This window comes from Agromyces sp. LHK192 (assembly GCF_004006235.1).
Lineage (GTDB): Bacteria > Actinomycetota > Actinomycetes > Actinomycetales > Microbacteriaceae > Agromyces.
This window is the reverse complement of the sequence record NZ_CP034753.1, coordinates 3,199,881-3,426,500: the sequence shown is the minus strand read 5'-3', so window position 1 is coordinate 3,426,500 and position 226,620 is coordinate 3,199,881. Positions and strand designations below refer to the sequence as shown.

The window sequence follows — 226,620 nt, the reverse complement described above, 5'->3', positions numbered from 1 at the left end:
AGTAGCTGCTCATGCCGACACCCCCGCGCGGAACCCGGTGCCGACCGGCCGGCCGTGGAACCCGGGGTTGATCTCGACGGCGTCGTGCACGACCCGGTCGATGAAGCCGTAGGCGACCGCCTGCTCGGCCGTCACCCAGCGGTCGCGCAGCGAGTCCTCGGTGATGCGCTCGAGCGGTTGACCGGTGTGGCGGGCGAGCAGGCCGAGCACGGTGTCGCGCGTGTGCCGCAGGTCGTCGGCCTGCAGTTCGACGTCGACGGCGGTACCGCCGATACCCGCCGACCCCTGGTGCATCAGGATGCGGGCGTGCGGCAGCGCGAGGCGCTTGCCGGGCGTTCCGGCGGACAGCAGGAACTGGCCCGCACTCGCCGCCATGCCGATCGCGACGGTGACGACGTCGTTGGGGATCGACTTCATCACGTCCATGATCGCCAGCATCGCCGGCACCGACCCGCCGGGGGAGTTGATCCAGAACGCGATGTCGCGCTCCGGGTCCTCGGCCGCCAGCAGCATGAGCTGGGTCGTGATGCGGTTGCCGAGGGTCTGGTCGAGCGCGTCGCCGAGCACGACGACGCGGTTGCGGAACAGTCGAGCCTGCAGCTCGACGTCGATGGGGTGCAGCTGGGCTGCCTGCTCGTCGCTCATGGGACCCAGCGTGCGCCGAGCGGATGCCCCTCCGCGAGCGGATCCGCCGTGGGCGGAGCAGCCCTCGGCAGAGCTGCCGAGCGCGGATCGGCCGTGGGAGCAACGCGAGGGTATCGTCGGATGGTGCCGGACTTCATCGCCCGCGACGGGCGGACCATCGCGTACCACCTGATGACCGAATCGGATGCCCCTCAGGGCACGGCGGCTCAGGCCACAGCATCTCAGGGCGCCGAACCTGCGCTGTTCGTCCCCGGCGGGGCGTGCCGAGGCGTGGCCTACCTCGAGGACCTCGCGGGCGCGGCATCCGTGCGCCCGCTCGCGGTGCTGCACCCGCGCGGCGAACCGTCGACCGGCGGCCGCTCCCGTGGGTGGTGGACGGACGCCGACGACCTGATCGACCTCGCCGACGCGCTCGGGCTCGAGCGCGTCGACGTCGTCGCGCACTCCGCGGGCACGCGCCTGGCGCTCGCGACGGCGGTGCGGTACCCCGACCGGGTGCGGCGCCTCACCCTCATCACGCCGCCGGCGACCTGGCTCGTGGGCGCCGAGGCGTACGACGGTCTCGAGATCGCGCGCCGGCGGGACGATCCCGAGGTCGACGCGGCGATGGCGTCGCTGCTCGGGCCGGACCCGGTCGACCAGGCCGACTTCGACCGCCGCCGCCTGCTCGAGGGGCCGGCGGGATACGCCCGCTGGACCGACCGCGAACGTGCGCACGCGCTCGTCGGCGAGTGGGAGCTCGCGGCCGACCTGGCCTGGTTCCACGACATCCCGGAGGACGCCGCCGACCGGATGGGTGCCGCGGCGCTGCCGCCCACGACGGTGATCGCGGGCGACGGCGACCTGCTCGTGGGGTTCGCCCCGGTCGTCGCCTACGCCGAACGGCTCGGCGCCGACCTGCGCGTGCTCGAGGGCTGCGGTCACTACCCGTGGGCCGAGCGACCCGATGCGTTCCGCGCGGCGATCGACGACCTGCTCGCGGCGGGCTGACCCCGGGGCCCGGCCGAGCACGCCTCGCCGCGCCTGGTCGGTGTCGAACTCGATGTCGAAATCGCCGTCACGGCTTCGACATACTGGCGGGGCATCCGCCTGGCCCCACCGACACCGGGAGGCATCCGTGAAGTACCTGATCCTGATCCGCACGAATCCATCGGTCTCGGCGATGTTCGCCGAGATGGACGACGCCGAGCGACAGGCCGCCTACCGGTCGTATCTCGACGCGGTCGACGACCTCGAGGCGACCGGCGAGCTGATCGACTCGAAGGCGCTCGACGACCGCACCCAGCGCATCGTGACGCGCGGCGCCGACGGACCGATCGTGACGGATGCCCCGTTGCCGGAGGTCACCGAGGTGATCACGGGGTACTACCTGGTGGAGGTCGAGTCGGAGGCGCGCGCGGCCGAGATCGCCACGCGGTTCCCCGAAGCCGCGGTCGGCGGCGTCACGATCGCGCGGAACCTGACCGCCGACGAGCTCGCGGAGTTCTCGTGAGTCGGCAGGACGGCGCCTGCGACGGCCCGGCTCAGCCGACCTCGGCGGATTCCCGCGCCGCGTCGGTGACCCGGCGCTTCTCGCGCACGTAGACCTCGCGGCGCACGCGGGCGACGACGTCGCCCGAGGCATCCGTGATCTCGGTCTCGAACCACTCGAGGACCTTCGCGCCGCCGCTCGCCCGGGCACGCAGTTCCTCGGCTCGCTCACGCGGCACTTCGAAGTGCGCGGTGAGCACGCCGCGCCCGGGCTTCACGAACTCGATCTCGCCGCGCGTGTCCCAGACGACGTAGTCGCGACCGAGCTGGTGCATGACGAGCATGAAGTAATAGGGGTCGGTCATGGCCGACATCGACCCGCCGAACGCGGTCTTCACGAAGTTGCGGGTGAAGACGTTGACGTGCAGCTCCACGGTCGCGCTGGTCCAGTCGGGCGCGAATCGTCGGACCCGGATGCCGCTGAAGAGGTTCGGGATCCACAGGCTCATGCCGACGGCGAGTCGGCGCGGGGTGATGCGCATCCACCGAGTTTCACCCCATCGCCACAATCGGCGCGACATGCTTGTCGATCACCTCCAACTGCCGCGGCCCTGCGCGGCGGAATGACGCGGAAGCGGAGGACACGGCTCGACCTGTCGGTGCATGGATTGGTGCACGCCGAGGCGATCCCGGCTTAGCATCGGGGGAGGCATCCCCCCGCCGACCCCTGGCGGCCGAGCGTTCGGCCGAGCCCGAACCGGAGCGTGCATGACGTCCCCTGACCACGACGAGCCCATCCCGGGGTTCAACGCGTCGTTCGCCGAGCTCGAGGATTGGCTGGGGCGTGCCGCGCTTGCCGCCGACCCCCTGAGCGACGAGTCGATCATCGGCGCACCGGCGGCTGCCGAGTCCCGCGTGGCCGTCGCCGAGGAGGCGCCCGCGACGCGCGCCGGCCGACGCCGTGCTGCGACGGAAGCCGTCGCGGCACCCCAGGTGCCGATCGCGGCGAAGGTCTCGGCCCTGCGCCGCGCCGACGACGCGCAGCGCTACTACGTGTGCTCCCACGAACCGAGCGGCGAGTACGTCGAGGTGATCGTCTCGGTCGCCGACGAAGGGCGCCGCCGCTACTTCACCACGATCGACGGCGACCGGCTCCGCGAGGTCGACGAGGGGCACTTCGACCGTCAGGTCGAGAGCGGCTCGAGGTCGCTGCTCGAACTCGACGAGCGCGAGATGGCCGAGCTCGAGGCCGAACTCGACTTCGTGCGACCGGTGCGAGGCCGTGATCCGCTCGCCGAAGCGGGTGCGGCGTCGGCCGTCGACGCCGACGAGGCGGAGCCATCCGTGGCGCGCACGCCGCCGGCAGCGAGCGCAGCGGATGCCTCGGGCCCGGTGCCTCGCAGCATGTGGGCGCCGCCGGCACCCGAGCTCGAACCGGAGCCCGTGGCTGTGGTCCAGCCCGTGGCCGAGGTCCAGCCCGTGGCCGAGGTCCAGCCCGTGGCCGAGCCGAAGACGGTGGTCGAGCTGGAGCCGGAGCCGGAGTCCGAGCCGGAGCCCATGGCCGAGATCGAGCCCGTGGCCGAGCCGGAGCCCGTGGCCGAGCCGGAGCCCGTGGCCGAGCCGGAGCCCGTGGCCGAGCCGGAGCCCGGGGCCGAGCCCACCCCAGAATTCATCGCGGAGCCCGCAGCGGCCCCGCACCACGAGGTCGTCGCCGCGCATGGCGACGTTGCGCCGCAGGCGCTGGAATCCGATCAGGAGGCAGAGATGACCGGAACGACGACGGGGTCATACGAGCGGATCGACGGCGGGGCAGCCGGCCAGACGTCGCTCGCGACCCAGACGGCGGCCGCGGTCCCGGCCGCGCAGGTCCCCGCGGCGCCGGCGGCACCCGCCGCGGCCGCGCAGATCGCACTGGCGAAGGGCATCGCGTTCGTCGCGCACCGCGGGCAGGTCGACAAGGTCGGCGCCGAGTACATCGACCACCCCGGTCGGGTCGCCGAGCGGTTCGACGAGGCGTCCGAGCCCGAGCTCGTCGCCGCGGCCTGGCTGCACGACGTCGTCGAGGACTCCCCGATGACGGCGAAGGACCTGCTCGACGCGGGCGTGCAGCCCGCGGTCGTCGAGATCGTGCGCCTGCTGACGCGCACCTCCGACGTGTCCGAGTCCGACTACTACGCGCGGATCCGCCAGCACGCGGGCGCCCGCCGGGTGAAGCTCGCCGACATCGCCGACAACTCGGCGCCGTGGCGCGTGCGCAAGCTCGACCATGACACGCAGGCGCGCCTGTCCGAGAAGTATCGCAACGCCCGGGCGGCGCTCGGCGCGTGAGGTCCGCGCCCGAGGTCCTGCGGTACACCGCCTTCAGCACCGACCCCGAAGGCGGCAATCCCGCCGGCGTGGTGCTCGATGCCGGCGGGCTCGACGACGAGGCCATGCAGCGCATCGCCGCCGAGGTCGACTACGCCGAGACGGCCTTCGTCACGGGGGCCGTCGACGACGGCGCGCTCGGCATCCGCTACTTCTCGCCGATCGCGGAGGTGCCGTTCTGCGGCCATGCGACGGTGGCGACCGCCGTCGCGCTCGCCGAGCGCGGGCGGGCGGGTGCCGACGGCGCGATCCGCTTCGCGACGCCCGTCGGGGAGGTGTCGATCGTCGTCGGGCGCGACGAGCAGGGCGCGCGCGGCGCGTTCACGAGCATCGAGCCGTCGGTGTCGGAGTTGGCCCCAGGCGACCTCGACGCGATCCTCGGGCTGCTCGGCCTCGACGCGCGCGACCTCGACACGGACCTGCCTCCCAGGATCGCCGACGCCGGCAACCCGCATCCGGTCATCGTGCTCGCCGACGCGCCGGTGTTCGACGGGTTCCGGTTCGACCCCGACGCGGTGCGGGCGCTCATGGACGCCCGGGGCTGGCCCGCCACGATCACGGTCCTGCACCGTGCCGGCGACGGCCGGTACGTCGCACGGAACCTGTTTCCGGTCGGCCGGATCACGGAGGATCCCGCGACGGGATCTGCCGCCGCCGCGGTCGGGGGATACCTCCGCAGCCTCGGCCGCGTGCCGTCGACGGGCCGCATCCAGATCGAGCAGGGCGCCCACGTCGGCCGGCCCGGCCTGCTCACGGTCGACATCCCGTCGGCGGGCGGGATCACGGTCTCGGGCCACGCCGTGCCGATCGAGGCGCCGACGCCGGCGTGACGGCGCGCACACCGGTGACGACCCGAGTCGCGCGGTCGCACCGACGACGTGCGTGCGTATCGTGTCGGACATGGATGCCGCTCCCCTGAGCCCGTTCGAACGTGCGCGTCGCGTGGTCGAGGCGAACACCTACCTCACGCTCGCGACCGCCGACGCCTCGGGGAACCCGTGGGCGACCCCGGTCTGGTTCGCACCGAGTGACGACCTCCGCGACTGGTACTGGATGTCACGGCCGGCGACACGGCATTCGGCGAACCTCGCGGAGCGCGGGTCCGCGGCGTTCGCGGTGTTCGACTCGGGGTCGTCCACCAGCGGGGCCCAGGCCGTGTACGGCGAAGGTGCGGTGTCGCCGGTCGCCGAGGACGACCTCGACCGGCACCTCGCCGTCTACGCCGAGCGGTCGATCGAGCGGGGCGAGGGTGTCTGGGACCGTTCGCGGGTCACGGGCTCTGCGCCGCTGCGGTTGTACCGGCTGCACGCCTCGGCGCTCTACGCCCTCGACGAGAACGAGCACCGGCTCGAGGTCCTCCTCGAATAGTCGTTGACAGGAATATTCGAATAGGTGAATACTGAGGTCCATGACCTCGATGATGTTCGCCGCACTCGGCGACGAGAACCGCTGGCGGATGCTGCAGGCGCTCGCCGAGCGACCGCGCTCGGTCGGCGTGCTCGCTGAGCTGACCGGACTGCGCCAACCGCAGACGACCAAGCACCTGCAGACCCTCGCTCGAGCCGGCCTGGTGGTCGTCCACCCCGCCGCGAATCGGCGCTACTACGGCCTCCGCGAGGAGCCGCTGCGCGAACTCGCGGCGGCGCTTTCCGAGTTGGCCGACCGGGTCGCCGAACACCGAGACCGCGGTGAGTCCTTCGAGCAGATGGCCGCCGCGATCGAGACCGAACGACTCGCCGCCGACCGCCCGAACTGGGCCGACGACCGCCGATACGCCTTCACGCGGTCGATCGACGCCCCGCTCCGGGACGTGTGGCGCCGGATCACCGAGGCCGAGCTGCTCGCCGCCTGGTGGTCCCCACGCGACCTCCGGCTGTCCGAGCTGGAGTTCACGCCCGCCGTCGGCGGCCGGGTCGTCTTCGAGTACGTCGATGCCGACGACCCCGACGGGGCGGGCGGCGTTGTCGGGCGGGCCGAGGGCCGCGTCGACGCCGTCGACCCGGACCGGCGGATCGCCTTCCACACGACCCCGCTGCTCCCCGACGGCTCCGCGGCGTTCACCGCCCACCTCGACCTCGCCCTGAGCGGCGTCGACGGCGCGGTCACGCTCGAGGTCGACTACCGCATCACGGACAGCGTGATCGAGTCCGCCGACTTCGTCGCCGGCATTCGGACCGGCATGGAGGAATCGCTCGACGCGCTCGTGCGCGTCGCGGAAGCCGAGGCCGGCAGCACCAGCACTCCCACCACCGAGATCCAGGAGGATTGAGATGAACACCACCGAGACCACCACCACGCGCGACGTCGTCGTCAACATGAGCCTGTCGATCGACGGCCGGTACCACGGCCCCGCCGGGCCGCACGACATGAGCTGGATCGTGCCGTACGCGGTCACCGACGCGGCCCGCGACCACCTGACCGACCTGTGGAGCTCCGCGACGACCCAGCTGCTCGGCCGGGTCAACGCCGAGGGCTTCTTCGGCTATTGGCCCCCGGTCGCCGACCAGGCCGACGCCGAACCGCGCGACCGGGCCTACGCCGCCTGGATGCGCGACGCGGAGGCCGTCGTGCTGTCGAGGACGCTCACCGAGTCGCCGTGGCCGAACGCCGAGATCGTGAACCGGCCGGCGGCCGAGGTCGTCGGCGAGCTCCGGCAGCGCGAGGGCGGCGACATCGTCGTCTTCTCGAGTGCGAGCGTCATCCGCGAATTGCTCGAGGCCGATGCCGTCGACGTGCTCAGCCTGGGGATCTTCCCGGTGATCGTCGGCAGCGGCCCGCGGCTGTTCGAAGACGGGCTGCCCGCCGCGACCTGGAAGCTCGAGCGCGAGGTCCACGGCGAGGAGGGCGCGGTCTTCCTCACGTACCGTCGCGATCGCTCGGCCGACTGAGGCCGCCGACGGCGGCCGGCGTCGCATCGGGCAGCGCCCCGACGGCGCCGGCCGCCGACCGCGCGACCAGTGCGCCGGCGATGCCGACGGCGGCGCCGACCACCATCATGAGCGCGACGGGCCACCAGTGCCCGGCCAGCGCGACCAGGGCGGTGGCGAGCATGGGCGCGAGCCCCCCGCCGACGACCGCAGCCGCCTCGCGGCCGAGCGTGATGCCCGAGTAGCGCACCTCCGTCGGGAACAGCGACGCGTAGAGCACCGGCTGCACGCTGTCGGTCGCGGCGTTCATCGTGCCGAGGATGAGCGTCACCGACCCGATGATGAGCGCCGCAGACGCCGTGTCGAGCGCGAGGAACAGCGGCACGGTGAGCACGCCGAGGCCGGCGAGTCCGCCGATGACGACGGGCACCGCCCCGACCCGGTCGCCGAGGCGACCCCACAGCGGGCACAGCAGGGCCGCGAGTCCGGCGCCGCAGAGCAGCGCGGTCAGGGTCACCCACCGCTCGAGCCCGAGGGTGGTCGTCGCGTAGCTCAGGCAGAACACCGAGATGACGTAGAACACGGCGTTCTGGCCGGTGCGCATGAGGAACACGGCGACGACGCCGCGCGGCTGCCGGAACGCGTCGAGCAGGGGCCGCCGCGACAGCCGGTCGCGAGCACGGGCCGTCGTGAAGTCGGCCGTCTCGTCGACGCCGCGGCGCAGCAGCACGCCGATGGCGAGCAGCACGATGCTGGCCAGGAACGGCACCCGCCAGCCCCATGCGAAGAGCGCCTCCTCGTCGACGAGCGCGACGACGATCACGAACGCGAGGTTGCCGAGCACGAGCCCCAGGTAGAGCGCGCTCTGGATGAACGACCCGCGGAAGCCGTTGCGCCCCCGGGTGCCGTGATCGCCCGAGCCCTCCACCGCGAGCAGCGCCGCCCCGCCCCACTCGCCGCCGGTCGCCGCGCCCTGCAGCATGCGCAGCGCGACGAGCAGCACGGGTGCGAGCGCGCCGACCTGCGCGTAGGTCGGCAGCAGGCCGATGCCGACGGTCGCGGCGCCCATCAGGGCGACGGTCGCGACGAGCGTCGGCCGACGGCCGATGCGGTCGCCGAGCCAGGCCCACGCGATGCCGCCGATCGGGCGGGCGATGAACCCGGTCGCGAACGTCGCGAACGACAGGATCGCCGCGAGCGTCGGGTCGCTGCCCGGGAAGAACAGCACCGGGAACACGAGGGCGGCGGCCGTTCCGTAGAGGAAGAAGTCGTACCACTCGAGGAGCGTGCCGAAGGATGCCGCGAGCAGCGCCTTGCGCGCGCGACCCCGCGTGCCCGGCGATGCGCCGGGGGACCCGGTCGGGCCGGTTGCGACGATCGCCGCGCTCATGCCCGCACCGCCTCGACGGTCGAGCCGTCGCCCGAGGCATCCGACGGCTCGGCGGTCGAGGAGGGCGCGGAGCGACGGTCTGCGCCGTCTCGAGTCCCCATCGGCGCCGCGAAGAACGCGAGCTCGTGCTCCGACGACCGGCGGAACGCGTCGCGCATGCGCTCGCGCAGCTCGGGCGTCGCGTGCGCGGCGGCATCCGTCACGAATTCGATCGCATGCCGGGTCGCCGCCGAGAAGCCGGGGTCACCGTAGGTCGCGAGCCAGGAGGCGTACGGGTGCTCCGCATCCCGGGCGAGGTCGCCGAAGTCGCCCGCGGCGAGGCGCTCGCCGAGGTCGGTGTAGAGCCAGAAGCACGGCAGGGCGGCGGCGATCAGCACCGGGTACTCGGCCCTGGCGGCCGACGCCAGCAGGTGGTCGAGGTAGGCGGTGGTCGTGGCGTCCGGTCGTGCGGTCGCCGCGGCATCCGCTCCGCCGAGCCGGGTCTCGTGGAGTTCGAGCTCGCCGACGATGCAGCCGTGCGCCGAGTTCGCCCAGAATCCCTGGGCCGCCGAGTCGGGTGCGAGGCGGGCCGCCTGCGCGAGCACGCGCGCATAGTCGCGCAGGTAGAGGGCGTCCTGCGCGATGTAGCGCAGGAAGGGTTCGCGCTCGAGCGTGCCGTCGGCGAGCTGCCGGATGAACGGCAGGTCGTCGATGCCGGCGCGCACGTCGGCGATGCCGGCCCACCAGTCGGCCTCCACCTCGGCGGGGGTCGGCGCGGTGTCGAGGCCGCCGCGCGACCAGAGCCCCGCGAAGTGGTGCACGGGTCCGTGACCGGCCCCGACGGCGAGCGACTCGCCGTGGCGCAGCGACTCGCGCAGCCAGCGCCGGGCCTCGTCGATGGCGGGCTCCCATGCGCCGAGCGCGACCCGGAGCGTCGCGATCGCCGACGACAGCGAGCATCCGGTGCCGTGCGTCGCCGACGTCGCGATTCGGGTGCCGGGGAACTCGACGATCGACGCGGATGCCGCATCGACCAGCGCATCGGGTGCGTCGGCGCCGCCGACGTGTCCGCCCTTCGCGAGCACCCGCACGCCGAAGCTCGCCGACACGGCCTCGGCCTGCGCGATGACGCCGGCCCAGTCGCCCGCCGGCGCCGTGCGCGCCAGCACCGCGAGCTCGGGCACGTTCGGCGTGATCAGGTCGGCCAGCGGCAGCAGTTCGCGCAGTGCCTGTTCGGCGTCGGCGTCGAGCAGGCGATGCCCGCTGGTCGACACCATCACGGGGTCGAGCACCACGATGGGCGGACGGCTCCGGCGCAGCCACGCGCCGACCGTGCGGATCACGTCGGCGTTCGCGAGCATGCCGATCTTCACGGCGTCGATCGCGATGTCGTCGGAGACCGCGGCCAACTGCTCGGCGAGGAACGCGACCGGCGGCACGTGCACGTCGCGCACGCCCTGCGTGTTCTGCGCGGTGAGCGCGGTGATCGCGGCCATGCCGTAGCCGCCGACCGCGGCGATCGACTTGAGGTCGGCCTGGATGCCGGCGCCGCCCGACGGGTCGCTGCCGGCGATGCTGAGGACGCGGGGGATCGGCCGGCTCATCGCGCCGCCTCCCACGCCGAGGCGAACGATCTCGCGGCCTCGGCCGGATCCTCTGCGGCGCAGATCGCGGAGACGACCGCAAGGCCCGCGGCCCCGGCCGCGCGGAGTGCGGGAGCATCCGACTGCCCGACTCCGCCGATCGCGACGCACGGCAGGTCGGTCGCGGCGGCGAACCGGGCGAACCCGTCGACGCCCAGCACCGGCGGGTGGTCGGGCTTGGTCGGGGTGGGGCGGATGACGCCGACGCCGAGGTAGTCGACCGTGCCCGCGGGCACGCGCGCCAGCGCGGCGAGGTGCTCGGGCTGGTTCGCGGTCAGGCCGACGATCGCGTCGGCGCCGAGTGCCGCCCGGGCGCGTTCCACGGCGGGGTCGGCCTGTCCGAGGTGCACGCCGTCGACGCGGATGCCGCGGGCCCGCGCCGCGATCGCGGCGTCGAGCCGGTCGTTGACGACGAGCACGGCGCGCCCGTCGATCGCGTCGGCGAGCTCGCCGAGCTGCTCCACGATCTCGGCGTCGGTCGCGCGCTTGTCGCGAAGCTGCACGATGCGCACCCCGCCCGCGACCGCGTCGGCGACCACGGCCGCCACGCCGCGTTCGCCGCACAGCACCGGGTCGGTCACCAGGTAGAGGGAGAGGTCGAGGGCCGTTCGCACGCCGGTCACGCGAGCACCTCCTCGGCCGGCGTCGCGGCGCCGGTCAGGGTCAGGTGCGCGCGGTCGTGCAGATCGGCCGAGTCGACGACGGCGAGCGCGTCGAGGAACCCCACGGCGAAGGTGCCCGGGCCGACCGGCGCGCCGTCGGCGCCGGGCGTCGCCGCGAGCTCAGCAGCGACGGTGTAGACGAGGTTCGCCGCGACGACGGCCTCGAACGCCGAGACCTCCGTGCCGCGCGCAGCGGCGAGGAACGCCGCCGTGACCGCGCCGAGCGAGCATCCGCCGCCCGTCACGCGCGTGAGCAGCGCGTCGCCGTTGGCGACCCGCGCGGTCTGCACGCCGTCGGTGATGAGGTCGACCGGGCCCGACACCGCGACGATGGCGCCCGAGTCGAGCGCGAGCCGGCGGGCCGCGTCGGCCGCGGCATCCGTCGTGTCGGCGGCATCGACGCCCCGGCCGCCACCGCCGGAACCCGCCAGCGCGAGGATCTCCGACGCGTTGCCGCGGATCGCGGTCGGCCGCGACGCCAGCAACTCGTGCGCGAGCGCGGTCCGCACCGGCAGCACGCCGATCGCGACCGGGTCGAGGACCCACGGCGTGCCCGCGGCGCTGGCCGCGGCGACGGCCTCGCGGGCGGCGTCGCGCTGCTCGGCCTGCGGCGTGCCGAGGTTCACGAGCAGGCCGCCGGCGATGCCCGCGAACATGCCCGCCTCCTCGGGGATGTCGACCATCGCCGGCGACGCGCCGACGGCGAGCAGCGCGTTCGCGGAGAAGTTCTTCACCACCGTGTTGGTGATGCAGTGGATGAGCGGGCCCGTCGATCTGAGACGGTGGAGCACCGCGATCGCGGTCTCCGTCACCTCGGTCGATCGGCGGGCAGGGTCGATGAACAGGCGATCGCGCATGGCGACATCCCTTCGCTAGTCCGAACTAGATCAGGTTCGACGGGTGTGATCTCAGCCGCGGATGCCCCGCACGACGATCGCGCGGAGCGGGGCGGCACCCCGTGTCACTCCGACCGAGCATAGACCCACGCGGATGCCGCGTGCCGAGCATGACCGTCGTGGTCGCGGACGTCCTCCGTCAGCGCTCGGGGTCCAGTACGCCGTCGGGATCCCGCAGTGCGATGGCGGGTCCGCCGTCGGGCCTCGGGCCGACGATGGACGGCAGTTCGCGGAGCACCTCGCGCACGGCGCCGCCGACGCGGGTCACTCCCTCGAGGTCGAGCACGAGGCATCCGTCGCCGCCGAGGAGGGGCCGCAACCGGGTCGCGAGCTCCTCGACCTGGGCGAAGTGGAGCTCGCCGCGCAGGTGCGCGATCCGGTGGTCGCCGTCTTCGCTGACGGCGGCGATCGGCGACCGCATCTCCGGCCCCTGCGAGAGTACATGCAGACCGAACCGTGCCGAGAGCGCCTCGAGGATCGCCACGCCCCGCACGCTGTTGCCGCGCGCGTCGAGGCGGGGGCTGAACGTGCCGATCCCGAACTGGCCCGGCTGCACGGCGACGATGCCGCCGCCCACGCCGCTCTTGCTGGGCAGCCCGACCCGGACGAGCCACGTTCCGGACTCGTCGTACATGCCGCAGCTCGTCATGACGGAGGTCGTCCACCTGGCCGCATCGGCGCTGATCACGCGGTCGCCCGTGAGCGGATTGACGCCGCCCGCGGCGAGGGTCGCCGCCATGATCGAGAGGTCCCTGGCGGTGACGGCGACCGAGCACTGGCGGAAGTACGCGGTCGTCGCGACCTCGACGCTCGAGGTGAGCGCGCCCGTCGCCCGTGCGAGGTGCGCGAGCGCGAGGTTGCGGTCGGCGGTGCCGGCCTCCGACGAGAACACCTCCTCGTCGACGACGAGGTCGCGGGCGGCGAACCGCCCGAGGCCGTCGACGATGTGGGCCGCCTTCGCCTCGGCCGTGCCGCCTAGGATGAGCGAGGAGGTGACGATGGCACCCGCGTTGATCATCGGGTTGAGCGGGCGCCCGGTCGCCTCGTCGAGGCTGATGGCGTTGAACGGCTCGCCGCTCGGCTCGAGTCCGACGTGTTCGAGCACCGCCTCGAGCCCGAGTGCGTCGACCGCGAGCGCGAACACGAACGGCTTCGACACCGACTGGATCGTGAACGCCGTGTCGGCGTCGCCGGCTACGTGCACGTCGCCGCGCACGCTCGCGATCGCGATGCCCAGTCGGTCGGGGTCGACCGCGGCCAGCTCGGGGATGTAGTCGGCGAGTTCGCCGCCCCCGACCGGCCGGGCGCGATCGAGCACGCGGTCGAGGATGGCCTGCACGGCGATGTCGAGGTCGAGCGGCATGCGCCCAGTCTCGTCGTGCGGACAGGTGTCGGCCAGTCTCGGTTGCCCCGTGAACGGGGGTGTCCCGTGACGCGCGCCGGGGCGGCGCAGCGCAGTAGCGTGGAGGCGCCGGTGCACCCCGACCGGCTGCTCCGCCCGCTTCCGGGCCGTGAGGCCCGCCCCCACGCACCACCGCGCAACCCCCTGCGAGGCATCATGAACCGTCGGATCATCGGCGTGTCCGCCGCGTTCGCCGCGGTCATCGTCGCCTGCGTCGTCTCGCCGATGGCCGGTGCCGCACAGCCCGCGGACCCCGTCCCGCCGGTGCCGTTCGCGATCGAGCGTGCCGGCGCGCTCGCCGCGGAGGCGGCGCGACTGCCGGAGGAGGTCGCGGCGGCGTCCACAGCGGAATCCGCGCCGGAGGCCACGCCGGCGGCTGCGCCTTCGGCGGTTCCGGACACGGTTCTCGGCCTGCCCGTCGAGGGGCTGGCGCTTGGTGGGTTCGCGGTGCTGGCCGGCGGGCTCGCCGTCGCCACGGTCCTGGTCGCGCGTCGCCAGAAGGCCTGAGGAGGTCGCGGCCGCCGGATCAGTCGGCGGTGACCGGCACCGTCGACGGCGCCGACGGCTTGCGATGCGTCCACCGGTACACGGCGTGCACGATCGCGAGCCCGAACCCGGTCGTGCCGTGCGGTCCGTACGGCTCGTACGCGCGCAGCTTCGTGATGTGTTCGCCATCGGTGTCGATCACGAACACCTGCGGGAAGTCCAGACGCCGTGCGCCCGCCTTCAGCACGTGGTGCGTCGAGGTCTCGACGACCGCCGACAGCCCGTCTTCGGTGAAGAACCAGCGCTCGATGTCGAACCGCATGCTCGTCATCTGCGAGAGCCCCCACTCGAGTCCCTCTCGCACGGCGACGATGCCCACCATCTCGGGGTACGGGTAGTGCGGGTCCCAGAAGACGACGTCCTCGTGCATCGTCGCGGCCGCGGCGGCGAGGTCGCGTGCCTCCACGCCGGCGAACATCGACTCGATCAGCTGCTGCACCCGTGCGGTCATGCCGCACAACGTAGCAGTCGGCGACGCGGGTCGCGGTTGCCGCGTCAGAACGTCGATCCGAGCGGATGCTCGTCGTCGGTGAACTCGCCGCCGATCGGGTCGTCGAGCGGAGCCGATGTCGGCGCGAGGGGCGATGCGGCGCCGTCGCGCGCGAAGGCGACCGCGAACGCGTCGTCCTGCGGCTCGTACCCGATCGCCCGCCCGGCGCTGAGGTCGAAGGCGTCGGGCGCGTTCGCCGACACGCCCCACACGATGTGGTGCGCTCCGTCGTCGAGCCGCAGGGTCGCCTCGATGAGCCGGGCCAGGTCGCCCGGCGACAGCCAGCGCGCGAGCGCACGTCCGGTCGCGGGCTCTGCGCCGAACTGGCAGATGCGAGCCGACACGACACCGAGGCCGTACCGGTCGGCGTAGACGCTGCCGAGCGCCTCGAGCGCGGCCTTGCTGACGCCGTAGTAGGTGTCCGGACGTGCGACGAGCACCTCGGTCGTCGCCGCGCTCGCCGCGTCGACGAAGCCGACGGCGTGGATGCTGCTCGCGAGCAGCACGTTCCGGGCTCCGCCGAGGCGCGCCGCCTCGAGCACCTTCTGCGTGCCATCGATGTTCACGCGCAGGATGTCGGCCCACGGCCGTTCCGACGACAGGGCGGCCAAGTGCACGACGCCGGATGCCCCGGCGAGCGCGGCGCGGATCGCCGGGGCATCCTCGATCGAGGCCCGATGCAGCTCGACGCGATCCGAGAGGTCGCCCCACGGCCCGTCGGCCGTGCTCGCGGGCAGGTCGGTGTCGATCAGCCGGAGGGTGCGCCCGGGCCGGTCGAGCAGGCGCACGATCTCGCGGCCGATCCGTCCCGACGCACCGGTGACGGCGACGACGTCGGGCTGGTCCGGCGGGCGCGGCATCCGCTCAATCCTTCGCGTCCGCCTGCGCGATCAGGTCGCCCGCGTGGTCAGGCACCGCGTTCGCCCAGTTGCGCGGCGGGCGCTCGTAGCTGCCCGACGCCGGGCGCGGCGGGATCACGATCTCGTCGCGATCGACCGGCTCGTACGGGATCTTCGACAGCAGGTGCGCGATCATGTTGATCCGCGACCGGCGCTTGTCGTCGCTCTCGACCTCGAACCAGGGCGCCTCGGCGATGTCGGTGTACTCGAACATGATGTCCTTGGCGCGCGAGTAGTCCTCCCACTTCGTGATCGAGAGCACGTCGTTCGGGCTCAGCTTCCACCGGCGCATCGGGTCCTCGAGGCGGGAGCGGAACCGCTCCTCCTGCACGACGTCGGAGACGCTGAACCAGTACTTCAGCAGGATGATGCCGTCCTCGACGAGCATGCGTTCGAACGTCGGCGCCTGGTGCAGGAACCGGTGGTACTCCTCGTTCGTGCAGTAGCCCATCACGCGCTCGACGCCGGCCCGGTTGTACCAGGAGCGGTCCATCAGCACGATCTCGCCGCCGGCGGGCAGGTGCGGAACGTAGCGCTGGAAGTACCAGCGAGTCTTGTCGCGCGCGCTCGGCGTCGGCAGGGCGACGATGCGCGTGACCCGGGGGTTCAGGTACTCGGAGACGCGCTTGATCGTGGAGCCCTTGCCCGCGGCATCCCGGCCCTCGAAGATGACCACCACCCTCGCGCCCGACTGCTGCACCCACGCCTGCATGTCGACGAGCTTCGCCTGCAGTGCGAGCAGTTCGCGCTCGTAGAGCGCCTTGGGCATCCGTTTCGCCATGCGGCCTCCTCGTCGTCGCCGTCGGTTCGTCGCCGTCGTGCTGTTCACCAATTCAGGACCAGATCGGTCATGAGTGCAATACGCGGCCATGACCGCGCTGATCCTGAAAAGGTGCGTGGGTGCGGGGCTACTCGCCGAGGTTCACCCGGTACGACGGGATGAAGTCGACCTCGACATCGGCGGGGTCGATGCCCGCGTCGGTGATCGCCTCGACGAGGGCGTACGGGTCGGGCACGGGTTCGGGTCCGGTGACCCGCACGAGGACCCCGTCGTCGGTCGCCGTGACCGACACGAGGTCCCAGTCGACGTCGTCGGCCCACTGCCGGGCGAGGTCGCCGACCCTGTCTTCGAGGACCGCCTCGCCGCTCGTGCGCACGCTCGTGAACGTCAGCGGGATCGCGACGATGACGAGCATCGCGAAGATCGCGAGGTACGAACTGCGCCGGCTCATCTGGCCGACGACGGGGGCCTTCGCCCGGTCGATGCCCCACCGCTGCACGCCGAACAGCGCCATCACGACGATGCCGGTGCCGAGGATGGCGGCCACGTTCGTGAGGAACAGCAGCAGGGCGCCGAGCGACTGGTCGACCGCGCCCGACTCCGCGGCGATGCCGACGACGGTGAGCGGCGGCACGAGCGAGATCGCGATGGCGACGCCCGGGAGCGTGTCGGAGATGTCCTTGCGCACGAGCGCGATCGAGCCGACGACGCCGGTCGCGAGCGCGGCGAGCAGGTCGATGAGCTTGGGTGAGACGCGCCCGGCGATCTGCGAGTTGGTCTCGGCGGTCATCGGATTCGAGACCAGCATGGCGACGAGGTAGCCGACCGCGATCGCGGCGGCGGCACCCGCCACCATCATCAGGAACGAGCGGGTCAGGTTGCCGCGGTCGCCGAGCACGGTCGAGAGCATCGTGCCCTGGATCGGGATCATCATGGGCGCGACGATCATGGCGCCGATGACGGTCGCGGTCGAGTCGGCGACGACGCCGGCGGATGCGATCACGGCGGACAGGATCAGCAGCATCCAGAATCGGGAGATGCGTCGGGTGCGGTGCGGGCCGTCGAAGAGCACGGCGTCGCGCATGTGCGCGATCGTGTTGAGTGCGTCGGACGGCGGCGGAGTGGGGTCCTCGGGCGCGGCCGGGCTGGGCGATGAGGGCCGCTGCGGCGGCGGGACATCCGACATGGCCAGAGCGTAGCGCCGAGGTCGCGCCCCGGCGCGGAGGTGGGGCGTGGCGGAGCGGCCCTCGCTCGGCCGCATCGCGGTCACCGTCGCGTCCGGTTCCCAACGGGTGCGGGCGACGTACCATGGAGCATGGCCGGGTTCATGGCCAGACGCAGACGGGGTGCGGCTGAGGTCGAGGTCCGCGGCGCCGAGACGGCGAGGCGGGCCGCATCGGCGCTGCTCGCCGCCGACGAGCGGATCGGCCTGGCCGAGGAGGAGCTCGGCTTCGTCGAGGCGGCCCTCGGTGCCGACGCGACCGAGCTGCTGCGCCACCGGCTCGATGCGGCGCGGGGGTGCCTGAACGACGCGTTCCGGCTGTACCGGCTCAACCGTGCCGCGGTGCCGGGGGAGTCCGAGCTCGTCCGCGCGCGGGCCGTGCGCATCGTCCGGATGTGCGCCTGGGTCGACGAGGTCCTCGACGGCGGCGCATCGACGGACGCCGACCGCGCTGTCCCGCACGCCGCGGATCCGGTCGGCGGCCTCCCGCGCGTCGGCGTCGAACCCGCCCGCCGCGACGTTCGCCGGGTGATCGCGGTCGCCGATCGTCGATTGGATGCTGCCCGCGACGCGGTCGGCGCCGGAGGGTGGCGAGGCGGTGCCGAGGCTGTCGTGCGCCTCGCCGAGTCCGAGCACCTGCGGATGCGTCTCACCCACTCGGTTTCCGGCGACGGGGAACGCTCGGCCCTGCTGGTCTCGACCGACGGCGCCGACCATCGAGCGCGCATCCTCGCCCTGGCGCAACGCGTCGCCGACCTGGCGAACGAAGCGCGGCAGTTGGCGCGAGGCGGAGGCGCGGAGCGCGGCTTCGCCGTGCCGGCCGGCTCGCTCCTCGAGCCGCGCACCGACACATCCGACGATCGGAGAGGCTGAACATGAGCGACCGCACCGGTGACCAGGACCTGCCCGACGACCGCGAGTTCGCCGACTCCGCGGAGGAACAGGCCCGCCTGAAGGCGGAGCATGACCGCGAGCTGGGCGTCGACCCGTTCTGGGAGGGCGCGAACATCACCGAGAGCGACGGACCTGATCTCGAGGCGGGCGACGACCTCGACACTGGCGGCGGATTCCGCACACCCCGCGACTGAGGCCGCCGGTCGCTGCGGCGTGGAAGGTGTCGGTTCACGGGTTGACTGGCCTGCACACTAATCGACAGGTGTAGAATAGTTGCGCAAACCAGACAACGGGGTCGACACCCCTGCACGGCCATGCGCCGCCTTCGATGCCGACCTCTGCCCGCGCCCTCCCGATCGGGCGCCGGGCGATCGACGGAAGGAACGGCAACACATGGCACGCGTCAACGGCAAGGTCGCACTCATCTCGGGCGGAGCCCGCGGCATGGGGGCATCCCACGCCCGGCTGCTCGTGGAGGAGGGCGCGAAGGTCGTCATCGGCGACCTGCTCGACGCCGACGGCGAGGCGCTCGCCGCCGAGCTCGGCGAGAACGCGCGATACGTCCACCTCGACGTGACCGACTACGCGCAGTGGGAGCAGGCGGTCAAGGTCGCGGTCGACGAGTTCGGCGGCCTCGACGTCGTCGTGAACAACGCCGGCATCGCGAACTTCGGCTCGATCGAGGAGTACACGCTCGAGGCGTGGGACAAGATCATCCTGATCAACCTCACGGGCGTCTTCTACGGCATCAAGGCCGCGATCCCCGCGCTCAAGGCCTCGGGCAAGGGCTCGATCATCAACATCTCGTCGACCGCGGGCCTGCAGGGCTACGAGGCGCTGCCCGGCTACAACGCCGCGAAGTTCGGCGTGCGCGGGCTCACCAAGAACGCAGCCCTCGACCTCGGCCGCTACAACATCCGCGTGAACTCGGTGCACCCGGGCTCGATCCGCACCCCCATGACCGAGGGCCTCGACGCGGCGCAGAACCACGTCGCACTGCACCGGCAGGGCGAGGCGATCGAGCTGTCGAACCTCATCCTCTTCCTCGCGAGCGACGAGTCGAGCTTCTCGACCGGCGCCGAGTTCGTCGCCGACGGCGGCGAGACCGCCGGCCTCGCGCACTACGAGTCCTGAACCCCCACGGTTCGGTGAACGGATCGATGAGCGGATGCCCCGGCCGGGGCATCCGCTCATCGCGTCCGGGCTCCACGCATGGGGCTTCCGCCCATGAGGGTTCCATGCAGTGGGGCGACGCGCGATCGGCTGCCGCTGCACGACGCGACCGGGTCTAAGGTGTTGCGCGTGCGCCTCGATCCCCGACAGATCCGGACGCGTGAGCTGCTCGCCGAGGCCCTCACGCGCCTGCTCGAGCGCAAGACGCTCGACGAGGTCACCGTCGCCGAGCTGTGCCGCGAGGCGGCGGTGCATCGCACGACGTTCTACGGGCACTTCGACAGCGTCGCCGAGTTCGCGTTGCAAGAATTCAGCCAGAGCATCGACCGGATCGCCGAGGTCGACGTCGACCCGCGGGCCGAACGCCCCGTCGACGTGTCGCGGCGGTACGTGGACTCGATGCGCGACATCCTGACCCTGGTCGCCGACGAGCGAGCCGGATACCGCACGCTGCTCGGTTCATCGACGCGCGGCGTGTTCCGCATCGCCCTCGAGGAGCGGCTCCGCGAGCGCGCTCGGCTCGCGCTCGAGGTATGGCGCGATCAGGACGTACCGGGCGCGCCCCGCACCGACGACGCCATGGATCGCGCCGCCGCGTTCATCGCCGGCGCGCTGGTCGGCATCATCGAGACCTGGTCGTCGAGCGACGAGACGGATGCCGCGACCGCCGCCGAGGAGGTCGGCAGCCTGCTGCCGGGTTGGTGGCCGCGGGCCTGAGCGACTGGGTCTGAGCGGATGGGCCTCAGTGGCTTGGTGGTGGACGCTGGCGGGGGACCGGCCGGGAGTGCAGCGCCGTCAGTTCCGCGCTTCGACGCGCGCGAACGCTCCGCCTGAGGCGCGGAGGATTCCCGCAGGTCCCTGCTCGATCACGCGGCCGCCGTCGAGCACGACGACGGCCGCGTCGTCGGGCACCAGGTCGGCGCGGTGGGTGATCTCGACCACGGTCAGGCCCAGGCGGCGCGCCACGAGGCGGTCGCGCACGAGTGCTGCGGTCGTCGCGTCGAGCTGGCTCAGCCCTTCGTCGAGCACGAGCACCTCGGGGTCTGCGACGAGGGCCCGGGCGAGCGCGAGGCGCTGCAATTGCCCGCCCGAGACCGAGCGACCGCGCTCGCGCACCGGCGTCTCGAAGCCCTGGGGGAGCGAGGCGATCCAGTCGGCGAGCCCGACGAGGTCGACTGCTTCACGCAGGGCTTCGTCGGTCGCGTCGGGCGCGGCGAGCCGCAGGTTGTCGGCGATCGTGCCCGACACCGCGACCGGATGCTGCGACACGAGCGCGACCCGACGGCGCAGGTCGTCGAGGCCGAGCTCGCGCAGGTCGGCACCGCCGAGGCGGATTGCGCCCCGTTCGGGGTCGTAGCCGCGCACGAGCAGCGTCGCGAGGGTCGACTTGCCGCTGCCCGAGACGCCGACGACGACGCTCCACGCGCCCGGTTCGAAGCGGGCGGTGACGCCGTCGAGGGCGGGGCGGTCTGCGCCCGGGTAGCGCGCGACGACGTCGTGGAGGTGGATCGAGGCGGACGGCGCGGGTGCAGGCGAAGGGTGCGGGGCGGCTGCCGATGCCGCGGCGTTGGTCGCGTCGGTGACGGTGATCGTGGCGGCGCTGCCGGCACCGACCCGGTCGACCACCGCCGGCGTGCCCTCGACGATCTCGCGGACCCGGCCGGCCGCGGCGAACGAGGCATCCAGCCCCGCCGTGAACCCCTCGATGCCCCGCGCCGGCACCCACAGCCCGACCGCGACGGCGAGCGCGATCGCGACGGACGCCGCGGGAACGTCGGTCGCCAGGCCGACGGTGAGCGGCACGATCACGGTCGCGAGCTGCAGCAGCGTGACGACGACGGCGCGCCCTGCCCGCACCCGCCCGGCCGCGCCGACGGCCGTGGTCAGGTCTCGCCCGGCGTGATCGAGGGCGTCCAGGCGCGCCCGCTCGGCGCCGAACGCGAGGACCTCGCGCACGCCCTGCACGTCGTCGCCGACGTGGGCCGCGACCTCGCCGCGCCCGCGGGCGACACCGCTCGCCGCCCGCCACGTCGCCCGTCCCGAGACGAGGGGCGCCAGCAGCATGCCGGCGACCAGCGGGGCGATCACCGCGGCGAGCACGGCATCGACGGCGAAGCCGAGCCAGGTCAGGGCGACGACGGGCACGACGACCGCCGAGACCGCGGGCGGCATGGTGTGGGCGAAGAACACCTCGACACGGTCGATGTCGCGGGTCGCGCGGGCCGTGAGCTCGGCACCGGCACGACCGGCGGTCGCCGCAGGCGCCTGCGGCACGAGCCGGGCGAAGAACAACTCGCGCAGCCGTTGCAGCGCGGTGAACGCGACCCAGTGGCCGGAGAAGTGCTCGAGGTAGCGGAGGCCCGCCTTCGCGAGCGCGAGACCGACGAGCCACGCGATGAGGGCGGACGTCTCGACGGGGCCGCCGCTCGCCGCCGCACCGAGCGCGGTCGCGAACACGACGAGCAGGGCGACGCCGAGCAGTTGGTTCGCGATGCGCGCGAGCACCGAGACGACGAGCGGGCCGAGCAGGCGCCGGGTGTGGCGCAGCAGCCAGGCGGTGAGCTGCATCCGGGTGGGGGCGTCGTTCATGCTCGGCCCTCCGTCTGCGCGGCGCCGAGGTCGATGACACGATCGGCCGCGAGGATCGCGCCCGGCCGGTGCGCGATCATCAGCACGGTGCGGTCGGCGGCGAGCCGGTCGAGTGCCTCGAGGATCGCGGCTTCGCCGGCGAGGTCGACCTGCGACGTGGGTTCGTCGAGGAGCAGGATCGGGGCATCGCGCAGCCACGCCCGCGCGATCGCGAGCCGTTGCGCCTGACCGCCCGACAGCAGGCGTCCCTGTTCGCCGACCGGCGAGTCGAGGCCGGTGGGCATGGCCTCGACCTCGGCGCGCAGCCCGGCGAGGTCGAGCGCCGCCCACAGCCGCTGGTCGTCGGCATCGGGGTCGACGAGCCGCAGGTTGTCGGCGATCGAACCGAGGAACAGGAAGGTGCGCTGCTCGACGACGGCGAGCCGGTCGCGGACGGCGGAACCGGATGCCTCGGCCGTGTCGAGTCCGTCGACGAGCACCCGGCCGGAGGCCGGCGTCAGGTGGGCCTGCAGGAGCGCGGCCACGGTCGACTTGCCGACGCCGCTCGGGCCGACGAGCGCGACCCGTTCGCCCGGCTCGACCCGGAGCGACAGCCCGTCGAGCACGGGCGGGCGGCCCGGCCAGCCCGCCGTCACGTCGGCGAGCTCGAGGGCGGGTTCGAGGGCGGGTTCGAGGCCGGGTTCGAGGCCGGGTTCGAGGCCGGGTTCGAGGCCACTCGCCCGGGAGTTCTCTCGCGTGCGACTTCCACCCGCCGGTGCGGGTTCCACCACGCAAGCGTCGGTGGAAGTCGCACGCGTGGGAGATGGCCGTGACGGGATCGAGCTCGCGGCCGGGCCGAGGTGGTCGCCGATGCGCGCCTGGGACGCCCGGCCCGCGACGCCGATGTAGAAGAACTGGCCGACGAGGTCGACCGGGCCGATGACGAGCGTGGTCATCAGCAGGATCGCGACGCCCTGCCCGAGCGTCATCGAGCCGTCGGCGATGCGGGCCGTCGAGATCGCCGCAGCGGCGACCACGACCGTGAGCGAGAAGGCCGCGTCGACGACGAGGATGAGGAGTTGGTTGCCGGCGAGGAGCTTCAGGAGCTTGCGGCGGTGGGCCTCGCCTCGGCGGGCGAGGTCGGCTCCCGCGCGATCGGCGGCGCGCGCGTACACGAGGGTGTCGAGCGCCTGGATCGCCTCGAGGAACGCGGCCGTGAGCTGTGCCTGCGAGCGCCGGTTGGCGGCGCCGATGGGGCGCACGAGCCGCTGGAACCCGCCGATGAGCACCGGCACCAGCACGAGCAGGAGCGCGAGCCATCCGGCGGTGGGCGCGTCGACCGTGACGGCCATGATCGCGAGCACGAGCAGCGGCGTGGTCATCGCCCCGAGGATGGGGCCGAGGAATCCGGCCCGGTAGTTCGCGGTGCGCTCGACGGTGTCGGTCGCGAGCGACAGCAACTCGCCCGCGCGCCCGGACGTGCGCGTCACCCCGAGGTCGAAGACGCGGCTCACGACCGCCGACCGGAGCCGCCGCTCGGTCTCGGATGCCGCCCGCTCGGAGAACGCCGGTCCGCCGGCGGCGCAGGCCGCGGCGACGACCACGAGCACGACGAGCAACACGATGGCCCCGGCATCCGCTCGCCCGTCGTCGAGGAGTGCGCCGACGCGCGCGAACAGCAGCGCGGTCGCCGCGGCGCCCGTCCACGCGATCGCGACCGAGGTCCACAGGACCCGTCGCGGGGTCGCAGCCCGCACCGTCGGGTGCACCTCGGCCCGTCGGGAACCCGGGTGCCCGCCGCCGGGATGCCCACCCGGGTGCCCGCCGCCGGGATGCCCACCCGGATGCCCGCCGCCGGGATGCCCACCGGGGTGCCCGCCACCCGGATGCCCGCTGCCGGGATGCCCACCCCGATGCCCGCTCGGGAGGCCTCCCGTCGTGCTTTCGGGATACCCGCCGCCGGCGTGCCCAGCGGTTCGCCCGACGCCCGGGTGCGCAGCGGTTCGCCCGCCCTGATGCGCAGCCCGCACCGAGTCGCCCGACATCCGACCTCCAGGAGTTGGCCGGGACTGTTCCGGCACAACGAGGCTAATCGGTCGCGCCGTGTGGATTTCCCGGTAGCCGCCGGAATCCGCGGCGGGTAGCATCCGCCGCATGGGGGAGAGCGCACTCGCAACCGGGGTTCTGCCGCTGCTCGCGTTGGGCGGCGCGCTCATGGCTGCCATCGTCGCCGGAACGTTGATCGCCGCGTGGCTGCAACGGCCGCGCGAGCAGGTGTTCTTCGCGCCGACCGATCCGGTGGTCGCGGGGCTCGCGTCGGTCGCGTTCGCGTCGGGTTCGTCGGCGACGCGATGGCTGCCGGCCGCGGTGGTGCGCCTCGCACTCGACGGCGTGCTGGTCATCGACGATCGGCGCGAGCCGGGCAGCGGCGCTGGTGACGGCCAGAGCCAGAGCCACGGCGGCGCCCGCAACGCGCACGCCCGCGACCGCAGCGCCCGCGACCGCGCCGCCCGCGAGGTGCGACTGCTCGCCCGCGTCGATGCGAGCGGCCGCCTCGGCGCCCCCGACCGCATGGAACTCCCCGACGACGACCTCGACATCCGGCTCGCCCCTGCCGTGCTCCGCGCCGAACGGCCGACCGGCCACGGCAGGCTGCAGGTCGGGGCCTCCGTCGCCGTCGATCGCGTCGTCGCCGACAACGACGACCTCCGCGACGCGACCGCGCGGGCCTTCGCGTTCGCCGCCGAGCGGTACCGCGAGGCGCGCCCGGCCGGCCGGTTCCGCGCGATCGCGGTCGGCGGCGGCATGGGCGTCGTGTTCGGGTTCATCTCGCTGATGCTCGACGACGACGCTGCGGCATCCATCGCCTGGAGCGCCATCGTGATCGGCGCGGTCGCGATCGGACTCCGTCTGGTGCTGCCGCGCTGGATCCCGCTCAACGCGGCCGGCCTCGTGCTGCGCGCGCGGTCCGCCGAACTGCGCGCCGCGGTCGCCGAGACCGGGGCGAACGCGACCACCGATCCCGCGCCCACGACCGCGCTGTCGGATGCCGCTCCCGAGCTCCTGCCCTGGGCCGTGCTGTTCGGAGACGAGGCGACGATGCGAGCCGTGGCGGATGCCGCGGAGTCCCGAGGTGGCGCACCAGCCTGGTATCGCACGACCGGCGAGTTCTCGGCCGAGCGGTTCGTCTCGTGCCTCGCGGTGGTCGGCGCCGCGCTCAGCCAGCCGATCGGGGTCGGCGGCGCAGCGCTCGCGAAGCGCGCCGACTCGAGGTTCGGCGTGCCGCTCATCGGCGACCAGCGCCTGCTCGCGGGCGGCTACCTCGCGGGGGCCGGCCTCGTGCTCGGCAGCGACACCATGGGCGGCGCCGCGTTCGGCGGGTACGACTCGGGCACCGGAATGGACGGCGGCGGCGCCGGCTTCGGCGGGGCGGACTTCGGCGGCGGGTTCGGCGGCGGCTTCGACGGCGGCGGCGGGTTCGGCGGGTGACCCGCGGCTCCCGCCCGGGCATCGCGCCCGGCGGCGCCGGTGAGCGCGACGGCGAGCCCGTCGTGGTCGACTTCCCGCTCCGCGGCGAGGGCTGGATGGCGGTCACCACGCCCGCGCACGGCGTGCCGAGCCACGGCACCGACATGCTCGGGCAGCGGTACGCGTACGACTTCGTGCGCGTCGACGGCAGGCCGGGTGTGCACGTGTCGCCGGCGAACGGGTTCCGAGCCGTCGTCGTCGGCGAGCGGGCGCGCGACTGCTACGCCTGGGGGCAGCCGGTGCACGCGCCGTTCGACGCGGTCGTCGTCGAGGCATCCGACGGGGTCGCGGAGCGCGAGTGGGTGCGCCCGGTCGGCGAGATCGTGCGCATGGTGCGCAACGCGGCCACCTTCACGCCCGACCGGTTGGGTGAGATCCTCGGCAACCACGTGATCCTGCGGGCGACGGCTGCCTCGCTCGCGCCAGGCCGCGGCGGCGCCGTGTTCGCCGCGCTCGTGCACCTGACCACCGGCTCGGTCGCCGTCGCGACCGGCGACCGCGTGCGCATCGGCGACGCGCTCGGCCGGGTCGGGCACACCGGCAACTCGACGTCGCCGCACCTGCACTTCCAGCTCATGGACGCGGTCGACCCGATGGCGGCACGCGGCCTGCCGTGCGCGTTCCGGGCGTACGAGGTCGAACGCGACGGCGAGTGGATGCCCGTACGCGCGGGTGTGCCCGGACGCCGCGAGCGCATCCGGAGCACGGGGTGACCGGACCCGGTCGAACGAGATCCCACAGCGGTGTCGATCGCGCCCGAGCCCGTTCGACGCCAGAGTGAGACGGAACCACCGTCGACGAGACGACCGATCGCCCGGCGATCACGATCCAGGAAGGCCCACCGCCATGCGTACCCTCATCGTCACCGAGTTCATCACCCTCGACGGAGTCATCGACTCCCCCGGCGGCGGCGACCACCCCCGCGCCGGCTGGACGTTCAAGGAGGTCCCCTTCGTCGAGGCCGCGTACGCGATCAAGGGCAGCGAGCAGCTCGAGGCCGAGGCGATGCTCATCGGCCGGCAGAGCTACGACGAGTTCGCGCCGGTCTGGCCGAAGATGGTCGAGGACTTCGCCGAGTACAACGCGATGCCGAAGTACGTGGTGTCGACGACGCTCATCGACCCGGAGTGGGCCGGCACCACCGTGCTGCGCAGCCTCGACGAGGTCGCCGAGCTGAAGCAGGGCGACGGCGGCCCGATCATCGTGCACGGCAGTGCGACGCTCGCGAAGGGGCTCGCGGCCGCTGGTCTGGTCGACCGGTATCACCTGCTGCAGTTCCCCGTGACGCTCGGCGAGGGCAAGCGCCTCTTCGACGGCAACGAGCAGGGCACGCTCAAGCTCGTCGAGCACGAGGCCTACGAGAACGGCGTCGTGAAGCTCGTCTTCGACGTCGAGCACTGAGCGGTCTCGCCCTCGCTCTCGAGCTGACGGGTCTTGCCCTCGTGCGGACGCATCTTGCCCCCGCGCGGACGCAAATGGCGCGTCCGCGCGCCGGGCACACTCCCTCACGGAACGCTGACGAACCGGCGACGCGAACGGCAGACGACGGATGCCCCGGGCGCACGGCCCGGGGCATCCGATCGCGATCGCGGCTCGTGGCTACGACTCGCTGCGCGTCCGGGTGCGGAGGCGCACGACGGCCAGCGCGATGCCGGCTGCGGCGACGAGCGCCGCGGCTGCCCCGAGGAGCGGGCCGGTGAAGCCGGCGCCGGTTGACGCGAGGCCGGAGCCCGCCGACGTGCTCGAGGCGTTCGAACCGCTCGTCGCGCTCGCCGACGCGACCGTGACGTCAGCGCTCGCGACCTCGACGCCGCCGATGAGCACGACGACTCGGTGTGCGCCCGCGGGCGTACCGGCCGGGATCGTCGCGGTCAGGCTGAACGCGCCCGACGCGTCGGTCGCGACAGTGCCGAGCGACTGCGGCTCCGAGTGCAGCTCGACCGCGAAGCCGGGCGTACCGGCCGCGAGGCCGGAGCCGGCGACGGTGATCGTTCCGCCGGGACGGAGCGACCCGGTCACGGCGACCGAGCCCTTCACCGTCGTCGGGTCGACCGGCGGGTCGGTGGGGTCGACGGGCGGGTCGGTCGGGTCGACCGGCGGGTCGGTCGGCTCGACGCCGCCGCCGGCGCGGGGCAGCCCGGCGAAGAACTCGTCGAGCGCCGAGATCGCCTCGTCGGCGAACACGAGCTGCGCCTCGAGGGCGACCGGGTCGGGGCGCGACGCGTAGCGGCCCGGCTGGTCGATGACGTACCACCACTCGGTCATGTACTCGCGGTACGTGCCGTCGCCGTTGTCGTGGATCCACTGGCGGGCGACGGGGGCGGGCTCGCCGCCGACCTCGCGGTCGCCGTCGTACTCGATGAGGAACGGCACTTGCAGCTTCTGCGCGGTCGCGAGCGGCTGCGTCGTGTCACCGCCCGGGTAGAAGTCGACGCGCTGGCCGGGCGAGCCGTTGGTCACGTACTGGGTCTTCAGCTGCGGCAGGAACTCGGTGACGAGGTCGCCGTAGAAGTCGGCGAATTCCGAGCCGGTGTCGCGGATGTGCAGGTCGTTGCCCGACGCGCCGTCGAGTCGCAGGTCGAAGAAGTACACCGTCTCGACGCCGTTCGCGACGGCGTCCTCGTTGGCGTGCTTCAGCACGGCGCGCGTGTTGTGGCACCAGGTGCCGCCGAGCAGCAGCACGTGGTCGCCGTCGCTCTCGAACAGGTCGACGAGTTCGGGATACGTGATGCCCTGCACCCTCCAGTCGGCGTCGGCCTCGTCGAGGATCGTCGATCCGCCGTACTCGGTCAGCCCGCCGTAGGCGCTCGCGTGCTTGGCGTTGACGACGTCGCGGTAGAACGTGAACTGGTCGATCGCGTCGAGGTCGTCGCCCGAGCCGAGCACGGCGGCGACCGAGGTTCGGTACGCGTCGCGCGCGGTCGGGTCGGCGAGCGCGCCGGATGCCACGGGCGCCGTGAGCGCCGAGACGATGCGGTCCTCGGCGCCGCCGTCGGCGGTGTGCGACCTGTCGTACACGAAGAGGTACGGGTCGTCGGTGCCGTCGAACGGCGTCTGCACGTCCTTCGACAGGTACTCGGTGACGAGGCGCGTCCAGAGTGGGGCGACGTCGGCGTTGGCCGTGGTGCGGATGTCGAGGCGGTCGCCGTCGAGCTTCGGGTTGAAGGTGTAGACCGCGTCGACCCCTGCGGCCTTCGCGACCTCGTCGATCGTGCCGATGGTCTCGACCGTGGTGGGGTCGTCGGGCCCGCCGATGAGGAACGCGAAGCGGCCCTCCTGCTGCAGCAGGAACTCGAAGCGCTCGAACGTGACGGTCTCGATGACGGCGTCCTCGATGCCGTACGTGTCCGCGAGGTAGTCGAGCGTGTCGATCGCTGCCGGCTCGGCCGGAGCGGCATCCGTCTCGGCGTGGGCGGGAGCGGCGAGCGACGCGACGAGGCCTGATGCGGCGAGCGCGGCCGCGGCGAGGAGCGCCGCCCGCCCGGTCAGGGCTCGGTATCGGCGTCGGTCGAGGTGGTGTGGCACGGGGTGGGTCCTTTCGTGGGCGGTGATGGGATGCGTGGTGGGCTGGTCAGCGGTCGGACGAGCGGGCGCCGTCGGATGCCTCGGCCGAGGCTGCTGCGTCGGGGACCGAGGTCGTCGCGGCTTCGGCGGTTGCGCCGGCGGCGGCGGGTGTCGCGCGGCGCTTGAGGACGCGCTGGCCGAGCAGCGCGAGCGCGCCGATCGCGACGATGGCGAGCAGGATGCCGGTGCCGGCCAGCCAGCTCGGCGCGCCGCCGTCGGATGCCGCGGCCGTGGTGTCGACCGAGGTCTCCGACGGCGTCGTGGCCGCGGTCGCACCCGTGAGCGTCACCTTCGCCGACGCCGGGGACGCCGTCGAGTCGCCGATCGCGTTCGTGGCGATGACGCTGACGCGGTACGTGCCTGCGCCGAGCTTGGGGAAGGTGTGGGTGGTCGCGGTGGCCGCCACCGGGATCGGCGTCCCGCCGTTCAGCACGAGCTTGTACCCGGTGACCGGGGAGCCGCCGTCGGCGCCCGCGGTCCAGGCGACGGTCAGCGTCGAGCCCTTCGCCGTGACCTTCGGGGCGGCCAGCGCCACCGGGGCGGTCGCCGACACGGCCGCCGGTGCGGGTGCTGCGGCATCCGCTGCGGTGCCGGCCGAAGCGCCGGCCGAGCCGTTGGCAGCACCCGAGGAACCCGTGCTCGTGCCCGATGCGCTGCCTCCGCCCGAGCCGCCGCTGGGGCGGGGGCGGGTGCAGGTGCGGGCGCCGGGCAGGTGCCGGGGCGGGCGCCGGTGCCGGCTCGGGCGCCGGAGCGGGCGCGGAGCCGCCGGAGATCGCAGGCGGCGGATCCTCCTGCGTGCTGTCGTACGGGTAGCCGCCGAGCGCGTCGCACGCGCCGAGGTCGAAGTTGATCGAGCAGAGGTCGCACACGTCGCCCGCAGCCTGGGCGGGCTGCGCCCACACGAGCAGGAACGTCGGCACGGAGATCGCGAGCGCGAGCGCGGCGGCCAGCGGGCGCGGGAGTCGTCGGCGGTCGGTCATCGGAGTGCTCCTTCGGTGCGGTGCGCGGGCTCGCGGCGGTGGCCGGGTTCAGGGTGGAGTGGCTCGGTGCGGTCTGGTTCGGGGTGGTGAACGAGGGCGGTCGCCGGGTGGTGGTCGCGCCGGTGCACGGCGTCGGATGCGTCATCCGCTTCGGGTGCGACATCCGCGTCGCCGTCGTCGGTGATGACCCGTCGGCCGGCGAAGACCTCGTCGTCGAGCGCGTCGGCACGGCGCGCGACGATCGCGGCGCTGGTCGCGGCGGCGGTGACGTTCGCCATCGTGCTGGCGGTTCCGGCGATCGCGCTGATCGGGATGAGCAGCACGAGCACCTCGACCGGCAGCCCGACGGCCGTGAGCACGGCCGTCGCGGTGATGATCGCGGTGCCCGGGACTCCGGCCGTGCCGAGCGACACGAGCAGGCCCATCGCGACGAGCACGACGTAGTCGAGCGGCGTGTACTCGATGCCGAGCGCGTTGATGCTGAACACGGCGACGAGGGTCGGCCAGATGCCCGCGCAGCCCGGCATACCGATCGTCGTGCCGATCGGCGCGGTGAACCCCGCGACCTCCGGCGAGACGCCGACCTTGCGGGTGAGCGTCGCGATCGTCAGCGGCAGCGTGCCGATGCTCGACTGCGTGGTGAACGCGGTGTACTGCGGCGGCGTGATCAGCCGGAAGAAGCGCACGGGGTTGAGGTCGGCGAACACCTTCACGAGCACCCCGTTCACCAGGTACGCGTCGACGAAGCACGCGACGACGGCGATGACCAGCACCCCGACGAGCGACAGCGCGGTCTCGATGCGGGTGATCGCGACCGAGGTCGTCGACGCCGAGAGCGCGAGCACCGCGAACGGGGTCAGCGCGATGATGAAGCCCACCGCCTTGAACAGCACGCGGCGCGTGGCCTCGACGACGTCCTTGAACGCCCTGACCTTCTCGGGCTTGCGGTCGGCCACCAGCAGGTACGAGACGGCGACCAGCACTGTGAAGAGGATGATCGCGATGATGTTGTTCGACGCGATGTCGCCGACGACGTTCGAGGGGAACAGCCCGACGACGACCTCGTCGAGCGGGCGCTGCAGGTTCTCGAGTGCGGCGCCGTCGGTGCCGTCCAGGTCGAGCTGGGCGCCGGTGCCGACCCCGGTGGCGAGTGCGAGTCCGAGGGTGAGCAGGATCGCGATGAAGTTGGTCAGCAGCAGCCAGAACACCGAGCTCAGGCCGATCGAGCGAAGCTTCGCGACGCTGCCGAGCGAGGTGACGCTCGACAGCACCGAGATGACGATCAGCGGCGCGACGATCGCCGTGATGACGTTCACGTAGACGGTGCCGATGACGTCGACGTACGCGACGTGCCCGCGGAAGAGGAGACCGACGTCGACGCCGAGGAACAGGGCGACGACCGTGAGCACGGTGAAGGATGCCCGGATGCGGCGCAGCAGCACCAGTCCGGCGAACAGCACGGCGGTCGTCGCGAGCGCCGCGATCGAGAGCCAGTCGAGCTCAGCCACGGCGGGCATCCGATGGCGTCGTGGTGTGCGGGGAAGGAACGGCGAGGTGCATGCGGCCGAACGTATCCCCGGCCGGAGCGCGCCCCGTGCGCCGTGTCGCGCCGTGAATGCCGGTTACGGAATACGACGCGGATCCGGGTCATCCGGGGTCATCTCGGGGCCTTCGGGCAGGTCGTCGGCGCCCGCCGGAGTCATCCGAGGTCATGTGTCGTCGTGCGTCGTGGCTGCCGAAACGGGCGGCCCGGGGGGTAGGTTCGTGACGTCCGCTCCACCCGCCGCGACGCCGGAGGCAGCCTTGGTCATCGACGACGAGCCGCTCTGGCAGTCGGCCGCGGGTGTACAGGAGGCGACGCGCGACCGCGCCGAGCTCGGCCTCGCGACGCTGGTCGCTGCCGGGGTGTCGTTCGTGTCGCTGCAAGCGGCGGTGCTCGCGCAGTACTCGATGCGCCCCGGGGCCGAGTACGTGTGGATCGTCGTCGTCGTGCTCAGCCTCGTCGTCGCGCCGATCGCGGCAGCCCTCGCGTTCGGCGTGTACCGTGCGGGTGCTCCGCGGGTGCCGCATGCCGTTCTCGCGCTCGCGACCGGCCTGCTCGTCGGCGGCGGGCTCTGGCTGCTTGCGACCTATGCCCCGAACCTCGTGATGGTGTACCTGCCGCCCGTGAGCGCCGTGATCGTCGGCGGCTCGGTCGCACTCGCGCTGTGGGCCTCGGTGGAGCTCAGGCGCCGGCATCGGCGGCGGGCGCTGAGCGCGATCGGCGCAGCCGGCCCGGTGCGGCCCGACACCCGGCTGACGCCGGGATGGCTCGGCGTCACGGCAGCGGCGGTCGCGGCGGTGATCGCCGTGGTGTGGCAGCCCATCCACCGGGCGCTGTTCGTCGAGCCGGGCCTCGGCGACTCGATGTTCTCCGCGCTGCTCAACGCCATGCCGGCGTTCGCCGGTGCGGCGTGGGCGGTCGCCGTCGTGCTGCTGGCCGTTGCCTGGGGTTCGTCGCGCTGGCTGCACGGACTGGCGACCACGCTGCTGACGGCCGCTGCGCTCGTCGCACCGTGGGTGGCGCTCGGCGCGGCATCCACCCCGTCGGGTCTGGAGCTCGTCGTCGCGATGCTGCTCGGCGCGGTCGCGGCGGGCATCACCGTGATCGTGGGCGAGGGCCCTTACCCGAGGAACCCCGCCGACTGGTAGCGGGCGTCGGTGCCGACGCCGGTGCACTCCACCACCTACGCGCGGACGCAGATAGTCGGAATCCGAGCCGGTCGGCGACCATTCGGGCCCGCGCGGAGACGGCCGGGTCGCGCGCACGACCCGGCCGCTCCACGGAACGACGATGGGATGCCGTCGGGTGCAGGTCCGCCCTCGGTTGACGCCTCAGACGGCGGCGGGTGCTGCCGCGTCGAGGCCGACGAGCCGTGCGCTCGCCTCCAGAGGCGGTCGAGTGCGCGCGGGTTCGCCGCGAGGGGTGCCGTGCGGGCGAGGATGATGCGGTCGACGTAGGCGCCCGACTCGACGTCGAGCCGCTGGTCGCAGAGTCGCGCGACGCGTCCGGCGACGTCGGCCGCGGGCTCGCCGACCCGCCCGTAGTGGTGCAGGATCGGCGACTCGGCCAGCCCGGGGTGGAGGCTCACGGCATCCAGCTCGGGATGCCGCCGCGCGAGCGCCGTCGTGAACATCGTGAGTGCGAGCTGCGACTGCGCGTAGGCGGGCAGCGGCGCGTAGTTGCGGGCGCGCTGCAGGTCGGCCCAGTCGAGGTTGGCGCCGACGTGCAGGTTCGACGAGACGGAGACGACGCGGCCCGGGGCATCCGCTCGGCCGAGCCGGTCGATGAGGAGGCGGGTCAGCAGGTACGACGCGAGGTGGTTCACCTGGAACGCGAGCTCGTTGCCGTCGCCGGTGAGCGTGCGGCCGTCGGGTCCGGGGACGGCGGCCGCGTGCACGAGCACGTCGATGCGATCGAATCGCTCGCGCACCTCGGCGGCCATCCCGACGACGGCCGACAGGTCGGCGAAGTCCGCGCCGATCGCGCTCAGCCGATCGGTGTCGACGCCGAGGTCCTCGAGTCGGCCGGTCGCGGCGGATGCCTCCGCGAGCGTGGGTCCGTGCACGACGACGTGCGCTCCGGCCTCGGCGAGCCGTCGTGCGGTCTCGAAGCCGATCGCGCCCGTCGCGCCGGTGATCAGGATGGTGGGTTCGGTGTGGTCCATGCCGCCCAGCCCAGCACCGGAGGAGTCCTCCCGTCTGCATCGCATACGGAACCCGAACGGTCGCGACGGTGTTCATGACGGATCGCTCGCACCTGCCTCCGCCCCCTGCCCGAGCTGCGCGCGGACGCGAATGGTCGGAGTTCGTCGGCAGCAGCGACCATTCGCGTCCGCGCGCGGGCGACGACCGTGCGGTCAGCTGCCCCGCGCACCGTGGAGCCGCCATGCCTGTCGGACGTACATAGGATGATCGGGTCGCGTCGACGCGCGTGCACCCGCCGAGCCCGAGGACCACGATGCCCGACCGCCAGCCCGAACGGGAGCTCAGCGCGGAGGACCGGAACTGGGAGCGCAGGCGCCGGACGGCCGCGCAGTCGGCGACGCCCGCGTCCGTCGAGTACGCGCTGTTCGCGCGGCTGGGCTTGAGCGAGGTCGCCGGCCGGGTCTGGCAGGAGTCCCTGCAGGTCTCGGACCGTGCGCGCCGGCGTGTGGGGCAGCTGCTGCGTGCGCGGTACGGCATCCGCAGCCCGAAGGGCGGACTCGTGCCAATCGTCGTGCTCATCCTCGTGTTCGCGATGGTGGCGCCGCTCGCGATGCTCGGATTCGGCCGCGGAGCGCACAACGTCGATCCGCTGCCGGAGGCGGGAGCGCTGTGCACCGCGATCATCGGCCTTGCCATGTTCGTCGCGTCGCTGCTGACGATCGGCCGGCCGGTGCCCCGGCCGACGTCGTACCAGGCGCAGGTCGCGGGCGTGCTGCTCGGGGGCTGGGCGCTGACCTGGATCGCGTGGCCCGGTGACGCCGGTCCGTCGGTCACCCCGCTCCTGCTCGCCGGCATCGCCGGCCTGGTGCTCGCCGTGATCGTGTTCGCGATCGGGCGACACCGCGATCCCGCCGCGACCGCTGAACTGGATGCCGCCGAGTCCGACGCCCGGCGCCTGGTGCTGGCCGATCTCGCCGTCGAGCGGGCGAGCTTGCGGGCCGAACTCGAGCGGGTCTTCGCCGAGCGCGGCGACCGGGCCGAGGTCGTGCGCATGCGCGACGACATGCTCGAGCACGTCACACCGGCGACGGGAACCGGGGAGCAACCGCCTGCCGACGCGGTGCCCGGGTGGCACATGGTGAGCGAGCGCACCAGCGACTGGCTGCCGAAGCAGTGGCCCCCGGCGCGCGCCTCGGCGGTGACCCGGAGCGGCAGCGCGGCATCCGCAGCCGACCGCACCGATCGGAACTCGAACGCTCAGCCCGCGAACGATCAGACCTCGAACGATGGGACATCCGATGGTTGACGCAGCCGTACTCGACCGCGCGATCGGAGCCGTGATCGGCTCGGCGGCCGGTGATGCGCTCGGCGCACCGTACGAGTTCAAGCCGCCGCTGGCCGACGAGGTGCCGGTCACGATGCACGCCGGCGGCCCGTGGGAGCTCGGCGAGTGGACCGACGACACGTCGATGGCCGTACCGCTGCTGCAGGAACTCGCGGCCGGCAACCGGTTCGACGACCCGCTGGTGCTCGGCCGGGTCGTGCTCGCGTGGAAGGACTGGTCGCGCACCGCGAAGGACGTCGGCATCCAGACGCGCCGCATGCTGGGCCTGCTGTCGGATGCTTCGGCCACGCCGGCGACGGAGGCATCCGCTCGTGCTGCGGCGAAGGCCGTGCACGACGAGACGGGCCGATCGGGCGGCAACGGCTCGCTGATGCGCACCGGGCCGCTCGCGCTCGGCTACCTCGGCGACGGCGAGGAGGCCGCGCTGGCCGCGGCGGCTCGCCGGGTGTCGGAGCTCACGCATTTCGAGGATGATGCGGGCGACGCATCCGTCATCTGGTCGCTGGCGATCCGGCACGCGATCCGCACGGGTGAGCTCGACCTGCGTGCGCAGGTGGAGGCGCTGCCTGCCGAGCGGCGGGCGCTGTGGCTCGAGCGCATCGACGTCGCGGAGGCGACGCTGCTGACGCGGGATGTCCCGGGCGGCAAGGGCTGGGTCGTCGCCGCGTTGCAGGCGGCGTGGAGCGCGATCCACCACGGTGCCGACTTCGCCGACTCGATCGAGCGCGCGGTGCGCTGCGGCAACGACACCGACACGGTCGCGGCGATCGCCGGTTCGCTCGCCGGTGCGCACCGGGGTGCGTCGGCCGTGCCCGCGGCCTGGACCGAGCACCTGCACGGATGGCCCGGGCTCGCGGCATCCGATCTCGCGGAACTCGCCCGGTCGGCGGTCGACCTCGCCGCGTCTCCGGTGGTCGGGTAGGCAGACGGGGGAGTCCGGCCGCCGCCGGCCCGGGCTCAGTCGGTGGGCGCGATGACCACCCGGCTGAGCCGGTCGCCGACCGAGGTGAACGTGATGGGCCCGGTGCCGTTGTAGCCGTTGCCCGAGACCTCGAGCGTCGCAATGACCGTGTCGGGGTCATCGGTCGGCTCGACGCCGACGAGTTCGAAGTGCGACTGCTTGCCGATGTTGTCGGTCTCGTTCCACGACGCGATGCCGTCGCGACCGTGGAACACCCGGCCCCAGTCGTCGAGTGAGGCGTCGTCGGTGAAGACCGCCAGGAACGCGTCGGTGTCGCCGCGATTCGTCGTGTCGATGAAGGCGCGCAGCGCCGCCGGGACATCCGGTCGTTCGTCGGTCAGGTGTTCGTCGGTCATGGTTCCGCCCTCTCTGCGGTTGTCTCTTCGCGGGCCGGCTGCGTCGTAGGCCGGCTGGGTCAGTCGATGCGGCCGCCGCGGTCGGCCCAGACCGCGATGTCGACCTTGTTGCCGACGGGGTCGGCGAGCGTCCACCAGGCGCCGTCGCGCTGGTCGGCGATGCGGCCGCCCGCGGCCAGCGCGGCATCCACTCTCGCCTGCCCGATCGCGAGCGGCACCGAGACGTCGAGGTGGAACGCGTGACGCAGCGCCTTGCCCTCGGCGAGGGACTGGAACCACAGGTTCGGCCCCCGCCCGTGCGGGCTGACGAGGTCTTCGTCGCCGAGTTCGCGGTAGCGGAACAGCTCGCGCCAGAACGGGCGCACGTCGTCTTCGGGGTGCGATGCGATCGCGATCTGCATGGTCTGCACGCGGCTCGGGTCGGCCTCGACGCCGAACTCGTGCGCGGCTGCCGAGAGACGCCGCGCGAGATCGAGGTGCGTCTCGTCCATGCCGCTGAGGTCGCGGACGAGCCGCACCGCGAGGCCCCCGGCGCGCACGTCGAGGTCGAGCCGCTCGGCGCCATCGACCGCGGCGAGGTGGGCCGCGAGTTCGGCGCTGCGCGCGAGCGACTCGGTGGCGAACCACGTCGACGGGCCCGAGAACACGATCGGCCAGTCGTCGAGGTCGGATGCCTCGCGGAACGCCATCCACGCGGCCTCGACGGCGGCTTCGTCGAAGGTGATGCGGGTGGTGTCGGCGGCTCCGGCGGTGTCGGGGGCTTCGGCGGCGCCGGCGCCCGGGTCGAGCGGCCGGCCGGTCGTCCGTGTGCCGGCCGCCGGCGTCGCGGGAGTGCCCGTACCCGATCGCGACCCGGGCGTACCGTCGGCGTCGAAGTCGCGCTCGTCGTATCGGTGTGCGTCGTCCTGGTGCACCGGCAGGTCGGGCCAACTGACGAGGTCGACCTTGTTGCCCGCCGGGTCGGCGAACGTCTGGTAGCGCGGCCCGAGGTCGACGACCACTCGCCCGTGTTCGGCGAGCGCTTCGGCGAGGCGAGCGCGCAGTTGCTCGCGCGGCACCGCGAGGTCGACGTGCATCGCGTGTCGCAGCGTGCGGCCGCGCGAGTCGCTCCGCGCCGGGTCGAGCTGCTGGAACCACACGGTCGGTCCGCGTCCGCGGGGATCCACGAGGTCGTCGGCGGTGTGGTCGTCGTAGCCGAGCACAGCCCGCCAGAAGGGGAGCACCTCGCCGACCGGCGCGACGGTGGCGATCGCGACCTGGGTGTCTTGCAGCCGATCGGGTCGCGGGGTGAGGCCGCGCTGCCGCGCGAGGTCGGAGATCGCTCGGGCCCGGGCAGCGGCGGTAGCCGCACCGGATGCCTCGAGGTCGAGCACGTCGGCGGTGAGGCGGATCGTGACCCCGTTGGGGCGCACGTCGATGAGCGGTGGGGCATCTCGGCGGTCGAGCTTGTCGAGACCATCGAGCTCGTCGAGCCCCGCGATCGCGACTGCGAACGCGGCGGCATCCTGCAGCGACGCGGTCTCGAAGCACGCGACCGGTCCGCAGTAGAGCACCCGCCAGTCGTCGACGCCGTCGGCGAGGTGGAATGCGATGCGCTGGTCCTGGCTCATTCGCGTGTCCTTCCTTCTCGTGAACCGTTCGACGTCATGAACCGCCGCCCCGCGCCTCAGCTCAGGTGCGCGAACTGCGGCCAGAGTTCGTCCCACGGAGTGGTCCGGCCCATGCACCGCGTGATCGGCAGGTCCTGTTCCTCGTTGTCGACGTCGACGCCGTTGTCGAGTGCGCCGTCGACGGTGCAGGCCTCGAAGTGCGCGGCGAGCACCCTCGCGTGCCATCCGACGATGACGACGTCGACCGCGGAATCCGGCGGCGTCGCCTCGAACCAGAGCGCGTTGTGCCCGCTGAACACGCGGTCGGCGTCGATGCCGAGCGCCGGGCCGTACCTGGCGAGGGCTCCCGCCTCGCCGTAGTTCGAGGTGATGACGATCGGTTCGACGCCCGTGGCGGAGGCATCCGCTCGCGCCTGGTCGACGACGTCCGCGACCTGCGCGGCGTACTCTGGCCACCCGATGGTGTCGCCGACGGTCTGGTTCGCGGCCGCGAACGGGCTCGCGCCGACCCACCCGATCGGCAGCACCGGGAGCGCGATGAGCACCGAGGCGGACGCGTTGAGTGCGATCGCCGCCCAGACGAGTGCGCGGCGCAGGCGCGTGCGCATCCACTCGGCGGTCGGCACGGCTCCGAGCGCGAGCAGCACGACGACCAGGGCGACGGGGTAGTACGCCTGCGCGCCGCCGATGATCGTGCCGAGCACGACGACGGCGAACGCGACCGCGAGGAGCCGGATCGGGCGCCATTCGGCCCGGCGGAACAGGCCGGCGAGGCCGGCGATCCAGATCGGCACGAGCGGCGGACCGACGACGATGACGAGGTACGGCAGGGTGAGGATGCGCCCGACGCCGTCGGTGTCTTCGGCGAGCGCCGCGCCCATCGCCAGCTGGGGTAGGCCGTTGGCAACCTGGTAGGCGAGGTTGGGCAGCGCGAGCACCACCGCGAATCCGACGCCGGCCCACAGCCACGGCGACCGGAACTCGCGGCGCGGGCCGAGCGTCAGTAGACCCAGCGCGAGTCCGGCGATGAGCATCGCGACGAGCAGTTTGTTGTACGTCGCGATGCCGGTGACGAGGCCGACGGCGAGCCACCAGCGTCCGTCGCCGCGCAGCAGGGCGCGCATCGTGAACAGTGCGATGAGCTCCCACAGCACGAGGTCGAGCGACGCGGTCAGGAGGATGTGGCCGAAGATCATCGGGAACGCCGCGGATGCCCCGCCCCACGCCGCGATCGACTGGGCGAGTCGACCACCGCCGGCCTCGCGGGCGATGAGCGCCAACACGATCACGGATGCCGCGGCGGCCAGGATCGCCGGGATGCGCAGGGCCCACGGCTCGTCGGCGAGCAGGGTCGTCGCCCGCGCGATGAGCGGCGTCAGGGGCGGCTGGTCGACGTACCCCCACGCCGGTTCGAGCATGCGGAAGTACAGTTCGTCGCGGTGGTACCCGTACCACTGGCTGGTCGCGGCCAGCAGAGCGACGAGCGCGGCCATCGCGCCGATGACGGGGCCGCGGGCGAACGGGTGGCGGCGGATGCCGGGCGGCGGTGCGGTCGTGGTCGACGTCGGCGGGGTCGGTGTCGATGTCGTGTTTGCCGATGCCGTGCCAGCCGAGGTCGCTGCGGGCGACGACGTTCCAGTCGTCGACGTATTTGCCGACGACGTTGCAGCCGACGTCGACGTGGTCGACGCGGCTGGTTCGGTGGGGCTGGTCGTCGGGGGTTCCGACATGCGCGAACCTTAGCGCGTCGGGGTTTCCGCGGTGTCGGCCGGTCTGTGCTTCTGTCGGTGCGTCGGTCTCAGCAGCCCGGGCCGTCGGGCCTGGCGTTGCAGTCGCCGGCGACGAGCACGGTGTCGACCTCGCCGACGAGCACGGTGCGCACGGGGGACCGCAGGTCGAGCGTGCCGGAGATGGTGCGCCAGACGGACCCGTCGAATCGGTACTCGGCGGTGAACGTGACGGTCGGCCGCACGTCGTAGGTGCCGCGTTCGGTGAACACGAGGCTCGTGTCGGTCGCGGTGAACTCGCGCTGGCCGAGCTGCGTCCACGTCGCCCCCGGCGATCCGGATGCCACGCTCGCCCCGTTGTTCGCCGCCCACGAGTAGGCCACCGGCGTGAACCGCACCTCGGCGGGCCGCCCGAGCAGGGTGCCGGCGAGCGTCTGCTCGGATGCCCCGGACACGAAGTTCACGGGAAGCCCGATGACACCCCACCCGTCGGGCTCCATCTCGTCGGCCGGCAGGACCGGTTGGAACGACGCGATATCGCGAAGGGTCACGGTCGGCTCGCCCGGAGCGGGCGGAGGTGCAGGCTGGGTCGGGTCAACGACGCAGTTGCTGTTCGGGTCGAGGAACGAGCAGACGTCGTCGACGGGAGGGGGTGGCGGGGTCGGCTCGCTCACGAAGTCGGGTGAGCCGGTGCCGGGCGGAACGTCGTCAACGCGGGTTTCGGTGTCGCTGCCTTGGGCCTCCCATGCTTCGAGATCGACACCACCGCCACCGATCGTCGCGTCGTTGCCCTTGCATGCTCCGATCGCGATCTCCCCAGGGGTGCAGACCGGCACGCCGAATGCTGGCGAGGCAGGAGCCGACGAGAACCCAAGAAACGCGAGGCTCGCGGTCAGCAGAAGTCGTCGCCAGGCCAAACTTCGCTCCCACTTATCAGCGGCGTATCCCCGGCAAGCTGAAAGGTCAGCAGGACCGGTACCTCGGCCTCGCGTTCAGGGGTCACGTCCTCCCCGCTTGCGTTGATTACCCGCGTGTCGCCTACTCCGAAGCATCCATACATTTGGATAACACCCGACGCTGGGTCGTACTGCGCGAGCCGCGCGTCCCTCAACGTGTTCCGCCCAGTCACTCGTACTTGCGCATCGGCCATGCCTTGGAGTTCCTTCTCAATGGCTGACCGATAATCACCTGTTGTAAGAACCAGGACCCTGTCGGGCGCTGAACCACCTTCGGCACTAACCGCTGCCGTCGCGTCGAGATACGCTTCGTGCGCCGCAACCGCCGCCGCCAGCGCCTCCTCATCGCTCGCGAAGATCGGCTCAGCCTCAGCAGTCTCGGTCGCAGCAGTAGACGGCGCCGGGGTCGGCTCGGACTCGCCGCTGCATGCGGCGAGTCCGAGCACGAACAGCGCGGCGGCGCCGACGACCAGGGGGTGGGGGAGTCGTCGGGTGCTGCCGGGCATGCGCACTACCGTAGGGGTTCCCTCCGACCCCGAGCATGGTTTTCCACAGGCAGGCCAAGCGTTCCTACCCGACGTTCCTCACCTCTTCGAGCGCCGTCGCGAGTTCCCAAGTAGCTCGCGCTACTTCGCCGGCACTCCCAGATCGCGCACGAGGTACGCCCACGGAAACCACTGCGCGGCGACCACCCATCCGTCGTCGGCGTCGCGTCGCGAGAGCCCGCGGAACACGACGCGCTTGTGCTCCCACTGCGTGTCGGTGCGCACCATGAGGTGCCGCAGGATGCCGACCTCGACGGTGTGCCAACCGGCCCGCCCGGCGAGCTCGAGCTCGGCCATCTCGTCGAACGCGGTGACCGGGCCGAGCCAGCGGTACTCGCGGTCGTCGGCGGGGGCGCCGTCGCGCGAGGCATCCCCGAATCGTTGCTGCGCCGCCTGCCGGGTCATGCCCAGCTCGGTGCCGATCGCCGACCAGCTCACGCCGCCGGCGCGCGCCGATTCCACCGACTGCCGCAGGATGCCCCGGGCCTCGCGTTCGGCCTCGGCGCTGAGCCGCACGAGCGTGAGGTGAGACTGCTGGTCGGGTTCGCCGTCGAGCGCGGCGGCGTCGAGCACGGCGCGGGAGAGCGCGTCGCCGATGCTGCTCATCGGTCGGCGTGCCCGTGGTCGGCAGGCCCGCGGTCGGCCGCCCCGCGGTCGGCGGCCCCGCGGTCGCCATCGCGGCTGGGGAGCCACCATCCGTCGGCCGGCGGCGTACTCGTCTGGGCGGCGACCCGCGGCGCGTCGCTCGCGCCGTCGCCGGCAGTCGCGGCGCCGCGGGGATCGTCGCCCGTTCCGGCTGCGGTCGCGCCCGGCCGCTTCGCCGACACCAGGAGCCCGGAGCCGATGCCGAGCGTGAGCGTTCCCGCCGCGGTCACCACCAGGCCGAATCCGATGAGCATGCCGCCGAGGAATCCGTCGAAGACGGCCGCGCCGAGCACCGCGCTCGTGAGGCCGACGAGGATGCTGCCCATTCCGCCCGCCCAGGTCGCGCTGATTCGCCGTGTCGTTCGCATGCGTCAACGATAGGTTGACGCGCATTAGTGCGTCAAGGTTTGGTTGACGCGTGCCGTGGGCCCTGGCGTCACCAGTTCTGGGGATGCCCCATGCCTGACCGTATGCGGGATCGTTGCGTACTCCGTTCCCCCTTCGATGAAAGGTCCCCATGGCGTTCAATCTCGGGCATCTCCTGCTCCTCGTCCTGCTCGGCCTCGGCATCACCACGCTCGTGCTCGGTGCTCGGAAGCGGCGTGCCTTCCCGGTCACGGCGGGCATCCTCACGGCCTTCGCCGCGTTGCTCGGCGTCGGCTCTTGGTTCATCGCGCCGCTCGTCTGGATCGACGCAACGCCGCACTTCGCGATGGATCCCTCGAGCTACGGAGCGGTCGTGGTGACCTTGTTCGTGCTGGAGACGGTGTCGGCTGTGATCTGGTGGGGGCTCGCGATCGCAGGATTCATCGCGGCGATCGTGATGAAGAAGCGCGAACCCGTCGTGACTGCCGCAGACGCGGGCGGGTCGCAGGCCGGTCGCACGAACGGTGTTGCCCTGGCATCGATCATCGTCGTGTGGTTCAGCTCGATCGTCGGGCTCATCCTCGGTCACGTCGCCCTCGGCCAGCTCAACCGCAACGGCGGCGAGGGTCGGGGGATGGCGCTGACCGCGGTGATCGTCGGGTGGATCGCGACCGCCATCGGACTCGTCGGTGCGGTCCTGCTGATCATCCAGTACTCGATGCTCGTCGGTCGCTGACGTCGCGAGCGCACACAGCGGCTCCGGGCAGGATGGATGCGTGCCCACGCGACTCCTCCTCATCTCCGACACGCACGTGCCCGCGCGGGCGCGCCGGCTGCCCGACCAGGTCTGGCGCGCGATCGACGACGCCGACCTCGTCGTGCACGCCGGTGACTGGGTGGATGTCGCGACGCTCGATGCGATCGAGCAGCGCGCGGCCAGGCTCGTCGGGGTCGCCGGCAACAACGACGGACCCGAACTGCACGCCCGCCTCGGCGAGTTCGCCGGGTTCGAGCTCGACGGGCTGCGGTTCGGCGTCGTCCACGAGACCGGCGCCGCCACCGGGCGCGAAGCGCGCATGGATGCCGCGTACCCCGACCTTGACGTGCTCGTGTTCGGGCACAGCCACATCCCGTGGGACACGACGACGGCGCGGGGCATCCGGCTGCTGAATCCCGGATCGCCGACCGACCGCCGCCGCCAACCCGCCTGCACCATGATGACCGCGATCACGGATGCCGGTGAGCTGCGCGCCGTGCAGCTGGTCGTGGTCGACCGGGGGTAGCCACTCGGTGGTCGAGTAGGCGCGCAGCGCCGTACCGAGACCGGCCCCCGCCCCCAGGCTTCGGTGCCCACCCGGATGCCGCCGCGCGCACACCCGAGCAGACTCGTCGCCGACACATCCATCCGGCCGGCCGCCCACGCGCGGCGCACGCACGTGCCCGACCGACCTCCGACACCGGAGAGCGAGCACGACCATGGGCATGATCGACGGCAAGGAGCCGCCCCCGGCGGCGACGCCGACCATCGAACCGCGCGTCATCGTGAAGGTGCGCGATGATGCACGCGCCGAATTCACGCGGCGGCGCGCACAGGCAGAAGGGCGAGGTGATGCCGGGCGCAAGCCCGAGGCATCCGACCCGGGCGTCGAACTGCTCGACGCCGTCGCGTTCGTCGGCGACCTGCTCGCCGCCCGGCAGGACGCGATCGCCGCCGAGGCGCATCTCGACTCGCTGGCGTCCGAGCGGTTCGCCGGCAGCTCGGGGCGTCGGGCGAGGTTCGCCTCGTACGCCGCGATCAGCGTGGCCGATGAGGCATCCGCTCGTGAACTGGCGGCCGATCTGGATGCGCGGCCCGACATCGAGACCGCGTACGTGGAGGGCGGTCCGACGCCGCCGCCGGTCGACGCGACCGACGATCCGATGAGCAGCGACCAGGGGTACCTCGACGCGGCGCCCGACGGCGTCGACGCGCGGTGGGCGTGGGACCGCGCCGACGGGTCGGGCATCGGATTCGTCGGCCTCGAGCAGGGGTGGACGCGCAACCACGAAGACCTCGCGGCGGCCGGCATCACGATCATTTCGGGCGTGAGCGAGGCGTACCACGGGCACGGCACGGCGGTGCTCGGCGAGGTCGTCGGCGTCGACAACGCTCGCGGGGTGGTCGGCATCGCGCCCGGGGCATCCGCTCGGGTGGTGTCGCAGTTCCGCACGTCGACGACGTACAGCACCGCCGAGGCGATCATCTCGGCGGCCGACGCGATGTCGCCCGGCGACGTGCTGCTGCTCGAAGCGCAGACAACGGTGGCGGGTTCGAACTACCTGCCCGTCGAGGTCGAGCAGGCGGTGTTCGACGCGATCCGCGACGCGACGGATGCCGGGATCATCGTCGTCGAAGCGGCGGGCAACGGGTCGACCGACCTCGACGCGTTCACGACGTCGGCGGGCAAGCGGGTGCTCGATCGCGGGCACGCCGACTTCCGTGACTCGGGCGCGATCATGGTGGGAGCTGCCGGGTCGAACGCGCCGCATGGGCGGCTCAGCTTCTCGAACTTCGGCAGCCGCATCGACTGCTACGGCTGGGGCAACAACATCACCACGACCGGCGACGGCTGGACGGGCACGTCGACGACGGAGTACACGACGTCGTTCGGTGGAACCTCCGGAGCGAGTCCGATCGTGACCGGCGCCGCTCTGCTGCTGCAGAGCTGGCACAAGCAGCGCAAGGGCTGGGCGATGGGCCCGTCGACGCTGCGCTCGTGGCTCTCGTCGAGCATCAACACCCCGAGCGCGAACCCGCCGACCGACCGCATCGGCGTCATGCCGAACCTGCGCGCCATCATCGAGGGCATCATCGAAGACGAACGGTTCGACATCGACGTCGACAAGTACCAGCTGTGGGTCTACATCCTCTTCGGCATCCTCAACGACGCACCCGGCGTCATCTGGGTGCCCGGCAAGGGACCGGTGCCCGTCGACCCCGAATGGTTCAAGCTCGGCCAGGAACAGCGGCGGCTGCTCGTCACCGAACTCGCGACGGAGGTGCGGGGTCTCGAACAGCGCGGCGGCCGGCTCACCGTGCGCGAGGTCGACCGCATCGGGCAGGCGGCGTTCGCGGAGGTGGTGGCGAAGGTCGCGGGGCGCGTGAATGGGTGAGGGTCGGCTCGCACCGCCCTCCGCGAACGCCTGCAGCCCGCTCCCAGCCGCGGCCATAGGATCGAACCTATGGCCGGATTCTGGGGCAAACGTCGCCGCGAAGAGCAGGCGCAACTCGAGGCGCAGGGCGCCGACCTGGCGAAGCGCGCCGGGGCGGAGTTGGTCGAGGCCGACGAGCGCATCCGCGTGGTGAGCGACGAGCTCGTCTTCGCCGAGGTCGAGCTCGGACCCGAAGCGACCCGCGGACTCTCCGAGGCGCTCGCCGCGGTGAAGCAGCACCTGGGCGAGGCGTTCCGGCTGAACCAGCTGAACCACGACCACATCCCCGACACCGCCGAGGAGCTGCGCACCCGCAACGCGCGCATCGTGCAGCTCTGCGAGTGGGCCGAGGACCTGCTCGACGAGCACACGACCGCGCTCGCCGACAAGATCGCGCGGGCGCGTCGGGCTCCCGAGATCCTGGCGAAGGTGCGAGGGGATGCCTCTCGCCTGCGCGACCGAATCCCCCACGCCCGCGAGACCGTCGCGCGGCTGGCAGCGCGCTACGCGCCCGAAGCTCTCTCGCAGGTCGATGCGAACCCGGGTGAGGCCGAGCAGCTCCTCGGCTTCGCCGAGCACAGCGCCGGCGTCGCCGAGCGTCGTCGCGAGGCCGGGCAGCGTGAGCAGGCGAACCTCGCGCTCGAGGCATCCACCGAGTCGGTTCGTCGTGCGGCGACCCTGCTCGACGCGGTCGAGACGTTCGAGGTCGAGGCGCTGCGCGCCGAGTCGACGCTCGGCGCGATCATCGAGGACTCGCGCGGCGACATCGTCGTCGCGCTGAAGGAGCCGGCGACGCCGAAGGTGACCGCCGCGATCGGCGAGCTCCAGGCGGCGCTCGCCGCACTGCCACCCGCGGGCGTCAACGCCGACCCATTCACGCACCTCGACCGGCTGCGCGACGCGAACTCCGGACTGGATGCTGCGATCGCCGCGGCCCGCGAACGTGCGGCCCGGCCGGTGCCGCCGCTCGAGCACGTGATCCACGCGATCGACGATGCCGACCGCCAGCTCGCCGTCGCCCGCGACCTCATCGCCGGGCATCGCGGATGGATCGGCGCCGACGCCCGAACCCGCCTCGCCGAGGCCGATCGCATCCGTGCGGAGCTCGACCAGTTCCTCGGATCGGCCGCAGCCTCGCACTCGATCGACGAAGACGACCGCGAGCAGGCCATGGGCATGGCTCGCCGCACGGCGCACCTGGCCGGTGAGGCGCTGCAGCTCGCGCGCCGGGACATCGACTCGTCGCGTCCGCAGGACCCGTGGGGCGGCGGAGGTGGCTGGGGCGGCGGCTACGGCGGCGGACGCCGCGGCGGTGGCGGCGACATGATGGGCGGCATCCTCGGTGGGCTCGTCATCGGGAGCGTGCTGGACGGCATCTTCGACTGAGGTCAGCGTCTCCCGGGGCGGGTTGACGAGTCCGGACGCGCCCTGTCGTTCACACGACGACGATCTCGCACGCCACCCCGGGCGCCGCAGCGAGCCTCGTGTCGCGGGTGAGCAGCACCGCGTCGAGCTCTTCGGCGAGGGCGACGTACGCGGCGTCGTAACTCGTCAAGTTCGCACCGAGCGCCCACGCGCGGCGGGCGACGGGCTCCCACGGCCACAGTTCGATCGGCAGATCGAGGAGACGGGCGTGGGCGAGGGATGCCTCGGCGTCGGAAAGCAACCCGCCATTGCGACGACGCCGCAGTACGTTCGCCACCTCGAACGGCAGGAGAGTGGGCCCGTAGGCGACCGTGTCTCGCAGGTGTTCCGCGATTGCGTCGCCGGCTTCACCGGGATCGATCAGCAGCGTCACCACGACGGATGCGTCGACCACGACCCGTGGAGACTGAGCGGGCCGCTCGGGCTGCGACGCGTCACGCCGACGCCGGTCAGCGGCGGTCGGCATCGAGGTCGGTGATCAGGTCGATCGGTCCGATCGGCGGGTAGTGGCGTGCGTCGATGCGCGCGCGAAGCACGGCTTCGCGCAGGCTCGGCCTGGAGGCGATCGCCGCGAGTTCGGCGCTCAGGAACTCCTGCAGCGACTGGCCCGCCCGGGCCGCGCGGGCGGCGAGCTCGTCGCGTACCTCGTCGGGCACGGCGCGCACGGTGATCGATACAGGCATGACCGCAGTTTAGCAGTGATGCATGCAGAATGCATGCGAGTTCAGCTCGACCGGTTCATTGCACGTTCGTGAAGATCGCGTCCTCGTATTCGAACGCCGGGGCGACCTGCAGTGTCAACGAGTTCGGATCGGCGCCGACCACGCCGACTGCCACGTGACCGACTGCCCGGGCAGGATGACGTTCGTCGGTGCGAGGCCGATGTCACCGGCCTCTGTCACGTCGAAGATCTCGCTGGACTCCTGGCCTCCCGACGACAGTTGGGGGAACGGGAGCGGCTCGAGATTCTCGGTCGAGTTGTTGGTGATGGTCATCGTGAACACGATGTTCGTCGCCTGGTCGGCACCGGCTGCGAACTCGCTCGGCGTGTACGGTTGCGGCTCCGAGACGGTCAGCTCAACGCCGTCTTCGTAGATCATGGTGTCGCCGAACGCGAGCGTGCCGACCGCGTCGGGAACGGGCGCTTCGCTGGCGTCGCCCCCATCGGCGGGCGCTTCCGAGGCCTCCTCGGTCGTGGCACCCGTTCCGCCGACGCCGTCGAACGCTTCGTCGAACGAAGTCGTGACCACGGTGAAGAAGACGACGAACCCGACGATGGTGCCGACAATCGAGAGGATCAGTCCCGTGATCGCGGGCCACTTCGCGCCCTTCATGAACAAGGCGACGATCGCGAGCACGAACGCGATGGGCAGCAGCACCCAGCCGACGATGAGCGCCCCCGGAATGCACGCGAAGATGAAGCCCAAGACGGCGACCCCGAGCGCAATGAACCCGAGCACGTGCGGCTTCCGGTTCGGATCAGGCACGGATGCCCCCGGCTGCGCTGACACCGGGTATGCGGGTGACTGGTCGTACGCCGTGGTGGCGCTTGCTGTCGGCGGCTGACCGACGACCGGCGTCGTCGGACCCGTCGGTTCGGCACCCATCGGGCCGGCATCCGCTACCGGCTGCGCCGGCGCTGTGTGATCGGTCCAGGCGTTCCCGTCCCAGTATCTGAGCGTGCCGGTTCCCGACCCGTCGTCGTACCATCCTGCTGGGGTCGTGCTCGGTCCAGTCATGCTTTCGCATGCTGGCAGCGCGCGGTGCCAGCGGGGAGGTCGAGACGGCCCCCAGAACGGGGGATGCTCGAGGCCGTTCCGTTCTCATCGTTCCCGCGTCAGATGGAGGTCATCGCTCGCGAGTGGGTCCCGGGCCGGGCAATGGTCGTCGCATGGCGCATGAGCAACACGGCGCACGACGTTCGCGACTTCGAGCGGCAGCAGGCGCGAACACTGCCGTTCGAGTCGGTCGCGATTCTCCGTTGCCGCCCGAGCGTGCCGACCCCGATACTGATCCGATGAATCCCGACGCCGGCGCACCACCCGCGCTCATGCGCGACCTCGAAGCTGATCGTCGCAGGGAGCGGCGTTGGAACATCGCTACGACGACGGTCGCGCTGGTGCTGCTGATTCCCGCCGTCTTGGGGTTGGCATGGATGGGACTCTGGGTGCAAGCCGTCACCGGTCAATGCTCGACGTTCAACGTGTGCAACGACGGGCTGATCATTGCGGGCACCGCCGTCGCCATGCTCGCGCCGATCGTCCTTTGGTTCGCTGCCGTGGTCGTGTCGATCGTGTTGATCGTCCGCGAACGCTGGGCCTGGTGGGTTGCGCCGGTCGCACTCGTCGTCGCCTACGCGGTGCAGTGGCTCGGCTCGGGGATTGCGCAGTGGGGTGCGAACTGGCCGTAAGCGTGGATCCTGTGCGGCATGAGGCGAGTCGCCTGCGCGACCGCATCCCCGTCGCCCAGTATCCCGTCGCACGGCTCGCCGCGCGCTACGCGCCTGATGCTCTTGCACAGGTCAATACGAACCGGGAAGACCAGCTCTCGGTTTCGCCGAGCACAGCGCCTGGGGTCGCCGAGCGTCGTCGGGAGGCCGGTCAGCGCGATCAGGCGAACCCTTGAGGGCGACGATGATGTCGCTGCGCGGTTCGTCGATGATTGCGCCGAGCGTCGAATCGACACGCAGCGCCTCAACTTCGAACGTCTCGCGTCGAGCATGGTCGCCGCACAGACTAGGTGGATGCCTTGAGCGCGAGGCGTATAACCCAGCCCGAGGGCCTGGCCTCCTACTACAGAGAGGCACTACGGAACGTCGAAGTTCGTCCGGTGCCACCGCTCGCTCGACGAATCGGACCAGCGTTCGTATCCGAGAGTCCGCAGGAGAAGGGGGCCGCGGTGCTCGTCGAGTCCAAAAACTCGATCGAAATGATCCCGTCGCCAAACCGGGTCGGCACACACTGCCTCAACGAGGTCGGGTGACAGGTACTCGCTGTCGTTCCATTGTTTCGCAAGGTCGCGAAACCTCCGGTACCTGACTCTGATGGCCGCCCGCTGGACTGACAACGCGGTTTGAACAGTTCCGACGGTGCCCAGGCTTCCAATTACGAAGTCGATCGCGTAGGCAAACAATTGTGCGTCGCCGCCGAAGCCACCGGTTGTGAGAATGATCGTGGCGGGCGATTCGTCAGCTTCTTCTCCGAAGTAGGCTCGAGTAGCGCCGACGGTGAGATCAACCGGGTACAGCTGCATGAGCCGATCTGGGTATTCCGGGTCGTTCCAGATGATGCCAACGAGCTTGCCCTCAAACCGAGCGTCCACCTGATCTCGAACGGCTCGCTCGGCAGCATCGATGAGACGCTCCGAGGGATCTGCGACGACCAAGACGTCAGCGTCGACGGCCGGTCCGCAATCGGCAGAAACATGGATGTGAAGCGTCGTTTCGGGCATCTTGAGAGTATGTCGGAGCATCCCTCACGACGGAATCGCACGCTTGTACCCCCTTCTGGGCACGTACTCCCACGTGTCGCCGAGCGATGCTCATTCGGCGGTGCGCGAGGATGAGCTGTGGCGCATCGAACGCGCCGAACCCTTACCGACCGACCAGGAGTGCCCCTACCGTGGTGAACCACGTCTCCTTCATCTGGAACATCGCCGAATCCCTTCGCGGCCCGTTCAAGCCTTCTGAGTACGGGTCGGTGGTGCTGCCGTTCACGGTGCTGCGCCGCCTCGACGCAGTGCTCGCCGGAACGAAGGCGCAGGTACTCGAGACGGCCGCCGCGCAGCCTGAATCGCTCCCGGAGATGATCCGCGACCTCCAGTTGCGCGAGGCATCCGGCCACGAGTTCTACAACACGAGCCCGTTCACGATGGCGAAGCTCACGGCCGACCCGGCCGACCTGCGCGAGAACCTCGCCTCCTACCTCGTCGGGTTCTCCGAGAATGTGCGCGACATCTTCGAGCGATTCGAGTTCGACAAGACCCTGAGCAAGCTCGCCGAGAAGAACAAGCTCTTCGCGGTGACCGAGAAGTTCGCGCAGGCGAACTTCCACCCGAGCGTGGTCAGCAACATCGAGATGGGACTCGTGTTCGAGGAGCTCATTCGGTGGGCGAACGAGCGTTCGAACGAGACCGCGGGTGATCACTACACGCCGCGCGAGGTGATCGCGTTGATGGTGCAGCTGCTGTTCGCGCTCGACGATGACGCGCTGACGAAGCCGGGCACGGTCCGCTCGATCTACGACCCGACGGCAGGCACGGGCGGCATGCTGTCGGTCGCGGACGAGTACCTGCACTCGGTGAACCCGGGCATCAACCTGAGCCTGTACGGGCAGGACATCAACGATGGGTCGTATGCGATCTGCAAGGCCGACATGGTCATCAAGGGGCAGGACGTCGACAACATCCGGCTCGGCGACACCCTCACCGAGGACCACTTCGAGGACAAGAAGTTCGACTATGGGCTCTCGAACCCGCCGTTCGGCGTCGACTGGAAGGACCAGCGCACGGAGATCGAGGACGAGCGCGCCAAGCTCGGCTTCAACGGCCGGTTCGGCCCCGGCACCCCGACGGTCAGCGACGGCGCGATGCTGTTCCTGCTGCACCTGGTCTCGAAGATGCGCAAGCCCGCCGACGGTGGCTCGCGGATGGCGATCGTGCTGAATGGGTCGCCGCTGTTCTCCGGGGGTGCCGGCGGCGGCGAGTCGAACATCCGCAAGTGGCTGCTCGACCACGACCTCGTCGAGGCGATCATCGGCCTGCCGAAGGACATGTTCTACAACACCGGCATCTCGACCTACATCTGGGTGCTCAGCAACCGCAAGACGGATGACCGCCGGGGCCGCGTGCAGCTCATCGACGGCCGCGAAATGTTCCAGAAGCTCCGCAAGGGCCTCGGCTCCAAGCGCAACGAACTCTCGCCCGAGAACATCGCGGAGATCGTGCACCTGTACGCCGGATTCGAGGACGGCGAGCACTCGAAGATCTTCCGCAACGAGGACTTCCTCTACCGCACCATCACCGTCGAACGCCCCCTCAAACTCAACTGGCAGGCCACGCCCGAGCGCATCGACGCCGTCTTCGAGACCAAGCCGGTCCAGAAACTCAATGACGCGGATGCCTCGGCGCTCCGCGCCACCCTCCTTGCGCTCGGCGAGCGGGTCGAGACCACTTCGCTGGTCGAGCCTGTCGAGACCAAGATGTGGACCGATCGCCCCGCGTTCCAGAAGGCGCTGAAGGATGCCGCGAAGGCCGAAGGCTTCACCCTCCCGGCACCGCTCCTGAAGACCCTCGCCCTCGCCCTCGGCGAGCAGGATGACTCCGCCGAACCGTGCCGCGACCCCAAGGGCAACCCCGAACCGGATGCCTCGCTCCGCGACACCGAGAACGTGCCCTGGGCCCAGGACGTCGACGCCTACATCGCCCGCGAAGTCCTCCCGTACGCACCGGACGCCTGGATCGATCATGCGAAGACCAAGGAAGGCGCCGAGATCCCCTTCACCCGCCACTTCTACCAGTACGTCCCGCCTCGGCCCCTCGAAGAGATCGACCGCGACCTCGACGCCGTCATGGACCAGCTCCGCGCAATGCTCGTGGAGGTCGAGCGGTGAGCGAGTCCCCGAAGCGGGTGCAGCTCAAACGCCTTGCGACCTGCACGCTCGGCAAGATGGTTCAAACCACGTCGTCGGAAGGTGCAGTCCAGGCCCCGTACCTCCGCGCAGCTCACGTTCAACCTAGCGGCCGCCTCATCGATCTCCCGGACCAGCGCATGTGGTTCTCGAACGCGGAACTCCGATCGCTGACCCTCCGCCGAGATGACGTCGTGATCGTTGAAGGTGGAGCCGGCTACGGCAGGTCGGCCGTACTTCATGAAGACATGGACGGCTGGGGCTTTCAGAACTCCATCATCCGCGTCCGTCCCACCCAGTCACGAGCTGACGGACGCTTCTTGGACTACGCCATCCAGGCTGCGCTCGACTCTGGCGAAATCGACTCGGTTGTCAGCACAGCGACGATCCCGCACTTCACCGCGGAGAAGGTGGCGCGGCTGCCCATCGCTGAGCTTGCAGTAGAGGAGCAGCGGGCGATTGCGGACTATCTGGATCGGGAGACGGCGCAGATCGACGCGTTCATCGCGAAGAACGAGGAACTCATCGCCCTCCTCACCGAACGCCGCGCCGCCGCCATTGAGCTCGCCGTGGCGCCCGCAGAGTTGCCTGAGGCATGGGACCACTGCCAGGTTCGCCGGCTTGGGCCCAAGAACAACTCGGGCGTCAGTGTGAACGGCTACTCCGTTCCCGCGGAGGGTGACGAGATCGGGGTCCTCAAGACCGGTGCGGTTTCGAAGGGCTACTTCGACCCGAGCGAGAACAAGCGAGTCGTCGAGGAGGAAGTCGACCGCGTGGCGACTCCGGTTCTAGGCGGGACTCTCATCGTCAATCGTGCGAACACTCCCGAACTCGTCGGCAGCGCTGGCTACGTCAAGCGCGACCACCCAACCTTGTACCTTTCGGACAAGCTCTGGCAGCTCACATTTTCAGGCGCCGACGCGGCCTACATGCATTATTGGACACTGTCTGACGCGTACCGCTCGCAGCTTCGGGGGCTCAGCGTTGGTGCGAGCTCGAGCATGCAGAACCTCAGCTACGGCGACTTCCTGTCCGTTCTGATCTCGGTGCCGTCCCTGCCCGAACAGCTCGCGATCGTTGAACGGCTGAATCGCGCAACCGCCGAGATCGATGCCGCGATCGAGGTTGGTCGTAGGGGCATTACTCTCGCCCGCGAGCGTCGCGCTGCGCTGATCTCGGCTGCGGTGACGGGGAAGATCGATGTGGGGGTGGCTGTGTGACGGGTCCGGCGGGCGCGCATCTTGAGTCGGTGTTGGAGTCGGAGATCGCTGAGCATCTGGCCGCGAACGGCTGGTTGTACTCGCCGACGGATGCGGGCTACGACCGTGAGCTCGCGTTGTTCCCTGAGGACGTGGTCGGCTGGCTTGAGGAAACGCAACCGGAGGAGTTCGCGAAGGTCGTCCGGCCCGGGGATACGGAGGTGCAGCGTGCGACGGGGGCGCGGAGCATCCTGGATCGGTTGGTGAAGGCGCTGGACAACGATCCGTTGAAGCACGGTGGCACGATCCGGATCCTGCATGAGGGGTTCTCGATGGTGCCGGCTGTGGGTGGGGCGGTGAAGTTCAAGCTGGCGCAGTTCCGGCCGGCGACGACGAACAATCCGGTCACGTTGGACGCGTACGCGAAGATGCGGGTGCGGGTGATGCGGCAGGTGCACTACGCCGCGAAGCATCCGAACAAGGCGTTGGATCTGGTGCTGTTCGTCAACGGCATCCCGGTGTCGACGATAGAACTGAAGACGGACTTCACTCAGCCGATCGAGAACGCGGTCGAGCAGTACCGGTTCGATCGGTCGCCGGCGGGGGAGCCGTTGTTCGCGTTCGCGAAGCGGTCGCTGGTGCATTTCGTGGTGTCGAACTCCGAGGTGCGGATGACGACGAAGCTCGTCGGCGCGAACACGCGGTTCCTGCCGTTCAACCGCGGGCATGACCAGGGGGCGGGGAATCCGGTGAACCCGGATGGGTCGGCGTCGTCGTACTTCTGGGAGGAGATCCTGCAGCGCGACGCGTGGCTGTCGCTGCTCGGGTCGTTCGTGCACCTGCAGGTCGAGGTCGACGTCGATCCCGACACGGGGAAGAAGACGAAGACCGAGAAGGTGCTGTTTCCGCGGTACCACCAGTGGCGGGCGGTGACGAGGCTCGTCGAGGCGGCGCGCGTCGAGGGCCCGGGCAATCGGTACCTGGTACAGCATTCGGCGGGGTCGGGCAAGACGAACTCGATTTCGTGGCTCGCGCATCGGCTGTCGCAGTTGCACGACGACGCGAATGAGCGGGTGTTCGACACCGTGGTCGTGGTGACCGATCGGACGGTGCTCGACAAGCAGTTGCAGGATGCGATCTCGCAGTTCGAGAAGCAGGCCGGCGTGGTGCAGTCCATCACGAAGGATGGCGGGGAGTCGAAGTCGAAGCAACTCGCCGACGCGCTCACGGGTGGCAAGCACATCGTGATCGTGACGATCCAGTCGTTCGAGGCGCTGATCACCGCGATCCAGACCCTGCCCGAGCTGCAGGGGCGCAGGTTCGCGGTGATCGCGGACGAAGCGCACTCGTCGCAGACCGGGTCGACTGCGGGAGCGCTGACGAAGGTGCTTTCGCCGGCAGAGCAGGCCTCGGTCGCCGAGGGTGCACCGATCGATTCGGACGCGTACCTGCAGTGGGCGATGATGGTCACAGCGAAGGCGCCGAACATCTCGTACTTCGCGTTCACGGCGACACCGAAGGCGAAGACGCTCGAGCTGTTCGGGCGTGTGCCCGACGCGAATGGCGCGGTCGTGGCATCCACTGGTCTTGATGGTTCGGTGGCGCCACCGGAGCCGTTCGATCTGTACTCGATGCGGCAGGCGATCGAGGAGGGGTTCATTCTCGACGTGCTCGCGAACTACACCCCGTACAAGGTGGCGTGGCAGTTGCAGCATCCCGGCGCTGACTACGACGGGCTCGACGAGGTCGACGAGTCGACCGCGGTGAAGGCGCTCGTGCAGTACGTGCGGCTGCACCCGACGAACATTAGCCAGAAGGCGAAGGTCGTCGTCGATCACTTCCGCACGTACGTGCAGTCGGAGCTCGACGGCAAGGCGAAGGCGATGGTCGTCACCGGGTCGCGCAAGGAAGCGGTGCGGTGGAAGAAGTACCTCGACCAGTACCTCGCCTCGTCGCAGGTGCAGGGGGTGCGTGCGCTCGTCGCGTTCTCGGGGACGGTCGACGACCCTGAGGATGTCGGTGAGGGGCTGACCGAGAAGACGCAGAACGACCGGCTGCACACGACTGATCTCGCGGAGGCGTTCAAGCCGTCGACGTACAACGTGATGATCGTCGCGGAGAAGTTCCAGACCGGGTTCGACCAGCCGCGGTTGGTCGCGATGTACGTCGACAAGCAGCTCGGTGGGGTGCAGGCCGTGCAGACGCTGTCACGGCTGAACCGGACGTACCCGGGCAAAGAGAAGACGTTCGTGCTCGACTTCGTGAACGAGCCGGGAGACGTGTTGGATGCGTTCCTGCCGTACTTCCGTGGCGCGCAGTTGACAGCGCTGACCGACCCGAACCTCATCTACGACCTGGTCGGGAAGCTGGACTCGGCCGGGATCTACACGATGCAGGAGGTCGAACAGGCGTTCGATGCCGCGCTGATGGGCGGGGCGAACGCGAACTCGAAGGTGACGGCGGCAACAGCGCCCGCCGTCTCACGGTTCAATACCCGCTGGGTGTCGGCCGTACTCGACGGTGACAAGGCGGAGCAAGACGAGCTGAAGCTGTTCAAGGCGGATGTCGGCCAGTTCGTGAAGTTCTACGACTTCATCTCGCAGGCCCGGAACCTCGAGGACACCGACCTGCCGCGCCGGCATTACTTCTTCCGCCGGATTCTGCCGCAGATGTCGACCGCGACGTACGACGACCCGGTCGACATCTCGAAGGTGTCGCTCGTCGGCGTGCAGATCAGCGCGGGGGAGTCGGTGCAGCTCAAGCTCGGACAGGGGCCTGGGCTCGACCCGATCTCGGCGATCGGGTCGGGCGCGGTGCACGAGAAGCACCGGTCGGCGCTCGAGGCGATCATTGCGAAGCTGAATGAGCGATTCGGCGACAAGTACGCGCCTGGTGCCGTGGATATCACGATCGGCGGGGTGCTCGGGCGGCTTGCCCTGGATAGTGACCTCGTTCAACAGGCTGAAGTGAACACGCCGGAACAGTTCAAGGAGTCGCCCGCACTCGCGAAGGCGTTCAACAAGGCGATGCTTGGGACAAGGGATGAGACACCCCGGATCGTCGACGACGTCTTCGGTGACACGGGGATCTATCAAGAGTTGAGCAAGGCTTTGCCGGCGATGTTGTACGAGTTCCTCCGCAATTCGCAAGGAGGCGATCCGGAGTGATCCATTCCCCAGAAATGAGTGAACTGGAGCGCTCGGTGATTGCCAGATGTCCACGTGATCGCTGAGCTGTCCGCGTGGGCCGCCTTGCTGGCGGCGTGTCTGACGATTGCGCTGGAGATTTGGAAAGTGCGGCGACCGTCAGCATCCGACGGCGAGCGGCCAACTGAATCTGTCAACGACGACCTCCCGATGTTCTTCAGGAACGTCACGGTTTCGGGCGCTTTGCCCATTGCAGCATTGATCCTCGCCGCCCACGCGATCGGCCTTACGTCAGACGACTTCTACCTTCGCGCCGAGCTGCTTGATCCAACTCATGCCCGATCTCTCATAGCCGAGGCAGTAGCGCGACCCTCTCAGCCGCTCGATACTTCGGGGCTCCCGTCTAATAGCGCCGACATCGTTGAGGCCAATCGCGTCGAATCGGTGGGTGCGTTCCTGCGAGCGGTGGTGACTTTGCTCGCATTCGCGATCGCGATCCTGCTCCTGCGTTTTCTCGGCGCGTACGCGATTCGAGCTGGCCAATCCATGAAGCAGCATGGATTGGTTTGACAGTCCGCCCTGGTCCGCAAGACCGCGGTTGCTCGCAGGTGATTGCTACTCCTCAACCCCCGGATCCCCGCCCGACAGCCCGCCGTCGGTCGAGTCCGTCATCGGCTCCGCGTTGCCAGGTGCTCCGGGCTCGGCGCCCGAGTCATCCGCTCCGCCCGGCTCGTCGCTAGCCGAACGATCGCGGTCGGCCTCCTCGCGCGTCCCGGCGTCGTCGGCGTCGCGCGCGGCGTCGCGGTCGATGAACTCCTCGGGTGCGACATCCTCCGGATTCGTGCCGCTGGGGGTGGTCGAGTCGGTCATGACTGCTCCTCTCGTCGTCGTTGAGTTTCAGGCCTCGGATGCCTCCATCCGAGCTTCCAGCGTCGCCCGGATGCCTCCTCGGCGGCAGGGGCTTGACCGCGCGAGGAAGCCGCTCGCCGCGATATCGATCTGCCAATTGTTCTGACACGGGTGAGGGTGCGCCGGGTAGGACGCGCTCTACTGATCTGACAATCTCAGGGAGTCTCGTCTCGTGGGTCTGACGGATGCTCAGAGTGATGCGAGAGCCTCATGGGATCAGGCAGGCTATTGGCGCAGTTAACTTTAGGAGCAGGCGAAGAATGACTCACGAGCAACTCGATGCGGACCCAATTCTCGTTCTCGATCGGTTTGACGATGAGATTGTCTTGGCATGCCCGCTTTTCCAACGTCGATTTGTCTGGGGCGAACGCAACATCAAGCAATTGTTCGACGATATCGATACCGTCATCGACGGCGCATATACGAAGAGATTTCTGGGCGCGCTCGTGTTCAATAACGAAGCGCCGACCACGTCGGCCGCTGCAGGCCGATATTGGATTATCGATGGTCAGCAGCGGTTAACGACGCTTTACCTGATTCTTGTCGCCGTTGCCGAGCAGGCGAGCGCCATGGGCGAACCAGGAATCGAACTCGCTCGCGATACGTTTCACACTTACCTCGTAAGCAATAAGAAGAACACCAAGGGAGTTCCGAAGCTTCGTCCCACGCTCGTCGACTCCAAGCAGTTCGAAACGATCCTCAACCGCGCTGCGGTGAAATGTGGGATCAAGGGCGTCCAGGCTAGCCCCAGTCTGGCGGTGGGCGACGAGAGCGGGGCGATGCGACAGGGCTACAAGGTGATCATGAGGTGTATCTCGGACAGGCTCATGAGTACACGCGTCTCCGCCGAAGGCGCGGTCTCAGACTTTTCAACCCTTGAGACGCTCAGAGAAACGATCCTCGAAAGGCTTGAGCTCGTCGAAATTCGCCTCGGGCTCGAGCATGACCCCAACGAGGTTTTCGATCGACTGAACAAAGAAGGCGAGCGGCTCGGCATCATCGATCTTGTCCGAAACGAGGTTCTGAAACACCTTGACGCTGATCCCAAAGCAGCCCAGGCCGCCTACAGCCAGGAGTGGAAGCCGTTTGAAGATGCTTTCGCTGATGATTCATCGAAGGCGAAGTACTTTTTTCCGTTTGCCTTGACGCTGAGTGATTCGGTGACGCAGGCTACGACTTTCTCGACGCTGTCAAACGATTGGAAAGAGATCACCGACGATCCGGTCGCAGAGATCGTTCGCCGTTTGCGTCGTCACCAGTCGGCATATAACGCGATTCACTCGGCGCGACTTCAGCTGATAGACGAACCCGTTCGCGAACAGGTTCGGCGCCTAACTGCCCTCAACCGGCCTTCGTCGGTCTATCCGTACGTGATGCAGCTGCTGACGGCAACGGCCGAGGGCGACGCCTCTACGTCTGATGCGGCCGAGTGTCTACACGTAATTGAATCCTTCTTGATTCGTCGCGCCTTCTGTGGGATCGAGCCAACAGGTCTCCACGCCATATTCAAGCGGCTCTGGAATCTCGCCGGCTCTGACGCAAGGGCAGTACGCGCGGGAATTGTGTCCAAGACGGTGACCTTTCCGTCTGATGCGCAGTTCGAAGCCGCGATCAGATTTGGCGACCTGTATCACCGAAAGATCTGCTCCTACGTACTCGAAGAGTACGAACGCGCACATACCTCGGGGGACATTCTCAAGTCCTACCCGTCGATTACGGTCGATCACGTCGCCCCGCAGGAGCGGAAGGGTTCTTGGGCGGCATCTTTCACGCCCGAAGAGCACGCAGAACTTCTGCACACATGGGCGAATCTGGTCCCACTATCGAGCGAGGCAAATAGCTCCAAAGGCACAAGCAGCTGGATAGAAGCTCAGTCCAAGCTGAAACTGGAGACCGTGTTCTCCACGACGAAGCACCTCTACGACTCTCACGTCGAATGGAACGCGGACAGTGTCCGTCAGCGGGGCGACGTTCTCGTGCCATGGGCGCTTGCAAGATGGCCCGAGTTTGGCGACCCAGCGGACTTCAGCGCGCTCGAAACACAGGGATTGACCGGCCAATAGGGCGAGCTCCCTTTTCATGATCTTCGCGGATGTATCGGCGATGCGGCATCCGATTCGATCGAAGTAGAAAGCAGATTCCCTTGCCCATCGAACGCGCCGGCGCAAGCCCGTCGCGGCATCGGATCGGGCCGACGTACGGTGGCGGCATCCGCACGTTTCACCGGTGAAACGCGAACCGAGGAGGACATGATGATGACCGACCGGCATGACGAGCCCGAGGGCGACGTGAAGGGCTACGACGGCGAGCGGCCCGACGGCGAAGACATCCACCTGCCCGAGGAGCGGGAAGAGGACGGCGAGACCGTCGAGGCCGACACCGCCTCAGGCGGTGCGCCCGAACCGGCGTAACCGGCATAGCCGGCGGCGTCGGCGAGTGACCGCGACACAGGCGAACGCCCCGGGCGGCCAGGTCGGCCGCGCCGGGGCGTCGCGCCGGGGCATCCGGCGTGTCCGCTCACGCCTCGTACTTGTCGTGCTCCGCCGGCGGCTCCTGCAGTGCACGCACCTCGACGGGGGACTGCACGACGGCCGACGCCTTCGCGGCCCAGTCGATCGCCTCCCCCTCGGTGGCGACGTCGATGAGCCAGAATCCGCCGAGGTACGACTCGGCGACGACGAACGGCTCGTTGCGCACGACGGTCTCGCCCGAGGTGGCGTCGACGTTCTTCGCGGTCGACGGCGGGTAGAGGCCGCCGGCGTACACCCAGGCGCCCGCGTCCTTGATGGACTGGTTGAACGCTCCGACGGCTTCGATGACGGCTGCGATCGCCTCGGGGTCGGTCTCGCGGAGCGAGTCCATCGTGGGCTCGGAGTCCGACGGGTGGGGCAGGGTGAGGAAGTAGACGGTCACGGTTCCGTTCCTTTCGAGGTGAAGCGGATGCCGCGGGTGCGGCTCCGGCGGCCGGATCTCGGCCGCCCTCACTCATGCGTCGAACGGCGATCGGCCCGATCGACATGCACGTCGGAATTCTCCCGAGCGGGCTGGGCCGCCGCCAGCCCGTTAGGCTCGGCTGGACGACAGCGAGCGCGCGAACTTGCGAACTCGCGAAGCGCGAACGCACGAACTCACGAACCCGCGATCCCTGGGTGAGATCCCGCGGACTGAGAGCCGGCTTCGCGGCGGCCCGGCCACCGAACCTTGACGGGGGAGACATCCATGCACGACCAGCTGCTGCTGGGCATCCTGGCCATCGCGATCGGCGTCGGCGTCGGCCTCCTCGCGTTCGTGCCGTACGTCGCGATCGCGTACCGCCGCCACGGCCGGCTGACGGCGTGGCGCGTGCTCGTGCCGTTCGCGATGCTCGTCTACGGCATCGCCGTGTGGACCTACACGCTGCTGCCCCTGCCCGACCCCGACGAGATCGAGCGGTGCGCCGGCGTGAACCTCAACCCGGGCGAGTTCGTCCCCGAGATCGCGGGAGCGATCGGGCGGGGGCATCCGCTCACCGACCCGGCCGTGCTGCAACTCGCGCTGAACGTGCTGCTGTTCGTGCCGCTCGGCGTGTTCGTGCGCCTGCTGTGGCGGCGCGGCGTGGTCGTGTCGCTCCTCGCCGGACTCGGCCTGTCGCTGCTCATCGAGCTCACGCAGCTCACCGGCGTCTGGGGCCTCTACCCGTGCGCGTACCGCGTGTTCGACGTCGACGACCTGCTCACCAACACCCTCGGCGCGGTGATCGGCTCGCTGCTGTCGCTCACGCTGCCCGCGAGCTGGCGTCTGAGCGCAGCGGATGCCTCGGCCGCCGCCCATCCCACGCCGGTCACGCGTGCCCGCCGGGTGCTGGCGATGGTCGTCGACGCGATGTCGGTGCTGTTCATCACCGCGACCGTGCAGCTCGCGACAGTCGGCGTCGTCGTGTTGCTGTTCGATGGCGACCCGACGCCCGAGTTCCTCGCCGCGGTCGCGCTCGTCGCACCCGCCATTCCGTTCGTCATCACGGCGATCCCGGCGCTCGTCGCCGGCCGCACCATCGGGGATGCGGCCGTGCGCCTGCAGTACACCGGCTCGAGGTATCCGACCTGGGCGGCGCGGCTGCTGCGGTTCCTCGGCGGGATCGGCGGCATCCAGCTGCTCGCCGCGTTCACCGGGTCGTCGGGCTGGTACTCGCTCGCCCTCATCGCCTCGCTCGTCGCGACGCTCGCGTCGACCGGCGGGCGGGGATTCCCGGGGTTGTTGAGCGGGCAGCGGGTGGCGGATGCGCGGAAGCCCTCACAGGTGGAATATCGCGAATCGTAGATGTTCCGCGTCAAGCGCCATCGCGAATCACAACGATGGCGCTGCTCACACGTGGACGTGGACGTGGACGTGGAAGTTGCTCGGTGACCTGTGGAACCGGGCTGAATACGGCGGCAGAAGTCTCGAAGCCCAAGCATCCGAGGTACCCCCGAAGGGGGGCGCCGACGGGGAGATCGTTATCTCCCCGAGATCGTTCGCGTGCCCAGAAATCGCTACGGTCACTTCAGCCCCTACGCCCTCGGAAGGACCCGACCCCTTTGCAACGACGCAGCATCCTCATCGCGACTTCGAGCCTCGCACTCGCGACGACCCTCTCATTCGCCGCAACAACGGCGGCATCGGCCACTGACATCCCCGTCGCACCGGCGCTCTCGCCCACCGTCGGGCAGCCCGTTTGGCCCACTTCGCCGCCCACGCCGCCGACGACCCCGCCCGTCGAAGAGACGAAGACGCTTGCGCTCACTCCGGCCGAGATCATCGTCAAGCCGGGCGAGTCCGTCACGTACCAGGTGACGGTGCTCGATCGAGAGGGCGGCGTGCCCCTCGACCCGCAGCCCGAGCTGGACTACTTCTTCGGCACCGACGACGGTTCGGCCACTGTCAACGGAAGCACGGTGACCGCCGGCGAGAGCAGCCCCGGAAGCGCGGTGTTCGTCCGATCCGGCCACCAGTACGGCGTGGCGACCCTGATCGTGCTCGGTGCTCCCGTCGACCTGCAGGTGACGCCGAGCGCGACGAGCGTCGAACTCGGTGGCTCGCTCACCTTCTCGGTGAGCGGAGTCGACAAGTGGGGAACGCCCATCGACCCCGCCGATGCGGTGTTGACCAGCTCCGTCGCGACCGACGTCATCGACGGGCAGACCGTGACCTTCCCGACCGCGAGCCCGCACACGATCACGGCGACCGTCGACGGCGTGAGCACCTCGGTGACCATCGAGGTCGTCGCGGCCGCGGCCGCCGCCGCATCGAATGGCCGAGGTCTCGCCGAGACGGGCGCCGACGCCGGCTTCGGCGGCATCGCGGCGCTCCTGCTGGGCGCCGGTGCGATCGCGGTCATCGCGGCTCGTCGCCGGGAGGCCGCCCGCGGCTGAACGACCCGATCGGAGGGGCGGATGCGTCGGCGCATCCGCCCCTCCGTCGTTCGTACGCCGGCGATCCACCTCCTTGATGCGCGATCGGTGCTGGGGTCGTGCATCGTTGCGGTGCCTCGGCCGGATCGGGTGTGCCGATCCCGCCTCATCGTCGATGGGGCGAGCCGGCATGCGGAACCCGGAATGCGACTTCATGCGCGAACCGAGCGAAGCAGGGCGGCTCGGCGTGACGTGCGGGCCTGCTGAGGCGAAGCCGCGCACGCAGAAGGGCCGGACGCGTCCCCCTGCGCCCGACCCGGTCCCTGCGCCGCGAGCCCCGCCCGCGGCATCCGCGACAACCCTGCCCCGCGGCATCCGCCGCAGGCGCCCGCCCGCGGCATCCGCTCAGTGCGTCGCGATCGACAGCCCGAGCGACGCGAGCACCCCGAAGACGACGCCCCAGAGGATGATCGCGATCGTCTGCCAGAGGATCACGAGATTGCGATTGGCGCCGAACGAGATCATCGCGGCCGACGTGATCTGGGTCGGCAGGATCGTCGGGCCGAGCAGGCTCACGCCGGCGATGCCGTACCGGTCGAACGAGCGGCGCAGCTTCTCGCGGCGCGGCGACTCCCCGGGTCCCGCGGTGGTGACGGATGCCTCGTCGACGTCGGCGGCACCGGCTCCCGCACCGCGCACACTTGCGCCGGGCGCACCTGCACCGACGAGGGCGCGCTTGCGGCGCCGCATCTCGATCGCCGTGCGGCGGGTGCGGTCGGCGACGAGCACGACGATCAGCATCGAGAGGAAGTTGCCGATCACCGCGACGCCGACGGCGACGACCACCGGCAGCCCGATGAGCACCCCGATGACCGAGCCGGCCTCGACCTCGACGAACGGGATCGCCGAGACGATCATCACGCCCAGCCACTGGAGCCAGTCGGGGAAGGAGGCGGCGAATCCCTGCAGTGCGTCGATCATGGCGAAGCCTTTCGTGAGCGGTGGAGCGATGACATCCGTCGCGGTTGCGATACCTCCATCCAACGATTCGGCGCCGATCGGCGGCAGTGTCGTACCGTCACGACTTGCGCGTGCGATCGCGCACGTCAGGGCATGACATCTGTCACTGCCGGGCGTCGGATGCCTCGAATACGCTCGGAACCGTGCCTGCAACGCCCGCGCCCGCCGAACGATCCCCGGGAGAGCCGACGCCGCCAGCATCGACGCCGCCAGCGCCGCCGCCGGCATCGACGCGGGCCGTACCGACGCCGCCGGTCGCCGCCTCGCGCAGCGTGCACACCACCTGGCTGTACACGCTCAGCAGCTTCGTGTTCTTCATCGGCTTCTACGACGTCTTCGTCGCGCTGATCCTGCTCGAGGGGTACGTGCCGGCCCCCGGCGCGCTGATGGCGTCGCTCGTGGTGCTGCAGCTCGTCTGCGCCGGCCTGCAGATCCGGTACTGCTGGTTCCTGCGCGTCGGCCGCGGTGGCGGCCTGCCGCACCCCGCGTGGACCGTCGCGGTGCTCGTGCCGGCCGCAGCCGTCTACGTGCTCGGACTCTTCGCCCCCGGCGGCGGATTCGTCGCCGCGGCGGCGCTCTGGGCGAGCGCGTGCCTCATCGCGTGCCTCGTACCGCGGCGTACGGGGTGGCTCGTGCTCGGGGCATCCGCTGCCCTCGTCGTCGCGCACCTGCTCATCGCGCAGCGCATCGGCGGCATCGCCGCGAATGCGTTCGAACTCGGATCCGGCGGCTGGCCCGTGCTCGTCTACTCGGCACTGCTGCCCGCGATGCTGTTCTCGAGCCTGTGGTGGTGGCAGATCGTCGTGCAGCTCGACCGCAACCGGCGCATCGCCGCAGAGCTCGCCGTCACGCAGGAGCGGCTGCGGTTCGCGAGCGACCTGCACGACATCCAGGGCCACCACCTCCAGGTCATCTCGCTCAAGGCCGAGCTCGCCGAACGCCTGCTCGACCGCGACCCGCAGGCCGCGCGCGACAACATCCACGAGGTGCGGCTCATCGCCAAGGAGGCGCTCGAGGGCACCCGCTCCCTCGTCGCCGGATACCGCCAGGTCGCCCTCGACGACGAACTCGAGAACGCCCGCGAGGTGCTCACTGCGGCCGGCGCCGACTGCACGCTCGAGCTCGCCGACCTGCCGACGGATGCCGCCGCGCGCAGCGCGCTCGGGTCGGTCGTGCGCGAGGCGACGACGAACATCCTGCGGCACAGCTCGGCGGCGCACGTGCGCATCGCCCTGCGCGTCGAGGGCGATCGGTGCGTGCTCGAGATCGAGAACGACGGGGTGACGGATGCCGCGGCCGATCCGCCGGGAACCGGATCCGGCATCGCGGGCCTTCGCGATCGCCTCGACGCGATCGGCGGCACGATCGAGACCGCGACGGATGCCTCGGGCTCGCAGTTCACCCTGCGCGCCGAGGTGCCGCTGCGCGTGGAGGCGGGCGCATGAGCGGCGCGGGCACGGGCGGCGCCGCGAAGGGCGAGGGCCGGAGCATCCGCCTGCTGATCGCCGACGACGAGCACCTGATCCGTGGCGCGCTCGTCGCCCTGCTGAACCTCGAGGACGATATCGAGGTCGTCGCGACCGCCGAGAACGGGGTCGAGGCCGCCGAGCAGGCGATCGCGACGACACCCGACGTGTGCCTGCTCGACCTCGAGATGCCCGAGGCCGACGGGCTCGAAGCGGCCGCGCGCATCGCGGCATCCGTGCCGTCGGCCCGCGTCGTGATCGTCACGCGCCACGCCCGCCCGGGCGTGCTGCGGCGGGCGCTCGCCTCGAAGGTCGCCGGGTTCGTGCCGAAGTCGACGCCCGCGGAGGAGCTCGCGCACGTGATCCGCGACGTCGCCGCAGGCCGACGCTACGTCGACCCCGAGATCGCCGCGACCGCGCTCAGCGCCGAACGCTGCCCGCTCACCGACCGCGAGCTCGACGCGCTGCGCTACAGCCGGTCGACGATGAGCGTGCAGCAGATCGCCGAGCGCCTGCACCTCGCGCAGGGCACCGTGCGCAACTACCTCTCGTCGGCGATGACGAAGCTCAACGCGTCATCGCGCCACGAGGCCGCCGAAAAGGCCTGGGAGCAGGGCTGGATCTAGCCCGTCCCGTCGTGTTCCGTGCCCCTCCGGTTCTAACCACGATCTGGCGACGGAACACCGTCGAGCACGGGTTCGAACGCCACGTGGTGGTTCGAATGAAGGGCGGGCGGCGTGGGGTCGGCGGGGTCAGCGGCGTTTGCGGACGCGGCGGGTCTCGACGCGGCCGACGTAGAGCTCCTTGAGGAACCCCGTGTTCTTGCGGAGGATCTCGCCGCATCCGAGGAACAGCAGCGGTCCGGCGATCAGTCCCATCCACCCCGGGATGCTCCGGGCGCGCCCGATGTCGGAGAGCAGCACGGCCGGGTCGCGGAAGGTCTCGGCCACGAGCCAGATCGTGAGCCCGGCGCCGAGCACGAGCCCGCCCACGGCGATCAGCACGATCACGGTCATCGCGACCACGACGCCGGGCGTGCGGTTGCGCGGGTACACGCGGACCTCCCGGGTCTCCATGCCGTCGCGTCGCCGTGCCACGGAGCGAGTCTAGGCACGGCCGCGGGCAGGGCATACTCCGTTCCCGTTCGGGCAGCGTGCCCGGGCGGGGCTGGCCGCACGGATGCCGCGGCGGTACGGTCGCCCTGAACGCCGGGGGTGGACGATGACCGGGGGTGGACGATGGCTGAGCGCGTGTGCGAGGTGTGCGGGTCGACCAATGACGCCGCCGCGCAGTTCTGCCGCTCCTGCGACACGTACCTCGGCTGGGACTCCGGCGCCTCGACGCTCGACGGCGAACCGCTGACCGGGCTCGTGCCGACCGTCGTCGACGCGGTGCCGACGACGCAGGTGCCGGTACAGGTCGAAGCGCCGGTGCAGGGTGGGTCGCCGACGGCAGCGGCCGCGACCGCCGGCGCGCCTGCGGCGACCGCCGCCGCGCAGGAGACGGCCGCCCATTCCGCAGCCGCCGCTGCGCCCGCGACGACCGAGGCGCCCGCGACCGCCGAGTCGCCCGCGACCGCCGACGCGCCCGATTCGATCGCCGCGAAAGCCTCCGCAACCGCGCCGCCCGAGTCATCCGTACCGTCGACCAAGCCCGCCCAGACCCAGCCCGCACCCACCCAGCCAGCGCCCACCCAGCCCGGCCCGTCGGTCCCCGACGCGTCGCCCGCGCCGCCGTCGGCGGCTGCGCCGGCTCGAATCGAGGCGCCCGACGCGTCGCTCGAGGTGACCGAGGCGATGGTCGCGCCGGGAGCCGCGGCGACCGTCGTGCTGAAGCTCGCGAATCCATCGTCGATCGTCGACGGCTACGACGTGACGCCCGTCGCCGCGCCCGACTGGGTCGACGTGACGGTCGGCGACACCCACCTCATGCCCGGGCAGGAAGGCGCCGTGCCGATCACGATCACGCTGCGCGAGGGCGTGCTCGTGCTCGCGCAGCGCATCGCGCTGACCCTGCGCATCTCGTCGCGAGCCGAACCCGAGCGTGCCGCCGAGGTCACGTTGCAGCTGACCGTGCCGCCGCTCGGGCCGAGCGCGACGCTCGAGGTGCGGCCGAGCCTGATCCGGCTCGAAGACCACGCGGCGGGCGAGTTCACGGTGCGGCTCGACAACCGGGCGGCGAACTTCCCGCAGACGGTTCGGCTCACGGCGACGGATGCCGAGGAGGTCGTGCGCTTCGCGTTCGCGCCCGCGGTCGTCTCGGTGCCCGCGGGGCAGGTCGTCGAACTCCAGGTCGCGTTCACGGCGCCCGAACCCGAACCCGGGCGCGAACTCAGCCGGCAGGTCACCGTCGGGGCCGGCAACGACGCCGGGCGCTCGGCGGTGACCCTCACGCTCGTGCAGCGCACCACGGCCGAGGCGGTCGACGCACCCGTGCGCGTGCGCATCGAACCGAGCACGCTCGAACTCGAGCGCGGCAACATCGGCGACTTCGACGTGATCGTCGACCACCGCGGCGGTGTGCACGAGGTGACCCTGACGCTCGCCGGACGCGACCCGGCGCAGGCCATCGGGTTCGCGTTCAGCAGCGAACAGGTCGTGCTCGAGCCGGGCTCGGTGCAACGCGTGCGCGGGCGGCTCAGCGCGCCGCTGCCGCCGCGCGGCGAGACGGAGCGGCATCCGTTCTCGGTCGTCGCATCCGACGGGGTGCGCGATGTCGAGGCGACCGGCGTCGTCGAGCTGTCGTCGCCGCCCGAGCCGATCCTCACGGCCGCGATCCGCGTCGAACCGCCGTCGCAGCTCATCGTCAACGAGCGGCAGGCGACGTTCCAGGTCGTCATCGACAACCAGCGCGGCCTCGACCCGCTCGCGGTGCGGCTCGACGGGGCATCCGAAGACGGTGCGGCGCGCCTCACGTTCTTCCCGGCCGAACTCTCGGCACCGCCCGGCGGCGTCGTCGCGGCACGACTCGTCGTCGACGCGCCACGGCCCGAGGCGAAGGAGTCGGTGCTGCGGCGCATCCGGGTGAGCGCCTCCGACGGCGTGCGATCGATCGAGACGGATGCCACCCTCACCCAGGCCGCGACCGACCGCCGGCCCGTCGTCAGCCGCATCCTCGTGATCATCGGCGGGCTGCTCGTGATCATCGGCGCGTTCATGGAGTGGTTCGCCGGGTTCGACGCGTTCCTGCCGTCGGCGCAGCTCATCGCCGAACTCGCGAGGTCGGGCGTCGACGTCACGAACCTGTCGCTGCTCGAACCCGCGGTCCGCGTGCTCGTGCTCGTGCTGGCCGCCCTCATGCTGCTCGGCATGATCGGCACGTCGGGCCGGCTCACGCGGTTCAGCGCCGTCGTCATCGTGCTCGTGACGCTCGGGCTGCTGCTGTTCCTCGCGGTAGCGGCGTTCGTGCCGCCGCTCGGGCTCGGACTCGTGCTGATCTGGCTCGGCGCCGTGCTCGGGTTCGTCGGCGGAGTGCTCGCGAAGCGGCGGGACTGAGGGAGGCGCTGAGGGCTGCTGCCGACCGTCGCCGTCGGCGATCCTTCGCGCTGTGCGGCTCGTCAGGCTCCGCGGCTCGTCAGGCTCTGCGGCCCGTCAGGCCCGCTGCCGGTCATGCCCCCGGAGCCGTGCCGGGGAACACCGTCGCGAACGAGACATCCAGGTACCGCAGCTCGTCGCGCGGAATCGCCGCCGTCACGAACACGCCAGGCGCGAGGTCGAAGCCGATGCCGTAGACGAACGGATCGGTGTCGATCTCGACGGCGGGCACGTCCACCCCGTCGAGGCGAGCAGTGACCCCGCCGCGGGCCGCACGGTCGGCGACCTGCCAGCCCGAATGGTCCTCCCACAGCGGCGTGCCGTGGACGTAGCCGACCTCGTCGCGGAAGCGGTTCATGAGGATGTGGTTGACGTGATGGGCGAGCAGCCACGGTACGCTCGCGTCCTCCGAGCGGTCGCGATGCCAGGACGTGCGCACCACCTCCCAGAGGTGCGGATGCCGCATGCGCTCGGCCTGCTCGACGAGCCACGCCGGCCGGGGCCACGGCGGTACGTCATCGAGCGCGTCACGCGTCGGCTCGTCATCGTCGTTGATAACGGAGCCGGCGAGGTTCACGGGATCGTCGCGGTCGTCGGGGTTGCGCCACAGTTGGTAGGTCAGCGACACCGTCAGCCGGGTCGTCGCGCGTGAACCCGACGGGTCGCCGTTGCGCCACGAGATCGACTCCTCGAACCCCGGGAATCCGGTGTCCTCGAGCGCGGCCTGCGGCGCGAGCCCGACCACCGCGAACGGCACCGACCGGAGCCGCGCGGTCGCCTCGACGCGCGGGTCCGGGGCATCCTCGGGAAGCACGCCGGCGAAGTGCATGCCATGTATGGTGGCGCGCTGCGGCGGGCCGGGGCAAGGGGCGGGCGGCGTTTCGTGGAGGTGCGGACGTTTCGCGTGGCGGTGCTGCTGCGCGGGTCGTGTCGGTGCGGTCGGTCGACTGCTCCTCCACAGGTCGCGATTCGGTGAGTTATTCACAGTCTGACCTGCGATTTCTCCGAGTGATGAGTGTCGGTGGGTGCAGGCAGGATGATCTCATGGACCCGACGCGCGACCAACTCGAGCAGCTCAGCTCGATGCTCGCGAGCGCCTTCGCCGACAGGTCCCCGGCGATCCGCACCGACGACGGACTGCTCGTCGAGGCACGAACGATCGAGGCGCTCGGCCGGTTGGTCGACGCACAGCGCGTGGCGGTCGCGGGTGAGATCGCCGAACGGTCGCGCGCCGAACTCGGGGACGCTCGGCTGTCGGCCCGCAGAGGCTGCCGTTCGGCGGTCGAACTCCTCGAACGCGTGACGGATGCCTCCGCCGCCGAGTGCCGGCGGCGCCTCGCGCTCGGAACGGCCACGCGGGAGCGTGTCGCCCTGAACGGTGCGCCGCTGCCGGCTCCGTTCCCCGCTGTCGCGGCCGCGCTCGCCGACGGGGCGGTCGGGTTGGATGCCGCGGCAGTCGTCGTCCGCGAGCTCGAGCGGGCCCAGGCCGTGGCCGATCCGGCTGCGATGGCCACGGCCGAGCGGTGCCTGGTGGCCGAGGCGATCGGGGCGGGCGAAGGGTCCCCACTCCGATGCACGGCCGACGAACTGCGGGTGCAGGCGCGCGCCTGGTCGACGTTCCTCGACCAGGACGGCCCCGAGCCGAGGGATGGCGCGCGCGACGTCTCGGGCGTCGGCGATGCCCGCGCCATGCGGCGGCGTGGATTCCGACTCGGACGAGCGCGCGACGGCCTGGTCCCGGTGACGGGCGACCTGATGCCGGAGGTCGCGGCGAGGCTGCGTCGCCTCTTCGATGCCTACGCGTCGCCGCGGGCCGGCGCCGGATTCCAGACCGCCGCCGAGCGCGCGGCGGCCGCAGCGACGGGCGAGCAGCGCACGCCCGACCAGCAGCGTCACGACGTGCTGGCCGCCGCGATCGACAGCGCGGCGAGGTCTGGGGAGCACCCGTCGATCGGCGGCGCTTCACCCACCGTGCTGGTGAGCGTGCGCCAATCCGATCTCGAGTCGGGTCGCGGCGTCGCGCACGCCGACGGCGTCGAGGCGCCGATCGCGCTGCGCGCCGCCCGGCACATGATCTGCACCGGCGGCACGCAGGCCGTGGTGCTCGACGACGCGGGTCGCATCATGTCGCTCGGCTCGCCCGAACGCTGCTTCACCCCGCACCAACGGCGGGCGATCACCGTGCGAGACGGCGGATGCGTGATTCCCGGCTGCTCGGTGCCGGCTTCGTGGTGCGAGATCCACCATGTCGTGCCCGACGCCGTCGGAGGACCGACGCATCCCGACAACGGGGTTCTGCTCTGCTGGTTCCACCATCGATCGATCGACACCTCGGGGTGGGGCATCCGGATGATCCGCGGTGTCCCGCACGTCCGCCCGCCGGCGTGGCTCGATCCGGGAGGAGGTTGGCGGCCCTCGACGAAATCGCCAACACGGTTCGCCGACCGGCGCGAAGGACGCGAACGAAGTCCGGCGGCGTGAGGACGACGAGAACTCGATGGGCTGCTGGGCGGTCGTGCGTGCAGGACGCGCTCCGACCGCCGGGCGCCGTACGTCCCGCGCGCGACCGCGGGGCGCTCGACCCGACTCCCCATCCGGGTCCCCATCGAAACGGAACGCCTCCACCGATACGATCTGATCTCGGGCCCGAGACCGTCGCGCCCACCCCCCTTCCGCTCAGCGTCGTCGAACGCTGCTCGAACGGAGCGCCGTGACCTCTTACGATCCGAACCAGCCGCCCCCGTACCCGGCGCAGCAGTACCCCGCGGCCCAGCAGACGCCGGGGCCGGCGCAGGCCCAGCCTTCGCCGGACCAGTCCGGGCAGCCCGGCGCTGCTCCAGAGCCGCCGGCACCACAGGGCGGCAAGTGGGCACTGCCCGTCGCGATCATCGTCTCGGCGATCCCGATCGTGCTCCTCCCGATCCTCTACATCGCGCTCATCGCCACGACTATCGCCCAGTCGGTGTCGTACAGCGAGTCGATCACCGACGACTTCGCCACATACGACGAGGGCGACGCCGGAGGCTCGGATTACGCACCGCTCCCCGTCGACCTCCCGTGGGACGTCGAGATCACCGACGCCGACACGATCGTCGACGAGTCGTTCGAGGAGGCGGGGTGGGAGTACACGGTCGAGGAGGGCCCGAGCTACCTCGGATACGACAACCCCGAGACCGGGTGCACCGTCTGGTACGACTACGGCGAGCTCGACCCGTCGATCGACGTCACCGCGGGCGACCGCGAGGCCAGCATCTCGTACCTCGGATTCCTCGCGGGCGCACCGGTGGACCCGGCCTCGGTCGACGACTACGTGCTGACCACTGACGACTGGGTCGACCAGGGCCAGGCCGACGCGGTCGTCGCGGGAACCGCCTCGGCCGACGGAAGCACGACGGTCACCATCGCGCGCGCGTTCAGCGGCATCGGCGAGGGCGTCTTCGCGACCGTCTCATGCCCTGACGCGGCCACGCTCGAGACGACGCTCAACGAACTGCCCGACCTGCTCTCGATCGCGCTCTACTGAAGGACGATGAGATGAACTACGACCCGACTCCCATCATCGGCCTCACCATCGCGCTCTGGGCGGTGGTCTTCGTCTACGCCGTCGCGGCCTACGTGCTCACCGGCCTCTTCCTCTCGCGGATCTTCCAGAAGGCGGGCAACGAGGGCTGGCCGGCCTGGGTGCCGGTCTACAACTCGTGGAAGATGCTCGAACTCAGCGGCCAGCCCGGCTGGTACGCACTGCTGTCGCTCGTGCCGGTCGCGAATGTCGTCGCACTGGTCTTCCTGATCATCGCGGCCTTCCGGATCGGCAAGGGCTTCGGCAAGGGCGGCGGGCTCGTCGCGCTGTACATCTTCCTGCCGCTGGTCTGGATGGCGCTCCTTGCGCACGGACGCACGTCGCAGTGGCGGCCCGAGCTGGCGCTGCCGGTACCGGCCTACGCCGCGCCGGCGATCGGCGGCGCGTATGGCGGGTATCCCGGATACGCGCCGGTCGCAGCGACTGCGGCGACCGCCGCCGCACCCGCGATCCCGTCGCCCTACCCCGGGTACCACCTCGAGAACGGGCAGTGGGTGGCGGATGTCGCGCCGGTCGCTGCAGCGGCGGTGCCGGTCACGGAGCCCGAACCCGCGTTCGAACCCGTGCCCGCGCCCGTCTCGGACGCGGGACTGACCGTCGATTCTGCGGCGGCCGACGCGACTGCCGCCGACGCGACTGCCGCAGACGCGACTGCCGCCGACGCGCCCGCGACCGAGGCACCCGCGACCGAGGCGCCTGCGACCGAGGCTCCTGCCGCCGAGTCGGTCGCGCCGGCGGTTTCCGAACCGTCGCCGTATCCCGGGTATCACCTCGAGAACGGGCAGTGGGTGGCGGATGCCGCTCCGGTCGCCGCGACGCCGGTCACCGCGGTTTCCGAGCCGTCGCCGTACCCGGGTTGGCACTTGGAGAACGGCCAGTGGGTGGCGGATGCCGCTCCGGCTCCTGCCGCCGCGGTTGCCGAGCCGTCGCCGTACCCGGGTTGGCACTTGGAGAACGGCCAGTGGGTGGCGGATGCCGCCCCGGCTCCCGCCGCGCCGGTCGCCGCGGTTGCCGAGCCGTCGCCGTACCCCGGCTACCACCTCGAGAACGGCCAGTGGGTGCCCGACGTCGCGCCGGCCGCGGCTGCGTCGCCGTATCCCGGGTACCACCTGGAGAACGGCCAGTGGGTGCCGGACGCCGCTCCGCAGCACCCGTGGGCGCCGCCGCAGGCCTGACCTTCGCCCAGACCGCGCACCCGCACGACGGCGGATGCTCCGGACGGGGCTCCGTCGTCGTCGCGAGCAGCAGTCACGTCGTGGACCCCGGACGTCGAACGCGCAGGCGAGGGGCGGCGACGCGAGGCACGCACCGTCCGCGACCGCCTCGAGGAAACGGTCAGGCGGTGCCCGGCGTCGTCTCCTCGTCGATCGGCGGGTCGAAATGGACCTGCTGCATCGTCGTGAGCGCCTCGTCGAGCACGTGGTGGAGGGTGGTCGACTCCCAGAGCGGCCGGCGGTCGCCCGGCTTCGGCTCGACGAAGGAGCTGTGCGAGACCTCGTAGACGGGATCCGGGTCGAAGTCGGAGATGACCAGGACGGTGACGTGGGTGATGCCGTGCGCGCTTCGGAACGCGGTCCGGCGACCGCCGGTGCGGAGGACTTCATCGACCGGGGCGTCGGGGTCCTCGTTCATGAACTCGAGTGGGGGCAGGAGCATGACCGGAGCCTACGACCGCTCGGGTTCCGCCGATAGAGCCCCAGAACAGGGGAGCGGGCGCCCCTCGACCCATGGCTGGTCGACCCACCGGCGACCGGGCCGCCCGTCACCACGCCCCGGTCACCACGCAGCTGTCGCCACGCACCTGTCGCCACGCCTGAGTCACCACGTCCCGGTCACCACGCCTCAGCGACCAGCCGACGCACGAGCCCGGCGACCACCTCGGGAACCTCTGCCGCGGTGAAGTGCCCGCCCTCGTCGAGTCGCTCGAACGAGCGGAGGTCGAGGTAGTGCGCGCGGGCGAGCGACTCCGGGTACGTCGACTCGTGCCGCTGGATGGCCACGACCGCGGGCACGCGCGTCGGCGGGATCACGCCGGGCTGGTCGGCGCCCTCGTAGTACGGGCGGAACGACGACCGGATCGACTGGGTGACCCAGTAGATCGTCGCCTCGGTAAGGATGCGCTCGCGGGAGATGCGCCGCTCGACCGTGGCGGGGCCGCGGTCACCGCCGGAGTCGCCGTCACCGCCCGGGCCGCCGTCACCGTCTGATCGCCACGGGGTGTCGCTCCACTCGACGAGCTTCTCGGCGAGCCACGCGAGCAGCCCTGCGGGCGAGTCGTTCAACGCCGTGGCGAGTGTGTCGGGGCGGGTGCCCTGCACGTGTCCGTACGCGCCGTGGTCGCCGTGGAACGCCGCGAGCGTGTCGAAGAATGCGCGCTCCGAGGCATCCGTCGTCTGTTCGCGCTGCTCCTGGTTCGGGAAGTGCGAATGCGTGGCGAGGATGCCCGCCACTCCGGGGTACGTCGCGGCGATGAGGTCGCTCACGTTCGCCGTGACGTCCTCGCCGTAGGTGAGGTAGCGCTCGTAGCCGAGCACCTCGGTCATCAGCCGGTGCATGGTGTCGGCCAGGCGGGTCTCGCTCATCTCGCCGTCTGCGTACGGCGTCGAGAACGCGAAGCCGGGCAGGCTCGGCGCGACGACGTGCACGTCGGGCAGGGCGTCGACGAGCGCGAGTTGCAGCGCGAACGTGTGCGGCCAGCCGTGCATGACGAGCAGCACCGGTGCATCGGCTCGCTCGGCACGCCGGTGGACGAAGTGCAGGGTCGTGTCGCCGACGTCGGCGAGGAACTGCGGATGCCCGTTCAGCCACGTCTCGCGCTCGCGCCAGTCGAACGCGAGCCACGCGTCGACGAGCCGCCGCAGGTAGTCGCCCGACATCCCCGAAGAGGGCTTACGCGGGGAATCGGGCTGCAGCCTGGCGCGCCGCAGCCGATCGTGCAGGTCGGTGAGCACCTCGTCGGGCACCCGGATCTCGAAGGGCCGCGCCGTCGTCATACCCGGCACGCTACGCCGTGCCGCCGACAGGGGAACCGGCCGCTACGCCCAACCGCTACACCCAACCGCGACGCACGGCCTCGGCGCCGAGCTGGAGCCGGCTCGTCACGGCCGCGCGCGCCATGAGCTCCGCGATGCGGCGCTGGACGGTCCGCACCGAGATGCCGAGCTGCGCGCCGGCGGCGGCATCCGTCATGCCGATGAGGAGCAGTTTCAGCAGGTCGCGGTCGATGCGCGCCTCGGCGTCGTCGCCGGCCGCAGGTTCCGCGTCGACCAGCACCGTCGCGGTGCGCCAGTACTCCGCGAACATCGCGTTGACGAGGTCGAGCAGGCCGCTCGGGTGCACCAGCAGCGCGCCCGAGACCTTGCGGTCGCCGTGCGAGTACATCGGGAGCAGCGCACGCTGGCCATCGGCGATGAACATCCGCGTCGGCAGCGAGGGCAGCACGCGGATCTCCTCGCCGAGGGCGAACGTGGCCCGCGCTGCATCGAGGAACCCGGGCCGGTCGAGCACGCCCGTCTCGACGATCACGCGGTACCGGACGCCGCGCTCGAGTGCGCGGTCCTCCTCGACGTTCTCCGAGGATGGCAGGATGGCGACGTCGCTGAGCACGAAGACGTCGACGCGTTCGGATGCCGCGGCCTGCAGCTGCCCGATCCGTTGCACCACGGCGTCGGCGCCGAGCACCACGTCGACGACGTCGGGCGCCGACCGCTGCGCCGCTCCCGACCGGTACAGGTCGCTGAGGGCGACGAGGGCCTCGTGCGCCTCCGTCAGGCGGCGCTCGCGTTCGAGCAGGATCGGCCGCAGCGCGAGCGAGGGGGGCGAGGCGACGAGCCGGTCGGGTGCCGACGCCTGTCGCGCCGCGAGGCCCAGGCGTTCCAGCTCGGCGAGCACCTGGCCGACGCGCACACCGTCGAGTCCCGATGCGGTCGTCATTTCGGCGAGGTCGGCCGAGGGCACGGCGAGCAGCAGCCGGTACACGGCCGTGTGCTCGTCATCCAGTCCGATCGCGTCGAGCACGGCGTGCGCCTTCCTTCATCCTCGCTCCGGGGGTGGCCCCCGAACGGGGGTCGAATTGGCGGATCGCGGCCATGGCATCTCTCCGCCACCACCCTAGCCACCGGCCTGTGGGAGCGTCGCAGCAAGCCATCACCGTCGCCGGAACCGGGCTTCGCCGTACTCCGGCACGCACCGCCGGCAGCTCCAGGAGGGAACCACGATGCCACGACGCACCAGTCCACCCGGAACCCGCCGCAGGCGTTCGATCGCCGCCGCCATCGGCGGCATCGCGATCGGCGTCGCAGGGGTCGGCGCGACCCTGCCGGCCGCCGCTGATCCGAGCGGCGGCGCCGGCAGCCCGCCGGCTGCGCCGACCGCGGCGGCGTCGCCGACCGGCGAGCACCGCGTCACCCTGATCACCGGCGACCGGGTGCGGGTCACCGACCTCAGCGACGGCACGCATGCCGTCGAGATCGAGACGGTCGACCCGGGCGCCGGCGTGCAGACGATCCAGGCCGGCGGCGAGCTCATCGTCGTGCCCGACGCGGCCGCGCCCTACCTCGCGTCGGGCGCGCTCGACCGCGACCTGTTCAACGTCTCGAAGCTCATCGCGTTCGGATACGACGACGCCTCGGTCGATGCCACGCCGGTCATCTTCGAGCTCGGCGCGGCGCCGTTCGCACGCGGTGCGGAGGCTCCGCTGCCGGGCGTCGAGCTCGGTGCCGCGCTGCCGAGCATCGAGGGTGCCGCGGCGTCGGCCGAGCACGCGAGCGCCGCCTCGACGTGGTCGGCGTTGACCGTGGGCGCGGATGCCTCGGCCCAGGCGTTCGGCGCGGAGCCCGACGGGCCGGGCGGCGATGGCACCGACGACGGCGATGGTGCCGACAGGCCCGGCTTCGCCGGCGGCGTCGACGCGATCCACCTCGACGGCAAGGTCCGCGCCACGCTGGACTCGAGCGTGCCCTGGATCGGCGCGCCCGAGGCGTGGGCGGCCGGGTACACCGGCACCGGCGTCACCGTCGCGGTGCTCGACACCGGCTACGACGACACCCACCCCGACCTCGCCGGCCGCGTGCTGCCCGAGTCGACGAGCTTCGTGCCGGGCGAGGAGGTCGCGAGCGACCCCAACGGCCACGGCACCCACGTCGCGTCGACGATCGCGGGCACGGGCGCCGCGAGCGGCGGCACGCATCGCGGCGTCGCCGACGGGGCCGACCTGCTCGTCGGCAAGGTGCTCGGCGCCGACGGCTACGGGCAGGACTCGTGGATCATCTCCGCCATGGAGTGGGCGGGCGCACGCGCGCCGATCGTGTCGATGAGCCTCGGCTCGCAGGAGGCATCCGACGGCACCGACCTCATGGCGGAGGCACTCGACGGCATCGCCGAGGACACCGGTGCGCTGTTCGTGGTCGCGGCCGGCAACTCGTCCGCACCCGAGACGATCGGATCCCCGGGCTCTGCCCCGAGCGCGCTGACCGTCGGGTCGGTGGACGACCCGTCGGGAGCACTGTCGTGGTTCTCGAGCCAGGGACCGCTCGTGCGTTCGGGTGCGCTGAAGCCCGACCTCGTCGGGCCGGGCAACGATGTCACGGCGGCGCGTTCGGCCGACAGCGCGGGCGAGGGCGCGTACATCGGCATGAGCGGCACCTCCATGGCGACGCCGCATGTCGCCGGCGCGGCAGCGATCGTCAAGCAGCAGCACCCCGAGTACACGGCCGAGCAGGTGCGCGCGGCGCTCGTGAGCACGACGACGGATGTCGGGCTGACGCCCTACCAGGCCGGCGCCGGCGTGGTCGACATCGCGACCGCGACGACCGCGTCCGTGCTCGCCTCGGGGTCGGGAGACTTCGGCATGCTCGCCTGGGGCGAGGAGCCCGAACCCATCGCGCGCACGGTCGAGTACTCGAACCGCGGTCAGTCCGAGGTCGTGCTCGACCTCGCGGCGGCGCTCGCCGACACGACGCCGGGCGACGGCGGAAACGGCGGCCCCGGGCCGCTGTCGGCGCGGGCAGCATCCGAGGTGCTGTCGATCGACGTGGAGTCGCTCGCGATTCCGGCGGGCGAGACCCGCACGGTGACGCTCACCGCCGACCCGGCGGCCGTGCCCGCCGGCCGCCAGCTCTCGGGCGCGCTCATCGCCTCGGTTGACGGCTCGCCGGTCGCGCGGACCGCGCTCGGCATCATCGCCGAAGCCGAACGCTACGACCTCGAGCTCGTCGCGACCGGACTCGACGGCGAGCCGGCGCAGACGATGGCGTGGCTGTCGAACGGCGAGACCGGGTGGTACGCACCGGTCGCGGTCGACGGCGAGACGACGCTGCGGCTGCCCGCCGGCACCTACTCGGTCATGAGCTTCATGGACGTCGCGAGCCGGCCCGACGCCGAGGGCCTCGCTCTCGTCGGTGATCCCGACGTCGTGCTCGACGCGTCGGTCGACGGTGCGGCTCGCGTCGCGCTGGATGCCCGCGCGGCGGAACGCGTCACGGTCGACGTCGGCGAGCGCGGCCTGGAGCCGATCGTGCGGCGTATGGACTACCTCGCCGACGGGTTCTCGGGCAGCGCCCTGGCACCCGTGTGGATCGACGAGCTCTACGCGCAGCCGCTCGAGGCGGTCGAGGCCGAGTTCGCCTTCACCACCCGCTGGCGCCTTCAGCACCCGACGCTCGAGCTCGAGGCGGGCAGGCTGCGGCTCGACGTGATCCCGCAGGCCGGTTCGACCCTGCTCGACGGCGAGGTGCGCGCCCGCGCGGTCGATGTCGGCACGGGATCGGCCGAGGAGTTCGCCGCGGTCGACGTGCGCGGAAAGGTCGCCGTGGTGATGCGCTCCGACGAGGTCGCCCCGGCGGCACGCGTCGCGAACGCGGCCGCGGCCGGGGCATCCCTCGTCATCGTCGCGAACGACGCCGACCCCGAGCTCAGCGAGTGGGTCGGCGCCGACGACGGCACGCCGGCTGCGATTCCCGTGGCCGGGATCAGCGGCGTGCAGGGTCGGGAGCTGCTCGCGGCGATCGGGCGCGATCGGGGCCGGCTGACGGTCACCGGCGAGGGCATCCCGAACTCGGACGAGATCTGGGACATCGCGCGGTTCAGTGACGGCGAGATCCCCGACGACCTCGACTATCGGCCGCGCAAGCTCGCGCGCATCGACACGACCTATCACGGGGCGCCCGGCCTCGTCGGCGAGTTCCGGTACGACTTCGTGCCGACGACCCAGTTCGGCAGCGGGTTCCCGATGCGGGCGGCACGCGGCGTGGAGCGCACCGAGTGGGTGAGCACCGACCAGGTGGAGTGGTACCAGGACGCGACCGTGATCGGCCCCGACTGGCAGATCCGCGACGTGCGTCGCGCCTACGAGCCCGGGCAGAAGGTCGAGACCGGCTACTTCGGGCAGGTCGTGCGGCCGTACGTCGGGCCGGGGTACTGGGCGCCGCACCGGTCGGGCGACTTCCTGCAGGTCAACCTGCCCTCGTGGGCCGATGGCGGTGAGCCCGAGCACACCGGGACCTTCGACGTGTTCTCGGGCGGGACGACCGCGGCACAGCAGACCGACCTGTACGTCGACGGCGAACTCGTGAAGTCCGACGTGTTCCAGGGCGTCTCGTACTGGGGCCTTCCCGACGGCGACTCGAAGCTGCGCGTGGTCAACACCGCGACGCACGACGGCAGCGTGCTCGCCACGTCGACGTCGACCCGCACGGAGTGGGCCTTCACGTCGACCGGTGTCGCGACCGGCTGGGAGTCGACGATCGAGCCGATGCTGCAGGCCTTCTACGACGTGGAGGTCGGCGACGACGGCCTCGTCGGCGAGGGCCGCAAGCGCGGCGCACGCGTCGCGGTCGGCCTCGAGGTCGGCCACATCGCGGGCGCCACGAACAGCGGGGCGGTGACGGATGCCACGCTCGAGATGCGCGCCGCCGGCGGCGACTGGGTGCCGGTCGAGCTCGACCTCGTCTCGGCCGACACGTCGGGCCCCGGCGAGCCCCCGTCGTCGACGTTCCCCGAGGGACGCGCGTACGTCGCGGCGTACGCGGCGCGGCTCGCGGTTCCGGATGCCGGCGGCTTCGTCGACCTGCGGGCGACCGCGGTCGACGCCGCGGGCAACACGTTCAGCCAGGAGATCGAGCGGGCGCTCGAGGTCGCGCCGGCCAAGCGCGGTCACGGTGGCGGGCACGGTGGCGGGCACGGCGGCGGTCACGGCGGTTGGTGGCCCGGCGGTGGCTGGCCTGGCGGCGGCTGGTGGCCCGGTCACGACGGCGACCGGCCCGGTTGGTGGCACGGCGGGCGCGCGTAGCACCGCGACCGCACCGGACCGCGCGGCGGCCGGCGACCCGATGGGCGCCGGCCGCCGTTCGGCGTCAGGTGCCTGGCGTCAGGTTCCTGGCGTCAGGTGCCTGGCGTCAGAGCCTGGCGTCCGGTGCTTGGCGCCAGGACCGGCGTCAGGCCGCCGACGCCGCGGTGTCGTCGAGCGCCGCGCGGAGTCCGTCGACGAGCGAGGTCGTCGGGCGGCCGATGAGGCGGGCGAGGGTCGGCTGCGCGTCGGCGAGGACGCCGCGCCCGATCGCCCCGTCGAGGCCGGCGACGAACGCGGCGGTTCCCTCGGGCAGCCCGGCAGCCCGCAGCTCGGCCGCGTATTCGTCGACGCCGAGCGCGCGGTACACGACCTCGCGCCCGGTCAACTCGGTCGCCGCCGCGGCGAGGTCGGCGAAGGTCCACGCCGTGTCGCCGGTGAACTCGTACACCTCGCCGACGTGGCCGTCGTCGAGGAGCACGACCGCGGCACCCTCGGCGAGGTCGGCTCGGGTCGCGCCGGCGATCGCGGCGTCGCCCGACGCGTGGGTGATCACGCCCGACTCCGCGGCGCGGGAGACATCCGTTGCGTAGTTCTCGAGGTACCAGTTGTTGCGCACGATCACCGCGGGGACGCCCGAGGCGGCGATGAGCTCCTCGGTCGCCGCATGGTCGGCGGCGAGCGCGAAGTCGACCGCGGTCGTCGCGTGCGGGGCGCTCGTGTAGACGAGTTTCGTCACGCCCGCGGCGACGGCCGCGTCGACGACGTTGCGGTGCCCATCGACGCGGCTGCCCGGCACCGAACCCGAGACCAGCAGCACCGAGTCGACGCCGTCCAGGGCCGCGGCGATCGTGTCGGGCCGGTCGTAGTCGAGCGTGGCGGTGCGCACGCCGCGCGCCGCGAGGTCGTCGAGCTTGGCGACGTCGCGGGCGGTCGCGACGACGTCGCCGGGTGCGGCGCCTCGCGCGATGAGGGCGTCGACGACGAGTCGTCCGAGGTGGCCGGATGCGGCGGTGACGAGGATGGTCATGTGGTTCCTTCCGTTGGCGGCGCGTTGCGCACGTGGGGGTCAACGGGTTCCGGGGCATCCGGCATTCCGGATTCCGGCAGGTGCGGTGCGGGATTCGACGCGGGTGTCGAAATCGGGTGCCGGGTCTCGACACACTGGTGGAAGCCGTCCGGCTCCCACCGATGCAGAAGGAGCAGTGCCGTGAAATACCTCATCCTCTTGAAGTACAACCCGGAGTGGCGGGCGGCGTGGATCGGATTCTCCCGCGAGGAGCAGGCCGAGATGATGGAGCTCTACGCCGGGTTCGAGTCCGCCCTGCGCGAGCGCGGCGAGTTCATCGACGCCGACCAGCTCGCCGGAGCCGAGGCCGCGAAGACCGTGAGCCGCACCTCCGAGGGGGTCGTCGCGACCGACGCGCCGTTCGCGGAACTCAAGGAGTACCTCGGCGGCTACTACCTCGTCGACGTCGAGTCCGAGGCGCGGGCGATCGAGATCGCCGGGTGGTTCCCCGAGGCCGATCGCGGCCTGGTCGAGATCGTGCCGGTGATGGCGGATGCCCCGGGCGACGCGTGACCGGCCCTGACGTGGAGCCCTGACAGGAGATCGGGACCCGATCCATGACCACCGAACGGATGCTGCGGGCGGCCGCCCCCTCGGCACTCGCGATCCTCGTGCGCCGCACCGGCGACTTCGAGGGCAGCGAGGACGCGATGCAGGAGGCGCTGCTCGCGGCATCCGTGCAGTGGGCGGACGACCCGCCGACCAACCCGCGCGCGTGGCTGGTCACGGTCGCGCACCGGCGCTACGTCGAGCAGGTCCGGTCGGAGGTCGCGCGGCGCAGCCGCGAGGCGCGGGCGGTCGAGCTCGAACCGGGCGGCGATGCGGCGGCCGCGGCATCCGATGATTCGCTGACGCTGCTCATGCTGTGCGCGCATCCCGCGGTCTCGCGCCCGTCGCAGGTCGCGCTCGTGCTGCGTGCCGTCGGCGGCCTCACGACCGCGGAGATCGCGCGCGCCATGTTCCTGCCCGAGTCGACCGTCGGGCAGCGGATCTCGCGGGCGAAGGCCCGCATCCGCGACGCCGGGGCGACCTTCTCGCTTCCGGGGCGGGCCGACCTCGGCGACCGCGTCGCGACGGTCTGCACCGTGCTGTCGGTGATCTTCACCGAGGGGCACACGGCGACCGCGGGGGAGTCGCTCGTGCGCGTCGACCTGTCGGCCGAGGCGATCCGGTTGGCCCGGATGCTGCAGGACGCCACCTCCGCGGACGCGCCGTGGCGGGCCGAGGTCGACGCGCTGCTCGCGCTCATGCTGCTGACCGAGGCCCGGCGGCCGGCGCGCCTCACGCCCGACGGGGTGCTGGTGCCGCTCGACGAGCAGGACCGGTCGCTCTGGCGGCGGGACCTGATCGACGAGGGCGTCGCGCTCGTCACCGGCGCCCTGTCGTCGGGCGGTCGGCCCGGACCGTTCCAGCTGCAGGCCGCGATCGCGGCCGTGCACGATGAGGCCGGATCGACGGATGCCACGGACTGGGCGGAGATCCTCGGGCTCTACGAGCTGCTGCGGCGCATCGGGCCGGGGCCGATGGTCGAGCTCGGCTGGGTGGTCGCGCTCGCGATGGTGCACGGCGAGGAGCGCGCGCTCGCCGAACTCGAGACCGTCGCGCTCGAGCCGGCGCTCGCCGGGCACTTCCGCGTCTTCGCGGTGCGCGGGCACCTGCTCGAACGTGCCGGCCGCGAGGCCGAGGCGCGCGACGCGTTCGCGGCCGCCGCGACCCGCGCGCTCAACGCGGCCGAGCGGCGATACCTCGAGGGGAAGGCGACGGGGCCGGGCCGCTGACGCGACCCGACCCCGTTCGTGGTCACCCGCTCAATCGGCGAAGTGCGCGAGGATCCGCGCGACCACCTCCGCTCGGGCGGCATCCGACTCGAGCTGCTCCAGCCCGAAGCCCAGCATCAGCGTGTTCGGCGTCGCCGTCGCGCTGTAGTACGGGCCCTCGAGCGAGATGCGCTCCCAATCGGCCGTGTTGCCCGGGCTGCCGGCTGGGGCGCCGAGCACCGACCAGGCGCCGAGCCCGGTCTCGAAGCCCTCCGCCTCGCTCTCCACGCCGGCGACGGTGAACCGGATGTCGTCGACGATCGCGCCGACCTCGCCCGTGAACGGATCCGTCACGTAGCTGATCACCAGCTCCACGTCCTGGCCCGCGTAGGCGCTCAGGTCGAACGAGACGTCCGTCCAGCCGCCCGACGAACCCGTGAACGAGTTCCACTCGCCGGTCGTCCCGGTGGGCAGGCACGGGTTCGCGACCGTGAGGTAGCTCTCGAGCTGCGGATGCTGCCCGACGAAGAATCCGGCTTCGCACTCGGCCGGCGGAGCGGTGCTCGTGCCGCCGTTGAGGTCGGGCAGCGTCGTCCAGTCGTCCGTGCCGACCGGCCGCACCTCGACGATCACGTGGTCGTACTGCAGCTCGGCCGAGTACGACAGTTGGGCGTCGAACGTCGCGGTCTCCCCGGCGCCGAGCGCCGGCACCGAGAACGTGCGACCGAGGCGCTGGTACCCCTCGTCGATGTGCCCGGCGAACGCCGCCCACTCGCCCTCGACCGGCAGGAACGGACCCGACGGATCGGTGTACTCCGCGGCCGCCCAGCTCTCGAACTGCGGGAACTCGGCCACGGGAAGCACGTCGCTCGTCGGCGTGAGCTGCCCGGCCTCGTCGACCGGGTTGTCGACGGTCGCGGGTCCGCCGAACGCGGCTTCGACGCCGGTCAGCGGGTCGTCCAGGCCGGCGACGCCGCCCGCACTGAGCGGCGTGCGGTCGTACGCACCCAGCCAGTACTGCGTGAAGTCGTCGGCGAGGATCAGGCAGTCGCTGAAGAAGTCCTGCGTCACCTGGCACTGCTGGTCGGGCGCGCCGTCCAGTCCGTAGTAGATGCCGCCGACGGCTCCCGCGAGCTGCCCGTAGTACCCGGTCGTCTCGCCTGCGAAGGCGAGCTCGCCGCCCTCGTTGAGGAAGTCGCGCACCGCGATCGTGAGGTACTGCTGGCGTTCGGCCACCGACAGGTCGGTCACGTCGCCGAACAGGTACGTCTCGGTGAGCACGTCCTCCTCGTCCTGCGTCAGCCGGTTGTCGCCGAGGTACCAGAGCACCGAGTCGTAGTGCGACAGCACGCCGAGGTCGTGCGGCACGCCCTGCGTGTCGACATCCCAGACGTCGGCGGTCACGCCGTTCGCGGCGAACGCCGCGAGATGCTCGTCGAGGTACTTCGGCCCGTCGTTGCGCGGTGCCGGCTCGGGGTTGTACCCGTTGGCATCCTCGTTCGCGATGATCAGCACGTCGTTCCCGGTGTCCTGCGCGACCTCGTACGTGAACGGCTCGCTCGTGATCAGCCGGGCGTTCCACGATCTGAAGATGTCGCGCAGGCTCGGCAGCGCACTGAACCACACCTCGACCGTGTCACCCGGATCGGCGCCGCGCACGGTGCCGCGGTACTCCGAGTAGTAGTCGACGTTCTCGCCGCCGTAGCGTTCACCGCCCTGCCACTCCTGCACGAGCGAGACGCGCAGCGGGCCGCCGTTGATGCGGTAACTCATGAACTTCGCGAGCATGTCGCGCTTGGCCCAGACGGCGACCGTCTGCGGGTCGCCGTACGACACCGAGAAGGTGTCGGTCTTGAACTCGGGCGAGTCGAGGCCGACCACGGACACCGGGTCGTTCGGATCGAGCGCCGACTCGGCGACCGCGAGCGCGAACGGCACGTTCTTCTCGAACTCGGCCTGGATCAGCGCCTCGTCGTCGGGGAAGTCGAACCCGAGCGCGACGCAGTCCTCCTCGGCCACCCACTCGTCGTCGGGATCCGAGTTCGCCGCGACCTCGCACGTCGTCATCTCGGGCGTGAAGCCGAGCGTGCCGTGCGCGGCCTGCGCGTGCGTGTCGGTGTCGCCGTTCGTCGTGTACAGCTCGGCCGAGAGGTCGGGGTCGTAGCCCGGCACCGCCGGGTTCGCGTCGTCGCCGACCATCGCCTCGTAGATCACATCGTCGGGCGACGGCGTGGCCACCTGCCAGCCGAGCCCGTAGAGCAGCAGCTCGGCGGCCGAGTGGTAGTTCACGAGGAACTCCGGCGTGAGGTCGCCGAACAGGCCGTCGAGCGCCTGCGTCTCGGGCTCGGAGCCCGGCGCCGGGCCGCGGTAGGTGTCGCTCACCGGGTTCGGCGACGAGCCCTCGTTGTCGTAACCCCACTTCGTCGGGTAGTTGCGGTTGAGGTCGACGCCGTCGGCACCGGTGATCTGGCCGTCGCCGTCGTTGTCGCGCAGGTTCTTGCGCCACAGCCGGTTGCCCTCGCCGAACGTATGGTCGTAGCCGTCGGGGTTGGCGACGGGCACGAACCAGAGTTCGGTCGAGTCGATGATCTTCGTGATGCGCGGGTCGCTGCCGTACGAGTCGAGGTAGAGGTCGAGCAGTCGGCGCACCATCTCGGGCGTGATCCACTCGCGCGCGTGCTGCGCCCCCACGTAGACGGTCGTCGGGCGCTTGCCCTCCTGCTTCTGCTTCGCGATCTTGCCGGTGACGCGGACGGCTGCGATGTCCTGGCCCTGGTGCGTCTGCCCGATGACCTTCAGCTGCGCGATCTTCGGGTGCGCTGCAGCCTGGTCGACCAGCTCCTCGAGGACGCCTCCCTCACCGGAGTACATGCGGTACACGCCCTCGGCCGTGGCCTCGAGCGAGCGGCGCTGCGCGGGCGCGGCCTTCGGCTCCAGCGTCGTACCCGCGTCGGCGAGCTCGGCCGCCTGCGCGCCGTTGAGGATCGCCTGCACGTCGACCAGTCCGGCCTCGTCGCTCGGGCCGACGACGATGTCGTGGCGGTCGACGAGGTCGGTCAGCGCGGCGAGGCCCTCGGCGTCGAGCGTGCCCTCGTAGACCGCAGCGGGTGCCTCCTCGCCCGGTGGATCGGCCGGCGGACTCGCGACGCTCGGAGCTGCGACCAGCCCGGTCAGGACGAGTGCCGAAGCGCTGGCGATGGCGAACTGGCGGAACATGTGCGGACCCCCTTGTGCGCGGACATGCGTGTTCGTGACGTGCCCGGACTGATGGTCCGGTGCTTCGCCGGGCGGGGCCCGGCCGTCGGTTCGCGGAGGCGGTTCGCCGATACGCGAACGTTCCTCATCTTGGCCGGGTCGGTCCCGGCGGTCAACCCCGTTCGGGGGACATGGCCCTCCCCTTCGGACATGCCGCGCTGGGCGGATGCCTATCAGGCGGGCGGATGCCTGTCAGCCGGGCGTGCGAGCATGTGGGCATGCCGCCCGAGCCCCGTCCCGCCGACTGGCGGGCCGAACTCGACTCGCTCGGGATCGGCCGGACGGCGCCGCCGCCCGGCGAACCGCCCGCCGACGAGGAGACCGGATCGCGACGACTCGGGCCGGGCATCCGTGCGCTCGCGCTGCAGTTCGAGTTGCGTCACCGCCGTGAGCGACGAGCCGGCGACTTCCAGGGGCCGCGCGACGAGCCGGCCAAACGGGCGGAGGCCGTCGATCGCCTCGCGGTGCGACCCGTCGCTGCGGGCGCGCGCGGTGCGTGGGTGAAGGCCGGCATCACCTGGCAGAACATCGCGTACCAGGGCTCGTCGCAGGGCTTCGACGCCGAGCAGGCGCGCTGGTTCGCGCACTTCGCCCTGCTCAAGGGCCGCAGCCCGAGCGTGTTCACGACCTACGGCTCGGAGTGGATCACGCTCGACGAGTACGAGAGCCCGTTGCTGTGGGCGCTGCTCGCCGACGCGGAGCGGCTCGGCATCGCGTTCGTCGGCGGTGCCGCGACGCCCGACGTCTCGGTCGCCTCGGCGGGCTCGGTCGGGTACGACGCGTCGATCGAGGATGCCTCGGGCGACCTGCTGCTCGAACCCGTCGTGCGGTTCGACGGCGACGCCCGCCCGATCGGCGACACCCGGCCGATCGGCGACCACGGCGTGTACCGGTTCGAGTTCGGGCGCGGTGCGGGCGGCGGCATCCGATTGGCTCCGATCGGCGGTGGGCTGAGAGACGCCGCCCGCACGCTCCTCGACCGACCGCGCGGCATCCGGGTTCCCGCGGCCGAGACCGTCGAGTTCCTGCGCTCCGCCTACCCGCGACTCGCGGCGCAGCTCGACGTGACGAGCGCCGACGGCAGCTTCGAGCCGCCGCCGCCGGTGCCCGCAACCCTCGTGCTCGACGCACGGTTCGAACCCGGCGACGTATTGCGTGCGGCCTGGCGGTGGGAGCACGCCGACGGACGCATCACCGCGATCGGAATGTCCGCTGCGGGCGGTTCGGCCGGCGTCGATGAGGCCGATGACCCCGACCTCGATCCCGACGTCGTCGAACGCGCACGCGACGAACTCGGGGGCATGCCGATGGAGCCGATCACGCTGCGCGGGGCGGATGCCGCGTGGTTCGCCGACCGGGTGATCCGCCGGCTCGAACGCCTCGACCGGGTGCGCGTCGACGTGACCGGCGACCCGCCCGACTACCGTGAGGCGGGCACACCTGCGCTGACCGTTTCGACGGTCGAGTCGCCGAAGACCGACTGGTTCGACCTCGGCGTGATCGTCACGGTGAACGGGCGCAAGGTGCCGTTCATGCCGCTGTTCCGGGCGCTTGCGAAGGGGCAGCGTCGGTTGCTGCTCGTCGACAAGACCTACCTCGACCTGAAGCAGCCGCTGTTCGAACCCCTGCGCGACCTCATCGAGGAGGCCGGCACCCTGCGCGAGTGGGAGACCGGCGTGCGCATCCACCGCAGCCAGGTCTCGCTGTGGGCCGAGTTCGAGGACCTCGCGGATGAGTCCGCGCCCGCGGTCGAGTGGCGGGAGACGGTCGCGGCGCTCGGCGGCACGGGCGGCGGCGATGGAGGGCCGGATGCCGCGGGCTCGGCTACCGCCGGTCAGGATGCCGCCGGCACCGCCGATCTCGCACCCCCGCCCGGCCTGGTCGCCGACCTGCGCCCCTACCAGCTCGAGGGGTTCCGCTGGCTCGCGCTGCTGCATCGCGCACGGCTCGGCGGGATCCTCGCCGACGACATGGGACTCGGCAAGACCGTGCAGACGCTCGCGCTCATCGCGCACTCGCGCGCGAGCGACGACGACCGCAGCCCGCCCTTCCTCGTCGTCGCGCCGAGCTCGGTCGCGTCGAATTGGGCAGCCGAGGCCGCGCGGTTCACGCCCGGGCTTCGCGTGGCATCCGTCACCGCGACGCACACCGCGAAACCCGGCCTGCTCGCCGCCGCCGCGGAAGGTGCCGACATCGTCGTCACGACCTACGCCGTGCTCCGGCTCGACGCCGACCGGTTCGCCGCGCGCGAGTGGGCCGGGCTCGTGCTCGACGAGGCCCAGTTCGTGAAGAACCCGGCGACGAAGGTGCACGACGCGGCGCGGGCGATCCGTGCACCGTTCCGGCTCGCGCTGACCGGCACGCCGATCGAGAACCACACGGGCGAACTGTGGGCGATCCTGCGGATCGTCGCGCCCGGGCTGCTGCCGTCGCGGCGGGCATTCGACGAACGCTACCGGCGCCCCATCGAGGCGGGCAGCCGCGACCGGCTCGACCGGCTGCGCCGCCGCGTGCGGCCCCTCATGCTGCGCCGCACCAAGGAGCAGGTGGCACCCGAACTGCCGGAGCGGCAGGAGCAGGTGCTCACGGTCGAACTCTCGCCGCGGCACCGGCGGTTGTACGACACCACGCTGCAACGCGAGCGGAAGAAGCTGCTCGGGCTCGTCGACGACCTCGACCGCCAGCGGCACATCGTGTACCGGTCGCTCACCCTGCTGCGCCTGCTCGCACTCGACGCCGCCCTCGTCGACCCCGCGCACGAGGGTCTTGGGTCGGCGAAGCTCGACGCGCTGTTCGAGCAGCTCGACGACGTGCTCGCCGAGGGCCACCGCGCCCTGGTGTTCAGCCAGTTCACCGGGTTCCTCGACCGCGTCCAGCAGCGGCTCGACGCCGGTATCGGTACCGGTGTCGGCGACGGCACCGTGCCCTACGCCCGGCTCGACGGATCGACGTCCCTCGCGCGCCGGGACGCCGAGATCGCCCGGTTCCGCTCCGGCGAGGCATCCGTGTTCCTCGTCAGCCTCAAGGCCGGCGGATTCGGGCTCAACCTCACCGAGGCCGACTACGTGTTCCTGCTCGACCCGTGGTGGAACCCCGCGAGCGAGCAGCAGGCGATCGACCGCGCCCACCGCATCGGGCAGCGCAACCGGGTCATGGTCTACCGGCTCGTCGCCGCCGACACCATCGAAGACAAGGTCATGGCGCTCAAGCGTCGCAAGGCCGAACTCGTCGCGTCGGTGCTGGAGGCCGCGGCCGTCGACGACGGCGCGCCGGTCGGTGCCGCGGCGCGCACGGGTGCGGCGCCCGCGCTGACGCCCGACGACCTGCGGGTGCTGCTCGCCGACTGAGCACGCCGGCGACGGGGCTCGCGAATGCGACCACTTCTGGGGGTGCGATCCGGTCGGTCCGGACAGCCGGCCCCGGTTAGCGTCGAAGGTGCGGCGGATCCGGACCCGACTTCGGAACGTCGCCCAATCCGACCCAGGCCTCGCGCGATGACGCGCGGACGCCGATCGGCGTCCGCGCGCAAGCCTCGCTCCCGTGCGCCGGCCCAGCCTCGCCGTGCGCGAGAACGAAAGGGATTCACGTGAAGAAGCTCATCGCGAGCGCCGCCGCCACGGCGATGCTCGCCGGAGGACTCGTCGCGCTCGCCGCGGTCGCCCCCGCCGCCGCGGAGACCGCCGCGTCCGCGGCATCCGCCACCTGCGAGGTGCTTTCCGTCGACCTCGCCGGCTACGCCGAGCGGCCCGTCGTCGGCGAGCCCCAGCTCGAGGTCGCCAACCCGGCCTACGTGCCGGCCGTGCCCGCGGTCGCCGAGGTAAGCCACGTCGACGTCGAGTACCAGACGATCGTCAAGCTGTTCCCGCTGCGCGTCGAGAAGCGGTGGGCGCACAAGGACAGCGGCGCGACCGTGATCTACGACTGGCGCCTCTGGTTCGCGACCGGCAAGACGGCGAAGCACGTCGACGTCGCAGCGGTCCCTGCGAAGCCGGCCGTGGGGGAGCCCACGATGCTCGTCGACAACCCCGACTTCGTGGCGGCCGACGCGGTCCCCAACACGGTCACCGTCACGGTCGACGGCACCGAGGTCTCGAACGAGGCGTTCGGCACCGGCTTCGCAGCCGACGTTCCGCTCGGCGACCGCGGCGTGCGCCACGCGTGGTCGGTCGAGGTCACTGCGTGGAACGACGCCGACGGCTCGGCCGGTCTCACCCGCACGATCGAGGGACTGTCGACCGCGTGCATCACGCCGGTCGCCCCGACGTGGGTCGACGAGTGCGGAGTCGCGAACAACGGGCACTGGGTCGTGCCCGAGGTCGTCGGCGCCACCTACCGCGTCACCGACCACTCGACGCTCAACGGCAAGGTCGGCATCGTCGCCACGGCGAACGACGGCTACGTCTTCGACGCCGGCCGCGTGCAGTGGACCAGGACGCAGGACGACGCGCGCTGCGGCAAGGCGGTGCCCGCCGTCGTCTTCATGCCCGAGGTGTGCACGCCCCCGGCGGGCTACGGTCTCGGCACCATCACCCCGGCGAGCCTGCAGATCGCGAACCCCGACGGCGTGAAGCTGCTCGTCAAGCGCAAGTCCGACGGTGCCGCGATCACCGACCCGTCGAGCCTCGCGCCCGGCCACTACGACGTGATCGCGACCGTGAAGAACGAGGCCGCCGACGCGTTCACCTCGGTGCCCGCCGGTTGGACGACCTTCGTCAAGGACGGCCACGTGTTCAAGGTCGCGCTCGGCATCGACGTCGTCGCCGCCGAGCCGTGCGACGACCCGGCGCCCGTTGCGCAGGTCGCGGCTCCGACCGTGATCGACCAGTGCGGCGTCGACGCCGACACCGTCGTCTACGGCGAATCGGTCGGCGGCACCTGGAAGGTCGCCAGCCGGGTGACGGATGCCCCGGGCCACGAGGGCACCGTGCGCCACCGCGTCGTCTTCACGCCGACCGACGGCCACGTGCTGCCGGCCGAGCTGCCCGGCGACGGCTTCGTCGTCGACGGCAAGGCCGTATGGCTGCTCTACCCGTCGACCGCGCCCTGCGAGGCCGCCGCGGCCTGAGCAGTGACGACCTCGACCGTGGCGATCCCGCCGCGGTCACCGAGACGGCCCGAACCCGAGTCGGGCTGAATGAGACGGGGCCGGGTGCGCACGCACCCGGCCCCGTCGTCGTGTCCGGTCGACCCTCCGGGCGCTACTTCGCGCGCTTGAGCTGCAGCACCGCCATCGCGATGATCGCGGTCCCGGCGATCACGTCGCGCTTCGTGGCCGTCGACCCTGCGACGACGACCTCGCCGATCGCGACGGCCTCGTCGAGACGGGCGGCGGATGCCTCGGTGAAGCGCGCGCGGTCGATCTTCGAGGCGCCCTGCAGCGCGAGGTCGAGGATGCGGGTGTCCACCTGGGTGCCGCCGACGGCGGCGGCATCGACGAGGCGCACCTCGTCGAGCACGCCCCAGGCGCCGGCTGACAGGTCGAACGTCGCCGCGATCTCGACCACGCCGTCGGCGCCGACGACGATGCCCGGCACCTCGGCCGTGTCGAACGCGTTCCACACGCTGAACGCCATCGGTGCGCTCCACGAGCCCGCCGACGTCGTCGCCGACAGCACGCGCGAGTCGGCCGCGGGGCTGTTCGTGCCCTGCGTCGTCGCCGACAGCACGTAGGTTCCGGCCGGCACGCCCTCGATGCGCTGGGTGGCTGACGCCTGGTAGTCCCAGCCGTCCCAGAACGTCACCGCGTAGTCGCCCGCCGACCCGTCGGCAGTCTGGGCGCGGGCAGCCGGTCCGGTGAAGGTCCACGCGCTCGTGTCCTCCAGCTCGAACCCGCCGTTCACCACGAAGTTCGCGGCCTCGACCCGCACCGTCGCGGTGACGTCGAGGCCCGTCGAGGTCGTACCCGGGATGGCGTACTCGCCGGGCCCCCTGATCCAGTCGACCGCACGGCTCCACGAGACCGTCGGATGCTCGACCGTGCCGTCGTTCCACGTCACGGCGATCGTCGGCGGCAGGGCGACGGGATCCCCGTCGACCACGGTCAGGGCTGGCTCGTCGACCGCCACGATCTCGAGGGGAGCCACAGCGCCCGTGCGCACGTACGAGAACGTCCGCAGCGACTCCAGCGCGGTGCCGTCCGCCGCGAACAGGGCCTGGTTGTCCCATGCCGAGCCGCCGTAGTACTCGCCGACATGCACCGGGTCGTACTCGCTCGCCGCGCTCGACGCCCAGCCCGAGCCGTGCTGTTCCCACAGCAGGCGGTTCGCCTCGACGTCCGAAGCCGGACCCACCGGCAGCCACGCGGGCTCCCAGTAGTAGACGCCGACACCCGCGTCGCCGACCGCCGCGACGGCCGCGATCACGTCGCGCAGCTCCGACGCCTGGCCCTGCACGCTCACCGGGTACTGGTCGGTGATGCCGGCCTCGCCGATCACGTTGGGGTAGCCGTCGGTGTCGTCCAGGGTGTGCGCCCAGCTCGTCTCGGCGACGACCACCTGCTTGCCGTAGGTCGTGGAGACGTCGGTGAGCACCGACGTGAGGTTCTCGACGCTGCCGTGCCAGTACGGGTAGTACGAGCTCGCGAACACGTCGTAGTCGACGCCGAACGCCTCGAGGCCCGCCGCGTACGTCGCGTACCGGCCGGGTGTCTCGGGGTTCGTGAAGTGCACGGCCACGAGCGCGTCGGGCAGCACCTCGCGGGTCGCGCTGCTGCCCGCCGCGACGAGGGCGGCGAACTGCTCATCGATCTCGCGGCCAGGTCGCGTGTGGCCGGCGATGGCGTTGTTCGTCTCGTTGCCGATCTGCACCATGCGTACGTCGACGCCGGCGTCCTCGAACTCCTGGAGCGAGGCGGCGGTGAAGTCGTGCAGCGCGGTCACGGTCTCGGCGTCGGTGAGCCCGGCCCACGCCTTCGGAACGAGCTGCCTGGCGGGGTCCGCCCAGAAGTCGGAGTAGTGGAAGTCGACGAGCACGTCGAGCCCGGCTGCGGTCGCCCGCTGCCCGATCTCGACCGCGCGGTCGACGTCGACGGTGCCGCCGCCGTAGCCGCGGCCCGACGCGTCGTACGGGTCGTTCCAGACGCGTACGCGCACGGAGTTCACGCCGGAGTCGGCGAGCACGGCGAACAGGTCGGCGGGCTGCCCTGCCGCGTCGCGGAAGACGACGCCGCTCTCCTCGAGCGACAGTACGGTCGACACGTCGACGCCCATCGCGAAGTCGTCGGCGAGACCCTCGACCTTCGGCACGAAGATGCCGGCGTCGACGGGGTGGTCGCCGGCGGCGGATGCGTCGGATGCCGCGGACGCGGACGTGGCGGTGAACAGCGACGCGCAGAGCGCGACGGCGGCGCCCAGCGATACGCTCGCGAGCCTCGCCCGCCGTCTTTGGGTGAGTGGTCGGTGCACGGTGGTTCCTCTCGTTCGGCAACGACGAGGAGGTCCGCCGGGGCGGGCCACCGCGGCGCTGCGGTGGGTGGATGCCGGTCCTTCGGCCGGGCGGTGGTGCAGGTCGGCGTCCGTCAGGGCCGGGGCGCGGCCTCCGTCCAGAGCGGAGCCTCGACGAGGGTCACGCCGTCGAGCGCGACGAGCGGGCCGTCCGCGAGCGCCCGGCGCGCGCCCGCGCCCTCGGGCAGGTGCACCGCGGCATCCGGATGCATGGGGAGCACCCGCAGCGTGAGGCTCGACGATTCGGTCACCCCGAGCACGTCGAGCCCGATGGTCCAGGTCGTGCCGTCCCAGAAGCGGTCGGCCACGACCTCGCCGTCGACCTCGAGCCGGGCGACGTCGCCGGCCCAGTCGACCTCGAGGTAGCGCCGCGCGCCCGTCGGCGCGGGGAGCGTGAACGACCATGCGGTCGCGTGGCGTTCGAGCTCCTCGCGGCTCGGCGCGGACGCCCGACCGTGGAACGAGCCGTATCCGGCCGGGACCGGCTCGACCGAGGGCGTCGGTCGCCCGACGTCGACGAGGGTCGCGCCGCCGGCTGCGCCGGTCCCGGATGCCATCGGCACGCGTGCGAGGCGCGTTTCGCCCGGCAGGTACTCGACGACATCGGGAACGCCCTCGGCGCGCACCGCGATGCGGCCCGAGGCGTCCTCGAACACGGCGCCGTCGGCGCGCACGAGCCGTCGGCGCCCAGTCGACTCCAGGACCCAGATCCGGTCGGCGGATGCCGCGGGCAGCACGAGCACGTCGAGGCGAGCCGCCCCGTCGGCGAGGCGCACGAGCCGGGCCTCCTCGGCGTCGACGATGACGTTCCCTGCGTCGGGGATCGAGAGGAACGCGCCGTCGGAGGCGGGGATGCCCGTGTCGCCCGAGGCATCCGTGCTCCCGGAATCCTCCTCCGCCGCGGGGTCGGCCACCGTGAACGCCGTATCGATCGTCGCCGAGGTCGCGAGCTCCACCGGGATCCCCGCCTCGGCGACGAGCACCAGGGTCGGCACAGCGCCGTCGAGCAGGGTCAGCGGTGAGGCGGTCGCCCAGTCGAGCGTGACGCCGCCGACCTCGAGGCCGAGCGGCCAGTGCGCGATCGTGCCGGCCGGCACGTCGACCGGAGCGTGCGGCAGCACCGTGGTGCTGTCGCCGATCGTCACCGCGAACTGCGCTCCCGCGACCGTGCCGAGCGGCACGTGGGGCTGCTGCCACGTGATGAACAGCCATCCGGATGCCCCGTCGCTGCGGATCGCCCAGCGCAGGGTCGTCGTGTCCTCGACGTCCGCGGGATGCCGGTGGGGGAGCGTCGACGGCATCGGCGCGAGGCGGTCGCCGAACGCGGCGAGGAACGCGTGCTGGCGGCGCAGGGCCGCGTGGCTCGCCGAGAGTCGGCCCGCCGCGCCGATCGGCGCGTGGAAGTCGTAGTCGTACTCGGGCAGGTCGTTGGGGTAGCCGGTCGCGTGCGATTCCTGCAGGCCGGGCGCGCGGTTCGAGCCGCCGGCGTACATGTAGTAGCCCTGCCAGCCCGAGCCGTTGCCGATCTTGTTGTGGGCGACGGCCGCCACATCGGCGCCCTGCAGCAGCGGGCGCCGGTGGTAGGCCATCGCCATGCCGCCGCCGAGTTCGCAGGTCGCCGCGGGGAACGACGCCGACGGCAGCCGCGGCGTCTCGGGGCGCCGGCCGATGCCGGGGTGCTCGCGCAGGTCGGCGCCGATGCCCGGGTCGTCCCAGGTGTGCGAGAAGAAGAAGTGCTCGCGGAAGGTCGTGTCCCAGGCGTGGTCGGCGTCGACCCAGAAGCCGTCGCCGTAGCCGCCGTAGAGGGGGAGCACCTCGCCGACCGGGAGGTCGGCGCCGCCCCACGCCGTGGCGGTGTAGATCGGGGCGACCAGGCCGTGCCGGCGGGCCATGCCCTTCAGGGTCACGAGGTGGTCGGGCTGGTCGTAGAGCTCGTTGTCGAGCTGGATCGCGATGACGTTGCCGTCGGGTCGGCAGAGATCGGCGACCTGTGCGCCGATCGCGGCGAACCACGCGTCGACGAGGGCGAGGTACCCGGGGTCGTCGGTGCGGTGCGCGACCTGTGCCTGCTGCACCCAGTCGGGGAACCCGCCGTTGCGGGTCTCGCCGTGCACCCAGGGTCCGATGCGGAGCACGACGTCGAGTCCGGCGGCCGCGGCCTCGCGCACGAATGCGGCGACGTCGAGGTCGCCCTCGAAGCTCGGCGCACCCTGCACGGGTTCGTGGTGCAGCCAGATCACGTAGGCGGCTACGACGCTCACGCCGCCCGAGCGCATGAGCCGCAGCCGCTCGCTCCACTCGGCCCGGGGGACGCGGCTGTAGTGCAGCTCGCCCGAGACGGGGATCGCGGGCCGGCCCGCGAGCTCGACGTAGCGGTTGGTGATCGCGATCCGCGCGTGCCGGTCGACCTGGTCGCCCATCGCGGGGCGCGTGAGCGGCTCGGCCCACGGCTCGTGGGTCACGGCGAGCAGGTGCTGCGCGGTCGCAGGGTGCTGCTCGGTCGCAGGTTGCTGCTCGGTCGCGGGCTGCGAGGGCATGGCGTTCTCCCTTGAATCTGTGTGCGCTCACAGTTCTAGCACAGCCGATCGTTCCTGTGTCGTTCCGGTTTCCCGGAGTTGACAGTCGAGCTGGGCTGTGTATTACTGGGATCGCTCACAGGCACAGCGTGGTCCTCCTCGGTCATGCGGGCCCACGGGCATCCGCAATCACAGCTTTCGACAAGGAGGACGAATGCGTGCTTCATTCCGCATCGGCGCCGTGGCCGCCGTCGCCGCAGCCGCACTGATCATGACCGGCTGCTCCGCCGGCGAGGGCGGTTCGGAGGGGTCGGCCGACGACCCCATCGAGCTGACCTACTGGACCTGGGCGCCCAACATGGACAAGGTCGCCGACGTCTGGAACGCCGAGCACCCCGAGATCCAGGTCACCGTCAACAAGCAGGACGGCGGCGACCCCGCCATCACCAAGCTGCTCACCGCCATCAAGGCGGGCTCCGGAGCCCCCGACCTGATCCAGGCCGAGTATCAGAAGATCCCGACGCTCGTCGCATCCGACGCCATCGCCGATATCTCCGGTGCCGGCGGCTCGGACGTCGCAGGTGAGTTCCCCGCCGGCGTCTGGGACTCCGTCACCCTCGGCGGCGACGCGGTCTACGCGATCCCGCAGGACACCGGCCCCATGATGTTCTTCTACCGCGACGACCTCTTCACCCAGCTCGGCCTCACCGTGCCCACCACGTGGGACGAGTACGCCGAGACGGCCCGCGCGCTGCACGCCGCCGACCCGACCAAGTACCTCGGCACCTTCTCGGCCAACGACGCCGGCTGGTTCGCCGGTCTCTCGCAGCAGGCGAATGCCGAGTGGTGGTCGATCGACGGCGAGGCCTGGGGCGTCGGCATCGACGAGGCACCCACCCAGCAGGTCGCCGAGTACTGGGGCGGTCTCGTGCAGGAGGGCGTCATCGACAACAAGCCGATGTACACCCCCGAGTGGAATGCCGCGCTCAACGACGGCACGCAGGCCGGCTGGCTCGGCGCCGTCTGGGGCCCGGGCGTGCTCAGCGGCAACGCCGCCGACACCGCCGGTCTCTGGAAGGCGGCCCCGCTGCCCACGTGGGACGGCGACGCCTCGAACGGCAACTGGGGCGGTTCGTCGACCGCGGTCACGACCCAGTCGAAGCACGCCGAGGCCGCCGTCGAATTCGCGACCTGGCTGAACACCCACCCGGAGGCCGTGCAGGCGCTCGTCGACGAGGCCGGCATCTACCCCGCCGCGACCGCCGCCGCAGCCGCCGTGCTCACCGAGGCGCCGGAGTTCTTCAGCAACCAGCCCGACTTCTACGACGTCGCCGCCGAAGCCGCCGCCGTCGTGGCGCCCTTCACCTACGGCCCGAACGTGAACGTCGCGTTCAGCGCGTACAACGACGAGTTCGCGAAGGCCGCAGAGGCGAAGACGGTCGACGCCTTCCTCGCCGCGGTCACCGCGATGCAGCAGATCACCGTCGACGACCTCGAGTCGAGCGGGTTCACCGTCGCCGAGTGACTCCGGTGGTCGAGTAGCGACGACGGAGCGTATCGAGACCGCGCAACAGGGTCTCGATACGCTTCGCTACTCGACCGCCGTTGGCACCGCTCCTCGACCACCCGCCCCCACAGGAAGGAATCGCATGAGCGCCTCGACCAGGCGGCGTGCCGCCCTCGTGCCCTACGCGATGCTCGCACCCGGCATCGTGCTGTTCGTGCTGTTCATGGCCGCGCCGATCGTCTACACCCTCGTCCTCTCCTTCCAGAAGGAGGTCGTCAAGGGCCTCGGCCTCGGCACGGGCGGCAAGTCGCTGCAGTTCGCCGGCCTCGAGAACTACGTCGCGACCCTCACCGACCCCGAGTTCGCCGCGAGCGTCGGCCGGGTCCTCGTGTACGGCCTCATCCTGGTGCCGACCATGCTCGGCCTCGCGCTCCTGTTCGCGCTCCTGCTCGACGCCCGCCGTACCGGAACCAAGACGTTCTCGCGCACCTCGATCTTCCTGCCCTACGCCGTGCCCGCGGTGATTTCGTCGCTGCTCTGGGGGTTCCTCTACCTGCCGGCGGTCAGCCCGTTCTACTGGGTGTTCGACCAGCTCGGCTGGGACGTCCCCTCGCTGTTGTCGCCCGGCCTCGTCGTGTTCGCCATCGCCAACATCGGCCTCTGGGGCGGCGTCGGCTTCAACATGATCGTGATGTACACGTCGCTGAAGGCCGTGCCCCAGGAGATCTACGAGGCGGCCACCATCGACGGGGCATCCGAGTGGCAGATCGCCTGGCGCATCAAGATCCCGATCATCGCGCCCGCGCTCGTGATGACCGCCCTGTTCTCGATGATCGCCACGCTGCAGGTCTTCGCCGAACCGACGACCCTGCGGCCGCTGACCAACAGCCTCTCGACGAGCTGGTCGCCGCTCATGCTGGTCTACCGCGACGCGTTCACGCGCGACGACATCTACTCGGCGTCGGCGACGTCGATCATCATCGCGATCGCGACGTTCGCGATCTCCTTCTTCTTCCTTCGCGTCGTGCAGCGCCGCGCCTTCGGCCAGGAGGACTGACCCGTGTCGACCACCCTCGAGACCACCTCCACGACCGCGATCGTCGCGCCCGGGGCATCCGGTTCGCGCCGCATCCGCCGGCCCGTCACCCGGCATCGGATGCCCGTGTCGGTCGCTCCGACCGCCGTGCTGCTGCTCGGAGCCCTCTACTGCCTGATGCCGGTCGCGTGGGTCGTGATCGCATCGACGAAGGATGCCTCCGAGCTGTTCTCGACGTTCACGTTCGCGCCGTCGACCCACCTGTGGGACAACCTCGTCGAGTTGAGCTCGTACCGCGACGGGCTGTACTGGCGATGGATGCTGAACACGGCGCTGTACGCCGGCGTCGGCTCGATCGTCTCGACGTACATCTCGGCACTCTCGGGATTCGCCCTCGCGAAGTACGTGTTCCCCGGCAAGGACGTCGTCTTCAAGATCCTGCTGATGGGCGTGCTCGTGCCCGGCGTCATCCTGGCGATCCCGCAGTACCTGATGCTCGCCCAGTTCGGCCTGACGAACACCTATTGGTCGGTGCTGCTCCCGCAGATCATCAGCCCGTACGGCATCTACCTCGCGCGCATCTACTCGGCCGCGGCCGTGCCCACCGAGGTCGTCGAGTCCGCGCGGACCGAGGGCGCCGGCGAGCTCACGATCTTCCACCGCATCGCGCTGCCGATGATGGCGCCCGGGCTCGTGACGATCTTCCTGTTCCAGTTCGTCGCCGTGTGGAACAACTTCATGCTGCCGTACATCATGCTCGGCGACGACCGGCTGTTCCCGATCACCGTCGGACTCTCGGGCCTGCTGAACCAGGGCGCCACCGTGCCCGCCATGTACACGCTCGTGATCACCGGCGCCCTCGTGTCGATCGTGCCGCTCGTCGTGCTCTTCCTCGTGCTGCAGCGGTACTGGCGCGTCGACCTCGCGGCGGGGGCGGTCAAGGCGTGAGCCGTCGCCCTACACTTTCGAGGGTGGGAGACCAGGCGAGGAAGCGGCCGACGATCGAGGACGTCGCGCGCGAGTCGGGCGTCTCCCGCGGCACCGTGTCGCGCGTGCTCAACGGCGGGCACTGGGTCAGCCCCGACGCTCGCACGGCCGTCGAGGCCGCGATCAAGAAGACCGGCTACCGCATCAACCCGCACGCGCGGAACCTCGCGACCGCGCGGGCGAACTCGATCGCGTTCCTGCTCACGGAGTCGCACGACCGTCTGTTCGAGGACCCGAACTTCTCGGTGCTCATGCGCAGCGCCGCGGCCGCCCTCGCCGAGCGCGACCTGCCGCTCGTACTGCTGATGGCCGGCTCCGACGACGAGCAGCGCCGCGCGACCGAGTTCATCATGGGCGGGCACGTCGACGGCGCGCTGCTGGTGTCGTCGCACCGAGGTCGCGAGGGATTCCTCGCCGACCTCGTCGCGGCCGAGGTGCCGATCGTCGCGTGCGGCGTGCCCCTCGGCTACGAGCGCAAGGTCGGCTACGTCGCGGCCGACGACTACGAGGGCGCCCGAGATCTCGTCGCCTACCTGCGCGATTCCGGCCGGCAGGCCATCGCGACGATCACCGGCCCCTCCGACACCTCGGGCGGCACGCAGCGCCTCGAGGCGTACCGGGTCGAGCTCGGCGACGCGTTCGACGATCGGCTCGTGGTCGAGGGCGACTACTCCCGCACGAGCGGCGAACGCGGCATGCGCGAACTGATCGCGCGGGGCGTGCCGTTCGACGCCGTGTTCGCCGCCAACGACGCCATGGCCGCCGGAGCCCTCGACGTGCTCCGCGAGGCGGGGCTCCGCGTGCCCGATGACGTCGCGGTCGCCGGCTTCGACGACGCGCCCATCGCGCAGCGCGTCGAACCCGAGCTCACCACGATGCGCCAGCCCTTCGACCGCATCGCGCGCGAGATGGTGCGGCTGCTGCTCGACGTCATCGACGGGCAGCCGGCGGCGCGCATGACGATGCCGACCGAGCTCGTGGTGCGCGAGTCGGCCTAGGGGCTTCTGGAGTCCACGCGCCGAGCAAGGTGCCGGTGCCGGTCCGGCCACGGTGTTCGTCCGGTCAGGGGATGCCTCGTGCATGAGATTCCCACCCATGCCGGCGTCGGGGCATCCGTGCCCCGGAATCTCATGCGCCGGAATCTCATGCGTCGGGGTCTGCGTCCGGCGCGGCGTCGGCGTCCGGCGAGGCGTCGGCGTCGGGCCCGGTGTCGCGGTCGGGCCCGGTGTCGCGGTCGCGTCGCTTCGCTCGCGGCTGCGTCATGCCGAGGTGCACGCGGGTGCGGTGCCGCTCGTAGATGATGAACGCGGCGCCGAGGCCCCACAGCGGGAACTGGGTGAGGAACGCGATGCGGAACGCCTCGAGCGAGTACGTGTCAGGTGAGCCGGCGCCCTGGGCGTCCATCGCGAGGCCGATGAACAGGATCGCGAGCAGGCCCGCGATGAATCCGCCGCCGTTGACGATGCCCGTCGCGGTGCTGAGCCGGTGACTCGGGTTGTACGTGCGCGCGTGGTCGAACGCGATCATCGACGCCGGGCCGCCGGTGCTGAGCGCGAACGCGAGCACGAACAGCAGCCAGATCGGCGCCGGACCCGGCCACACGATCACCACGAGCCACGCGAGCGCCTGGAACGCGACCGTCGGCAGGACGAGCATCATCGAGCGCCGCATCGGATGCCGGCTCGAGAGCGCGCCGATCACCGGACCCGCGACCATGCCGAAGACGACGAACGCGGTGACGACGAGGGAGGCGACGGGCGGCGTGAGCCCCTCGCCCGCGGTGAGGAACGGGAATCCCCACAGCATGACGAACGCGGTGCCCGCGAACGGGGTCGTGAAGTGCGACCAGAACGCGAGCCGGGTCGCGGGGTGGCCCCACGACTCCACGAACCCCTCACGCAGGTCGGCCGCGCTCGTGACGACGCGGATCGCGCCGGTCTCGGTATCGACCGAGACGTCCTGCGTCCGGCCGGGGGGATGGTTGCGGATCATCGCGAAGACCAGCGCCGCGAAGAGGAGCCCGAGGCCCGCGAGGCTGCCGAACGCGACGCTCCAGCTGGTGGCGTGCAGGAGCGCCGCGAGCGGGATGATCGACACGATCTGCCCCGTCTGGCCGAGGATGCCGGTCATCTGCACGAGGAACGGGGCGCGGCGTTCGGGGAACCAGGTCGCGATGAGGCGCAGCACGCTCGGGAACACCGCGGCGTCCCCGGCGCCGATGAGCACGCGCGCGAGGATGCCGACCGCGAGGTCGTCGGCGAAGGCCATGACGAACTGGCCCGCGGCCATGAGCAGCATGCCCGCGGTGATGATCGGCCGCGCACCGAACCGGTCGAGCATGAGGCCGACGGGGATCTGCATGCCGCCGTACACGGCGAGCTGGATGACGGCGAACAGCGACAGCGCCGAGGCATCCGCGTCGAACCGGACCGCGGCGTCGACGCCGACCGACGACAGCGACGTGCGGTTCGTGACCGAGAGCGCGTAGCCGACGACGCCGATGGTCCACACCAGCCACATCCGCCACGGGCGGACTGGGGCGAAGGGCGTCGAAGTCACGGTCGTTCCAGCGTACGCCCGCAGGTTCTGCCGCCGGTCCATCCCGCGCGTGCGACTTCGGCCTGCGCGTGCGACTTCGGCCCATGCGTGCGACTTCGGCCTGCGCGTGCGACTTCTGTCCATCGGTGCGACATCCATCTCGCACGCGAGGGAGGAACTCGCACGCGAAGTCGTGATGCGTCCAGACCCCCCCCCATGACAAACCGACCAGACGGTATGCTACGGTCGTCGCAGCGAACGAGCCGGCACGGCGCCGGCCCCGCGCGAACCGACGGAGGAGTCACGTGCAGCGATTCGAGGGCAGCGTCGCCCTGATCACCGGCGGCAGCCGCGGCATCGGGTTCGCCGTGGCGCGGCGGCTCGTGGCGGAGGGGGCATCCGTCGTCCTCACCGGACGCAAGCAGGACTCGCTCGACGCGGCCGTCGCCGGGCTGCGCGAGCTCGGAGCAGACGGGACCGGAGCAGACCCGGCCCGCGCGAGCGGTGTCGCGGGCAAGGCCGACGACCCGGAGCACCGCGCCGCGGTCTTCGCCCACATCGCCGAGACGCACGGCCGCCTCGACCACCTCGTGAACAACGCCGGCATCAACCCCGTGTACGGTCCGCTCCGCGACGTCGACCTCGCGGCGGCCCGCAAGATCCTCGAGGTCAACGTCTTCGCGACGCTCGAGTGGACGCGTGACGCCGTCGGCGCCGGCTTGACCACCTCGGTCGTGAACCTGTCGTCGATCTCGGCGCTCGCCGCCAGCCCCGGCATCGCGTTCTACGGCATCTCGAAGGCCGCGGTCGTGAACCTGACCATGCAGCTCGCGCACGAGCTGGCGCCCGGCATCCGGGTCAACGCGGTCGCGCCCGCCGTCATCAAGACCGCGTTCGCGACCGCCCTGTACGAGGGCCGTGAGGCCGAGGTCGCTGCCGAGTACCCGCTCGCCCGCCTCGGCGAGCCCGACGACGTCGCCGGGCCCGTCGCGTTCCTGCTCTCCGACGACGCCGCGTGGATCACCGGTCAGACGATGCCGATCGACGGTGGCGCGCTGATGCGCCCTGCCGGGTGAAGGATGGATGCATGAAGGACGTCAACGTCGCCGACGAGGTCACGCGTGCAGCGGTCGACCTGTTCGCCAGCCAGGGCTATGCCAACACCAGTGTCCAGCAGATCGTGGAGGCCGCCGGGGTCACCAAGGGCGCGATGTACCACTACTTCGAGTCGAAGGACGACCTGCTCTTCGCGATCTACGACCGCATGCTGACGCTGCAGAAGTCGCGGCTCGACGAGATCATCTCGCACGGCGGCGAAGTCGACGAGGTGCTGCGCACGGTGTGCGTCGACGTCATCGAGACGTCGATCGACTTCCTGCCCGAGGGCACCGTGTTCTTCCGCAGCATGCACATGCTGACCGCGCCTCGCCAGCAGGAGGTCACGCGCCGACGTCGCGACTACCACGACACCTTCGCGGCCCTGATCGAACGCGGCCAGGACCAGGGGCTGTTCCGCACCGACATCCCGCACCCGGTGCTCATCGCCCACTTCTTCAGCGACGTGCACTACCTCTCGCACTGGTACTCACCCGAGGGCCCCGAGTCGAAGTCGCTCGTCGCCAGCCAGATCACCGACCTCTTCCTCACCAGCATCAGGAGCACCGGATGACCACACCCCCCGTCGTTCCCGAGACCATGCGCGCGTGGCGCGTGACGCGCACCGGAGAGCCCGAGGAGGTGCTCGAACTCCACGACGTGCCGGTTCCGGCCCCTGGGCCGGGCCAGGTGCTCGTGCGCACGAGCGCGGTCGCGATCAACTTCCCCGACGTGTTGCTCGCGCGCGGCCAGTACCAGGTGCGGCCCGAGCCGCCCTTCGTGCCGGGCATCGAGCTGAGCGGCGAGGTCGTCGCGGTGGGCGCGTCGCCCGCGAGCGCGACGGATGCCTCGGGCGGCACGGATGCCTCGGCGTACGCGGGTGCGCATGCCGCTTCGGACCCCGGCGCGGATGCCTCGGCGCGCGCCCTCGCCGTCGGCGACCGCGTTGTCGGGTCGGAGATCGGCGTGCTCTCGGAGTACGCCGTGCTGCCGGCCGAGGCCGTGCGGCTCGCGCCGGACGCCCTGGACGACGAGGCCGCGGCCGCGCTCACCATCGCGTACCAGACCGCCTGGTTCGGCCTGCATCGGCGGGCTGCCCTGCAAGCCGGCGAATGGCTGCTCGTGCATGCCGCGGCCGGCGGTGTCGGCGTCGCGGCGGTGCAACTCGGCGTGGCCGCCGGCGCCCGCGTCATCGGCGTGGTCGGCAGCGAGGCGAAGGCCGAGGTCGCCCGACAGGCCGGTGCCGAGGTGGTGCTCGTCCGCGGACGAGACGACCTCGTGGCATCCGTGAAGGAGGCGACCGGCGGCCACGGCGTCGACGTCGTGTTCGACCCGGTCGGCGGCGACGCCTACACGGCCTCGACGAAGTGCATCGCGCTCGAGGGCCGCATCGTCGTCGTCGGGTTCGCGGGCGGCGAGATCCAGCAGGTCGCGGCGAACCACGCGCTCATCAAGAACTACTCGGTGCTCGGCCTGCACTGGGCGCTCTACCAGCAGCAGCGGCCCGACCTCGTCGACGAGGCGCATGCCGAGCTCGTGCGGCTCGCCGCCGAGGGTGCGATCGCGCCAGTCGTCGACGTCGTGCCGTTCGCCGACGCGCCCGCGGCCGTGCAGCGACTCGCGGGCGGCGCCACCACGGGGCGCATCGTCGTGCGGGTCGCGTCGTGACGGGCACGGGCCTGCCCGACTTCAGCCTCGACGGCCGCGTCGCGATCGTGACGGGCGGCGCCCGCGGCATCGGCGAGGCCTACGTGCGGGCGCTGCACGCGGCCGGGGCATCCGTCGTCGTCGCCGACGTGCTCGACGAGCCGGGTTCCGCGCTCGCCGCGGAGCTCGGCGATAGGGCGCGGTTCGAGCACCTCGACGTGACCGACGAGGACGGGTGGGCGGCGGTCGTGGCCGGAACGCTCGAGGCGTTCGGCGCGGTCGACGTGCTCGTCAACAACGCGGGCATCGCGAACTCGGCGCCGATCGAGCACTTCACGCTCGCGAAGTGGGACGCCGTGATCGGCGTGAACCTCACGGGCACGTTCCTCGGCTGCCGCGCGGTGGTGCCGGCCATGAAGGCCGCCGGCCGCGGCTCGATCATCAACGTCTCGTCGGTCGAGGGCCTGCGCGGCAGCCCGCACCTGCACGGGTACACCGCGTCGAAGTTCGGGGTGCGCGGGCTCACCAAGGGGCTCGCGGTCGAGCTCGGACCGAGCGGCATCCGCGTGAACTCGGTGCATCCGGGGTTCATCCGCACGGAGATGACGACGCGGATCGACCCGGATCGGCTCGACATCCCGCTCGGCCGACCGGGAGATCCGGCGGATGTCGCGGGCACCATCGTCTTCCTCGCGTCGGATGCCTCGGCGTTCACGTCGGGCGCCGAGTTCGTCGTCGACGGCGGCATGGTGACGGCGATCGCGCATCGCTGACGGCGGCGTGCCTGCCTCGTCGTCACGTGCGACTTTCGTCGACGCGTGCGGGTTTCGTCCATCCGTGCGAGGTGCTTGACGCACGCCTGTGAGGAACCCGCACGCGAAGAATTCGACGGGAGGCGTGCCGGTGCCGGATGCCGGTGGCGGATGTCGCGGGCGCGGGTTAGCGTCGGAGCATCCCGTCGTGAGTGAGAGGAGGCCGACATGACCGATTTCGTCGACCCGCTGGAGGAGCCCCTGGTGCAGGAGCACGGATTCCCGGTGGACACCGAGGCCGAGGGCGACCCGGAGACCCGGGAGTACCTCGAAGCCATCAAGGCCGACCGCGAGGCTCGCGAGGCCGAGGGCTCGTAGGGTCCATCCGCGAAGGGCCGGGCACCGATGGGGTGCCCGGCCCTTCGTCGTGCCCGGGTGCGGATGCATCGGCGGGGCGCGGCGGAGGGGAGGTGGTTCGCACGAGCGGAGGTGCGTTCGCGCGGAAGGAGGCCTCCCGTCGCGGAGTTCTCCTCCGCTCGTGTCTCCCCGCTCGCGCGGGTCCTTCGCCTCCGCGAACGCGCGATCGAAGGGCGTGCCCGAAATGTTGCAACGCCAACATACCGTCTGGTCGGTTTCTCGGGTACAGTGAGCAGCACTCCGACACGAAGAGGTGCCGATGCCCGATCCGATCCCCCACCACGCCGACCAGACGGCTGCCCCGCCGAGCGTCCTCGGCGCCCCGCCGCGCCTCGAGGTCTCCGGCCTGACCGTCGCGTTCGGCGGCCTGACCGCGCTCGACGACGTCTCGTTCGACGTGGCCCACGGCGAGACCGTGGCGCTCATCGGGCCGAACGGCGCGGGCAAGACCACGGCGTTCAACGCGATCTGCTCGCTCGTGCGCCGCCGCGCGGGCAGCATCCGCCTCGACGGGGCTCCCGCCCCGCGATCGGCGGTCGGCCTGACCCGGGCGGGCGTCTCCCGGACGCTGCAGGGCCTCGGCCTCTTCGAGGGGCTCACCGTGCTCGAGCACCTGCTCGTGCCGCTCGGCCGCGTGCCCTCGGGCGAGGCCGTGCATCGCGCGCTCGCGACGCTCGCCGAGCTCGACCTCGCCGATGTCGCCACGCGGCACGTCGACGAGCTGCCCTATCCGGTTCGCAAGCGCGTCGCACTCGCCCGGGCCCTGGTCACCGAGCCGTCGCTGCTGCTCCTCGACGAGCCGGCGGGCGGCCTCGGATCCGACGACATCGACGCACTCGCCGGGGTGGTGCGTCGCGTCGCCGCGGGCGGATGCTCCGTGCTCCTGGTCGAGCACCACGTCGACTTCGTGATGGGCCTGGCCGACCGCATCGTCGTGCTCGACTTCGGCCGCGTCATCGCGCGCGGCGCGCCCGCCGAGGTGCAGGCCGACCCCGCCGTCGAGGCCGCCTACCTCGGGGTGCAGGCGAGCCAGGCGAGCGAGGCGAACCAGGCGAGCCGCTCGGGACACGAGGCGAGGGCCGCATCGTGAGTGGCATCCTCGAACTCGACCGCGTCACCGTCGGCTACGTCGGCGCACCCGTGCTCGACGGCATGAGCCTCTCGATCGACGAGGGCGCCGTCGTCGCGTTGCTCGGCGCGAACGGCGCGGGCAAGACGACCCTCATGCGCACGGTCGCGGGACTCCTCGCACCTCGCGCGGGGAGCATCCGACTCGCCGGACGCGACCTCGGCGGCGTCGCCGTCGAGGACCGAGCCCGCTCAGGGCTCGCGCAGGTGCCCGAGGGCCGCAGCGTCGTCGCCGAGCTCACGGTCGACGAGAACCTGCGCCTCGGTGCCCTCTGGCGGTACCGCGGCGCGGCCCGTGAACGCGCCGTCGCCGCGATGTACGAGCTGTTCGAACCGCTCGACCGTCGCCGGCGCAGCCTCGGGCACCAGCTCTCGGGCGGCGAGCGCCAGATGCTCGCACTCGCCCGCGCCCTCGTCGCCGAGCCGCGCGTGCTGCTGCTCGACGAGCCGTCGCTCGGCCTCGCGCCGCTCGTCGTCGCCCAGCTCATGGGCGTGCTGCGCGACACCGCCGACCGCACGGGACTCACCGTGCTGCTCGCCGAGCAGAACGTGACCAGCGCCCTCTCGATCGCCGACCGCGGCATCGTGCTCGGGCTCGGCGAGATCGTCGCCGATGCACCGGCATCCGACCTCGCCGCCGACCCCGCCCTTCGCCACGCCTACCTGGGATTCTGATGGACCGACTCCTCTTCCTCCTCGCCACCGGGCTCGCGCGCGGCGCGATCTTCGCCCTGTTCGCCCTGTCGCTCGTGATCATCTGGCGCGCCGCACGCATCGTGAACTTCGCGCAGGGCGCGATGGCGGTCGTCGCCAGCTACGTCGCGTTCGCCGTCACCGGTCTGACCGGCTCGTACTGGATCGGCTTCGCCTCGGCGATCATCGCCGGCGGACTCATCGGCGTCGGCGTCGAACGCGGCGTCATGCGATTCGCGCCGACCGGCTCGCCGCTCGCGGGCGTGATCATCGCGATCGGACTCGTGATGGTGCTGCAGTCGCTGCTCGGCATCCTGTTCGGTCAGAACCACCTGCCGATGCGGGCTCCGTTCGACCAGACGCCGATCGTCATCGGCGGCGTGCCGGTGCTCTCGCCGTACGACCTGTTCGTGCTCGGCGTCGCGCTCGTCGTCATGGGCGGCCTCGCGCTGCTGTTCACGAAGACGACGCTCGGCCTCCAGTTGCGCGCGTCGGCGCTCGCCCCCGAGGTGTCGCGGCTGCTGGGCGTTCGCGTGCCGCGCATGCTCACGCTCGGCTGGGTGCTCGCGTCGGCGGTGGCCGCCCTCGCCGCGATGCTGCTCGTGCCCACCGAGCTCGGCCTCACGCCGCACTCGACCGACCTGCTGTTCGTCTACGCGTTCACGGTCGCCGTCGTCGGCGGGCTCGACTCCGCGCCCGGCGCCCTGATCGGCGGACTCGGCGTCGGCGTGCTGATGAGCCTCGTGACCGGATACCTCGGCTCGACGATCGCGCCGATCGCCGTGCTCGTGCTGCTGGTCGCGGTGCTGCTCGTGCGGCCTGGCGGCATCTTCCAGGTGCGAGAGGCGCGCACGGCATGAGCACGCAGACGAACCCGCGTCCGGCGTCCGCCGCGTCTACGGCGTCCGAAGGCGCCGCCGCCGTTGCCGCCCGCGCTACCGCTGCCGCCGCGCCCGCCCGCCATGACGCCGCGTCCGCCGCTCCGGCACCCCGCCGCGGCCGCCTCCTGCTCATCGCCCTGTTGCTGACCCTGCTCGCGATCGGCGGCACGTTCCTGCTCGACCCGTACCGCAACTACCAGCTCGCGCTGGTCGCGGCGACGTTCTGCGCGACCGGCGGGCTGACGCTGCTGATCGGCCTGAGCGGCCAGCTCTCGCTCGGGCACGCGGCCCTCATGGCCGCGGGCGGCTACGGCTACGCGCTCACCGCGAACGCCGCGACCGAGGCAGGCATCGACGGGCTCCCGCGATTCCTGCTCGGCTTCGTCGGCGCGATCGCGGCATCGGGCGCGCTGGGGCTGCTGCTCGGCCTCGCGGGGGCGCGCCTGCGCGGACCGTACCTCGCGGGCGTCACACTCGCGCTCGTGATCGCCCTCCCCGCGTTCACGAGCGTGTTCTCCTCGGTGTTCCGCGGCGACCAGGGCGTGCAGATCCCGTACGACGGCGTGCCCGAGTTCCTCGAGCTGCTCATCGTCGTCGAGCAGTGGCAGGCCTGGGTGGCGATCCTCGTCACCGCGGTCATCACGACCTGGCTCGCCCTGCTGCGGCGCGGCCGGCTGGGCCTGCGGATGCGCGCGGTGCACGGCGACGAGACCGCGGCCCGGCTCGCGGGCGTGCCGACCCGGCGCGTGAAGGTGCAGGCGTTCGCCGTCAGCTCGCTCGCGGCCGGCGCCGGCGGGGCCCTCCTGTGCTTCACGACGCAGTCGGTGAACCCCGGCGCGTACACACTCGCGTACTCGCTGCTGCTGGTCGTGGCCGTCGTCGTCGGCGGACTCGGCAGCCTCGGCGGCGCGCTCCTCGGCGCCGTGATCGTCGTGCTGCTGCCGTGGATCATCGGCACCGCGACCTCCGCGTTCGACCTGCCCGCCGACCTCGAGCAGCGCCTCAGCGGCAACCTCCCCGTGCTCGTCTTCGGGGCGCTGCTCATCGTCGTGATGGCCGTGTGGCCGGGCGGCATCGCGGGCGCGGTGGGCCGCGCCCGCGGTCGCCGCCGGGCGCGCAGGGCGGCCGCATCGGCATCCGACGTTCCCGAGGCATCCGACCCGCCCGAGGCATCCGATCCCGACCGGCCCGCCCCGACCGGCCCGCCCCCGACCTGCCCGACCTGCAATCCGTTCCAACCCAACCAGAGAGGTGATCATGTCCCAACGCATCATCCGCCGGCGCACCGTCGCGCCCGCGGTCGCCGCCGCAGCAGTCGCGGCGCTCGTCCTCGCGGCGTGCAGCTCGCCCGCCGCCCAGTCCGGCTCCGAGGCGGAGGCCGCTCCCGGCATCACCGACGACACCGTGACGATCGGCACCCACACGCCGCTCACCGGCCCGGCCGCGGCCGGCTACGCGTCGATCTCCGCGGCGACGAAGGCGTACTTCGACTACGTCAACGACCAGGGCGGCATCAACGGCCGCACGATCGAGTACCTCGTGAAGGACGACGGCTACAACCCGGCGACGACGCAGACCGTCGTGCGCGAACTCGTGCAGGAGGACGAGGTCTTCGCGATCCTCAACGGCCTCGGCACGCCGACGCACACCTCCGTGCTCGACTACCTCAACCAGAACGAGGTGCCCGACCTGTTCGTGGCGTCCGGCTCGACGAGCTGGAACCAGCCCGAGGAGTACCCGTGGACGTTCGGGTTCAACGCCGACTACGTCGTCGAGGGCGCCGCGCTCGCGCAGTACGCGCAGGACGAGTTCCCGGGCAAGAAGCTCTGCGTGCTGGGCCAGGACGACGACTTCGGCTCGGAGTTCCTCGAGGGCGTCGAGCAGGTCGTCGGTGAGGAGGGCGTGACCGACTTCCAGGTGTACTCGGTGTCGAACCAGGACGTCCTCGCGCAGATCGGCGCGCTCAAGACCGCCGGCTGCGAGATCAACCTGCTCGCCACCATCAACGGCTTCACGGCCCTCGCGCTGGGCACCGCCGCGAAACTCGGATGGTTCCCGCAGTGGTTCTCGTCGTCGTCGGGCGCCGACTACCCGACGCTCGTCGAGTACCTCGGCGCCGACGTCGGCCCCAAGCTGCTCCAGGGCTTCACGTCGACGAACTACCTGCCGTTCAGCCCGGACGGCGAGTGGGTCGAGCTGTTCACGCAGATCAACGACGAGTACAACGGCGGCGCACCGTTCACCGGCAACACGGTCTACGGCATGAGCGTCGGATACCTCTTCGCCGAGGCGCTCGCCGCCGCCGGCGAGGACCCGACCCGCCAGGGCATCGTGGACGCCATCACCTCGGGCGACCTGCAGGGCAACGGCGTCGTGCCGCTCGCCTTCTCGGCCGACAGCCACGCCGCCTACGTCGGCGTCGGCATCACCACCGTCGACCAGGGCGTGCAGGACTTCAACGGCGCGACCTACTCGGTCGAGGGCGGGTCGGTCACGGCCGTCGACGCGACGCCCGTCGCCCTCGAGAACGAGGGGGTGCCGGCCGGGTAGGCTCCCGCCGTCGCGGCGCACACCGAATCGGATGCCCCGGGCGCGAGCCCGGGGCATCCGGGTGCCCGGGGCGTCCGTGTGCCTGGGTGTCCGTGTGCCCAGGGTATGCATGTGCTCGGGGCATCCGTCCGCCGGGGCATCCATGTGCCCCACGTCGATCGTGACGTCGTCCCGGGGAGAGGGCCTGCGCATGAGAATCCGGCACACGACGCCGACCGGCGACTCATGCACCGGATTCTCATGCACCAGGAATCATCCCCACGCACGCCGGTTCTCACGCCCTCCACACCGGGCCGCGCACCCCCCACGCACGTCGAAGCCCGCGCCCTCGAGGTGTGCGCGGGCTTCGGACGGTCGGGACGGTCAGCTCACGACGCCCGTGTACTGCTCGACGAGCGCGCGCTTGAGCACCTTGCCGCTGGCGCCGATCGGCAGTTCGCCGACGACGTGCACGACGCGCGGGTACTTGTACGCGGCGATCCGCTCCTTCGCGAACGCGACGAGGTCGGATGCCTCGAGCTCGTGCCCGTCGTGCGCGACGACCGCGGCGTGCACCTCCTGGCCGTGCACCGGGTCCTCGACGCCGAACACGGCCGAGATCGCGACGCCGGGGTGCCGGGCGAGCACCGCCTCGACCTCCGACGGGTACACGTTGTAGCCGTTGCGCACGATCATGTCCTTCTTGCGGTCGACGATCGTGAGGATGCCGCCGGCGAAGGTTCCCAGGTCGCCGGTGCGGAACCATCCGTCGACGACCGCCTCATCGGATGCCTCGGGCCGCCCGAGGTACCCCTTCATGAGGTTGTGCCCGCGTACGACGACCTCGCCGAGCGGTGGTTCGGCGGCGCGGTCACCCGCGCCCTCGCCCGTGCCGTCGGCTGCCGTGAGCAGTTCGATCCGCCCTTCGACCTCGGGGTCGGCGATCGCGACGTCGACGCCCCACAGCGGACGCCCGACCGTGCCCGGTCGGATCGGTTCGCCGAGCACGTTCGACGACACGGTCGGGCTGGTCTCGGTGAGTCCGTAGCCCTCGTGCACGTCGGCGCCGTACGCCTCACGGAACGCCTCGAGCACCGCGACCGGCAGGGCGGCACCGCCCGACACGGCGAACCGCAGCGGCGGACGCTCGGCGGTGCGCGCGGCGGCCTCGAGCATGCCGACGAACATGGTCGGCACCGCCGTGAACGCGGTCGCCCGGTACTGCAGCAGCAGCGCGAGCGCCTGGTCGGGATCGAACTTCGGCAGCAGGATGATCGACGCCCCGACGCGGAACGCCAGGTTCAGCACGGCCATCTGCCCGAACGCGTGGAACATCGGCAGCCCGCCGAAGACGACATCATCGGGGCCGACGTCGAACGAGTCGATGAGCGAGCAGTGCACCTGCTCGACCATCGCGAGGTGCGAGCCGACGGCGCCCTTCGGGAACCCGGTCGTGCCGCTCGTGTACAGCACGGTCGCGGCATCCGTCGGCTGCACCGAGACGTGCCGCTCGATGGGCGCGGATGCCGCCGCCTCGAGCTCGAGCCTCGGCAGGTCGGGCATCCCGTCGCCGGTCGGCAGCAACACCGTCACGAGCGGAACGCCGGCCGCCGCCGCGGCCGGGGCCGCCTCGGCGAGCATCGGTGCGGCGACGATCACGAGGTCGGCGCCGGAGTCGCGCAGCACGTACTCGATCTCCTCGGCCTTGAACAGCAGGTGCACGGGCACGACGATCGCGCCGAGCGAGAGCACCGCGTAGTAGGCGCGGGCGAAGTCGGGCACGTTCGGCACGATGAGGGCGACCCGGTCGCCACGGCCGATGCCGCGGTCGCGCAGCGCGCCCGCATAGGCGCGGGTCTGCGCCCACAGCTCGCCGTACGACGTGGTCGTGCCCATGAAGTGCAATGCCGGGCGGTCGGGCATCCTCGTCGCGGTGCGTTCGAGGATGCTCGCGATCGAGAGGGTGCCGAAGCCGCCGCCGTCGACGGCCGGGTCGGGGGAGTGCGTCATTGCAGGTTCCTTCCGCTGGGTGGGGGACGCTGGGTCGGTGGTCAGGTCGCGGCGGATGCCGCGGGTTCGCGGGATCCGGCTCGGGTGGTGCCGGATGCGCCGGCCGAGGCATCCGCCGCCCGGCGCAGTTCGGCCCGGCCGAGCGAGGCGAGGTGCACCTCGTCGGGTCCGTCGGCGATGCGCAGCGCTCGGGCGCCCGCGTAGAGCTCGGCCAACGGGGTGTCGGTCGAGAGACCGGCGGCGCCGAACACCTGGATCGCGCGGTCGACGATGCGCTGCACGGCGCGCGGCACGGCGATCTTGATCGCCTGGATCTCGGTCATCGCGCGCCGGTTGCCCACGGTGTCCATGAGCCACGCGGTCTTCAGCACGAGCAGGCGCAGCGCCTCGATCTCGACGCGGGCCTCGGCGATCCACTCGCGGACGACTCCCTGCTCGGCGAGCGGGCCGCCGAAGGCGACTCGCACCGTCGCACGCTCCGCCGCGAGGGCGAGGGCACGCTCGGCCATGCCGATGGCGCGCATGCAGTGGTGGATGCGTCCGGGCCCGAGCCGGGCCTGGGCGATCGCGAATCCGTCGCCCGCCCCGCCGATGAGGTTGGCCGCCGGAACCCGCACGTCGTCGAACGCGATCTCGGCGTGCCCGCCGTGGTCGCGGTCGTCGTAGCCGAACACCGTCAGCGGGCGCACGATGCGCACCCCGGGGGTGTCGCGCGGGACGAGCACCATCGACTGCTGGCGGTGGCGCGGAGCATCCGGATCGGTCTTGCCCATCACGATGAGGAGCGCGGCGTCGGGGTTCATCGCACCGGTCGACCACCACTTGCGACCGGTGATGACGAGGTCGTCGCCGTCGCGGCGGATCGAGGTGCCGATGTTCGTGGCATCCGACGAGGCGACGTCGGGCTCGGTCATGCAGAACGCCGAGCGGATGCGGGCGTCGAGCAGCGGGTCGAGCCACTGCGCCTGCTGCTCGGGTGTGCCGAACTCGGCGAGGAGCTCCATGTTGCCGGTGTCGGGGGCCGCGCAGTTCATCGCGACGGGCGCGAGGCGGGGGCTCCAGCCGGACTCCTCGGCGAGCGGCGCGTACTGCAGGTTCGTGAGCCCGGCGCCGCGATCGCCGGGCAGGCTGTGCGCGTTCGGAAGACTGTGCCCGTTCGGAAGGAAGAGGTTCCACAGTCCGCGGTCGCGCGCGGTCGCGCGGAGCCGGTCGACGACCGGGCGGAACGTCCACACGTCGGGCGTCGCCGCGAGCTGCGCGTCGAGCTCGGGCTCGGCGGGCAGCACCTCGTCGCGCACGAACGCGCGCACCTCGTCGCGGAGCGCGGCCGATCGGGCATCCATCGCGAAGTCCATCAGCGGAGGCCTCCCGTCTGCACGGCGCTCGGTGTTCGGTCGCCGACCCGGATGCGGGCCGCGCCCGTGGCCCACGCGAGGCCCTCGGCGGCGAGCGGTTCGACGAGGTCGCCGATGCGGTCGAACCCGTCGCCGACCGTGTCTCCGGCCCGGAATCGGTAGTGGATGCCCTCGAGGATCACGGCCAGCTTGTACGCGGCGAACGCCCGGTACCAGGCGAGGTCGGGTGTGCGACGCCCGAGTCGTGCGGCGTAGGCGTCGACGAGCTCGGCGAACGGCGGATAGCCGGCGGCCGGGTCGACCGAGCTCGGGGCGACTCCGGCGCCGCCGGGGAGCTCCGCGATCTCCCAGTACATGCCGAGCATGCCGAGGTCGACGAGCGGGTCGCCGAGGGTCGCCATCTCCCAGTCGAGCACCGCCGCGATACGGGGACCCCCGGGGGAGTCGGCGACGATCGCGTTGTCGAGGCGGAAATCGCCGTGCACGATCGTCGTGGCGGATGCCTCGGGCAGGCGCTCGCCGAGTCGCTGCCCGAGGTCGTCGAGCACGGGCAGGTCGCGCGACCGGCTCGCGTCGAGCTGGCGCCGCCAGGTGCGCAGCTGCCGCGCGAGGTAGCCGTCGCCGCGGCCGAAGTCCCCGAGGCCGACGCGCTCGGGATCGACGGCGTGCAGGTCGGCGAGCACCTCGGCGAGCTGGACGCTGAGCCTGTGCAGCCCGTCGGGGGAGTACTCGGCGTTGTCGGACGGGCTGCGCAAGACCCGGCCGTCGACGCGCTCCATCACGAAGAACGGCGTGCCGGTGACGGCGTTCGTCTCGCTGTCGTCGACGACGTCGACCGCCCGGGGGACCGGCACGCCGGAGTCCGCGAGCGCGGCGATCACACGGTGCTCGCGGAACATGTCGTGCGCGCTCGAGAGCACGTGGCCGAGCGGCGGCCGGCGCAGCACGAGCGGGATCGCGGCGCCGTCGATGCGGTACGTCAGGTTCGAACGTCCGCCCGAGACGAGGGATGCCTCGAGCCCGGCGCCGGCCAGCGACGGGTGCGCCTCGCGCAGCCAGCGTTCGAATCCGCCGACGTCCAACCCGGGAACCGTCATCCTCGACCTTCCTCCCCGCCCTGCGGCGGTGCCGTGCCCGCCGTGCGGCGGTGCCCCTTGCCGCTGTGCGGCGGTGCATCCGGCCGGCGGCTGTCGACGCCGACGCGGACCGATCGAACGACCGGTGCAAGCAGCATACCGCCCGGTCGGTTTGTTTGGTAGCCGGGACCGCGAGTCGGATGCCCCACCGCCCACCCTCGCCCCCACGGCAGTCACCCGCGCCCGCCGGTCGGCCGCAGTCACCCCGCCCGCCATCCAGGAATTCAGGAGAAACGCCGTGAGGGGGCCTGTGGGCGGCCCATGTCCCTGCTGGTCCTGAATTTCGAGACCAGGCTCGGCGGTTGCCGGGCAGACGGCGCGGAACCGGCAGAAATCAGCGGTCGCGTGGCGGTCGGCCTGGTCGCGGACCGGCGCGCCTCCGCGAAGCATCGGGGCATGGATGAATCGAGCGCCGTCGTGCGCATCTGGCGCGGGGCGATCCGAACGGGAGACCGCGACGCCTACGCGCGGTACATCGAGGAGACCGGGCTCGCCGAGTACCGCGACACCGACGGCAACCTCGACGCCACGATGCTCATGCGCGACCGGGGCGACGGTACGACCGAGGTGCTCACGGTGTCGCGCTGGCGCGACCGCGCGGCGATCGTCGGGTTCGCGGGCGACGACATCGAGCGCGCCGTGTTCTACCCGGAGGACGACCGGTTCCTCGTCGAACGCGACGAGTTCGTGAACCACTTCGACGTCGTGGGGTAGCGGCGTCGAGGCCGGCGTCGCCCCGCCGACGGGCCCCGACGCGCGTGCCTGCCAACGTGGCGCGACATCCTGACAGGTCACGGCGATCGGCCGTTCGGCTGTGTGAGCCGCCCATAGGCTCGACGGCGCGCGCCGAGGGACGGTGCGCCCGAGAGGGCCTGATGATCACCGTTCACCTGCGCTACGAGATCGACCCCGAGCGGCTCGCCGACTTCCGCGAGTACGGCGAGCGGTGGATTCGGCTGGTCGACCGGCTCGGCGGCACCCATCACGGGTACTTCCTCCCGAGCGAGGGCGACAGCGACGAGGCGTTCGCGCTGTTCACCTTTCCGTCCCTCGCGGCCTACGAGCAGTACCGCCTGGCCGCGGCCGAAGATCCCGAGTGCATCGCCGCGTTCGAGTTCGCCGCGCAGACGCGATGCATCCGCCGCTACGAGCGCCGCTTCCTCACCCCCGTGTTCGAGTGAGCGACTCGCGCACGCCGTGAGGTGACGGCGAAGCCCCGGTTCGGCGAGGGCGTACCGGGGCTTCGCCGTCACTTCAGCGGCGAGTCGGCAGGGAGCGGCTCAGGACGAGAGCAGCTCGGCGTCGAGCGCTGCGCGCACCGCTTCGGGCACGGGGGTCGGGCGACGTGTCGCGGCATCCACGAAGACGTGCACGAACTCACCCGTCGCGATCGGCTCGGTCTCACCTGAGCGCAGGATGCCGAGCGCCCACGTGATGCTCGTGTTCCCGAGCCTGCCGACCGAGATGCCGACCTCGAGCGGCTCGGGGAACGACGCCGCCGCGAGGTACCGGCAGTTCGACGCGACGACGAGCGCGATCGGCCCGTCGCCCTGCGGGTCGAGCCCGGCGTTGCGGATCATCCACGAGTTCACCGCGGTGTCCATCGCCTCGTAGTAGACGACGTTGTTCACGTGCCCGTACTGGTCGTTGTCTCGCCACCTGGTGCCGAACGGCACGCGCACGGGGTACGACGGCGCTGCGGCGGGCGCGGCGGGCGGAACTTCGGGCATCCGTCAGCCCACCCGCAGCAGCACGCGGAACGCGACGCGCGCGCGTTCGGTGCTCGGCTGGTCGCCGGTGATGAGGTCTGCGTAGGTGAACGACTCCGAGATGCGCACGAGCAGGTACGCGAGCTCGTGCGGGTCGATGACACCGCCCATCGGCTCGTCGCCGAGGTCGCGGTGCACGAGCCACTCCGCGGTCGCGACGTAGCGCCGCTGGATCTCGCTCTCCTTGGTGGTCAGCAGCCGCAGGGCGCGGGCGGGCTCGCGCCGCAGGAAGTGCCGGAAGTACTCGGCGGCGATGAGGTCGTGCACGAAGCTCGTGAGGATCGCGGCGACGCGCTCGGCGCCGGCCAGGTCGCGCGCCGCGTCCTCGGCCTGGTCGAGCGTCGGCACGGCGAGCGACCACAGCACCTCGCTGAGCAGCGCGTCGCGGTTGCCGACCCAGCGGAACAGCGACGTGCGGTCGACGCCGAGGCGCAGTGCGAGTGCACCCATGTCGATGCGCTGGCCGGCGATGAACGACTCGCGGGCGAGCTTGAACGCGCGGAGCGCGTCGGGGTGGGTCTCGAGGCGTTCGCTCAGCCACGACGGGGCGGCGTCGAGCCCGATCGTCGCGATCGTGGGCGGCGCGTTCGTCCGGTCGGGTGCGCTGGCGGCGGCGGTGCTCGGCATGCGGGCCATGGTACCCGCTTCCGACGTCGAGGATGCAACATTCTCGAAAATGTTGCATACTGCCGGTGATCACCGACGATCGGAGAAGCCATGACGCTCACCGCCCCGCCCTCGACCGAGACCGAGGGCACCCCCGCCGACCTGCTCGACGCCGACTTCTACGCCTTCCAGGAGAAGTTCACCCCCGTCGAGCAGGACGCGATCCGCCGCATCCGGCACTTCCTCGAGACCGAGATCGGCCCGAACGCCGATGAGCTGTGGGAGCAGGCCCGAAGCCCCCGGCACCTCATCCCCCGCATCGCCGAGCTCGGGTTGTTCGCCTCCGCGTTCCCCGACTACGCGCACTACGAGAACAGCTGCGTCTACCGCGGCTGGATCGCGCTCGAGATCGCCCGCGTCGACCCGTCGACCGCGACCTTCATCGGTGTCCACTCCGGACTCGCGATGAACGCCATCGACGTCGGCGGTTCGCCCGAGCAGAAGGCCGAGTGGATGCCCCGGATGGCGCGCGGCGAGCTCATCGGCGCGTTCGGGCTCACCGAACCCGGCCACGGCTCCGACACCGCACGCGGCCTCGAGACCACCGCGACCCGCCGCACCGCGGCCGACGGCACCGACGAGTGGGTGCTCAACGGCGCGAAGCGCTGGATCGGCAACGCCACCTTCGCCGACGTCGTCGTCATCTGGGCGCGCGACACCGCCGACGACGAGGTCAAGGGGTTCCTCGTCCGGCAGCCGGCATCCGGATTCACCGCGACGAAGATCGAACGCAAGCAGTCCCTGCGCGGCGTCGAGAACGCCGACATCGTCCTCGAGGACGTCGTCGTGCCCGAGAGCGACCGGCTCCCCGGCATCCGAGGGTTCCGCGACGTCGCGATCGTGCTGCGCCTCACGCGCGCCGAGGTCGCCTGGCAGGCGCTCGGCGTCGCCGTCGGTGCGTACGAAGCTGCGCTGAAGTACGCCAAGGAGCGCGTGCAGTTCGGCAAGCCGATCGCGTCGTACCAGCTGGTGCAGGAGAAGCTCTCGAACAGCCTCTCGAACATCACGGCGTCGATCGCGCTGTGCGTGCGCGTCTCCGAGATGCAGGACGCCGGCGAGCAGAAGGACCACCACTCCGCGATGGCGAAGGCGTTCGTCACCGCGCGCATGCGCGAGGTCGTCGCGTGGTGCCGCGAGATCCTCGGCGGCAACGGCATCCAGCTCGACCACGGCGTCGCGAGGTTCTTCGCCGACGCCGAGGCGGTCTACACGTTCGAGGGCACGTACGACATGAACACGCTCATCGTCGGCCGCAAGATCACCGGCATCGCCGCGTTCCACTGAGCGAACCGACCACCCGAGAGGATGCCCCGAATGCCAGAAGCCTTCATCGTCGCCACCGCCCGCTCGCCGATCGGGCGGGCACGCAAGGGCTCGCTCGTCGACGTGCGCGGCGACGACCTCGCCGCGCGCATGGTAGCCGCCGCGCTCGACCAGGTGCCCGCCCTCGATCCCGCCCGGATCGACGACCTGCTCCTCGGCACCGGACAGCCCGCCGGCGAGCAGGGCATGAACCTCGCCCGCATCGTCGCCGTGCTGCTCGGGCTCGACACCGTTCCCGGCGCGACCGTCAACCGCTACTGCTCGTCGAGCCTGCAGACGACGCGCATGGCGTTCCACGCCATCAAGGCCGGCGAGGGCGACGTGTTCGTGTCCGCCGGGGTCGAGATGGTGAGCCGCTACGACCGCGGTTCGTCGGACTTCATCCCCGGCCAGGACGTGCGCAACCCGCGCTTCGCCGACGCGATCGCCCGCGCCGACGAGCGGGCGGCGGCCGGCGTCGCGGGGCCGTCCGGCGCGGGTCGCTGGCGCGACCCGAGGGAGAGCGGCGCGCTGCCCGACCCCTACATCGCGATGGGCCAGACCGCCGAGAACGTCGCCGACCTGATGGGCGTCACCCGCGAAGACCAGGACGCGTTCGCGGCCCGGAGCCAGCAGCGCGCCGAGGCCGCGATCGCCAGCGGGTTCTGGGCGAGCGACATCACGCCCGTCACGCTCGACGACGGCACCGTCGTCTCGGCCGACGACGGTCCGCGCCCCGGCGTCACGCTCGAGGCGCTCGCCGGGCTCGACCCGGTGTTCCGCCCCGACGGCACCGTCACCGCCGGCAACTGCTGCCCGCTCAACGACGGCGCCGCGGCCGTGGTGATCGTGTCGGAGCGGATCGTCGACGAACTCGGCCTCCAGCCGCTCGCCCGCATCGTGTCGACCGGCGTCTCGGGCCTCTCGCCCGAGATCATGGGCCTCGGCCCGGTCGAGTCGTCGCGCCGCGCGCTCGACCGCGCGGGCCTGGCGATCGACGACATCGACCTCGTCGAGATCAACGAGGCGTTCGCCGCCCAGGTGATCCCGTCGGCGCGCGAACTCGGCATCGACGAGGAGCGGCTCAACGTGCACGGCGGCGCGATCGCGGTGGGGCATCCGTTCGGCATGACCGGCGCCCGCATCACGTCGACGCTCATCAACGGCCTCGCCGCGACCGGCGGCCGCTACGGCCTCGAGACCATGTGCGTCGGCGGCGGCCAGGGCATGGCGATGGTGCTCGAGCGCGTCTGACCCGAACGACGGATGCCCCGGGCCACGAGCCCGGGGCATCCGTCGTGTGCGCGGTGCTCAGGCCGGCACGAGCAGGGTGACCCACCGGGCGATCAGGGCCGGCTTCGCAGACCCCTCGATCTCGATCGTGAGGTCCTGCACGACCCGCACGCCGGTGGGGGTGCGCTCGGCCGAGCCGATCGCGCCGACGGCCCGCACGCGCGAGCCGACCGTCACGGGCTGCAGGAACCGCACCTTCTCGAACCCGTAGTTCACGCCCATCGCGACCCCGCCGACGTCGAGCAACGGCGCGGCGAGGAAGCTCAGCAGCGACAGCGTCAGGAACCCGTGCGCGATCGGCGCGCCGAACGGACCCGCGGTCGCGCGGTCGACGTCGACGTGGATCCACTGGCGGTCCTCGGTCGCCTCGGCGAACGCGTCGATGCGGGACTGGTCGATCTCGAACCACTCGCCGGGGCCGAGCTGGGCGCCCGCGGCATCCGCCAGGTCGGCGGGCGACGCGAATCTCGTGTCGACGCTCATGCGCGCGGACCTCCCGCCACGTACAGCACCTGGCCCGACACGAAGCCGGCGTCCTCCGAGCAGAAGTACGACACGGCGGCGGCGACGTCCTCGGGCCTGCCGCTGCGGGCCACCGGGATCTCCTTCACCATCGCCGCGACGAAGTCGTCGAACCCGACGCCGATGCGCTCAGCGGTCGCCTTCGTCATGTCGGTCTCGATGAACCCCGGTGCGACGGCGTTCGCGGTGACGCCGTAGCGGCCGAGCTCGATCGCCAGGGTCTTCGTGAAGCCCTGCATGCCGGCCTTCGCGGCGGCGTAGTTCGCCTGGCCGCGATTGCCGAGCGCCGACGTCGACGACAGGTTCACGATGCGGCCCCAGCCCGCGTCGACCTGGTGCGCCTGCACGGCGCGGGTCATCAGGAACGCCCCGCGCAGGTGCACGTCCATGACGGCGTCCCAGTCGGTCTCGCTCATCTTGAAGAGCAGGTTGTCGCGGAGGATGCCGGCGTTGTTGACCAGGATCGTCGGAGCGCCGAGCTCGGATGCCACGCGCTCGACGGCCGCGGCGACGGCTGCGGCGTCCGAGACATCCGCTCCGATGCCGATGGCTCGGCCGCCCTCGGCGGCGATCGTTTCCGCGGTCTCGACGGCCTGCTCCTCGAGCAGGTCGACGACGGCGACGGCGTACCCGTCGGCGGCGAGCCGGCGCGCGGTGGCGGCGCCGATGCCGCGGGCGGCTCCGGTGACGATGGCGACCCGTGGGGTCGGGTCGGGGGTCAGGGCGGGGATGGCGGCGGTCATGCGGTGGTCCTCTCGGTGATGCGGGATGGGTCGTGGCGGTACGGATTCGAAGGATCGGGGCGGCGCTCGCGTTCAGTCGAAGACGATGAGCTGGCGCAGTTCGGTGCCGGCGGCCAGGCGGTCCATCGCTGCGTCGATGTCGTCGAGGCGCACGTGCGAGGACACGAGCCGTTCGAGCGGCAGGCGGCCGGCTCGCCATAGGTCGGCGTAGCGCGGGATGTCACGGCTCGGCACCGCGGAGCCGAGGTAGCTGCCGATGACGGTTCGCGCCTCTGCCGTGAGCAGCAGCGGCGAGACCGCGGCGCGCGCGTCGGGCGCCGGAAGCCCGACGGTGACGGTGGTCCCGCCGGGGGCGGTGAGCGCGAGCGCCGTCTCGAACGCGCGGGCCGAACCCGCGGCCTCGATCACGACGGGCGCGCGCAGCGGGCCGTCGCCGTCGTCGCTTCCGGCGATCGCGTCCTGCGGCGAACGCGCGTCGGATGCCCCGAGCTCGCGTGCGAGCGCGAGCTTCGCCGGCACCGCGTCGACGCCGATCACCTCGTGCCCGAGCGCGACGGCGACGAGCAGGGCCGCCATGCCGACCCCGCCGAGGCCGACGACGATCACGCGCTCGCCGGGGGCCGGGCGCCCGGCGTTGACCACGGCGCCACCGCCGGTGAGCACCGCGCAGCCGAGGAGCGCCGCGATATCCGGCGGCACGTCGTCGCCGACGGGAACGACCGACGTGCGGCTCACGACCGCGTGCGAGGCGAACCCGCTGACGCCGAGGTGGTGGTGGACCGGCTCGACGCCGGTCGTGCCGGTGCCGGTGGTCGGCGCGTCGTCGACCGGTTTCGCCCGGTGCAGTCGGATGCCGCCGCCGACGAGCGTGCCGGCGCCGTTCGCAGCCGTGCCGACCTCGCACGGGAGGCGCCCATCGGTGCGGCATCCGGCGCAGTCACCGCAGCGGGGGAGGAAGGTCATCACCACCCGGGTGCCGATCGGCAGGTCGTCGACGCCGTCGCCGAACTGCTCGACGATGCCGGATGCCTCGTGCCCCAGCAGCATCGGGGTCGGGCGCACGCGGTTGCCGTCGACGACGCTGAGGTCGGAGTGGCAGATGCCCGCGGCCTCGATGCGCACGAGCACCTCGCCGCGCGCCGGCGGGGCGAGCTCGAGCTCGCCGACCGTGAACGGGCGGCTCTGCGCGAACGGCGCCCGGGCGCCGGATCGTTCGAGCACGGCTCCGGTGATGCGCATGCGGCCTCCTCGTCGTCGAGTGCGGCGGTCAGGTCGGAATCCACCGGTGACAAGCATACCGACCGCGCGGTATGTTGGTGCAACCCAGGCCGGAACCCCTGCCGCCCACCCGGCTCGACCCGCTCACCGATGACGCTGAGGAGCACCGCATGACCGACATCCAGACCGCCGGACCCGCCGTCTCGGGCACGTGCGACGACCGCTACGCCGGGCTCCGCGACGAGTTCGCCCGTCGCGTCGAGAACGGCGACGAGCTCGGGGCATCCGTCGCCGTGTACGAGGGCGACGACCTCGTCGTCGACCTGTGGGGCGGCTGGGCCGACCCGGAGCGCACCGCCCCCTGGCAGCGCGACACCATCACCAACGTGTGGTCGATCTCGAAGACCGCGACCGCGCTCGCCGCCCTCGTGCTCGTCGACCGCGGCCTGCTCGACCCCGACGCGCCCGTCGCGGAGTACTGGCCCGAGTTCGCCGCGGCCGGCAAGGAGGGCGTGCTCGTCAAGCACGTGTTGATGCACACCTCGGGCGTCTCGGGGTGGGCGCAGCCGGTCGACGCCGCGACCATCCTCGACCTCGAACGCGCTGCGGCACTGCTCGCGGCCCAGCCCGCGTGGTGGCCTGCCGGCACCATGTCGGGATACCACCTCCTCGACTTCGGCCACCTCGTCGGCGAGCTCGTGCGCCGGGTCGACGGGCGCACCCTCGGTGCGTTCGTCCGCGAGGAGCTGGCCGACCCGCTCAGCGCCGACCTCTGGCTCGGCCTGCCCGAGTCCGAGGAGCCGCGAGTGAGCCTCGTCGTCCCGCCGCCGCCGTCGCAGATCGACTTCGCGGCGATGCCGCCCGAGTCGCCCGCGTTCCGCACCTTCACCGGCCCGGCACTCGGCGCCGAGATCACCTGGACGCGCGAGTGGCGCGCCGCGGGCATCGGCGGTGCCGGGGGCCAGGGCAACGCGCGCGGCGCGGCCCGGCTCAACAGCGTGCTCGCCAACGGCGGGGTGGCCGGCGGTCGTCGGATCCTCGCGCCCGAGACCGTCGACCGCGTGTTCGCCGAGCACACCGACGGTATCGACCTCGTGCTCGGCATCCCGCTGCGGTTCGGCCTCGGCTGGGCCGTGCCGAACCCGTCGTCGCCCGAGGCGATGCCCGACGGGCGGATCGCCTACTGGGGCGGTTGGGGCGGGTCGCTCGTGGTGGCCGACGCCGACCGCGGGGTCACCTTCGCCTACGTGATGAACCGTATGTCGCCCGGCATCATCGGCTCCGAGCGTTCGACCGCGTACCTCGCCGAGGTCTCCCGCGCGGCATCCTGAGCGCCGTCGGGTCGACGGTCAGCGACGGACGGCGCGCCTGCGGCGGGCGGCCAGCGCGACCATGCCGGCGACGAGGAGGAGCCCCGCGGCCGTCAGCATCACGGTCGTGCCGCCTGGGCCGCTCTCGGCGAGATCCGACGGCGTCGGCGCAGGCGTGGGGGTCGGTGTCGGCGTCGGCGCGACCGGGTTCGCGACGTTCTCGAGCGTGATCGTGGCGACCTGGCCGGAACCGATCGTGACGGAATCGGGCGTGATGACCGGCGTCCCCCAGACGACGCCGTCGATCGCCGGCGGGGTGGCCTCGGCGAAGGTCACGACGGTGCCGGCCGGAAGCGACGGCCCCTGCACGGCGACGCCGTCGGCGAGTACGTCGAGCGAGCCGGTCACGGGTGAGCCGTCGACGTCGTACGCGTACTCGACCGTGAACGCGGTGTCGGACGGAACGAGGCTCGCGGCCCCGCCGGAGACCTGCTTGACCACCGCGAAGGCGCCGTCGGTCGGGCCCACCTGGGGGTTGGCGACGTTCGTGAGCGTCACCCTGGCGACCTGACCGCCGCCGACCGTCACCGACGTCGGCGCGAGCACCGGCTCACCCCAGTCGACGCCCGGGATCACGGGCAACGGCGGAACCTCGGTGAAGGTCACCACGGTGCCGTCCGGGATGCCGCTCGGGCCGAAGACGACCACGCCGTCGGCGCGCACGATCAGCGTGCCCTCGACGAGGGCCCCGGCGCCGTCCGTGTACGAGTAGCCGAGCGTGAACGCGGTGTCGGCGGGCACGAGGTTCGCCGCCTCGCCGGTGACGACCTTCTGGGCGGCGAAGCCGCCGCAGCCCAGTCCGAAGCCGCCCTTCCAGGGGTAGTTGTGCTGCTCCGACCCGCTGCCGCCGAGGGTCAGGTTTCCACCGACATGGACGCGGCCGTTGGTGCTGGCGTTCACGGTCGCGTCGGCGTTGGGCGCCAGCCAGGAGCCCATCACCTGGCTCGTGCCGAGGATCTGCAGGTTCGGCGAGTCGACCACGTTCCACAGGATCCGCGACGCCGCGTTGCCGAAGGCCGGGCCGAACGCGTCGACGCGGACGCCGTTGATCGCGAAGAAGTTCGGGGTGAAGGCGATCGTGTCGGCGCCGACCACGTTGACGAGCAGGGCGCTGTCGTCGGTCACGCCGTTGAACGAGATCTCCTGGGCGAAGCCGAGCTGGGTCGCCGAGACGGAGAAGGTCTCGAGGTCGGCGGCGCCCGAGCCGTTGAAGCTCAGGATGTTGCCGGCGGCGACCGTGAGGCCCGTGTCGGGGACGGCTGCGAGGTCGGTCGAGGCGGCCGCGATCACGGAGGCGAAGCCCTCGTTCGGCGACATCGCCGCGGCCTGGCCGAGTCCGTCGGTGAGCGATGCGCCGTTGGTCTGGATCGTGCCCGTCGCGGTGCCGCCCACGAGGACGGGGCCGCCGGTGTCCATGCCCGCCCCGACGTCGATGCTGTTGCCGGCGAGCACGTCGAGGTCGCCGCCCACCTGGAACATCGGGTCGCCCGGAGCGGGGACGATCCCCGAGCCGACACCCACCGAGCCGATGTTGACGAGCCCGGGCGGCGTGCGGTCGATGGTGGCATCGCCCTGCACGAGCAGCAGGCCCTCGATCTCCGCGTGGCTCTCCACGACGGCGAGGTCGCCGCCGGCGAACACGGCCACGTTGGAGTCGGTGTAGGTGAGGATGTTGCCGGGTGAGGGCATGTTGCCGTCGGGCGGGCAGGTCGGCGTCGGAACCGCGGCCGCGGCGGGCTCGGCGGGAGCTGCGAGCGAGAGCACGACGACGCCCGATGCGGCCAACGCGAGAGCGGTGAGGCCGCTGAACAGCGAGCGCACGGGGCGGCGGGTCGGGACGTGCAGCTGGCGGGGCGGGGTGGAGCGGCGGGGCATAGGCGGAAGTGTAGCCCGGGGCTCGGCGATCGGCGATCGGCGATCGGCGACTGGCGACCGGCGACCGGCGGTCGGCGACCGCGGGACGGCGGCGACGGCGAACGGGCGACCATCGGAGACGAACGCGCGTGCGGCGCAGACGACGAACGGGCGGATGCCGAAGCATCCGCCCGTTCGCGTCGTCCGAGTGTCAGCGCGGTTCGCGCCGACTCGGCCCGACTACACCTCGGACTCGACCGCGGCGTCGACCTTCCGCTCGAACGCCTCCTCGGTCGCCTCGGCGAGTCCGACGGCGGGCACGGAACCGGTGACCGTGGTGCCCTCCGTCGCCGCGAGCTCGGCGTCGAGGTCGGTCGCGGCCTGCTCGAACTGCGAGTTGTAGAGGCGGTAGTAGGCGCCCTTCGCGGCGATGAGTTCGTCGTGCGTTCCCTGCTCGACGATGTCGCCGTGCTCCATCACGAGGATGAGGTCGGCGTCGCGGATCGTCGAGAGCCGGTGCGCGATCACGAACGACGTGCGGCCCTCGCGAAGCGCGGCCATGGCCTGCTGGAGCAGGAGCTCCGTGCGGGTGTCGACCGAGCTCGTCGCCTCGTCGAGGATGAGCACGCTCGGCTGCGCCACGAAGGCGCGAGCGATCGTGATGAGCTGCTTCTCGCCCGCCGAGACGTTCGACGCGTCCTCGTCGAGGATCGTGTCGTATCCGTCGGGCAGCGAGTGCACGAATCGCTCGACGTAGGTCGCCTTCGCGGCCGCGAGGATGTCGTCGTCGGTGGCGTCCGCGCGACCGTACCGGATGTTCTCGCGGATCGATCCGGCGAACAGCCACGGGTCCTGGAGGACCATGCCGGTCTTCGCGCGGATGTCGTGCCGGGTGAGGTCCGCGACGTTCTGGCCGTTGAGCAGGATGCGCCCGCCGTCGAGCTCGTAGAACCGCATGATGAGGTTCACGAGCGTCGTCTTGCCCGCTCCGGTCGGTCCGACGATCGCGACCGTCTGCCCGGGCTCGACTCGGAACGACAGGTCGCGGATCAGCGGGTGCGCGGGGTCGTACGAGAACGACACGTGGTCGAACTCGATCGTGCCGTCGCCGTCGGCGGGTGCCGGGGCGTCGACTGCGTCGGGCTCCTGCTCCTCCTCGTCGAGCAGTTCGAAGACGCGCTCGGCCGACGCGGTGCCCGACTGCACGACCGCGGCCATGCCACCGAGCTCCGAGAGCGGCTGCGTGAACTGCTGCGAGTACTGGATGAACGCCTGCACGTCGCCGAGGCGCAGTTGGCCGGTCGCGACCATGAGGCCGCCGAGCACGGCGATGCCGACGTACATCAGGTTCCCGATGAACATCATCGCGGGCATCATGATGTTCGCGAGGAACTGCGCCTTGAACGCGGACTCGTAGAGTTCCTCGTTCTCCGCGGCGAACGCCTCGCGGCTCGACGCCTCGCGACCGAAGACCTTCACGAGCGCGTGGCCGGAGAAGGACTCCTCGACGCGGGCGTTGAGGCGCCCCACCTTGCGCCACTGGATCCCGAACGCCTTCTGCGACTTCGGGCCGATGACGCCGAAGATGACGCCCATGAGCGGGAGCGAGACCAGGGCGACGAGGGAGAGCTGCCACGAGATCGAGAACATCATGATGAGCACGCCGACGACGGTGAGCACCGCGGTGAGTGCGCCCGACAGCGACTGCTGCATCGTCTGCGTGATGTTGTCGATGTCGTTCGTCACCCGCGAGATGAGCTCGCCGCGCTGCACCTTGTCGAAGTAGCGCAGGGGCAGGCGGTTGATCTTCGCCTCGACCTCCTCGCGGAGCCGCCACATCGTCTTCACCATGATGACGTTGATGACGTAGCCCTGGAGCCAGGTCAGCACGCCGGCCGCGATGAACAGGGCGAGCACGAGGATGATCACCTGGCTCAGGCGGACGAAGTCGATGCCCTCGCCGGGGGTGACGCCGGCGGCGGCGACGATGTTCGCGAGCTCCTCCTGGCCGCTGGCGCGCAGGCCATCGACGGCCTGCTCGGTCGTGGTGCCCGGGGGCAGCTGGCGGCCGATCACCCCGGCGAAGATGAGGTTCGTCGCCTCACCGAGCACCTTGGGTGCGAGCACCGTGAGCAGCACGCCGATGGCGCCGAGCAGCGAGACGAAGGCGAAGGCCCAGGCGTGCGGCTTCAGCAGCCCGAGCAGGCGGCCGAAGCTCTCGCGGAAGTTCTTCGCCTTGCCGGGCGCGACGGCGCCCGACCAGTCGTCGGCCGAGATGCGGGCCTGTTCGGCGAGTTCGAGTTCGAGGCGCTCCTCCTCGGAGAGCTCCGGCTCGGGCTTGGCGTTCTTCCGGTCCGTGTTCGGGGCGGGGGTGGTCATCGGGCGGCCTCCACTCCGAGCTGGGATTCGACGATCTCGCGGTAGGTCTGGTTCGTCTCGAGGAGCTCCTCGTGCGTGCCCAGCCCGACCATGCCGCCGTCTTCGAGCACGATGATGCGGTCGGCTTCGGTGATCGTCGAGATGCGCTGCGCGACGACGATCTTCGTGACCTCGGGCAGTTCCCGCCACAACGCCTGCCTGAGCCGGGCGTCGGTCGTCAGGTCGAGCGCGGAGAACGAGTCGTCGAAGACGAGGATGCCGGGGCGGTGCACGATCGCCCGGGCGATCGCGAGTCGCTGCCGCTGGCCGCCCGACACGTTGGTGCCGCCCTGCGCGATGCGCGCCTCGAGCTGCCCCTCCATGTTCTCGACGAAGTCACGGCCCTGCGCGATCTCGAGTGCGTGCCAGAGCTCCTCGTCGGTGGCGTCCTCCCGGCCGAACCGGAGGTTCGAGGCGACCGTGCCGGTGAACAGGAAGGGTCGCTGCGGGACGAGCCCGATCGTCTTCCACATCGCCTCGAGGTCGGCTTCGCGCACGTCGACGCCGTTGACGAGGACGCTCCCGTCGGTCACGTCGAAGAGCCGGGGGATGAGCGAGACGAGCGTGGTCTTGCCGGCTCCGGTCGAGCCGACCACGGCGACGGTCTCGCCGGGCCGGGCCTCGAACGTGATGTCGGAGAGCACGGGGTGCTCCGCGCCCGGATAGGTGAAGCCTGCGCTGCGGAACTCGACCCTGCCGGGCGCCGGGAACGCGGAGACCGCGTCGGCGGGCCGCTCGAGCGAGGTCGAGGCCGCGAGGACTTCGCCGATGCGGTCGGCCGACACCGCGGCGCGGGGGATCATCATCGTCATGAAGCTCGCCATGAGCACGCCGCCGAGGATGATGCCGATGTACTGCATGAAGGCGAGGAGGGTGCCGATCTGCACGTTGCCGGCGTCGACCTCGATCGCGCCGAACCAGATCACGGCCACGGTCGTGACGTTGAGGATCAGCATGAACAGCGGGAACAGCAGGACGAAGAGCGAACCGACGTTGCGGCCGACGACCATGATGTCGGTGTTCGCCTCACGGAAGCGCGCCTCCTCGATCGGCTCGCGCACGAAGGCGCGGATGACCCGGATGCCGGTGAGCTGCTCGCGCATGATGCGGTTCACCGCGTCGAGCCTGCGCTGGTAGGTGCGGAACAGCGGCACCATGCGCCCGATGATGACGCCGGCGAGGATGAGCAGCGTCGGGACCGCGACGCCGATGATCCAGCTCAGCCCGACATCCTGCTGGAGTGCGAGCACGATGCCGCCGATGGCCAGCAGCGGCGCCGTGATCAGGAAGGTCGCGGTCGACATCGCGAGCATCTGCACCTGCTGCACGTCGTTTGTGTTGCGGGTGATGAGCGAACCGGCGCCGAAGCTGGACACCTCGCGTTCGGAGAAGTTCGAGACCCGCTCGAAGACGTCGTTGCGGATGTCGCGGCCGAGTCGCATGGCGGCCTTCGCGGCGAAGTAGGTCGCGATGATCGACGCGGTGATCTGGGCGAGCGAGAGCGCCAGCATGACGGCGCCCGTCTGCCAGATGTACTCGGTGTCGCCCTTCGAGACGCCCTCGTCGATGATGTCGGCGTTCAGGCGGGGGAGGACGAGGCTGCCGACGGCCGAGAGCGCTTGGAACACCAGCACCCCGAGGAGGAGCCATTTGTAGGGTTTGAGATAGCGGAGGAGCAGGCGCGCGAGCATTGGTTCTCCAGGTCGGGGGCGCGAAACGGGAAGGTCGGATGTCTCGCCGGCGGGTTCGTGCGCGCGGTTCGACATCGGGGCGCTGCGCGGGTGTCGCACCCCCATGCGCTCGCGCAGCGCTCCAGCCTCACATTTCGGCTGGATTCCTTCAACCTAGGAGGACCTACCGACACGCGTGTTCACGGAGGGCGAAACTCCGGGTCAGTGCCGAGATCCAGGCCGAGTGTCCCCGGGCGGCTCAGTACCACCCGGTCGACTGGATGTGCCCCCACGCTCCGCACGGGTTCGTGTAGCGGCCGGCGATGTAGTCGATGCCCCAGGAGATCTGCGTCGCGGGGTTCGACTGCCAGTCGGCGCCGTGCGAGGCCATCTTCGACCCGGGCAGGGCCTGGGGGATGCCGTAGGCGCCGCTCGAGCCGTTCGAGGCGTACACGTTCCAGCCGGACTCGTAGTTCCACACCGCGACGAGGCATCCGAACTGGTCGTCGCCCCAGCCGTAGCGGGCCGCACCCATATCCCGTGCGATCGCCTGCGCCCCGCTGGGGTTGGACGGCGCGGCCGGGCCGCCACCGCCTCCGCCGGATCCGCCGCCGGAGGACCCGGACCCGGCCGCCTCCTCGGCGGCCGCACGCTCGGCCGCGGCCTGCTCGGCGGCGATGCGCTCGGCCTGCTGTCGGGCGGCCTCCTCGGCCGCGATGCGCTCGGCCTCGAGCCGGTCGAACTCGGCGACGGCCGCGGTGACCTGCGCCGACTGGTCCTGCGCGACTCTCACGAGCCGGTAGACCTGCTCCGGATCGATGAGCGCATGGGCTTCGAGCTGCGCGACCGTCGCCTGCAGGTCGGCCGCGTCGGCCTTGCCCGAGGCGGAGGCGGTGACGGCCTCCGCCTGGTCGAGCGCGGCCAGGGCGGCACTCGCGACCCGGGACCGCAGGATGTCGCCGCCGGCGGCGATCTGGTCGGGCTCCCGCTCGGTGGCCGCGGTCATCGCCGTGGTCGCGGCGACCGCCTCCTGGCGTTCGAGCGCGGTCGTCTGCGCGAGGAACCCGGTGCCGCCGGTCGCCGCGAGGGCGACCACCGCAGCCGACGCGAAGAGGGTCCGGACCCCGCCGCGGACGCTGCGCCTGCCGAGCAACTGCTCCGGCCCGGCGAGCGTTCGGGTGCCTTCGGCGCCTCCCGACTCGGAACGGACGGTCGACGACGGTTCGGATTCACCCATGCGTTTTCCCCCGGGATCGCGCGCCCGCCGGCGCCGCCGATCCGTCATGCTCATCGGCCGCGGGAACCCCTCCCCGCGGGACTTCCTCTGACCCGGGTCACCATACGCGACGCTCGGCGAGGTCACAAGTCGATAACGAGCCGGTGCGGCTCGCGGGCGAAGGTCAGCAGTCCGGGCTCGGCGCCGCTCGGTAGGCGACGACGGATGCCGCGGCGAGCCAGGTCCACCCGGCGAGCACGGCGATCCACAGCAGTGCGATGCCGATGGTCGCGGTCGCGAGTGCCGCGCCGCCGATGAAGCCTGCCACGATGATCACGGCGGCGATGGTCGACCAGGTGGCGGCGATGCGGTGCTCCGTACGGGCGAACCAACGGCCGACCACGATCGCGGCCGCGGCGAGGCAGAGGAATCCGACCGCGCCGCACGCGAGGTGGAGCAGGCCGCTCGTCGAGACGGTCTCGGCGGCGCCGGCGGGGAAGCCGCGGACCGGGTCGGGCGGGAACACGGCGGCGCCGAACAGGCTGGCGCCGTAGACGCCCAGGAGCGAGCCGGCCCACCCGCCCGCGCGGCCGCCGACGAGGCGCGCGTATCCGATCGCGGCGGCGAGCACCATGAGCCCGCTGAGCACGAGGTTCACGGCCTGGATCCAGCCGAACGGGCCGAGCAGGAGCTGGCTGAGCGCGTGTCGCGACAGGTCGAAGCCCGGCACGAGGAGTGCCTGGGCCAGGCCGACGGCGACGTAGAACGGGCCGGCGACGACGCCCCACCCGAGGAGTGCCTTCGTGACCGCCCGCCCTCGGTCGAAGGTCGAGGCGGGGAGGTCGGCTGCGGTGCTCATGTTCATCGTTCCTTCCGTGTCGGGTGCCGCGTATTGCACGTACCGGTGTAGTATTACACCGAAGCGAGCAAAAGTAAACGAATGAGTGCAAGAGATTGGGCGGTCGCATGACGAACCCCGCACGGGCCGGATCGCCGGCGTACGAGGATCCGCGAGTGACCCGGTCGCGCGCGCTCATCACCGCGGCGGCGACTCGGCGCTTCCTCGAGGACGGCTACCCGGCGACGAGCGTCGACGACGTCGCCGCGGAAGCCGGCGTCTCCAAGCGCACGGTCTACAACGTGTTCGACGACAAGGAACAGCTCTTCCGGGCGATCATCCTGCAGGCCATCGACACCGCCGAGCGGTTCTCGACGACGCTCGCGGCCTCGATCGCGACCGCCGCCGACGTCGACGTCGCGCTTCGAGAGCTCGCACGATTGCTCGCCGAATCCGTGCTCGGCGGTCTCGTCGTGCCGCTCCGCCGGCTGCTCATCGCGGAGGCCGTGCGATTCCCCGACCTCGCCGCCGAGTACCGCGAGCGCGCGCCCGAACGGGTGATGGCGGGGATCGCCGAGGCCCTCGAGGCGTTCCGGCAACGAGGCGCGCTGGAGTTCGACGACGCCGCGCTCGCCGCCGAGCACTTCGCCTTCCTCGCGATCGGCGCGTCGCTCGATCGCGCGCTGTTCGTCGCCGCGCCGGCAACGGGCCCCGGCGGCGGGCCGGTCGAGGTCGCCGCGGCCGTCGACCGGGCCGAGCTCGGCGCTGCGGCGTTCCTCCAGGCGTACGCGGCGCGCTGAGCGGCTGCGGATGCCCGCGCGGCCGGCGACGCGACGACGGGATGCCGGCCAGGTTCGGCGCAGGGCGACGACGTCCGCCGCAGGCCGACCACAATGGGACGCGGAGGTCGACGATGATCCGAGCCGAGAGCACAACCCGCCACGCGACGCACGACGCACTGAACCAGGTCCCGCCGCGCACGGACATCGACGAGTACGCGGCGGACGCCCCGCTCGCCGAGGCCGTCGCCCGGTGGGGCACGCCCGCCGCGGCCGACCGGCTCGCCGCGATCGGGCGACTCGTCGGCTCGGCCGCGTTCCAGCGCGACGCCGAGCACGCGAACACCCGCCCCCCGGTGCTGCGCACGCACGACCGGTGGGGTGGCCGCATCGACGAGGTCGAGTACGACGACGCGTACCACCGGGTGATCGCCGCAGCCGTCGCGGCGGGCGCGCACACGTCGTCCTGGGCCGATCCCGGGCCGGGAGCGAGCGTCGACCGCGCCGCCGCGTTCTTCCTGTTCGCCCAGGTCGAGCCCGGGCACGCGTGCCCGGTCTCGATGACCCACGCCGCGGTGCCGACGCTGCGGCTCGGGGCATCCGGGCTCGCCGCCGACTGGATGCCCCGCCTGCTGAGCCGCGACTACGAACCGAGGCTCGACGACGACGTCGCCGCGACCGGTACCGTGAAGCGCTCGGCGCTCATCGGCATGGCGATGACCGAGAAGCAGGGCGGGTCCGACGTCCGGGCCAACACGACGACCGCGACGCCGACGGGCGACGACGACGCGTGGGGCCGTCGGGTCGTGCTCGACGGGCACAAGTGGTTCTGCAGTGCGCCGATGAGCGACGCGTTCCTCGTGCTCGCGCAGGCGCCGGGCGGGCTCACGTGCGTCTTCGTGCCGCGGGTGCTGCCCGACGGCGCGCGCAACCCGTTCCGCATCCAACGCCTGAAGGACAAGCTCGGCAACCGGTCGAACGCGTCGAGCGAGGTCGAGTTCGACGGCACGGTCGGCTTCGTCGTCGGCGAGGAGGGCCGAGGCGTCGCCGCGATCGTGCAGATGGTGACCCGCACCCGTCTCGACTGCGTGCTCGGAACCGCCGCGGGTATGCGGCAGGCGGTCGCGGAGGCATCCTGGCACGTTCGGCACCGGCGGGCGTTCGGGGCATCCCTCGTCGACCAGCCGGTCATGCGGCAGGTCGTCGCCGATCTCGCGCTCGAGTCCGAGGCGGCGACGTGGACCGCGATACGGCTCGCCCGCGCCTACGACGACGATGCGGATGCCGACACGATCGCGTTCCGCCGCCTCGCGACCGCCGTGGCGAAGTACCACGTCAGCAAGCGCGGGGCCGGGCACGCGGCCGAAGCGCTCGAGTGCCTCGGCGGCAACGGCTACACGGAGGCCTTCCCGCTCGCCCGGCGCTATCGCGAGCAGCCGCTGCTCGCGATCTGGGAGGGCTCGGGCAACGTCATCGCGCTCGACGTGCTGCGGGCGCTCGCGCGCGAGCCGGAGTCGTTCGAGGCGTACTTCGACGAGGTCGGGCGTGCGCGGGGCATCCATGCGTCGCTCGATGCCGAGGTCGACGACGTGCGCGCGCTCGCCGGCGAACTCGGCCGCGACCTGGCCGCCGATCGGGCCGGGCTCGCCGCGCTGCGGGCACGCGAGCTGACCGAACGCCTCGGGCTCGTGCTCCAGTCGGCCCTGCTCGTCGAGCACGCACCGGCCGCGGTCTCCGACGCGTTCGTCACGTCGCGACTGGGCGGCCGCCGGGCCCAGCAGTACGGCGCACTGCCGGCCGGGATCGACCTGGACGCCCTGCTCGAGCGCGCCTGAGCCGGCGCCGCGCGCCACCCCGGCCGGTCACGAATCCGCCACGAACCGTCACACGCCGCGTTCACCGCACGTACAGGAACGGATGCTGGGCTACCGTGAACGCGCGAACGCCCGATGACGCGCGTGACGATCGACGATGGGATTCCCGTGACGAGCCGTACGGCCGAGTACCCCCGGCCGACCCACTTCCTGCTCCACATCTCCGACACCCACCTCCTCGCCGAGGGCGGTCGGCTCTACGACCGCGTGCCGAGCGAGGACCACCTGCGCCGCCTCTTCGCCGAGTTCGAGGCGTCGAACGGGCGGCCCGACGCGATCGTGCTGACCGGCGACCTCGCCGACAAGGGCGAGCCCGACGCCTACGCGCGCCTGCGCCGGATCGTGGAGCCGGCCGCCGAGCGCATCGGCGCCGAGGTCATCTGGGTCATGGGCAACCACGACGACCGGTCGGCGTTCCGTCGGGGCCTGCTCGACCAGCCCGCCGGCGGCACGCGCCCGGTCGACCGCGTGCACGACGTCAACGGGCTGCGCGTGATCGCGCTCGACACGACGGTCCCCGGCCACCACCACGGCGAGGTGACGGGCGAGCAGCTGGACTGGCTCGCCGAGGAGCTCGCGACGGATGCCCCGTACGGCTCGATCCTCGCGCTCCACCACCCGCCGGTGCCGAGCGTGCTCGACCTCGCGGCATCCGTCGAGCTGCGCGAGCAGGGGGGATTGGCCGAGGTCGTCGCGGGCAGCGACATCCGCTCGATCATCGGCGGCCACCTGCACTACTCGACGACCGGTACGTTCGCCGGGATCCCCGTCTCGGTCGCGTCGGCGACCTGCTACACGCAGGACCTCAACGTGCCCGTCGGCGGCACGCGCGGCCGCGACGGCGCGCGCGCGTTCAACCTCGTGCACGTGTACCCCTCGACGGTGCTGCACTCGGTCGTGCCGCTCGGCGAGTTCGAGGCGCTCGACTGGATCGACGCCGACGAGTCGGCGCGCCGGCTCGCGGCCGACGGCATCCGCTTCGCGCCTGCGGCGTCGATCGGCACCGCGCGCTCGCCGGAGGACGACGCGTTCGACCGGGCGCTCGCCGGCGGACCGTTCACCGAGCCGATCCTGCTGCCGTAGCGCCCGTCAGCTCGCGTCAGCCGGAAGCGCCGCGCCCGTCGTCGAAGCGGATGCCGAAGCGGATGCCGAAGCGGATGCCGCGGCATCCGCCACCGGCTGCTCCCAGGGCGCCGGGAACGGGAAGTAGCGCTCGAGGAACTCGGTGACCGCCGTGGTGCGCACGTCGACCGGGATCTCGGGCTTCGATCCGTCGTTCAGGCAGAACATGTCGACGTCGCGCCGCTTGAGCAGGCGGTCCATCGCGGGCAGCGCCCGGCGCAGCGTCGTCTCGATGTACTGCACGTGGACCTGCGTCTGCGTGACGGCCTTGCCGGTGAGCAGCGCGTAGTAGTGGTACAGCGAGTTCGTCACCGAGATGTCGGTCGCCGAGCGGAACCGGCTCGCGGCCGTGGCGCGGAACTCCTCGGGGAACGCCGCCTCGAGCTCGGCCATCACCGAGCGACGCAGCGGGGCGGCGCAGTGCTCGAGGTGCCGGGTCGTGACCTTGCCGAACCGCTTCGCGAGGAGCGCCCGGTTGACCCGCGCGGCGTTCTCGAATCCGCTGCGCTGCGGGTTCGACTCGCCGAGCCCGATGCGGGTGCCGGCCTCGACGAACTTGGTGACGCCGCCGGGCGAGAAGAACACGTCGGGCGAGACGGGGCGCCCGAAGAACATGTCGTCGTTCGAGTAGAGGAAGTGCTCGGCGAGCCCGTCGATGCGGTGCAGCTGGCTCTCGACGGCGTGCGAGTTGTGCGTGGGCAGCACCGACAGGTCGGGGAAGAACTCCTCGCTGCGCACGACGCGCACCTTGGGGTGGTCGGCGAGCCATTTCGGCGCCGGGGAGTCGGTCGCGATGAAGATCTTCCGGATCCACGGCGCGAACAGTTCGACGCTGCGCAGCGCGTACTTCAGCTCGTCGATCTGCCGGTACCTGGCCTCGGAGTCGTCGCCGTCGCCGACGACGTAGCTCTGCATGCGCTTGGCGCGCTCGCGGAGGAACTCGTCGCTGGACCCGTCGACCCACGAGAAGACGATGTCGATGTCGAAGTCGACGTCGCTCGCGAGCGGATGCCACATGTGCTCGATCGTGGGCCACTCCACGCCGAACCGGTCGACGGTCGTCTCGACGGCCTCCCCGCGCGGCATCGTCATGCGCATGAGCGCGTTGGGCAGGGGCGCCTCGATGGTCTCGTCGCCGAAGCGCCACAGCTCGAGCTGGGGTGCGGTGTCGGGGCCGTACCGCAGGCGTCCGAGCGGTTCGACGCGCGGGCGGTAGACGCGGAACGCGCTCGCCTTGCGGTGCGCGGCGAGCGAGCCGTCGGCGAGGAGCACGGCGGTGGTGCCGAGCGCCTTCTTCGGGGCGATCGGCACGGAGTAGAACGGTTCGTCGGCGAACGCGGCGGCGAACGCGCGCGCGAGTTCGCGCCTGGCGGCGCGGTCGACGGCGATGACCGGTCGGTCGCCGTCGCCGCGGACGAGCAGGTACCGGATGCCCGCTTCGTCGAGCACACGGCGGATCGCGAGGAGGTCCTCGACCTGCGACTGCAGCGGGGCCGAGTGCCCGTTCCGCAGCGCGTACTCGCCCTTGCGGACGACCACGTCGTCGCGGTCGAACCGCCGGTTGCCGCGCACCAGCACGAGCTCGGGCGCGTCGGCGATCTCGAAGCGCGCGGCGGCGGGCGCATCGTGGCGCGCGGATTCGGGCTGCGCGAAGGCGCGAGGGCGGTCGGCGGTGGGTTCGCGGTCGGTCACGCGGTCGGGCAGGTCCAGGGGTGCTCCGTTCGGTCGAGGGTTCCGTCGACGACGATGGCGCCTCCGCGGGCGCCGTCAGGTCGGGGATGCGTCGATCCTATGCGCCCGGCGACCCGGTCACCCCGCGAGCCAGCGGAACCCTGGGAGGGTTGACATCGCGGCGCCGACGGGGTTCGCGAGGCGCCGCGCGAGGTGCACGGCGCCGTCGAGCGGATCGCCGGCCGGTGCGACGAGTTCGGCGTCCGGCGCGAGCCCGGCGAACTCGGTGCGGAACGCCTCGGTGAAGCGCGGCGAGGCGAACAGTCCGCCGGTGTACGACGCGAGCGCCGGCAGCGACGGGTCGAGGGCTGCGGCGAGCGATCCGGCGACGAGCCGCCCGGCCTCGTCCAGGATGCTCCGGGCGACCGGGTCTCCGTCGTCGGCGAGGGCGGCGACGTCGCGCGCGAGCCCGGCGGCGACCCCGGCGCGGTCGGGCCGCGGGTAGAGCGCTGCCGGCCAGCCCGGTGCCGGGCCGAACCTGGCGACCGCGGCGTCGAGCAGGGCGTGGGCGTCGTCGCGGATGCCGTCGTGCGTCTCGATCGCGGCGCGCAGCGCCGCGAGCCCGATCCACGAGCCCGATCCGCGGTCGTCGTAGAGGTGTCCCCACCCGCCGACGCGCCGCCAGACGTCGACGTGGTCGGTGCCGAGCGCGATGCTGCCGGTGCCGACGGCGACGACGGCGCCGGCGCGTCCGCCGAGCGCCCCGGCATGCGCGGTGACGACGTCGGCCGCGAACACCACGGGCGCACCGGCGGCCAGGGCGAGGCGCCGCGCGGCCGCGGCGGGGTCGTCGACGAGGGATGCCGCGCCGCTCGCGCCGATGCCGACCGCGGCCGGCGGGGCATCCGCTGCGCGCCGGCGGGCCTCGACGATGAGCGCCTCGGCGAGGTCGACGACGTCGGACCCGGCGGGGGAGACTCGAAGGGCCGCACCCGTGAACTCGATCCGGCCGTCGTCGGCGGTCCGCCCGTCGTCGGCGCCGCGTCGACCGGTGAGCGGGCCGCCTGCGAGCGCAGCGCGGCTGCCGGTTCCGCCCAGGTCGATGCCCAGGACCGGAAGGCCCGTGGAAGAAACTTGCAGCCCGGTCATGATTGTTGAATACTACTTCCAATCACCTTTGCACCGCCGCGGGGTCTCGCGGCGCACCACCGAAGAGTTCCGATGAGGAGTCCATCCACCATGCGTACACGAATGCTTCCGTTCGCCGCACTCGGGGTCACCGCCGCGCTCGCGCTCAGCGCCTGCGCGGGCGGTTCCTCCGACGGCGGCTCGGCCGACGGCGAGGGCAAGACCCTCGACGTCTGGATCATGCAGGGCACCAACCCCGACTCCGAGGCCTTCTTCGACGCGGTCGGCGAGGCCTTCACCGAGGAGACCGGCGCAGAGCTCAACGTCGAGTTCGTCGAATGGGCCGACGCCCACGACCGCTTCGTCACGTCGATCGCGGGCGGCACGTCCCCCGACGTCGCGGAGACGGGCACCACCTGGACCGCCGAGTTCGCCGACGCCGGCGCGCTCGCCCCCATCACCGAGTACGTCGACGGCGACGACCTGGGCGGCGACCTGGTCGAGGGGCTCGTCGAGTCCGGCACCTACGACGACGAGCTCTACGGCATGCCGTGGTACGCGGGCGTCCGCTCGCTCGTCTACCGCGCCGACGTGTTCACCGAGCTCGGCCTCGAGGCGCCGACCACGTGGGACGAGATCGTCGCAGCGGGCGACGCCATCAAGGCCGCGCACCCCGAGATGAGCGCCTTCGCCGTGCCCGGCGACGCCGAGTTCGGCGTGTACCCCTGGGTCTGGGGCGCCGGCGGCGAGGTCTCGGTCGACGAGGACGGCGAGTGGGTCTCCGGCCTGGACAGCGCCGAGTCGCAGGAGGGCATCGGGTTCTACACGGGACTCGCGACCGAGCACGGCTTCTCGAGCGCGGGCGCGACCACGTGGAAGGAGACCGACGTGCTCGACAACTTCGCGCAGGGCAACGTCGCGATGGCCCTCATGGGCTCGTGGACGCCCGCCGCGATCGTCGAGAAGAACGCCGACATGGAGGGCAAGTTCGCCGCCACGCCGATCCCCGGCCAGGACGGCGGCATCGCCCCCTCGGTGCTCGGCGGATCGCACCTCTCGATGTTCGAGACGGCCGACGACAAGGACCTCGCCTGGGCGTTCATGAAGCTCATGACGACCGGTGAGTTCGCCGAGCAGTGGGGTGCCGAGACGGGCTACTTCCCGGGCCAGACCTCGCTCCTCGAGGAGAGCCTCGAGTCCGACGACCCGCTGGTCACGCCGTTCGCGACCCAGATGGTCGACGGCGGTGGCGCCCTGCCCGTCACGCCGAAGTTCGGTGCCGTCCAGGCGAAGAAGACCACGAACACGGCGATCCAGGCCATCCTCTCCGGGCAGAAGAGCGTCGAGCAGGCGACCGCCGACGCCGCCGCGGAGATGAACGAGATCATGAACCAGGACTGACCTCGTGACCAGCACCGTCATGGCTCCGCCGACTGCGAAGGGGTCGAACGACTCCCGAGCGGCCGGCGGGGCCGGCCGGCGGCGCAGCCCGCTCAACCGGCTGCGCCCCTGGCTCCTGCTCGCCCCCGCGCTCGCCGTCCTCGCGGTCCTCCTGCTGTGGCCGCTCGTGCGGGTGTTCCTCTTCTCGCTCCAGGACTACGGGCTGCGTGAGATCGTCTCGGGCGAGCCGAACTGGATCGGCCTCGAGAACTACGCCGAGGTCTTCACCGACCCCACGCTGTGGACCGTCGTGCTGCCCAACACGGTCGGGTTCGCGGTCGCCGCGGTCGTCGTGACCGTCGGCCTCGGCACCGCCGTCGCCGTGCTGCTCGCCTCGCTCGGCACCTTCTGGCGCACCGTCGTCGCGAGCGCGATCATGGTCGCCTGGGCCATGCCGGCGGTGACCGGCACCTACGTCTGGGTCTGGATCTTCGACGCCGACCGCGGCATCTTCAACCAGACCCTCCAGGCGCTCGGCCTCCAGGACGACCCCGTCAACTGGTTCACGAACCGGTGGAGCTTCTACGCGATCGTGCTCCTCAACGTCGTGCACCACGGCTTCCCGTTCGTCGCCGTCACGGTGCTCGCGGGCCTGCTGGGCGTGCCCAAGGAGATGCTCGAGGCCGCCGAGATGGACGGTGCGGGCCCCTGGCGACGCTTCTGGAAGGTGATCGTGCCGAACCTGCGGCAGGTCTTCGCGGTCGTCATCATCCTGTCGACCATCTGGGACTTCAAGGTCTTCGCGCAGGTCTACCTGATGCCGGGAGGCGCGGGTTCGAACCGCGAGGCGTTGAACCTCGGCGTCTGGTCGTACGTCGAGTCGTTCGGGCAGAACCGGTACGGCTTCGGCTCCGCGATCGCGGTGCTGCTCACGATCGTGCTGCTCATCATCACCGCCGTCTACGTCCGCACCATGCTCAAGGAGGACGAACTGTGAGCGCGCAGACCCGGCCCGCCGCCCCGACGACGCGGGCGGTCGTCACGGGCGAGGACGCACCCCGCGTCATCCCCCGTTCGCGCCGCACCGGACGTAAGGCCAGGTCGGCCGCGCTGCGCGCCGTGCTCGTCGTGCTGCTGCTCGTCTTCACGCTCTTCCCGGCGTTCTGGATGCTCTCGAGCGCGTTCGACGCGCAGGCCGGCGCCGGCGGCCAGACCCTGCTGCCGCGGGAGTGGTCGCTCGAGAACTTCAGCTATGTGCTGAACGAGGGCGGGTTCGACGTGTTCCTGCGGAACTCGGCGATCGTCGCGATCGTGACCGTGCTCGCGAGCGCCCTGCTCGCGCTGCTCGCGTCGGTCGCGGTCGCGCGGTTCCGCTTCAAGTTCCGCACGGCGATGCTCATGATGATCCTCATCGTGCAGATGGTGCCGCTCGAGGCGCTCGTCATCCCGCTGTTCGTGCAGGTGCGCGACCTCGGCATGCTCAACACGCTGCTGGGCCTCATGGTCGTGTACGTGGCGCTGTCGCTGCCGTTCGGCATCTGGATGCTCCGCGGCTTCGTCGCCGCGGTGCCGGTCGAACTCGAGGAGGCCGCGTACATCGACGGCGCCAGCTGGGGCCGCATGTTCCGGTCGGTGCTGCTGCCGCTCGTCATGCCCGGCCTCGTCGCGACGAGCGTGTTCAGCTTCATCACGGCGTGGAACGAGTTCATCTTCGCGATGACGCTGCTCGGAGGGGCATCCGAGAACTACACCGTCGCCATCGGGCTGAAGCAGTTCTTCGGCGAGCACTCGAACGAGTGGGGCGCCATCATGGCCGCGTCGACGATCATCACGCTGCCGGTCATGATCTTCTTCGTCATCGTCCAGCGCCGCCTGTCGAGCGGCCTGGTCGCGGGCGCCGTGAAGGGCTGACGGATGCCTCGCCGCGATGATCCCGCCCTGCGGCGGTTGGTGAACGCCGTGCTGTGGCCGGGGTTCCTCGGCACCGACGTGCCCGGGTGGTTGCGCCGCGACCTGGACGAGGGGTTGGCCGGAGCCGTGCTGTTCGCGCAGAACCTCGGCGACGACGACCAGCGACGCCGGCTCGCCGCTTCGCTGCACGCGGGGCGAGACGACGTGTTCGTGGGCATCGATGAGGAGGGCGGCAACGTCACGCGGCTCGAGGCCGGCTCCGGATCGTCGCTGCCGGGCGCCTGGCAGCTCGGCCATCTCGACGACGTGTCGCTCACCGAGGCCGTCGGCGCGGAGCTCGCCCGCCGCTCGCTCGCGGCGGGCGCCAACGTGGTGCTCGCACCGGTGGCCGACGTCAACGTCGACCCGCGCAATCCGGTGATCGGCGTGCGCAGCTACGGCACCGACCCAGGGCTGGTGTCGCGGCACGTCGCCGCCCAGGTGCGCGGCATCCAGCGCGGCGGCGCCGCGGCATGCGCCAAGCACTTCCCGGGCCACGGCGACACGCACGTCGACTCGCACTACGCGCTGCCGACGGTCGACCTGTCCGTCGAGGAGATCGAGCGGCTGCACCTCGCGCCGTTCCGGGCGGCGATCGAGGCCGGCGTCGCGTCGATCATGACCGGGCACCTGGTCGTGCCGGAGTGGGGCGACCTCCCGGCGACGCTGAACCCCGCGATCCTCGGGCGCCTCCGCGAGCTCGGGTTCGAGGGCGCGATCGTGACCGACGCGCTCGACATGGCGGCCGTCCGCGCGACGGTGGGCGCGGGCCCGGGGGCCGTGCTCGCGCTGCGCGCCGGCGCCGACCTGCTCTGCATCGGCAACCCGACCAACCCGGGGGCTGCCGCGGCTCCCGACCAGGACGAACGCGACATCGACGAGGTGCGCGACGCCATACTCGGCGCGCTCGTCGACGGCGAGCTGGCCGTCGAGGTGCTCGAGCGTGCGGCGGCGCGGGTCGCCGTGCTCGCCGAGTCGGTGCGGACCCCGGTCGGTGTCGCGGATGCCGCGACCTCCGGCTTCGACGCAGGCGCCGGCGCCTCGTCGGACGGCTCGACGGATGCCTCGTTCGGTGCTTCGTCGGATGCCTCGTTCGACGCCCGCGAGGTCGCCCGTGCGGCCATCACCGTGCACGGTGCGCTGCCCGACCTCGGGGCTGCACGCCTCGTGCTCGACGCCCGGCGCGCGACGACGCTCGCGGTCGACACCGACGCCGACGTGGCGTCGACCATCGCGGCCGGTGGTCGCGTCGTCCGCATCGACCCGGTTGCGGTTCCGGCCGACCAGCTCGTGCCGGCGGTCGAGCGCGCCGTGGACGGCGTGACCGGCATCGTCGCGACCGGCATCGTCGTGCTCGTCGACGCGCTCGACGCCTCGGCCGCGCAGCGCGCCGTGGTCGAGGCGGTCGCCGGTCGCGGCGACGCGGTCGTCGTGCACGTGGGCGTCCCGTCGGACTCCCGAGTCGCCGGCCTCCCGGTCGTCGAGACGCGTGCGGCGAGCCGGCTCGCGGCGGTGGCGGCGGCCGAGGTGCTCGGCGGGAGCCTGCCGCTCGGCGGGAGCCGGCCGTGAGGATCGTGTCGTTGCAGTCCGGCACCTCCGCCGACGGGATCGACGTCGCCGTCGTGGACGTGGACCTCGATGCCCGCGCGAGCGGCGACGGCGTGGCGGCGCCCGCAGGGCTCGCCTTCCGCATCACACCCGTGCTGCTGCGCACCGTCGACTGGGACGAGCCGCTGCGCGCCGACATCCTCGACGCGGCGCTCGGCGGCGCGATCGACGCGGGCGCGTGGTGCCGGCTCGACAACCGGCTCGGCCGCGCCTTCGCCGAGGCGGCCGCCGTCGTCGTCGCGGAGGCATCCGCCGGCGACCCGGATGCCGCGACGACAGCCGCGAACGACTCGGCACCCGACCTCGTCGTCTCGCACGGGCAGACCGTGCACCACTGGGTCGAGGGCGGGCGCGTGCACGGCACGACGCAGCTCGGCGAGCCCGCCTGGATCGCCGAACGCCTCGACGCCCCCGTGCTCTCGCACCTCCGCGCCGCCGACATCGCGGCCGGCGGCGGGGGAGCGCCGCTCATGGCCGTGTTCGATCGGCTCTGGCTCGGCGAGCAGGCACGCACCGCGGGCCGGGCCATCGCCACGGTGAACCTCGGCGGCATCGCGAACGTCCAGGTCGTGCATCCCGACGGTGCGGTCACGGCCTTCGACAGCGGCCCGGGCAACGCCCTCCTCGACGAGGCCGTCGCCCGCGCCTCCGGCGGCGAGCGGACCTACGACGACGGCGGGCGGATCGCCGCGGCAGGCCGCGTCCACGAGGCACTGCTCGCCGACCTGAGCGCCCACCCCTACTTCGCGGCACCCGCGCCGAAGACCACCGGGCGCGAGACCTTCCACCTCGGCGTCGTCGACGCCGCAGCCGCCCGCGTCGGCGCCGAGGCGATCACCCCCGCCGACCTCCTCGCCACCCTCGTCGAGCTCACCGCGCGAACCGTCGTCGACTCGCTCGCCGACGGCGGTGCTGCCGACGCCGGCGCGCCTGCCGACGCCGCCGAGCTCATCGTCTCGGGCGGCGGTGCGCTGAACCCGCTGCTGCTCGGCCGGATCCGCGACCTCGCCGGCGCCGCCGGGATCCGGGTCGTCTCCAGCGCCGATCGTGGCATCGACCCGGCGTTCAAGGAGTCGATCATGTTCGCGCTGCTCGGCGCGCTGTCGTGGCACGGCGTCCCGGTGACGATCCAGGGCCCCGAGGCCCGGATCGCGGGTCGGCTCAGCCCCGGGCCACGAGGCCTCGCACTCCCGGAACCGCTCGGCCCGGCGACGCTCGGCACCGCGGCGCACGGCGCGGCGGCATCCGTCGTCGTCATCCCTCCTCCCGGCACGCCGGCCGACCTCGAACCAGTACCCGCTTCCGAAGGGGGAACCCGATGACCACCGAATCCGGCGCACGCGACCGCGTGTCGGATGCCGACCGCACCGCACTGCACGAGATGCTCCCGCAACTCGCGACGGAGGCGGTCGACGACCGCCTCGCCGACTTCGACCTGCGTTCGACCGAGCAGCAGGTGGCGGTAATGGCCGCCGAGAACGCCGCCGCGGTCGCGGCCGTCGAGGCGGCGACACCGCGCATCGCGGTCGTCGTCGACGCGATCGTGCCGCGCCTGCGCGCGGGTGGACGGCTCGTCTACCTCGGCGCCGGCACCGCCGGACGCCTCGGCGTGCTCGACGCGAGCGAGCTGCCGCCGACGTTCGGCACCGACCCGGCCCAGGTCCTCGGGCTCATCGCGGGCGGCGACGTCGCGCTGCGCACCGCCGTCGAGAACGCCGAGGACGACGCCGACCTCGGCGCCGCCGACCTCGCCGCCCTGGGCATCGGGCCCGCCGACGTCGTGCTGGGCATCTCGGCGTCGGGTCGCACCCCGTACGTGATCGGCGCGCTGCGCCATGCGGCGGCCCACGGCGCGCTCACGGTCGCGCTCGCGGGCAACAGGGGATCGGCCATCGGCGCCGAGGCCGACCTGCGGATCGAGGTCGAGGTCGGCCCCGAGGTCGTGGCCGGATCCACCCGCCTGAAGGCGGGCACCGCGCAGAAGCTCGTGCTCAACGCGATCTCCACGATCGTCATGGTGCGGCTCGGCAAGGTGCACGGCAACCTCATGGTCGACGTGCAGGCGACGAACGACAAGCTCCGCGTGCGTGCCGAGCGCATCGTGATGCTCGCCACCGGCGTCGGCGCCGAGGCCGCGGCCGCCGCGCTCGAGGCCGCCGCCGGCGACGTGAAGGCCGCGATCCTCGTCACCCTGACTGGGGCGGAGCCCGTGGTCGCCCGCGACGCGCTCGACCGGGAAGATGGGATCCTGCGCCACGCGATCCACCGCGTGCGCACCGGGTCCGCCACCGAACCCGGCACCGCGCCCCGCCCCGAGTCCGAGGAGCCTGATGTCCGCTGACGTGCTCTCGAGCGTCCGCGAGTCGCTCGACCGCCTGAGCTCCGCCGAGGCGCGCGTCGCCGAGGCGATCATCGCCGATCCGACGATCGTCGTGGACCTCACCATCACCGACCTCGCGCGCCGCTGCGGCACCTCGCTGTCGACCGTCGCGCGGTACTGCCAGACCCTCGGGTACGCCGGATACCGCGACTTCCGCCTGGCGGTCGCGAGCGCCGTGAGCCGGGAGCAGGCCGAACTCGACCGCTTCGGGCTCGCCGACGCCGACATCAGCCCCGACGACTCGGCCCGCGACGTCATCACGAAGCTCGCCTTCCAGGAGTCGCTCGCGATCGAGCAGACCGCGCAGGCGATCGACGACGATGCGCTCGACCGGGTGGCCGACGCGATCGCGCAGGCACGCCACGTCGACCTGTACGGGTTCGGCGCGTCGGGGCTCACCGCGCAGGACCTGCACCAGAAGCTGATCCGCATCGGCGTCTCGGCGTCGTGCTCCGCCGACATCCACCTCGCCCTGGTCTCCGCGGCGCTGCGCACCGAGGCCGACGTCGCGATCGCGGTGTCGCACTCCGGGCAGACGACCGAGACGCTCGACGCGCTGCGCGCAGCGCGCAGCGGGGGCGCGTTCACCGTCGCCGTCACGAACTCGCCCGAATCCCCCATCGCCGTCGCCGCCGACCTCGCGCTCGTGACGCGCGCCCGCGAGTCGGCGTACCGCATGGGCGCGATGTCGAGCCGAATCGCGCAGCTCGCCCTCGTCGACTTCCTGTTCGTGCGCATCGCGCAGCGCCGCCACGAGGAGGTCGCGGCACCGCTGCGGCGCACGCGCGAGGCGACCGCCGGCCACCGGGTCCCGGTCGGGCGTCGAGCGGGCGCCTGAACCCTCGGCCTACCATCGGAGGATGGCGCGCACCGAGCTCGACGCGATCGTCGTCGGTTCCGGCCCGAACGGGCTCGCCGCCGCGGTGACCCTCGCGCGCGCCGGGCTGTCGGTACGGGTCTACGAGCGCGCGTCGATCCCGGGCGGCGGCAGCCGCACCAGCGAGCTGACCCTGCCCGGCTTCCGGCATGACGTGTGCTCGGCGGTCCACCCCCTCGCGCTCGCGTCTCAGTTCTTCCGCGAGTTCCGGCTCTCGCGGCGCATCGAGCTCGTCGTGCCCGAGCTCTCGTACGCCCACCCCCTCGACGGCGGGCGGGCGGCGCTCGCGTGGCGCGACCTCGACCGCACGGTCGACGGGCTCGGCGCGGACGGGCCGGCCTTCCGCCGGCTCATGGCACCACTGGTCAGCCACGCCAGGTCGGTCGCCGACTTCACCGGTTCGCAACTGCTGCGCGTGCCCGCCGACCCGATCACCGCGCTGCGGTTCGGCCTGCGCACGCTCGAGCAGGGCACGTCGGCGTGGAACGCGCGTTTTGAGGAGGACCTCGCGCCGGCGCTCTTCACCGGCGTCGCCGCGCACACCATCCTGCCGCTGCCGAGTCTCGCCGCCGCGGGCGCCGGGTTGAGCCTCGGCGCGTACGCGCACGCCGTCGGCTGGCCGGTGCCGGTCGGCGGCAGCCAGGCGATCGCCGACGCGCTCGTCGACGACCTGGTCGCGCACGGCGGCGAAGTCGTGACCGGCCACGAGGTGACCCACCTCGGCGAGCTGCCGCGGGCCAAGGCGGTGCTGCTCGACGTGACGCCGCGCGCGCTCGCACGCATCGCCGGCGATCGGCTCCCGCGCCGGTACCTCGAGGCGCTCGCCGGCTTCCGCTACGGCAACGGCGTCGCGAAGGTCGACTTCGCGCTGTCGGGCCCGGTGCCGTGGGCGAACCCGGCGGTGCGCGAGGCCGGCACGGTGCATCTCGGCGGCACGCGGCTCGAGGTCGCGACCGCCGAGAACGCGGTCACGCGCGGGCTCCACCCGGATGCCCCGTACGTGCTCGTGTCGCAGCCCTCGACGTTCGACGCGTCGCGCGCCCCCGACGGCGGGCACGTGCTGTGGGCCTACACCCACGTGCCGCGAGGCTCGACGGTCGACCGCGCCGAGGCGGTGACCGCCCAGATCGAGCGGTTCGCGCCCGGCTTCCGCGACACCGTGCTCGCGGTCTCGTCGATGACCGCGATCGACGTCGAGTCGCACAACCCGAACTACGTGCTCGGCGACATCGCCGCGGGGGAGCCGAACGTCTGGCAGCTGGTGCACCGGCCCGTGCTGTCGCGGGACGCCTGGCGCACGCCGGCTCGCGGCGTCTACCTGTGCTCCGCATCGACCCCGCCGGGTCCGGGCGTGCACGGCCTCGCCGGCTGGTACGCGGCGCGGAGTGCGCTGCGGCACGAGTTCGGGATCCGGCGGATGCCCGACCTCTCGCCGACGCCGTAGCGCGGCCCGCCGGTGCGCGGCTCGCGGCTACGCGGCCCGCGGGTCAGCCGTCGAGCACGTGCAGCTCGACCTCGACCGGGCCGCCTTCGTCGAGCCCCTCGGCCACCCGGACCGCCTTCTTCACGGGCAGCACGTAGGCGCCCTCGCCCGAACTCGGGAAGATCGACGTCGACCAGGCCGAGCCGCCGACCCGCACCTGCACGCGTACCGACCCGAAGCCGCGCGGCATGCGGGGCACCTCGCGGATGTCCGCCGAGATCTCCTCGGGCACCGTCACGAAGTACCAGTTGGCCTGGGCCTGCCATTCCCACAGCGGGGCCGTGAACCGGAAGCGCACGTCGCTACCCGCGCCCGCCGACCTCGTCGCGCCACGAGTGCGCCGGCACGAACCCGAGTTCGCGCCGAGCCTTCTCGATCGAGAGCATCGTGTCGTTGACGCCGAGTTCGCCGCGCACCTCGACACCGGGGAACACCTCGGCGACGAGCTCGGCGTTCGGGCGCGTCATCACCGTGTCGGCGGCGGCGATGACGTACCGCTCGAACCCCGGCTTCGCGACGGCGAGCGCGCGGCTGACGGCCTGAGCGCCGTCGCGGGCGTCGATGTACCCCCACAGGTTCCACTTGCGCAGCATCGGGTCGGCGTCGAACGCGGGGAAGGCCGCGTAGTCCTCGGGGTCCATGACGTTCGAGAACCGCAGGGCGGTGATCGACAGTTCCGGGTCCCATCGGACGAGCTGGATCGTCAACTGCTCCTCGAGGTGCTTCACGAGCGAGTACGTCGACTCGGGGCTGGTGACCTCCTCGTCGACCGGGATGTACGGCGGCGGCGTGTCGAACGGCAGCCCCAGCACCGTCTCGCTCGACGCGGTCACGATGCGCTTGACCCCGGCCCGGCGCGCGGCCTGCAGCACGTTGAACGTCGACAGCATGTTGTTGTGGAAGGTCGCGACGTCGCTCACGAGGCCCGGTGCCGGGACCGCTGCGAGGTGGACGATCGCGTCGACGCCGTCGTGGTGCTCGTCGATGCCGGCGATCGCGTCGAGCACCTGTCCTGCGTCGGCGAGGTCGACCTGCACGACGCTGCCGCGCTCGCCGGCGCGGTCGAGGTTGACGACCTCGTGCCCCTCGTCGCGGAGGGTGCGGACGACGGTGCGACCGAGCTTGCCGGAGCCGCCGGTGACGATGATGCGCATGCCCCGAGGCTACCCGCCGCCGCCGACGCCGCACTCGGGGCATCCGTTCAGCCGTGCTGCCTAGGCTGGATCCATCCCGGCCGACCAGTCCCCGGCCGACCCATCCACGAAGGAGCCTCCTGATGCAGTGCCCCACCGACGGATCCACGCTCGTCATGAGCGAGCGCAGCGGGATCGAGATCGATTATTGCCCGCAGTGTCGCGGCGTGTGGCTCGATCGCGGCGAGCTCGACAAGATCATCGACCGCGCGGGCGACGACCGGCCGCAGGCCGCGCCGCAGCAGCCGGCCCCGCAGGTCGCGCCCCAGCAGCAGCCGTACCCGACCCAGGCGCAGCACCCCTACCCGCCGCAGGGCCAGCAGCCCTACCCGCCGCAGCAGCAGTCGGGCAACCCGCTCGACCTCCTGCGCCAGATGACCGGCGGCGGCGACCGCCGGTACGACGACCGCCGGCACGACGACGGATACGGCCGGAACGGCTACACCCAGAACGGCTACGACCAGGGCCACTACCGCAAGAAGAAGAAGGACAACTGGCTCAGCGACCTGTTCGACTGAACTCCCGGTCCCCGCTCGACGGCACCCGCACCGACCCCGGCGCGGGTGCCGTCGTCGTCTGCAGCGGCTGCGGTCGACGCAGGCCACGGCCGACCGCCCGCACGAGCAGCATCCCGAGCCAGCCGACGCCCGCGATCGCGACGCCGATGGCACCTCCGACCGAGTTCGCGACGAGGTCGCGGGGGTCGGAGATGCGGTCGTCGAGGGGGATCTGCGCGATCTCGATCGCGACGCTGACCGCGGCGGTGCCGGTCAGCGCCCAGAACCAGTGCCGGGGACCTGCGAGCATCGCGAGCAACAGGCCGAGGGGCACGAACATCGCGATGTTCGCGCGGAACTCCCAGCGCGACCCGACCTCCCAGGTGTCGGGGTCGAGCCAGGTCGACGGCGTCAGCACGCCGTAGCGCGCCTCCGAACCGATCGCGTGCCACGACACCGATCCGAGCGTCGCCCAGGCGATGAGCGCGAGGTACGCCAGCGTGAGCAGGACGAGCACGACGCGGCGGGGCATGCCTCCACCCTCCCGTGCTTCCCTATGAATCCGCGGAACGTTCGCGGAGCGTCTGCGCAACGTCGCCGCGATCAGGCGGCAGGCGACCCCGCGATGTTCACCATCCAGGTCACGCCGAACCGGTCGGCGATCATGCCGAACGCGTCGCCCCACGGTGCGACCTCGAGCGGCAGCACGGGCGTGCCGCCGTCGGCGAGGCCGTCCCAGAATCCGCGGAGCTTGGCGTCGTCGTCGCCCGAGAGCGAGATCGAGAATCCGGCGGGGGCTGCGACCGGCATGCCGGGCGGGGTGTCGGACGCCATGATCGTGAACCCGTCGGCGGTGGTCAACTGCCCGTGCATCACCTTCTTGCCCTCGACCGGATCGTCGCTCTGGCCGCCCTCGGCGAAGGTGCTGATGGCGAGGTCGCCGCCGAACACGCCCTGGTAGAACTCGAGCGCCTCGCGCGCGTTCGCCTCGAAGCTGAGATATGGGTTGAGCAGCACGGACATGGCGTTCCTCCATCGGTCGCGGTCGTCGTGGTTCTCGACGCGGCGATTCTCGTCGTCCGCAGGGTCCGCCGCCAGTCCCCCGATGCACGAGCGGGGGCGGCGATCGTGCACACGATCACCGCCCCCGCAGGAGTGAGACCGGTCAGCGAGCGGATGCCCCGGCGTCGACCGCTCCGGCGTCGACCGCCCGTGCATCGACGGCCTCGTCGGCCACGATGACCCGGCCCGGGGTCGCGGGCTGCACCGCGGGGACTTCGTCGAGCGCCTTCGCCGATGCGGCGCCGGCGGCGGTGCCGCCGACGAACGCGCCGAGCAGGTCCCTGATCGTGACGCCCATCGTGGAGCCGAGCATCGCGTCGACCTCGGTGATGCCCGAGACGGCGTTCTTCGCGAGCTGGCTCGCGCCGTCGGTCGAGACGACGGTGAGCTGGTCGATGTTGCCCATCGGCGCGGCGAGCTCGCGCGCGAGCGCGGGCAGCACCTCGATCAGGCGCATCTGCAGCAGCGCCTCGGACTGCTCGGCGACGGCCTCGGCCGCGGCCTTCGTCGACGCGGCTTCCGCCTGTCCGCGCGCGAGGATCGCCTCGGCCTCTGCGGCACCTTCGGCGGCGAGGGCCTGCGCTGCGGCCCGACGGGCGTCGCGGTCGGCTTCGGCGCGCAGGCGCGCGGCCTGTGCTGCGGCCTCGGCGGTCACGCGAACCTTGTACGCTTCGGCGTCGGCGACCGCGTTGACCTCGGATTCGAGCTCGGCCTTGCGCAGGTTGGCCTTCTTCTGTGCGGTGATCTCCTGCTGCGCGACGACCTCCTGCTGGCTGAGCGCCTCGGCGAGCGGGCGTGCGGCGGATGCCTCGGCGGTCGCCTTGTCGGTCTCGCGTTGCAGTTCGGCCTTGCGCAGCCAGAGCGCGGCCTCGCGCTCGGCGACGGCCTGGTCGGCGGCGATCTGCGCCTCGCGCGACTCGCGCGTGGCCTGCGACTCGGCGACCTCGGCCTGCTTGCGGACCTTCGCCTGCTCGGCACGGCCGAGGTCCTCGATGTACCCGTTGCTGTCGCTGATGCCCTTGATCTCGAACGAGTCGACGTCGAGGCCCTGGTTCTCGAGCGAGCGGCGCGCGATGTCGAGCACGGCGGCGCTGAGCTCGTCGCGCTTGTTGATGATGGTGATGACGTCGGTGGCGCCGACCGAGGAGCGCAGCGAGCCCGACAGCACCTCGAGCGCGAACGCGTCGATGTTCTTGTCCTGGCCGAGGAAGCGCTGGGCGGCGGCGCGGATGGCCTGGTCGCTGTCGCCGACCTTGACGATCGCGACGGCGTCGACGTTCATCGTGATGCCGTTCGCGGTCTGCGCGACGGCCTGGATCTCGATCGCGCGCGACCGCAGCGAGATCTTGTGCGCCTTCTGGAAGAACGGCATGACCCAGACGCCCTGGCCGTGCACGACCCGCTGGCCCGACTGCTCGGTCTCGACGCCGTCGACGACCCTGCGGCGCGACCGCTTGCCGGTGATGATCACGGCCTCGTCGGGGCTGACGTTCTTGTAGAGCACCTTGGCGTAGATGAAGACGACCAGGACGACGACGAGGACGCCGACGATGATCGCGGGGATCGGGCTGAGGAGGAGGTCGAACACGGCGGGATCGGATCCTTTCGAGTGCGCGCGGGCGCGCGGATGCTCGGGCGTGGGGGTGCTCGAATGCTAGCGACCCGCATCGACCGGTGGGCAGCGTTGGCCCGATCTGTGGAGGGTGGCGATCGGGGCCTTGACGCCGGGGCATCCGCGTCGTAGCGTAATCAATCAAATGGTTGATCAATGGAGTAGTTGATGATTGTGGATCCCGGTGCCGACGACCGGCTCGACCGAGCCTTCATGGCCCTGGCCGACCCGGTGCGCCGACGCATCGTGGCTCGGCTGAGCCGCGGATCCGCGACCGTCAACGACCTCGCCGAACCGTTCGACATCACCAAGCAGGCGGTGTCCAAGCACATCCAGGTGCTCGAGCAGGCCGGGCTCGTCACGCGCACGCGGGACGCGCAACGCCGACCCGTGCACCTGAACCCCGCGGCCCTCGAGTCGCTCACCGCATGGATCGACCGGTATCGGCTGATCCACGAGCAGCAGTTCCGGGCGCTGGACGCGCTGCTCGCCGATGCGACCGCCGCATCGCCCACCGAGCGCCGAGCATCCGCCGATGCCGCAGGCACCGACGGAACATCGAAGGAGCAGGAGCAATGAGCACCAACACCAACGCCGTCACCATCGAGGCCCCCGAGGGCCTGCCGTTCATCGAGATCACCCGCGAGTTCGACGCACCCGTCGCCGCACTGTTCGAGGCGCACCGCGACCCGGCGCTCGTCAAGCAGTGGCTCGGGCCGAACGGCTACGAGATGGACATCGAGCGCTGGGACTTCAGCACCCAGGGCGGCTACCGCTACGTCCACCGCGACGCGGACGGGGGCGCGTGGGGGTTCAACGGCACGTTCCACAGCGTGCGCGAGAACGAGTTCGCCGTGCAGACGTTCGAGTTCGAGGGCTTCCCCGATGTCGTCGCCATCGAGACCATCGCCTTCGAGGACCTCGGCGGCGGCCGCGCCCGCCTGCGCATCCACTCGACGTATCCGTCGGTCGAGGCACGCGACGGCATGGTCGCCTCCGACATGGAGACGGGTGTGTCCGAGGGCTACGCCCGGCTCGAGGCGCTGGCGGCGGAGCTGGCCGCCGCGGAGACCTCGGCGGGAGTGTCGTGACATGGACTGGACGCTCGAGGTCGTCATCGTCTCGGTGAGCGACCTGGACCGTGCGATCGCGTTCTACCGCGATCAGGTCGGCTTCGCGCTCGACCACGACACGATGGCCGGCGACCAACGCTTCGCGCAGCTCACCCCGACCGGGTCGGGCTGCTCGATCGTGGTCGGCACCCTGCCGGCGCAGAACGAGATGGCGCCGGGTTCGCTCAAGGGCGTGCAGTTGATCGTCGCGGACGCCGAGGCAGCGCGTGCCGAGCTCACCGGGCGCGAGGTCGAGTGCGGTGAGATCCAGGTGATCGACCCTCGCGACGGGGGCACCTTCTTCGGATTCGAGGACCCCGACGGCAACAGCTGGGTCGTCCAGCAGATCCGAGACCGGGCGGAGCATCCGCTCATCCCCGTCGCATCGCGTCGGCCGTTCGGAGCCGAGCAGGAGGGTGGTGCGGAAGGCGCCGGACCGAGCGACGGCGACGCCGTGTGACGACCGGATGCCGCCCTCCCGGGTCTTCTTCCGCCATTCGTCGATTTCCCATTGCGAGGATCGTCGTCTGCCGCGAAGATGACCCGGGGGGAACGTATGGGGGAATCGAAGGTATCCGCCGACGCTGCGGTCGGTGACATCTCCACTCGGCCGCGCCTGGCCGAACGCCTCGGGTTGACCCCCGGATCGGTCGTCGCCGTCCGCGGCGAGTTACCCGTCCCGGAACTCGCCGAAGTGCTCGACGGCGTCGATCGCGCGATGCCGTGGGACGCCGAGGTCGTCGTCACCGTGGTCCGCAGCGAGGACCAGCTGGTCGGCCTTCCGGCCTGGCTGCTCGAGTGCGGGGTCGTGGCCCCGACCTGGGTCGTGCACGGCGCGGCGCTCGAGGGCGCCACCGGGGAGGCATCCGTGCGACATGCGCTCCGGGACGCGGGGTTCACGACGCTCGGTTCCTGCGCCGTCGCCGACGGCTGGCGGGCGCTGCGCGCCGTGCCGCCGCGTGTCGCCTGATCGCGCCCGACCCTGCCGCCCGTTCCCGCCGCTCGCGTTCCCGCCGTTCGCGTTCCGCAGTTTCGCCCGCGCGCGTCGGCGCCCGCGCGCGTCGGCGCCCGCGCGTAGGGTCGAATCCATGCAGAACCACGTTCTCGGCCGCACCGGCCGCACCGTCTCCGCGATCGGCCTCGGCACCTGGCAGCTCGGCGCCGACTGGGGCGAGGTCGACGAAGCCGACGCCCTCGCCGTGCTCGACGCGGCCCACGACGCCGGGGTCACGGCCTTCGACACCGCCGACGTCTACGGCGACGGCCGCAGCGAGTCGCTGATCGGCACCTGGTTGCGCGCCAACCCCGATGCCGGGGTCACCGTCGCGACGAAGATGGGCCGGCGGATGCCGCAGCTCGTCGAGCACTACACGATGGCGAACTTCCGCGCTTGGACCGACCGGTCGCGCGTGAACCTCGGGGTCGACACGCTCGACCTCGTGCAACTGCACTGCCCGCCGACGGCGCTCTACGCCGACGACCGCGTGTTCGACGCGCTCGACACCCTGGTCGACGAGGGCGCGATCGCGGCGTACGGCGTGAGCGTCGAACTCGTCGACGAGGCGCTCGCGGCGATCGCGCGCCCGAACGTCGCGACGGTGCAGATCATCCTCAACGCGTTCCGGCTGAAGCCGCTCGACGAGGTGCTGCCGGCGGCGCAGGCGGCCGGAGTCGGCGTCATCGCGCGCGTCCCCCTCGCGAGCGGACTGCTGTCGGGCCGGTACACGCTCGACACGACCTTCGCGGAGAACGACCACCGCACCTTCAACCGGCACGGCGAGTCCTTCGACGTCGGGGAGACGTTCTCGGGGGTCGACTACGCGACGGGCGTGCGCGCGGCCGCCGAGTTCGCCGAGCTCGCGAAGCGGGCCGCACCGGATGCCACCGCGGCCCAGGTCGCCCTCGCGTGGGTCGCCGCGCAGCCCGGAGTGAGCACCGTGATCCCGGGCGCCCGCAATCCCGAGCAGGCGCGGGCCAATGCGGCCGCGGGCTCGCTCGAGCTGCCGGCCTCGTTCGGCGACCAGGTGCGCGAGCTCTACGACCGCGAACTCAGGTCCGCGATCCACCCGCGCTGGTAGTCACCGAACCGGTGTCGGTGTCGGTGTCGGTGTCGGTGCGCGTCGCGTCGCCCTGGAGCGGTTCGCGCCGCCGGACCTGACCCGAAAGCACGAGGCTGACGACGATGAGCGCTGCGATCGCGAACAACGCGTCGCGCGCGCCGAGCGTGTCGGCCAGCAGCCCGAGCACCGGCGGCGCCGCGAGCGCCGAGATCGTCGAGAACGAGGTCACGACGGCCACCCGGGGGCCGGCCTTCGCCGGGTCGTCCGACGCGGCCGTGATCACGATCGGGTTGCCGAGCGCGGCGCCGCAGCCCCACAGCACGATGCCGACCCACGCGATCGGCAGGTTCGGGCCGAAGACGAACAGCGCGAGGCCGATGAGCGCCGACACGTTCGAGACGCGGAGCACGGCGACGCGACCGAATCGATCGATCAGGCGGCCGCCCTGGAAGCGGAACACCGTCATCGACACGACGAACGTCGCGTAGGCCATCGCGCCCACCGACTCGAGCTGGTCGAATCCCTCGACCACGGCGAGTGACATCCAGGTCGTCGCGGAGCCCTCGGCGAGCGACGCGGCGAGCAGCACGAGCCCGAGCAGCAGGGTGCGGGGTTCGAGCCAGGCGCCGAGCGCCTCGCGGACCGGGCGCCGCGTTCGGGTGGAATCGCCGTCCGGGCGGTCGTGGGCCTCGGTGACGGCGGTCGCGGGCCTGAGCAGGAGGAGCCGGGCCGCGGTGACGACGGCGGTGACGATCGCGACCTGCACGGCGACGTGCACGCCGAGCCACGAGAATCCCGCGGCCAGCGCGGCGCCGCTCGCCGCGCCGATCGAGAACGCGGCGTGGAACTGGGCGAGCACCGAGCGGCCCATCCTCCGCTCGATCGCCGCGGCGTTCACGTTGATCGGCACGTTGACGAGCGCGCCGCAGAGCCCGTTGATGAAGGAGCCGGCCGCGAACAGCGCGATCGAGCCGGAAACGGTCGCGGCGATCAGCAGCCCGAAGCCGAGCGAGTTGACGATCGTGCCGGAGGCGAGGACCGACCGCGTCCCGAACCTCGCGATCAACGCCCCGGCGCCGAGTGCGCCGATGAGCGTGCCGACCCCTCCGACGATCAGCAGGGAGCCCAGTTGCAGGGCGCTGACGTCGAGCGCGGCCTTGATCGACGGCATCCGGCTCATCCACGACGAGAGGATCACGCCGAAGAGGGCGAACTGCACGACGAGGGACCAACGGGCGACGGCGAGGGAAGGAATCCTTACGCGGCGCATGGATGGGGAGCCTAGCAGTGGCGGGATGCGCCGCGGATCCGCGGAATTTCGCGGATCCGATGGGCTTTCAGCCAATCGTCCCGCTAGATTGGCGTCGTGCGAGTCCGGCCGGGGGGCCGGCGCCGCATGGCGATGGGATCGCACATTCGGGATTCGGGGGAAACGAATGGACGAGGTCACACGTTCGGCGACACGGTCGCGCCGGGCAATCGAACACCGGGCAATCGAACACCGGGGCATCGGACACCGGGGAAGCGAGCGCCGGGGAGCGGGTCGTCGACGGCTCGGGCGGAGGTTCGCCGCCGTCGCGAGCGTCGGCCTGATCGCGCTCGCCGCCGGGGTCGGCGCACCCGCGAACGCGGTCGAACGGGCCGCGGCGCCCGTGGCCGCGCCGACGGTCGGAGCGGGCATCGGCACCGGGGCGGCCGGGGTCGACCTCGCCGCCGTACGGCTCGGCGCGGCCACGCACCTCGCGGCGACGGCCGTCGATGCCTCGGCCGCGCTCGCCGCCGAGGCATCCGCGGTGCTCGGCGCGGATGCAGCCGCGTCACTCGTGGCTGCTCGCGAGGGCCTCGTCGAACGGGCGGCGACGTCCGCCGTCGCGGCACCGGTGGTCGCGGCGCGCACCGCGCTGGTGGCCGAGCACGAGCGGGTCGCCGCGGCCGTCGCCGAGTTCCGAGCCGCCGAAGCCGCTGCGGCCGAAGCCGCACGACTGGCGGCAGAGGCGGCAGCCGTCGCGGCCGCGGCAGCCGACGCCGCGGCGAGCACGACCGCCGCGTCGGCGTCCGAAGCGTCGTCCGAGGCATCCGCTGCGGAAGGATCCGCCGAGGCGGCACCCGCGCCGGCGGCGGCCGGGTTCGATGCATCCGCGTACCCGGGCCTTCCGGCGAGCCCGCGCGACGAGGACTGCGGGCCCTGCCTGGGCCGGGAGATGGTGCCCGTCTTCCACGACGGCACCTGGCGCTGGGGCTGCAGGGCCTGAGCCGCTGAGCGCCGGGTTCGCGAGCGGGCCACCGCGATGCGCGCCGCGGGCGGGGGTTAGGCTGGCCGGGATGACTCCGGCCCGCCGCCCCCGCTCCGCCGGTGGGCTGCGCGAGAACGGGACACGCGGCATCGGGACATCCTGCTGATGGGCGACATCCTCACCGGGTTCGCGGTCATCGGTCTGGCCGTCCTCGTGGGCTGGGTCGTCGCGCGGACCGGCGTCCTGCCGGCGGAGGCGCGGCAGGTCCTCGCGAAGCTGAACTTCAGCGTGCTCGGGCCGTTCCTGCTCTTCTCGGTGCTGTCGACGGCCGATGTCGGGTCGCTGTTCTCGGCGCTGCTGCCGGTCTCGGCCATCGCCGCCGCATCGATGATGGCGGTGTTCGCGCTCGTGGCGCTGCTCGTGTGGCGAAGGTCGGTCGCGCACGCCACCGTCGGGGCGCTCGCGTCGGGATACGTCAACGGCAACAACTTCGGCATCCCGATCGCCGTCTACATGCTGGGCGACGCGGCGTACGCCGCGCCCGTCGTGCTGCTCCAGCTGCTCCTGTTCGCACCCATCGGCCTCGCGATCCTGGGGGCTGCGGTCGAGGGGCGCACCTCGGTCGTGCAGATCGTCAGGGGCACGCTGCTGAACCCGATCATCGTGGGCTCGCTGCTCGGCGTCGCCGTGGCGCTCACCGGGCTCGAGCTCCCGCCGTGGATCCGTGAACCGGTCGACCTGATCGGCCACGCCGCGGTGCCGCTCATGCTGATCGCGTTCGGGATGTCGCTGCACGGCAAGCGGCTGCTCGAGGCGGGCACCGACCGCCGCGACGTGCTGCTGGCCACGAGCCTGCAGCTGATCGCGATGCCGCTGGTCGCGTGGGCGGTCGGCCGGTTCGCGTTCGGGCTCGACGGACACGACCTCTACGCGGTGACCGTGCTCGCCGCGCTCCCCGCCGCGCAGAACGTGTTCGTGTTCGCGCAGCGCTACGAGACCGCGGAGACGGTCGCTCGCGATACGGTCTTCCTCACCACCGCTGGGTCGCTGCCGGCGCTCGTGATCGTCGCGCTGCTGCTCGGCGGCTGAGTACCCGCGACCGTGCCCGCGGCACGGGCGCGGCACGACCGTGGCACGACCGCGTCGCGACCGCGTCGCGACGTGGAACGATCCCGGTCACGGGAGACGAGGAGGACCGATGCCGTTCCTGGGCGACGATGGGCGACCGCTCGACGCGTTGCGGCTGGCGCAACGCCCGGCCGATGGCGACCGGTTCGACCTGCTCGAGGCGATCGCGTACGTCGACCCGGTGAGCGGGGCGACCTACCGGGTGCCCGTGACCGGGGCGCCCGGGACCCGCGCGACCGACCTCGCGTCGGTGCCGCATCCGCTCTGGAGCTTCATCGCCAGCTACGGCCGGCAGTCGGCGCCCGCAGTGCTGCACGACCACCGGTCGGTGCTCGCCGAGGAGCTGGCGCGGACCGACCGGGCGGCCGCGCTCGCGCAGCGGCGCGAGGACGACCGCGTGTTCCTCACGGCGCTGCGCGAGCAGGGTGTGCCGCGACTGCGCGCCCGGCTCATGTGGGCGTGGGTCTCGGCCGACCGGGAGCGCACCTTCGGCGGAGTGCGCGGGGCCCTGTTCGTCGTGCAGTCGGTGATCGGGGTGCTGGCCGTGATCGCCGGGGTCGTGCTCGCGTGGTGGCATCCGGCCTGGCTGCTGCTGCCGGCCGCCGCGGTCGCCGCCGCGTTCGCGTGGGGCCGGCTCGCAGGCCTGCAGGCCTGGCTCACCGTCTCGGGTGCGCTGCTGACGCCCGTCGTCGTCGTGCATCTCGTGCCGCTCCTGCTCTTCCGCGCGGTCGAGGCGCTCGTCGAACTCGGGGCCGGGGGCGACCCGGGCGGGGTGGTACGGCCGACGGTCGCCCGCGGTGACGACGGTCCGGCCGCGCGCTGATCGCAACGGCGCGCACGAGCTCCGCGAGATCGCGAGCTCCGCGCGGTCGCGATCTCCGCGCGTGCGCAGAGGTTCAGGGTTGTCCCTGAGGCGCGGCATCCGGTGGCATCGGTAACGTCGTGAGCGATCCGGTCGCCGCACTGCAGGGGGAACTGTCTGCGGGACCGCGATCACCGAGAGCCGGCCCCGCCAGGACCCCGAACGAATGGCGGAGGTCGGCTCCCCCCGTTTCCAGGGCCCGACCGTCCCAGCGCGGAGCGGTCGCCGATCTCCGGGTCCGCCCGGGACGGGTTCAGGGGGACCACCGATGTCACGACGGCTCGCGCTCCGTAGCGTCGGAACCCGGCCCGACCGTCGGCCGACACCCTCGAACCAGGAGGCCCCATGACCCCCGCAACGCTCCGCGACCGGTCGTTCGTCGCCGCAGCACCCGTCCGCGCCGTGACCTGGGACGACTACCGCCGCGCGATCCGGTTCGGCGGTGCCGGGTCGGTCACGGCCGCGCTGCCGGCGATCACGGCCAAGCACGCCGAGCATCCGGTGATCGGCGAGCCCGCGGGCCCCGTCGCCGAGCTCTCGGATGGCGCGGGGTACGTCCGCGAGTTCGAGCGCGGCACGATCGCCTGGACCTCGGAGCGGGGTGCGGCGTGCGTGCACGGCATGGTCCGCGACATCTGGGTGCTGCTCGGCGGCCGCAGCGGGCGGCTGGGCCTGCCGACGACCGACGTGGCCTACGACGAGGCGTCGGGGCTGCACGCGGCCGAGTTCGCGGGAGGCCGGATCTCCTGGTCGGCCCCCGCGGGTCCGACGATCGACCTCGCCTGATCGGCAGCGTCTCGCTGATGGCAGCGCCTCGCTGATGGCAGCGCCTCGCCTGATCTGACGGCATCGCCTGATCGGCGAACTCGCCTGATCGGAACGCCCCGCCCGACCGCGGGCGCAGCGGCGTCCGCCCGGTCGATCGCCTGCCGGTCGGTCGGATGCGGCAGACTCGTCGGGTGACCGACCCGCTCCTCGCCCTCCTGCCGCAGGGCTCCGACGCCGAGCCCGACGCGCTCTACGAGGGGTTCGTGACCTGGGCGGAGGGGCGCGGGTTGAACCTGTACCCGGCGCAGGACGAGGCGGTCATCGAACTCGTCACCGGCAATCACGTGATCCTCTCGACGCCGACGGGCACCGGCAAGTCGCTGGTCGCGGTCGCCGCCCACGCCGTCGCCGTCGCGCGCGGCGGGCGCACGTTCTACACGGCGCCGATCAAGGCGCTCGTGAGCGAGAAGTTCTTCCAGCTCGTCGAGATCTTCGGCGCCGCGAACGTAGGCATGGTCACGGGCGACAGTTCGGTCAACGCGGATGCCCCGATCGTCTGCTGCACGGCCGAGATCCTCGCGAACCTGGCGCTGCGCCAGGGCCCGGATGCCCCGGTCGACCAGGTCGTGATGGACGAGTTCCACTACTACGGCGACCCCGACCGCGGCTGGGCGTGGCAGGTGCCGCTGCTCGTGCTGCCGCGGGTGCAGTTCGTGCTGATGTCGGCGACGCTCGGCGACGTGCAGTCCATCGCCGACGACCTGGAGCGGCGTACCGGGCGCGACGTCGCCCAGGTCACCGGTGTCGAGCGGCCCGTGCCGCTCAGCTTCTCGTACGCGAAGACGCCCGTGCAGGAGACGGTCGAGGAGCTCCTCGAGACCCGGCAGTCGCCCGTCTACATCGTGCACTTCTCGCAGGCGCAGGCGATGGAGCGCGCCCAGGCGCTCTCGTCGATCCGGGTGGTCACGCGCGAGCAGCGCGACGAGATCGCCGAGGCGATCGGCGGGTTCCGGTTCACGACGGCGTTCGGCAAGACGCTGTCGCGGCTCGTGCGGGCCGGCATCGGCGTGCACCACGCCGGCATGCTGCCGCGGTACCGGCGGCTCGTCGAGACGCTCGCGCAGCGCGGGCTGCTGCGCGTGATCTGCGGGACCGACACGCTCGGGGTCGGCATCAACGTGCCCATCCGGTCGGTGCTGATCACCGCGCTCGCCAAGTACGACGGGCAGAAGATGCGCCAGCTCAGCGCGCGCGAGTTCCACCAGATCGCCGGGCGCGCGGGTCGGGCGGGCTACGACACCGCGGGCACGGTGGTCGTGCTCGCGCCCGAGCACGAGATCGAGAACGAGCAGGCCGTGCGCAAGGCCGGCGACGACCCGAAGAAGCTCAAGAAGGTCGTCCGCAAGAAGGCGCCCGCCGGGTTCGTGACGTGGGGCGAGGGGTCGTTCGAGCGGCTCATCGCGGCAGATCCCGAACCCCTCGTGCCGCAGCTCAAGCTCAGCGCGGCCATGCTGATCAACGTCATCGCGCGCGGCGGCGACGTCGTCGGAGACATCCGCTCGCTCGTCTTCGACAACCACGAACCGGTCGCGCGCCGGTTCGCGCTCGCCAGGCGGGCGCTCGAGATCCTTCGGACGCTCCGCGACGCGGGCGTCGTCACCCTCGAATCGGATGCCTCGGCCGGCGCCCTCGGCGTGCGCGTCGCGCTCACGGTCGACCTGCAGCCGAACTTCGCACTGAACCAGCCGCTGTCGCCGTTCGCGCTCGCCGCGATCGAGCTGCTCGACCCGAAGACCTCCGAACAGGGCACCGGCCACTACGCCCTCGACGTCGTGTCGGTCATCGAGTCGACGCTCGACGACCCCCGGCCGATCCTCTCGCAGCAGGAGTTCCGGGCCCGCGGCGAGGCCGTCGCCGCGATGAAGCAGGAGGGCATCGAGTACGAGCAGCGCATGGCGCTGCTCGAGGAGGTCACCTACCCGAAGCCGCTCGACGAGCTGCTCGGCCACGCGTTCGAGACGTTCGCGTCGAGCCAGCCGTGGGTGCGCGACTTCGAACTGCGGCCGAAGTCGGTCGTGCGCGACATGTTCGAGCGCGCCATGTCGTTCGGCGAGTACGTGTCGCTCTACCAGCTGGCGCGCAGCGAGGGGCTCGTGCTGCGGTACCTCTCCGACGCGTTCCGCGCGATCCGGCAGACCGTGCCCGACGAGGCGAAGGACGAGGAGCTCCACGACCTCGTGGAATGGCTCGGCGAACTCGTGCGCCAGGTCGACTCCAGCCTCGTCGACGAGTGGGCCGAACTCGTCGATCCGACCCTGCACGACGCCGAGGCCGAGGAGGCGGTCGTGCCGCCCCCGCCGCCGTCGGTCGTCACGAATCGCCGGGCGTTCACCGTGCTGGTGCGCAACGAGCTGTTCCGTCGGGTGCAGCTCGCCGCACTCGAGCGCGACGACGAGCTCGCCGAGCTCGACCCCGACGTCGGCTGGCCCGACGTGCTCGATCGGTACTACGACGAGCACGACACGATGGGCGTCGACGCCCGCGCGCGCTCGCCGCGGCTCATCACGATCGACGAGACGGATGCCCCGGCCGGGCGCTGGCGGGTCGAGCAGGTCGTCGACGACCCCGCGGGCGACCACGACTGGCGGATCCGCGCCGAGGTCGACCTCGACGCGTCGGCCGAGGAGGGCATTGCGGTGGTGCGGGTCACCGAGGTCGTGCGACTCTAGCCCGGCAGTCGCTCCGTCGCGCCCCTCGCTCCGCAGTCGCGCCCCTCGTTCTGCATTCACGCCCGTCGTTCTGCATTCACGCCCGTCGTTCTGCATTCAGGAGATCGGAGGCTGTTCAGGACGCAGACGCCGATTCGGTCCTGAGCAGCTTCCGTTCTCCTGAAACCAGCGCTTCGTCGCGGCTCAGAGGGCGAGCATGCCCGCCGCGACGAGGGCGAGCGCGAGGCCGACCCACTGCACGGGCGCGATGCGTTCGCGCAGCACGAGCGCGGCGAGCACGATCGTGCCGGCCGGATACATCGCGCCGAGCACCGCGGTGACCGACAGGTCGCCTGCCCGCAGGCCGCCGAGCAGCAGGAGGTTCGCGGTGACGTCGACGAGGCCGCACGCGATCGCGATGCGGATGCCTCGGCCCCGTTCGTCCGGGAGGCCGAACGCCGACCGGCGAGGCGCCGCGCCGCGGCGGGTCCGCACGGCCGCGACGGCGGCGATCGCACCGGCGATCGCGAACATGACCGCCGCGTCGGCGGCGCGATTCATGACGAGCGGCACGGCGCCGGAGGCATCCGACGTCTGGTCCATGATCACGAAGAACGCGCCGATCGCGACGCCCGACCCGACAGACAGCGCAAGTCCCCGGCCCGACGGGCGCACCGCGCCTCGTTCGGGCACGAATCCGACGAGCACGACGGCCAGCAGGGCGACGCCGAGACCCCAGCCGCCCAGGGGTCCGAGCTCGTCGCCGCCCGCGAGCCCCCACACCATCGGCACGATCGCCGAGACCACGGCGGTGAGCGGCGACAGGATGCTCATCGGCCCGATCGCGAGCGCCGCGTACAGCAGGCCGATCGCCGCCGCGTTCACGACGCCCGAGATCGCGCCGAGCGCGACGTCGTCGGTGCGCCATTCGCCGCCGATGAGCGGCAGGGCCGCGAGCAGCGCGAGGCATCCGGTCAATGCGGCGATCGCCGTGGCGAGGATCGCGCCGAGGCGCTTCGCGGCCAGTCCGCCGAGGAAGTCGGCCGCGCCGAAGACGAGTGCGCCGGAGAGCGAGAGGACGGCCGTGAGCATCGCCCGCCAGCCTAGTTCGGGGTGGAGCGGTGCACCGGCACCCTCGGCCACCTGCTCATCTGAGCAGAATTCGGCCATCGCGTGAACGGGAGGCGCAGAGGGGTTCCCGGGGTCCCGAACGAGACCTAGGCTGACGCCACTGCCCTCCGTTCGCGATCGATTCGACGGTCGCGGTCCCGACGGCCGGGGCCGCACTGAGGAGAGTCATGCAACGTCGCACCAGGAGAGGACTCGCGGGGGCGGCCGTCGCCACCTCCGCATTCGTCGCAGCGGGACTGATCGGCGCCGGCCCGGCCTACGCCGCCGACGAGGTCACAATCAACCTCGTGACCGTGAACGACTTCCACGGCCGCATCAAGCAGGACGGCGCCGCCGCCGGCGCCGCGCGGCTGTCGACCGCGGTGAAGGACATCCGCGCCGCGAACCCGAACACGGTGTTCGCCGCGGCGGGCGACCTCATCGGCGCATCGACCTTCGAGTCGTTCATCCTCGACGACGAGCCGACCATCGAGGCGCTCAACGAGGCGGGTCTCGACGTGAGTGCCGCCGGCAACCACGAGTTCGACCAGGGCTGGGCCGACCTCGAGGGCCGGGTGCAGGACCTCGCCGACTGGGAGTACATCGCCGCGAACGTGTTCCACGCGGGCACCGACGACACCGCGCTCGCCGAGTCGTGGACCACCGAACTCGACGGGGTCACCGTCGGCTTCGTCGGCGCGGTGACCGAGGAGCTGCCCTCGCTGGTGAGCCCCGCAGGCATCGCCGACCTCGAAGTGCGCAGCATCGTCGACTCGGTGAACGCCGCGGCCGACCGGCTCACGACGAACGGCGCCGACGTCGTGGTGCTGCTCGTGCACGACGGCGCGGCGACGACCTCGCTCGCGTCGGCCACCGACCCGAACTCGGCCTTCGGGCGCATCGTGAACGGCGTCGACACCGACGTCGACGCGATCGTCTCGGGCCACACGCACCTCCCGTACAACCACGTGATCGACGGGCGCCCGGTCATCTCGAGCGGCCAGTACGGCGAGAAGTTCTCGAACATGACGATCGTGTTCGACAAGGAAACCGACTCGATCGTCTCGATGGACAACGTCGTGATCGACGCGTCGACCCCGATCCCGAACACGAATCCCGTCCAGTACACCTACGCCGACGAACCCGACCAGGCGGTGACCGAGCTGCTCGTGCCGTACCTCGCGGAGGCGGAGGTGCTGGGAGCGGTGCAGCTCGGCTCGGCCGATGCGGCGCTCACGCGCGGCGTGCAGGCGGCCCTCGACGCCAACGGCAATCCCATCCCCGGCTCGACGGCGGAATCGCGAGGCGCCGAGTCGACGCTCGGGAACTTCGTGGCCGACGTGCAGTACTGGAAGGCCAGCCAGGACAAGCAGATCGACATCGCGTTCATGAACCCGGGCGGCCTCCGCGCGAACATCGACGCGGGAGTCGTGACCTACAAGGAGGCCGCGAACGTGCAGCCGTTCGCGAACTCGCTGTTCACGCAGACGCTCACGGGCGCCCAGGTGAAGCAGGTGCTCGAGGAGCAGTGGCAGCCCGCGGGTGCGAGCCGCCCGTTCCTGAAGCTCGGCGTGAACCAGGGGCTCGAGTACACGTTCGACGCGTCGCTGCCCGTGGGTTCGCGCATCACCAGCGTGACCCTCGACGGTGCGCCGATCGACCCGGCGGCGAACTACTCGGTCGTGGCGAACTCGTTCCTCGCGGCCGGCGGCGACAACTTCTTGACGCTCGGGCAGGGCACCGGACGTGCCGACAGCGGCGTCATCGACCTCTCGTCGATGGTCGAGTGGTTCGAGGAGTTCGGCACGGCCGCGCCCGACCCGGTGCAGCGATCGGTCGGCGTGCACCTGTCGGCGCCCGACGCCGACGGGTACGGCGCCGGCGACCCCCTGACCGTGAACCTGTCGTCGCTCCTCTTCTCGAACGGCAGCGCCGGCGCCGAGGTCGTGGTCACGCTGGGCGGCGTCGAGCTCGGCCGCAGTGCGATCGACACGTCGCTCGTGCAGCTGTACGACGAGTTCGGCCGCGCGTCGATCCAGGGCACCATCCCCGAGGGCCTGTACGGTCCGCAGGAGCTGGTCGTGTCGGTGCCGTCGACGGGCACCGAAGCGTCGCTCACCGTCGAACTGGCCGCCGAGCCGGTCGAACCGGTCGCGACGTACGCGCTCGGCCTGGCGAGCCCGCTGCTGGCGACGTCCCGGACGTCGGTGTCGTACTCGGGCATCGTCTGGACGGCCGACGGTTCGGCACCGGTCGGTACCGTCGAGATCACCGACCGCGGCACGGTCATCGCCACGGTCGAGCTGACGGCGGAGTCGAACGGTCGATTCTCGGCCGACCTCGGCAAGCTCAAGCGCGGCCTGCACCTGCTGCGCACCGAGTTCACGGGAGCAGAGGGCTTCGAGGGTACGACGAGCCTGCCGTTCCCGGTGCTGGTGTTCTGACCGTCCACAGGTGAGTCGTGAGACGGGGCCGGTGCCGATCAGGCGCCGGCCCCGTCCGCGTCGGCGGGCGTCGTTACACTCGAACGGATGACCCCCGGCCCCGACTCCGACTGGATCGACGAGATCCCCTGGGACCCTGACGACCTCGTCCCGCCCGACGACGACGGCTGGATGCCTCCGCCCGACCCCGGGGCGTACGGCGCGCCGGTTGCGACGTCCGGTGGGGCGTCGACGGTGCCCGGCGGCGCGCTCGCGGCAGGAGCGGGCGGGCGGAGCGCGGTCGCGTCCGCAACGGCCGGTGTCGCGCCCGCCCGCTTCGACTCGGCGCTCGAGGCCCTTCGCACGGTCTTCGGCTACGACGCGTTCCGCGGCGACCAGGCCGAGATCATCGACCACGTGGCATCCGGCGGCGATGCGGTCGTGCTCATGCCGACCGGCGGGGGCAAGAGCCTCTGCTACCAGGTGCCCGCGCTGCTGCGCGAGGGCACCGGCATCGTCGTGTCGCCGCTCATCGCGCTCATGCACGACCAGGTCGACGCGCTCGTGCGCAACGGCGTGCGCGCGGCATACCTGAACTCGAGCCAGGCCCCCGCCGAGCGCGCCGAGGTCGAGCGCCGCTACCTCGCGGGCGACCTCGACCTGCTGTACGTCGCGCCCGAGCGGCTCAACACCGAGCCGACGCTGCGGCTCATCGAGCGGGGCAGGGTCGCGCTGTTCGCGATCGACGAGGCGCACTGCGTGTCGCAATGGGGCCACGACTTCCGGCCCGACTACCTCGCGCTGTCCGGCCTCGCCGAGCGCTGGCCCGACGTGCCGCGCATCGCGCTGACCGCGACCGCGACCGAGGCGACCCATCGCGAGCTCACCGAACGCCTGTCGCTCGGCGAGGCGCGGCACTTCGTCGCGAGCTTCGACCGCCCGAACATCCAGTACCGCATCGCCGCGAAGAACGAGGTGCGTCGCCAGCTGCTCGACTTCATCCGGACCGAGGGGCGCGACGCCGACGGCAACCCGGTGTCGGGCATCGTGTACGCCCTGAGCCGCGCATCGACCGAGCGGTTCGCCGACTTCCTCCGCCAGCAGGGCGTCGACGCGGTCGCCTACCACGCGGGCCTCGACGCCGACGTGCGGCGGCGCGCGCAGGAGCGGTTCCTCCGCGAGGACGGCGTCGTCGTCGTCGCGACGATCGCGTTCGGCATGGGCATCGACAAGCCCGACGTGCGGTTCGTCGCGCACGTCGACCTGCCGAAGTCGGTCGAGGGCTATTACCAGGAGACGGGCCGTGCGGGTCGCGACGGCCTGCCCGCGACGACCTGGCTCGCCTACGGCCTGCAGGACGTGGTGCAGCAGCGCCGCATGATCGACGAGAGCCCGGGAGACCTCGCGTTCCGCCGGCGGCTCTCGTCGCACCTCGACGCGATGCTCGCGCTCTGCGAGACCGTCTCGTGCCGCAGGCAGAACCTGCTCGGCTACTTCGGGCAGCGCAGCGAGCCGTGCGGCAACTGCGACACCTGCGTGCAGCCGCCCGACTCGTGGGACGGCACGGTCCCCGCCCAGAAGCTCCTGTCGACGATCGTGCGCCTCCAGCGCGAGCGGAACCAGCGGTTCGGCGCCGGGCACCTCGTCGACATCCTCCGCGGCAAGCGCACGCCCCGCGTCGAGCAGTACGGGCACGACCGGCTCACCACGTTCGGCATCGGCGACGACCTCTCCGACGTCGAGTGGCGTGGCGTGGTCCGCCAACTCCTGGCGCAGGGCCTGCTGCAGTCGGTCGGCGAGTACGGCGTGCTGACGCTGACGGATGCCTCCGCCGCCGTGCTCGCGGGCGATCGCCGGGTCGATCTCCGACGCGAGCCGGAGCGTGCCGTGCGGTCGGCGTCGCGGCGCGCGTCCACGGCGCCGCTCGACCTCGAGCCCGCGCAGGTCGAGCTCTTCGAGCAGTTGCGCGCCTGGCGGGCCGCCGAGGCGAAGGAGCAGGGCGTTCCCGCGTACATCGTGTTCGGCGACGCGACCCTGCGCGCCGTGGCCGTGGCGAAGCCGTCGAGCCTCGTCGACCTCGACGGCATCACAGGCATCGGGGCGAAGAAGCGCGACGCGTACGGCGAGGCGTTGATCCGGGTGGTCGCGGGCGCGAGCTGAGTTCGAGCCGAGCCGAGCGCGGGCCGAGCGCGGGCCGACCATGCCTCGACGCACCGCGCCCGCCCGGCGGGCTGAGCGCGCCGCCGTGCGCGGCATCCGTCGTTCCCGCTACGATCGCGACGAGGGGCGTCGCAGGGGGTGGCGCGGGGAGGAACCCATGACTGACGGAACCGCTGCTCGGCCCGGCGGAGTCACGCTCGTCGCGGTCATCGCGTGGATCGCGGGAGCCATCGACATGATCACGGGCGTCCTGCTGTTCTTCCTGCTCCCGAACGAGTCGGTCGTCACCGAGTACGGCGGAACCGGGCAGCTCATGGGCGCCGCCATCGGGTCGATCATCGTCGGCCTGATCACGGTCGTCGTCGCCGGCGGCCTGCTCAAGGGCAACTCGGCTGCGCGCATGATCGTCACGGTGCTGCAGGTGCTGTCGATCCTCGGCTCGTTGTTCCTCGCGGTCGCCTATCGCGAGTCGCCGACCGCGTGGACGGAGTGGGTCGGCATCCTCGTCTCGATCGTCGTCCTGCTGCTGCTGTGGTCGAAGAAGGCGAGCGCGTTCTTCCGGGGCTGAGCGGCGCGCCGGGCATCCCGGTCGACGACCCGGCGCTCGCCACGCTTGTGGGAGTCCCATCCAACGCGCCACCCCGATTTGTAGAGAAGGCACAGTCGAGCGCGGAGCGTCTCCGGCGCCGTTTGTAGGCCGATGACCGAGGTTTGCCGTGGGTCCGGAACCGCGCCATACGTTGGAAGACGGCCACGAACGCTCATGGAGGACATCGATGGTTGACACGGCATCCCGTACCGAGAACCCCGCCGCCGAGGCGAACGTCGCCCCGGTTCCCGGCAAGGCGGCGGACGCACCCGTCCCCGCGCCGCCGGCGCAGCGCCCCACCGAGTCGCGCATCGACGTCGAGGCGCTCGGCCGCCAGCTGCTCGGCACCTGGGCGGACATCCGCCTCGAGGCCCGCGCCCGCGCCGCCTCGCCCGAGCTGCAGCGCATCGAGGGCCAGACGATGGCCGAGCACCGCGAGCGCGTGCTCGGGCAGCTCAAGCTCCTCGTCGACAGCGGCGCGGTGCAGAAGGCGTTCCCGAAGTCCCTCGGCGGTCAGGACGACCACGGCGGCAACATCGCCGCATTCGAGGAACTCGTCATCGCGGACCCGAGCCTGCAGATCAAGTCGGGCGTGCAGTGGGGCCTGTTCGGCGCGGCGGTGCTGCACCTCGGCACGGCGAAGCACCACGAGAAGTACCTCCCCGCGATCATGAACCTCGACGTACCGGGCGCCTTCGCGATGACGGAGACGGGTCACGGCTCGGACGTCGCCTCGATCGGCACGACCGCGACGTACGACGAGACGACCGAGGAGTTCGTCATCCACACGCCGTTCCGCGGCGCCTGGAAGGACTACCTCGGCAACGCCGCGCTGCACGGCAAGGACGCGGTCGTCTTCGCGCAGCTCATCACCAAGGGCGTGAACCACGGCGTGCACGCGTTCTACGTGCACCTCCGCGACGCCGACGGCGAATTCCTCCCGGGTGTCGGCGGTGAGGACGACGGCCTGAAGGGCGGCCTCAACGGCATCGACAACGGCCGCCTGCACTTCACCGACGTGCGCATCCCGCGCGAGAACCTGCTGAACCGGTACGGCGACGTCGCCGCCGACGGCACCTACTCCAGCCCGATCGAGAGCCCCGGCCGCCGCTTCTTCACCATGCTCGGCACGCTCGTGCAGGGTCGCGTGTCGCTCGACGGCGCATCGACCTCGGCGGCCGCGATGGCGCTCACCATCGCGATCACCTACGGCACCCAGCGCCGCCAGTTCAACGGCGCGAGCGAGGTCGACGAGGAGGTGCTGCTCGACTACCAGCGTCACCAGCGGCGCCTGCTGCCGAGGCTCGCGACCGTCTACGCGCAGACCTTCGCGCACGACGAGTTCCTGGTGAAGTTCGACGCCGTGTTCTCGGGCAAGGCCGCGAGCGACGCCGACCGCGAAGACCTCGAGACGATCGCCGCGGCGCTCAAGCCGCTCTCGACCTGGCACGCGCTCGACACCCTGCAGGAGGCGCGCGAGGCGTGCGGCGGCGCGGGCTTCCTCGCCGAGAACCGTCTCGTCGGCCTCCGCCAGGACCTCGACATCTACGTCACCTTCGAGGGCGACAACAACGTGCTGCTCCAGCTGGTCGCCAAGCGCTTGCTCACCGACTACTCGAAGCAGTTCAAGGGCGCCGGGTTCGGCGCGCTCGCCCGGTACGCCGTCGGCCAGACCGCGGACAAGGCGTTCCACGGCTCGGGGCTTCGCCGGCTCGGCCAGAACCTGGCCGACCTCGGCTCGACCGCGCGTTCGGTGAGCGAGCTGCGCGACGCCGACACCCAGCACGCGCTGCTCGCCGATCGCGTCGAGACGATGATCGCCGAGGTCGCGGGCCGGCTGAACGAGGCGCGCAAGCTGCCCAAGGTCGAGGCCGCCGCGGTGTTCAACCGCAACCAGAACGAGCTCATCGAGGCGGGTCGTGCGCACGGCGAGCTGCTCCAGTGGGAGGCGTTCACGCGCGGGCTCGAAGCGGTGACCGACCCCGGCACGAAGCGCGTGCTGACCTGGGTGCGCGACCTGTTCGGCCTCGGCCTGGTCGAGCGCCACCTCGCGTGGTACCTGGTTAACGGCCGGCTCTCGCCGCAGCGCGCGCAGGCGCTCTCGGCGTACATCGACCGGCTGCTCGAGCGGCTCCGCCCGCACGCGCTCGACCTCGTGAATGCCTTCGGCTACACCGACGAGCACCTGCGCGCGAAGATCGCGTCGGGTGCCGAGCTCGAGCGCCAGGACGAGGCCCGTGCGTACTACGCCGAACAGCGTCGGGCCGGCACCCTGCCGGTGCCGGAGAAGTCGCTCAAGGGCAAGAAGCAGCGCTGACCGAGCGCCGAACCGGCGCTGAGGTTCCTCGGAGGCGCGATGCCGCAGAATGATGCGGTGTCGCGCCTCCGCCGTATCCTCACCGCCGCCGTCTCCATCGTCGCCCTGCTCGTGGTCGTCTTCCTCGTCTACGCCCACACGGTCATGCAGGGCGAGCGTGCCGCCGCGCTCGAGGCGTGGACCGACGATGCGGTCGAGATCACCTCGGATGACGCGGGCATCGTCATCGAGCCGGTCGACGGCGGAACGGGTGAGGGGCTCGTCTTCATCCCGGGCGCCAAGGTCGACCCGTACGCGTACCTGTACAAGCTCTCCGGCGTCGCCGAGGCATCCGGGCTCACCATCGTCATCACGAAGCCGACCCTGAACCTCGCGTTCTTCGACACCCGCCCGCTCGAGGCGTTCACCTCGGTCGCACCCGGGATCGACGACTGGTACGTCGGCGGGCACTCGCTCGGCGGGGTGCGGGCGTGCCAGCTCGCGGAGCCGGGCGCCGACGCCGTCGCGCCGGTCGGCGTGATCCTGTTCGGCTCGTACTGCGCGAACGATCTCTCGCAGTCGGGGCTCGACGTGCTCAGCATCGGCGGCACGAACGACCGCCTGTCGACGCCGGAGAAGATCGCCGCAGCACGACACCTGCTGCCTGCCGACGCCGAACTCGTCGAACTCGACGGCGTGAACCACGCCGACTTCGGCGACTACGGCGTGCAGCCCGGCGACGGCGAGTCGACCCGGGACGACGCCGACGTGCGGGGCGAGATCGCCGCGACGATCGCGGCGTTCACCGACTGACGCCTGACGGCCCCTATTCGCCTGGCGGCTTCATGATGGCGCCGGTCGCGAGGCCGACGACGACGCCCGCGCCGAGCCACAGCCAGAACCCGGTCCACAGGCTCACGACGACGCCGATGATGACGCCGACGACGATGCCCACGATGAGTTGCCGGCGGCGGGCGGGGGACATCGGTTCGCGTTCGGCCATGCCACCAGCCTAGGCGCGCCGCGCGGGCGCAGAGCGCGTCGACGCCGCTCAGATCAACCCGAGCGACCGCACCGCCTCGCGTTCGTCGGCGAGCTCGGCGACGGATGCCTCGACGCGCGGCCGCGCGAACGTGTCGAGCTCGAGGCCCTGGACGATCCGCCAGTCGCCGCCTTCGCTCGTGACGGGGAACGACGAAACGAGCCCCACGGGCACGCCGTACGAGCCGTCGGAGACGATGGCCGCGCTCGTCCAGCCGCGGTCGCCCGTGCCGAGCACCCAGTCGTGCACGTGGTCGATCGTGGCCGACGCCGCCGACGCGACCGATGACGAACCGCGCACCTCGATGATCTCGGCGCCGCGCTTCGCCACGCGCGGGATGAACTCGTCCTCGAGGTAGCGGAGCACGGCCGTCTCGCCGCCGAGCCGTTCGGCGAGGAGCTCGGGGACGGCTCGGCCGTCGGCGGTGGCGTGGGACACGTCGGGGAACTGGGTGGCGGAGTGATTGCCCCAGATCGCGACGTCGCGGATGCCGCCGGCGCCGACGTCGAGGGTCGCGGCGAGCTGCCCGATCGCCCGGTTGTGGTCGAGCCGGGTGAGCGCGGAGAACCGCGAGGCCGGGACATCCGGAGCATTGGACTGCGCGATCAGTGCGTTCGTGTTGGCCGGATTCCCGACGACGACCACGCGGATGTCGTCGGCCGCGCGTTCGTTGATCGCGCGGCCCTGCGGGCCGAAGATGCCGCCGTTCGCGGCGAGGAGGTCGCCCCGCTCCATGCCCGGCCCGCGCGGACGCGCACCGACCAGCAGCGCCAGGTTCGCGCCGTCGAACGCGGTGCCCGCGTCATCCGTCACGTCGACGCCGACCAACAGGCCGAACGCGCCGTCCTGCAATTCGAGGGCCGCGCCCTCCGCGGCCCGAACTCCCTGGGGGATCTCGAGCAGCCGCAGCCGCACCGGCTGGTCGGCGCCGAGCATGGCGCCGGAGGCGATGCGGAAGAGCAGGGCGTAGCCGATCTGGCCCCCTGCGCCGGTGATCGTGACGGTGACGGGATGCTTCGCAGCCATGCGTCGAGCCTATGCCGCGCGAGCGCATCCGTCAGGCACGGCCGAGTGCGGGCGACGCCGGGCATCGTCGGCTTCGCGGAGCGGCACCGTGGCAGGGATCCGGGCGGCGGCTACCGTTGCGGCATGAGGGACCTGTATCCGGAGATCGAGCCGCTGGAGACCGGCATGCTCGACGTGGGGGACGGACAGCACATCTACTGGGAGGTGTCGGGCAGCAGGGAGGGCAAGCCCGTCGTCTTCCTGCACGGGGGGCCGGGGGCGGCGACCTCGCCCGCGCACCGCCGCCTGTTCGATCCCGAGCGCTATCGCATCGTGCTGTTCGATCAGCGCGGGTGCGGCCTGTCGATTCCGCACGCGTCGGAGCCCGACGCGAACCTGTCGGCCAACACGACCTGGCACCTGGTCGCCGACATGGAACGCCTGCGCGGGTTCCTCGGCATCGACCGGTGGCAGGTGTTCGGCGGATCGTGGGGCAGCGCGCTCGCGCTCGCCTACGCGCAGACGCACCCGGAACGCGTGACCGAGCTGGTGCTGCGGGGCATCTTCACGCTGCGTCGCTCCGAGCTCGACTGGTTCTACGAGGGCGGCGCGTCGGCGATCTTCCCCGACCTGTGGGAGGACTTCCTGGCACCCGTGCCGCTGATGGAGCGCGCCCACCTCATTGAGGCGTACGGGCGGCTGCTCAACGACCCGAATCCCGAGGTGCACCAGTCGGCCGCGATCGCGTGGGCGCGGTGGGAGGCCGCGACCATCACCCTGCTGCCGCAGATCGAGAACCTCTCCAAGTTCACGGCGCCCGAGTACGCGACGGCGTTCTCGCGGATCGAGAACCACTACTTCCGGCACGGCGGATGGTTCGACGACGGGCAGCTCATCCGCGACGCGGAACGGCTGCGCGGCATCCCCGCGGTGATCATCCAGGGGCGATACGACGTTCCGACGCCGATGATGACTGCGTGGGACCTGCACCGGGCGTGGCCCGAGGCCGACCTGCGGATCATCGGCGACGCGGGTCACGCGTTCGACGAGCCGGGCATCCTCGACGCGCTCATCGAGGCGACCGACCGGTTCGCGGAGGGGCATGGCAGGGCGACGGATGCCTCGCGCGGCGCGTTCTCGAACGCGGATGCGGTCGCGACGGAGGCCGCGGACGAGAGCGATGCGGACGAGGGTGAGCCGGACGAGGGCGAGCCGGACGAAATCGAGCCGCGCGAGGTCAACCCCTTCGAGGAGGTCGACGAGGACCACTAGCGTCGGCGTATGACGTTCAATCCCGGGTCGGACATCTCGGGCGGCAAGGCGAGCCGCCGCGGACGCGGGCGCACCACCGGCATCGCCGTGGGCGGTGGGCTCGGCATCATCGCGCTGCTCCTGGCGTCGCAGTTGCTCGGCGTCGACCTGACGGGGCTGCTCGGTGGCTCCGGCGGGACTGGCGGCGGCACCGCCGAGGACACCGAGCTCGAGCAGTGCCTCACCGGGCAGGACGCGAACGAACGCGTCGACTGCCGGATGCGGGGAGCGTCGGCATCGCTCGAGGACTACTGGTCGGGCGGGGGCGCGGCCGAGATCGGCGTGACCTACCGTTCGCCGCAGGACCTGATCCTCTTCACCGACCAGGTGTCGACCGGGTGCGGCCAGGCGACGAGCGCGACCGGGCCGTTCTACTGCCCGCCCGACGAGACCATCTACCTCGACGTCACCTTCTTCGACGAACTCGAGAGCCGGTACGGTGCCTCCGGCGGTTCGCTCTCGCAGATGTACGTCGTCGCGCACGAGTGGGGCCACCACGTGCAGCAGGTCGCAGGAATCCTCGAGGCGGCCCAGGACGGACAGACCGGGCCGACCTCGAACGCCGTGCGCGTCGAACTGCAGGCCGACTGCTTCGCGGGTGCCTGGGTGGCGAACGCTGCGCAGACCCGCGACGACCAGGGCGTGCCGCTGCTGCTCGAGCCCACGCGTCAGGAGATCGCCGATGCCCTGAGCGCGGCGGCGGCCGTCGGCGACGACCGCATCCAGCAGGCGGCTCAGGGCCAGGTGAACCCGCACACGTTCACGCACGGCACGAGCGAGCAGCGGCAGCGCTGGTTCACGGTCGGGTACGAGCAGGGTCCGGCCGCGTGCGACACGTTCCGCGCGGGGGCGGGGGAGCTGTAGCGCGGCCCTTCGGTCGTCGCCGGTGGTGGGGACGCTCGTCGGGACGCTCCGCGCGCCTCGGCGCGTCGCTCGGCGCGCAGCTCGTCAGGCCTCCGGCAGTGCCGAGGCGATCGCCTGCCCGAGTTGCACGGGCTTCGTGAACTGCGGCCAGTGCCCGGTCGGCAGGTCGATGTAGTCGACCTGCTTGATGCGGCCGAGCTCGGCGATCCATGGCGCGCCACCGGCGATCGCGTCGACGAGCACCGCGCTCGGGAACTCGCACGCGATGACCGTGACCGGCACGTCGTAGCGACGTTCGTCGGTGAGTCGGATCGGGTCGCCGGCGACGCCCGCGGGCTCCGGGATCGCGCGCTCGCGGAACGCGCGTCGGAGGTCGTCGTCGAGGTCGACGAGGTCGGCGTCTTCGAAGACGCTCCAGTCGGGCAGCGGCACGTCGTCGCCGACGGCGGGAAGGTCGGCGTTGATGCTGTCGCCGTCGCCCATCGGCCCGGAGTCGACGTACACGACCTTGGCGATACGGTCGGGTCGCGCGTCGACGACGCCGTGCGCGACGGCTCCGCCGCCCGAGTGCCCGACGAGCGTCACCGGCCCCTCCAAACTGTCGACGAGTTCGACGACGGCCGCGATGTGGTCGGCGAGCCCGATGCCGGAACGGTCGGCGTCGACCGATTCGAGGCCGGGCAGCGTGATGGGGTGCAGGCGGTGGCCGGTGCCGTCGAGGACCGGGGTCACCTGCTCCCAGGAAGATGCGTCGAGCCAGAATCCGGGGATGAGGATGACGTCCATACGGGCACGCTATCGTCGGCCGCCGACACGGCGGTATCCGCCGTTCCGGGCGACTGCGGCTGTTCCGCGGCCGCGCGCGCGCGCCGCCCGGTCGCCAGCACGACGATGCCGGTCGCGAGCACCGCCAGCCCGATCCATGCCTCGACCGACAGCACCTCCCCGAGCAGCAGCACCCCGAGCAGTCCCGCGGTGAGCGGCTCAGCGAGGGTCAGGGTCGACACGGCCGCCGGGGCCAGCCCGCGAAGGCCCGCGCCGAAGAGCACGTACGCGATCGCCGTGGTCACGAGGCCGAGCCACAGCGCCATCGCGATGCCCTCGGGCGTGGCGAGCCACGAGGCATCCGTCAGCAGCAGCACCGGCAGGCTCGCGGCGCCGGCGATGCCGAAGAGCGCGCCCATGCTCGCGGTCGAGGTCCAGCCGCGGTCGATGAGGCCCTTCGCCGCGACGGTGTACACCGCGTACGAGGCGCCCGCGCCGATCGAGGCCAGCAGCCCGAGCGGCGACGCACCGGCTCCCGATGAGACCGCACCGTCCGCGCCGCCCGCACCGCCCATGCCGCTCGACGCGAGCGCGAGGAGCGCCACGCCGGCCGTCGCAATCGCCGTGGCGATCGCCCACCGGGTGCCGGGGAACCGCCTCGACACCGCCCAGTCGAGGGCGCCGGTGAGCACGGGCGCCGATCCGAGTGCGACGACGGTGCCGACGGCGACGCCGTTGGCGGCGGTGCCCGCGAAGAACGCCGGCTGGTAGGCGAGCACGCCTGCCGCGCCGATCGCGACGAGCACCCAGGAGGGCGTGCGGCGAACTCGGGTCGCGGCGCCGCCACCCGGCGAGGCGGAGGATGTCCCGATCCCCTCGCGTCGCCGGCCGGCGGCCTGCACGCCGGCGATGAGCGCGAGCGCGGCACCGCCGATCACGAGCCGAGCCGCCCCGACCGAGAGCGGATCGGCGTCGGGCCCCAGGGCCTGCGCCGTGCCCGTCGTGCCGAAGCAGACGGCCGCGAGCAGCACCGCGAGGACGTAACGCACGCAAGGATTGTTCCACAATCTGCGGATGCCCGCACCGGGCACCCCTGTTCGGGGGGTGTGTTCGCCGGAACGCTCGCCCCTACCATGAGCTCACCCCTACCCGGCCCTTCCCCTGGCCCTACCCCTGGAGCGTCCCTTTGACCCGACGATCCGGTGCGTTCCGCACTGCCATGATCACTGCGCTCGTCGCGCTCGCGACCCCCCTCGTGCTGGCACCCGCGCCGGCACTCGCGGACACCGGTGTCCGACTCTCCGGTACGGTGCTCGTCGAAACCGCGGCCGGAGACTACGCCCCGAACGCGGACGTGTCCGTCGCGCTGTACAGCCTCGGGGGCGACGGGGACCTGGTCTATCAGGTCCCCGTCTCCTGGAGCGGCAGGTTCGAGATGTACGGGATCGATCCGGGCAAGTACCGCCTCCGGTACGTGCCGAACAACTGGAACGGACAGGGCGTCACGCCGGAGTGGTTCGGTGGCACGCCCCACGAATCGCAGGCGCAGGTCATCGAAGTCGGGCCGACCGACGTGACCGGTCTCGACGGACTGCTGGAACTCGGCTCGTCCATCTCTGGCACGATCTCTTACACCGACGGCGCCGAACCTCGGGGCGCCGCGTCGGCCTTCCTGTACGACCAGGTGACCGGCCAGTGGGAGCGATTCCCGACGGTCGACTGGGCTGCGTCCGACGGCACCTATTCGATCGGCGGACTGGCTCCGGGCATGTACGCACTCCGGTTCGGTGATCGCTCCGACGAGGCGCTCGTCTCGACCGAGTACTGGGATGCATCCGAACTGCTCTATTCGAGCACTCCCGTCGAACTGGCCGCCGATCAGCACGTCGCAGGACACGACGGCACGCTCGGCCCCGGCGGCATCTGGATCCACCGCTGGTCCGGTCCCGACCGGTTCCACACCTCCGTCGAGATCTCGCTGGCCGGGTACCCCGAGGGCAGTGACGCGGTGTTCATCGCGAACGGCCTCAACTTCCCCGACGCGCTCAGCGCCGGACCAGCCGCGGCGCGCATCGGCGCTCCGATCCTGCTGACGATGCCCGACGCGCTCCCGGCCGTCGTCGCAGAGGAGATCGGTCGCCTCGCGCCCCAGCACATCTACGTCGTGGGCGGCGAACCGTCGGTCGCGGCCGCTGTCGAGCAGCAGCTCGCCACCTACGCACCGGTCGAGCGCTTCGGAGGACAGGATCGGTTCGAGACCTCCCGCATGATCGCCGACGCCTTCTGGGAGGTGGATGGCGCGCGCACCGCGTACATCGCGACGGGCCTCAACTTCCCCGACGCGCTGTCCTCCGCACCCGCTGCGGCCAACGAGAACGCGCCGGTGATCCTCGTGGATGGCCGGAGCACCCAGGTCGACGACGCGACGGCCGAGCTGCTCGAGCGGCTCCACGTGACGAAGACCGTCGTCGCGGGCGGCCAGCCGAGCGTCTCCGCGGGCTTCGCGACGGACCTGCGCGATCTGCCGGGCATGATCGAGAGCTACCGTCGCAGCGGCAGCGACCGCTTCGCCACATCGGTCCTCACGAACGAGCGGTCCTTCCCGGTCGCCGACGCCGCATTCCTCGCGACGGGCTTCGGCTTCCCCGATGCGCTCGCCGGCGCCGCGATCGCCGGCGGGTGGCGCGCGCCGCTCTACCTCTCGATGCCCTCCTGCGTGCCGGTGGACGTGATCGAGGAGCTGCTCCGGCTCCAGGTGCGCGACGTCTTCCTCCTGGGCGGCGAGCCGACGCTCGGCGTCGGCGTCGAGAACCTCCAGGTCTGCTGACGGGTAAGCGGGCGAGCGGCCGGTCGGCCGCTCGCCCGCTTCGACCTGCCCGCACCGGGGGGCGTGTCTTGCAGGGGCGAATGACCGTTTCGACGCCGGAGGTATCGCTCCGGCATACTTTCGTGGGGCGTTCATCCGGGGGTCGGCACGAGGAGGAGCATGCGCGCGGTGCGCTATGCCGGGTTCGGTACGGAGCCCGAGGTCGTCGACGTCGACCGTCCCACCTGTCCGCCGCGCGGAGCGATCGTCCGCGTGCGCGCGACCGGCATGTGCCGCAGCGACTGGCACGCCTGGATGGGCCACGACGATGCCGTCGCCCTGCCGCACGTTCCCGGGCACGAGTTCGCGGGCGAACTCGTCGAGCTCGGCAGCGAGGTCGGCGACGACAGCGGCTGGAAGGTCGGCGACCGCGTCACCGCGCCGTTCATCAGCGCGTGCGGTCGGTGCTCGCAGTGCCGCAGCGGCAACGAACAGGTGTGCGACTCGCAGCAGCAGCCCGGATTCACCTATTGGGGCTCGTTCGCGGAAGAGGTCGTCGTGCACGAAGCCGCGATCAACCTCGTCAAGCTCCCCGACGCGCTCGGCTTCGTGGAGGCGGCATCCCTCGGCTGCCGGTTCGCGACCGCGTACCGGGCCGTCGTCACCCGCGCCCGGCTGCAGCCGGGTGAACGCATCGCCGTGCACGGATGCGGCGGCGTCGGACTGTCGGCGATCATGATCGCCGTCGCCGCCGGCGTCGAGACCTTCGGGGTGGATGTCTCGGATGCCGCGCTCGCCGCCGTCGAGAAGCTCGGCGCCATCCCGGTGCGCGGCGGCGAGGGCGCCGCCGAGCGGGTGCGCGAGGTCAGTGAGGGCGGCGTCGAGGTGTCGATCGACGCGTTCGGCAGCGTCGAGACGTCGCTGGCGAGCGTGCGCAGCCTGCGCAAGCGAGGCCGGCATGTGCAGATCGGCCTGATGACGGGGGATGCCGCGCTGGCCGCCATGCCGATGGGCGAGGTCATCGCGGGCGAGCTCGAACTGCTCGGCAGCCACGGCATGACCGTGCGCGAGTACCCCGAGATGCTCGGTGCCGTCGTGAGCGGCGACTTCCGTCCGATCGAGTTGGTCGGCCGCACCATCCGCCTGGACGACGTGCCGGCGGCGCTCGCCGCGATGGGCAACGGCACGGGCGGCTCAGGCATGACCGTCGTCGAGTTGTAGGAATCCTTTCCCTCAGTAGGGGATCGCGGGGCGGGCGGCATAGGCTGACCCACCACCACCACCACCACCTCCACCCGGCCGTCCGGCGCCGGGTGCCGCCGCCCGGCAGGAGCCGAATGCCAGCAGTCGTCACCACACGCGTGGTCACCCGCGACTCGGCGGCGACCGAACGTGCGCTCGACGTCTGGTTCCCGACGATCCGGCTGAACCGCGGTGACCCGGCGGCGTTCCGGGCGCGCGTCGAGGCATCCGTCGGTCGGCGGTTCGCCGTCGTCGACTACGGATTCGACGGGGGAGGCGGCGGCGTCTCGAACAGCAACGGGTTCACGGTCGTGCGCACGGTGGGCCGCGACCTCGGACTCTCGCACGGGCGTGCGGCGATCGATCCGACTGTGCCGTTCCTGGCGCCGTCGACCGGGCTGGCCGGCAGTTGGAGTTCGGTCGCCGCGGTCGCCGTCGAACTCGACCCGGTCGGCGTGGCCGCCATCGCCCGCTCGGCGGCCGGGGTCGACGACCTCGTGCTCGAGCGCACGGGCACCACGTCGATCGGTCCCGACGCGCTGCGCCGGTGGGACGCGGTGCTCGCCGGGTTCCGCCGCACGCTCGCGATGGCGCCCGACGCGTTCGACGAGCCCATGATCGAGCGGTCCGCATTCGAGCTGCTGGCGACGGCGTTCCTGCACGCCTTTCCGACGAACTGGCAGGATGCCACGGCCCGCGGCCGTGCACCGGCGCGGGTGTCGCCCGTGGTGCGCCTGGCTCTCGAGTTCATCCACGCGCACGCCGCCGCACCGATCACGATCCAGGACATCGCCGACGCCGTGCCGATCTCGACGCGGGGGCTGCACCATGCGTTCGTCCGGCAGTTGGGCGAACCGCCGCGGGTCGTGCTGCAGCGGGCGCGGCTCGACGGCGCACGGCGCGACCTGCTCGACTCGCGCCCCGGGGACTCGGTTCGGCTCGTGGCGCGCCGGTGGGGGTTCGCGCAGCCGTCGCGGTTCGTCGCGGCCTACGTGCGGGAGTTCGGCGAGGAGCCGTTCGAGCCCCGAACCGCCTGAACCGGTTTCGAACGGTTCCATCTCGATTCGGCGTCATTACACCGATCCTGTCGCGAAACGGATGCCCCGGGGTATGCTTTCGACATCCCCAGCGGGCGGTCGCCCGCGTCACACCCGGCTGGGAAGTCGAATACAGTCCGGATGGAATCATCCCCCAAGCTCACCGCACCGGCCCCGCCGGAACGACCAGCGCACCGTACGGTCGCGCGAATCGCATTGCGGTCATCAGCCCTCCTCGAGGCACACGGCGTCGAGGGGCACCCGCGCACACCCCCACCGGGTGGGCACGACGGTTCCGCATATCGCGGACCGAAGAACACACGAAGGAACAGATATGACCACCGGAACCGTCAAGTGGTTCAACGCCGAAAAGGGCTTCGGCTTCATCACGCCGGATGACGGCACCAACGACGTGTTCGCGCACTTCAGCGCGATCCAGACGTCGGGCTTCCGCACGCTCGAAGAGAACCAGCGCGTCGAGTTCGACGTCGAGCAGGGCCCGAAGGGCCTCCAGGCCTCGAACATCCGCGTCGCGTAATTTCGATGCGATCGCGTCGGTCGGCGGGGTGACCCGCCGGCCGGCGCTCCACTGCGTCGAAGCGGGCCCGGGCAGCGATGCCGGGGCCCGTTTCGGTATGCCATCCATGCCTCAACGGGCGCGACCGTTGTGGTCGCCGCAGTGCCCGCCCGCGCCCCCAGAGGACCCAGCGTGAGCGTGTCGTCGCAAGACCTCCAGCCCCTGCTCGACGACGCCGAGCGCTCGATCGATCCGCGCGGCGAACTGCCCGCCTCGAGTCGCTTGGTGCTGCACCGCGGGATGGACGAACTGCTGAGTAGCATCCACGCCAACGCGGGCCACTACACGCGAGCCAAGCTCGCCGTCGCGTGCGCAGCGTCATGCGCGCGGCACATCGACCGCCATCCGGATGCCGCGGCCGCAGCCGCGAAGGCGCTCGAGCATGCTGAGCTCGTGCTGCAGGGTGCGTATGACGCGGAAATGCTCGAAGCCGAGAACGAGGCGCTGCACGCGGTCGCCGAATCGCTCATGGGCCTGGATGCGCCGTTCGTCCCCGCGATCTACGCGACCTTCGCCACGCACGCCGCCGTGAACACCGTGCTCTACGACAGCGACTTCGACACCCTCGGCATCGACGAACACATCGCCGCGCCGGCTGACTGGGATGCCTCCTTCTACGCCTCGCTCGCCCACAGCGGCGGTGCCGTGTGGGAGACGACCGGCGACGATCGCGTGCGGCGGGCGTTCTGGGAGTGGTACCTCCGCGAGGCGATCCCGTTCGCGTGGGACACCGACCGCGACGTCGCCGACCCTCCGCCGTTCAGCACCTGAGGCGCAGCAACCGGGGCCGAGCAGGCGGGCAGCGATCACGCAGATCGAGGGGATGGCAACCGCGCCACCCCCTCGATCGTGCCTACTGGGCCGTTACGGGGTGGTGTACCGGTACCAGGCCTCCCACACCTTGCGGGTCTGCAGGTAGTAGCACCCGCTCGAGCTGATATTCGTGTAGCCCTTCGCGACGGCGTTCCTGACTCCTGACGTCAGGGCGATGTTGCAGCGGCTCTGCGTCGGGAGCTGAATCCAGTTCAGGTAGGTCGTCGCCGACGCCGGCGACGCGCTCATCAAGGACCCGCCGACGAGGGCGAGGGTGACCGCGCCGGTGACGATTGACTTCTTGAGACGGTTCATCGTTCCCCCATGTGAGATGGACGTTGCAATGAAGCTGCGCGAGGCGCAGCCCGCACCAACATCCCACAGGCGGCGCGGCGCGATCGAGATCACCGGGACCTGTGGAGAAGTCCTGCTCGTGCTCTCCCTATCGATGACGGCGTTGCACTGAGGGAAGAACGGCCGCAGGACGATGCGAGAGGGGGACGGCGGCCCCGGGTGTGCCGTTGCGCCGCTGCTCGTGCGAGCTCGCCGACCTTGGCCATTCGACGCTCGGCGAGCGGGGCTCGCGGCGGCCGAGGGTCGCTGCTCGATCAGAGAAACGACGCGTCCGCGTGAACGTCTTCGAGGTACACCGTGCCGTACACATCGACACCGAATTCGCCGATCGCTCGCGCGAGCTCGGCGGGCATCACGAATCCGCCTTGGACTGAATCCGAGTACGTCGACCATTGGATGCGGGACGCGCAGTCCGGCGGGAGGCTCGCGATCTTGCCGAGCGCCGGCCGGATCAGCTGGAGGAGCGTTCGAACGGCATGCGTACCTGTCTGGTCGTCGCTCGTGTTGTCGATATCGCCAGTGTCGACGATCCAGGTGTGGTGGCCAGCCACGCGGCCGGACCTGCGCGCTGTGCCGGCGTTCGTGATGCTGGTCGGATCAAGTTCGAGGAAACTCGAAATCGCGGCTGGATCCGTCTCCGAGGACGAGACGATGAATGACGCTCGGCCGGACTGAATCATGAGCTGAGTGTAGGGCCAACGGATCGAGCGGAGTTCTACGGCACCCTTCGGGTGAACCCTGATGGTGCAGCGCACTTGAGCGACCAGAGGCCGAGCGCGATTCCACCCAAGACTGCGGCGCCCAACCCGACGCCACGCACCGCCACGCTGAGTGATTCGGACAGCACGACTGCGGCGACTGCGGCCGTCGCAGCTGCCATCGACCCGGCAAGCATGGCGGCCAGCGCGGGAGCGCGAGTCAATCTGACTACTGCGGCTCGGACGCCGAGGCCGGCGGCCACCGATGCCATGCTCACGAGCAGGCAGGTCGGAACCGCCACCGCCAGCACGCTCGGTAACCAGGCCAACGACAGGACGGGGTTGTAGGAATCGACGAGGAGTTGGGCAAGCGTTGTTGCCACGGCGGTCACGGCGCCCGCGAGCAGCGCGAGACCGATCACGCCAGGCACAGGTACTCCGCGAGCTCGCTGCATGAGACGGATCCTAGGTCATCGACAGATGGGGTCGTTCGGTGGGCGAGACCCACGGGGGACAGATCGACCCCTGTCTCACGCGGGAGCCGGGCGAATCAGCGACGACACTCCCATCGGATCGAGCAGGCTGATCCGGTGCTCGACGGACCGCATCGATGGCAACGGGGCGGCGTTCTGGTTGTGGCATCGATCGGCAGCGATCCGGTGACCTTTCGATTTTCAGTGAGCCTGGGCGGCTTTCACTCAATTCTCTTGGTTGCGATATCGCGCTGATCAGGGATTCTTCGAAACGGTCACAGTTGGTTTCAGATGGTTTTCGCGCATTTAATGGCACATTAATGGCACAAGATCTGCCGTGGTCGGATGCGTTTCCTCGTCGCGATAGCTTTAGCAGATGATCGGTCGTACGAGTGTGGCGAGTCTGATCGACCTGATAAGTTGGGCGCCGGCCAATGATGTAACGGTTCGAGCGGGGACTCTCCTTTCGACGTTGGATCCTGCATCAGATGTTTCGACTGCGAGGCAGACTGCGTCCACAACTGCAACGACGATCGAGTTGAAATACTCGCTGGCAATGGAACGTGGCGCCGAAGTGTTCGGGCTTGGAGAACTCGTTGGAGGGCTTCGAGAAATGGGCGCTCGGAATGTAGTTGGGTGCCTTGTGCAGGGTCCCAACCAGTTTGCGCTCATGTTCCTTTCCGACGACCGCGCTGAGCTCGTGGGCGTTCTTTACGTGATCCCGCCAGCGGCGGGGGACGCGTCGCTTGGGTCGTATGACAGCTGAGTTCGTCTGGCCGTTCTAGATCACCGCCACAGACCGCAAGCAGGCTCAACAACCTGCCTGGACATCACACCTAGTGGCGGACAGTCGCCTAGTGCGGACACGGTGCCATCTGCGTGTCGCGCGTGCAGAAGAGCGAGTTCCGAAAGAATTGGCCCGGGTGCTACTTACATCTCGGGCACCTGTCTCGACTACACCGTGGAGAGAACATTCGATGGCTGATTCGGCTGGGTCGAGCGGGAAGTAGAAGCACTCGTGGATATTGGGCCGCTGTATCAGCAGCACAAGGACACGCTTCACCGCGTGGCCGCGTCGATTCTGCGTGAAGTTGGCCTGCAGGGTGAAAAGGACGACGTTGTGAGCGAAGCGATGCTGTCCGTCGCGAGCAACCCGCCCACGGAGGAGATCCGCAACTGGGAGGCGTTCCTCGTGCGAGTCGTGAAGAACAAGGCATACGACCGCATTCGCGCAGCCGAGGTCCGGCACTTTGGTCGCACGCTCGACATGGACCACGACGACCACGCGGAGCTCGGCGATGACGCCATCACAGACACTGATGAAAAGCTAGACGGGGCTCGCGCTGGAGCACATGTGTGGGACAGCATGGCCGTGCTCGACGAACGCGAACGTCAGGTCATCCGAGAGGTCATTCAGAACCAGAGACCACAGGGTGAAGTGGGAGACGAGCTCGGCGTGAGCCGCCCTCGAGTGAACCAGATTTTGAAGGCGGCGTTGCAGAAGCTTCGCGAAGAGCTTGAACGGAAGGGAGTGGCCAGATGAATGACGACGAGTTCGACCGGCTCCTCGCCGAACTGGTCGCTCACCCGAACGAACGACGCACCCTGGTAAGCGAATCGGGTGCGAACGCCGAGGAGAAGGCACGCCTTGATGCCTTGATGTTCACCGCCGACGCGGCGTGGCTCGCAACACAGGGGGCACCGCCACTGGATGAGGATCCAGTAGCTGCCTTGCTTGGGCTTGTCCCTGACAAGGAGTGCTCCTTGGACCCGCGGTCATTCGCGCGGGCCCGGCAACGCGCAAGGATCGCCCCGAGCGCGCTTGCGCAGCGGCTGAAGTTGCGCGGCTGGGACCATTCCACAGCGGATGTCGTCCGATGGCAAAGTTCGGCCGCTGACGTTCCCCCAGCACTCGTGCAGGCAATCGCCGATGAGTTGGCGGTCGCAGTAGACGTGCTCATCCAACCGCTGGGTGCCGCGACAGATCGCTTCGAAGCGATTCGGCAGGCGCCGGCATTCAAGGACATCGTTGAGCGTTGGGCTCGGGTCAGGCACATCGCTTTCGCGGTCGCGCGGGCGGAGCTCGATAGCCGAATGGCAGCGACGGTCTACCGTGGACAAGTGCCTGATACCGACCAGGTCCTCAGTGCGCTGGACGCCCTCGTTCGAACAGTCGAAGAACGTGAACATTGACGACTGCGTTCGTCTGTCCGTAGAGGCAGTGCCCGCAGACGTCCGTGCTGGTTTTCCTAGCGACCCCCTCGCAACCCTCACATCTCAGCTTGACCTCGTGGTCAGACCTGCCGCGGACCTGAGCCAGTCGCGCGAGGACGGCGGATTTTGCGACGGAATGTCCTTCTTGGACGACGGCGTTGTTCTGTACCGTCCTACAGGGAACCGGCGAGAAAACTTCACTCTCGCCCACGAACTCGGACACTGGGTGGTCGCTCGGCTCGACCCGGTGCTGGACTGGCTGGCTGACAACGACAGCGACGGCAGAGTGCTCGAGACGATCTGCGACCGGTTTGCAAGAGAGTTGCTGCTCCCGGCGCAGATCGCCGCGGAACTTGTCGGGCCCGGCCCGGTCCGCGCGCACCACATCCTCGACCTCTATGACACCACCCAGGCCAGCCACCCCGTATGCATGATCGCCGTCGCTGAACGATTGCGCGGGATGGGCGCAATCGCTCTCATTGACCGGTTCACCGGCGAGGTCACCGATGCCAGCGTCCGCCCCGACCCGGACCGCGGATGGCCGGAAACGATCCCCTGGCGTGGCCAACGCCTTCCCGAAGGACACCACCTCCTCGGGTTGCCGGAGGGGACGACCCGCACGGAACGCATCAGGTGGCGTGGGCGGTGGAGCGAGGAGGACTTCTACGTCGACGTTGTCGTCGCTCGCACGAAGATCGTGTGCGTCTTCGCGGACACCGACCTCTGGACACCCGGGACGGGCGCGCCGCTCCTCGACCGTGCCTTCGACACTCGACCGCAACTGCGGGGCTATTGCTGCGGCACCGACTTCCAGGTGCGGGGATATCCCTGCCCCACATGTCGGAACCCGTACTGCCCCAACTGCGGGCTCTGCAAGTGCGAACGGGCCGCCGCATCCGACCAACCATGCAACGAGTGCGGCCTGCAGTACAGCCCCGCCCTCCTCACAGACGGCATCTGCATCGACTGCCGCTGAGTCGCTTACACCTGACGGCGCTGCCTCGACTACACAGTGGAGGTACCCCTGAAGCCGCCTCCGGAGAGGAGGTGAGAGGCATGGCGAAGAACACTGGACGCGGTCATCGCACCGGCGCCGTACGTGGCCGGAGCGAGTTCCAGCACAACGGAAGCTGGTTCAAGCGGGACACCGCAACGGGTCGCATCATGAACGGCAGCCCCAAACAGCACAAGGGCGTACGCAACGAGAAGAACTGACCGGAGCGGCCGCGAGCCCGCGGCCGCTCCCCTACAGAGGAAGCAGCACATGCAGAACCACAGCGACCACTCAAACGGTCCCAAGAGTCCCGAGATCATCGTCAACGGCACCCCCTACGGCGTGCCGGACGACATCGTCAGCTACGCGGAGGTGATGTCGCTCGCGTACCCCGAACCGCCAGCACCAGACACCCGCTTCACGGTGACGTTTTATAACGCGCGCAAGCCGAAGGAAGGCACTCTCACCGCCGGCGGCACGGTCGAGGTGAAGAAGAAGGGCAGCGTCTTCAATGTCAAGGCAACTATTAAGTCGTAGTGACGACCTGCGGCGTCTCGTCGACGGTGGCTTCGAGATTCAGTTCGTCTCGAACATGCTGACGATCAGCGTGCCCTATGTGAACACGGTCGGTCAGGTCGCACGGGGCCGCCTGATCACAACTCTCGAGTCCGCCGGCGACAGGACGGCGAACCCCGTCGGCGACCACACCGTTTTCTTCGTCGGCGCCACCAACGCCCCGGGGGACCTGCCGTGCGACGGCAGCGGTCAACCGCTCGCAGCTCTGATGCACCAACAGAGCGCGGTCGAACTGGGGTCAGACCTGGTCGCAAGCTGCGGGTTCTCCCACAAGCCGCCCGCCGGGTACGCCGACTACTACGAGAAGCTGACGACTTACGCGACCATTCTCCTCACCGAAGTTCACCGGCTGGACCCGAACGTCCGGGTGGAGACGTTCGCGCCGATGGCCAGCGAAGGTGACGAGTCTGTTCATCGGTACTTCGACTCCGCTACCAGCCGGGCACGGATCGGCGCGGCCACCGACAAGACGCGGAACCAACGGATCGCCATCATCGGCCTTGGCGGCACGGGCTCCTACATCCTCGACGCGGTCATCAAGACTCACGTCGCCGAGATCCACCTGTTTGACGGTGACCGCTTTCACCCGCATAACGCGTTCCGCGCACCCGGTGCCACACCACTGGAGCAGCTCCTGGAAGCCCCTTCCAAAGTCAGCCACCACCACCGCACGACCAGCGCCCTCCATAAGCGCGTGATCCCGCACCCTGAGAACATCACGCCAGACAACGTCACGCTGCTTCAGGAGTTCGATTTCGTCTTCATCGCCATCGACTCCGGGCCCCACAAGCGAGTGATCATCGATCATCTCATGGCCTTCGGCGTCTCCTTCGTGGACACGGGTATGGGCGTCGACCAGGTCGGAAGCTCACTCGGCGGCCTCATCCGCACCACGCGCATCAACCCAGCCTTCGACACCATGGAGTGGGTGGACGCGAACCTCTCGTTCGCTGAAGGTGACGACATCTACGAGCAAAACATCCAGGTCGTCGAACTCAACATGCTCGGCGCTGCCCACGCCGTCATCGCCTGGAAGAAGGCTCTCGGCTTCTACCGCGACTACGGCGATGAGGTCAGCAGCACGTACACTCTCGACGGCAATCGGCTTATGAACGAGGCCCGTGTCCATGCGCACTGAGATCTTCGCGCCTGTGGTCCTGAAGTACATTCCCCGCACGCTCGAGCCGCACACTTTCTACATCAGCGAGGTTTACGGCACGACCGCGCACCTGTGTGCGTGCGGGTGCAGGACGAAAGTATTTCTCCCCCTGAGCCCCGCCGAGTGGCGCGTCAAGTTTGACGAAGTCGGCATTACGGTGCGGCCATCCGTGGGCAACTGGGAGTTTCCGTGCCGGTCTCACTACTTCATCACTCAAAACGCCGTTCAGTGGGCAGCTGCATGGGATCAGGTGCGTGTGGAGGACGGCCGACGTAAAGACGGCCATGACCTGGACAAGTACTTCGACGCGCGTAAGCGCCGCAAGTTCTGGCGACGGCTACGCGGCAGGCTTCTGGGCCGGTAAGTACCTACGGTCCGCGCTGACAAGGAGCGCCACCGAACCCTCACTCAGCACATCTAACCCTCACTCAGCACATCTAACCCAACGGGCCCGGCGTGAGGCACGCCCTAGGTCCGCGCGCGGGCGACTGCCGTCCCGACAACGCCCATGCAGTCCGTCGACGATCCTGGTCGGTCAGGGCCTGTTCACCTGTTCATCGCCTCAGTCCAGTTTCTGACGCCGCGTTCGGCCCAGCGTCTCGCCCGAATCGTGGGCCCACCCAGCGCTTCCGGTGGTGTCGCTCCTCAGAACCGGTGGCGAGCCCGCGCACGGCCTCGCGCGCCGTCGCCGCCGCATTCGCGAGACCGCGATCGGCGCGGTCGCGTTCCATCGCGAGAACAAACTGCGCCCGCGCATCATCAGCATCCGCCGCCACCAGATGCAGACGGTTGAAGCCTCGCCCACGGGTCATCCCCACATAGACGCTTGCCGCCCCCATTGCATCGCCGACCACTGTGTGCGACTCAGGCACCGTCACGCCCTGAACCCCGTGGGCAGTCGAGGCGTACGCAAGGTGCGTGTGCTCGGCGACGTACTCGACGGGCAGATGCACCATGGGCCGCTTCCGCCCGCTGGCAATCACCGTTGCCCACAGTGAACCGTCCTCGACTACGCTCCGAACGACCCACGTTTGGCGATTCGCCACCCGCAAGCCCGAGTCGTTCCGACGAGTCTGAATCACATCACCACGCCCAATGCTCAGCCCATCGCTCCCGATCGCCGTCCGGCTGTCTTCGACAACGCCGTTCCGTACGCGCTCCTCGCGGATCCGCGCGTTCATCTCGCGCGCCTCGTCGTTCGTCGCAACGGTCATCGCGCAACCCTCGCGCCATTTGTGCGCGAGCGCTTCGAGCTGCGCATCCGGGCTCTCGTGGATAGCAACGAGACCGAGCGCGCACAGCCGATCGAAGACTGCCTCCGGGTGATCCCCGCGCCGCATCTGCACGGTGAGCGCGGCGTACTCCGGGTCGACGAATCGGTGCACGGTTGTCATGCGATGCACGCGCGGGAGCAGCTGCGCGGCCATGTCGAGCACACCGCCGCGGCCGACGGCGGCGAGCTGCGCACGGTCGCCGACCAGAGCAACGCTGGCACCCGCCTCATCGGCAACGGTCAACAGCGCGAGTGCGGTGTCTTGGTCGAGCATGCCCGCCTCGTCGACGATGATTCGCTCGCCGCGGCGCAGTAGAGCGGATGCCGCAGGGCCGGCGTACGTGGCATTCGTGTCTGGGTCGTGGTCGCCGATGGCGAGCCGCGTCCACACGCCGTCGCGATTCCACCGCCACCCGTGCTCGTGCGCGAGCTTGGCGACGCTGTCGGCCGCAACCCCGAGCTCCTGGTGCGCTACGTCGGCCGCCTTCTTCGTCGGCGTGACCACGCGAGTCTTGCGACCCTGCATCGCCGCCGCCTTGATCGCAGCGGCGAGCATCGTCGTCTTGCCTGCGCCGGCCGCGCCCTCCACGACGACGAGCGATTGAGCGGATGCCACGGCCGCAGCCGCGCGCGCCTGTGCCGGGTCGAGTCGGAGTCGCTGTGCAATGCGCGACAGGTCCGGCGTGCGCACCTGCGGGCGTTCGGCCCGGGCCGTGAGCAGATCGCGAAGCCGAGACTCGACGGCGATGACGTGCACGCTCGTGAGGTGCGCGACGTGCTCGGGATGCGGCCCATCGGGCGGCAGCACCGACAGGCAGTTCTCCTCGGCGAGCTCAGTGGCGAGCGTGACGAACTCGCGAAGCGGCGTCGGGTCGGCACGCACCCCGGCCTCGGTCACGAGGTGTGACACGTGCTCCTGGATGTCGTGCACCGTCCACGTCGACGCGGCGGCCGCGCAGCGATCGAGCGCGCGGGACGCGACATCCTGCACGCTCAGCTCATCGAGCGCGATGGCCCGCTGCGTCCGCACGCGTTCGAGATCAGGTCGATAGCCGGATGCCTCGAGCTCGCGTCGCCACGCATCCTCGCTGCCGAGCCGGGTCGGCTTCTTGTGCGGCCGCTCGTGATCCCACGCCATCGCGGTCAGTCGCGACATCGCGGCAGGCCCGGGCTCCTGACCCGGATGCTCCGCACGCCACTCCTTCTCGAACTGCACGAGATTGCGCGCAACCTGCACGGCACGCTTGCTCATCGCCGCGTTGAACGGCTGCAGTTCGGTCACCTCTGCCGTCACCGGATCGAGCGTGAGGCCGTGCGCGTCGAGCGCGGCCGCGAGCCGCGGGTGCGCCGCGATCACAGCCGTGCCGAGTGCGCGGATGGCGCCTTGCTGTCGGAACAGGGCCGCCGTGTCGAGACCTCGCCACGCGGCATCCGCCCAGACCCTCGTACCGATCTGGAAGTGGATGTGCCGGTGAGGGTCGCCGGCCCGCGAGGTCTTGTGCGAGACCGCGACCGTCTCGAGTTGCTCGACCGGCACCACCCGCTGTGCACCCCGCGGGCCGACGCGCGTGACCGAGTGCTGGCCGAGCCAGACCCGGATCTCGGCGACCGCGTCGCGCTGCGCCGCATCGAGGGCATCGGATACCTCGGGGTGCAGCGCCGCGGCGATCGACAGCGATTTCGGTGCGTTCACGACCATCTCGGCGAATCGCGGCGATCCGTGGCGAGCGTCGCCGGCGTGACGGGGCGTGCCCATCGACTCGCCGGTAAGCGGGTTGATCCAGTCGACCCATTGGGCGTACTGGTCGGGGGTGAGCGCACCCTCGCCGATCAGGTCGCCGCTGCCGTCGACGACGGAGAACTCGGCCAGCGCCGTGCCGCCCTCGAGGTAGTAGTCGTCGGCGCGGGAGCGATCGGACTCGAGGTACCGGCGCGCGTCGGCCCCGGAACCTCGGTACAGGATCACTCCACCTCGCATCGCCTTCCTCCGAGCTAGCTCAGGTTCTTGCAACTACCTACGGTAGCATACGTCCATTCAGATGGTCAGTGGGCCGATCGCGTTGGACGGTGACCTTTGGCAATCGATGAAAGGGCTGTGATCGGACTATTCGTCGCGTACGTCGATCTCGACGTTGTCCATTGACTTCGCCAGAACGTATGTGAGTACATCGTGGCGGGCGCCAGCGAACAGGTCGATCCATGACCGCATCGCCGCCTCGAGGCGCTCGAGCCCGTGTCCTGCTTCAGCGATCAGTCTCGCGTGGTCATCAGGGACGAGCCTGCCCCCGTCGCGCACAGCAAGCACCTGATAGTCGTCAAACTCAAGCCACGGAGAGTTCGGGGCAACGCCACCCTCAATCGATTGAGGGCGCCAGCGGTGGAAGTCGGTATGCCGCCGCTCAACGAGTCGCGCCCAGTCTGGATCGTCGATGAGGTCCCGCACCTGCGCGATAAGTTGCGTGACGGAAGGTTGATGGTGAACCGCCGCCGCCTCCAGCGAATCGACGGTCCGCGCGTTGATCGGTAGCCATCCAGCATCCCTCGGGTCGAATGGCGCGAAACCGCCACTCTGCTTTTCCCGGGAAGTGAGGATCGCCCGACTTCTAAGCTCAAGCGCGAGTAGCCGAGCCGTCACGTTTGCAAGCCCGTGTGCTGCACTGAGGGCGAAGTAGCTCACCACTTCGGCGAGAGCGCGAGCGGGGACGCGTGCTGTGTCTCCCGCGGCGCCATTCGTCAGCCACGCTCGGGCGTCTCGATAGGCGAGGCCGGCCAGTGCTAGCTGCTCACCAGCGGAGGCGATCCGCCCGATGATGACGTACATCCGACCGGGTTCGACGCGGCTCACGACCGCCGACATCTCGGCGAAATCAGCATCGTTGCCGTGCGCCTGCCATTGCAAGGCGGTCGCGGACAGTTGCCTGTCGAAGTCAATGAATGGCGGCTCCACGCCGGCAAAAAGGGTCGACAGTCTGGCGCCAGAGTCAGGCTCGCGGGGAACTCCGGTGGCGGCGTTGGTCACGGGGACAGTGTCGCAGAAGATTGGTCTTCGCCCGGGTACACCCCGTCTCTCTCATGCCCGAGACTCCCGCATGGTCCTGCTCGGTAGAACTTTGGGAGAGCCAATTGAGAGATGTGCGATCGAGCGCTCAACGTTTGATCGAGCCAGCCAACGACAAGTAACTGTAGGCGTTGCGTGAGCGTAAACACCCTGGCATCCAGGACTCTGGATCGTCGGGCGGCGTTGCGGCAGCAACCGATCAAAGTCACGCGGTGTGGGCGGCGAGGGCCGCAACTTGGAGTCGCAGCCCAAAGCCGCAGAACGGCAGGAACCCATCGGCACGTTGAACTACGTTCCAGGCCCGTCAAAACTTCGGCTGGGTGACCCCTTCGGCGCGTTGGCCAGCGTCGGCGATCTATTCGAAAAGCGGGGGAGGCGGAACGTCGGACCGTGGGCTTCCGCTTGACCGTACCTCATCGGACACCAACGTATTCTCAACGCGGACTGTCTCGGGAGTTTCGACGTATGCCCCGCGTTGCCGTGTCTCAAGCTCACCGAACACCGTGAACATGCGTTCCTGACCGTGCGCGTCGACTGCATGTGCGTATTGGTCGGCCGTGAGGTTGACCGTGACGGTGCGCGGCCTACCGTTGACGCGGGTCGCGAGCTTAATGCGATGTTCAGCCGCGGCTGACGAGTTCTTTAGATCCGTAACTTCGCCTGTGAGGCGCATTGGCCTGGGGTCTGGTGTCTTCGCAAAGTAGGCGCGCGCCTGTGCGATGATCTTGCTGTCCTCCGGGGTGAACGTAATCTCGTGCGTCGGCTGCTGAACGGGTTCCTCGTCAAGGTCGTCGCGGCCCGTCCGGAAGTATGCGACTTGGATACTCGACTCGGTTTCCCGAGTCAGCGGCTCGAGTGCTGCGAGTAGTTCATAGGAGACGCCAGACATGACAGCGAGCTCGAAGGCATCGTTGACTTGGTCTTCCCGGGATCTGTGCGCCTCGGCGATAGCGTCCTTGACTGCTTCGAGAGAACCGACAAGGGTATCGGTGATGAGTCGGCCTGCAACGCGGGGCGAAGGGCGCTTCGGGTCGGGCTTTGCGCGGCTCGTAACGATACTGGCCTCGGCTGGCGTAAGCGCGGTGATGACGTAGCTGCCGACCTTCGTCTGGCCCATGTAGCACTGCGAGAGGAACTCTTCCGAGACCACATTCTCCGCGCTGGCGAACCGCTTCTTCTTGGATATCGCTGCCCGAGCTGACGCCGACAATATGCCTCGCGTGCTCTCGATCGCTTCGTCTCCAAGCTGCCACCGAATCAAGCCAGCGTTGTTCGGGGTCTCGCGGCGCACCTCGACTTCATCAAGGTGTCGGGCGACCATGAGTTTGATCATTTCGAGGGTCTGAGCGTACTCACGACCGTAGCGTTGGAGTAGAGCGTTCGAGGCATCGTCTAGCAAGTCCTGCGCGTCTGCAGCTGTGTCGACGATCGGAACAATCAGTCGGTCGAGTCCGATAGACGGTGGAGCGGCGCCGTCTGGATTCTTCGGCGCCCAGTACTCCAGCGCACCGCGGAACGATCCCGTCTGGGCCCATCCGAGCCGACGCAGCGCACGCCGGAGCGTAAGGCTGTCGCTAACGGAGATAGTCACGGTGTGCCTCCGCCTCGGATACGCGCCATGATCTGGCAGAGCGACAGATCATCGAAGACGTTAGTCGCGGGGGCTGACACGGTCACGACGTCACCGCTACCAGTGAACTCAGGTTCCCCTGCCAGGTTGACCCAGTAGCAGAGGTGCTGCGCAATCGTGTGCGGATCCTCCATGCGGATCCAGTCCTCCTGCTCGCTTGGAAGGTCCATGACTACGAGAATCTGTGGCAGTAAGGGGTTCACGCGCCGCATCTTGTCGTACCGCTTCAATGAGACCTTTGCGCGGATGCGGGACCTGTCGGCGTTCCAGCCGCTCGTCACGGCCTTGAGCTGCACGCGGAGAGGGATGTCTTCCTCATGAGGGAGCTCATGTGTCAGGTCGAGGTCGATGCCGTTGTCGACCTGCGGGGCACTGACGTTGCAACCGGCTGCAGCCGCGATGGCCTGTACGACAGACGCCTGAAACAGTTCCATCAGATCCGTCTGACGTGTCGGCATCCCACGTACAACTTGCCCAGCGGCCACGACAGCGGCGGGAAAGGCGGACACGTTCGAATCCTAGGGTCACGATCGAGTGCAATGCGAATCACAACGCCCAAGCGAATCGGTGGTTCCCACGAGCTGTAGCTCGGATTGGAGCCATCCACGACGCGGCGGGCTTCCGACTCCGTGCAGATCTACCCCGCTCGCCCGCAGCGACGGAGCGGCAGGAGCCCGCGATCGCGGGCCGTCGTGATCCAGCCTTGGGCTGTCGATAGGGCAACCCCGTTGATCTCCGCAATCGTCGCGCTCGGGTTCTTGTCGCCCTCCCGGGAGAGGTGGCCTTGCTGCAGGGTGACCAGCTCGTAGAAGTCGGGCGTCTTCTTCGAGCCGCCGAGCGGGTTGAACAGGTCGCGCGCTGATCTTGTGGCCGGACGGCAGCACGATCTTGCCGCCGGTGATCGTCTCCTTGCGCTTCATCGCGAAGCGACGCTCGATGATCGCGGCCTCGATGCGGGCGGTCGGCAGCTCGCGGAGGAGTTGGCTCGTGGCCGGTGGCCGGCCCGCCAAGGAAGGTAGATGGCGTCGGCAGGGTTGACTTGAGTTCTGAGAAACGACCCCCCGCCGTCGAGAGTGATCGACCATGTCGGAGCCGCCGTGTAGATTGCACGCAATCGGGCCTACGGGGGAACGGCCGTTCGGCGCCGGACAGTGCAGTACCGGCGTAGCGGCGTAAGACCCACGGCGTGACCACCACGAGATTGGGAGAGTCATGGGATCTGCAGTACTTCTAACAGTTAGTCGAGCGGAGGACCCCACCAGGGTGATCGGTGCGCTCGGTGAGCGAGAGATCGTGTACTTTCCTCGTACCTCCGAGGATTCTCCAGAGACCACCCTTGAAGTGGACGGCCAGCAGTATCACGGAGAGGCCGACATCATCGATCATCTTGGCGAGATCGCAGCAGTCGCCCAAGGCGAGCGCTGAGCTTTCGACTTGCATAAAGTTGCCCTGCTTGCGTCACCGGGTGTTGGGCTCCGTGACGTGCGCGCACAGTTGGCCCGGGAGCTCTCGGATGTAACGGTCCTCGATGTTGACGCCGCCATAGTCGGAGATGACGCGATCTGGTCCAACCCGCGCCTCAGGTCGGTTGATCGGGAAGCCAGGACTATTCGGAACCCCATTGAGGGTTTCCCGCGAGAAGTGATGCTGCAGTACTGGAACTCGGCATACGACAAGTTCGTGGAGGCAGCCACCAGTGGCGACGGAGCGACGGTGGTCGCATTTCACCCGTCGTTCTATTCGGCTCGGCGAAGCGAGCTCTACTCAACGCTCGGCCGACCGATCACTCGCGTCGACGATCTTAGATATGACCATGTGGTTCTCCTGATCGACGATATCTATGACATTCACCGGCGCCTTGGCTCCAAAGGAGACATCTACGACCTTCAGCGACGTCTGGACAGACACCTGCTGTCACAGAAGCTAGATGCATACCGCGGCCCTGCCGACCAGCTCGATCCAGCTGACCGCATTGTCTGGTGGCAGCTTCGCGCCGAGAATGTGAATGCGACTCTCACGGAAATCGCCATGTGGAGACGCTTCGACATGGTGCAGGCTGAATTGCTTGCTCGCGCCCACGGCTGTCCCCTCACAGTTCTCGGGGTGAAGCACCCATTCCGCTCACTTCGCCAACTTCTGTCGGACCCGCTGGGGACGACAACCTCGTATCTTTCGCACCCCATCTCTCGGCCCCGCCGCGCCGTCTTGAGCGGCAGCACCCAGCCGTGGCCCGACGTGGTTCTGTCGAGCAATCGGCTTGGTGATCGACTCGCGGGAGAGGGCATCGATTTGATCATGCCCACGTCGATTGATGAGTTCAGGATCGCTCCCGCGCCGGACTCGGCAAAGCCGCTGGCGCGCCCTTACCAATTGGGAGTGCGATGGCCGAATCTGTCGCCAACTGGGGCGATTCTGGAGAATGACCGGCCGGCAGACTTGCCCCTCGAACCGGAAGAGCCGGCAATCCTCGAGCTTGGACCCTACGCCCGTGCCCTCGAAAAGATGATCATCGGTGAGGTGCCATTCCGAGACCATTTCCTCGTAAGCAACACGGACGCGTTCCTCGTGTATCGACCCTTGTTTGGGATGGGTAACACAGAAGACCGCTCGGAACGCGGCGGTTCGTATTCGGGTGGCGTGCAGGCAGAAATTGACCATTGGGTGGACTGCTGGTCCACGGAACAACGCGAGCGGAAGCGGCGGGCGATCTTCGTTCATTGCCTTGCTGACATCAAAGAAATTGCATGGTTGTGGGCGGGCGAGTCGCCAGCGGATCCCCAGCAACGAGAGCTCCACAAACACGGCCTTCAGCAAGCACTGCGGCAATATCTACGCGAGTCGTATGGGCTTAAGCACGCCGACGTCGAGTCGATTCTGCGCGGTGAAGACTTGCGCGATGACATGCTCGACAGCGCGGTTATCGATGCGTCGCACAACGTCGCCGAGCTCCGATCCCGTGCGTACGAACAGGCCGGACTTGGGTACCTCGTTCAATACCTGACCGGAGGCATCGAGCGGCAAGAAATTCTCGAGTCTGGAGACGTTGTCGTGTACTTGACGCGACATGACGAGCTGTCGGACGACGAGCTGAACCGCGTCGCCCAGTTCTTGCGGTCAAGCTCTCCTTGGACCACCGTCCTCGTAGACGACACCGGCGTGCTAGTCGAGGGACTCGGGGCGAACTCACTGGGTGATTGGGTCGCAGCAGTGCTGGAAGGCGAGTAGCCGGCCCATCGTCGCGATTGTCATGTCTTGCGACCAGAGGTCAACCTTCTCGTTGAAGCGGTGCTAGCCAGCCCGCCCTCGCCGGCCGGGCGGCAGCAGCCCGCGCTCGCGGGCCTTCGTGATCCAGCCCTGCGCGGTGGAGAGGGCAACCCCATTGATCTCCGCCATCGTCGCGCTCGGGTTTTTGTCGCCCTCCCGGGTGAGCTGGCCATGCTGCAGGGCGACCAGCTCGTAGAAGTCGGGCGTCTTCTTCGGGTCGCCGATCGGGTTGAGCAGGTCGCGCTCGCTGATCCTGTGGCCTGACGGCAGCACGATTTTGCCGCCGGATCTCGTCTCGGTGCGCTTCATCGCGAACAGCCGCTTGTTGATCGCGGCCTCGATGCGGGCGGTCGGCAACTCGCGGAGGAGTTGGCTGGTGATTGGTTGGCCGACCCGCCAAGGAAGGTAGATGACACCCGTGATGCGCACTTCCTCCGGTACGGCGAACGTCTGGCGCTGCAGGCGGATCATCACGCGTGTGTGCGTCGGAATGTGTTCGATCCATCGCCAGCGGCCGTCGATGGTCTCGTTCTGGTCGGACACGGAAACGCGGTACTGCTCATTCGGCGCGGTCATCCACCGGTCGTAGCCGAGCAGTTCGTCGATCTCGAGCGACGGGTCGTCACCTCGGTCGCCCGGGAAGTGGAGATGCAGGTACCACTCTTCGGGGAGGTCGTCTGCGACGAGGAGTCCGTCTCGAGACTGGTCCGCCCACCAGGGGGACTCGGGTAGGTCCATGGCACGAGTCTAGCCACACAACTCAGATACTTGCCGAAACCCATGTGCGGTGATAATCTCAGGTACTTGCAAATAGCCGCGCGTGGGTCGGCATGCACGAGATGCCAGCCGGCGGCCGATGAGTCGAGGGGGAGCGTCATGGCCGACACCGCGTGGAGGGTCGAGTATCTGAGCCGAGTCGAGGCCGCTGAGCGGTGTCGCATCCCCGTCTCGAGCTTCGACAAGCTGCGGCATGACGGGCTCATCCCCGAGCCCGACGCGCGCATGGGCAAGCACCTGCTCTGGAGCGCCGACACGATCGACGAGCTGCTCGCGCGGGGTGGAACGGAACACTGATGGCCGGGCGGCCGACCAAGGACACCCCGTCGCGGGTTGATCCGCGCACGGGACGGCCGCTGCCCGAGGGCATCCGCTGGCGCGCCGACCGCCAGCGCTACCAGATCCGCGTCGTCGGTCCGAGCGTCGATGGCGGTGCCGCCGAACGCTCCCGCACGTTCCTCACCCTCGCCGAGGCCAAGCGCGAACTCGCCAAGATGGTCGCCGGTCGTAACCCGAACGGCTCGATGACGCTCGACCAGTGGTACGACAAGTACTGGCCGGCGATCGAGTCCTCCATTCGCCCGGCGACGGCCCGCAGCTACGGCGTCGCCTGGCGGCTCCGCGTGAAGCCGAGCCTCGGCCGGCACCGGCTCGATGAGATCACCTCGCCGATGATCGAGTCGGCGATGGTCGCGTGGTCGGGTGGGGCATCCGCCAAGAACGATGCGCTCGCGGTGCTCTCACGCCTCCTCGACGGCGCGCGTCGGTCGCGGTTCATCGACTACAACCCGGCCCGCGAGGTGAAGCGGCCGAGCATGCGCGAGTCGATTTCGCCGGTGTCGCGGGCGCTCACGCTCGAGCAGATCGCCACGCTGCTCGGCCTCATTCCCGACGGCGTCTACCGCCGGTACTTCGCCGCCCTCGTCTACACGGGGATGCGCGCGGGCGAAGCGACCGCGCTGCGCGTCGGCGACGTCGACTTCGGGCGCGCCGTCATCCGCGTCAGCCGCTCGCTGAGTCCGGGCATGCGCGGCGAGCTCATCGAGCAATCGCCCAAGAGTCACAAGTCACGGGATGTCCCGCTGATCGACGCGCTGCGTCCGTACGCCGAGGCTGCGGCGCGCGGCAAGCGGGGGAGCGACCTGCTCTTCGACGGACCCGACGGCGGTCGCCTCACGAATCACAACGCGCGCCGCGCGGTGAACTGGGAAGAACTGCGCGAGGCGATCGGCCGGCCCGACCTGCGCATCCACGATCTGCGGCACACGTTCGCGACGATCCTGTTCGACGCCGGCGCCACCGCGCCCGACGTGCAGGCGACCCTCGGCCACTCGAGCCTGCAGGTCACCGAGCGCTACTCGCGTGCTCGCGAGGGCGTCGCGCTCCGAGCCGGCGCAGCACTCAACGATGCGCTCAAGCGAGCCGACGAAAGCACCGATGCGAGCAGAGCCAAGACCGGCACTCAGCACGAAGCCAAGCCAGCCCATCCAGAACCAGGAATGGCACAACGCCGAACCAGGCGAACCATTAATGGCACATTAATGGCACAGCCTCACCGGCGGTCTCGCGGAATGACCCGCTGACACGAAAAAACCCCCGGTAAACCGGGGGTTTTGACTGTGGCTCCGACCGGCATCGATCCGGTGACCTTTCGATTTTCAGTCGAACGCTCTACCAACTGAGCTACAGAGCCTCGGGGCATCCGTTCGTGGACTGCGTCCGGAACAACTACCGCGATATAAGGAGAAAGCCCCTTCTCTCGAAAGGGCTTGTCGCCTTGAGCGACCCTGACGGGACTTGAACCCGCGACCTCCGCCGTGACAGGGCGGCACGCTAACCAACTGCGCTACAGGGCCATGATTATTGAATTATACCCACTCGTTCGAGCGTGACCCCAACGGGATTCGAACCCGTGCTGCCGCCGTGAAAGGGCGGTGTCCTAGGCCGCTAAACGATGGGGCCGGGGGTTTGTGACTGGCACAACCACCGAGAGAAGAGCATACGTGCTTCCGGGCGAGAATCCAAAACGAGGCCGCCGCGCCATCGTCCCGGGCGCGTCGAGGGCGCGCCGAGCCACCCCCGAGCCCGCCTCGAGCCGCAGCCACCGAGGTTCCGCCACGCGGAGGCGGAATCCCCGATCGTGCGCGATCGCGTGCCTAGGGTGACAAGGACCGCCTGCACGCGAGCGACGGCGCGGGGACCTCCCTGCGTGGACGGGGAACCATGGACCGAACCACTGCACGCCGGCCGGACACGAGCCGCCGACGCCTCAGCGAGCGCTCGGTCGCGCCCCGCGGAAGCATCCTGCGCAGCATCCGTCGCGCCGGCGCCGACGAACGCGGCGCCCGCCGAGGCGGCCCGCGCATCCTCCGCGGCGCCCGCCGCAACCGGGCGATCGCCGCCCTCCTGTCGGCCACGTTCGCGCTGAGTCTCTCGATCGCCCAGCCCGGCGCCGCGACGGCGGCGACGTATCCCACCTGGGACGAACTGCAGGCGGCGAAGGCGAACACCGCCGCGGGAGCCGCCGCGGTCACCCAGATCGTCGGGCTCATCGCGCAGCTCGAGGCGAACGTCGAGGCGACGCGCGCCGAGGCCGAGCGCCGCATGGTCGAGATGCTCGAGGCGCAGGACCGCTACGACGATGCGGTGCGGCGTGCCGACGAGATCCAGCGGCAAGCGGATGCCTCCGCCGCCGAGGCGGCGACCGCGAAGACCAACGCCGGCCAGGTCGCGGCGCAGCTGTTCCGCACGGGGTCGAGCGACGTCTCGATGTCGCTCATGTTCGATGCTGGCGACGCGCAGTCGACCGACGCGCTGCTCGCGAAGCTCGGCAGCATGGACAAGATGGTCGAGCGCACCTCCGCGATCTACGAGAAGGCGCAGGAGCAGGCGAACACCGCGGCCTCGCTCGGCGAGCAGGCGAAGGTGGCGCAGGGCGAGCGCGAGAAGCTCCGCATCGCGGCCGAGGAGGCGCTGGTCGCCGCGCAGGAGGCGCAGGCCGCGGCCGAGGCGGCGCTCGCCGAGTCCGAGGCGAAGAAGGTCGAGCTCGAGGCGCAGCTCGCATTCCTCCGCGACGTCGAGGCCAAGACCACCGCCGCGTACGAGGAGGGCGAGCGCATCCGCAAGGAGGAGGAGCGCAAGCGCCGCGAGGCACTCGAGGCTGCCCTGCGCGCCGGTAACGGTGCGGCGGCCGGCACGGTCGCCAGCTCCGGCTGGGCGAAGCCCGCGTACGGTCGCATCACGAGCGGCTACGGCGCTCGCAGTTCGCTGTGCGGCGGCGGATACTGCTCCGGTTCCTTCCACTACGCCTACGACCTCGGCACCGGATGCGACGCCCCGATCTATGCGGCCAACAGCGGCGTCGTCGTGATCTCGGGCTGGAGCGGCAGCTACGGCAACTACATCAAGGTCAACCACGGCGGCGACATCTCGACGGGCTACGCGCACATCCGCGACGGCGGGCTGCTCGTCGGCACGGGCGCGTGGGTCGAGGCGGGTCAGCTGATCGCGCGAAGCGGCACGACGGGCGCGTCGACCGGATGCCACCTGCACTTCGAGGTCTGGCACGGCGGTACCCGCATCAACCCCGGCCCGTTCATGGCGGAGCGGGGCGTGGGCCTTGGCTGAGCACCGCACGAGACCGGTGTCGCGGGTGAAGCCCGCGACCGTGTTCTCGGCGGTCGCCATCGGCGCCGTCACGGTCACCGCGGCCGCTGCGGGCGGCCCGGCGTTCGCCGCGCCCGACTATCCCACCTGGGAGGAGATCGAGCAGGCCAAGGCGAACGAGCACACCAAGCAGGCCGAGATCGACCGGCTGAACGAGTTGCTCGCGGGCCTGCGCAGCGCAGCGGATGCCGCGATCGAGGCGTCGATGATCGCCGACGAGGCGTACCGCACCACCATCGTGAAACGGGATGCCGCCGCCGAGCGCGAGCGCGAACTCGGCGCCGAGGCCGACGAGGCTGAGGCGGTCGCCGAGATATCGCGCATGCGGGCCGGGCTCCTCGCCGCGCACCTCGCGAAGACCGCCGGTCAAGACCTCTCGGCCGAGCTCGCGTTCTCGGGCGACGCCGACGGCCTGCTCGACCAGCTCGGCCTCGCGTCGCAGCTCGGGCAGCGTTCGCAGACGGTGTACGAGCAGGCGTTGGCCGACCGCAACAGCGCGCAGTCCCTACGCGAGCAGGCGCAGACGGCGACCGCCGAACGGGAACGCCTCGCGAAGCGCGCCGAGCAGCAGGCCGACGAGGCCCGCGAGGCCGCCGACGCCGCGAGCGCCGCGGTCGCCGAGGCCGAGACGAGGTCGGGCGAGCTCTATGCGCAGCTCGCGAGCCTGCAGGGCACGACGGCCGACCTCGAACGCCAGCGCGCGGAGGGCATCGAGATCGAACGCCAGGAGGCGGCCGCCGCTGCAGCGGCAGCGGCCGAGGCGGCGGCAGCCGCAGCCGCAGCGGAAGCGGCGAACCGGCCGCCACCAGGCAACGGCGGCGGAGGCGGGAGCTCGGGCGGCGGCTCCGGCGGTGGAGGCGGCGGCCCGGTCGTCGGCCCGCCGAACTCCAGCGCCGTCGAGACCGCGATCTGGTTCGCGAGCCAGCAGCTCGGCGAACGCTACGTGCTCGGCGGTGCCGGCCCCGACGTCTGGGACTGCTCAGGCCTCACGAAGGTGTCGTACGCGAACGCCGGCATCTACGTCGGCACGCACTCGGCCACGAACCAGTACCGCACGCTCGCCGCGCAGGGCAAGGCGGTGCCGCTGTCGCAGATCCAACGCGGCGACCTGCTGTTCTGGGGCGGCGGGGGCGACTACTACCACGTCGCGATCTACCTCGGCGGCGGACGCATCCTCGAGGCGCCCCGCGAGGGCGTGCCCGTCCGCGAGTACTTCATCTGGGGATCGCCGGCCGCCGCGGCCCGCCCCGCCGGCTGAGCACGCGGTCTCGATACGCTTCGCTACTCGACCACCGGTCGTCGAGTAGGCGCGCAGCGCCGTATCGAGACGCGGGGACGGCCGGGTCTCGATACGCTTCGCTACTCGACCACCGGGTTCGGCGCTTCGCTACTCGACCACCGGGTGCAGCGCCCCGAAACGCGAACGAGCGGATGCCTGAGGCATCCGCTCGTTCGATGAATCGTGCGTCGATCAGTGACCGGGGTAGGCCTCGATCGCCTTCTGGATCAGCGCCTCGGCCTCGGCCGCGTTCGCCCAGCCCTCGGTCTTGACCCACTTGCCGGGCTCGAGGTCCTTGTAGTGCTCGAAGAAGTGCTCGATCTCCTTGCGCGTGTACTCGGGGATGTCGTCGACGTCCTGGATGTGGTTCCAGCGCGGGTCGCCCGCGAGCACCGCGATCACCTTGGCGTCGCCGCCGCCGTCGTCGGTCATGTGGAACACGCCGACCGGGCGCACCTTGAGGCCGACGCCGGGGAAGACGGGGTACTCGAGCAGCACGAGCACGTCCAGCGGGTCGCCGTCGTCGCCCAAGGTGTTCTCGAAGAAGCCGTAGTCGGTCGGGTACACGAAGCTCGTGTAGAGCACGCGGTCGAGGAAGATGCGACCCGTCTCGTGGTCGACCTCGTACTTGTTGCGGCTCCCCTTGGGGATCTCGATGACGGCGTTGTACTCGCCCATGTGCACTCCTGTCGGTGGAAGTCTCGCCGGCCGCCCCGGTCGGGCGCGCGAACGGCGCAATAAGGTTACTTGATGCCCTCCGAAGACCAGACGGATGCCTCTCGCCGCCCCCGCCTGACCCCGCCGATCGCCGACGTGCGACGTGCGGTGCGTGCCGTGCTGCCCGAGTCGGGACGCGTGCTGGTCGCCCTGTCGGGCGGCGCCGACTCGCTCGCGCTCGCCGCGGCGACCGCGTTCGAGGCGCCGCGCTCAGGGCTCGAGGCCGGTGCGGTGATCGTCGACCACGGACTGCAGGATGCCTCCGCGGTGGTCGCCGCGCGTGCGGCCGACGAGGCCCGCGCGCTCGGCCTCGATCCCGTGCTCGTGCGCCGGGTCCAGGTGGACGGCGAGGGCGGGCCCGAGGCATCCGCTCGCCGAGCCAGGTACGCGGCGCTCGACGCGGCCGCGCTCGAGACCCGCGCCGAGATCGTGCTGCTCGGTCACACCCTCGACGACCAGGCCGAAACCGTGCTGCTCGGCCTCGCCCGCGGCTCGGGCGGCGCGAGCCTGTCGGGCATGGCTGCCCGCACCGGTCGGTACGCGCGGCCGCTGCTCGGCATCCGTCGCGAGACGACACGACAGGCCTGCCTCGATGCCGGACTCGAACCGTGGGACGACCCGCACAACACGGATGCCTCCTACGCGCGCGTGCGCGTCCGCGAGATGGTGCTGCCCGTGCTCGAGCGCGAACTCGGCCCGGGCATCGCCGAGGCGCTCGCCCGCACCGCCGAACAGCTTCGCGAAGACGAGGCGGCCTTCGACGCGCAGATCGAGGAGTTCATCGAGGAGGTCTGCGAGCCCGCCGAGGCCGGCATCGCGGTGTCGGCGCCGTGGCTCGCCGCGAACCCCGCGGCGCTGCGGCAGCGCATCATCCGGCACGTCGTCGCGAGCGAGTTCGGCGTCTCGCTGAGCCGGGTGCAGACCCTCGAGGTCGCCCGGCTCGTCACCGACTGGCATGGGCAGGGACCGGTCGACCTGCCCGGCGGCGGGCGCGCCACCCGCACCGGGCGTCACGTCGTCTTCTCGGCGACGGGCGCGACCGAGATCCTGCCGCACGACCACTGAGCGCCGGTCGTCGAGTAGGCGCACAGCGCCGTATCGACACGCGGAGTGGGGCGGGTCTCGATACGCTTCGCTACTCGACCACCGGGCGCTTCGCTACTCGACCACCGGGGCTTCCGCGTAGGCTCGTGGCATCCGCTGGACGAGCACGACAGGAGCAGGAATGTACGCGAGCGAGATCGAAGCCGATCTGACCGAAGTCCTCGTCACGGAAGCGGAGATCCAAGCGAAGCTCGACGAGCTCGCCCGGCGGATCGAGGCCGACTACGACGGCCGTGACATCCTGCTCGTCGGCGTGCTGAAGGGCGCGGTCATGGTCATGGCCGACCTCGCCCGCTCGCTCAAGGTGCACCTCAACATGGACTGGATGGCCGTCTCGAGCTACGGCACCGGCACGAAGTCGTCGGGCGTCGTGCGGATCCTGAAGGACCTCGACTCCGACCTCACCGGCCGGCACGTGCTCATCGTCGAGGACATCATCGACTCGGGCCTCACCCTCAGTTGGCTGCGCGAGAACCTCGAATCGCGCGGCGCGGCGTCGGTCGAGATCTGCGCCCTGTTCCGCAAGCCCGACGCCGCCAAGGTCGAGGTCGACGTGAAGTACGTCGGGTTCGACATCCCGAACCAGTTCGTCGTCGGCTACGGGCTCGACTACGCCGAGCGGTACCGCAACCTGCGCGACGTCGCGATCCTCGCGCCGCACGTCTACTCGTAACCCCGCGGGTCTCGATACGGTCGCTGCGCTCCCTACTCGACCGCCGGGGCAGCTCGCCGTCGGTGGTCGGGTAGCGGAGCGTATCGAGACCCGCGGAGTCAGCCGCCGAGCACGTCGTCGGGCTGCAGTACCGGCTCGAACCGTTCGAGGGCGCGTCTCGTGGCGTCGTCCGCGGGAAGGAACGCCTCGACCGCGAGCTCCGAGAGCGTGACGTCGAGCGGTGTGCCGAACGTCGAGATCGTCGACAGGAAGCTGAGCGTCTCGCCGCCGACCCGCAGTCGGAGCGGCAGCGCGATCTCGCCGTCGTGCGGGGCGGTGCCCGGTTCGTGCCCGCCCGGCTCGTCGTGCTCGTGGACGTCGTACTCGTGCAGCACCTCGAGCAGGCGACCGTCGCGCGTCAGGCTCGCCTGCCGACGGGCACGGCCGAGCAGGTGCTCGCGCCACTGCTCCAGGTTCTCGATGTGCGGTGCCATGCCGCGCGGGTCGAGGGTGACCCGCAGCGCGTTCATCGGCGGCGCCAGCAGCGCCCGGTCGACCCCCTGCAGCAGGATGCCGACGTGCGCGTTCGCGTCCACGACGTTCCACGCGGCATCCACCACGAGCGCCGGATACGGCGCGTGCACGTCGAGCAACCGGCGCAGCTGCGCACGAACACCCTGACTCCGATCGCCGTCGAGGTCGTCGGCCGGGAACGCGGGGGCGAAGCCGCCCGCGAGCAACAGCCGGTTTCGCTCCCGCAGCGGCAGGTCGAGATGCTCGGCGAGCCGGAGCAGCAGGTCCCTGCCCGGATTCGACTTGCCCGTCTCCACGAAGCTCAGATGCCTCGTCGAGATGCCCGTCTCCGACGAGAGGGCCAACTGGCTGTACCGACGGTGCTCACGCCACTCCCGCAGCAGGCCGCCGACGTCGGTCGCGGTCTCGATCGTGTGCATCCGGCCCTCCCCGAACCCGATCCTGCCACGGCCGTGCTCACCGAGCCGGTCGAGGTCGAGCCGGTCGAGCCGCAGCGCCCGAGCGACGGTGCAGCGCGGCCAGGGCGGCGACCTCGAACGCCGTGACCCCGGCGATCAGCACCCCCTGGGCGACCACGAGGGCGACGCCGAGCGGTGCCGTCGGGGCCCAGGACGCGGTGAGCAGGGCGACGCTCGCCGCGACCCAGAGCACGTTGAACACCACGAGCGCGATGACGAGCCGGGTGCGGAGCACGGCCTCGGTCGCGAGCAGGCCCAGCGCCAGGCCGAACGGCACGAGGAACCAGCCCGCCGCGAGCAGGAGCCCCGCGGGAATGGTGAGTTCGGCGGCGAAGCCGTTGCCGAGCACGATGAAGGCGGTGCCGAGTGCGATGCCGCCCACCGCGTCGAGGCCGACGCTCGCCCGCAGCAGCCCCTCGGGCGAGCGGAGCGTGCGGGGGCCGGACGTCGCCGGGGCGGTGATCGAAGCGGAGACGGTCATGGTCTGGGTCCTCTCGAACGGTGTGCGTGCCGCCGGTCGGCAGCGGGAACGGCACGAGCGTACGAACGGGGAGGTCATGGAGGCGATGACCTCCGAGGTCATGGCTGGGTCTCGATACGGTCGCTGCGCGCCCTCCTCGACCACCGGGGTGCGCTCGTTGCGCTCCCTGTTCGACCACCGGGGCGCGCTCGCTGCGCGCCCACAGCGAACAGACAGGCGACGCTCGGGGACGCGAGGGTAGCCTTGCAAGACCATGAACATGAAGAAGATCCTGCGCGGGCCGATCATCTACATCCTGCTCGCGATCGTCGCGGTCTGGATCGGGTCGAGCCTGATCACCGCGTCCGGCTTCCGCCAGGTCTCGACGCAGGAGGGCCTCGACTTCCTCAACGACGGCAAGGTCGCCGCCGTGAAGATCGTCGACGGCGAGAACCGCGTCGACCTCACGCTCACCGAGGCCGACGACGAGTACGGCACGCAGGTGCAGTTCTACTACGTGACGCCTCGCGGAACCGACGTGGTCGAGGCCGTCGACGCGGCGAACCCGTCCGACGGCTTCAACGACGAGGTGCCGCAGCCGAACTGGTTCCTCTCGATGCTCGGCATCCTGCTGCCGCTCGTGCTGATCGGCCTCTTCTTCTGGATCATGCTCTCGGGCATGCAGGGCGGCGGCAACAAGGTCATGCAGTTCGGCAAGTCGCGCGCGAAGCTCGTCTCGAAGGAGAGCCCGACCGTCACGTTCGACGACGTCGCCGGCAGCGACGAGGCGATCGAGGAGCTCCACGAGATCAAGGAGTTCCTCAAGGAGCCGGCGAAGTTCCAGGCCGTCGGCGCCCGCATCCCGAAGGGCGTGCTGCTGTACGGCCCTCCCGGTACGGGCAAGACCCTGCTCGCTCGCGCCGTCGCGGGTGAGGCGGGCGTGCCGTTCTACTCCATCTCGGGCTCCGACTTCGTCGAGATGTTCGTCGGCGTCGGTGCGAGCCGCGTGCGCGACCTGTTCGAGCAGGCCAAGCAGAACTCGCCGGCCATCATCTTCGTCGACGAGATCGACGCGGTCGGCCGTCACCGCGGCGCCGGCCTCGGCGGCGGGCACGACGAGCGCGAGCAGACGCTGAACCAGCTCCTCGTCGAGATGGACGGATTCGACCCCAAGACGAACGTCATCCTCATCGCGGCGACCAACCGCCCCGACATCCTCGACCCCGCGCTCCTGCGCCCGGGCCGCTTCGACCGCCAGATCGGCGTCGACGCGCCCGACCTCAAGGGCCGACACAAGATCCTCGAGGTGCACTCCAAGGGCAAGCCGCTCGCGAACGGCGTCGACCTCGAGGTGCTCGCGCGCAAGACGCCGGGCTTCACCGGCGCCGACCTCGCGAACGTCCTGAACGAGGCCGCGCTGCTCACCGCCCGCTCGAACGCGCAGCTCATCGACAACCGCGCCCTCGACGAGGCGGTCGACCGCGTCATCGCCGGCCCGCAGCGCCGGTCGCGCGTCATGAAGGACAAGGAGAAGCTCATCACCGCGTACCACGAGGGCGGCCACGCCCTCGCCGCGGCGGCGATGAACCACACCGACCCGGTGACGAAGATCACGATCCTGCCGCGCGGTCGCGCCCTCGGCTACACGATGGTCATGCCGCTGGAGGACAAGTACTCGGTCACCCGCAACGAGCTGCTCGACCAGCTCACCTACGCGATGGGCGGCCGGGTCGCCGAGGAGATCGTGTTCCACGACCCGTCGACGGGCGCCTCGAACGACATCGAGAAGGCCACCTCGACGGCCCGCAAGATGGTCACCGAGTACGGCATGTCGGCGAACGTCGGCGCGGTCAAGCTCGGCCAGTCGCAGGGCGAGGTCTTCCTCGGTCGCGACATGGGCCACCAGCGCGACTACTCCGAGGAGATCGCCGAGACGGTCGACGTCGAGGTGCGCGCGCTCATCGAGCAGGCGCACGACGAGGCGTGGCAGGTGCTGAACGACAACCGCGACATCCTCGACAAGCTGGCCGCCGAGCTGCTCGAGCACGAGACGCTCGACCACAACCAGATCGCCGAGATCTTCAAGGACGTCAGGAAGCTGCCGCCGCGTCCGCTGTGGCTGTCGAGCGACAAGCGCCCGGTGTCCGACATCCCGCCGATCACGTTCCCCGAGGACAAGCTGCCCATCGACGAGGGCATGGTCGACGGCGGCGTGGACTCGCAGGACACGCCCATCGAGGAGCCGGTCGCGACGCGCAAGCCGCGCTCCAACCCCCGACCCGCGACCGCGTAACCACCACGGAGGGCCGCATGGCCGAGGTCGACGCCGCCCGCATCGAACGGGCGGTCACGGAGATCCTCCTCGCGATCGGCGAGGATCCGACGAGGGCGGGCCTCGAGCGCACCCCGCAGCGGGTCGCCGAGGCTTACGCCGACTTCTTCGGCGGCCTCGCCGTCGACCCGCTGAGCCACCTCGCGGACTCGGTCGCGGTCGACTCCGCGATCCACGCGGCGGCGACCGGTGCCGACACCGAAGCCGCTCCGGCTGCCGCCACCGGCGATGCCGTCGTGCTGCGCGACCTCGCGTTCCGGTCGGTGTGCGAGCACCACCTGCTGCCGTTCGTCGGCACCGCCCATGTCGCGTACCTCCCGGGCGAGCGCGTGGTCGGCCTCGGCCGCATCCCGGCCGTCGTCGACACCCTGGCGCGGCGCCCGCAGCTGCAGGAACGCCTCACCGAGGAGATCGCCGACACCCTCGTCGCCGGCCTCGACCCGCGCGGCGTGCTCGTCGTGCTCGACGCGCAGCACCGGTGCGTGACGACCCGAGGCGCGCTCCAGCAGCGCAGCTCGACCATCACGATCGCCGGTCGCGGCGAGCTCGCGAAACCCGCCGCGCGCGCCGAGATCATCGCGCTCATCGGGGCGGGCGTCATTGATGCAGACGCGTCGTCGAGCAGGACCCCGACGGATGCCTGAGCCCACGCTTCCGCTCATCATGGGCGTGCTCAACGTGACGCCCGACTCCTTCAGCGACGGCGGCCGGTGGTTCGACCCCGACGCCGCGATCGCCCACGGGCTCGAGCTGGTCGCGCAGGGCGCGGACCTGGTCGACGTCGGCGGGGAGTCCACCCGGCCGGGCGCCGCGCTGGTCGAGCCGGACGAGGAGATCCGTCGCGTGGTGCCGGTCATCAGCGAACTCGCGGGCCGAGGCATCCGGGTGAGCGTCGACACGATGCACGCGGCCACCGCGGCCGCCGCGGTGGAGGCGGGCGCCGACGTCATCAACGACGTGTCGGCGGGACTCGCCGACACAGCCATGGCCCGGATCGCGGCATCCAGCGGCGCGTACTACGTCGCGATGCACTGGCGCGGCCACCTTGGTGTCGTCGACAGCCACGCCGACTACGACGACGTCGCGCGAGAGGTGCGCGACGAGCTCTTCGCCAGGGTCGAGGCGCTGGTCGAGGCGGGCGTCGCGCGCGAGCGGCTGATCCTCGACCCCGGGCTCGGATTCTCCAAGCGCGCCCCGCAGAACTGGGAGCTGCTCGGCCGGCTCGACGAGCTCCAGTCCCTCGGGTTCCCGGTGCTCGTCGGCGCGTCGCGCAAGCGGTTCCTCGGCGCGATGCTGCCCGAGGGCGCCCCGGTCGAGGAGCGCGACCTGCCGACCGCGGTCATCAGCGTGCTCGCCGCGCAGGCCGGGGCGTGGGCCGTGCGGGTGCACGACGTCACCGCCACCCGGCGCGCCCTCGACGTCCTCGGGGCGTGGCAGAGTGGAAGCCGTGGCTGACCGGCGAGATCGCATCACCCTGACCGGCCTGCGCGTGCAGGCGAACCACGGCGTCTTCGACTTCGAACGCGAGCAGGGGCAGGTCTTCGTCGTCGACGTCGTCGCCTTCGTCGACCTCGCCGCGGCCGCCGCCGGCGACGACCTCGAGCGCACCGTGCACTACGGCGTGCTGGCCGAGGCCGTCGTGGCCGCCGTCGAGCGCGACCCGGTCGACCTGATCGAGACCGTCGCCGAGCGGGTGGCATCCGTCGCCCTCGGATTCGGGGCGGTCGACGAGGTCGAGGTCACGGTCCACAAGCCGGATGCCCCGATCGCCGTCGCGTTCGACGACGTCGCGGTCACCGTGGTGCGGGGTCGCGCGTGAGCCGTGCGATCATCGCCTTCGGGGCGAACCTCGGCGACCGCGAGGCGACCATCGCGTCGGCGATCCGCGCACTGGCCGACGCCGACGGGGTCGAGCTCGTGCGGGTCTCTCCCGTCTACGAATCCGTCGCGATCAAGGACACCGGCGTCGACCACGAGGCGCCCGGGTACCTCAACGGCGTCGTCGCGGTCGACACGACGCTCGAGCCGCACGCCCTGCTCGACCTGCTGCTGCGTATCGAGGCCGACCACGGCCGCGTGCGCACCGAGCACTGGGGCGATCGCACCCTCGACCTCGACCTCCTCGACGTCGACGGGCTCGTGGTCGACGACGAGCGACTGACGCTGCCGCATCCGCGTGCGTGGCAGCGCGCCTTCGTGCTCGCGCCGTGGCTCGACGTCGACCCCGACGCCTCGATCACCGGCCGAGGGTCGGTCCGCGACCTGCTCGCCGCCGCGACCGACGAGGTGACCAGGCGATGAAGCGCACCCACCCGACCTCCCTGATCGCCTGCGTGATCGCCGGCGCCGTGATCGGATACCTCGGCGAGCTGCTGCTCGTCACCTCCGGCGCGAACGCCGTCGTGCCGCCGCTGTCGTTGCCGATCACCCTCGTCGGCGTCGCGGCGATCGTGCTGAGCCTCGCCTGGCCGATCCGGCGCTCGGTCACGGGGGCGTCGACGCGACGGGTCGATCCGTTCCGCGCGATGCGCGTCGCGGTGCTCGCGAAGGCGTCGAGCCTGACCGGCGCCGTGGTCGTCGGTCTCGGCCTGGGCATCGTGCTCTTCCTCGCGACCCGCGCCGTGGTGCCGAACCCCGGTACGCTGTGGCTCGCGCTCGCCACCGCGCTGGGCGCCGCCGTGATGCTGGCCGGGGGACTGGTCGCCGAGTGGTGCTGCACCCTTCCACCCGACGATGACGACGAGGAGCACGCCCATGCCTGAACCCGAGGTGCCGGTCGAGCCGGCCGCCGAGGCATCCGAAGCCGGCGGGGCATCCGAAGCCGGCGGGCCATCCGAAGCCGGCGGGGCATCCGAACCCGCCGTCGTGCCCGACGGTCCCATCGGCTCCCACGTCGACGCCGACTGGCGGCGCGTCTCGCCGAAGTACCTCGTGGTCGAGGTGGTCGGCACGCTGATCAGCGGGGTCGTGCTCGTCGGCGTCGGGGTGTTCATGTTCGCGGTCCTCGGCTGGGCGTGGGCGTTGTGGGCCGCGATCGCGATCGGCGTGGTGTTCCTCGTGTCGCTCGCGTTCGAGCCGCGCCGCGTGCGGTCGATCGCCTACCGACTCCGCGAGGACGACCTCGTGTTCCGGCGCGGCATCATGTTCCAGCGGCAGGTCGCCGTGCCGTACGGGCGCATGCAGCTCGTTGACATCACGCGCGGCCCGATCGCACGCGCCCTCGGGCTCGCCGACCTGAAGTTCGTCACGGCGGCGGCGGCCACGGCCGTCACCGTGCCGGGCATCCCGGCCGAGGAGGCCGACCGGCTCCGCGACGAGCTGGTCGCGCTCGCCGAGACGCGTCGGGCGGGGCTGTGACCGACGCGACCGAGCCGTCGGCCGAGTCGTCGCCCGAGGCGCCGGCCGAGCGTCACGGCGGCACCGACGCACCGGGCGAGCCGATCACGCCCCCGGCGTCGTCGCCCGAGCCGTCGGCCCAGCCGACGCGCACGGGCCTCGCCGACGGCGAATGGCACCGCCTGCATCCGGCGAGCCCGCTGCTGCGCGGCGGCCTGGCCCTCATCGCGATCCTGGGCTTCATCATCGCGAACCTCCGCGAGCGGCTCGTCGAGATGTTCGTGCCGATCTTCGCCCCCGACTTCGAGGACGAGTTCGGCGGCGCCTACGACGAGTGGAGCGGCGACTGGGCGAACGACCCGATCGGCGGGATCGTGCTCAACGGACTCGTCGGCTGGGCGCTGCTCGCGGTCGCGCTGGTGCTGATCGGCATCGTCGGCGGGTTCTGGCTGTCGTGGCGCATGCACAGCTTCCGCATCACGGCCGACGCGGTCGAGGTGCGCAGCGGCATCCTGTTCCGCTCGCACCGCAGCGCCCGGCTCGACCGGATCCAGGGCATCAATATCCAGCGCCCGTTCTTCGCGCGACTCTTCGGCGCGGCGAAGCTCGAGGTGTCGGTGGCCGGGCAGTCGGCCGACGTGCAGCTGTCGTACCTCGCCTCCGCGCTCGCCGACGGGCTGCGCGCCGACATCCTGCGGCTCGCCTCCGGCGCACGCGCGACGAAGGCGGCCACCCGTGCGCCCGGCGACGCGACGGACGCGGCTGCCGTCGCAGGGGCGGCGCTCGCCGAAGCGGATGCCCCGGCCGGTGCGGATGCCCCCGCCGAAGCGGACGTCCGGGTCGGAGCGGATGCCCCCGCCGGAGTCCGCGCCCGCGTCTCGGGTGTCGTGGGGCGACGCGTCGACGACTTCCTCGCGCCCGAGCTCGACCCCGACCTGGCGCCGCCGGAGTCCGTGGTGCACCTGCCGCTCGGCCGCGTGATCGGGTCGACGCTGCTCGGCGGCACCACCATCTGGGTCATCGTGCTCGTCGCCGTCCTCGGCGTCGGCATCGCGACCCACCAGTGGTGGGTGCTGTTCAGCTTCGTGCCCGCCCTGATCGGTGTCGTCAGCTACGTCTGGACGCGCATCACCAGGTCGCTGCGCTACTCGATCGCCGGCACGCCCGACGGCGTGCGCATCGGGCACGGCCTCCTGTCGACCGGCAACCAGACCATCCCGCCGGGCCGCGTGCACGCCGTCGAGGCGCAGCAGTGGCTGTTCTGGAGGCCGTTCGGCTGGTGGAGCGTCCGCGTGAACCTCGCCGGGCAGTCCCTGACCGCGAGCGGCGAGGCTGCCAACCGCACGCTCGTGCTCCCGGTCGGCACGGCCGACGACGTGCGCCGCGTGCTCGACCTGCTGCTGCCCGGCAGCGCCGAGGCCCTCGGCGATGCGTTCGACGCCGGGCTCACGGGCCGCGGCGAGGCCGGCGGCTTCCGGCCGGCGCCGCGCCGATCGGCGTGGCTCCACCCGTTCTCGTGGCGCCGTATCGGCTGGACCGAGCAGGCCGGGCTCGCCGGCATCCGACATGGCGTGCTGCTGCGCGGACTCGTGATCGTGCCGCTCGCGCGCCTCCAGTCGGTCGCGATCCACCGCGGGCCGATCCGCCGGATGCTGCGCCTTGCCACCCTGCGACTGCACACGGTCACCGGGCCGATCACGGCCACCCTGCCCGCCTTCGACGCGGCGGAGGCCGAGGCGGCGTACGAGCGGGTCGCGGTCGAGGTCGTGGTGCGGGCGAACGCCGACCGCAGCGACCAGTGGGGCGCGGAGCTCGAGCATGGCTGAGCCCCGGGCGGGCCGGCTCGGCGTCGGCGTCGTCGGCGCGGGTCGGGTCGGCGCCGTGCTCGCCGCAGCCCTCGGCGGAGCCGGCCACGCACTCACCGGCGTCGCCGCCGTCTCCGAGCGCAGCCGGAGCCGGGCCGACGCGATGCTGCCCGGCGTGCCCGTACTGGCGGTGCCCGAGATCGTCGAGCGGAGCGAACTCGTGCTGCTCGCCGTGCCGGCCGACGAGCTCGAGCCGCTCGTGGCGGGGCTCGCGAGCGCGGGGGTGTGGCAGCCGGGGCAGCTCGTGCTGCACACGGCCGCGCGCTACGGCACCGGCGTGCTCGATCCCGCGCGGCGCGCGGGAGGCATCCCGCTCGCCGTGCATCCGGTGATGGACTTCACGGGCACGTCGCTCGACATCGCCCGCCTCGCCGGCACCTGGTTCGCCGTCACCGCGCCGTCTCCGGTGCTGCCCATCGCGCAGGCCCTCGTCGTCGAGATGGGCGGCGAGCCGTTCGTCGTCGCCGAGGAGCACCGCGCCGCGTACGCCGAGGCCATCGACACGGCCGTCTCGTTCTCGACCGCGATCGTCGACCAGGCGAGTGGCCAGCTCGACGGCATCGGCGTCGCACGACCCGGAGCCGTGCTCGCGCCGCTCGTGCGCAGCGCGGTCGAGAACGCCCTCTCGCGGCACGACACGGGGCCGGGCCCCGACGGGACGGGTACGATCGACGAGGCCGGGAACATCAGGCCGCCAGGAGGTGCCGTGTGATCCAAGCCGTTTCGGGCACCCGCGTCGACGGCACCCGCGTCGACGGCACCCGCATCGTCGACACCCGCGTCGTCGACACGGTGGCCGAGCTCCGATCCCTCGTCGCCGAGCGCCGCGCGGCGGGAGCCACGGTCGCGCTCGTGCCGACGATGGGTGCGCTGCACGACGGCCACCTGGCGCTCGTGCGCCGGGCCCGCGAGCTCGCCGACGTCGTCATCGTCTCGATCTTCGTGAACCCGCTGCAGTTCGGCCCCGGCGAGGACCTCGACCGGTACCCGCGCACGCTCGACGCCGACCTCGCCGCGCTCGACGGGCTCGGCGTGACCGCGGTGTTCGCGCCGAGCGTCTCCGAGATGTACCCCGACGGCCCGAGCTCGACGCGCGTCGTCGCGGGCGGCGTCGGATCGCTCTACGAGGGCGCTTCGCGCCCCGGGCACTTCGACGGCATGCTCACGGTCGTCGCGAAGCTGTTCCACATCAGCCGTGCCGACGTCGCCTGCTTCGGGCAGAAGGACGCGCAGCAGGTGTTCCTCGTCGAACGCATGGTGCGCGACCTCGACGTGCCGATCGCGATCGACGTCGTGCCGACGGTGCGCGAAGCCGATGGCCTCGCGTTGTCGAGCCGCAACCGGTTCCTGTCGGCCGACGACCGCCGCGCCGCGCTCGCGCTCTCGGAGGCGCTCGCCGCCGCCGCGGAGGCGGCGCCGCAGGGCCTCGCCGAGGTGCTCGCCGAGGCGGATGCCGCGTTCGGCGCGCACGAGGTGCAGCCCGACTACCTCGTCGTCGTCGATCCGGCGACGTTCCTGCCGGTCGAATCGGATGCCTCGGGTGACGCGATCGTGCTGGTCGCAGCCCGCGTCGGCGCGACCCGGCTCATCGACAACGCGCGCATCACGCTGGGATAGCGGGGTCTCGCCGGGCTCGATCGTCGGTGGCTCGACCGCCGGGAGCCGCCCAGGTCCGCCCCGGTAGGCTGTCATCCGCACGTTTCCGCGCCGACGAGAGAGAATCATGGCCGACAACCCCACGGATGCCGCACCCGAGCCCACCGCCGAGGAGATCTCGGAGCAGAAGGCCGTGCGTCTGTCCAAGCGCGAGCGGCTGAACGACGGCGCCGAGCTCGGCGGCGGCGCCTACCCGGTCGGCGTCCCCGTGACCGCGACGATCCCAGAGGTCCGCGACCGCTTCGTCGGTCTCGGCGTCGACGAGGCGAGCGGCGAGCAGGTCGGCCTCGCCGGTCGCATCGTGCACCTGCGCAACACCGGCAAGCTGTGCTTCGCGGCGCTCCAGTCGGGCGACGGCAGTCGCATCCAGGCGATGGTTTCGCTCGCCGAGGTCGGCGAGGAGTCGCTCGCGGCGTGGAAGGAGCTCGTCGACCTGGGCGATCACGTCTTCGTCGCCGGCGAGGTCATCACGAGCCGCCGCGGCGAGCTGTCGATCATGGTGAACGACTGGCGCATCGCCGCGAAGGCCGTGCTGCCGCTGCCGAACCTGCACTCCGAGCTCAGCGAGGAGACCCGGGTGCGGAGCCGGTACCTCGACCTGATCGCGCGCGAGCAGGCCCGTCGCAACGTCGTCGACCGCGCGAAGGTGAACGCCAGCCTGCGCGCCACGTTCGCGTCGCACGGCTTCGTCGAGGTCGAGACCCCGATGCTGCAGGTGATGCACGGCGGGGCATCCGCTCGTCCGTTCGTGACGCACTCGAACGCGTTCGACACCGAGCTGTACCTGCGCATCGCGCCCGAGCTGTACCTCAAGCGCGCCGTCGTCGGCGGTATCGAGCGGGTCTTCGAGATCAACCGCAACTTCCGCAACGAGGGCGCCGACTCGACGCACTCGCCCGAGTTCGCGATGCTCGAGGCGTACCAGGCGTACGGCGACTACCACTCGATCGCCGACCTGACCCAGCAGCTCATCCAGGACGCGGCGCTCGCCGTCGCCGGCACCCACGTCGTGACCTGGGCCGACGGCACCGAGTACGACCTCGGCGGCGACTGGGACCGCATCTCGATGTACGGTTCGCTCTCCGAGGCCGTCGGCGAGGAGATCACCCCCGAGACCCCGATGTCGCGCCTCAAGGAACTGGCCGACGCCGAGGGCATCGAGATCGACCACCCGCTGCCCGGCAAGTACGTCGAGGAGCTGTGGGAGCACCACGTCAAGGGCGGTCTCGTGCGCCCGACGTTCGTGATGGACTTCCCGCTCGACACGTCGCCGCTCGTGCGGTGGCACCGGAGCATCCCGGGCGTCGTCGAGAAGTGGGACCTGTACATCCGCGGGTTCGAGCTCGCGACGGGCTACTCCGAGCTCGTCGATCCGGTCGTGCAGCGCGACCGCTTCGTCGAGCAGGCGCGTCTGGCCGCGGGCGGCGACCCCGAGGCGATGCGCCTGGACGAGGAGTTCCTGCGCGCCCTCGAGTTCGGCATGCCGCCGACCGGCGGCATGGGCATGGGCATCGACCGTCTGCTCATGGCCATCACCGGGCTCGGCATCCGCGAGACGATCCTGTTCCCGCTGGTGAAGTGAGGCGACCCGCATGAACGACTACCTGCCCAAGGACGAACTCGAGCCGCGTGACCCGAAGAAGCCCTCGCCGACCCGTCTCGCCATCTGGATCATCGTCGGCGGCATCGGCCTGTACCTCGTGATCTCGGGCCTCTGGGGCGCGCTGACCTGACCCGGGGCATCCGATCACCGCCCGACAGGCGGATTCGGAGCTTCGCCGTCGTATTCTGAGGGGACTATGGACGACTTCTGGGCCAACGCGATCTGGTCGCTGGCACCCACCGTGCTCATCGGGCTGCTGTTCTGGTTCATCATGCGCGCGATCCTCCGGGCCGACCGCACGGAGCGCGACGTGTACGCCAAGATCGAGGCCGAGGAGCGCGCGAAGCTCGGCCGGGAACACCCGGCGGGCTGACCCGGGCATGGGGGATGCCGGGGGCGGTTGGGTCGGACCGACCATCGCGATCGGGTTGCTCCTGCTGGACCTGGTGATCCGCGTCGTCGCGATCATCGTCGTCCCCCGCAACCGGCGTCCCACCGCGGGCATGGCGTGGTTGCTCGCGATCTTCTTCATCCCCTACCTCGGGGTGCTCTTCTTCCTGCTGATCGGCAACCCGAAGCTGCCCAAGCGCCGCCGCGAGAAGCAGGCCGAGGTCGACCGGTTCATCCGCGAATCCACGCACGGCATCGAGCGTGTGAGCGACGCCGCCGAGTGGCCGGCGTGGTTCGAGGGCGTGGTGCGGTTGAACCGCAACCTGGGGGCCATGCCGCTCATCGGCTCGAACAGCGCGAGCCTCATCGGCGACTACCAGGGCTCGCTCGACGCGATGACCGACGCGATCCGCGACGCGAGGCACTTCGTGCACGTCGAGTTCTACATCTTCGCCCTCGACCGCACGACGAAGCCCTTCTTCGATGCGCTCGGCGATGCGGTCGCGCGCGGAATCGAGGTGCGGGTGCTGCTCGACCACGTGGCATCCCTGCGGTCGAAGGGGTACCGGCGCACGATCCGGCGGCTCACCGAGATGGGCGTCGACTGGCGGCTCATGCTTCCGGTGCAGCCCCTGAAGGGCAAGTACCAGCGGCCCGACCTGCGCAACCACCGCAAGATCCTCGTCGTCGACGGCGAGATCGGGTTCCTCGGGTCGCAGAACATCATCGACCGCAGCTACAACAAGCGGGTCAACATCCGTCGCGGGCTCAAGTGGAAGGAGCTCGTCGCCCGGCTCGAGGGCCCGATCGTCGCGGGCCTCGACGCGATCTTCGCGACCGACTGGTACCTCGAGACCGGCGACGCCCTGACCCGCGAGGAGTTCGAGGCGCTCGAGCAGCCGGCGGAGCGGCAGAACCTCGACTGCCAGGTCGTGCCGAGCGGCCCCGGGTTCCAGAACGAGAACAACCTCAAGCTCTTCCTCGCGCTGCTGTACGCGGCGAAGGAGCAGATCATCATCACGTCGCCGTACTTCGTGCCCGACGAGGCGATGCTCCGCGCGATCAGCGGTGCGACGCAGCGGGGCATCCACGTCGAGCTGTTCGTCTCGGAGATCGGCGACCAGGCGCTCGTCTACCACGCGCAGCGGTCGTACTACGAGGCGCTGCTGCGGGCGGGCGTGCACATCTACATGTACCGGGCGCCGTACATCCTGCACGCGAAGCACTTCACGATCGACGACGACGTCGCCGTCATCGGGTCGAGCAACATGGACATCCGCTCGTTCGAGCTCAACATGGAGGTGTCGCTGCTGGTGCGCGGCGCGTCGTTCGTCGCCGAGATGCGCGGCGTCGAGGCGCAATACCGTCGCGACAGCCGTGAGCTGACGCTCGACGAGTGGATGCAGCAGCCGCTGCGGTCGACGGTGCTCGACAACCTCGCGCGGCTCACGAGCGCGCTGCAGTAGCTCCGCGGCGCGCGCCGCGCGCCCCGCGCCGCGCGCCGCGCGCTGCTGGAGTGACCGGTCAGCCGCGCGGCTTCAGCCGCACCGTCGGCAGTTCCGGCGCCGGCAGCGGCGAGCCGTCGTACCCGGCGACCGTGCCGAACCGGCCGTCGGGGTCGTCGCCGCCGATCACCTCGGCCTGCCAGGTCCGCCGGTACTCGGCGACCTCGTCGTGCGAGCGGCCGATGAAGTTCCACCACATGACGAGTTCCTCGCCGAACGGCACGCCGCCGATCAGGATCACGCGGGCGGGGGCATCCGTCGCGGTCAGCCGCACGCCCTCGTGCCCGACGGGGAGGTAGGCGAGCGCGCTGCGCTCGACGAGTTCGGAATGCCCGGTCTCGGTGAGCGGGTCGGCGTCGTCGGGCCGGTCGGCGCCGCCGCCGCCCTCGCTGCCGATCTCGCCGCCGATCTCCTCGTCGAGCGCGGCGATGGTGATGCGCACCGGTCCGCGGTCGACGAGCACGCCGTGCTCGAAGGCCGGGTCGAGGTCGATCCACGCCTCACCGCCCGCCGGCAGCTCGACCTGCGCACCCACGAGGGGCGAGAAGACCGTGACGGATGCCTCGGGCCCCGCATCCGTGCGCGAGGGAACGCCGGGCAGCGCCCCCGCGAACACCCGGACGAGCGCATCGTCGATGCCGACCTCGTCGGTGTCGGCGTGCTCGAAGAAGGGCGTCGTATCGCGGGCGTCGTCGGGCAGCGCCACCCAGAGCTGTACGCCGTGGAGGGTCGTCGTGCCGGGCGTCGACACCTCGGAGTGCGAGATGCCGCGACCGGCCGTCATCAGGTTGACGGCGCCCGGGCGCACGAGCTCGACGCTGCCGGTCGAGTCGCGGTGCTCGATCTCGCCCTCGAACAGCCAGCTCACGGTCTGCAGGCCGGTGTGCGGGTGGGGCGGCACGACCATGCCGCCGGTCGCGGCGACCTCGTCGGGCCCGTAGTGGTCGGCGAAGCACCACGCGCCGATCGTCGTGCGGCCGCGCTGCGGCAGGGTCCGGCGGACGGGCATCGCCCGCGGACCGCCCAGTGGGACCTCACGGGGCTGCAGCACGTCGATCGTCGGCGGCCCGCCCGACTCGGGAGGGCAGACCAGTTCGGCCGGCTCGCGTTCGAGGTTGCTCATGCGCCGCATCCTAGCCAGCCCGGAGAACGGACGGCCGCGTCCGAGCCGGTACGATGGCCGCATGGCTTCCACCTCCCTTCGTCGCGCCGTCCTCGGGGGCGCCGTGCTCGCGTCCGTGTTCCTGCTCGCGGCGTGCGCGCCGCCGAAGTCCCTGGTCGAGAGCTACCCCGGTGAGCCGGTGCGCGATCACATCACGGACCACATCGTCGAGCAGGACGAAGAAGCGGCGGAGGCCGAGGGCGAGGAGGACGAGGGCGAGGACTCGCACGCCGAGGACGGGCACGCGGTCGTCGAGGGCGAGACCTTCGGGACCTGGCTCCAGCAGGGCGGGCAGCTCGCGGTGACGACGTGGGGCTCGTCGACGTGCCCGGTCGTGGGCACCGACATCCGCGTGATCCAGCCCGCGAGCGAGGGCAACGTGGTCGAGATCGTCACGAAGCAGTACCCCGACGACCAGGTCTGCACGATGGACTTCGTGCCGTACACCTCGGTCTTCTGGACGCCGATGAACATCGCTCCCACGCAGGAGCTGACCGTGCAGATCGCCGGCGAGGAGCTGACGGTTCCGGTCAAGTGAGCTGACGAACGTCAGGAGGGGGTCGGCGCGCGCCGACCCCCTTCGTCGTCTCGGTGCGCTCGTCGGCTCCGTCAGCGCCGCCGGACGAGCAGGTCGCCGACCTCGCAGCCGAGCGCGTCGCAGATCGCCTGGAGCGTCGAGAAGCGGATGGCGCGGGCACGGTCGTTCTTCAGCACGCTGAGGTTCACGACCGTGACGCCGACGAGCTCGCTCAGCCGCGCGAGGGTCATGCCGCGCTCGGCGAGCAGCTCGTCGAGCCGGCAGTGGATCTCGTGCGCGTCGCCGGGGTCGGCCGCGGGGGCGACCATCAGACGAGGCCCTCGCTGTCGCGCTGCAGGCGTTCGCCGACCTGGAAGGCGGCGCCGACGACGCCGAGCGCGAGGATCGCGAGGAGCGCACCGAAGTCGGTCGAGAACAGCACGCCGTCGTAGGTGTAGTCGCTGACGGCCGAGAGCGCACCGTTCACGCCCATCGTCGTGAACAGCCCGCCGAGCACCCAGCCGCCGAGGATCGTGAACGTGCCGATCCAGAAGACGCGCACGTTGCGTCGGGTGAAGGCGCTGCCGCGTGCGAGCGTCCACGCGAACCAGCCGAGGAGCGCGACGGCGATGATCATGGTGAGGCCGGCGACGATCGGCTCGGCGACGAGCGCGAACTGCGTGGCGGCCGCGGGCTGCGGCACGGTCACGACGGCCCGGTCGACCTGCACGTCGACGAGGGCGCCGTCGGGGCCGATCGGCAGTGGCGCGGTCTCGTCCATGAAGGGCACGAGCACCGGGACGTCGGTGCCGGGCAGCACCTCGACGAGTCGGGTGACCGCGGTCGCGGCGATGCCGACGGCGCCGATCGCCCCGATCGCGATGGTCAGGTACATGCCGACCCGGTCGCTTCGGCCCAGCCGGGAATCGGTGGCGGGCATCGTGGTCTCCGTTCGTCGGGGCATCCGGTCTTCGCGGCGGCATCCCGCCTTCGCCGGGACATCCGTTGCATATCGTTCATCGATAATATCGATGATCGATATGTTACGACGAGCGGATGCCCCGGCGCAAGCCCCCGGTGCGCCCACGGCGAACACCCGCCCGCGGCGCCGCCGATCCGCCTACCCTCGAAGTACGCGGCACGCACCTACCCTGCGCGCAAGGAGTTGAGCATGTTCGAGAGATTCACCGACCGAGCCCGTCGTGTCGTCGTCCTGGCCCAAGAAGAGGCCAAGATGCTGAACCACAACTACATCGGCACCGAGCACATCCTGCTCGGCCTCATCCACGAGGGTGAGGGCGTCGCCGCCAAGGCGCTCGAGTCGCTGAACATCTCGCTCGACGCGGTGCGCGAGCAGGTGCAGGACATCATCGGCCAGGGCCAGCAGCCGCCGACCGGGCACATCCCGTTCACGCCGCGCGCCAAGAAGGTGCTCGAGCTGTCGCTGCGCGAAGCGCTGCAGCTCGGCCACAACTACATCGGCACGGAGCACATCCTGCTCGGCCTCATCCGCGAGGGCGAGGGCGTCGCCGCCCAGGTGCTCGTCAAGCTCGGCGCCGACCTCAACCGCGTGCGCCAGCAGGTCATCCAGCTCCTCTCGGGCTACCAGGGCAAGGAGCAGGTGCAGGTCGGCGCGAACGACCAGGTGCAGCCCGCCGGCGGCTCGCAGATCCTCGACCAGTTCGGCCGCAACCTCACGCAGGCCGCCCGCGAGTCCAAGCTCGACCCGGTGATCGGGCGCGAGAAGGAGATCGAGCGCGTCATGCAGATCCTGTCGCGCCGCTCCAAGAACAACCCCGTCCTCATCGGCGAGCCCGGCGTCGGCAAGACCGCCGTCGTCGAGGGC

The 226,620-nt window shown here is 71.1% G+C and carries 207 protein-coding genes, 3 tRNA genes, 3 pseudogenes and 1 riboswitch (2 of these 214 running past the window's edge); of the genes and pseudogenes, 127 read left to right on the top strand and 86 right to left on the bottom strand.

What is annotated here, in order from left to right; all coding sequences use genetic code 11:
* Nucleotides 1–13 carry the 5' end (the start) of a ClpP family protease gene (locus tag ELQ40_RS15555; protein WP_127794507.1) on the bottom strand. It extends 605 nt beyond the left edge of the window, so only the first 13 of its 618 coding nucleotides appear in the window; it begins with the start codon at nt 11–13; its stop codon lies off the left edge, out of view.
* On the bottom strand, nt 10–645 hold the full coding sequence (locus tag ELQ40_RS15550; protein WP_127794506.1) for a ClpP family protease: 636 nt from the start codon (nt 643–645) through the stop codon (nt 10–12). The genes ELQ40_RS15555 and ELQ40_RS15550 overlap by 4 nt, the downstream gene beginning before the upstream one ends.
* A 123-nt stretch (nt 646–768) precedes the next feature.
* Here ELQ40_RS15550 and ELQ40_RS15545 point away from each other — a divergent pair, with 123 nt between their 5' ends.
* Together ELQ40_RS15545 and ELQ40_RS15540 are read left to right on the top strand one after the other, a co-directional pair.
* Nucleotides 769–1,635 carry an alpha/beta fold hydrolase gene (locus ELQ40_RS15545; RefSeq protein ID WP_240665824.1) on the top strand — a complete coding sequence of 289 codons (867 nt, stop codon included), beginning with the start codon at nt 769–771 and terminating at the stop codon, nt 1,633–1,635.
* A 127-nt stretch (nt 1,636–1,762) separates the two neighbouring features.
* The gene (locus ELQ40_RS15540; RefSeq protein ID WP_164863651.1) at nt 1,763–2,137 is read left to right on the top strand and encodes a YciI family protein; all 375 of its coding nucleotides are present in this window, start codon (nt 1,763–1,765) and stop codon (nt 2,135–2,137) included.
* Nucleotides 2,138–2,168: 31 nt separating this feature from the next.
* On the opposite strand, the gene ELQ40_RS15535 is transcribed toward ELQ40_RS15540, so the two are convergent.
* Complete coding sequence (locus ELQ40_RS15535) at nt 2,169–2,657, bottom strand: DUF4442 domain-containing protein (RefSeq protein WP_127794503.1); 489 nt, start codon at nt 2,655–2,657, stop codon at nt 2,169–2,171.
* Nucleotides 2,658–2,883: 226 nt separating this feature from the next.
* Here ELQ40_RS15535 and ELQ40_RS19225 point away from each other — a divergent pair, with 226 nt between their 5' ends.
* From ELQ40_RS19225 to ELQ40_RS15505, 5 genes are all read left to right on the top strand, one after another.
* The gene (locus tag ELQ40_RS19225) at nt 2,884–4,443 is read left to right on the top strand and encodes a hypothetical protein (RefSeq protein ID WP_240665823.1); all 1,560 of its coding nucleotides are present in this window, start codon (nt 2,884–2,886) and stop codon (nt 4,441–4,443) included.
* Entirely contained in the window at nt 4,440–5,312 is an 873-nt protein-coding gene (locus tag ELQ40_RS15520) for a PhzF family phenazine biosynthesis protein (protein WP_127794502.1), read from the top strand. The genes ELQ40_RS19225 and ELQ40_RS15520 overlap by 4 nt, the downstream gene beginning before the upstream one ends.
* A 70-nt stretch (nt 5,313–5,382) precedes the next feature.
* Complete coding sequence (locus ELQ40_RS15515; protein WP_127794501.1) at nt 5,383–5,850, top strand: pyridoxamine 5'-phosphate oxidase family protein; 468 nt, start codon at nt 5,383–5,385, stop codon at nt 5,848–5,850.
* Between the two features lie 40 nt (nt 5,851–5,890).
* Nucleotides 5,891–6,751, top strand: a complete 861-nt coding sequence (locus ELQ40_RS15510) for a metalloregulator ArsR/SmtB family transcription factor (protein ID WP_205649357.1) — start codon at nt 5,891–5,893, stop codon at nt 6,749–6,751.
* 1 nt (nt 6,752) lies between these two features.
* The gene (locus ELQ40_RS15505) at nt 6,753–7,370 is read left to right on the top strand and encodes a dihydrofolate reductase family protein (RefSeq protein ID WP_127794500.1); all 618 of its coding nucleotides are present in this window, start codon (nt 6,753–6,755) and stop codon (nt 7,368–7,370) included.
* Here the strand turns inward: ELQ40_RS15505 and ELQ40_RS15500 are convergent.
* The 5 genes from ELQ40_RS15500 to glsA all read right to left on the bottom strand — a co-directional run bounded on the left by ELQ40_RS15500 (nt 7,339) and on the right by glsA (nt 13,282).
* Complete coding sequence (locus ELQ40_RS15500) at nt 7,339–8,739, bottom strand: MFS transporter (protein ID WP_127794499.1); 1,401 nt, start codon at nt 8,737–8,739, stop codon at nt 7,339–7,341. The genes ELQ40_RS15505 and ELQ40_RS15500 overlap by 32 nt on opposite strands.
* Nucleotides 8,736–10,322, bottom strand: coding sequence for a bifunctional hydroxymethylpyrimidine kinase/phosphomethylpyrimidine kinase (locus ELQ40_RS15495; RefSeq protein ID WP_127794498.1), 1,587 nt, complete (start codon nt 10,320–10,322; stop codon nt 8,736–8,738). Before ELQ40_RS15495 ends, ELQ40_RS15500 begins: the two co-directional genes overlap by 4 nt.
* A complete protein-coding gene (gene thiE, locus ELQ40_RS19220; protein ID WP_240665822.1) occupies nt 10,319–10,984 on the bottom strand; it encodes a thiamine phosphate synthase in 666 nt (221 codons plus the stop codon). Before thiE ends, ELQ40_RS15495 begins: the two co-directional genes overlap by 4 nt.
* The gene (thiM, locus tag ELQ40_RS15485; RefSeq protein ID WP_127794497.1) at nt 10,981–11,880 is read right to left on the bottom strand and encodes a hydroxyethylthiazole kinase; all 900 of its coding nucleotides are present in this window, start codon (nt 11,878–11,880) and stop codon (nt 10,981–10,983) included. The genes thiE and thiM overlap by 4 nt, the downstream gene beginning before the upstream one ends.
* Nucleotides 11,871–11,992: riboswitch (TPP riboswitch) on the bottom strand. (Overlaps the previous gene by 10 nt.)
* A 66-nt stretch (nt 11,993–12,058) precedes the next feature.
* Nucleotides 12,059–13,282 (bottom strand): glutaminase A, encoded by a 1,224-nt coding sequence (gene glsA, locus ELQ40_RS15480; protein WP_127794496.1) that lies wholly within the window; start codon nt 13,280–13,282, stop codon nt 12,059–12,061.
* Nucleotides 13,283–13,477: 195 nt separating this feature from the next.
* On the opposite strand from glsA, the gene ELQ40_RS15475 reads away from it, so the two are divergent.
* Entirely contained in the window at nt 13,478–13,828 is a 351-nt protein-coding gene (locus ELQ40_RS15475) for a hypothetical protein (protein ID WP_127794495.1), read from the top strand.
* A 19-nt stretch (nt 13,829–13,847) separates the two neighbouring features.
* Here the strand turns inward: ELQ40_RS15475 and ELQ40_RS15470 are convergent, their stop codons facing one another.
* The 4 genes from ELQ40_RS15470 to ELQ40_RS15455 all read right to left on the bottom strand — a co-directional run bounded on the left by ELQ40_RS15470 (nt 13,848) and on the right by ELQ40_RS15455 (nt 17,223).
* Nucleotides 13,848–14,318 (bottom strand): nuclear transport factor 2 family protein, encoded by a 471-nt coding sequence (locus tag ELQ40_RS15470; protein WP_127794494.1) that lies wholly within the window; start codon nt 14,316–14,318, stop codon nt 13,848–13,850.
* Nucleotides 14,319–14,362: 44 nt separating this feature from the next.
* The gene (locus ELQ40_RS15465; RefSeq protein ID WP_127794493.1) at nt 14,363–15,217 is read right to left on the bottom strand and encodes an NAD(P)-dependent oxidoreductase; all 855 of its coding nucleotides are present in this window, start codon (nt 15,215–15,217) and stop codon (nt 14,363–14,365) included.
* 4 nt (nt 15,218–15,221) lie between these two features.
* The gene (gene ppk2 / locus ELQ40_RS15460) at nt 15,222–16,037 is read right to left on the bottom strand and encodes a polyphosphate kinase 2 (RefSeq protein ID WP_240665821.1); all 816 of its coding nucleotides are present in this window, start codon (nt 16,035–16,037) and stop codon (nt 15,222–15,224) included.
* 127 nt (nt 16,038–16,164) lie between these two features.
* On the bottom strand, nt 16,165–17,223 hold the full coding sequence (locus ELQ40_RS15455) for a DUF389 domain-containing protein (protein ID WP_164863649.1): 1,059 nt from the start codon (nt 17,221–17,223) through the stop codon (nt 16,165–16,167).
* 141 nt (nt 17,224–17,364) lie between these two features.
* On the opposite strand from ELQ40_RS15455, the gene ELQ40_RS15450 reads away from it, so the two are divergent.
* From ELQ40_RS15450 to ELQ40_RS15435, 4 genes are all read left to right on the top strand, one after another.
* Nucleotides 17,365–18,132: a hypothetical protein gene (locus tag ELQ40_RS15450; protein WP_127794491.1), complete on the top strand. Its 768-nt coding sequence runs from the start codon at nt 17,365–17,367 to the stop codon at nt 18,130–18,132.
* Between the two features lie 2 nt (nt 18,133–18,134).
* Nucleotides 18,135–18,347 (top strand): hypothetical protein, encoded by a 213-nt coding sequence (locus ELQ40_RS15445; RefSeq protein ID WP_127794490.1) that lies wholly within the window; start codon nt 18,135–18,137, stop codon nt 18,345–18,347.
* A gap of 199 nt (nt 18,348–18,546) precedes the next feature.
* On the top strand, nt 18,547–19,287 hold the full coding sequence (locus ELQ40_RS15440; RefSeq protein ID WP_127794489.1) for an SDR family oxidoreductase: 741 nt from the start codon (nt 18,547–18,549) through the stop codon (nt 19,285–19,287).
* Between the two features lie 168 nt (nt 19,288–19,455).
* On the top strand, nt 19,456–20,043 hold the full coding sequence (locus ELQ40_RS15435) for a TetR/AcrR family transcriptional regulator (RefSeq protein WP_164863648.1): 588 nt from the start codon (nt 19,456–19,458) through the stop codon (nt 20,041–20,043).
* Nucleotides 20,044–20,121: 78 nt separating this feature from the next.
* Here the strand turns inward: ELQ40_RS15435 and ELQ40_RS15430 are convergent, their stop codons facing one another.
* Entirely contained in the window at nt 20,122–21,915 is a 1,794-nt protein-coding gene (locus ELQ40_RS15430; protein WP_127794487.1) for an ABC transporter ATP-binding protein, read from the bottom strand.
* Complete coding sequence (locus tag ELQ40_RS18855) at nt 21,912–23,651, bottom strand: ABC transporter ATP-binding protein (protein WP_164863646.1); 1,740 nt, start codon at nt 23,649–23,651, stop codon at nt 21,912–21,914. The genes ELQ40_RS15430 and ELQ40_RS18855 overlap by 4 nt, the downstream gene beginning before the upstream one ends.
* Nucleotides 23,652–24,048: 397 nt before the next feature.
* Between ELQ40_RS18855 and ELQ40_RS15420 the strand changes: the two genes are divergently transcribed.
* The 3 genes from ELQ40_RS15420 (at nt 24,049) to ELQ40_RS15410 (ending at nt 26,823) form a co-directional block, all read left to right on the top strand.
* Nucleotides 24,049–25,383, top strand: a complete 1,335-nt coding sequence (locus ELQ40_RS15420) for a hypothetical protein (protein ID WP_127794486.1) — start codon at nt 24,049–24,051, stop codon at nt 25,381–25,383.
* Nucleotides 25,380–26,135, top strand: a complete 756-nt coding sequence (locus ELQ40_RS15415) for a M23 family metallopeptidase (protein ID WP_205649356.1) — start codon at nt 25,380–25,382, stop codon at nt 26,133–26,135. The genes ELQ40_RS15420 and ELQ40_RS15415 overlap by 4 nt, the downstream gene beginning before the upstream one ends.
* 133 nt (nt 26,136–26,268) lie before the next feature.
* Nucleotides 26,269–26,823 (top strand): dihydrofolate reductase family protein, encoded by a 555-nt coding sequence (locus ELQ40_RS15410; protein WP_127794485.1) that lies wholly within the window; start codon nt 26,269–26,271, stop codon nt 26,821–26,823.
* 198 nt (nt 26,824–27,021) lie between these two features.
* Here ELQ40_RS15410 and ELQ40_RS15405 read toward each other — a convergent pair whose 3' ends face one another.
* From ELQ40_RS15405 to ELQ40_RS15395, 3 genes are all read right to left on the bottom strand, one after another.
* Nucleotides 27,022–28,947, bottom strand: a complete 1,926-nt coding sequence (locus tag ELQ40_RS15405; RefSeq protein ID WP_127794484.1) for an IPT/TIG domain-containing protein — start codon at nt 28,945–28,947, stop codon at nt 27,022–27,024.
* A 46-nt stretch (nt 28,948–28,993) separates the two neighbouring features.
* The gene (locus ELQ40_RS18850; RefSeq protein WP_164863644.1) at nt 28,994–29,539 is read right to left on the bottom strand and encodes a fibronectin type III domain-containing protein; all 546 of its coding nucleotides are present in this window, start codon (nt 29,537–29,539) and stop codon (nt 28,994–28,996) included.
* 423 nt (nt 29,540–29,962) lie between these two features.
* Nucleotides 29,963–31,474, bottom strand: a complete 1,512-nt coding sequence (locus ELQ40_RS15395) for a dicarboxylate/amino acid:cation symporter (protein WP_164863642.1) — start codon at nt 31,472–31,474, stop codon at nt 29,963–29,965.
* Between the two features lie 256 nt (nt 31,475–31,730).
* Here ELQ40_RS15395 and ELQ40_RS15390 point away from each other — a divergent pair, with 256 nt between their 5' ends.
* Entirely contained in the window at nt 31,731–32,657 is a 927-nt protein-coding gene (locus ELQ40_RS15390; RefSeq protein ID WP_127794481.1) for a hypothetical protein, read from the top strand.
* 35 nt (nt 32,658–32,692) lie between these two features.
* On the opposite strand, the gene ELQ40_RS15385 is transcribed toward ELQ40_RS15390, so the two are convergent.
* A complete protein-coding gene (locus tag ELQ40_RS15385; RefSeq protein WP_127794480.1) occupies nt 32,693–33,673 on the bottom strand; it encodes an SDR family NAD(P)-dependent oxidoreductase in 981 nt (326 codons plus the stop codon).
* 293 nt (nt 33,674–33,966) lie between these two features.
* Between ELQ40_RS15385 and ELQ40_RS15380 the strand changes: the two genes are divergently transcribed.
* Together ELQ40_RS15380 and ELQ40_RS15375 are read left to right on the top strand one after the other, a co-directional pair.
* Complete coding sequence (locus ELQ40_RS15380; RefSeq protein ID WP_127794479.1) at nt 33,967–34,959, top strand: hypothetical protein; 993 nt, start codon at nt 33,967–33,969, stop codon at nt 34,957–34,959.
* Entirely contained in the window at nt 34,952–35,920 is a 969-nt protein-coding gene (locus ELQ40_RS15375; protein WP_127794478.1) for an ADP-ribosylglycohydrolase family protein, read from the top strand. The genes ELQ40_RS15380 and ELQ40_RS15375 overlap by 8 nt, the downstream gene beginning before the upstream one ends.
* A gap of 35 nt (nt 35,921–35,955) precedes the next feature.
* On the opposite strand, the gene ELQ40_RS15370 is transcribed toward ELQ40_RS15375, so the two are convergent.
* From ELQ40_RS15370 to ELQ40_RS15360, 3 genes are read right to left on the bottom strand one after another with little or no spacing between them, the layout of a single operon-like run.
* Complete coding sequence (locus ELQ40_RS15370) at nt 35,956–36,315, bottom strand: nuclear transport factor 2 family protein (RefSeq protein ID WP_127794477.1); 360 nt, start codon at nt 36,313–36,315, stop codon at nt 35,956–35,958.
* A 59-nt stretch (nt 36,316–36,374) separates the two neighbouring features.
* Entirely contained in the window at nt 36,375–37,925 is a 1,551-nt protein-coding gene (locus ELQ40_RS18845) for a VOC family protein (RefSeq protein ID WP_164863640.1), read from the bottom strand.
* Nucleotides 37,926–37,981: 56 nt separating this feature from the next.
* Nucleotides 37,982–39,418 (bottom strand): glycosyltransferase family 39 protein, encoded by a 1,437-nt coding sequence (locus ELQ40_RS15360; protein WP_127794476.1) that lies wholly within the window; start codon nt 39,416–39,418, stop codon nt 37,982–37,984.
* A gap of 61 nt (nt 39,419–39,479) precedes the next feature.
* Between ELQ40_RS15360 and ELQ40_RS15355 the strand changes: the two genes are divergently transcribed.
* On the top strand, nt 39,480–39,668 hold the full coding sequence (locus tag ELQ40_RS15355) for a hypothetical protein (protein WP_127794475.1): 189 nt from the start codon (nt 39,480–39,482) through the stop codon (nt 39,666–39,668).
* Between the two features lie 55 nt (nt 39,669–39,723).
* Here ELQ40_RS15355 and ELQ40_RS15350 read toward each other — a convergent pair whose 3' ends face one another.
* The 4 genes from ELQ40_RS15350 to ELQ40_RS15335 all read right to left on the bottom strand — a co-directional run bounded on the left by ELQ40_RS15350 (nt 39,724) and on the right by ELQ40_RS15335 (nt 42,166).
* The gene (locus tag ELQ40_RS15350; protein WP_127794474.1) at nt 39,724–40,203 is read right to left on the bottom strand and encodes a hypothetical protein; all 480 of its coding nucleotides are present in this window, start codon (nt 40,201–40,203) and stop codon (nt 39,724–39,726) included.
* Nucleotides 40,204–40,544: 341 nt separating this feature from the next.
* Nucleotides 40,545–41,114 carry a hypothetical protein gene (locus tag ELQ40_RS15345; RefSeq protein ID WP_127794473.1) on the bottom strand — a complete coding sequence of 190 codons (570 nt, stop codon included), beginning with the start codon at nt 41,112–41,114 and terminating at the stop codon, nt 40,545–40,547.
* 120 nt (nt 41,115–41,234) lie between these two features.
* On the bottom strand, nt 41,235–41,759 hold the full coding sequence (locus tag ELQ40_RS15340; RefSeq protein ID WP_127794472.1) for a hypothetical protein: 525 nt from the start codon (nt 41,757–41,759) through the stop codon (nt 41,235–41,237).
* Entirely contained in the window at nt 41,756–42,166 is a 411-nt protein-coding gene (locus ELQ40_RS15335; protein ID WP_127794471.1) for a hypothetical protein, read from the bottom strand. The genes ELQ40_RS15340 and ELQ40_RS15335 overlap by 4 nt, the downstream gene beginning before the upstream one ends.
* Nucleotides 42,167–42,315: 149 nt before the next feature.
* Between ELQ40_RS15335 and ELQ40_RS15330 the strand changes: the two genes are divergently transcribed.
* From ELQ40_RS15330 to ELQ40_RS15315, 4 genes are all read left to right on the top strand, one after another.
* Nucleotides 42,316–42,900 carry a DUF4190 domain-containing protein gene (locus ELQ40_RS15330; protein WP_127794470.1) on the top strand — a complete coding sequence of 195 codons (585 nt, stop codon included), beginning with the start codon at nt 42,316–42,318 and terminating at the stop codon, nt 42,898–42,900.
* A gap of 40 nt (nt 42,901–42,940) precedes the next feature.
* The gene (locus ELQ40_RS15325) at nt 42,941–43,447 is read left to right on the top strand and encodes a metallophosphoesterase (RefSeq protein WP_127794469.1); all 507 of its coding nucleotides are present in this window, start codon (nt 42,941–42,943) and stop codon (nt 43,445–43,447) included.
* Between the two features lie 193 nt (nt 43,448–43,640).
* Nucleotides 43,641–45,317 carry a S8 family peptidase gene (locus tag ELQ40_RS15320; RefSeq protein WP_205649355.1) on the top strand — a complete coding sequence of 559 codons (1,677 nt, stop codon included), beginning with the start codon at nt 43,641–43,643 and terminating at the stop codon, nt 45,315–45,317.
* Between the two features lie 69 nt (nt 45,318–45,386).
* A complete protein-coding gene (locus tag ELQ40_RS15315; protein ID WP_127794468.1) occupies nt 45,387–46,742 on the top strand; it encodes a hypothetical protein in 1,356 nt (451 codons plus the stop codon).
* 49 nt (nt 46,743–46,791) lie between these two features.
* Here the strand turns inward: ELQ40_RS15315 and ELQ40_RS15310 are convergent, their stop codons facing one another.
* From ELQ40_RS15310 to ELQ40_RS19210, 4 genes and pseudogenes are all read right to left on the bottom strand, one after another.
* Nucleotides 46,792–47,175, bottom strand: coding sequence for a type II toxin-antitoxin system VapC family toxin (locus ELQ40_RS15310; RefSeq protein WP_205649354.1), 384 nt, complete (start codon nt 47,173–47,175; stop codon nt 46,792–46,794).
* A gap of 55 nt (nt 47,176–47,230) precedes the next feature.
* The gene (locus ELQ40_RS15305) at nt 47,231–47,464 is read right to left on the bottom strand and encodes a hypothetical protein (protein WP_127794466.1); all 234 of its coding nucleotides are present in this window, start codon (nt 47,462–47,464) and stop codon (nt 47,231–47,233) included.
* A 114-nt stretch (nt 47,465–47,578) separates the two neighbouring features.
* Complete coding sequence (locus tag ELQ40_RS19215) at nt 47,579–48,388, bottom strand: hypothetical protein (protein WP_240666060.1); 810 nt, start codon at nt 48,386–48,388, stop codon at nt 47,579–47,581.
* Nucleotides 48,389–48,442: 54 nt separating this feature from the next.
* Nucleotides 48,443–48,520 (bottom strand): annotated as a pseudogene (locus ELQ40_RS19210) (DUF2510 domain-containing protein); the annotation flags it as partial.
* A gap of 8 nt (nt 48,521–48,528) precedes the next feature.
* Between ELQ40_RS19210 and ELQ40_RS15290 the strand changes: the two are divergent.
* The gene (locus ELQ40_RS15290; RefSeq protein WP_370296433.1) at nt 48,529–49,191 is read left to right on the top strand and encodes a DUF6264 family protein; all 663 of its coding nucleotides are present in this window, start codon (nt 48,529–48,531) and stop codon (nt 49,189–49,191) included.
* A gap of 395 nt (nt 49,192–49,586) precedes the next feature.
* Here ELQ40_RS15290 and ELQ40_RS15285 read toward each other — a convergent pair whose 3' ends face one another.
* Nucleotides 49,587–50,231 (bottom strand): hypothetical protein, encoded by a 645-nt coding sequence (locus ELQ40_RS15285; protein ID WP_127794464.1) that lies wholly within the window; start codon nt 50,229–50,231, stop codon nt 49,587–49,589.
* A 173-nt stretch (nt 50,232–50,404) separates the two neighbouring features.
* Here ELQ40_RS15285 and ELQ40_RS15280 point away from each other — a divergent pair, with 173 nt between their 5' ends.
* From ELQ40_RS15280 to ELQ40_RS15265, 4 genes are read left to right on the top strand one after another with little or no spacing between them, the layout of a single operon-like run.
* The gene (locus ELQ40_RS15280; protein WP_370296431.1) at nt 50,405–52,390 is read left to right on the top strand and encodes an N-6 DNA methylase; all 1,986 of its coding nucleotides are present in this window, start codon (nt 50,405–50,407) and stop codon (nt 52,388–52,390) included.
* Nucleotides 52,387–53,628, top strand: a complete 1,242-nt coding sequence (locus ELQ40_RS15275) for a hypothetical protein (RefSeq protein WP_127794462.1) — start codon at nt 52,387–52,389, stop codon at nt 53,626–53,628. Before ELQ40_RS15280 ends, ELQ40_RS15275 begins: the two co-directional genes overlap by 4 nt.
* Nucleotides 53,629–53,657: 29 nt before the next feature.
* Nucleotides 53,658–56,774, top strand: a complete 3,117-nt coding sequence (locus ELQ40_RS15270; RefSeq protein WP_127794461.1) for a type I restriction endonuclease subunit R — start codon at nt 53,658–53,660, stop codon at nt 56,772–56,774.
* A gap of 54 nt (nt 56,775–56,828) precedes the next feature.
* A complete protein-coding gene (locus tag ELQ40_RS15265) occupies nt 56,829–57,323 on the top strand; it encodes a hypothetical protein (RefSeq protein WP_127794460.1) in 495 nt (164 codons plus the stop codon).
* A 45-nt stretch (nt 57,324–57,368) separates the two neighbouring features.
* Here the strand turns inward: ELQ40_RS15265 and ELQ40_RS15260 are convergent, their stop codons facing one another.
* Nucleotides 57,369–57,623 carry a hypothetical protein gene (locus tag ELQ40_RS15260; RefSeq protein ID WP_127794459.1) on the bottom strand — a complete coding sequence of 85 codons (255 nt, stop codon included), beginning with the start codon at nt 57,621–57,623 and terminating at the stop codon, nt 57,369–57,371.
* 299 nt (nt 57,624–57,922) lie between these two features.
* Here ELQ40_RS15260 and ELQ40_RS15255 point away from each other — a divergent pair, with 299 nt between their 5' ends.
* Together ELQ40_RS15255 and ELQ40_RS18840 are read left to right on the top strand one after the other, a co-directional pair.
* Nucleotides 57,923–59,725 (top strand): DUF262 domain-containing protein, encoded by a 1,803-nt coding sequence (locus ELQ40_RS15255; RefSeq protein WP_164863639.1) that lies wholly within the window; start codon nt 57,923–57,925, stop codon nt 59,723–59,725.
* A 192-nt stretch (nt 59,726–59,917) separates the two neighbouring features.
* Nucleotides 59,918–60,073: a hypothetical protein gene (locus ELQ40_RS18840; RefSeq protein WP_164863637.1), complete on the top strand. Its 156-nt coding sequence runs from the start codon at nt 59,918–59,920 to the stop codon at nt 60,071–60,073.
* Between the two features lie 106 nt (nt 60,074–60,179).
* On the opposite strand, the gene ELQ40_RS15250 is transcribed toward ELQ40_RS18840, so the two are convergent.
* On the bottom strand, nt 60,180–60,575 hold the full coding sequence (locus tag ELQ40_RS15250) for a YciI family protein (protein WP_127794457.1): 396 nt from the start codon (nt 60,573–60,575) through the stop codon (nt 60,180–60,182).
* A 306-nt stretch (nt 60,576–60,881) separates the two neighbouring features.
* On the opposite strand from ELQ40_RS15250, the gene ELQ40_RS15245 reads away from it, so the two are divergent.
* Nucleotides 60,882–61,958, top strand: coding sequence for a VanZ family protein (locus ELQ40_RS15245; RefSeq protein WP_240665818.1), 1,077 nt, complete (start codon nt 60,882–60,884; stop codon nt 61,956–61,958).
* 257 nt (nt 61,959–62,215) lie between these two features.
* Nucleotides 62,216–63,049: a hypothetical protein gene (locus tag ELQ40_RS15240; protein WP_127794456.1), complete on the top strand. Its 834-nt coding sequence runs from the start codon at nt 62,216–62,218 to the stop codon at nt 63,047–63,049.
* 384 nt (nt 63,050–63,433) lie between these two features.
* Here the strand turns inward: ELQ40_RS15240 and ELQ40_RS15235 are convergent, their stop codons facing one another.
* Entirely contained in the window at nt 63,434–64,009 is a 576-nt protein-coding gene (locus ELQ40_RS15235; protein WP_127794455.1) for a hypothetical protein, read from the bottom strand.
* A gap of 182 nt (nt 64,010–64,191) precedes the next feature.
* Between ELQ40_RS15235 and ELQ40_RS15230 the strand changes: the two genes are divergently transcribed.
* Together ELQ40_RS15230 and ELQ40_RS15225 are read left to right on the top strand one after the other, a co-directional pair.
* A complete protein-coding gene (locus ELQ40_RS15230; RefSeq protein WP_205649353.1) occupies nt 64,192–65,493 on the top strand; it encodes a sensor histidine kinase in 1,302 nt (433 codons plus the stop codon).
* Complete coding sequence (locus tag ELQ40_RS15225) at nt 65,490–66,140, top strand: DNA-binding response regulator (protein WP_127794454.1); 651 nt, start codon at nt 65,490–65,492, stop codon at nt 66,138–66,140. The genes ELQ40_RS15230 and ELQ40_RS15225 overlap by 4 nt, the downstream gene beginning before the upstream one ends.
* Nucleotides 66,141–66,266: 126 nt before the next feature.
* Here the strand turns inward: ELQ40_RS15225 and ELQ40_RS15220 are convergent, their stop codons facing one another.
* The gene (locus ELQ40_RS15220; protein WP_127794453.1) at nt 66,267–66,611 is read right to left on the bottom strand and encodes a hypothetical protein; all 345 of its coding nucleotides are present in this window, start codon (nt 66,609–66,611) and stop codon (nt 66,267–66,269) included.
* Between the two features lie 141 nt (nt 66,612–66,752).
* Here ELQ40_RS15220 and ELQ40_RS15215 point away from each other — a divergent pair, with 141 nt between their 5' ends.
* Complete coding sequence (locus ELQ40_RS15215) at nt 66,753–69,008, top strand: hypothetical protein (protein WP_127794452.1); 2,256 nt, start codon at nt 66,753–66,755, stop codon at nt 69,006–69,008.
* Between the two features lie 112 nt (nt 69,009–69,120).
* On the opposite strand, the gene ELQ40_RS15210 is transcribed toward ELQ40_RS15215, so the two are convergent.
* Nucleotides 69,121–69,876 (bottom strand): hypothetical protein, encoded by a 756-nt coding sequence (locus ELQ40_RS15210; protein WP_127794451.1) that lies wholly within the window; start codon nt 69,874–69,876, stop codon nt 69,121–69,123.
* Nucleotides 69,877–69,980: 104 nt separating this feature from the next.
* On the opposite strand from ELQ40_RS15210, the gene ELQ40_RS15205 reads away from it, so the two are divergent.
* The 3 genes from ELQ40_RS15205 to ELQ40_RS15195 all read left to right on the top strand — a co-directional run bounded on the left by ELQ40_RS15205 (nt 69,981) and on the right by ELQ40_RS15195 (nt 73,802).
* Nucleotides 69,981–71,528, top strand: a complete 1,548-nt coding sequence (locus ELQ40_RS15205; RefSeq protein WP_127794450.1) for an HNH endonuclease signature motif containing protein — start codon at nt 69,981–69,983, stop codon at nt 71,526–71,528.
* 229 nt (nt 71,529–71,757) lie between these two features.
* On the top strand, nt 71,758–72,570 hold the full coding sequence (locus tag ELQ40_RS15200) for a hypothetical protein (protein WP_127794449.1): 813 nt from the start codon (nt 71,758–71,760) through the stop codon (nt 72,568–72,570).
* Between the two features lie 11 nt (nt 72,571–72,581).
* Nucleotides 72,582–73,802, top strand: coding sequence for a DUF5684 domain-containing protein (locus ELQ40_RS15195; RefSeq protein WP_127794448.1), 1,221 nt, complete (start codon nt 72,582–72,584; stop codon nt 73,800–73,802).
* A 160-nt stretch (nt 73,803–73,962) separates the two neighbouring features.
* Here ELQ40_RS15195 and ELQ40_RS15190 read toward each other — a convergent pair whose 3' ends face one another.
* From ELQ40_RS15190 to ELQ40_RS15180, 3 genes are all read right to left on the bottom strand, one after another.
* Nucleotides 73,963–74,283 (bottom strand): hypothetical protein, encoded by a 321-nt coding sequence (locus tag ELQ40_RS15190; RefSeq protein WP_127794447.1) that lies wholly within the window; start codon nt 74,281–74,283, stop codon nt 73,963–73,965.
* Nucleotides 74,284–74,459: 176 nt separating this feature from the next.
* Nucleotides 74,460–75,620 (bottom strand): epoxide hydrolase family protein, encoded by a 1,161-nt coding sequence (locus ELQ40_RS15185; protein WP_127794446.1) that lies wholly within the window; start codon nt 75,618–75,620, stop codon nt 74,460–74,462.
* Nucleotides 75,621–75,675: 55 nt separating this feature from the next.
* Nucleotides 75,676–76,644: a transcriptional regulator TrmB gene (locus tag ELQ40_RS15180; RefSeq protein WP_127794445.1), complete on the bottom strand. Its 969-nt coding sequence runs from the start codon at nt 76,642–76,644 to the stop codon at nt 75,676–75,678.
* Nucleotides 76,645–76,843: 199 nt separating this feature from the next.
* On the opposite strand from ELQ40_RS15180, the gene ELQ40_RS15175 reads away from it, so the two are divergent.
* Entirely contained in the window at nt 76,844–80,914 is a 4,071-nt protein-coding gene (locus tag ELQ40_RS15175; protein ID WP_127794444.1) for a S8 family serine peptidase, read from the top strand.
* Between the two features lie 145 nt (nt 80,915–81,059).
* Here the strand turns inward: ELQ40_RS15175 and ELQ40_RS15170 are convergent, their stop codons facing one another.
* Entirely contained in the window at nt 81,060–81,941 is an 882-nt protein-coding gene (locus tag ELQ40_RS15170) for an SDR family oxidoreductase (protein ID WP_127794443.1), read from the bottom strand.
* 180 nt (nt 81,942–82,121) lie between these two features.
* Here ELQ40_RS15170 and ELQ40_RS15165 point away from each other — a divergent pair, with 180 nt between their 5' ends.
* Together ELQ40_RS15165 and ELQ40_RS15160 are read left to right on the top strand one after the other, a co-directional pair.
* Entirely contained in the window at nt 82,122–82,493 is a 372-nt protein-coding gene (locus ELQ40_RS15165; protein WP_127794442.1) for a YciI family protein, read from the top strand.
* Nucleotides 82,494–82,537: 44 nt separating this feature from the next.
* On the top strand, nt 82,538–83,758 hold the full coding sequence (locus ELQ40_RS15160; protein WP_127794441.1) for an RNA polymerase sigma factor: 1,221 nt from the start codon (nt 82,538–82,540) through the stop codon (nt 83,756–83,758).
* A 30-nt stretch (nt 83,759–83,788) separates the two neighbouring features.
* Here the strand turns inward: ELQ40_RS15160 and ELQ40_RS15155 are convergent, their stop codons facing one another.
* Complete coding sequence (locus ELQ40_RS15155) at nt 83,789–86,953, bottom strand: M14 family metallopeptidase (protein WP_127794440.1); 3,165 nt, start codon at nt 86,951–86,953, stop codon at nt 83,789–83,791.
* Between the two features lie 257 nt (nt 86,954–87,210).
* Between ELQ40_RS15155 and ELQ40_RS15150 the strand changes: the two genes are divergently transcribed.
* The gene (locus tag ELQ40_RS15150; protein ID WP_164863635.1) at nt 87,211–90,339 is read left to right on the top strand and encodes a DEAD/DEAH box helicase; all 3,129 of its coding nucleotides are present in this window, start codon (nt 87,211–87,213) and stop codon (nt 90,337–90,339) included.
* Between the two features lie 239 nt (nt 90,340–90,578).
* Nucleotides 90,579–92,057 (top strand): hypothetical protein, encoded by a 1,479-nt coding sequence (locus tag ELQ40_RS15145; protein WP_127794438.1) that lies wholly within the window; start codon nt 90,579–90,581, stop codon nt 92,055–92,057.
* A gap of 133 nt (nt 92,058–92,190) precedes the next feature.
* Here the strand turns inward: ELQ40_RS15145 and ELQ40_RS15140 are convergent, their stop codons facing one another.
* Nucleotides 92,191–94,395, bottom strand: a complete 2,205-nt coding sequence (locus ELQ40_RS15140) for a glycosyl hydrolase 53 family protein (RefSeq protein ID WP_240665817.1) — start codon at nt 94,393–94,395, stop codon at nt 92,191–92,193.
* A 113-nt stretch (nt 94,396–94,508) separates the two neighbouring features.
* Nucleotides 94,509–96,971: a beta-galactosidase gene (locus tag ELQ40_RS15135; protein WP_127794437.1), complete on the bottom strand. Its 2,463-nt coding sequence runs from the start codon at nt 96,969–96,971 to the stop codon at nt 94,509–94,511.
* 193 nt (nt 96,972–97,164) lie between these two features.
* Between ELQ40_RS15135 and ELQ40_RS15130 the strand changes: the two genes are divergently transcribed.
* From ELQ40_RS15130 to ELQ40_RS15115, 4 genes are all read left to right on the top strand, one after another.
* Nucleotides 97,165–98,475 (top strand): ABC transporter substrate-binding protein, encoded by a 1,311-nt coding sequence (locus ELQ40_RS15130; RefSeq protein WP_127794436.1) that lies wholly within the window; start codon nt 97,165–97,167, stop codon nt 98,473–98,475.
* 124 nt (nt 98,476–98,599) lie between these two features.
* Nucleotides 98,600–99,514, top strand: coding sequence for a carbohydrate ABC transporter permease (locus tag ELQ40_RS15125; protein WP_127794435.1), 915 nt, complete (start codon nt 98,600–98,602; stop codon nt 99,512–99,514).
* Nucleotides 99,515–99,613: 99 nt separating this feature from the next.
* The gene (locus ELQ40_RS15120) at nt 99,614–100,441 is read left to right on the top strand and encodes a carbohydrate ABC transporter permease (protein WP_127795336.1); all 828 of its coding nucleotides are present in this window, start codon (nt 99,614–99,616) and stop codon (nt 100,439–100,441) included.
* 23 nt (nt 100,442–100,464) lie between these two features.
* Complete coding sequence (locus ELQ40_RS15115; protein ID WP_127794434.1) at nt 100,465–101,478, top strand: LacI family DNA-binding transcriptional regulator; 1,014 nt, start codon at nt 100,465–100,467, stop codon at nt 101,476–101,478.
* 145 nt (nt 101,479–101,623) lie between these two features.
* On the opposite strand, the gene ELQ40_RS15110 is transcribed toward ELQ40_RS15115, so the two are convergent.
* Nucleotides 101,624–103,000, bottom strand: a complete 1,377-nt coding sequence (locus ELQ40_RS15110; protein WP_240666059.1) for a nitrate/nitrite transporter — start codon at nt 102,998–103,000, stop codon at nt 101,624–101,626.
* Between the two features lie 323 nt (nt 103,001–103,323).
* On the opposite strand from ELQ40_RS15110, the gene ELQ40_RS15105 reads away from it, so the two are divergent.
* The 10 genes and pseudogenes from ELQ40_RS15105 to ELQ40_RS15065 all read left to right on the top strand — a co-directional run bounded on the left by ELQ40_RS15105 (nt 103,324) and on the right by ELQ40_RS15065 (nt 112,181).
* Nucleotides 103,324–104,094 carry an SDR family oxidoreductase gene (locus ELQ40_RS15105; protein ID WP_127794432.1) on the top strand — a complete coding sequence of 257 codons (771 nt, stop codon included), beginning with the start codon at nt 103,324–103,326 and terminating at the stop codon, nt 104,092–104,094.
* A gap of 11 nt (nt 104,095–104,105) precedes the next feature.
* Nucleotides 104,106–104,687 carry a TetR/AcrR family transcriptional regulator gene (locus tag ELQ40_RS15100; RefSeq protein WP_127794431.1) on the top strand — a complete coding sequence of 194 codons (582 nt, stop codon included), beginning with the start codon at nt 104,106–104,108 and terminating at the stop codon, nt 104,685–104,687.
* Complete coding sequence (locus ELQ40_RS19205; RefSeq protein ID WP_127794430.1) at nt 104,684–105,781, top strand: NADPH:quinone oxidoreductase family protein; 1,098 nt, start codon at nt 104,684–104,686, stop codon at nt 105,779–105,781. Before ELQ40_RS15100 ends, ELQ40_RS19205 begins: the two co-directional genes overlap by 4 nt.
* Nucleotides 105,778–106,533 carry a glucose 1-dehydrogenase gene (locus ELQ40_RS19200; RefSeq protein ID WP_240665816.1) on the top strand — a complete coding sequence of 252 codons (756 nt, stop codon included), beginning with the start codon at nt 105,778–105,780 and terminating at the stop codon, nt 106,531–106,533. The genes ELQ40_RS19205 and ELQ40_RS19200 overlap by 4 nt, the downstream gene beginning before the upstream one ends.
* A gap of 207 nt (nt 106,534–106,740) precedes the next feature.
* The gene (locus ELQ40_RS18835; RefSeq protein ID WP_164863633.1) at nt 106,741–106,890 is read left to right on the top strand and encodes a hypothetical protein; all 150 of its coding nucleotides are present in this window, start codon (nt 106,741–106,743) and stop codon (nt 106,888–106,890) included.
* A gap of 298 nt (nt 106,891–107,188) precedes the next feature.
* Nucleotides 107,189–108,019: an ABC transporter ATP-binding protein gene (locus tag ELQ40_RS15085; RefSeq protein WP_127794428.1), complete on the top strand. Its 831-nt coding sequence runs from the start codon at nt 107,189–107,191 to the stop codon at nt 108,017–108,019.
* Nucleotides 108,016–108,732 (top strand): ABC transporter ATP-binding protein, encoded by a 717-nt coding sequence (locus ELQ40_RS15080; protein WP_240665815.1) that lies wholly within the window; start codon nt 108,016–108,018, stop codon nt 108,730–108,732. Before ELQ40_RS15085 ends, ELQ40_RS15080 begins: the two co-directional genes overlap by 4 nt.
* The gene (locus tag ELQ40_RS15075) at nt 108,732–109,610 is read left to right on the top strand and encodes a branched-chain amino acid ABC transporter permease (protein WP_127794427.1); all 879 of its coding nucleotides are present in this window, start codon (nt 108,732–108,734) and stop codon (nt 109,608–109,610) included. Before ELQ40_RS15080 ends, ELQ40_RS15075 begins: the two co-directional genes overlap by 1 nt.
* Nucleotides 109,607–110,626, top strand: a pseudogene (locus tag ELQ40_RS19195) (hypothetical protein); the annotation flags it as partial. The gene ELQ40_RS15075 and the pseudogene ELQ40_RS19195, both read left to right, overlap by 4 nt.
* A 262-nt stretch (nt 110,627–110,888) precedes the next feature.
* Entirely contained in the window at nt 110,889–112,181 is a 1,293-nt protein-coding gene (locus ELQ40_RS15065; protein ID WP_127794426.1) for an ABC transporter substrate-binding protein, read from the top strand.
* A gap of 363 nt (nt 112,182–112,544) precedes the next feature.
* Here ELQ40_RS15065 and ELQ40_RS15060 read toward each other — a convergent pair whose 3' ends face one another.
* Genes ELQ40_RS15060 through ELQ40_RS15050 form a run of 3 tightly spaced genes read right to left on the bottom strand, consistent with a single transcriptional unit; the run spans nt 112,545 to nt 116,622 of the window.
* Nucleotides 112,545–114,170 (bottom strand): long-chain fatty acid--CoA ligase, encoded by a 1,626-nt coding sequence (locus ELQ40_RS15060; protein ID WP_127794425.1) that lies wholly within the window; start codon nt 114,168–114,170, stop codon nt 112,545–112,547.
* Between the two features lie 41 nt (nt 114,171–114,211).
* The gene (locus ELQ40_RS15055; RefSeq protein ID WP_127794424.1) at nt 114,212–115,525 is read right to left on the bottom strand and encodes an acyl-CoA dehydrogenase family protein; all 1,314 of its coding nucleotides are present in this window, start codon (nt 115,523–115,525) and stop codon (nt 114,212–114,214) included.
* Nucleotides 115,525–116,622, bottom strand: coding sequence for a phosphotransferase family protein (locus tag ELQ40_RS15050; RefSeq protein WP_127794423.1), 1,098 nt, complete (start codon nt 116,620–116,622; stop codon nt 115,525–115,527). Before ELQ40_RS15050 ends, ELQ40_RS15055 begins: the two co-directional genes overlap by 1 nt.
* Before the next feature lie 435 nt (nt 116,623–117,057).
* Here ELQ40_RS15050 and ELQ40_RS15045 point away from each other — a divergent pair, with 435 nt between their 5' ends.
* Nucleotides 117,058–117,375, top strand: a complete 318-nt coding sequence (locus ELQ40_RS15045; protein WP_127794422.1) for a hypothetical protein — start codon at nt 117,058–117,060, stop codon at nt 117,373–117,375.
* Between the two features lie 161 nt (nt 117,376–117,536).
* Nucleotides 117,537–117,842: an NIPSNAP family protein gene (locus ELQ40_RS15040; protein ID WP_127794421.1), complete on the top strand. Its 306-nt coding sequence runs from the start codon at nt 117,537–117,539 to the stop codon at nt 117,840–117,842.
* Nucleotides 117,843–117,941: 99 nt separating this feature from the next.
* On the opposite strand, the gene ELQ40_RS15035 is transcribed toward ELQ40_RS15040, so the two are convergent.
* Nucleotides 117,942–118,391 carry a thioesterase family protein gene (locus ELQ40_RS15035; protein ID WP_127794420.1) on the bottom strand — a complete coding sequence of 150 codons (450 nt, stop codon included), beginning with the start codon at nt 118,389–118,391 and terminating at the stop codon, nt 117,942–117,944.
* A 3-nt stretch (nt 118,392–118,394) separates the two neighbouring features.
* Nucleotides 118,395–119,057, bottom strand: coding sequence for a QsdR family transcriptional regulator (locus ELQ40_RS15030; protein ID WP_127794419.1), 663 nt, complete (start codon nt 119,055–119,057; stop codon nt 118,395–118,397).
* 90 nt (nt 119,058–119,147) lie between these two features.
* Here ELQ40_RS15030 and ELQ40_RS15025 point away from each other — a divergent pair, with 90 nt between their 5' ends.
* Complete coding sequence (locus ELQ40_RS15025) at nt 119,148–120,380, top strand: acyl-CoA dehydrogenase family protein (RefSeq protein ID WP_127794418.1); 1,233 nt, start codon at nt 119,148–119,150, stop codon at nt 120,378–120,380.
* 30 nt (nt 120,381–120,410) lie between these two features.
* On the top strand, nt 120,411–121,652 hold the full coding sequence (locus ELQ40_RS15020) for an acetyl-CoA C-acetyltransferase (protein ID WP_127794417.1): 1,242 nt from the start codon (nt 120,411–120,413) through the stop codon (nt 121,650–121,652).
* Between the two features lie 57 nt (nt 121,653–121,709).
* On the opposite strand, the gene ELQ40_RS15015 is transcribed toward ELQ40_RS15020, so the two are convergent.
* The 3 genes from ELQ40_RS15015 to ELQ40_RS15005 form a co-directional block, all read right to left on the bottom strand.
* The gene (locus ELQ40_RS15015) at nt 121,710–122,174 is read right to left on the bottom strand and encodes a MaoC family dehydratase (protein ID WP_127794416.1); all 465 of its coding nucleotides are present in this window, start codon (nt 122,172–122,174) and stop codon (nt 121,710–121,712) included.
* The gene (gene fabG, locus ELQ40_RS15010) at nt 122,171–122,956 is read right to left on the bottom strand and encodes a 3-oxoacyl-ACP reductase FabG (protein ID WP_127794415.1); all 786 of its coding nucleotides are present in this window, start codon (nt 122,954–122,956) and stop codon (nt 122,171–122,173) included. The genes ELQ40_RS15015 and fabG overlap by 4 nt, the downstream gene beginning before the upstream one ends.
* Before the next feature lie 72 nt (nt 122,957–123,028).
* Nucleotides 123,029–124,195 carry an alcohol dehydrogenase catalytic domain-containing protein gene (locus tag ELQ40_RS15005; RefSeq protein ID WP_127794414.1) on the bottom strand — a complete coding sequence of 389 codons (1,167 nt, stop codon included), beginning with the start codon at nt 124,193–124,195 and terminating at the stop codon, nt 123,029–123,031.
* Between the two features lie 149 nt (nt 124,196–124,344).
* Here ELQ40_RS15005 and ELQ40_RS15000 point away from each other — a divergent pair, with 149 nt between their 5' ends.
* A complete protein-coding gene (locus ELQ40_RS15000) occupies nt 124,345–125,505 on the top strand; it encodes a serine hydrolase (RefSeq protein WP_127794413.1) in 1,161 nt (386 codons plus the stop codon).
* 18 nt (nt 125,506–125,523) lie between these two features.
* On the opposite strand, the gene ELQ40_RS14995 is transcribed toward ELQ40_RS15000, so the two are convergent.
* The 5 genes from ELQ40_RS14995 to ELQ40_RS14975 all read right to left on the bottom strand — a co-directional run bounded on the left by ELQ40_RS14995 (nt 125,524) and on the right by ELQ40_RS14975 (nt 133,561).
* The gene (locus ELQ40_RS14995) at nt 125,524–127,419 is read right to left on the bottom strand and encodes a choice-of-anchor A family protein (protein ID WP_127794412.1); all 1,896 of its coding nucleotides are present in this window, start codon (nt 127,417–127,419) and stop codon (nt 125,524–125,526) included.
* Between the two features lie 219 nt (nt 127,420–127,638).
* Complete coding sequence (locus tag ELQ40_RS14990; protein WP_127794411.1) at nt 127,639–129,777, bottom strand: ABC transporter ATP-binding protein; 2,139 nt, start codon at nt 129,775–129,777, stop codon at nt 127,639–127,641.
* Entirely contained in the window at nt 129,774–131,507 is a 1,734-nt protein-coding gene (locus ELQ40_RS14985) for an ABC transporter ATP-binding protein (protein ID WP_127794410.1), read from the bottom strand. Before ELQ40_RS14985 ends, ELQ40_RS14990 begins: the two co-directional genes overlap by 4 nt.
* A gap of 238 nt (nt 131,508–131,745) precedes the next feature.
* A complete protein-coding gene (locus tag ELQ40_RS14980) occupies nt 131,746–132,723 on the bottom strand; it encodes a lytic transglycosylase domain-containing protein (RefSeq protein ID WP_127794409.1) in 978 nt (325 codons plus the stop codon).
* 163 nt (nt 132,724–132,886) lie between these two features.
* Nucleotides 132,887–133,561 carry a DUF998 domain-containing protein gene (locus ELQ40_RS14975; RefSeq protein WP_127794408.1) on the bottom strand — a complete coding sequence of 225 codons (675 nt, stop codon included), beginning with the start codon at nt 133,559–133,561 and terminating at the stop codon, nt 132,887–132,889.
* Nucleotides 133,562–133,716: 155 nt separating this feature from the next.
* Between ELQ40_RS14975 and ELQ40_RS14970 the strand changes: the two genes are divergently transcribed.
* From ELQ40_RS14970 to ELQ40_RS14960, 3 genes are all read left to right on the top strand, one after another.
* A complete protein-coding gene (locus ELQ40_RS14970; RefSeq protein ID WP_164863632.1) occupies nt 133,717–134,340 on the top strand; it encodes a TetR/AcrR family transcriptional regulator in 624 nt (207 codons plus the stop codon).
* A 113-nt stretch (nt 134,341–134,453) separates the two neighbouring features.
* A complete protein-coding gene (locus ELQ40_RS14965) occupies nt 134,454–136,154 on the top strand; it encodes an acyl-CoA dehydrogenase family protein (protein WP_127794406.1) in 1,701 nt (566 codons plus the stop codon).
* A 147-nt stretch (nt 136,155–136,301) separates the two neighbouring features.
* A complete protein-coding gene (locus ELQ40_RS14960; RefSeq protein ID WP_240665814.1) occupies nt 136,302–137,276 on the top strand; it encodes a phosphodiesterase in 975 nt (324 codons plus the stop codon).
* Between the two features lie 6 nt (nt 137,277–137,282).
* Here the strand turns inward: ELQ40_RS14960 and ELQ40_RS14955 are convergent, their stop codons facing one another.
* Nucleotides 137,283–139,007 carry a stealth family protein gene (locus ELQ40_RS14955; protein ID WP_164863630.1) on the bottom strand — a complete coding sequence of 575 codons (1,725 nt, stop codon included), beginning with the start codon at nt 139,005–139,007 and terminating at the stop codon, nt 137,283–137,285.
* A gap of 117 nt (nt 139,008–139,124) precedes the next feature.
* A complete protein-coding gene (locus tag ELQ40_RS14950) occupies nt 139,125–140,135 on the bottom strand; it encodes an N-acetylglucosamine kinase (protein WP_127794404.1) in 1,011 nt (336 codons plus the stop codon).
* A 90-nt stretch (nt 140,136–140,225) separates the two neighbouring features.
* On the opposite strand from ELQ40_RS14950, the gene ELQ40_RS14945 reads away from it, so the two are divergent.
* From ELQ40_RS14945 to ELQ40_RS14910, 8 genes are all read left to right on the top strand, one after another.
* Nucleotides 140,226–141,515: a sugar ABC transporter substrate-binding protein gene (locus ELQ40_RS14945; protein ID WP_127794403.1), complete on the top strand. Its 1,290-nt coding sequence runs from the start codon at nt 140,226–140,228 to the stop codon at nt 141,513–141,515.
* 19 nt (nt 141,516–141,534) lie between these two features.
* On the top strand, nt 141,535–142,491 hold the full coding sequence (locus ELQ40_RS14940) for a carbohydrate ABC transporter permease (RefSeq protein WP_127795333.1): 957 nt from the start codon (nt 141,535–141,537) through the stop codon (nt 142,489–142,491).
* 68 nt (nt 142,492–142,559) lie between these two features.
* Complete coding sequence (locus tag ELQ40_RS14935; protein ID WP_370296795.1) at nt 142,560–143,405, top strand: carbohydrate ABC transporter permease; 846 nt, start codon at nt 142,560–142,562, stop codon at nt 143,403–143,405.
* Nucleotides 143,406–143,408: 3 nt separating this feature from the next.
* Nucleotides 143,409–145,013 carry a glycoside hydrolase family 3 protein gene (locus ELQ40_RS14930; RefSeq protein WP_127794402.1) on the top strand — a complete coding sequence of 535 codons (1,605 nt, stop codon included), beginning with the start codon at nt 143,409–143,411 and terminating at the stop codon, nt 145,011–145,013.
* Nucleotides 145,014–145,018: 5 nt separating this feature from the next.
* Complete coding sequence (locus ELQ40_RS14925) at nt 145,019–146,374, top strand: anhydro-N-acetylmuramic acid kinase (protein WP_240665812.1); 1,356 nt, start codon at nt 145,019–145,021, stop codon at nt 146,372–146,374.
* Complete coding sequence (murQ, locus tag ELQ40_RS14920) at nt 146,371–147,393, top strand: N-acetylmuramic acid 6-phosphate etherase (protein WP_127794400.1); 1,023 nt, start codon at nt 146,371–146,373, stop codon at nt 147,391–147,393. Before ELQ40_RS14925 ends, murQ begins: the two co-directional genes overlap by 4 nt.
* On the top strand, nt 147,383–148,270 hold the full coding sequence (locus tag ELQ40_RS14915) for a MurR/RpiR family transcriptional regulator (protein WP_127794399.1): 888 nt from the start codon (nt 147,383–147,385) through the stop codon (nt 148,268–148,270). Before murQ ends, ELQ40_RS14915 begins: the two co-directional genes overlap by 11 nt.
* 22 nt (nt 148,271–148,292) lie before the next feature.
* On the top strand, nt 148,293–149,753 hold the full coding sequence (locus tag ELQ40_RS14910; protein ID WP_127794398.1) for an NAD(P)/FAD-dependent oxidoreductase: 1,461 nt from the start codon (nt 148,293–148,295) through the stop codon (nt 149,751–149,753).
* Nucleotides 149,754–149,796: 43 nt separating this feature from the next.
* Here ELQ40_RS14910 and ELQ40_RS14905 read toward each other — a convergent pair whose 3' ends face one another.
* The gene (locus ELQ40_RS14905; RefSeq protein WP_127794397.1) at nt 149,797–150,090 is read right to left on the bottom strand and encodes a DUF1905 domain-containing protein; all 294 of its coding nucleotides are present in this window, start codon (nt 150,088–150,090) and stop codon (nt 149,797–149,799) included.
* Between the two features lie 4 nt (nt 150,091–150,094).
* Nucleotides 150,095–150,946 carry an NAD(P)-dependent oxidoreductase gene (locus ELQ40_RS14900; protein WP_127794396.1) on the bottom strand — a complete coding sequence of 284 codons (852 nt, stop codon included), beginning with the start codon at nt 150,944–150,946 and terminating at the stop codon, nt 150,095–150,097.
* A gap of 122 nt (nt 150,947–151,068) precedes the next feature.
* Here ELQ40_RS14900 and ELQ40_RS14895 point away from each other — a divergent pair, with 122 nt between their 5' ends.
* Nucleotides 151,069–151,503 carry a zf-TFIIB domain-containing protein gene (locus ELQ40_RS14895; RefSeq protein WP_127794395.1) on the top strand — a complete coding sequence of 145 codons (435 nt, stop codon included), beginning with the start codon at nt 151,069–151,071 and terminating at the stop codon, nt 151,501–151,503.
* Here ELQ40_RS14895 and ELQ40_RS14890 read toward each other — a convergent pair.
* The 3 genes from ELQ40_RS14890 to ELQ40_RS14880 all read right to left on the bottom strand — a co-directional run bounded on the left by ELQ40_RS14890 (nt 151,484) and on the right by ELQ40_RS14880 (nt 154,132).
* Nucleotides 151,484–152,014, bottom strand: coding sequence for a VanZ family protein (locus ELQ40_RS14890; protein ID WP_127794394.1), 531 nt, complete (start codon nt 152,012–152,014; stop codon nt 151,484–151,486). The genes ELQ40_RS14895 and ELQ40_RS14890 overlap by 20 nt on opposite strands.
* Before the next feature lie 71 nt (nt 152,015–152,085).
* Complete coding sequence (locus ELQ40_RS14885) at nt 152,086–152,505, bottom strand: VOC family protein (RefSeq protein WP_127794393.1); 420 nt, start codon at nt 152,503–152,505, stop codon at nt 152,086–152,088.
* Nucleotides 152,506–152,647: 142 nt separating this feature from the next.
* A complete protein-coding gene (locus ELQ40_RS14880; protein WP_127794392.1) occupies nt 152,648–154,132 on the bottom strand; it encodes a flotillin family protein in 1,485 nt (494 codons plus the stop codon).
* 192 nt (nt 154,133–154,324) lie between these two features.
* Between ELQ40_RS14880 and ELQ40_RS14875 the strand changes: the two genes are divergently transcribed.
* From ELQ40_RS14875 to ELQ40_RS14855, 5 genes are all read left to right on the top strand, one after another.
* Complete coding sequence (locus ELQ40_RS14875) at nt 154,325–154,735, top strand: helix-turn-helix transcriptional regulator (protein ID WP_127794391.1); 411 nt, start codon at nt 154,325–154,327, stop codon at nt 154,733–154,735.
* Nucleotides 154,732–155,247 (top strand): SRPBCC family protein, encoded by a 516-nt coding sequence (locus ELQ40_RS14870; RefSeq protein WP_127794390.1) that lies wholly within the window; start codon nt 154,732–154,734, stop codon nt 155,245–155,247. Before ELQ40_RS14875 ends, ELQ40_RS14870 begins: the two co-directional genes overlap by 4 nt.
* Before the next feature lies 1 nt (nt 155,248).
* Entirely contained in the window at nt 155,249–155,728 is a 480-nt protein-coding gene (locus ELQ40_RS14865; protein WP_127794389.1) for a VOC family protein, read from the top strand.
* Between the two features lie 96 nt (nt 155,729–155,824).
* Nucleotides 155,825–156,238: a hypothetical protein gene (locus ELQ40_RS14860; protein ID WP_127794388.1), complete on the top strand. Its 414-nt coding sequence runs from the start codon at nt 155,825–155,827 to the stop codon at nt 156,236–156,238.
* A 118-nt stretch (nt 156,239–156,356) separates the two neighbouring features.
* Nucleotides 156,357–157,346, top strand: a complete 990-nt coding sequence (locus ELQ40_RS14855) for an aldo/keto reductase (RefSeq protein WP_127794387.1) — start codon at nt 156,357–156,359, stop codon at nt 157,344–157,346.
* Here ELQ40_RS14855 and ELQ40_RS14850 read toward each other — a convergent pair.
* Nucleotides 157,318–158,598: a sugar MFS transporter gene (locus tag ELQ40_RS14850; protein WP_164863628.1), complete on the bottom strand. Its 1,281-nt coding sequence runs from the start codon at nt 158,596–158,598 to the stop codon at nt 157,318–157,320. The two genes, ELQ40_RS14855 and ELQ40_RS14850, sit on opposite strands and share 29 nt — an antisense overlap.
* A 382-nt stretch (nt 158,599–158,980) precedes the next feature.
* Here ELQ40_RS14850 and ELQ40_RS14845 point away from each other — a divergent pair, with 382 nt between their 5' ends.
* From ELQ40_RS14845 to ELQ40_RS14825, 5 genes are all read left to right on the top strand, one after another.
* Nucleotides 158,981–159,580, top strand: coding sequence for a hypothetical protein (locus tag ELQ40_RS14845; protein WP_127794385.1), 600 nt, complete (start codon nt 158,981–158,983; stop codon nt 159,578–159,580).
* A 147-nt stretch (nt 159,581–159,727) separates the two neighbouring features.
* Nucleotides 159,728–160,651 carry an AEC family transporter gene (locus ELQ40_RS14840; RefSeq protein ID WP_127794384.1) on the top strand — a complete coding sequence of 308 codons (924 nt, stop codon included), beginning with the start codon at nt 159,728–159,730 and terminating at the stop codon, nt 160,649–160,651.
* A gap of 109 nt (nt 160,652–160,760) precedes the next feature.
* On the top strand, nt 160,761–161,513 hold the full coding sequence (locus ELQ40_RS14835; RefSeq protein ID WP_127794383.1) for a DUF1353 domain-containing protein: 753 nt from the start codon (nt 160,761–160,763) through the stop codon (nt 161,511–161,513).
* 384 nt (nt 161,514–161,897) lie between these two features.
* Complete coding sequence (locus ELQ40_RS14830; protein ID WP_127794382.1) at nt 161,898–162,338, top strand: LGFP repeat-containing protein; 441 nt, start codon at nt 161,898–161,900, stop codon at nt 162,336–162,338.
* Between the two features lie 155 nt (nt 162,339–162,493).
* The gene (locus ELQ40_RS14825; RefSeq protein ID WP_127794381.1) at nt 162,494–165,049 is read left to right on the top strand and encodes an RNA helicase; all 2,556 of its coding nucleotides are present in this window, start codon (nt 162,494–162,496) and stop codon (nt 165,047–165,049) included.
* Nucleotides 165,050–165,232: 183 nt separating this feature from the next.
* Here ELQ40_RS14825 and ELQ40_RS14820 read toward each other — a convergent pair whose 3' ends face one another.
* Nucleotides 165,233–166,120 carry an EamA family transporter gene (locus tag ELQ40_RS14820; RefSeq protein ID WP_127794380.1) on the bottom strand — a complete coding sequence of 296 codons (888 nt, stop codon included), beginning with the start codon at nt 166,118–166,120 and terminating at the stop codon, nt 165,233–165,235.
* 206 nt (nt 166,121–166,326) lie between these two features.
* Between ELQ40_RS14820 and ELQ40_RS14815 the strand changes: the two genes are divergently transcribed.
* From ELQ40_RS14815 to ELQ40_RS14795, 5 genes are all read left to right on the top strand, one after another.
* The gene (locus tag ELQ40_RS14815; protein ID WP_127794379.1) at nt 166,327–168,582 is read left to right on the top strand and encodes a bifunctional UDP-sugar hydrolase/5'-nucleotidase; all 2,256 of its coding nucleotides are present in this window, start codon (nt 166,327–166,329) and stop codon (nt 168,580–168,582) included.
* Nucleotides 168,583–168,669: 87 nt separating this feature from the next.
* On the top strand, nt 168,670–170,721 hold the full coding sequence (gene recQ / locus ELQ40_RS14810; protein ID WP_127794378.1) for a DNA helicase RecQ: 2,052 nt from the start codon (nt 168,670–168,672) through the stop codon (nt 170,719–170,721).
* 157 nt (nt 170,722–170,878) lie between these two features.
* A complete protein-coding gene (locus ELQ40_RS14805) occupies nt 170,879–171,289 on the top strand; it encodes a hypothetical protein (RefSeq protein ID WP_127794377.1) in 411 nt (136 codons plus the stop codon).
* 208 nt (nt 171,290–171,497) lie between these two features.
* The gene (locus ELQ40_RS14800; protein WP_127794376.1) at nt 171,498–173,627 is read left to right on the top strand and encodes an acyl-CoA dehydrogenase; all 2,130 of its coding nucleotides are present in this window, start codon (nt 171,498–171,500) and stop codon (nt 173,625–173,627) included.
* Between the two features lie 39 nt (nt 173,628–173,666).
* On the top strand, nt 173,667–174,419 hold the full coding sequence (locus ELQ40_RS14795) for an alpha/beta hydrolase (RefSeq protein WP_127794375.1): 753 nt from the start codon (nt 173,667–173,669) through the stop codon (nt 174,417–174,419).
* Between the two features lie 13 nt (nt 174,420–174,432).
* On the opposite strand, the gene ELQ40_RS14790 is transcribed toward ELQ40_RS14795, so the two are convergent.
* Both ELQ40_RS14790 and ELQ40_RS14785 read right to left on the bottom strand, forming a co-directional pair.
* On the bottom strand, nt 174,433–174,609 hold the full coding sequence (locus ELQ40_RS14790; RefSeq protein WP_127794374.1) for an HPP family protein: 177 nt from the start codon (nt 174,607–174,609) through the stop codon (nt 174,433–174,435).
* Between the two features lie 48 nt (nt 174,610–174,657).
* Complete coding sequence (locus ELQ40_RS14785) at nt 174,658–175,674, bottom strand: malate dehydrogenase (protein WP_127794373.1); 1,017 nt, start codon at nt 175,672–175,674, stop codon at nt 174,658–174,660.
* A 123-nt stretch (nt 175,675–175,797) separates the two neighbouring features.
* On the opposite strand from ELQ40_RS14785, the pseudogene pip reads away from it, so the two are divergent.
* Nucleotides 175,798–176,751: pseudogene (gene pip, locus ELQ40_RS14780) on the top strand (prolyl aminopeptidase); the annotation flags it as partial.
* A 183-nt stretch (nt 176,752–176,934) separates the two neighbouring features.
* The gene (locus ELQ40_RS14775) at nt 176,935–177,828 is read left to right on the top strand and encodes a neutral zinc metallopeptidase (protein WP_127794371.1); all 894 of its coding nucleotides are present in this window, start codon (nt 176,935–176,937) and stop codon (nt 177,826–177,828) included.
* Between the two features lie 84 nt (nt 177,829–177,912).
* On the opposite strand, the gene ELQ40_RS14770 is transcribed toward ELQ40_RS14775, so the two are convergent.
* Together ELQ40_RS14770 and ELQ40_RS14765 are read right to left on the bottom strand one after the other, a co-directional pair.
* Complete coding sequence (locus ELQ40_RS14770; RefSeq protein ID WP_127794370.1) at nt 177,913–178,614, bottom strand: alpha/beta fold hydrolase; 702 nt, start codon at nt 178,612–178,614, stop codon at nt 177,913–177,915.
* Complete coding sequence (locus ELQ40_RS14765) at nt 178,557–179,642, bottom strand: EamA family transporter (RefSeq protein ID WP_127794369.1); 1,086 nt, start codon at nt 179,640–179,642, stop codon at nt 178,557–178,559. Before ELQ40_RS14765 ends, ELQ40_RS14770 begins: the two co-directional genes overlap by 58 nt.
* Before the next feature lie 170 nt (nt 179,643–179,812).
* Here ELQ40_RS14765 and ELQ40_RS14760 point away from each other — a divergent pair, with 170 nt between their 5' ends.
* The 5 genes from ELQ40_RS14760 to ELQ40_RS14740 all read left to right on the top strand — a co-directional run bounded on the left by ELQ40_RS14760 (nt 179,813) and on the right by ELQ40_RS14740 (nt 185,026).
* Nucleotides 179,813–181,420: a cell wall-binding repeat-containing protein gene (locus ELQ40_RS14760; protein WP_127794368.1), complete on the top strand. Its 1,608-nt coding sequence runs from the start codon at nt 179,813–179,815 to the stop codon at nt 181,418–181,420.
* Nucleotides 181,421–181,579: 159 nt separating this feature from the next.
* Nucleotides 181,580–182,620 carry a zinc-dependent alcohol dehydrogenase family protein gene (locus ELQ40_RS14755; RefSeq protein WP_127794367.1) on the top strand — a complete coding sequence of 347 codons (1,041 nt, stop codon included), beginning with the start codon at nt 181,580–181,582 and terminating at the stop codon, nt 182,618–182,620.
* A 116-nt stretch (nt 182,621–182,736) separates the two neighbouring features.
* Nucleotides 182,737–183,678 carry an AraC family transcriptional regulator gene (locus ELQ40_RS14750; protein WP_127794366.1) on the top strand — a complete coding sequence of 314 codons (942 nt, stop codon included), beginning with the start codon at nt 182,737–182,739 and terminating at the stop codon, nt 183,676–183,678.
* Nucleotides 183,679–184,012: 334 nt separating this feature from the next.
* Entirely contained in the window at nt 184,013–184,216 is a 204-nt protein-coding gene (locus ELQ40_RS14745; protein WP_127794365.1) for a cold-shock protein, read from the top strand.
* 171 nt (nt 184,217–184,387) lie between these two features.
* A complete protein-coding gene (locus ELQ40_RS14740) occupies nt 184,388–185,026 on the top strand; it encodes an Imm5 family immunity protein (RefSeq protein ID WP_164863626.1) in 639 nt (212 codons plus the stop codon).
* A gap of 93 nt (nt 185,027–185,119) precedes the next feature.
* Here the strand turns inward: ELQ40_RS14740 and ELQ40_RS14735 are convergent, their stop codons facing one another.
* The 3 genes from ELQ40_RS14735 to ELQ40_RS14725 form a co-directional block, all read right to left on the bottom strand.
* On the bottom strand, nt 185,120–185,383 hold the full coding sequence (locus ELQ40_RS14735) for a hypothetical protein (protein WP_127794363.1): 264 nt from the start codon (nt 185,381–185,383) through the stop codon (nt 185,120–185,122).
* A gap of 293 nt (nt 185,384–185,676) precedes the next feature.
* Entirely contained in the window at nt 185,677–186,102 is a 426-nt protein-coding gene (locus ELQ40_RS14730; protein ID WP_127794362.1) for a DUF4279 domain-containing protein, read from the bottom strand.
* 35 nt (nt 186,103–186,137) lie between these two features.
* Nucleotides 186,138–186,551 (bottom strand): hypothetical protein, encoded by a 414-nt coding sequence (locus ELQ40_RS14725; RefSeq protein WP_127794361.1) that lies wholly within the window; start codon nt 186,549–186,551, stop codon nt 186,138–186,140.
* Between the two features lie 1,060 nt (nt 186,552–187,611).
* On the opposite strand from ELQ40_RS14725, the gene ELQ40_RS14720 reads away from it, so the two are divergent.
* The 7 genes from ELQ40_RS14720 to ELQ40_RS14695 all read left to right on the top strand — a co-directional run bounded on the left by ELQ40_RS14720 (nt 187,612) and on the right by ELQ40_RS14695 (nt 191,900).
* Nucleotides 187,612–188,136 (top strand): sigma-70 family RNA polymerase sigma factor, encoded by a 525-nt coding sequence (locus ELQ40_RS14720; protein WP_127794360.1) that lies wholly within the window; start codon nt 187,612–187,614, stop codon nt 188,134–188,136.
* The gene (locus tag ELQ40_RS14715) at nt 188,133–188,786 is read left to right on the top strand and encodes a hypothetical protein (RefSeq protein WP_127794359.1); all 654 of its coding nucleotides are present in this window, start codon (nt 188,133–188,135) and stop codon (nt 188,784–188,786) included. Before ELQ40_RS14720 ends, ELQ40_RS14715 begins: the two co-directional genes overlap by 4 nt.
* Nucleotides 188,776–189,783 (top strand): ImmA/IrrE family metallo-endopeptidase, encoded by a 1,008-nt coding sequence (locus ELQ40_RS14710; RefSeq protein WP_127794358.1) that lies wholly within the window; start codon nt 188,776–188,778, stop codon nt 189,781–189,783. The genes ELQ40_RS14715 and ELQ40_RS14710 overlap by 11 nt, the downstream gene beginning before the upstream one ends.
* A gap of 80 nt (nt 189,784–189,863) precedes the next feature.
* Nucleotides 189,864–190,022 (top strand): hypothetical protein, encoded by a 159-nt coding sequence (locus ELQ40_RS18830; RefSeq protein WP_164863623.1) that lies wholly within the window; start codon nt 189,864–189,866, stop codon nt 190,020–190,022.
* A gap of 49 nt (nt 190,023–190,071) precedes the next feature.
* A complete protein-coding gene (locus ELQ40_RS14705) occupies nt 190,072–190,338 on the top strand; it encodes a multiubiquitin domain-containing protein (RefSeq protein WP_127794357.1) in 267 nt (88 codons plus the stop codon).
* On the top strand, nt 190,313–191,515 hold the full coding sequence (locus ELQ40_RS14700; protein ID WP_127794356.1) for a ThiF family adenylyltransferase: 1,203 nt from the start codon (nt 190,313–190,315) through the stop codon (nt 191,513–191,515). The genes ELQ40_RS14705 and ELQ40_RS14700 overlap by 26 nt, the downstream gene beginning before the upstream one ends.
* Nucleotides 191,505–191,900 (top strand): DUF6527 family protein, encoded by a 396-nt coding sequence (locus tag ELQ40_RS14695; RefSeq protein ID WP_127794355.1) that lies wholly within the window; start codon nt 191,505–191,507, stop codon nt 191,898–191,900. Before ELQ40_RS14700 ends, ELQ40_RS14695 begins: the two co-directional genes overlap by 11 nt.
* A gap of 190 nt (nt 191,901–192,090) precedes the next feature.
* On the opposite strand, the gene mobF is transcribed toward ELQ40_RS14695, so the two are convergent.
* The 4 genes from mobF to ELQ40_RS14675 all read right to left on the bottom strand — a co-directional run bounded on the left by mobF (nt 192,091) and on the right by ELQ40_RS14675 (nt 198,006).
* On the bottom strand, nt 192,091–194,775 hold the full coding sequence (gene mobF, locus ELQ40_RS14690; protein WP_240665811.1) for a MobF family relaxase: 2,685 nt from the start codon (nt 194,773–194,775) through the stop codon (nt 192,091–192,093).
* 138 nt (nt 194,776–194,913) lie between these two features.
* Complete coding sequence (locus tag ELQ40_RS14685; RefSeq protein WP_127794353.1) at nt 194,914–195,828, bottom strand: hypothetical protein; 915 nt, start codon at nt 195,826–195,828, stop codon at nt 194,914–194,916.
* Nucleotides 195,829–196,222: 394 nt separating this feature from the next.
* Nucleotides 196,223–197,458, bottom strand: coding sequence for a hypothetical protein (locus tag ELQ40_RS14680; RefSeq protein ID WP_127794352.1), 1,236 nt, complete (start codon nt 197,456–197,458; stop codon nt 196,223–196,225).
* The gene (locus tag ELQ40_RS14675) at nt 197,455–198,006 is read right to left on the bottom strand and encodes a DUF4365 domain-containing protein (RefSeq protein ID WP_127794351.1); all 552 of its coding nucleotides are present in this window, start codon (nt 198,004–198,006) and stop codon (nt 197,455–197,457) included. Before ELQ40_RS14675 ends, ELQ40_RS14680 begins: the two co-directional genes overlap by 4 nt.
* 754 nt (nt 198,007–198,760) lie before the next feature.
* On the opposite strand from ELQ40_RS14675, the gene ELQ40_RS18825 reads away from it, so the two are divergent.
* Entirely contained in the window at nt 198,761–198,922 is a 162-nt protein-coding gene (locus ELQ40_RS18825; protein ID WP_164863621.1) for a hypothetical protein, read from the top strand.
* A gap of 219 nt (nt 198,923–199,141) precedes the next feature.
* Nucleotides 199,142–200,722 carry a hypothetical protein gene (locus ELQ40_RS14670; RefSeq protein ID WP_205649352.1) on the top strand — a complete coding sequence of 527 codons (1,581 nt, stop codon included), beginning with the start codon at nt 199,142–199,144 and terminating at the stop codon, nt 200,720–200,722.
* Nucleotides 200,723–200,785: 63 nt separating this feature from the next.
* Here the strand turns inward: ELQ40_RS14670 and ELQ40_RS14665 are convergent, their stop codons facing one another.
* Nucleotides 200,786–201,499, bottom strand: a complete 714-nt coding sequence (locus ELQ40_RS14665) for a hypothetical protein (protein WP_127794349.1) — start codon at nt 201,497–201,499, stop codon at nt 200,786–200,788.
* Between the two features lie 138 nt (nt 201,500–201,637).
* Between ELQ40_RS14665 and ELQ40_RS14660 the strand changes: the two genes are divergently transcribed.
* Complete coding sequence (locus ELQ40_RS14660; RefSeq protein WP_127794348.1) at nt 201,638–201,835, top strand: XRE family transcriptional regulator; 198 nt, start codon at nt 201,638–201,640, stop codon at nt 201,833–201,835.
* The gene (locus tag ELQ40_RS14655) at nt 201,835–203,121 is read left to right on the top strand and encodes a site-specific integrase (protein ID WP_127794347.1); all 1,287 of its coding nucleotides are present in this window, start codon (nt 201,835–201,837) and stop codon (nt 203,119–203,121) included. Before ELQ40_RS14660 ends, ELQ40_RS14655 begins: the two co-directional genes overlap by 1 nt.
* Before the next feature lie 37 nt (nt 203,122–203,158).
* Here ELQ40_RS14655 and ELQ40_RS14650 read toward each other — a convergent pair.
* From ELQ40_RS14650 to ELQ40_RS14640, 3 genes are all read right to left on the bottom strand, one after another.
* A tRNA-Phe gene (locus tag ELQ40_RS14650) sits at nt 203,159–203,231 on the bottom strand.
* An 89-nt stretch (nt 203,232–203,320) separates the two neighbouring features.
* Nucleotides 203,321–203,394: transfer RNA gene (locus ELQ40_RS14645), tRNA-Asp, on the bottom strand.
* A 33-nt stretch (nt 203,395–203,427) separates the two neighbouring features.
* A tRNA-Glu gene (locus ELQ40_RS14640) sits at nt 203,428–203,500 on the bottom strand.
* 261 nt (nt 203,501–203,761) lie between these two features.
* Here ELQ40_RS14640 and ELQ40_RS14635 point away from each other — a divergent pair.
* Nucleotides 203,762–205,165, top strand: coding sequence for a M23 family metallopeptidase (locus ELQ40_RS14635; protein ID WP_127794346.1), 1,404 nt, complete (start codon nt 203,762–203,764; stop codon nt 205,163–205,165).
* Nucleotides 205,158–206,462, top strand: coding sequence for a C40 family peptidase (locus ELQ40_RS14630; RefSeq protein WP_127794345.1), 1,305 nt, complete (start codon nt 205,158–205,160; stop codon nt 206,460–206,462). Before ELQ40_RS14635 ends, ELQ40_RS14630 begins: the two co-directional genes overlap by 8 nt.
* A gap of 213 nt (nt 206,463–206,675) precedes the next feature.
* On the opposite strand, the gene ppa is transcribed toward ELQ40_RS14630, so the two are convergent.
* Nucleotides 206,676–207,161, bottom strand: a complete 486-nt coding sequence (gene ppa / locus ELQ40_RS14625; protein ID WP_127794344.1) for an inorganic diphosphatase — start codon at nt 207,159–207,161, stop codon at nt 206,676–206,678.
* A gap of 72 nt (nt 207,162–207,233) precedes the next feature.
* Here ppa and tilS point away from each other — a divergent pair, with 72 nt between their 5' ends.
* Both tilS and hpt read left to right on the top strand, forming a co-directional pair.
* The gene (tilS, locus tag ELQ40_RS14620; RefSeq protein ID WP_127794343.1) at nt 207,234–208,265 is read left to right on the top strand and encodes a tRNA lysidine(34) synthetase TilS; all 1,032 of its coding nucleotides are present in this window, start codon (nt 207,234–207,236) and stop codon (nt 208,263–208,265) included.
* Between the two features lie 160 nt (nt 208,266–208,425).
* Nucleotides 208,426–208,977: a hypoxanthine phosphoribosyltransferase gene (hpt, locus tag ELQ40_RS14615; protein WP_127794342.1), complete on the top strand. Its 552-nt coding sequence runs from the start codon at nt 208,426–208,428 to the stop codon at nt 208,975–208,977.
* A gap of 98 nt (nt 208,978–209,075) precedes the next feature.
* Here the strand turns inward: hpt and ELQ40_RS14610 are convergent, their stop codons facing one another.
* Complete coding sequence (locus ELQ40_RS14610) at nt 209,076–209,909, bottom strand: helix-turn-helix domain-containing protein (RefSeq protein WP_127794341.1); 834 nt, start codon at nt 209,907–209,909, stop codon at nt 209,076–209,078.
* Nucleotides 209,910–209,946: 37 nt separating this feature from the next.
* A complete protein-coding gene (locus tag ELQ40_RS14605) occupies nt 209,947–210,429 on the bottom strand; it encodes a hypothetical protein (protein WP_127794340.1) in 483 nt (160 codons plus the stop codon).
* 253 nt (nt 210,430–210,682) lie between these two features.
* Between ELQ40_RS14605 and ftsH the strand changes: the two genes are divergently transcribed.
* From ftsH to cls, 14 genes are all read left to right on the top strand, one after another.
* Entirely contained in the window at nt 210,683–212,701 is a 2,019-nt protein-coding gene (gene ftsH / locus ELQ40_RS14600) for an ATP-dependent zinc metalloprotease FtsH (RefSeq protein ID WP_127794339.1), read from the top strand.
* 17 nt (nt 212,702–212,718) lie between these two features.
* Nucleotides 212,719–213,384 carry a GTP cyclohydrolase I gene (folE, locus tag ELQ40_RS14595; protein ID WP_127794338.1) on the top strand — a complete coding sequence of 222 codons (666 nt, stop codon included), beginning with the start codon at nt 212,719–212,721 and terminating at the stop codon, nt 213,382–213,384.
* Nucleotides 213,377–214,195, top strand: a complete 819-nt coding sequence (gene folP / locus ELQ40_RS14590) for a dihydropteroate synthase (RefSeq protein WP_127794337.1) — start codon at nt 213,377–213,379, stop codon at nt 214,193–214,195. The genes folE and folP overlap by 8 nt, the downstream gene beginning before the upstream one ends.
* Nucleotides 214,188–214,559: a dihydroneopterin aldolase gene (folB, locus tag ELQ40_RS14585; RefSeq protein ID WP_205649351.1), complete on the top strand. Its 372-nt coding sequence runs from the start codon at nt 214,188–214,190 to the stop codon at nt 214,557–214,559. The genes folP and folB overlap by 8 nt, the downstream gene beginning before the upstream one ends.
* Nucleotides 214,556–215,041, top strand: a complete 486-nt coding sequence (folK, locus tag ELQ40_RS14580) for a 2-amino-4-hydroxy-6-hydroxymethyldihydropteridine diphosphokinase (protein ID WP_127794335.1) — start codon at nt 214,556–214,558, stop codon at nt 215,039–215,041. The genes folB and folK overlap by 4 nt, the downstream gene beginning before the upstream one ends.
* A complete protein-coding gene (locus ELQ40_RS14575; RefSeq protein WP_127794334.1) occupies nt 215,038–215,502 on the top strand; it encodes a DUF3180 domain-containing protein in 465 nt (154 codons plus the stop codon). Before folK ends, ELQ40_RS14575 begins: the two co-directional genes overlap by 4 nt.
* Nucleotides 215,495–216,097: a PH domain-containing protein gene (locus ELQ40_RS14570; RefSeq protein ID WP_127794333.1), complete on the top strand. Its 603-nt coding sequence runs from the start codon at nt 215,495–215,497 to the stop codon at nt 216,095–216,097. Before ELQ40_RS14575 ends, ELQ40_RS14570 begins: the two co-directional genes overlap by 8 nt.
* On the top strand, nt 216,094–217,902 hold the full coding sequence (locus ELQ40_RS14565; protein ID WP_127794332.1) for a PH domain-containing protein: 1,809 nt from the start codon (nt 216,094–216,096) through the stop codon (nt 217,900–217,902). The genes ELQ40_RS14570 and ELQ40_RS14565 overlap by 4 nt, the downstream gene beginning before the upstream one ends.
* Nucleotides 217,895–218,653: a DUF2520 domain-containing protein gene (locus ELQ40_RS14560; RefSeq protein WP_127794331.1), complete on the top strand. Its 759-nt coding sequence runs from the start codon at nt 217,895–217,897 to the stop codon at nt 218,651–218,653. Before ELQ40_RS14565 ends, ELQ40_RS14560 begins: the two co-directional genes overlap by 8 nt.
* Before the next feature lie 80 nt (nt 218,654–218,733).
* Complete coding sequence (gene panC, locus ELQ40_RS14555; protein WP_240666056.1) at nt 218,734–219,558, top strand: pantoate--beta-alanine ligase; 825 nt, start codon at nt 218,734–218,736, stop codon at nt 219,556–219,558.
* Nucleotides 219,559–219,664: 106 nt separating this feature from the next.
* Nucleotides 219,665–221,179, top strand: coding sequence for a lysine--tRNA ligase (gene lysS / locus ELQ40_RS14550; protein ID WP_127794330.1), 1,515 nt, complete (start codon nt 219,665–219,667; stop codon nt 221,177–221,179).
* A 10-nt stretch (nt 221,180–221,189) separates the two neighbouring features.
* Nucleotides 221,190–221,330, top strand: coding sequence for a hypothetical protein (locus tag ELQ40_RS18820; RefSeq protein WP_164863619.1), 141 nt, complete (start codon nt 221,190–221,192; stop codon nt 221,328–221,330).
* Between the two features lie 66 nt (nt 221,331–221,396).
* Complete coding sequence (locus ELQ40_RS18815; protein ID WP_164863617.1) at nt 221,397–221,573, top strand: hypothetical protein; 177 nt, start codon at nt 221,397–221,399, stop codon at nt 221,571–221,573.
* A gap of 7 nt (nt 221,574–221,580) precedes the next feature.
* The gene (cls, locus tag ELQ40_RS14545) at nt 221,581–223,056 is read left to right on the top strand and encodes a cardiolipin synthase (RefSeq protein WP_127794329.1); all 1,476 of its coding nucleotides are present in this window, start codon (nt 221,581–221,583) and stop codon (nt 223,054–223,056) included.
* A gap of 58 nt (nt 223,057–223,114) precedes the next feature.
* On the opposite strand, the gene ELQ40_RS14540 is transcribed toward cls, so the two are convergent.
* Nucleotides 223,115–224,218: a pirin family protein gene (locus tag ELQ40_RS14540; protein ID WP_127794328.1), complete on the bottom strand. Its 1,104-nt coding sequence runs from the start codon at nt 224,216–224,218 to the stop codon at nt 223,115–223,117.
* Nucleotides 224,219–224,279: 61 nt separating this feature from the next.
* Between ELQ40_RS14540 and ELQ40_RS14535 the strand changes: the two genes are divergently transcribed.
* Complete coding sequence (locus tag ELQ40_RS14535; RefSeq protein ID WP_127794327.1) at nt 224,280–224,795, top strand: hypothetical protein; 516 nt, start codon at nt 224,280–224,282, stop codon at nt 224,793–224,795.
* A 71-nt stretch (nt 224,796–224,866) separates the two neighbouring features.
* On the opposite strand, the gene ELQ40_RS14530 is transcribed toward ELQ40_RS14535, so the two are convergent.
* Entirely contained in the window at nt 224,867–225,103 is a 237-nt protein-coding gene (locus tag ELQ40_RS14530; RefSeq protein ID WP_127794326.1) for a helix-turn-helix transcriptional regulator, read from the bottom strand.
* Nucleotides 225,103–225,714 carry a hypothetical protein gene (locus ELQ40_RS14525; protein WP_127794325.1) on the bottom strand — a complete coding sequence of 204 codons (612 nt, stop codon included), beginning with the start codon at nt 225,712–225,714 and terminating at the stop codon, nt 225,103–225,105. The genes ELQ40_RS14530 and ELQ40_RS14525 overlap by 1 nt, the downstream gene beginning before the upstream one ends.
* 231 nt (nt 225,715–225,945) lie before the next feature.
* Between ELQ40_RS14525 and ELQ40_RS14520 the strand changes: the two genes are divergently transcribed.
* Nucleotides 225,946–226,620: the 5' portion of an ATP-dependent Clp protease ATP-binding subunit gene (locus ELQ40_RS14520; protein WP_127794324.1), read on the top strand. The gene runs 1,851 nt beyond the window's last position; the window shows 675 of its 2,526 coding nt (coding positions 1–675); its start codon is at nt 225,946–225,948; its stop codon lies off the right edge, out of view.

What these genes read in the sequence shown, in the direction of transcription:
- ELQ40_RS15550 (WP_127794506.1), bottom strand. Translation starts at nt 645, where the DNA reads ATGAGCGACGAGCAGGCAGCCCAGCTGCACCCCATCGACGTCGAGCTG.
- ELQ40_RS15535 (WP_127794503.1), bottom strand. Translation starts at nt 2,657, where the DNA reads ATGCGCATCACCCCGCGCCGACTCGCCGTCGGCATGAGCCTGTGGATC.
- ELQ40_RS19225 (WP_240665823.1), top strand. Translation starts at nt 2,884, where the DNA reads ATGACGTCCCCTGACCACGACGAGCCCATCCCGGGGTTCAACGCGTCG.
- ELQ40_RS15515 (WP_127794501.1), top strand. Translation starts at nt 5,383, where the DNA reads ATGGATGCCGCTCCCCTGAGCCCGTTCGAACGTGCGCGTCGCGTGGTC.
- ELQ40_RS15510 (WP_205649357.1), top strand. Translation starts at nt 5,891, where the DNA reads ATGACCTCGATGATGTTCGCCGCACTCGGCGACGAGAACCGCTGGCGG.
- ELQ40_RS15505 (WP_127794500.1), top strand. Translation starts at nt 6,753, where the DNA reads ATGAACACCACCGAGACCACCACCACGCGCGACGTCGTCGTCAACATG.
- ELQ40_RS15500 (WP_127794499.1), bottom strand. Translation starts at nt 8,739, where the DNA reads ATGAGCGCGGCGATCGTCGCAACCGGCCCGACCGGGTCCCCCGGCGCA.
- ELQ40_RS15495 (WP_127794498.1), bottom strand. Translation starts at nt 10,322, where the DNA reads ATGAGCCGGCCGATCCCCCGCGTCCTCAGCATCGCCGGCAGCGACCCG.
- thiM (WP_127794497.1), bottom strand. Translation starts at nt 11,880, where the DNA reads ATGCGCGATCGCCTGTTCATCGACCCTGCCCGCCGATCGACCGAGGTG.
- glsA (WP_127794496.1), bottom strand. Translation starts at nt 13,282, where the DNA reads ATGCCGCTCGACCTCGACATCGCCGTGCAGGCCATCCTCGACCGCGTG.
- ELQ40_RS15475 (WP_127794495.1), top strand. Translation starts at nt 13,478, where the DNA reads ATGAACCGTCGGATCATCGGCGTGTCCGCCGCGTTCGCCGCGGTCATC.
- ELQ40_RS15470 (WP_127794494.1), bottom strand. Translation starts at nt 14,318, where the DNA reads ATGACCGCACGGGTGCAGCAGCTGATCGAGTCGATGTTCGCCGGCGTG.
- ELQ40_RS15465 (WP_127794493.1), bottom strand. Translation starts at nt 15,217, where the DNA reads ATGCCGCGCCCGCCGGACCAGCCCGACGTCGTCGCCGTCACCGGTGCG.
- ppk2 (WP_240665821.1), bottom strand. Translation starts at nt 16,037, where the DNA reads ATGGCGAAACGGATGCCCAAGGCGCTCTACGAGCGCGAACTGCTCGCA.
- ELQ40_RS15455 (WP_164863649.1), bottom strand. Translation starts at nt 17,223, where the DNA reads ATGTCGGATGTCCCGCCGCCGCAGCGGCCCTCATCGCCCAGCCCGGCC.
- ELQ40_RS15450 (WP_127794491.1), top strand. Translation starts at nt 17,365, where the DNA reads ATGGCCAGACGCAGACGGGGTGCGGCTGAGGTCGAGGTCCGCGGCGCC.
- ELQ40_RS15445 (WP_127794490.1), top strand. Translation starts at nt 18,135, where the DNA reads ATGAGCGACCGCACCGGTGACCAGGACCTGCCCGACGACCGCGAGTTC.
- ELQ40_RS15440 (WP_127794489.1), top strand. Translation starts at nt 18,547, where the DNA reads ATGGCACGCGTCAACGGCAAGGTCGCACTCATCTCGGGCGGAGCCCGC.
- ELQ40_RS15430 (WP_127794487.1), bottom strand. Translation starts at nt 21,915, where the DNA reads ATGAACGACGCCCCCACCCGGATGCAGCTCACCGCCTGGCTGCTGCGC.
- ELQ40_RS15420 (WP_127794486.1), top strand. Translation starts at nt 24,049, where the DNA reads ATGGGGGAGAGCGCACTCGCAACCGGGGTTCTGCCGCTGCTCGCGTTG.
- ELQ40_RS15410 (WP_127794485.1), top strand. Translation starts at nt 26,269, where the DNA reads ATGCGTACCCTCATCGTCACCGAGTTCATCACCCTCGACGGAGTCATC.
- ELQ40_RS15385 (WP_127794480.1), bottom strand. Translation starts at nt 33,673, where the DNA reads ATGGACCACACCGAACCCACCATCCTGATCACCGGCGCGACGGGCGCG.
- ELQ40_RS15380 (WP_127794479.1), top strand. Translation starts at nt 33,967, where the DNA reads ATGCCCGACCGCCAGCCCGAACGGGAGCTCAGCGCGGAGGACCGGAAC.
- ELQ40_RS15375 (WP_127794478.1), top strand. Translation starts at nt 34,952, where the DNA reads ATGGTTGACGCAGCCGTACTCGACCGCGCGATCGGAGCCGTGATCGGC.
- ELQ40_RS15370 (WP_127794477.1), bottom strand. Translation starts at nt 36,315, where the DNA reads ATGACCGACGAACACCTGACCGACGAACGACCGGATGTCCCGGCGGCG.
- ELQ40_RS18845 (WP_164863640.1), bottom strand. Translation starts at nt 37,925, where the DNA reads ATGAGCCAGGACCAGCGCATCGCATTCCACCTCGCCGACGGCGTCGAC.
- ELQ40_RS15360 (WP_127794476.1), bottom strand. Translation starts at nt 39,418, where the DNA reads ATGGCCGCGCTCGTCGCTCTGCTGGCCGCGACCAGCCAGTGGTACGGG.
- ELQ40_RS15345 (WP_127794473.1), bottom strand. Translation starts at nt 41,114, where the DNA reads ATGCCCGGCAGCACCCGACGACTCCCCCACCCCCTGGTCGTCGGCGCC.
- ELQ40_RS15340 (WP_127794472.1), bottom strand. Translation starts at nt 41,759, where the DNA reads ATGAGCAGCATCGGCGACGCGCTCTCCCGCGCCGTGCTCGACGCCGCC.
- ELQ40_RS15335 (WP_127794471.1), bottom strand. Translation starts at nt 42,166, where the DNA reads ATGCGAACGACACGGCGAATCAGCGCGACCTGGGCGGGCGGAATGGGC.
- ELQ40_RS15330 (WP_127794470.1), top strand. Translation starts at nt 42,316, where the DNA reads ATGGCGTTCAATCTCGGGCATCTCCTGCTCCTCGTCCTGCTCGGCCTC.
- ELQ40_RS15320 (WP_205649355.1), top strand. Translation starts at nt 43,641, where the DNA reads ATGGGCATGATCGACGGCAAGGAGCCGCCCCCGGCGGCGACGCCGACC.
- ELQ40_RS15315 (WP_127794468.1), top strand. Translation starts at nt 45,387, where the DNA reads ATGGCCGGATTCTGGGGCAAACGTCGCCGCGAAGAGCAGGCGCAACTC.
- ELQ40_RS15305 (WP_127794466.1), bottom strand. Translation starts at nt 47,464, where the DNA reads ATGCCTGTATCGATCACCGTGCGCGCCGTGCCCGACGAGGTACGCGAC.
- ELQ40_RS19215 (WP_240666060.1), bottom strand. Translation starts at nt 48,388, where the DNA reads ATGGGTGCCGAACCGACGGGTCCGACGACGCCGGTCGTCGGTCAGCCG.
- ELQ40_RS15290 (WP_370296433.1), top strand. Translation starts at nt 48,529, where the DNA reads ATGCTGGCAGCGCGCGGTGCCAGCGGGGAGGTCGAGACGGCCCCCAGA.
- ELQ40_RS15285 (WP_127794464.1), bottom strand. Translation starts at nt 50,231, where the DNA reads ATGCCCGAAACGACGCTTCACATCCATGTTTCTGCCGATTGCGGACCG.
- ELQ40_RS15260 (WP_127794459.1), bottom strand. Translation starts at nt 57,623, where the DNA reads ATGACCGACTCGACCACCCCCAGCGGCACGAATCCGGAGGATGTCGCA.
- ELQ40_RS15255 (WP_164863639.1), top strand. Translation starts at nt 57,923, where the DNA reads ATGACTCACGAGCAACTCGATGCGGACCCAATTCTCGTTCTCGATCGG.
- ELQ40_RS18840 (WP_164863637.1), top strand. Translation starts at nt 59,918, where the DNA reads ATGACCGACCGGCATGACGAGCCCGAGGGCGACGTGAAGGGCTACGAC.
- ELQ40_RS15245 (WP_240665818.1), top strand. Translation starts at nt 60,882, where the DNA reads ATGCACGACCAGCTGCTGCTGGGCATCCTGGCCATCGCGATCGGCGTC.
- ELQ40_RS15235 (WP_127794455.1), bottom strand. Translation starts at nt 64,009, where the DNA reads ATGATCGACGCACTGCAGGGATTCGCCGCCTCCTTCCCCGACTGGCTC.
- ELQ40_RS15225 (WP_127794454.1), top strand. Translation starts at nt 65,490, where the DNA reads ATGAGCGGCGCGGGCACGGGCGGCGCCGCGAAGGGCGAGGGCCGGAGC.
- ELQ40_RS15215 (WP_127794452.1), top strand. Translation starts at nt 66,753, where the DNA reads ATGGCTGAGCGCGTGTGCGAGGTGTGCGGGTCGACCAATGACGCCGCC.
- ELQ40_RS15210 (WP_127794451.1), bottom strand. Translation starts at nt 69,876, where the DNA reads ATGCACTTCGCCGGCGTGCTTCCCGAGGATGCCCCGGACCCGCGCGTC.
- ELQ40_RS15195 (WP_127794448.1), top strand. Translation starts at nt 72,582, where the DNA reads ATGAACTACGACCCGACTCCCATCATCGGCCTCACCATCGCGCTCTGG.
- ELQ40_RS15190 (WP_127794447.1), bottom strand. Translation starts at nt 74,283, where the DNA reads ATGCTCCTGCCCCCACTCGAGTTCATGAACGAGGACCCCGACGCCCCG.
- ELQ40_RS15185 (WP_127794446.1), bottom strand. Translation starts at nt 75,620, where the DNA reads ATGACGACGGCGCGGCCCTTCGAGATCCGGGTGCCCGACGAGGTGCTC.
- ELQ40_RS15175 (WP_127794444.1), top strand. Translation starts at nt 76,844, where the DNA reads ATGCCACGACGCACCAGTCCACCCGGAACCCGCCGCAGGCGTTCGATC.
- ELQ40_RS15170 (WP_127794443.1), bottom strand. Translation starts at nt 81,941, where the DNA reads ATGACCATCCTCGTCACCGCCGCATCCGGCCACCTCGGACGACTCGTC.
- ELQ40_RS15160 (WP_127794441.1), top strand. Translation starts at nt 82,538, where the DNA reads ATGACCACCGAACGGATGCTGCGGGCGGCCGCCCCCTCGGCACTCGCG.
- ELQ40_RS15155 (WP_127794440.1), bottom strand. Translation starts at nt 86,953, where the DNA reads ATGTTCCGCCAGTTCGCCATCGCCAGCGCTTCGGCACTCGTCCTGACC.
- ELQ40_RS15150 (WP_164863635.1), top strand. Translation starts at nt 87,211, where the DNA reads ATGCCGCCCGAGCCCCGTCCCGCCGACTGGCGGGCCGAACTCGACTCG.
- ELQ40_RS15135 (WP_127794437.1), bottom strand. Translation starts at nt 96,971, where the DNA reads ATGCCCTCGCAGCCCGCGACCGAGCAGCAACCTGCGACCGAGCAGCAC.
- ELQ40_RS15130 (WP_127794436.1), top strand. Translation starts at nt 97,165, where the DNA reads ATGCGTGCTTCATTCCGCATCGGCGCCGTGGCCGCCGTCGCCGCAGCC.
- ELQ40_RS15125 (WP_127794435.1), top strand. Translation starts at nt 98,600, where the DNA reads ATGAGCGCCTCGACCAGGCGGCGTGCCGCCCTCGTGCCCTACGCGATG.
- ELQ40_RS15120 (WP_127795336.1), top strand. Translation starts at nt 99,614, where the DNA reads ATGCCCGTGTCGGTCGCTCCGACCGCCGTGCTGCTGCTCGGAGCCCTC.
- ELQ40_RS15110 (WP_240666059.1), bottom strand. Translation starts at nt 103,000, where the DNA reads ATGTGGCTGGTGTGGACCATCGGCGTCGTCGGCTACGCGCTCTCGGTC.
- ELQ40_RS15100 (WP_127794431.1), top strand. Translation starts at nt 104,106, where the DNA reads ATGAAGGACGTCAACGTCGCCGACGAGGTCACGCGTGCAGCGGTCGAC.
- ELQ40_RS19205 (WP_127794430.1), top strand. Translation starts at nt 104,684, where the DNA reads ATGACCACACCCCCCGTCGTTCCCGAGACCATGCGCGCGTGGCGCGTG.
- ELQ40_RS18835 (WP_164863633.1), top strand. Translation starts at nt 106,741, where the DNA reads ATGACCGATTTCGTCGACCCGCTGGAGGAGCCCCTGGTGCAGGAGCAC.
- ELQ40_RS15085 (WP_127794428.1), top strand. Translation starts at nt 107,189, where the DNA reads ATGCCCGATCCGATCCCCCACCACGCCGACCAGACGGCTGCCCCGCCG.
- ELQ40_RS15075 (WP_127794427.1), top strand. Translation starts at nt 108,732, where the DNA reads ATGGACCGACTCCTCTTCCTCCTCGCCACCGGGCTCGCGCGCGGCGCG.
- ELQ40_RS15065 (WP_127794426.1), top strand. Translation starts at nt 110,889, where the DNA reads ATGTCCCAACGCATCATCCGCCGGCGCACCGTCGCGCCCGCGGTCGCC.
- ELQ40_RS15060 (WP_127794425.1), bottom strand. Translation starts at nt 114,170, where the DNA reads ATGACGCACTCCCCCGACCCGGCCGTCGACGGCGGCGGCTTCGGCACC.
- ELQ40_RS15055 (WP_127794424.1), bottom strand. Translation starts at nt 115,525, where the DNA reads ATGGACTTCGCGATGGATGCCCGATCGGCCGCGCTCCGCGACGAGGTG.
- ELQ40_RS15050 (WP_127794423.1), bottom strand. Translation starts at nt 116,622, where the DNA reads ATGACGGTTCCCGGGTTGGACGTCGGCGGATTCGAACGCTGGCTGCGC.
- ELQ40_RS15045 (WP_127794422.1), top strand. Translation starts at nt 117,058, where the DNA reads ATGGATGAATCGAGCGCCGTCGTGCGCATCTGGCGCGGGGCGATCCGA.
- ELQ40_RS15040 (WP_127794421.1), top strand. Translation starts at nt 117,537, where the DNA reads ATGATCACCGTTCACCTGCGCTACGAGATCGACCCCGAGCGGCTCGCC.
- ELQ40_RS15035 (WP_127794420.1), bottom strand. Translation starts at nt 118,391, where the DNA reads ATGCCCGAAGTTCCGCCCGCCGCGCCCGCCGCAGCGCCGTCGTACCCC.
- ELQ40_RS15030 (WP_127794419.1), bottom strand. Translation starts at nt 119,057, where the DNA reads ATGCCGAGCACCGCCGCCGCCAGCGCACCCGACCGGACGAACGCGCCG.
- ELQ40_RS15025 (WP_127794418.1), top strand. Translation starts at nt 119,148, where the DNA reads ATGACGCTCACCGCCCCGCCCTCGACCGAGACCGAGGGCACCCCCGCC.
- ELQ40_RS15020 (WP_127794417.1), top strand. Translation starts at nt 120,411, where the DNA reads ATGCCAGAAGCCTTCATCGTCGCCACCGCCCGCTCGCCGATCGGGCGG.
- ELQ40_RS15015 (WP_127794416.1), bottom strand. Translation starts at nt 122,174, where the DNA reads ATGAGCGTCGACACGAGATTCGCGTCGCCCGCCGACCTGGCGGATGCC.
- fabG (WP_127794415.1), bottom strand. Translation starts at nt 122,956, where the DNA reads ATGACCGCCGCCATCCCCGCCCTGACCCCCGACCCGACCCCACGGGTC.
- ELQ40_RS15005 (WP_127794414.1), bottom strand. Translation starts at nt 124,195, where the DNA reads ATGCGCATCACCGGAGCCGTGCTCGAACGATCCGGCGCCCGGGCGCCG.
- ELQ40_RS15000 (WP_127794413.1), top strand. Translation starts at nt 124,345, where the DNA reads ATGACCGACATCCAGACCGCCGGACCCGCCGTCTCGGGCACGTGCGAC.
- ELQ40_RS14995 (WP_127794412.1), bottom strand. Translation starts at nt 127,419, where the DNA reads ATGCCCCGCCGCTCCACCCCGCCCCGCCAGCTGCACGTCCCGACCCGC.
- ELQ40_RS14990 (WP_127794411.1), bottom strand. Translation starts at nt 129,777, where the DNA reads ATGACCACCCCCGCCCCGAACACGGACCGGAAGAACGCCAAGCCCGAG.
- ELQ40_RS14985 (WP_127794410.1), bottom strand. Translation starts at nt 131,507, where the DNA reads ATGCTCGCGCGCCTGCTCCTCCGCTATCTCAAACCCTACAAATGGCTC.
- ELQ40_RS14980 (WP_127794409.1), bottom strand. Translation starts at nt 132,723, where the DNA reads ATGGGTGAATCCGAACCGTCGTCGACCGTCCGTTCCGAGTCGGGAGGC.
- ELQ40_RS14975 (WP_127794408.1), bottom strand. Translation starts at nt 133,561, where the DNA reads ATGAGCACCGCAGCCGACCTCCCCGCCTCGACCTTCGACCGAGGGCGG.
- ELQ40_RS14965 (WP_127794406.1), top strand. Translation starts at nt 134,454, where the DNA reads ATGATCCGAGCCGAGAGCACAACCCGCCACGCGACGCACGACGCACTG.
- ELQ40_RS14950 (WP_127794404.1), bottom strand. Translation starts at nt 140,135, where the DNA reads ATGACCGGGCTGCAAGTTTCTTCCACGGGCCTTCCGGTCCTGGGCATC.
- ELQ40_RS14945 (WP_127794403.1), top strand. Translation starts at nt 140,226, where the DNA reads ATGCGTACACGAATGCTTCCGTTCGCCGCACTCGGGGTCACCGCCGCG.
- ELQ40_RS14940 (WP_127795333.1), top strand. Translation starts at nt 141,535, where the DNA reads ATGGCTCCGCCGACTGCGAAGGGGTCGAACGACTCCCGAGCGGCCGGC.
- ELQ40_RS14930 (WP_127794402.1), top strand. Translation starts at nt 143,409, where the DNA reads ATGCCTCGCCGCGATGATCCCGCCCTGCGGCGGTTGGTGAACGCCGTG.
- murQ (WP_127794400.1), top strand. Translation starts at nt 146,371, where the DNA reads ATGACCACCGAATCCGGCGCACGCGACCGCGTGTCGGATGCCGACCGC.
- ELQ40_RS14915 (WP_127794399.1), top strand. Translation starts at nt 147,383, where the DNA reads ATGTCCGCTGACGTGCTCTCGAGCGTCCGCGAGTCGCTCGACCGCCTG.
- ELQ40_RS14910 (WP_127794398.1), top strand. Translation starts at nt 148,293, where the DNA reads ATGGCGCGCACCGAGCTCGACGCGATCGTCGTCGGTTCCGGCCCGAAC.
- ELQ40_RS14900 (WP_127794396.1), bottom strand. Translation starts at nt 150,946, where the DNA reads ATGCGCATCATCGTCACCGGCGGCTCCGGCAAGCTCGGTCGCACCGTC.
- ELQ40_RS14895 (WP_127794395.1), top strand. Translation starts at nt 151,069, where the DNA reads ATGCAGTGCCCCACCGACGGATCCACGCTCGTCATGAGCGAGCGCAGC.
- ELQ40_RS14890 (WP_127794394.1), bottom strand. Translation starts at nt 152,014, where the DNA reads ATGCCCCGCCGCGTCGTGCTCGTCCTGCTCACGCTGGCGTACCTCGCG.
- ELQ40_RS14885 (WP_127794393.1), bottom strand. Translation starts at nt 152,505, where the DNA reads ATGTCCGTGCTGCTCAACCCATATCTCAGCTTCGAGGCGAACGCGCGC.
- ELQ40_RS14875 (WP_127794391.1), top strand. Translation starts at nt 154,325, where the DNA reads ATGATTGTGGATCCCGGTGCCGACGACCGGCTCGACCGAGCCTTCATG.
- ELQ40_RS14870 (WP_127794390.1), top strand. Translation starts at nt 154,732, where the DNA reads ATGAGCACCAACACCAACGCCGTCACCATCGAGGCCCCCGAGGGCCTG.
- ELQ40_RS14865 (WP_127794389.1), top strand. Translation starts at nt 155,249, where the DNA reads ATGGACTGGACGCTCGAGGTCGTCATCGTCTCGGTGAGCGACCTGGAC.
- ELQ40_RS14860 (WP_127794388.1), top strand. Translation starts at nt 155,825, where the DNA reads ATGGGGGAATCGAAGGTATCCGCCGACGCTGCGGTCGGTGACATCTCC.
- ELQ40_RS14855 (WP_127794387.1), top strand. Translation starts at nt 156,357, where the DNA reads ATGCAGAACCACGTTCTCGGCCGCACCGGCCGCACCGTCTCCGCGATC.
- ELQ40_RS14850 (WP_164863628.1), bottom strand. Translation starts at nt 158,598, where the DNA reads ATGCGCCGCGTAAGGATTCCTTCCCTCGCCGTCGCCCGTTGGTCCCTC.
- ELQ40_RS14840 (WP_127794384.1), top strand. Translation starts at nt 159,728, where the DNA reads ATGGGCGACATCCTCACCGGGTTCGCGGTCATCGGTCTGGCCGTCCTC.
- ELQ40_RS14835 (WP_127794383.1), top strand. Translation starts at nt 160,761, where the DNA reads ATGCCGTTCCTGGGCGACGATGGGCGACCGCTCGACGCGTTGCGGCTG.
- ELQ40_RS14830 (WP_127794382.1), top strand. Translation starts at nt 161,898, where the DNA reads ATGACCCCCGCAACGCTCCGCGACCGGTCGTTCGTCGCCGCAGCACCC.
- ELQ40_RS14825 (WP_127794381.1), top strand. Translation starts at nt 162,494, where the DNA reads ATGCGGCAGACTCGTCGGGTGACCGACCCGCTCCTCGCCCTCCTGCCG.
- ELQ40_RS14820 (WP_127794380.1), bottom strand. Translation starts at nt 166,120, where the DNA reads ATGCTCACGGCCGTCCTCTCGCTCTCCGGCGCACTCGTCTTCGGCGCG.
- ELQ40_RS14815 (WP_127794379.1), top strand. Translation starts at nt 166,327, where the DNA reads ATGCAACGTCGCACCAGGAGAGGACTCGCGGGGGCGGCCGTCGCCACC.
- recQ (WP_127794378.1), top strand. Translation starts at nt 168,670, where the DNA reads ATGACCCCCGGCCCCGACTCCGACTGGATCGACGAGATCCCCTGGGAC.
- ELQ40_RS14805 (WP_127794377.1), top strand. Translation starts at nt 170,879, where the DNA reads ATGACTGACGGAACCGCTGCTCGGCCCGGCGGAGTCACGCTCGTCGCG.
- ELQ40_RS14800 (WP_127794376.1), top strand. Translation starts at nt 171,498, where the DNA reads ATGGTTGACACGGCATCCCGTACCGAGAACCCCGCCGCCGAGGCGAAC.
- ELQ40_RS14795 (WP_127794375.1), top strand. Translation starts at nt 173,667, where the DNA reads ATGCCGCAGAATGATGCGGTGTCGCGCCTCCGCCGTATCCTCACCGCC.
- ELQ40_RS14790 (WP_127794374.1), bottom strand. Translation starts at nt 174,609, where the DNA reads ATGGCCGAACGCGAACCGATGTCCCCCGCCCGCCGCCGGCAACTCATC.
- ELQ40_RS14785 (WP_127794373.1), bottom strand. Translation starts at nt 175,674, where the DNA reads ATGGCTGCGAAGCATCCCGTCACCGTCACGATCACCGGCGCAGGGGGC.
- ELQ40_RS14775 (WP_127794371.1), top strand. Translation starts at nt 176,935, where the DNA reads ATGACGTTCAATCCCGGGTCGGACATCTCGGGCGGCAAGGCGAGCCGC.
- ELQ40_RS14770 (WP_127794370.1), bottom strand. Translation starts at nt 178,614, where the DNA reads ATGGACGTCATCCTCATCCCCGGATTCTGGCTCGACGCATCTTCCTGG.
- ELQ40_RS14760 (WP_127794368.1), top strand. Translation starts at nt 179,813, where the DNA reads ATGATCACTGCGCTCGTCGCGCTCGCGACCCCCCTCGTGCTGGCACCC.
- ELQ40_RS14755 (WP_127794367.1), top strand. Translation starts at nt 181,580, where the DNA reads ATGCGCGCGGTGCGCTATGCCGGGTTCGGTACGGAGCCCGAGGTCGTC.
- ELQ40_RS14750 (WP_127794366.1), top strand. Translation starts at nt 182,737, where the DNA reads ATGCCAGCAGTCGTCACCACACGCGTGGTCACCCGCGACTCGGCGGCG.
- ELQ40_RS14745 (WP_127794365.1), top strand. Translation starts at nt 184,013, where the DNA reads ATGACCACCGGAACCGTCAAGTGGTTCAACGCCGAAAAGGGCTTCGGC.
- ELQ40_RS14735 (WP_127794363.1), bottom strand. Translation starts at nt 185,383, where the DNA reads ATGAACCGTCTCAAGAAGTCAATCGTCACCGGCGCGGTCACCCTCGCC.
- ELQ40_RS14730 (WP_127794362.1), bottom strand. Translation starts at nt 186,102, where the DNA reads ATGATTCAGTCCGGCCGAGCGTCATTCATCGTCTCGTCCTCGGAGACG.
- ELQ40_RS14715 (WP_127794359.1), top strand. Translation starts at nt 188,133, where the DNA reads ATGAATGACGACGAGTTCGACCGGCTCCTCGCCGAACTGGTCGCTCAC.
- ELQ40_RS18830 (WP_164863623.1), top strand. Translation starts at nt 189,864, where the DNA reads ATGGCGAAGAACACTGGACGCGGTCATCGCACCGGCGCCGTACGTGGC.
- ELQ40_RS14705 (WP_127794357.1), top strand. Translation starts at nt 190,072, where the DNA reads ATGCAGAACCACAGCGACCACTCAAACGGTCCCAAGAGTCCCGAGATC.
- ELQ40_RS14700 (WP_127794356.1), top strand. Translation starts at nt 190,313, where the DNA reads ATGTCAAGGCAACTATTAAGTCGTAGTGACGACCTGCGGCGTCTCGTC.
- ELQ40_RS14695 (WP_127794355.1), top strand. Translation starts at nt 191,505, where the DNA reads ATGCGCACTGAGATCTTCGCGCCTGTGGTCCTGAAGTACATTCCCCGC.
- ELQ40_RS14670 (WP_205649352.1), top strand. Translation starts at nt 199,142, where the DNA reads ATGCTGCAGTACTGGAACTCGGCATACGACAAGTTCGTGGAGGCAGCC.
- ELQ40_RS14665 (WP_127794349.1), bottom strand. Translation starts at nt 201,499, where the DNA reads ATGGACCTACCCGAGTCCCCCTGGTGGGCGGACCAGTCTCGAGACGGA.
- ELQ40_RS14660 (WP_127794348.1), top strand. Translation starts at nt 201,638, where the DNA reads ATGGCCGACACCGCGTGGAGGGTCGAGTATCTGAGCCGAGTCGAGGCC.
- ELQ40_RS14655 (WP_127794347.1), top strand. Translation starts at nt 201,835, where the DNA reads ATGGCCGGGCGGCCGACCAAGGACACCCCGTCGCGGGTTGATCCGCGC.
- ELQ40_RS14635 (WP_127794346.1), top strand. Translation starts at nt 203,762, where the DNA reads ATGGACCGAACCACTGCACGCCGGCCGGACACGAGCCGCCGACGCCTC.
- ppa (WP_127794344.1), bottom strand. Translation starts at nt 207,161, where the DNA reads ATGGGCGAGTACAACGCCGTCATCGAGATCCCCAAGGGGAGCCGCAAC.
- tilS (WP_127794343.1), top strand. Translation starts at nt 207,234, where the DNA reads ATGCCCTCCGAAGACCAGACGGATGCCTCTCGCCGCCCCCGCCTGACC.
- hpt (WP_127794342.1), top strand. Translation starts at nt 208,426, where the DNA reads ATGTACGCGAGCGAGATCGAAGCCGATCTGACCGAAGTCCTCGTCACG.
- ELQ40_RS14610 (WP_127794341.1), bottom strand. Translation starts at nt 209,909, where the DNA reads ATGCACACGATCGAGACCGCGACCGACGTCGGCGGCCTGCTGCGGGAG.
- ELQ40_RS14605 (WP_127794340.1), bottom strand. Translation starts at nt 210,429, where the DNA reads ATGACCGTCTCCGCTTCGATCACCGCCCCGGCGACGTCCGGCCCCCGC.
- ftsH (WP_127794339.1), top strand. Translation starts at nt 210,683, where the DNA reads ATGAACATGAAGAAGATCCTGCGCGGGCCGATCATCTACATCCTGCTC.
- folE (WP_127794338.1), top strand. Translation starts at nt 212,719, where the DNA reads ATGGCCGAGGTCGACGCCGCCCGCATCGAACGGGCGGTCACGGAGATC.
- folP (WP_127794337.1), top strand. Translation starts at nt 213,377, where the DNA reads ATGCCTGAGCCCACGCTTCCGCTCATCATGGGCGTGCTCAACGTGACG.
- ELQ40_RS14575 (WP_127794334.1), top strand. Translation starts at nt 215,038, where the DNA reads ATGAAGCGCACCCACCCGACCTCCCTGATCGCCTGCGTGATCGCCGGC.
- ELQ40_RS14570 (WP_127794333.1), top strand. Translation starts at nt 215,495, where the DNA reads ATGCCTGAACCCGAGGTGCCGGTCGAGCCGGCCGCCGAGGCATCCGAA.
- ELQ40_RS14560 (WP_127794331.1), top strand. Translation starts at nt 217,895, where the DNA reads ATGGCTGAGCCCCGGGCGGGCCGGCTCGGCGTCGGCGTCGTCGGCGCG.
- lysS (WP_127794330.1), top strand. Translation starts at nt 219,665, where the DNA reads ATGGCCGACAACCCCACGGATGCCGCACCCGAGCCCACCGCCGAGGAG.
- ELQ40_RS18820 (WP_164863619.1), top strand. Translation starts at nt 221,190, where the DNA reads ATGAACGACTACCTGCCCAAGGACGAACTCGAGCCGCGTGACCCGAAG.
- ELQ40_RS18815 (WP_164863617.1), top strand. Translation starts at nt 221,397, where the DNA reads ATGGACGACTTCTGGGCCAACGCGATCTGGTCGCTGGCACCCACCGTG.
- cls (WP_127794329.1), top strand. Translation starts at nt 221,581, where the DNA reads ATGGGGGATGCCGGGGGCGGTTGGGTCGGACCGACCATCGCGATCGGG.
- ELQ40_RS14540 (WP_127794328.1), bottom strand. Translation starts at nt 224,218, where the DNA reads ATGAGCAACCTCGAACGCGAGCCGGCCGAACTGGTCTGCCCTCCCGAG.
- ELQ40_RS14535 (WP_127794327.1), top strand. Translation starts at nt 224,280, where the DNA reads ATGGCTTCCACCTCCCTTCGTCGCGCCGTCCTCGGGGGCGCCGTGCTC.
- ELQ40_RS14530 (WP_127794326.1), bottom strand. Translation starts at nt 225,103, where the DNA reads ATGGTCGCCCCCGCGGCCGACCCCGGCGACGCGCACGAGATCCACTGC.
- ELQ40_RS14525 (WP_127794325.1), bottom strand. Translation starts at nt 225,714, where the DNA reads ATGCCCGCCACCGATTCCCGGCTGGGCCGAAGCGACCGGGTCGGCATG.